General features: G+C 67.6%; 202 protein-coding genes and 2 tRNA genes (2 of these 204 only partly in view). 82 read left to right on the top strand and 122 right to left on the bottom strand.

The window, feature by feature from the left end; all coding sequences use genetic code 11:
* From dnaE to ABL312_RS06170, 5 genes are all read right to left on the bottom strand, one after another.
* Positions 1-1,655, bottom strand: the beginning of a protein-coding gene (gene dnaE, locus ABL312_RS06190) for a DNA polymerase III subunit alpha (RefSeq protein ID WP_349360505.1). It extends 1,786 nt beyond the left edge of the window; only the first 1,655 of its 3,441 coding nucleotides appear in the window; it begins with the start codon at positions 1,653-1,655; its stop codon lies off the left edge, out of view.
* 539 nt (positions 1,656-2,194) lie between these two features.
* The gene (locus ABL312_RS06185; protein WP_374730180.1) at positions 2,195-2,911 is read right to left on the bottom strand and encodes an ABC transporter ATP-binding protein; all 717 of its coding nucleotides are present in this window, start codon (positions 2,909-2,911) and stop codon (positions 2,195-2,197) included.
* Positions 2,908-4,197 (bottom strand): lipoprotein-releasing ABC transporter permease subunit, encoded by a 1,290-nt coding sequence (locus tag ABL312_RS06180; RefSeq protein WP_349360503.1) that lies wholly within the window; start codon positions 4,195-4,197, stop codon positions 2,908-2,910. Before ABL312_RS06180 ends, ABL312_RS06185 begins: the two co-directional genes overlap by 4 nt.
* Positions 4,198-4,312: 115 nt before the next feature.
* Positions 4,313-5,644, bottom strand: a complete 1,332-nt coding sequence (gene proS / locus ABL312_RS06175; protein ID WP_349360502.1) for a proline--tRNA ligase — start codon at positions 5,642-5,644, stop codon at positions 4,313-4,315.
* A 641-nt stretch (positions 5,645-6,285) separates the two neighbouring features.
* Entirely contained in the window at positions 6,286-6,906 is a 621-nt protein-coding gene (locus tag ABL312_RS06170; protein ID WP_349360501.1) for a hypothetical protein, read from the bottom strand.
* Between the two features lie 133 nt (positions 6,907-7,039).
* Here ABL312_RS06170 and trmFO point away from each other — a divergent pair, with 133 nt between their 5' ends.
* A complete protein-coding gene (gene trmFO / locus ABL312_RS06165; RefSeq protein ID WP_349360500.1) occupies positions 7,040-8,452 on the top strand; it encodes a methylenetetrahydrofolate--tRNA-(uracil(54)-C(5))-methyltransferase (FADH(2)-oxidizing) TrmFO in 1,413 nt (470 codons plus the stop codon).
* A 37-nt stretch (positions 8,453-8,489) separates the two neighbouring features.
* Here trmFO and ABL312_RS06160 read toward each other — a convergent pair whose 3' ends face one another.
* The 6 genes from ABL312_RS06160 to yajC all read right to left on the bottom strand — a co-directional run bounded on the left by ABL312_RS06160 (position 8,490) and on the right by yajC (position 15,022).
* The gene (locus ABL312_RS06160) at positions 8,490-10,421 is read right to left on the bottom strand and encodes a mechanosensitive ion channel family protein (protein WP_349360499.1); all 1,932 of its coding nucleotides are present in this window, start codon (positions 10,419-10,421) and stop codon (positions 8,490-8,492) included.
* A gap of 227 nt (positions 10,422-10,648) precedes the next feature.
* Positions 10,649-11,512, bottom strand: coding sequence for a phytoene/squalene synthase family protein (locus ABL312_RS06155; protein WP_349360498.1), 864 nt, complete (start codon positions 11,510-11,512; stop codon positions 10,649-10,651).
* 27 nt (positions 11,513-11,539) lie between these two features.
* The gene (locus tag ABL312_RS06150) at positions 11,540-11,953 is read right to left on the bottom strand and encodes an Mth938-like domain-containing protein (protein ID WP_349360497.1); all 414 of its coding nucleotides are present in this window, start codon (positions 11,951-11,953) and stop codon (positions 11,540-11,542) included.
* A gap of 74 nt (positions 11,954-12,027) precedes the next feature.
* Positions 12,028-12,984 (bottom strand): protein translocase subunit SecF, encoded by a 957-nt coding sequence (gene secF / locus ABL312_RS06145; RefSeq protein ID WP_349360495.1) that lies wholly within the window; start codon positions 12,982-12,984, stop codon positions 12,028-12,030.
* 18 nt (positions 12,985-13,002) lie between these two features.
* The gene (gene secD, locus ABL312_RS06140) at positions 13,003-14,613 is read right to left on the bottom strand and encodes a protein translocase subunit SecD (RefSeq protein WP_349360494.1); all 1,611 of its coding nucleotides are present in this window, start codon (positions 14,611-14,613) and stop codon (positions 13,003-13,005) included.
* A 73-nt stretch (positions 14,614-14,686) separates the two neighbouring features.
* Positions 14,687-15,022 carry a preprotein translocase subunit YajC gene (gene yajC / locus ABL312_RS06135; RefSeq protein WP_349360493.1) on the bottom strand — a complete coding sequence of 112 codons (336 nt, stop codon included), beginning with the start codon at positions 15,020-15,022 and terminating at the stop codon, positions 14,687-14,689.
* 290 nt (positions 15,023-15,312) lie between these two features.
* Here yajC and ABL312_RS06130 point away from each other — a divergent pair, with 290 nt between their 5' ends.
* The 3 genes from ABL312_RS06130 to ABL312_RS06120 all read left to right on the top strand — a co-directional run bounded on the left by ABL312_RS06130 (position 15,313) and on the right by ABL312_RS06120 (position 17,880).
* Positions 15,313-16,206, top strand: coding sequence for an ATP-binding protein (locus tag ABL312_RS06130; protein ID WP_349361353.1), 894 nt, complete (start codon positions 15,313-15,315; stop codon positions 16,204-16,206).
* A 67-nt stretch (positions 16,207-16,273) separates the two neighbouring features.
* A complete protein-coding gene (locus ABL312_RS06125; protein WP_349360492.1) occupies positions 16,274-16,474 on the top strand; it encodes a hypothetical protein in 201 nt (66 codons plus the stop codon).
* Between the two features lie 116 nt (positions 16,475-16,590).
* Complete coding sequence (locus tag ABL312_RS06120; RefSeq protein WP_349360491.1) at positions 16,591-17,880, top strand: O-acetylhomoserine aminocarboxypropyltransferase; 1,290 nt, start codon at positions 16,591-16,593, stop codon at positions 17,878-17,880.
* Between the two features lie 286 nt (positions 17,881-18,166).
* Here the strand turns inward: ABL312_RS06120 and ABL312_RS06115 are convergent, their stop codons facing one another.
* Positions 18,167-19,276 (bottom strand): COX15/CtaA family protein, encoded by a 1,110-nt coding sequence (locus ABL312_RS06115; RefSeq protein WP_349360490.1) that lies wholly within the window; start codon positions 19,274-19,276, stop codon positions 18,167-18,169.
* Positions 19,277-19,481: 205 nt separating this feature from the next.
* Between ABL312_RS06115 and ABL312_RS06110 the strand changes: the two genes are divergently transcribed.
* A complete protein-coding gene (locus ABL312_RS06110) occupies positions 19,482-19,724 on the top strand; it encodes a DUF2842 domain-containing protein (protein ID WP_349360489.1) in 243 nt (80 codons plus the stop codon).
* On the opposite strand, the gene ABL312_RS06105 is transcribed toward ABL312_RS06110, so the two are convergent.
* The gene (locus ABL312_RS06105; RefSeq protein ID WP_349360488.1) at positions 19,699-20,778 is read right to left on the bottom strand and encodes a polysaccharide deacetylase family protein; all 1,080 of its coding nucleotides are present in this window, start codon (positions 20,776-20,778) and stop codon (positions 19,699-19,701) included. The genes ABL312_RS06110 and ABL312_RS06105 overlap by 26 nt on opposite strands.
* A gap of 200 nt (positions 20,779-20,978) precedes the next feature.
* Between ABL312_RS06105 and ABL312_RS06100 the strand changes: the two genes are divergently transcribed.
* Positions 20,979-22,142 carry a GNAT family N-acetyltransferase gene (locus ABL312_RS06100; RefSeq protein WP_349360487.1) on the top strand — a complete coding sequence of 388 codons (1,164 nt, stop codon included), beginning with the start codon at positions 20,979-20,981 and terminating at the stop codon, positions 22,140-22,142.
* A 105-nt stretch (positions 22,143-22,247) separates the two neighbouring features.
* Here the strand turns inward: ABL312_RS06100 and ABL312_RS06095 are convergent, their stop codons facing one another.
* Positions 22,248-24,440: an exopolysaccharide transport family protein gene (locus tag ABL312_RS06095; protein WP_349360486.1), complete on the bottom strand. Its 2,193-nt coding sequence runs from the start codon at positions 24,438-24,440 to the stop codon at positions 22,248-22,250.
* 162 nt (positions 24,441-24,602) lie between these two features.
* On the opposite strand from ABL312_RS06095, the gene ABL312_RS06090 reads away from it, so the two are divergent.
* The 5 genes from ABL312_RS06090 (at position 24,603) to ABL312_RS06070 (ending at position 29,547) form a co-directional block, all read left to right on the top strand.
* On the top strand, positions 24,603-25,160 hold the full coding sequence (locus ABL312_RS06090; protein ID WP_349360485.1) for a polysaccharide biosynthesis/export family protein: 558 nt from the start codon (positions 24,603-24,605) through the stop codon (positions 25,158-25,160).
* Between the two features lie 139 nt (positions 25,161-25,299).
* The gene (locus ABL312_RS06085; RefSeq protein WP_349360484.1) at positions 25,300-26,538 is read left to right on the top strand and encodes a glycosyltransferase family 4 protein; all 1,239 of its coding nucleotides are present in this window, start codon (positions 25,300-25,302) and stop codon (positions 26,536-26,538) included.
* A gap of 18 nt (positions 26,539-26,556) precedes the next feature.
* The gene (locus ABL312_RS06080) at positions 26,557-28,116 is read left to right on the top strand and encodes an undecaprenyl-phosphate glucose phosphotransferase (RefSeq protein ID WP_349360483.1); all 1,560 of its coding nucleotides are present in this window, start codon (positions 26,557-26,559) and stop codon (positions 28,114-28,116) included.
* Complete coding sequence (locus ABL312_RS06075; RefSeq protein WP_349360482.1) at positions 28,113-29,429, top strand: O-antigen ligase family protein; 1,317 nt, start codon at positions 28,113-28,115, stop codon at positions 29,427-29,429. Before ABL312_RS06080 ends, ABL312_RS06075 begins: the two co-directional genes overlap by 4 nt.
* Positions 29,430-29,470: 41 nt before the next feature.
* Positions 29,471-29,547: transfer RNA gene (locus tag ABL312_RS06070), tRNA-Pro, on the top strand.
* Positions 29,548-29,995: 448 nt separating this feature from the next.
* Here the strand turns inward: ABL312_RS06070 and ABL312_RS06065 are convergent.
* From ABL312_RS06065 to ABL312_RS06040, 6 genes are all read right to left on the bottom strand, one after another.
* The gene (locus ABL312_RS06065; protein ID WP_349360481.1) at positions 29,996-30,727 is read right to left on the bottom strand and encodes a MerR family transcriptional regulator; all 732 of its coding nucleotides are present in this window, start codon (positions 30,725-30,727) and stop codon (positions 29,996-29,998) included.
* A 30-nt stretch (positions 30,728-30,757) separates the two neighbouring features.
* On the bottom strand, positions 30,758-31,078 hold the full coding sequence (locus ABL312_RS06060; RefSeq protein ID WP_349360480.1) for an integration host factor subunit alpha: 321 nt from the start codon (positions 31,076-31,078) through the stop codon (positions 30,758-30,760).
* A gap of 144 nt (positions 31,079-31,222) precedes the next feature.
* Positions 31,223-32,200: a beta-ketoacyl-ACP synthase III gene (locus ABL312_RS06055; protein WP_349360479.1), complete on the bottom strand. Its 978-nt coding sequence runs from the start codon at positions 32,198-32,200 to the stop codon at positions 31,223-31,225.
* Positions 32,197-33,258 (bottom strand): phosphate acyltransferase PlsX, encoded by a 1,062-nt coding sequence (gene plsX, locus ABL312_RS06050; protein WP_349360478.1) that lies wholly within the window; start codon positions 33,256-33,258, stop codon positions 32,197-32,199. Before plsX ends, ABL312_RS06055 begins: the two co-directional genes overlap by 4 nt.
* A gap of 220 nt (positions 33,259-33,478) precedes the next feature.
* Positions 33,479-34,051, bottom strand: coding sequence for a DUF177 domain-containing protein (locus ABL312_RS06045; RefSeq protein WP_349360477.1), 573 nt, complete (start codon positions 34,049-34,051; stop codon positions 33,479-33,481).
* Positions 34,052-34,065: 14 nt separating this feature from the next.
* A complete protein-coding gene (locus ABL312_RS06040) occupies positions 34,066-34,605 on the bottom strand; it encodes a ubiquinol-cytochrome C chaperone family protein (protein ID WP_349360476.1) in 540 nt (179 codons plus the stop codon).
* A 230-nt stretch (positions 34,606-34,835) separates the two neighbouring features.
* Here ABL312_RS06040 and ABL312_RS06035 point away from each other — a divergent pair, with 230 nt between their 5' ends.
* The gene (locus ABL312_RS06035; protein ID WP_349360475.1) at positions 34,836-35,273 is read left to right on the top strand and encodes an outer membrane protein assembly factor BamE; all 438 of its coding nucleotides are present in this window, start codon (positions 34,836-34,838) and stop codon (positions 35,271-35,273) included.
* A 221-nt stretch (positions 35,274-35,494) separates the two neighbouring features.
* On the opposite strand, the gene ABL312_RS06030 is transcribed toward ABL312_RS06035, so the two are convergent.
* The 15 genes from ABL312_RS06030 to ABL312_RS05960 form a co-directional block, all read right to left on the bottom strand.
* On the bottom strand, positions 35,495-37,630 hold the full coding sequence (locus ABL312_RS06030; RefSeq protein ID WP_349360473.1) for a sodium-translocating pyrophosphatase: 2,136 nt from the start codon (positions 37,628-37,630) through the stop codon (positions 35,495-35,497).
* Between the two features lie 165 nt (positions 37,631-37,795).
* On the bottom strand, positions 37,796-39,022 hold the full coding sequence (locus ABL312_RS06025; RefSeq protein WP_349360472.1) for an MFS transporter: 1,227 nt from the start codon (positions 39,020-39,022) through the stop codon (positions 37,796-37,798).
* 230 nt (positions 39,023-39,252) lie between these two features.
* On the bottom strand, positions 39,253-39,744 hold the full coding sequence (nusB, locus tag ABL312_RS06020) for a transcription antitermination factor NusB (RefSeq protein WP_349360471.1): 492 nt from the start codon (positions 39,742-39,744) through the stop codon (positions 39,253-39,255).
* A gap of 5 nt (positions 39,745-39,749) precedes the next feature.
* The gene (ribH, locus tag ABL312_RS06015; RefSeq protein WP_349360470.1) at positions 39,750-40,196 is read right to left on the bottom strand and encodes a 6,7-dimethyl-8-ribityllumazine synthase; all 447 of its coding nucleotides are present in this window, start codon (positions 40,194-40,196) and stop codon (positions 39,750-39,752) included.
* A gap of 193 nt (positions 40,197-40,389) precedes the next feature.
* Positions 40,390-40,992 carry a riboflavin synthase gene (locus ABL312_RS06010; RefSeq protein ID WP_349360469.1) on the bottom strand — a complete coding sequence of 201 codons (603 nt, stop codon included), beginning with the start codon at positions 40,990-40,992 and terminating at the stop codon, positions 40,390-40,392.
* 1 nt (position 40,993) lies between these two features.
* Complete coding sequence (gene ribD, locus ABL312_RS06005; RefSeq protein ID WP_374730200.1) at positions 40,994-42,103, bottom strand: bifunctional diaminohydroxyphosphoribosylaminopyrimidine deaminase/5-amino-6-(5-phosphoribosylamino)uracil reductase RibD; 1,110 nt, start codon at positions 42,101-42,103, stop codon at positions 40,994-40,996.
* Positions 42,104-42,131: 28 nt separating this feature from the next.
* Complete coding sequence (nrdR, locus tag ABL312_RS06000) at positions 42,132-42,632, bottom strand: transcriptional regulator NrdR (RefSeq protein ID WP_349360467.1); 501 nt, start codon at positions 42,630-42,632, stop codon at positions 42,132-42,134.
* 88 nt (positions 42,633-42,720) lie between these two features.
* On the bottom strand, positions 42,721-44,037 hold the full coding sequence (glyA, locus tag ABL312_RS05995; RefSeq protein WP_349360466.1) for a serine hydroxymethyltransferase: 1,317 nt from the start codon (positions 44,035-44,037) through the stop codon (positions 42,721-42,723).
* 172 nt (positions 44,038-44,209) lie between these two features.
* Positions 44,210-44,392 carry a DUF6898 family protein gene (locus tag ABL312_RS05990; protein ID WP_349360465.1) on the bottom strand — a complete coding sequence of 61 codons (183 nt, stop codon included), beginning with the start codon at positions 44,390-44,392 and terminating at the stop codon, positions 44,210-44,212.
* 166 nt (positions 44,393-44,558) lie between these two features.
* Positions 44,559-45,872 (bottom strand): murein L,D-transpeptidase, encoded by a 1,314-nt coding sequence (locus ABL312_RS05985; RefSeq protein ID WP_374730179.1) that lies wholly within the window; start codon positions 45,870-45,872, stop codon positions 44,559-44,561.
* 394 nt (positions 45,873-46,266) lie between these two features.
* Positions 46,267-46,779, bottom strand: coding sequence for a transcriptional regulator LdtR (gene ldtR / locus ABL312_RS05980; protein WP_349360463.1), 513 nt, complete (start codon positions 46,777-46,779; stop codon positions 46,267-46,269).
* Positions 46,780-47,034: 255 nt separating this feature from the next.
* Positions 47,035-47,931, bottom strand: coding sequence for a 3-hydroxyisobutyrate dehydrogenase (gene mmsB, locus ABL312_RS05975; RefSeq protein WP_349360462.1), 897 nt, complete (start codon positions 47,929-47,931; stop codon positions 47,035-47,037).
* A gap of 99 nt (positions 47,932-48,030) precedes the next feature.
* The gene (locus ABL312_RS05970; RefSeq protein ID WP_349360461.1) at positions 48,031-48,441 is read right to left on the bottom strand and encodes a DUF6163 family protein; all 411 of its coding nucleotides are present in this window, start codon (positions 48,439-48,441) and stop codon (positions 48,031-48,033) included.
* Positions 48,442-48,468: 27 nt separating this feature from the next.
* Positions 48,469-49,578: an enoyl-CoA hydratase/isomerase family protein gene (locus ABL312_RS05965; RefSeq protein ID WP_349360460.1), complete on the bottom strand. Its 1,110-nt coding sequence runs from the start codon at positions 49,576-49,578 to the stop codon at positions 48,469-48,471.
* A gap of 59 nt (positions 49,579-49,637) precedes the next feature.
* Entirely contained in the window at positions 49,638-50,777 is a 1,140-nt protein-coding gene (locus ABL312_RS05960) for an isobutyryl-CoA dehydrogenase (RefSeq protein ID WP_349360459.1), read from the bottom strand.
* A 193-nt stretch (positions 50,778-50,970) separates the two neighbouring features.
* On the opposite strand from ABL312_RS05960, the gene hemB reads away from it, so the two are divergent.
* The 5 genes from hemB to ABL312_RS05935 all read left to right on the top strand — a co-directional run bounded on the left by hemB (position 50,971) and on the right by ABL312_RS05935 (position 56,762).
* The gene (gene hemB, locus ABL312_RS05955) at positions 50,971-52,008 is read left to right on the top strand and encodes a porphobilinogen synthase (RefSeq protein ID WP_374730178.1); all 1,038 of its coding nucleotides are present in this window, start codon (positions 50,971-50,973) and stop codon (positions 52,006-52,008) included.
* Between the two features lie 38 nt (positions 52,009-52,046).
* Positions 52,047-53,270, top strand: a complete 1,224-nt coding sequence (locus ABL312_RS05950; protein ID WP_349360458.1) for a threonine ammonia-lyase — start codon at positions 52,047-52,049, stop codon at positions 53,268-53,270.
* A gap of 84 nt (positions 53,271-53,354) precedes the next feature.
* Positions 53,355-53,858: an RDD family protein gene (locus ABL312_RS05945; RefSeq protein WP_349360457.1), complete on the top strand. Its 504-nt coding sequence runs from the start codon at positions 53,355-53,357 to the stop codon at positions 53,856-53,858.
* 131 nt (positions 53,859-53,989) lie between these two features.
* Positions 53,990-55,822: an SLC13 family permease gene (locus ABL312_RS05940; protein WP_349360456.1), complete on the top strand. Its 1,833-nt coding sequence runs from the start codon at positions 53,990-53,992 to the stop codon at positions 55,820-55,822.
* A 166-nt stretch (positions 55,823-55,988) separates the two neighbouring features.
* A complete protein-coding gene (locus tag ABL312_RS05935; RefSeq protein ID WP_349360455.1) occupies positions 55,989-56,762 on the top strand; it encodes an arginyltransferase in 774 nt (257 codons plus the stop codon).
* Between the two features lie 43 nt (positions 56,763-56,805).
* Here ABL312_RS05935 and ABL312_RS05930 read toward each other — a convergent pair whose 3' ends face one another.
* Entirely contained in the window at positions 56,806-57,453 is a 648-nt protein-coding gene (locus ABL312_RS05930; protein ID WP_349360453.1) for a uracil-DNA glycosylase, read from the bottom strand.
* Between the two features lie 11 nt (positions 57,454-57,464).
* Positions 57,465-58,058 carry an NYN domain-containing protein gene (locus ABL312_RS05925; RefSeq protein ID WP_349360452.1) on the bottom strand — a complete coding sequence of 198 codons (594 nt, stop codon included), beginning with the start codon at positions 58,056-58,058 and terminating at the stop codon, positions 57,465-57,467.
* A 462-nt stretch (positions 58,059-58,520) separates the two neighbouring features.
* On the opposite strand from ABL312_RS05925, the gene rpoZ reads away from it, so the two are divergent.
* From rpoZ to ABL312_RS05865, 12 genes are all read left to right on the top strand, one after another.
* Complete coding sequence (gene rpoZ, locus ABL312_RS05920) at positions 58,521-58,922, top strand: DNA-directed RNA polymerase subunit omega (protein WP_349360451.1); 402 nt, start codon at positions 58,521-58,523, stop codon at positions 58,920-58,922.
* A gap of 210 nt (positions 58,923-59,132) precedes the next feature.
* The gene (locus ABL312_RS05915) at positions 59,133-61,346 is read left to right on the top strand and encodes a bifunctional (p)ppGpp synthetase/guanosine-3',5'-bis(diphosphate) 3'-pyrophosphohydrolase (protein ID WP_349360450.1); all 2,214 of its coding nucleotides are present in this window, start codon (positions 59,133-59,135) and stop codon (positions 61,344-61,346) included.
* 59 nt (positions 61,347-61,405) lie between these two features.
* Complete coding sequence (locus ABL312_RS05910) at positions 61,406-62,005, top strand: DUF2062 domain-containing protein (protein ID WP_349360449.1); 600 nt, start codon at positions 61,406-61,408, stop codon at positions 62,003-62,005.
* Positions 62,006-62,071: 66 nt separating this feature from the next.
* Positions 62,072-62,827: a pyridoxine 5'-phosphate synthase gene (locus ABL312_RS05905; protein WP_349360448.1), complete on the top strand. Its 756-nt coding sequence runs from the start codon at positions 62,072-62,074 to the stop codon at positions 62,825-62,827.
* Positions 62,828-62,829: 2 nt separating this feature from the next.
* On the top strand, positions 62,830-63,306 hold the full coding sequence (gene acpS, locus ABL312_RS05900; protein ID WP_349360447.1) for a holo-ACP synthase: 477 nt from the start codon (positions 62,830-62,832) through the stop codon (positions 63,304-63,306).
* A gap of 223 nt (positions 63,307-63,529) precedes the next feature.
* Positions 63,530-64,282, top strand: a complete 753-nt coding sequence (lepB, locus tag ABL312_RS05895) for a signal peptidase I (RefSeq protein WP_349360446.1) — start codon at positions 63,530-63,532, stop codon at positions 64,280-64,282.
* 50 nt (positions 64,283-64,332) lie between these two features.
* Complete coding sequence (rnc, locus tag ABL312_RS05890) at positions 64,333-65,079, top strand: ribonuclease III (protein WP_349360445.1); 747 nt, start codon at positions 64,333-64,335, stop codon at positions 65,077-65,079.
* Between the two features lie 122 nt (positions 65,080-65,201).
* On the top strand, positions 65,202-66,074 hold the full coding sequence (era, locus tag ABL312_RS05885; protein ID WP_349361351.1) for a GTPase Era: 873 nt from the start codon (positions 65,202-65,204) through the stop codon (positions 66,072-66,074).
* 130 nt (positions 66,075-66,204) lie between these two features.
* Positions 66,205-66,975, top strand: coding sequence for a DNA repair protein RecO (recO, locus tag ABL312_RS05880; protein WP_349360444.1), 771 nt, complete (start codon positions 66,205-66,207; stop codon positions 66,973-66,975).
* Between the two features lie 96 nt (positions 66,976-67,071).
* The gene (gene parC, locus ABL312_RS05875) at positions 67,072-69,321 is read left to right on the top strand and encodes a DNA topoisomerase IV subunit A (RefSeq protein WP_349360443.1); all 2,250 of its coding nucleotides are present in this window, start codon (positions 67,072-67,074) and stop codon (positions 69,319-69,321) included.
* A gap of 44 nt (positions 69,322-69,365) precedes the next feature.
* Entirely contained in the window at positions 69,366-70,526 is a 1,161-nt protein-coding gene (locus ABL312_RS05870) for an iron-containing alcohol dehydrogenase (protein WP_349360442.1), read from the top strand.
* Between the two features lie 29 nt (positions 70,527-70,555).
* Complete coding sequence (locus tag ABL312_RS05865) at positions 70,556-70,999, top strand: thioesterase family protein (RefSeq protein WP_349360441.1); 444 nt, start codon at positions 70,556-70,558, stop codon at positions 70,997-70,999.
* 108 nt (positions 71,000-71,107) lie between these two features.
* On the opposite strand, the gene smpB is transcribed toward ABL312_RS05865, so the two are convergent.
* Positions 71,108-71,587: an SsrA-binding protein SmpB gene (smpB, locus tag ABL312_RS05860; protein ID WP_349360440.1), complete on the bottom strand. Its 480-nt coding sequence runs from the start codon at positions 71,585-71,587 to the stop codon at positions 71,108-71,110.
* Positions 71,588-71,645: 58 nt separating this feature from the next.
* The gene (gene dapA / locus ABL312_RS05855; protein WP_349360439.1) at positions 71,646-72,524 is read right to left on the bottom strand and encodes a 4-hydroxy-tetrahydrodipicolinate synthase; all 879 of its coding nucleotides are present in this window, start codon (positions 72,522-72,524) and stop codon (positions 71,646-71,648) included.
* A gap of 255 nt (positions 72,525-72,779) precedes the next feature.
* On the opposite strand from dapA, the gene ABL312_RS05850 reads away from it, so the two are divergent.
* Positions 72,780-73,688: an alpha/beta hydrolase gene (locus ABL312_RS05850; protein WP_349360438.1), complete on the top strand. Its 909-nt coding sequence runs from the start codon at positions 72,780-72,782 to the stop codon at positions 73,686-73,688.
* A gap of 64 nt (positions 73,689-73,752) precedes the next feature.
* Here ABL312_RS05850 and pbpC read toward each other — a convergent pair whose 3' ends face one another.
* The 3 genes from pbpC to ABL312_RS05835 all read right to left on the bottom strand — a co-directional run bounded on the left by pbpC (position 73,753) and on the right by ABL312_RS05835 (position 85,105).
* Complete coding sequence (pbpC, locus tag ABL312_RS05845; protein WP_349360437.1) at positions 73,753-75,876, bottom strand: penicillin-binding protein 1C; 2,124 nt, start codon at positions 75,874-75,876, stop codon at positions 73,753-73,755.
* Between the two features lie 33 nt (positions 75,877-75,909).
* Positions 75,910-81,417 (bottom strand): alpha-2-macroglobulin family protein, encoded by a 5,508-nt coding sequence (locus ABL312_RS05840; RefSeq protein WP_349360436.1) that lies wholly within the window; start codon positions 81,415-81,417, stop codon positions 75,910-75,912.
* 220 nt (positions 81,418-81,637) lie between these two features.
* A complete protein-coding gene (locus tag ABL312_RS05835; protein WP_349360435.1) occupies positions 81,638-85,105 on the bottom strand; it encodes a PAS domain S-box protein in 3,468 nt (1,155 codons plus the stop codon).
* 202 nt (positions 85,106-85,307) lie between these two features.
* Between ABL312_RS05835 and ABL312_RS05830 the strand changes: the two genes are divergently transcribed.
* Complete coding sequence (locus ABL312_RS05830; protein ID WP_349360434.1) at positions 85,308-86,006, top strand: glutathione S-transferase N-terminal domain-containing protein; 699 nt, start codon at positions 85,308-85,310, stop codon at positions 86,004-86,006.
* A gap of 40 nt (positions 86,007-86,046) precedes the next feature.
* Here the strand turns inward: ABL312_RS05830 and ABL312_RS05825 are convergent, their stop codons facing one another.
* A complete protein-coding gene (locus ABL312_RS05825; RefSeq protein ID WP_349360433.1) occupies positions 86,047-86,679 on the bottom strand; it encodes a glutathione S-transferase N-terminal domain-containing protein in 633 nt (210 codons plus the stop codon).
* 241 nt (positions 86,680-86,920) lie between these two features.
* On the opposite strand from ABL312_RS05825, the gene ABL312_RS05820 reads away from it, so the two are divergent.
* The 6 genes from ABL312_RS05820 to ABL312_RS05795 all read left to right on the top strand — a co-directional run bounded on the left by ABL312_RS05820 (position 86,921) and on the right by ABL312_RS05795 (position 92,125).
* Entirely contained in the window at positions 86,921-87,496 is a 576-nt protein-coding gene (locus ABL312_RS05820; protein ID WP_349360432.1) for a YceI family protein, read from the top strand.
* Positions 87,497-87,590: 94 nt separating this feature from the next.
* On the top strand, positions 87,591-88,226 hold the full coding sequence (locus ABL312_RS05815; RefSeq protein ID WP_349360431.1) for a cytochrome b: 636 nt from the start codon (positions 87,591-87,593) through the stop codon (positions 88,224-88,226).
* A gap of 64 nt (positions 88,227-88,290) precedes the next feature.
* Positions 88,291-88,890 (top strand): YceI family protein, encoded by a 600-nt coding sequence (locus ABL312_RS05810; protein WP_349360430.1) that lies wholly within the window; start codon positions 88,291-88,293, stop codon positions 88,888-88,890.
* Positions 88,891-89,031: 141 nt separating this feature from the next.
* Positions 89,032-90,666: a fumarate hydratase gene (locus tag ABL312_RS05805; RefSeq protein WP_349360429.1), complete on the top strand. Its 1,635-nt coding sequence runs from the start codon at positions 89,032-89,034 to the stop codon at positions 90,664-90,666.
* Between the two features lie 230 nt (positions 90,667-90,896).
* Positions 90,897-91,487 (top strand): L,D-transpeptidase, encoded by a 591-nt coding sequence (locus tag ABL312_RS05800; protein WP_349360428.1) that lies wholly within the window; start codon positions 90,897-90,899, stop codon positions 91,485-91,487.
* A gap of 230 nt (positions 91,488-91,717) precedes the next feature.
* Positions 91,718-92,125 carry a hypothetical protein gene (locus ABL312_RS05795; RefSeq protein ID WP_349360427.1) on the top strand — a complete coding sequence of 136 codons (408 nt, stop codon included), beginning with the start codon at positions 91,718-91,720 and terminating at the stop codon, positions 92,123-92,125.
* Between the two features lie 21 nt (positions 92,126-92,146).
* On the opposite strand, the gene ABL312_RS05790 is transcribed toward ABL312_RS05795, so the two are convergent.
* Complete coding sequence (locus ABL312_RS05790) at positions 92,147-92,860, bottom strand: L,D-transpeptidase (RefSeq protein ID WP_349360426.1); 714 nt, start codon at positions 92,858-92,860, stop codon at positions 92,147-92,149.
* 137 nt (positions 92,861-92,997) lie between these two features.
* Positions 92,998-93,369, bottom strand: a complete 372-nt coding sequence (locus ABL312_RS05785) for a DUF971 domain-containing protein (protein WP_349360425.1) — start codon at positions 93,367-93,369, stop codon at positions 92,998-93,000.
* 340 nt (positions 93,370-93,709) lie between these two features.
* On the opposite strand from ABL312_RS05785, the gene moaA reads away from it, so the two are divergent.
* Both moaA and ABL312_RS05775 read left to right on the top strand, forming a co-directional pair.
* On the top strand, positions 93,710-94,711 hold the full coding sequence (gene moaA / locus ABL312_RS05780) for a GTP 3',8-cyclase MoaA (protein WP_349360424.1): 1,002 nt from the start codon (positions 93,710-93,712) through the stop codon (positions 94,709-94,711).
* Positions 94,712-94,713: 2 nt separating this feature from the next.
* Positions 94,714-95,037 (top strand): hypothetical protein, encoded by a 324-nt coding sequence (locus tag ABL312_RS05775; RefSeq protein WP_349360423.1) that lies wholly within the window; start codon positions 94,714-94,716, stop codon positions 95,035-95,037.
* A gap of 151 nt (positions 95,038-95,188) precedes the next feature.
* Here the strand turns inward: ABL312_RS05775 and ABL312_RS05770 are convergent, their stop codons facing one another.
* A complete protein-coding gene (locus tag ABL312_RS05770) occupies positions 95,189-95,956 on the bottom strand; it encodes a DUF3306 domain-containing protein (RefSeq protein WP_349360422.1) in 768 nt (255 codons plus the stop codon).
* Positions 95,953-96,504, bottom strand: a complete 552-nt coding sequence (locus tag ABL312_RS05765; RefSeq protein WP_349360421.1) for a DUF3305 domain-containing protein — start codon at positions 96,502-96,504, stop codon at positions 95,953-95,955. The genes ABL312_RS05770 and ABL312_RS05765 overlap by 4 nt, the downstream gene beginning before the upstream one ends.
* Before the next feature lie 290 nt (positions 96,505-96,794).
* Here ABL312_RS05765 and ABL312_RS05760 point away from each other — a divergent pair, with 290 nt between their 5' ends.
* Complete coding sequence (locus ABL312_RS05760) at positions 96,795-98,834, top strand: 4Fe-4S dicluster domain-containing protein (RefSeq protein WP_349360420.1); 2,040 nt, start codon at positions 96,795-96,797, stop codon at positions 98,832-98,834.
* A 213-nt stretch (positions 98,835-99,047) separates the two neighbouring features.
* Here ABL312_RS05760 and ABL312_RS05755 read toward each other — a convergent pair whose 3' ends face one another.
* The 4 genes from ABL312_RS05755 to ABL312_RS05740 all read right to left on the bottom strand — a co-directional run bounded on the left by ABL312_RS05755 (position 99,048) and on the right by ABL312_RS05740 (position 102,462).
* Positions 99,048-99,350 carry a DUF3144 domain-containing protein gene (locus ABL312_RS05755; protein ID WP_349360419.1) on the bottom strand — a complete coding sequence of 101 codons (303 nt, stop codon included), beginning with the start codon at positions 99,348-99,350 and terminating at the stop codon, positions 99,048-99,050.
* Positions 99,351-99,407: 57 nt separating this feature from the next.
* Positions 99,408-100,826 (bottom strand): multicopper oxidase family protein, encoded by a 1,419-nt coding sequence (locus ABL312_RS05750; protein WP_349360418.1) that lies wholly within the window; start codon positions 100,824-100,826, stop codon positions 99,408-99,410.
* A gap of 102 nt (positions 100,827-100,928) precedes the next feature.
* On the bottom strand, positions 100,929-102,158 hold the full coding sequence (locus tag ABL312_RS05745) for a multidrug effflux MFS transporter (RefSeq protein WP_349360417.1): 1,230 nt from the start codon (positions 102,156-102,158) through the stop codon (positions 100,929-100,931).
* Between the two features lie 151 nt (positions 102,159-102,309).
* Entirely contained in the window at positions 102,310-102,462 is a 153-nt protein-coding gene (locus tag ABL312_RS05740; protein ID WP_349360416.1) for a hypothetical protein, read from the bottom strand.
* 176 nt (positions 102,463-102,638) lie between these two features.
* Between ABL312_RS05740 and gcvA the strand changes: the two genes are divergently transcribed.
* Positions 102,639-103,550 carry a transcriptional regulator GcvA gene (gcvA, locus tag ABL312_RS05735; RefSeq protein WP_349360415.1) on the top strand — a complete coding sequence of 304 codons (912 nt, stop codon included), beginning with the start codon at positions 102,639-102,641 and terminating at the stop codon, positions 103,548-103,550.
* Here the strand turns inward: gcvA and ABL312_RS05730 are convergent.
* From ABL312_RS05730 to ABL312_RS05660, 15 genes are all read right to left on the bottom strand, one after another.
* Positions 103,539-104,429: a DMT family transporter gene (locus tag ABL312_RS05730; RefSeq protein WP_349360414.1), complete on the bottom strand. Its 891-nt coding sequence runs from the start codon at positions 104,427-104,429 to the stop codon at positions 103,539-103,541. The genes gcvA and ABL312_RS05730 overlap by 12 nt on opposite strands.
* 153 nt (positions 104,430-104,582) lie before the next feature.
* Positions 104,583-105,599, bottom strand: coding sequence for a DUF6352 family protein (locus tag ABL312_RS05725; protein ID WP_349360413.1), 1,017 nt, complete (start codon positions 105,597-105,599; stop codon positions 104,583-104,585).
* Positions 105,599-106,087 (bottom strand): DUF6505 family protein, encoded by a 489-nt coding sequence (locus ABL312_RS05720; RefSeq protein ID WP_349360412.1) that lies wholly within the window; start codon positions 106,085-106,087, stop codon positions 105,599-105,601. Before ABL312_RS05720 ends, ABL312_RS05725 begins: the two co-directional genes overlap by 1 nt.
* A 2-nt stretch (positions 106,088-106,089) precedes the next feature.
* Positions 106,090-106,857 (bottom strand): biotin/lipoate--protein ligase family protein, encoded by a 768-nt coding sequence (locus ABL312_RS05715; protein WP_349360411.1) that lies wholly within the window; start codon positions 106,855-106,857, stop codon positions 106,090-106,092.
* 190 nt (positions 106,858-107,047) lie between these two features.
* Positions 107,048-107,239 (bottom strand): DUF6494 family protein, encoded by a 192-nt coding sequence (locus ABL312_RS05710; protein ID WP_349360410.1) that lies wholly within the window; start codon positions 107,237-107,239, stop codon positions 107,048-107,050.
* A 125-nt stretch (positions 107,240-107,364) separates the two neighbouring features.
* Positions 107,365-108,321 (bottom strand): trypsin-like peptidase domain-containing protein, encoded by a 957-nt coding sequence (locus tag ABL312_RS05705; RefSeq protein WP_349360409.1) that lies wholly within the window; start codon positions 108,319-108,321, stop codon positions 107,365-107,367.
* On the bottom strand, positions 108,318-108,464 hold the full coding sequence (locus ABL312_RS05700) for a hypothetical protein (RefSeq protein ID WP_349360408.1): 147 nt from the start codon (positions 108,462-108,464) through the stop codon (positions 108,318-108,320). The genes ABL312_RS05705 and ABL312_RS05700 overlap by 4 nt, the downstream gene beginning before the upstream one ends.
* A complete protein-coding gene (locus ABL312_RS05695; RefSeq protein WP_349360407.1) occupies positions 108,461-109,882 on the bottom strand; it encodes a c-type cytochrome in 1,422 nt (473 codons plus the stop codon). The genes ABL312_RS05700 and ABL312_RS05695 overlap by 4 nt, the downstream gene beginning before the upstream one ends.
* Positions 109,883-109,889: 7 nt before the next feature.
* The gene (locus ABL312_RS05690) at positions 109,890-111,062 is read right to left on the bottom strand and encodes a formate dehydrogenase subunit gamma (RefSeq protein ID WP_349360406.1); all 1,173 of its coding nucleotides are present in this window, start codon (positions 111,060-111,062) and stop codon (positions 109,890-109,892) included.
* Positions 111,063-111,161: 99 nt separating this feature from the next.
* Positions 111,162-111,359: a hypothetical protein gene (locus ABL312_RS05685; protein WP_349360405.1), complete on the bottom strand. Its 198-nt coding sequence runs from the start codon at positions 111,357-111,359 to the stop codon at positions 111,162-111,164.
* A 786-nt stretch (positions 111,360-112,145) separates the two neighbouring features.
* Positions 112,146-112,745, bottom strand: coding sequence for a formate dehydrogenase FDH3 subunit beta (gene fdh3B / locus ABL312_RS05680; RefSeq protein ID WP_349360404.1), 600 nt, complete (start codon positions 112,743-112,745; stop codon positions 112,146-112,148).
* A 12-nt stretch (positions 112,746-112,757) separates the two neighbouring features.
* Complete coding sequence (locus tag ABL312_RS05675; RefSeq protein WP_349360403.1) at positions 112,758-115,655, bottom strand: formate dehydrogenase subunit alpha; 2,898 nt, start codon at positions 115,653-115,655, stop codon at positions 112,758-112,760.
* Between the two features lie 335 nt (positions 115,656-115,990).
* A complete protein-coding gene (locus ABL312_RS05670) occupies positions 115,991-116,185 on the bottom strand; it encodes a twin-arginine translocation signal domain-containing protein (protein ID WP_349360402.1) in 195 nt (64 codons plus the stop codon).
* A gap of 84 nt (positions 116,186-116,269) precedes the next feature.
* Complete coding sequence (locus ABL312_RS05665; RefSeq protein ID WP_349360401.1) at positions 116,270-116,950, bottom strand: molecular chaperone TorD family protein; 681 nt, start codon at positions 116,948-116,950, stop codon at positions 116,270-116,272.
* 474 nt (positions 116,951-117,424) lie between these two features.
* On the bottom strand, positions 117,425-118,606 hold the full coding sequence (locus tag ABL312_RS05660; protein WP_349360400.1) for an Mrp/NBP35 family ATP-binding protein: 1,182 nt from the start codon (positions 118,604-118,606) through the stop codon (positions 117,425-117,427).
* A gap of 322 nt (positions 118,607-118,928) precedes the next feature.
* Between ABL312_RS05660 and ABL312_RS05655 the strand changes: the two genes are divergently transcribed.
* From ABL312_RS05655 to ABL312_RS05610, 10 genes are all read left to right on the top strand, one after another.
* Complete coding sequence (locus ABL312_RS05655) at positions 118,929-119,384, top strand: BLUF domain-containing protein (RefSeq protein ID WP_349360399.1); 456 nt, start codon at positions 118,929-118,931, stop codon at positions 119,382-119,384.
* A gap of 137 nt (positions 119,385-119,521) precedes the next feature.
* Positions 119,522-119,980, top strand: a complete 459-nt coding sequence (locus ABL312_RS05650; protein ID WP_349360398.1) for a BLUF domain-containing protein — start codon at positions 119,522-119,524, stop codon at positions 119,978-119,980.
* Positions 119,981-120,133: 153 nt separating this feature from the next.
* Entirely contained in the window at positions 120,134-121,048 is a 915-nt protein-coding gene (gene fdhD, locus ABL312_RS05645) for a formate dehydrogenase accessory sulfurtransferase FdhD (protein WP_349360397.1), read from the top strand.
* Positions 121,045-121,683: a molybdenum cofactor guanylyltransferase MobA gene (gene mobA / locus ABL312_RS05640; protein ID WP_349360396.1), complete on the top strand. Its 639-nt coding sequence runs from the start codon at positions 121,045-121,047 to the stop codon at positions 121,681-121,683. Before fdhD ends, mobA begins: the two co-directional genes overlap by 4 nt.
* The gene (mobB, locus tag ABL312_RS05635; RefSeq protein WP_349360395.1) at positions 121,680-122,228 is read left to right on the top strand and encodes a molybdopterin-guanine dinucleotide biosynthesis protein B; all 549 of its coding nucleotides are present in this window, start codon (positions 121,680-121,682) and stop codon (positions 122,226-122,228) included. The genes mobA and mobB overlap by 4 nt, the downstream gene beginning before the upstream one ends.
* On the top strand, positions 122,215-123,504 hold the full coding sequence (gene glp, locus ABL312_RS05630; RefSeq protein WP_349360394.1) for a gephyrin-like molybdotransferase Glp: 1,290 nt from the start codon (positions 122,215-122,217) through the stop codon (positions 123,502-123,504). The genes mobB and glp overlap by 14 nt, the downstream gene beginning before the upstream one ends.
* A gap of 428 nt (positions 123,505-123,932) precedes the next feature.
* A complete protein-coding gene (locus tag ABL312_RS05625; protein ID WP_349360393.1) occupies positions 123,933-124,709 on the top strand; it encodes an ABC transporter substrate-binding protein in 777 nt (258 codons plus the stop codon).
* Positions 124,710-124,784: 75 nt separating this feature from the next.
* Positions 124,785-125,498, top strand: a complete 714-nt coding sequence (locus tag ABL312_RS05620; RefSeq protein ID WP_349360392.1) for an ABC transporter permease — start codon at positions 124,785-124,787, stop codon at positions 125,496-125,498.
* A complete protein-coding gene (locus ABL312_RS05615; protein ID WP_349360391.1) occupies positions 125,495-126,334 on the top strand; it encodes an ABC transporter permease in 840 nt (279 codons plus the stop codon). The genes ABL312_RS05620 and ABL312_RS05615 overlap by 4 nt, the downstream gene beginning before the upstream one ends.
* A gap of 71 nt (positions 126,335-126,405) precedes the next feature.
* The gene (locus ABL312_RS05610) at positions 126,406-127,572 is read left to right on the top strand and encodes a PLP-dependent aspartate aminotransferase family protein (RefSeq protein ID WP_349360390.1); all 1,167 of its coding nucleotides are present in this window, start codon (positions 126,406-126,408) and stop codon (positions 127,570-127,572) included.
* Between the two features lie 12 nt (positions 127,573-127,584).
* Here ABL312_RS05610 and ABL312_RS05605 read toward each other — a convergent pair whose 3' ends face one another.
* The gene (locus tag ABL312_RS05605; protein WP_349360389.1) at positions 127,585-128,478 is read right to left on the bottom strand and encodes a LysR family transcriptional regulator; all 894 of its coding nucleotides are present in this window, start codon (positions 128,476-128,478) and stop codon (positions 127,585-127,587) included.
* A gap of 100 nt (positions 128,479-128,578) precedes the next feature.
* On the opposite strand from ABL312_RS05605, the gene ABL312_RS05600 reads away from it, so the two are divergent.
* Both ABL312_RS05600 and ABL312_RS05595 read left to right on the top strand, forming a co-directional pair.
* Positions 128,579-128,728 carry a hypothetical protein gene (locus ABL312_RS05600; RefSeq protein ID WP_349360388.1) on the top strand — a complete coding sequence of 50 codons (150 nt, stop codon included), beginning with the start codon at positions 128,579-128,581 and terminating at the stop codon, positions 128,726-128,728.
* Positions 128,729-128,890: 162 nt separating this feature from the next.
* The gene (locus tag ABL312_RS05595; RefSeq protein WP_349360387.1) at positions 128,891-129,775 is read left to right on the top strand and encodes an NAD(P)-dependent oxidoreductase; all 885 of its coding nucleotides are present in this window, start codon (positions 128,891-128,893) and stop codon (positions 129,773-129,775) included.
* Positions 129,776-129,872: 97 nt separating this feature from the next.
* Here ABL312_RS05595 and ABL312_RS05590 read toward each other — a convergent pair whose 3' ends face one another.
* The gene (locus ABL312_RS05590) at positions 129,873-130,373 is read right to left on the bottom strand and encodes a DUF302 domain-containing protein (RefSeq protein ID WP_349360386.1); all 501 of its coding nucleotides are present in this window, start codon (positions 130,371-130,373) and stop codon (positions 129,873-129,875) included.
* A 149-nt stretch (positions 130,374-130,522) separates the two neighbouring features.
* The gene (locus tag ABL312_RS05585) at positions 130,523-131,014 is read right to left on the bottom strand and encodes an Lrp/AsnC family transcriptional regulator (RefSeq protein WP_349361350.1); all 492 of its coding nucleotides are present in this window, start codon (positions 131,012-131,014) and stop codon (positions 130,523-130,525) included.
* Between the two features lie 244 nt (positions 131,015-131,258).
* Between ABL312_RS05585 and ABL312_RS05580 the strand changes: the two genes are divergently transcribed.
* Positions 131,259-132,233, top strand: a complete 975-nt coding sequence (locus ABL312_RS05580; protein ID WP_349360385.1) for a sulfurtransferase — start codon at positions 131,259-131,261, stop codon at positions 132,231-132,233.
* Positions 132,234-132,316: 83 nt separating this feature from the next.
* Here ABL312_RS05580 and ABL312_RS05575 read toward each other — a convergent pair whose 3' ends face one another.
* The gene (locus ABL312_RS05575) at positions 132,317-132,961 is read right to left on the bottom strand and encodes a uracil-DNA glycosylase family protein (protein WP_349360384.1); all 645 of its coding nucleotides are present in this window, start codon (positions 132,959-132,961) and stop codon (positions 132,317-132,319) included.
* A gap of 151 nt (positions 132,962-133,112) precedes the next feature.
* Here ABL312_RS05575 and ABL312_RS05570 point away from each other — a divergent pair, with 151 nt between their 5' ends.
* Positions 133,113-134,693, top strand: a complete 1,581-nt coding sequence (locus ABL312_RS05570) for a HAMP domain-containing sensor histidine kinase (protein WP_349360383.1) — start codon at positions 133,113-133,115, stop codon at positions 134,691-134,693.
* Positions 134,694-134,718: 25 nt separating this feature from the next.
* Here the strand turns inward: ABL312_RS05570 and cobT are convergent, their stop codons facing one another.
* Positions 134,719-135,744 (bottom strand): nicotinate-nucleotide--dimethylbenzimidazole phosphoribosyltransferase, encoded by a 1,026-nt coding sequence (gene cobT / locus ABL312_RS05565; RefSeq protein ID WP_349360382.1) that lies wholly within the window; start codon positions 135,742-135,744, stop codon positions 134,719-134,721.
* Between the two features lie 103 nt (positions 135,745-135,847).
* On the opposite strand from cobT, the gene cobS reads away from it, so the two are divergent.
* The 3 genes from cobS (at position 135,848) to ABL312_RS05550 (ending at position 138,942) form a co-directional block, all read left to right on the top strand.
* Positions 135,848-136,672 carry an adenosylcobinamide-GDP ribazoletransferase gene (cobS, locus tag ABL312_RS05560; protein ID WP_349360381.1) on the top strand — a complete coding sequence of 275 codons (825 nt, stop codon included), beginning with the start codon at positions 135,848-135,850 and terminating at the stop codon, positions 136,670-136,672.
* A 111-nt stretch (positions 136,673-136,783) separates the two neighbouring features.
* Complete coding sequence (locus tag ABL312_RS05555) at positions 136,784-137,932, top strand: alpha/beta hydrolase (protein ID WP_349360380.1); 1,149 nt, start codon at positions 136,784-136,786, stop codon at positions 137,930-137,932.
* A gap of 293 nt (positions 137,933-138,225) precedes the next feature.
* A complete protein-coding gene (locus ABL312_RS05550) occupies positions 138,226-138,942 on the top strand; it encodes a TIGR02281 family clan AA aspartic protease (RefSeq protein ID WP_349360379.1) in 717 nt (238 codons plus the stop codon).
* Positions 138,943-139,019: 77 nt separating this feature from the next.
* On the opposite strand, the gene ABL312_RS05545 is transcribed toward ABL312_RS05550, so the two are convergent.
* From ABL312_RS05545 to ABL312_RS05505, 8 genes are all read right to left on the bottom strand, one after another.
* The gene (locus tag ABL312_RS05545) at positions 139,020-139,850 is read right to left on the bottom strand and encodes a sulfite exporter TauE/SafE family protein (protein WP_349360378.1); all 831 of its coding nucleotides are present in this window, start codon (positions 139,848-139,850) and stop codon (positions 139,020-139,022) included.
* Positions 139,851-139,902: 52 nt separating this feature from the next.
* Entirely contained in the window at positions 139,903-140,901 is a 999-nt protein-coding gene (gene dusA, locus ABL312_RS05540; RefSeq protein ID WP_349360377.1) for a tRNA dihydrouridine(20/20a) synthase DusA, read from the bottom strand.
* 395 nt (positions 140,902-141,296) lie between these two features.
* Positions 141,297-142,685, bottom strand: coding sequence for an aldehyde dehydrogenase family protein (locus tag ABL312_RS05530; RefSeq protein ID WP_349361349.1), 1,389 nt, complete (start codon positions 142,683-142,685; stop codon positions 141,297-141,299).
* A 128-nt stretch (positions 142,686-142,813) separates the two neighbouring features.
* Positions 142,814-143,602 carry an ABC transporter permease gene (locus tag ABL312_RS05525; RefSeq protein ID WP_349360376.1) on the bottom strand — a complete coding sequence of 263 codons (789 nt, stop codon included), beginning with the start codon at positions 143,600-143,602 and terminating at the stop codon, positions 142,814-142,816.
* A complete protein-coding gene (locus ABL312_RS05520; RefSeq protein WP_349360375.1) occupies positions 143,599-144,858 on the bottom strand; it encodes an ABC transporter permease in 1,260 nt (419 codons plus the stop codon). The genes ABL312_RS05525 and ABL312_RS05520 overlap by 4 nt, the downstream gene beginning before the upstream one ends.
* On the bottom strand, positions 144,855-145,916 hold the full coding sequence (locus ABL312_RS05515) for an ABC transporter substrate-binding protein (RefSeq protein ID WP_349360374.1): 1,062 nt from the start codon (positions 145,914-145,916) through the stop codon (positions 144,855-144,857). The genes ABL312_RS05520 and ABL312_RS05515 overlap by 4 nt, the downstream gene beginning before the upstream one ends.
* A gap of 35 nt (positions 145,917-145,951) precedes the next feature.
* On the bottom strand, positions 145,952-147,094 hold the full coding sequence (locus tag ABL312_RS05510; protein WP_374730199.1) for an ABC transporter ATP-binding protein: 1,143 nt from the start codon (positions 147,092-147,094) through the stop codon (positions 145,952-145,954).
* A gap of 118 nt (positions 147,095-147,212) precedes the next feature.
* Entirely contained in the window at positions 147,213-148,574 is a 1,362-nt protein-coding gene (locus ABL312_RS05505) for an aminotransferase class III-fold pyridoxal phosphate-dependent enzyme (protein ID WP_349360371.1), read from the bottom strand.
* Between the two features lie 203 nt (positions 148,575-148,777).
* Here ABL312_RS05505 and ABL312_RS05500 point away from each other — a divergent pair, with 203 nt between their 5' ends.
* Positions 148,778-150,274, top strand: coding sequence for a PLP-dependent aminotransferase family protein (locus tag ABL312_RS05500; protein ID WP_349360370.1), 1,497 nt, complete (start codon positions 148,778-148,780; stop codon positions 150,272-150,274).
* Between the two features lie 309 nt (positions 150,275-150,583).
* On the opposite strand, the gene ABL312_RS05495 is transcribed toward ABL312_RS05500, so the two are convergent.
* The 7 genes from ABL312_RS05495 to ABL312_RS05465 all read right to left on the bottom strand — a co-directional run bounded on the left by ABL312_RS05495 (position 150,584) and on the right by ABL312_RS05465 (position 157,520).
* On the bottom strand, positions 150,584-151,648 hold the full coding sequence (locus ABL312_RS05495) for an ornithine cyclodeaminase (RefSeq protein ID WP_349360369.1): 1,065 nt from the start codon (positions 151,646-151,648) through the stop codon (positions 150,584-150,586).
* A 17-nt stretch (positions 151,649-151,665) separates the two neighbouring features.
* Positions 151,666-152,472 (bottom strand): sulfite exporter TauE/SafE family protein, encoded by an 807-nt coding sequence (locus ABL312_RS05490; protein ID WP_349360368.1) that lies wholly within the window; start codon positions 152,470-152,472, stop codon positions 151,666-151,668.
* Positions 152,473-152,554: 82 nt separating this feature from the next.
* A complete protein-coding gene (locus ABL312_RS05485; RefSeq protein ID WP_349360367.1) occupies positions 152,555-153,298 on the bottom strand; it encodes an arylmalonate decarboxylase in 744 nt (247 codons plus the stop codon).
* A 108-nt stretch (positions 153,299-153,406) separates the two neighbouring features.
* Positions 153,407-154,714: a TRAP transporter large permease subunit gene (locus ABL312_RS05480; RefSeq protein WP_349360366.1), complete on the bottom strand. Its 1,308-nt coding sequence runs from the start codon at positions 154,712-154,714 to the stop codon at positions 153,407-153,409.
* An 11-nt stretch (positions 154,715-154,725) separates the two neighbouring features.
* On the bottom strand, positions 154,726-155,256 hold the full coding sequence (locus ABL312_RS05475; protein WP_349360365.1) for a TRAP transporter small permease: 531 nt from the start codon (positions 155,254-155,256) through the stop codon (positions 154,726-154,728).
* A 59-nt stretch (positions 155,257-155,315) separates the two neighbouring features.
* On the bottom strand, positions 155,316-156,284 hold the full coding sequence (locus tag ABL312_RS05470; RefSeq protein WP_349360364.1) for a TRAP transporter substrate-binding protein: 969 nt from the start codon (positions 156,282-156,284) through the stop codon (positions 155,316-155,318).
* Between the two features lie 21 nt (positions 156,285-156,305).
* Entirely contained in the window at positions 156,306-157,520 is a 1,215-nt protein-coding gene (locus ABL312_RS05465; protein ID WP_349360363.1) for a Xaa-Pro peptidase family protein, read from the bottom strand.
* A 102-nt stretch (positions 157,521-157,622) separates the two neighbouring features.
* Here ABL312_RS05465 and ABL312_RS05460 point away from each other — a divergent pair, with 102 nt between their 5' ends.
* Positions 157,623-158,540, top strand: coding sequence for a LysR substrate-binding domain-containing protein (locus ABL312_RS05460; RefSeq protein WP_349360362.1), 918 nt, complete (start codon positions 157,623-157,625; stop codon positions 158,538-158,540).
* A 56-nt stretch (positions 158,541-158,596) separates the two neighbouring features.
* Here the strand turns inward: ABL312_RS05460 and ABL312_RS05455 are convergent, their stop codons facing one another.
* From ABL312_RS05455 to ABL312_RS05440, 4 genes are all read right to left on the bottom strand, one after another.
* Positions 158,597-158,836, bottom strand: coding sequence for a hypothetical protein (locus ABL312_RS05455; RefSeq protein ID WP_349360361.1), 240 nt, complete (start codon positions 158,834-158,836; stop codon positions 158,597-158,599).
* A 161-nt stretch (positions 158,837-158,997) separates the two neighbouring features.
* Positions 158,998-159,408 carry a Fur family transcriptional regulator gene (locus ABL312_RS05450; RefSeq protein WP_349360360.1) on the bottom strand — a complete coding sequence of 137 codons (411 nt, stop codon included), beginning with the start codon at positions 159,406-159,408 and terminating at the stop codon, positions 158,998-159,000.
* Complete coding sequence (locus ABL312_RS05445; protein WP_349360359.1) at positions 159,405-160,250, bottom strand: metal ABC transporter permease; 846 nt, start codon at positions 160,248-160,250, stop codon at positions 159,405-159,407. The genes ABL312_RS05450 and ABL312_RS05445 overlap by 4 nt, the downstream gene beginning before the upstream one ends.
* Positions 160,240-161,109: a metal ABC transporter ATP-binding protein gene (locus ABL312_RS05440; RefSeq protein ID WP_349360358.1), complete on the bottom strand. Its 870-nt coding sequence runs from the start codon at positions 161,107-161,109 to the stop codon at positions 160,240-160,242. Before ABL312_RS05440 ends, ABL312_RS05445 begins: the two co-directional genes overlap by 11 nt.
* A gap of 328 nt (positions 161,110-161,437) precedes the next feature.
* Here ABL312_RS05440 and ABL312_RS05435 point away from each other — a divergent pair, with 328 nt between their 5' ends.
* Positions 161,438-162,526: a metal ABC transporter solute-binding protein, Zn/Mn family gene (locus ABL312_RS05435; RefSeq protein ID WP_349360357.1), complete on the top strand. Its 1,089-nt coding sequence runs from the start codon at positions 161,438-161,440 to the stop codon at positions 162,524-162,526.
* A 189-nt stretch (positions 162,527-162,715) separates the two neighbouring features.
* On the opposite strand, the gene ABL312_RS05430 is transcribed toward ABL312_RS05435, so the two are convergent.
* A complete protein-coding gene (locus tag ABL312_RS05430; protein WP_349360356.1) occupies positions 162,716-163,180 on the bottom strand; it encodes an Lrp/AsnC family transcriptional regulator in 465 nt (154 codons plus the stop codon).
* Between the two features lie 215 nt (positions 163,181-163,395).
* Here ABL312_RS05430 and ABL312_RS05425 point away from each other — a divergent pair, with 215 nt between their 5' ends.
* The 6 genes from ABL312_RS05425 (at position 163,396) to ABL312_RS05400 (ending at position 169,927) form a co-directional block, all read left to right on the top strand.
* Entirely contained in the window at positions 163,396-164,595 is a 1,200-nt protein-coding gene (locus ABL312_RS05425) for an acyl-CoA dehydrogenase family protein (protein WP_374730198.1), read from the top strand.
* A 131-nt stretch (positions 164,596-164,726) separates the two neighbouring features.
* Entirely contained in the window at positions 164,727-165,959 is a 1,233-nt protein-coding gene (locus ABL312_RS05420; protein WP_349360354.1) for a 3-methyl-2-oxobutanoate dehydrogenase (2-methylpropanoyl-transferring) subunit alpha, read from the top strand.
* 2 nt (positions 165,960-165,961) lie between these two features.
* Positions 165,962-166,975 carry an alpha-ketoacid dehydrogenase subunit beta gene (locus tag ABL312_RS05415; protein ID WP_349360353.1) on the top strand — a complete coding sequence of 338 codons (1,014 nt, stop codon included), beginning with the start codon at positions 165,962-165,964 and terminating at the stop codon, positions 166,973-166,975.
* A gap of 4 nt (positions 166,976-166,979) precedes the next feature.
* On the top strand, positions 166,980-168,314 hold the full coding sequence (locus ABL312_RS05410; RefSeq protein ID WP_349360352.1) for a dihydrolipoamide acetyltransferase family protein: 1,335 nt from the start codon (positions 166,980-166,982) through the stop codon (positions 168,312-168,314).
* 4 nt (positions 168,315-168,318) lie between these two features.
* On the top strand, positions 168,319-169,719 hold the full coding sequence (gene lpdA / locus ABL312_RS05405) for a dihydrolipoyl dehydrogenase (protein ID WP_349360351.1): 1,401 nt from the start codon (positions 168,319-168,321) through the stop codon (positions 169,717-169,719).
* Between the two features lie 134 nt (positions 169,720-169,853).
* A tRNA-Cys gene (locus ABL312_RS05400) sits at positions 169,854-169,927 on the top strand.
* A 119-nt stretch (positions 169,928-170,046) separates the two neighbouring features.
* Here ABL312_RS05400 and ABL312_RS05395 read toward each other — a convergent pair.
* The 8 genes from ABL312_RS05395 to ABL312_RS05360 all read right to left on the bottom strand — a co-directional run bounded on the left by ABL312_RS05395 (position 170,047) and on the right by ABL312_RS05360 (position 180,480).
* A complete protein-coding gene (locus tag ABL312_RS05395) occupies positions 170,047-171,639 on the bottom strand; it encodes an amino acid adenylation domain-containing protein (protein WP_349360350.1) in 1,593 nt (530 codons plus the stop codon).
* A gap of 47 nt (positions 171,640-171,686) precedes the next feature.
* Positions 171,687-173,033 (bottom strand): hypothetical protein, encoded by a 1,347-nt coding sequence (locus ABL312_RS05390; protein ID WP_349360349.1) that lies wholly within the window; start codon positions 173,031-173,033, stop codon positions 171,687-171,689.
* A 31-nt stretch (positions 173,034-173,064) separates the two neighbouring features.
* Complete coding sequence (locus tag ABL312_RS05385; RefSeq protein ID WP_349360348.1) at positions 173,065-173,763, bottom strand: YggS family pyridoxal phosphate-dependent enzyme; 699 nt, start codon at positions 173,761-173,763, stop codon at positions 173,065-173,067.
* 66 nt (positions 173,764-173,829) lie between these two features.
* Positions 173,830-175,113, bottom strand: a complete 1,284-nt coding sequence (locus tag ABL312_RS05380) for a TRAP transporter large permease (protein ID WP_349360347.1) — start codon at positions 175,111-175,113, stop codon at positions 173,830-173,832.
* Entirely contained in the window at positions 175,110-175,859 is a 750-nt protein-coding gene (locus tag ABL312_RS05375) for a TRAP transporter small permease (protein WP_349360346.1), read from the bottom strand. The genes ABL312_RS05380 and ABL312_RS05375 overlap by 4 nt, the downstream gene beginning before the upstream one ends.
* A 215-nt stretch (positions 175,860-176,074) precedes the next feature.
* The gene (gene dctP, locus ABL312_RS05370; protein ID WP_349360345.1) at positions 176,075-177,058 is read right to left on the bottom strand and encodes a TRAP transporter substrate-binding protein DctP; all 984 of its coding nucleotides are present in this window, start codon (positions 177,056-177,058) and stop codon (positions 176,075-176,077) included.
* A 421-nt stretch (positions 177,059-177,479) separates the two neighbouring features.
* A complete protein-coding gene (ilvD, locus tag ABL312_RS05365; protein WP_349360344.1) occupies positions 177,480-179,153 on the bottom strand; it encodes a dihydroxy-acid dehydratase in 1,674 nt (557 codons plus the stop codon).
* A 280-nt stretch (positions 179,154-179,433) separates the two neighbouring features.
* Positions 179,434-180,480, bottom strand: coding sequence for a LysR family transcriptional regulator (locus ABL312_RS05360; RefSeq protein WP_349360343.1), 1,047 nt, complete (start codon positions 180,478-180,480; stop codon positions 179,434-179,436).
* Positions 180,481-181,041: 561 nt separating this feature from the next.
* On the opposite strand from ABL312_RS05360, the gene ABL312_RS05355 reads away from it, so the two are divergent.
* The 6 genes from ABL312_RS05355 to ABL312_RS05330 all read left to right on the top strand — a co-directional run bounded on the left by ABL312_RS05355 (position 181,042) and on the right by ABL312_RS05330 (position 188,026).
* A complete protein-coding gene (locus tag ABL312_RS05355) occupies positions 181,042-182,190 on the top strand; it encodes an acyl-CoA dehydrogenase family protein (protein ID WP_349360342.1) in 1,149 nt (382 codons plus the stop codon).
* Between the two features lie 521 nt (positions 182,191-182,711).
* Complete coding sequence (locus ABL312_RS05350; protein WP_349360341.1) at positions 182,712-182,990, top strand: acyl carrier protein; 279 nt, start codon at positions 182,712-182,714, stop codon at positions 182,988-182,990.
* A 46-nt stretch (positions 182,991-183,036) separates the two neighbouring features.
* Positions 183,037-184,761, top strand: a complete 1,725-nt coding sequence (locus ABL312_RS05345; RefSeq protein ID WP_349360340.1) for a cobalamin-dependent protein — start codon at positions 183,037-183,039, stop codon at positions 184,759-184,761.
* Positions 184,762-184,856: 95 nt separating this feature from the next.
* Entirely contained in the window at positions 184,857-185,846 is a 990-nt protein-coding gene (locus ABL312_RS05340; protein ID WP_349360339.1) for a 3-oxoacyl-[acyl-carrier-protein] synthase III C-terminal domain-containing protein, read from the top strand.
* Positions 185,847-185,859: 13 nt separating this feature from the next.
* On the top strand, positions 185,860-186,870 hold the full coding sequence (locus ABL312_RS05335; RefSeq protein WP_349360338.1) for a 3-oxoacyl-[acyl-carrier-protein] synthase III C-terminal domain-containing protein: 1,011 nt from the start codon (positions 185,860-185,862) through the stop codon (positions 186,868-186,870).
* Positions 186,871-186,880: 10 nt separating this feature from the next.
* The gene (locus ABL312_RS05330) at positions 186,881-188,026 is read left to right on the top strand and encodes an enoyl-CoA hydratase/isomerase family protein (RefSeq protein ID WP_349360337.1); all 1,146 of its coding nucleotides are present in this window, start codon (positions 186,881-186,883) and stop codon (positions 188,024-188,026) included.
* 42 nt (positions 188,027-188,068) lie between these two features.
* Here ABL312_RS05330 and ABL312_RS05325 read toward each other — a convergent pair whose 3' ends face one another.
* The 4 genes from ABL312_RS05325 to gph form a co-directional block, all read right to left on the bottom strand.
* Positions 188,069-188,842, bottom strand: coding sequence for a 2OG-Fe(II) oxygenase (locus ABL312_RS05325; protein ID WP_349360336.1), 774 nt, complete (start codon positions 188,840-188,842; stop codon positions 188,069-188,071).
* A gap of 136 nt (positions 188,843-188,978) precedes the next feature.
* Positions 188,979-189,719 carry an ectoine synthase gene (locus ABL312_RS05320; protein ID WP_349360335.1) on the bottom strand — a complete coding sequence of 247 codons (741 nt, stop codon included), beginning with the start codon at positions 189,717-189,719 and terminating at the stop codon, positions 188,979-188,981.
* Positions 189,720-189,992: 273 nt separating this feature from the next.
* Positions 189,993-191,312 carry a ferredoxin reductase family protein gene (locus ABL312_RS05315; protein WP_349360334.1) on the bottom strand — a complete coding sequence of 440 codons (1,320 nt, stop codon included), beginning with the start codon at positions 191,310-191,312 and terminating at the stop codon, positions 189,993-189,995.
* Between the two features lie 108 nt (positions 191,313-191,420).
* A complete protein-coding gene (gph, locus tag ABL312_RS05310; protein WP_349360333.1) occupies positions 191,421-192,131 on the bottom strand; it encodes a phosphoglycolate phosphatase in 711 nt (236 codons plus the stop codon).
* A 997-nt stretch (positions 192,132-193,128) separates the two neighbouring features.
* Here gph and ABL312_RS05305 point away from each other — a divergent pair.
* The 3 genes from ABL312_RS05305 (at position 193,129) to ABL312_RS05295 (ending at position 195,843) form a co-directional block, all read left to right on the top strand.
* Entirely contained in the window at positions 193,129-193,548 is a 420-nt protein-coding gene (locus tag ABL312_RS05305; protein WP_349360332.1) for a universal stress protein, read from the top strand.
* A 64-nt stretch (positions 193,549-193,612) separates the two neighbouring features.
* The gene (locus ABL312_RS05300; RefSeq protein ID WP_349360331.1) at positions 193,613-195,262 is read left to right on the top strand and encodes a BCCT family transporter; all 1,650 of its coding nucleotides are present in this window, start codon (positions 193,613-193,615) and stop codon (positions 195,260-195,262) included.
* A gap of 134 nt (positions 195,263-195,396) precedes the next feature.
* On the top strand, positions 195,397-195,843 hold the full coding sequence (locus ABL312_RS05295; protein ID WP_349360330.1) for a methyltransferase: 447 nt from the start codon (positions 195,397-195,399) through the stop codon (positions 195,841-195,843).
* 13 nt (positions 195,844-195,856) lie between these two features.
* Here the strand turns inward: ABL312_RS05295 and ABL312_RS05290 are convergent, their stop codons facing one another.
* From ABL312_RS05290 to ABL312_RS05260, 7 genes are read right to left on the bottom strand one after another with little or no spacing between them, the layout of a single operon-like run.
* Positions 195,857-197,746, bottom strand: coding sequence for a V-type ATP synthase subunit A (locus ABL312_RS05290; RefSeq protein WP_349360329.1), 1,890 nt, complete (start codon positions 197,744-197,746; stop codon positions 195,857-195,859).
* A complete protein-coding gene (locus tag ABL312_RS05285) occupies positions 197,743-198,459 on the bottom strand; it encodes a DUF2764 family protein (protein WP_349360327.1) in 717 nt (238 codons plus the stop codon). Before ABL312_RS05285 ends, ABL312_RS05290 begins: the two co-directional genes overlap by 4 nt.
* Positions 198,460-198,462: 3 nt before the next feature.
* The gene (locus tag ABL312_RS05280; RefSeq protein WP_349360326.1) at positions 198,463-199,176 is read right to left on the bottom strand and encodes a hypothetical protein; all 714 of its coding nucleotides are present in this window, start codon (positions 199,174-199,176) and stop codon (positions 198,463-198,465) included.
* A gap of 15 nt (positions 199,177-199,191) precedes the next feature.
* Positions 199,192-199,641, bottom strand: a complete 450-nt coding sequence (locus tag ABL312_RS05275; RefSeq protein WP_349360325.1) for an ATP synthase subunit C — start codon at positions 199,639-199,641, stop codon at positions 199,192-199,194.
* Positions 199,638-201,434, bottom strand: coding sequence for a V-type ATP synthase subunit I (locus ABL312_RS05270; RefSeq protein WP_349360324.1), 1,797 nt, complete (start codon positions 201,432-201,434; stop codon positions 199,638-199,640). The genes ABL312_RS05275 and ABL312_RS05270 overlap by 4 nt, the downstream gene beginning before the upstream one ends.
* Positions 201,431-202,054, bottom strand: coding sequence for a V-type ATP synthase subunit D (locus tag ABL312_RS05265; protein ID WP_349360323.1), 624 nt, complete (start codon positions 202,052-202,054; stop codon positions 201,431-201,433). The genes ABL312_RS05270 and ABL312_RS05265 overlap by 4 nt, the downstream gene beginning before the upstream one ends.
* On the bottom strand, positions 202,054-203,433 hold the full coding sequence (locus tag ABL312_RS05260; RefSeq protein WP_349360322.1) for a V-type ATP synthase subunit B: 1,380 nt from the start codon (positions 203,431-203,433) through the stop codon (positions 202,054-202,056). Before ABL312_RS05260 ends, ABL312_RS05265 begins: the two co-directional genes overlap by 1 nt.
* Before the next feature lie 359 nt (positions 203,434-203,792).
* On the opposite strand from ABL312_RS05260, the gene ABL312_RS05255 reads away from it, so the two are divergent.
* Together ABL312_RS05255 and adhP are read left to right on the top strand one after the other, a co-directional pair.
* A complete protein-coding gene (locus ABL312_RS05255) occupies positions 203,793-204,392 on the top strand; it encodes a HupE/UreJ family protein (RefSeq protein WP_349360321.1) in 600 nt (199 codons plus the stop codon).
* 246 nt (positions 204,393-204,638) lie between these two features.
* On the top strand, positions 204,639-205,658 hold the full coding sequence (gene adhP, locus ABL312_RS05250; protein WP_349360320.1) for an alcohol dehydrogenase AdhP: 1,020 nt from the start codon (positions 204,639-204,641) through the stop codon (positions 205,656-205,658).
* Positions 205,659-205,719: 61 nt separating this feature from the next.
* Here the strand turns inward: adhP and ABL312_RS05245 are convergent, their stop codons facing one another.
* From ABL312_RS05245 to iolC, 5 genes are all read right to left on the bottom strand, one after another.
* A complete protein-coding gene (locus tag ABL312_RS05245) occupies positions 205,720-207,594 on the bottom strand; it encodes an adenylate/guanylate cyclase domain-containing protein (RefSeq protein ID WP_349360319.1) in 1,875 nt (624 codons plus the stop codon).
* 61 nt (positions 207,595-207,655) lie between these two features.
* Complete coding sequence (gene iolB, locus ABL312_RS05240) at positions 207,656-208,459, bottom strand: 5-deoxy-glucuronate isomerase (RefSeq protein ID WP_349360318.1); 804 nt, start codon at positions 208,457-208,459, stop codon at positions 207,656-207,658.
* A complete protein-coding gene (iolE, locus tag ABL312_RS05235; protein ID WP_349360317.1) occupies positions 208,459-209,382 on the bottom strand; it encodes a myo-inosose-2 dehydratase in 924 nt (307 codons plus the stop codon). Before iolE ends, iolB begins: the two co-directional genes overlap by 1 nt.
* Positions 209,383-209,402: 20 nt before the next feature.
* Positions 209,403-211,232 (bottom strand): 3D-(3,5/4)-trihydroxycyclohexane-1,2-dione acylhydrolase (decyclizing), encoded by a 1,830-nt coding sequence (gene iolD, locus ABL312_RS05230; RefSeq protein WP_349360316.1) that lies wholly within the window; start codon positions 211,230-211,232, stop codon positions 209,403-209,405.
* Positions 211,229-213,172 (bottom strand): 5-dehydro-2-deoxygluconokinase, encoded by a 1,944-nt coding sequence (gene iolC, locus ABL312_RS05225; RefSeq protein ID WP_349360315.1) that lies wholly within the window; start codon positions 213,170-213,172, stop codon positions 211,229-211,231. The genes iolD and iolC overlap by 4 nt, the downstream gene beginning before the upstream one ends.
* Before the next feature lie 585 nt (positions 213,173-213,757).
* Between iolC and ABL312_RS05220 the strand changes: the two genes are divergently transcribed.
* Entirely contained in the window at positions 213,758-215,188 is a 1,431-nt protein-coding gene (locus ABL312_RS05220) for a DEAD/DEAH box helicase (RefSeq protein ID WP_349360314.1), read from the top strand.
* A gap of 443 nt (positions 215,189-215,631) precedes the next feature.
* Here the strand turns inward: ABL312_RS05220 and ABL312_RS05215 are convergent, their stop codons facing one another.
* The 7 genes from ABL312_RS05215 to ABL312_RS05185 form a co-directional block, all read right to left on the bottom strand.
* A complete protein-coding gene (locus ABL312_RS05215; RefSeq protein WP_349360313.1) occupies positions 215,632-216,480 on the bottom strand; it encodes a fumarylacetoacetate hydrolase family protein in 849 nt (282 codons plus the stop codon).
* Positions 216,481-216,568: 88 nt separating this feature from the next.
* Positions 216,569-216,967: a Cu(I)-responsive transcriptional regulator gene (gene cueR / locus ABL312_RS05210; RefSeq protein WP_349360312.1), complete on the bottom strand. Its 399-nt coding sequence runs from the start codon at positions 216,965-216,967 to the stop codon at positions 216,569-216,571.
* A gap of 138 nt (positions 216,968-217,105) precedes the next feature.
* Entirely contained in the window at positions 217,106-220,240 is a 3,135-nt protein-coding gene (gene ileS / locus ABL312_RS05205) for an isoleucine--tRNA ligase (RefSeq protein ID WP_349360311.1), read from the bottom strand.
* Between the two features lie 160 nt (positions 220,241-220,400).
* Positions 220,401-221,762: a nucleotide sugar dehydrogenase gene (locus tag ABL312_RS05200; protein ID WP_349360310.1), complete on the bottom strand. Its 1,362-nt coding sequence runs from the start codon at positions 221,760-221,762 to the stop codon at positions 220,401-220,403.
* Between the two features lie 94 nt (positions 221,763-221,856).
* Positions 221,857-223,053 carry an AGE family epimerase/isomerase gene (locus ABL312_RS05195; RefSeq protein ID WP_349360309.1) on the bottom strand — a complete coding sequence of 399 codons (1,197 nt, stop codon included), beginning with the start codon at positions 223,051-223,053 and terminating at the stop codon, positions 221,857-221,859.
* A 16-nt stretch (positions 223,054-223,069) separates the two neighbouring features.
* On the bottom strand, positions 223,070-224,569 hold the full coding sequence (locus ABL312_RS05190; RefSeq protein WP_349360308.1) for a phosphomannomutase/phosphoglucomutase: 1,500 nt from the start codon (positions 224,567-224,569) through the stop codon (positions 223,070-223,072).
* Positions 224,570-224,610: 41 nt separating this feature from the next.
* Positions 224,611-225,978 carry a mannose-1-phosphate guanylyltransferase/mannose-6-phosphate isomerase gene (locus ABL312_RS05185; RefSeq protein ID WP_349360307.1) on the bottom strand — a complete coding sequence of 456 codons (1,368 nt, stop codon included), beginning with the start codon at positions 225,976-225,978 and terminating at the stop codon, positions 224,611-224,613.
* A 365-nt stretch (positions 225,979-226,343) separates the two neighbouring features.
* Between ABL312_RS05185 and ABL312_RS05180 the strand changes: the two genes are divergently transcribed.
* The 3 genes from ABL312_RS05180 to ABL312_RS05170 all read left to right on the top strand — a co-directional run.
* Positions 226,344-227,318 carry a capsular biosynthesis protein gene (locus tag ABL312_RS05180; RefSeq protein WP_349360306.1) on the top strand — a complete coding sequence of 325 codons (975 nt, stop codon included), beginning with the start codon at positions 226,344-226,346 and terminating at the stop codon, positions 227,316-227,318.
* 508 nt (positions 227,319-227,826) lie between these two features.
* Positions 227,827-228,057, top strand: a complete 231-nt coding sequence (locus tag ABL312_RS05175; RefSeq protein ID WP_349360305.1) for a hypothetical protein — start codon at positions 227,827-227,829, stop codon at positions 228,055-228,057.
* 75 nt (positions 228,058-228,132) lie between these two features.
* Positions 228,133-230,100: the start of a S8 family serine peptidase gene (locus ABL312_RS05170; RefSeq protein WP_349360304.1), read on the top strand. The gene runs 2,511 nt beyond the window's last position; only the first 1,968 of its 4,479 coding nucleotides appear in the window; its start codon is at positions 228,133-228,135; its stop codon lies beyond the right edge, outside the window.

The raw sequence follows: 230,100 nt of genomic DNA, 5'->3' as shown, positions 1-230,100 counted from the left end.
TGGGCAACCGGCATGTCGGAGCGCGGGTCGCGGTAGAGCGGCACCAGCTTTTCCAGCGGCCGGTCGCCGATCACCACGCCGGCGGCATGGGTCGAGGCGTGGCGATAGAGCCCCTCCAGCTTCTGCGACATGGCGAGCAGCCGCGCGACGATCTCCTCCTCGCGCTGCGCCTCCTGCAGGCGCGGCTCGTCGCGGATCGCCTGTTCCAGCGTCACCTGCTGGCCCGGCGCGGCCGGCACCATCTTCGACAGCCGATCCACCTGCCCGTAGGGCATCTGCAGCACGCGGCCGACATCGCGCAGCACCGCGCGCGCCTGCAGCGTTCCGAAGGTGATGATCTGCGCCACCTGCTCGCGGCCGTATTTCTCCTGGACGTAGCGGATCACCTCCTCGCGGCGGTTCTGGCAGAAGTCGATGTCGAAGTCCGGCATCGACACGCGTTCCGGGTTCAGAAACCGCTCGAAGAGAAGCGCATAGCGCATTGGATCGAGGTCGGTAATGGTCAGCGACCACGCCACCAGAGAGCCCGCGCCCGAGCCACGGCCCGGCCCCACCGGAATGTCCTGCGCCTTGGCCCACTTGATGAAGTCGGCAACGATCAGGAAGTAGCCGGGAAAGCGCATGCTCTCGATGATGCCGAGCTCATAGTCGAGCCGCGTCCAGTAGTCCTCCTCGCTCATCCCGGGCGCCAGCCCGTGCGCGGCGAGCCGCGCGGCAAGCCCCTCCTTCGCCTGGCGCTTGAGCTCGGCGACCTCGGCCTGGAACACGGCTTCGGGATCGTCGGAGGCGCCGGCGAACTGCGGCAGGATCGGCTTGCGCTTCAGCGGGCGGTAGTGACAGCGCCGGGCAATCTCCACCGTGTTGGCCGTCGCCTCGGGCAGATCGGCGAAGAGCTCCAGCATCTCCGCCCGGGTCTTGAAGCAATGTTCGGGCGTGAGCCGGCGGCGGTCGTCCTCCACCAGCACCCGCCCTTCCGCGATGCAGATCAGCGCGTCATGCGCCTCATAATCGTCGCGCTCGGCGAAAAAGGGCTCGTTGGTCGCCACCAGCGGCAGCTCGAGCGCATAGGCCAGGTCCAGCATCTGCGGCTCGCTGGCCACCTCCTCGGGCATCTCGTGGCGCTGGATCTCGACATAGAGGCGATCTCCGAAGATCGCCTTCAGCCGCTCGAGCCGCGCGCGCGCCTGCTCTGTATCGCCGGCGACAAGCGCCTGCCCGATGGGGCCGAAGGCTCCGCCGGTGAGCAGGATCACGCCTTCGGACTTCTCGGCGAGCAGGGAGACCGAGACATGCGCATCGAGTGCCGGATCGGTGTCGAGATAGGCCCGGCTGACGATGTCCATCAGGTTGTCGTAGCCCGCCTCGTCGGCGGCGATCAGAACGATGGGCGCGAGATGCTCGGTCTTGCGCCCGCGCGTCACGCCGCCGTCCTGACAATCGAGCGGGATCTGCAGCCCGACGATGGGCTGGATGCCCGCCCCCCAGGCCTTTTCGGAAAACTCCAGCGCGCCGAAGAGATTGGCCGTGTCGGCAATGCCGAGCGCGGGCTGGGCGTCGTCCTTGGCAAGACCGATGAGCTTGCCGAGCGGCAGCGCGCCCTCCAGCAGCGAGAAGGCCGAATGAACCCGCAAATGCACGAAACCGACGTCGCTCATCCCGTTCCCTTCCGGCTTCACGTCCGGCGCGGCACCCTCCGCCGCGCCGGGCGCGCGCACCTCATGCGCCTTGACTGGCCGTCAGTGTCGCCGCGCCGGGCGGCGGAGTCGAGGCATCGCCCCCCGCCCCTCCCCGGCGAATCGGGCGCCATCCACAGAAGGGGCACAGGAGGTGGCGCACACGGGGCGGAGCATGCGCGCGCTCAGGCGCGCAGCACCTCCACCAGGACATCGCTCCAGATCAGCAGTGTCGCGCCGAGAAGCAGCAAGGCGCCAAGGGCGGCAACGTCCTGAAAGGTCTCTCGCACATCGTCGAACATGGGGTCCCTCCCGCTGGTCACTGTGTCGATATCCACAATATGTTCTTGTTTTGTTCTTATTGCAATCCCCCGGATACGGACCCGAAACGCCATGGTTAGCGTCCGGTAAACGGTGACGCCACGCGGTGCACAGGCGACGCCTCACCGAGCGCCGAGGCCGCATCGGCTCTCACGCGTCAAGGAACTGGAATGTCGGGGGAAACGACCGGCGGACGCGCGCTACACGTCCACGATCCGGCGGTCGTGCAGCGTGATCCGCCGGTCCATGCGCGCGGCGAGATCGAGATTGTGCGTCGCGATCAGCGCGGCAAGCCCGGAGGCGCGCACCAGCGCGACCAGCGCCTCGAACACATAGGACGCGGTGTCCGGATCGAGATTGCCGGTCGGCTCGTCGGCGAGCAGCACGCGCGGCGCATTGGCGACCGCCCGGGCGATCGCCACCCGCTGCTGTTCGCCGCCGGAGAGTTCCGAGGGGCGGTGCTCGGCGCGCGGGCCAAGACGCATGTAATCGAGGAGCTGGCTTGCCCGCTCGCGCGCCTCGCGCTTGTCGAGGCCGCGAATGAGCTGCGGCATCATCAGGTTCTCCAGCGCGGTGAACTCCGGCAGCAGGTGGTGAAACTGGTAGACGAAGCCCAGTTCCAGCCGGCGGATGCGCGTGCGATCGGCATCGGGCAACTGCCCGCAGGCGACCCCGCCGATGTAGATCTCGCCGGCATCGGGCCGCTCCAGCAGGCCGGCGATGTGCAGCAGCGTCGACTTGCCCGCGCCCGACGGAGCGATCAGCGCGCAGAGCTCTCCCGGGCGCAGCGCGAGATTGGCGCCGCTCAGGATCTCCAACCGGCCCTCGCCCTCGCGAAAGCCCCGGTCGATGCCGGAGAGAACCAGCGGCAGATCCGCCAGATCGCCGGCGGCGGCTGTGTCGGCTGTCATCGTCATTCGTACCGCAGGGCCTCGACCGGATCGAGCCGCGCCGCCCGCCACGCCGGGTAGAGCGTGGCGAGAAGCGACAGCACCATGGCCATCACGACCACGGAGATGGTCTCGCCGGTGTCCATCTCCGCCGGCAGACGGCTCAGATAATAGAGTTCCGGCGAGAAGAGCTCGGTGCGTGTCATCCAGGAAATCGCCTGACGAATGCTCTCGATGTTCAGGCACACCACGAAGCCGAGCACGAAGCCGGCCAGCGTGCCGACGACCCCGATGCTCGATCCGGTGATGACGAAGACCCGCATGATCGCGCCACGCGTCGCACCCATGGTGCGCAGGATCGCGATGTCGCGCCCCTTGTCCTTCACCAGCATGGTCATGCCGGAGATGATGTTGAGGGCGGCGACCAGCACGATCAGCGTCAGGATCAGGAACATCACGTTGCGCTCCACCTCGAGGGCGGAGAAGAAGGTGACGTTGCGCAGCCGCCAGTCGCTGACATAGGCGGGACGTCCGGCCCCCTCCTCGATCAGCGGCCGCATGGCGCCGACGCTGTCGGGATCGTCGGTGAACACCTCGATGCCGGTGACGATGCCTTCCTGGTTGAAGTAGAGCTGGGCCTCGCTCAGCGGCATGAAGGCGATGGTGCCGTCGTATTCCGACATGCCGATCTCGAAGATCGCGGCGACCGGATAGCCCTTCACCCGCGGCGTGACACCCATCGCGGTGACGTTGCCGCGCGGACTGACCAGGGTCACCCGGTCGCCGATGGTGACGCCGAGCTGACGCGCCATGCGCGTGCCGATGGCAATCCCCTGCCCCTCGTCGAACCCGTCGAGAGACCCGGCGGTGACCGTGTCGGCGACCAGCGGCAGCTTGCGCAGATCGACGCCGCGCACGCCGCGCACCAGCGCGCCGAAGGAGCCCGACGGCCCCGACGCCAGCACCTGCCCCTCCACGAAGGGCAGCGTGAAGACGACACCTTCCAGGTTCTCCACCCGCGCGGCGACCGCGTCGTAATCGTCAAGCTCGCTGCCCACGGGCTGGATCAGGAGATGACCGTTGATGCCGAGGATCTTGGACAGAAGCTCGCCGCGAAAGCCGTTCATCACCGCCATCACGATGATCAGCGTGGCGACGCCGAGCATGATGCCGAGAAAGGAGAAGCCGGCGATCACCGAGATGAAGGTCTCGCGCCGGCGCGAACGCAGGTACCGGCCGGCGAGCATCCACTCGAACGCCGCGAACGGCCGCGTCTCGCCGCCCCGTCCGGTTGCCGTCGCATCCTCGCTCATGCTCGCCTTTCTTGCCCCCGCGCCTCTTGTTGCTCTGCGCGGTCGCGCCCCCGCGCCTGTCTTCTTCCCGCGCGGTCGCGCCCCCGCGCCTGTCATTGCTCCGCGCGCGCTCCGCTCAACGCACGGTCAATGCGTCCACAAGCCGATTGACCGCCTCCTGCGGCGAAACCGTGACGCGCTCTCCGCTTGCCCGATTCTTGAGCTCCACGACACCCTCCTTGAGCCCGCGCGGGCCGACGACGAGCTGCCACGGCAGGCCGATCAGGTCCATCGTCGCGAATTTCGCGCCGGCGCGCGTGTCGACGTCGTCGAGGAGAACCTCGATGCCGGCCGCCTCGAGCTGGGTCTCCAGATCCGTGCAGGCCGCGTCCGCCGCCGCGTCGCCGGGCTTCAGGTTGATCAGCCCGACGTGGAAGGGCGCGACCGAGGCCGGCCACACGATGCCGTCGTCGTCATGATGGGCCTCGATGATCGCGCCGAGCAGACGCGACACGCCGACACCGTAGGAGCCCATGTGCACCGGCACCTCGACGCCGTCGGGACCGGCGACACGGGCGTTCATCGGCTCGGAGTATTTGGTGCCGAAATAGAAGATGTGGCCGACCTCGATGCCGCGCGCCGACATGCGCCGCGCCTCCGGCACGTCGGCGAAGGCGGCCGCGTCGTGCATCTCGTCGGTCGCGGCATAGGGCGTCGTCCAGGCTTCGATGACCGGCGACAGGTCGGCGTCGAAATCGGTGTCGGCGCCGGGAATCGGCAGGCCCATCAGCGCCTCGTCGCAGAACACCTCGCTCTCGCCGGTGTCGGCGAGAATGATGAACTCGTGGCTCATGTCGCCGCCGATCGGGCCGGTGTCGGCGCGCATCGGGATCGCCTTCAGGCCCATGCGGTCGAAGGTGCGCAGATAGGCAACGAACATCCGGTTGTAGGCGTGGCGCGCGCTGTCCTTGTCGAGATCGAAGGAATAGGCGTCCTTCATCAGGAACTCGCGGCCGCGCATGATGCCGAAGCGCGGGCGCACCTCGTCCCGGAACTTCCACTGGATGTGATAGAGGTTGAGCGGCAGATCCTTGTAGGAGCGCACCGCCGAGCGGAAGATCTCCGTGATCATCTCCTCGTTGGTCGGCCCGAACAGCAGCGCCCGGTCGTGCCGGTCGGTGATGCGCAGCATCTCCTTGCCGTAGGCGTTGTAGCGCCCGCTCTCTATCCAGAGATCCGACGGCTGGATGGTCGGCATCAGCAGTTCCTGCGCCCCGGCGCGGTTCTGCTCCTCGCGCACGATCTGCTCGATCTTCTTCAACACCCGGAACCCGAGCGGCAGCCAGGCATAGATGCCGGCGGCCTCCTGACGGATCATGCCCGCCCGCAGCATCAGGCGATGCGAGACGATCTCCGCCTCCTTGGGCGTTTCCTTGAGAATGGGGAGGAAATAGCGGGACAGGCGCATGCAGGCTCACTCTACGGCGGTTTGGCTCGGGCGGAATGGAAACATGCCGGCGCCGACGCGGCGCGGACACGAAAACTCGATTTGGGCAGTCAAAGCGCATGCGCCGGGAAAACACAAGACCCGCGACCGCAATGGTCACGCCTTCGGCGCGGCGCGACCGAATGTGTCGCGAACGCCCTTCGATCTTGCCGATCATTCGCCGCAAGGGGGCGGACGCAAAAAAAATGAGCGGCCCCTGCACAAAATGGTGACAACGCCATGTCGATACGGTAATGTCCGTGACCATAACAAGGCAAAGACACCGCAAGGCTGTCATTTGCCAAAAAGCAGACATCGCGGTCTGAGTCTTGGGAGGAACAGCCTTCTGGCGCGCTGAGAAGCTGCTGCCCGCGGATCATGTTCTTTACATGGTCTGTGTCGGAAGGTGCGATACGCGAAGACTTTAAAGCAAGGCCTTTGGGCCTTGCTTTTTTTCTTTGTGCTTGCCAGTCATCGCAAGAATTCATCTTCCCCAGCCTGCCGCATGACTGCAACCGGGACGCATCGCAGGGTTGCATACCGACGTGCGCCACCGGAAACGATCACCGCGCGCGCGACGTGTTTTCTCTCAAGGTCAGCGGCCCGGCTCCCGGGCGCTGCGATCAGGCGCGCTCCGCGAACCACTTTTCCAGCGGCTGGATGACCGGCGGTTCGCCATTGGCCCTTGGCCAGGAATCGATCGCGAAAGCCGCGCCGCCGGTTTCGCGCACCACGGCGGTGGCATGCGGATAGCGCCCGTCGAGGAAGAAGCCGCGCGCGACGGGCCGGACCACCTTGTGGTGACGCAGGTAGCCGTGGCGTTCGGCCAGCAGCAGCACGCTGGTGGTGTTGGTCGCCTCGTCGATGCAGTCCATCTGCCCCGGCACGCCGGAATTGTGCAGGTCGAAGCCGCCGACATCGCCCTGCGATCCGACGACCGGCCCCGCCTTCGTCTCGGCCCAGGCGATAGCGCGGGCAATTGCCGCGCGTTCCGCCTCGGGCGACGCCCGCCCGCGCGCCAGGATCCGCTGCAGCCGCGCCCGGTCGCGGGCCGAATAGGTCACGGCGGTCTTTCGCGCGCAGCCGAAGGCGTGACACACATAGATGCGGCTGGCGCGCGGCGCCACGCCGTCATGGGCGGCATACCAGGAGGCCGCGCCGCCTGCTGCCTGGCCCGCGCAGCCGGCAAGCGCGGATGCGCACAGGAGCGACAGCACGGCGACGACGGGACTGAAGCGAATCACGGTTGCGGTTCTCCCTTGGAGGCCCTGTTATCGCCGCTTCGATTGTCACGGCAAAGGGGACGCGCTAAGTGAGCGCCAATATTTGCCACACCCCGGCGCACAGGCTTTGCGCCGAAACGAGGAAGAGGACGCCATGCAGCCCATTCATGTCATCGGCGGCGGTCTGGCCGGCTCCGAGGCCGCCTGGCAGATCGCCCGGCGCGGCGTGCCCGTCGTCCTGCACGAAATGCGCCCCGAGCAGGGCACGGACGCGCACAAGACGCAGGATCTGGCGGAACTCGTCTGCTCCAATTCCTTCCGCTCCGACGATGCCGAGACCAACGCCGTCGGCCTTCTTCACGCGGAGCTGCGCGCGGCCGGCTCGCTGATCATGTCGGCGGCCGACAGCCATCAGGTGCCGGCCGGCGGCGCGCTCGCCGTGGACCGCGAGGGCTTCGCGGCCGCCGTCACCGCGGAGCTGGAGGCCCATCCGCTCATCACCATCGTGCGCGAGGAAATCGCCGGACTGCCGCCGCAGGACTGGGACAGCGTGATCGTGGCAACCGGCCCCCTCACCTCGCCGGCCTTGTCCGAGGCCATTCTCGAGGCGACGGGCGAGGACGCGCTCGCCTTCTTCGACGCCATCGCCCCGATTCTGCATTTCGACTCCGTCGACATGGACGTCGCCTGGTTCCAGTCGCGCTACGACAAGGTCGGCCCCGGCGGCACCGGCAAGGATTACATCAACTGCCCGATGGACAAGGCGCAATACGACGCCTTCATCGACGCGCTGATCGCCGCGCCCAAGACCGAGTTCAAGGAGTGGGAGGCCAACACCCCCTATTTCGACGGCTGCCTGCCCATCGAGGTGATGGCCGAGCGCGGTCGCGAGACCCTGCGCCACGGCCCGATGAAGCCGATGGGCCTGACCAACGCGCACAAGCCCCACGAAAAGGCCTATGCGGTCGTGCAGCTGCGCCAGGACAACGCGCTCGGCACGCTCTACAACATGGTCGGGTTCCAGACCAAGCTGCGCCACGGCGCCCAGCTCGAGGTGTTCCGCACGATCCCGGGGCTGGAGAATGCGGTCTTCGCCCGCCTCGGCGGATTGCACCGCAACACCTTCCTGAACTCGCCGAAACTGCTCGACGGCACCTTGCGGCTCAAGGCGCGCCCGGCGCTGCGCTTCGCCGGGCAGATCACCGGCTGCGAGGGCTACGTGGAATCGGCGAGCGTGGGCTGCATGGCCGGGCTCTTCGCCGCCAGCGAACGCCTCGGCGTCGCCTGCCCGCCGCCGCCCGAGACGACCGCCATGGGCGCGCTGCTCGGCCATATCACCGGCGGGCACATCCTGCGCGACGAGCCGGGCCCGCGCTCCTTCCAGCCGATGAACGTGAATTTCGGCCTGTTCCCGCCGGTCGAGACGCCGAAGACCGATGCCGAGGGCAAGCGGCTGAAGGGCAAGGACAAGACACGCGCCAAGAAGCGCGCCATGACCGACCGGGCGAAGGCGGCCTTCGCCGAGTGGATCGCCCGCACCGTGCCGGCGCGCGAGGCGGCCGAGTAGTCGACCGCCCGCGCGCCCCGGCGGGTGGCGATCCCGATCAGCCCTCGCTGCCGGTGCCCAGCACCTCGTCGAGAGGCATCGCACCGGATCCGGCCGCCGCCGCGTGGCGACCATCGGCCGGCGGCGTGTCGGCCTGAGCCGGCAGGCCCGCATCCTTGCCGAAGTAGGTCACATTGGACGGGAAGGCGAAGTCCGAGCCGTTCTGCTTGACGATCCGCCCGATCTCCAGCAGCAGCTCCTGCTGGATGGCAAGGAACTCGACCCGGTCCGCCGTCGAGATATAGGTGAAGATCTCGATGTCGATCGAGTAATTGCCGAAGCCGACGAGCGACACGCGCAGCGCCATCTGATCGAGCACCTTGGCGTGCTGCTCCAGATAGTCGTGAATGTCCTTCGCGATTGCCGTGACCTGATCGTTGCGCGTCTCGTAGCGCACGCCGATGACATGCTTGAAGAGGAAGCGGTCGCGCCGGCTGAAATTGACGATCTTGCGTTTCGCCAGATCCGAGTTGGCGACCGTGATCAGCGTCCGGTCGAGCGAGCGGATGCGCGTGGAGCGGATGCCGATATCCTCCACCGTGCCGGCGAAGCCCTCGAACTCGCAGTATTCTCCCACCCGCACCATGCGGTCGGCGTAGAGGATGACGCCGCCGATCAGGTTTTCCAGCGTCGGCTGGGCGGCAAGCGCGACGGCCAGACCGCCGACACCCAGACCGGCGACGACGCCGTAGATCGGAATGCCGATCCGCGTCGCCCCGTAGCCGAGGGTGATCACCGCGAAGGCGAGCCCGAACAGGCGGAAGGCGGAGAGCAGCAGACTGGAATCGAGGCTCGCCGTCGGCATCGCCGGGTTCTTGGTGACGTAACTCGCAATCAGGTCCACCGTCTGATAGGCAAGCCAGGCCAGCGTCACCCACAGCACGACCGAAGAGAAGGTGCCGACCGCCACCATCGGCGCGCCGGTGATGTTGATCTGGTGCTCGACCAGATAGCGGAAGGTTATCACCACGAGCAGCTGCAGCAACGGCTGCTGGAAGCCGCGCAGGCGCCGATGCACATCCGACAGGGGCACGGCGCGCCAGCGGTTCCAGCGCTGCAGCGCGACCGGAATGGAAATGCTCACGATCACCAGCGCCACCAGCAGCAGCCACTGCCAATAGGCCTGCGACATGAACTGGTTCTGCAGCCACTCGGGCCCGGCGAGGATCACATCGTACCAGCGCGGCGCGACGAGGCCGCCCGGCGTGTAGATGTAATATTCGTACATGTCCTCGCCGCGATCCGAGCGCGAGGGGAAGCGCTTCACCGCCTCGTAGTCGTCGGGAATGCGATCGACCGTCTCCTTCGACACCAGGTACCGCTGGTCGCCGCCCTGGCTCGCGTCGAGACGCTGAAAGACGATGCTGGTGCCCGGCAGCGTCCACCGTTCGGGCAGTTCGGCGGCCTCGCGGGCATCCAGGAAGGAGCCGGCCGCCTCGCCCGGGATTTCGTCGAAGCGCGGCATCAGGATCCGGTCCAGCGTCTCCTGGAACTGCAGGACGATCTCGATGGCCGCCGAATCGCGCGCGGTCTCGGGAATGTCGCGCAGGTCGAAGATCTCCTGCGCCTTGGAGATCAGAAGCCGGACGACCTCGACCCGGCGGATCTGATCCTCGTTCATGAAGAACTGGCCGCTGTCGCGGAATTCGTCGCGCACCTCGCGCCACGTGCGCACCGCTTCGGCCATCAGAAGCATGAAGCTCTCGAGCGCGGCGCGCGGGCTGGTCATGTCCGGCGGCGAGATCGGATATTCGCGCAGCAACGCGGCCAGATCGGCGACGCGTTCGTTGACCTGTTCGACGTTTTCTTCCGCGGCCTCGAGGCTTGCGCCGTCGCCGGCTTGCCCGTCCGCGCCGAACAGAGCCGCCGTCCGGTCGGACAATTGCCCCACATCGACCGCATCGAGCGCGGCAAACGTCGTCTCGGCCATTACGGGCGCGACGGCACCGCCTCCCAGGACACATGAAACCACCGCCACCCGCAGCATTCTGGCCGAAAACGCCCCCGCCGCGGACAGGCCCCGGCGCACAATCGCCTGAAAGACCATATCCTTACCCCTTGCTCGCACACTCGTCGTTGCGGCGCAGCCTAAGGGCGCGATGATAAATTCCAGGTTACGGAAAGACGAAACAGTCCCGCAAAAGGCGATAATCGCGCTCAGCCGCGCCGCGACCGCATCCAGGAACGCCAGAAGATCCAGTGCTTGCGCAGGGCGCTGAGATCGACCGGGGTGTTCAGCGGATCGACATCGCGGCGCTCCAGACGGTCCAGCATGGGCCCGACGAGGCACACGGGCAGGAAGGCCGGCACGGTCTCGCGCGGCGCGTGGCCGATCAGTTTGCGGGTCGCCTCCAGATGCCGGCGGGCGACGGCGACGAGATCGCGCAGCGCCGCCTTGAGCTCCGGGCGCGTCTCGCCCCGAAACAGCGTTTCCCGGTCGACGCCATGCGCCTCCAGAAGATCGGCCGGCAGATAGAGCTGGCGCCGGCGCGCGTGCCAGGGCAGCGCGCGCATCAGACCGGTCAGCGCATAGGCGACGCCCGCGTGACCCGCGATCTCCGCCGTGCCCGGGTCCCGGCCCTGGCTGAGGACGATGGACGCCATCTGAATGAGCGCGGACGAGGTCTCCCCCGCGTAGCCTTCGAGATCGCCGAGACAGGGCATCGGGTCGTCGTAGAGATCGAAGACCCGCGCGTCGATAAGGTTGTGCAGCGCGGCCGCCGGCAGCGCGTAGGCGCCGATCGCCCGGCGGATGGCGCCGGCGACCGGGTGTTGGTCCACGTCCGATCCGTCCGGCGCGTCCAGCGCGTCGCGCCACCACTGAAACCGGATTTCGCCGGGCATGGGATCGGACACGATCTCGCGTGCCCGCGCGATCTCCATGTTGAAGGCATAGAGCGCGGCCAGCGCAGGGCGATCACGCTCCGGCGCGTACAGAAGCGAGAGATAGCGGTCGAAATCGTAGGTGCGAACCTGGTCCAGACAGACGTCCGAGGCGGCACCGGCAGCGGTGGCGGTCATGCAAGCACACTTAGGGTTGGCGGCCGCTCAGTCCACGGCCAGAAACACCCCGGCAACCGCCCGGTCTTCGGAAAGCAGCACATTGAAGGTGCGCACGGCCGCGCCGGTGGACATCGGATCGGCCATGATGCCGGCTTCGCGCGCCGCCGCCTTCACGTCTGCCGGCAGCGGGCGAAGATCGGTGCCCGTGCCGACCAGCAGCACCTCGATGCCGGCCTGCTCCGCGAAGACCTTGGCAAGCGCCTCGACGTCAAGGTCGGCCGGGTCGCTGACGGAAAAGCCGTAGATGCCGCTCGGCACGCAGAGGATCGAGCCGCGATGCGACATGCCGGCAAAGCGAAAGCCGCCGTTGCCATAGGCCTCGATCGGCGCCCGGTCCGGATAATGGGCATCGCGCACGACGATGCCCGCACCGCGTCCCCGCTTCGCCTCGTCCGTCATGCGTGCCCTTTCACGTCAGATCACGGCGCGCCGCCGGCGGCGCGCCGATGGGTCGGCCATCCCGTTCGGGCCCATCAGCCCTGGGTCGCGGCCTCGCTCTTGCCGGCGTCGCCGTCGTCGGAGCCGCCCGCGACCACCGCCGAGGAGCGCAGCCCCAGCACGATCAACAAAGGAGCGGCCAGGAAGATCGACGAATAGGTGCCGATCACGACGCCGAAGATCATCGCCAGCGTGAAGGAGCGGATCACCTCGCCGCCGAAGATCCACAGCGCGATCAGGGCGAGCAGCGTCGTCACCGAGGTCATGACCGTGCGCGACAGCATTTCGTTGATCGAGCGGTCGAGCAGGTCCGGCATCGGCATCTTCTTGTATCGTCGCAGATTCTCGCGAATCCGGTCGTAGACCACGACCGTGTCGTTGAGCGAATAGCCGATGATCGTGAGGATCGCGGCGATCGACGACAGCGAGAACTCGAGCTGCAGCACCACGAAGAGGCCGACCGTGACGACGATATCGTTCAAGGTCGTCAGGATCGCGCCGATCGCGAAGTGCCATTCGAAGCGGAACCAGATGTAGAACAGGATCACGATCAGCGAGGCGGTCACGGCGATCAGGCCGGCCTGCGCCAGTTCGCCCGACACGCGCGGACCGACGACCTCGACGCGGCGGAACTCGACGCTCTCGCCGAAGGTCTCGCGCACCAGCGAGACCTGCGACTGCTGCGCCAGTTCCCCGCCTTCCGGCGCCTGAATGCGCACCAGCACCTCGTCCGGCGCACCGAACTGCTGCACCTGGACGTCGCCGAGGTTCATCGTGCCGAGCTGGGCGCGAATGCCGGCGATGTCGGCGGGCGATTCATTCGTCTTCAGCTCGAAGACCGTGCCGCCCTTGAAGTCGATGCCGTAATTCAGCCCGACCGAGAAGAACAGCGCGATGGAGGCGAGGAACATGATCGCCGTCAGCGGAAAGGACACCGTCCTCAGCCACATGAAACGGAACCGGGTGTTCTCAGGGATAAGCTTCAACAACATGGATCTCGTCCCCGTCGGTCAGATCGGCAGGTGGCTGGGGCGCTTCCAGCGCACCCACAGCGACACCAGAAGCCGCGAGACGGTGAAGGCGGAAAACACCGTGGTGAAAATCCCGATCGCCAGCGTCACCGCGAAGCCCCGGATCGGGCCGGAGCCGAGCTGGAACAGGATGAGAGCCGCGATCAGCGTCGTGATGTTGGCATCCAGGATGGTGCCGAGCGCGCGCGAGTAACCCGCGTCGATGGCGCTGATCGCCGAGCGTCCGGCGCGCGCCTCCTCGCGGATACGCTCGAAGATCAGCACGTTGGCGTCGACCGCCATGCCGATGGTGAGCACGATGCCGGCGATGCCGGGCAGCGTCAGCGTCGCCTGCAGGAAGGTCAGCGCCCCGAACACCAGCAGGATGTTGGTGAACAGCGCAATGTCCGCGATCACACCGAAGCGGCCGTAGGCGAGCACCATGAAGCCGATGACGAGGGCGGCGGCGATCAGCGAGGCGATGCGCCCGGCATCGACCGAATCCTGCCCCAGCCCCGGGCCGATGGAGCGTTCCTCGACCACCGTGAGCTTGGCCGGCAGCGCGCCGGCACGCAGCAGCACGGCGAGATCGTTGGCCGTCTCGACCGAGAAGTCGCCCGAGATCTGGCCCGACCCGCCGGTGATCGGCTCGCGGATCACCGGTGCCGAGATCACCTCGTTGTCGAGCACGATGGCGAAGGGCCGGCCGACGTTCTGCTGGGTCACGACCGAGAAGGTCCGCGCGCCCGAGGTGTTGAAGCGGAAGGTGACGACCGGCTCGTTGTTCTGCTGGTCGAAGGACACCTGCGCGTCGATCAGGTCCTCGCCCGACAGGAGCGGCGCTTCCTCGAGCAGGTAGGGGAACGGCGGGTCGTCCTGCGAATACATCACCACGCTGCCGACCGGCGGGCGCGACTGCATCGCCTGTTCGGCCGACATGGACTGGTCGACCATGTGGAAGGTGAGCTGCGCGGTCTGGCCGATCAGGTCCTTCAGACGCTCCGGATCGCCCTCGCCCGGCGCCTCGACCAGGATGCGGTCCTCGCCCTGCCGCTGGATCGACGGCTCGGTCGTGCCGAACTCGTCGAGACGCAGGCGGATCACCTCGATGGACTGCTGCACGATGGAGGTCATGCGCTGCGCAAGTCCGCCTTCGGTGTAGGTGAAGCGGATCAGCCCGTCGTCGCTCACCGTCATCTCGAATTCGTCGACCGCCTGTCCGCCGAACAGGTTGTTGACCAGCGGGTTGGTCAGGTCGGACAACCGCTCGCGGGCGTCCTCCAGCCGGTCAAGATCGCGAATGCGCACCTGCGCGCCGGTGCCCTGCACCCCGAGGCCCGTGTAGCCGATGCGCGGGTCGTCGCGCAGCCGCGAGCGGATGTCGCCGACGAGCGTGCGCAGCCGCTTCTGCACGTAGTCCGCCCGGTCCACCTCATAGAGCAGATAGGCTCCGCCCTGCAGGTCGAGCCCGAGGACGAGCTGGTTCTTCGGCATCCAGTCGGGCAAGGCCCGCAGCGTATCGGACGACAGGAAGTTGGGGAGCGTCGACAGCGCCCCCGACAGGATGACGAGGACGATCAGCGTGATCTTCCAGCGTGCGAAGTGAAGCATGGCGTGGCCGTTTCCTGGTGCCCGGCCGGCGTTGGATCACGCCGACCGGAAGGCGGGACGTTCGGGCGTTGAATCAGCCGTTTTCCTTGACCGGCTCGGTCTTGGAGCGCACCTCGGTGATCATGCTGCGCACGACGCGCACCTTCAGACCATCGGCGAGCTCGACCTGCACCTCGCCGTCGTCCACCACCTTGGAGATCTTGCCGATCAGACCGCCGCCGGTCACGACCGTATCGCCGCGGCGCAGGTTGTTGACCATCTCCTGATGCTGTTTCATCCGCTGCCGCTGCGGGCGGATGATCAGGAAGTACATGATCACGAAGATCAGCACGAAGGGCAGGATCGACATCAGCAGGTCGGGTCCGCCGGCGGCCCCGGCACCCTGCGCGTAAGCAGGCGTAATCAGCATGGAACTCTCCTTGGCCGAGAGGGACGGGCGAACGACTTCGCCGCCACCGCCTTGCCCCGTCCGGCGAACTGAACCTCAGGTGGCGCGGACTATACAAGCCAAGTGCGGCTTTGCAAGGCGAACCGAACGGCCGCCAATACCCGGACCGGGGCCTGCCGGACCGCAGCCGAAACGCATCCGCCCCCCTGCCCCGTTTGCCGAACCCCGAAGACATGCTAGGGGACGGGATCGCTTGCGGCACGCGCATCCGCGCCCGGCCCGCCCCCGCCTTCAACCGGACCTTCGATGCCATGACGTCTTCCGCCGATCCGACACGCGACCTCGCCGCGCTGACCGACCGCCTCGACCGCCTCATTTCGCTGATCGAGCGCGCCGTGCCGCCGGCGCCGGCGGCCCCCGATTTCGAGGCGGCGGACGCCTTCGTCTGGCATCCCGAGGGCAAGCGGCTGGAGCCCGTGCCCCGCGTCAACCGGGTCGACCTCGACCTGCTGCAGGGCATCGAGCGGGTCCGCGACCAGCTGGTGGAAAACACGCTGCGCTTCGCGTCGGGACACGCGGCCAACAACGTCCTGCTGTGGGGCGCGCGCGGCATGGGCAAGTCGTCGCTGGTCAAGGCGGCCCACGCCCGCGTCAACGCGACGCTCGAATCGCGCGGCGACGCCGGGCGGCTCAAGCTCGTCGAGATCCACCGCGAGGACATCGACAGCCTGCCGGACCTCATGGCCCTGCTGAAGGCCTCGGCGCACCGCACGCTGATCTTCTGCGACGATCTCAGCTTCGATCACGACGACACCTCCTACAAGTCGCTGAAAGCGGCGCTCGAGGGCGGCATCGAGGGGCGTCCGGAGACGGTGCTCTTCTATGCCACCTCGAACCGCCGCCACCTGCTGCCGCGCGACATGATCGAGAACGAGCGCTCCACGGCGATCAACCCCGGCGAGGCGGTGGAGGAAAAGGTCTCGCTCTCCGACCGCTTCGGTCTGTGGCTCGGCTTCCACAAGTGCAGCCAGGACGACTATCTCGCCATGGTCTTCGCCTATGCGGCGCATTTCGATCTCGCGGTGGATGAGGCGAAGCTGCGCGCCGACGCGCTTGAGTGGGCGACCACTCGGGGCAGCCGGTCGGGACGCGTCGCGTTCCAGTTCATCCAGGATCTCGCCGGCCGCCTCGGCCGCCGCCTCTGACACCGCATGCAGCGGGTGGAGGACGGGCTTTAAGACCTCGTGAATGCCCTTGCGGCAGGATGGGGACATGGAGACCCTTGTCGCGCTCTTGCCCTCGCCGCTTGCGCTCGCCCTTCTCGGCGCGGGCGTCGGCTTCGTTTTGCTGCTGCGTCACGTCGCGCGCGGCGCACCGTCCGCCAGCGGGTCGGCCGGGATCGGCACCGACGCCGACGGCGGCTGCTCGCCCTTCGGCGGGAGCGATACGGGTTCGGACGCGGACGGCGATTGAGGGAAACGCTTTCCACGAGCGCGTCGTTTCAAGGCATGGCTTTGCTTTGACCTGCCTCCCCCCTTCGGCCAGTATGCCGCCGATCATCTCGGCTCGGCCGACACGAGGAGGACTTAATGACCGACCGCATTCCCGGCTTTTCGACGCTTGCCATTCATGCCGGAGCCCAGCCCGACCCGTCGACGGGCGCCCGCGTCACGCCGATCTACCAGACGACCTCCTTCGTGTTCGACGATGTCGATCATGCCGCCTCGCTGTTCGGCCTGCAGGCCTTCGGCAACATCTACACCCGTATCACCAACCCCACGACGGCGGTGCTGGAAGAGCGGGTCGCAGCGCTCGAGGGCGGCACGGCGGCGCTGGCGGTCGCATCGGGCCACTCCGCGCAGCTTCTCACGCTGCACACGCTGATGACGCCGGGCGACAATATCGTCGCGGCGAACAAGCTCTACGGCGGCTCGATCAACCAGTTCAACCACTCGTTCAAAAGCTTCGGCTGGAACGTGAAGTGGGCGGAAGCCACCGATCCGCAGAGCTTCGCCGGCCTCATCGACGACAGAACGCGGGCGATCTTCATCGAAAGCCTCGCCAACCCGGGCGGCGTCGTCACCGACATCGCCGCGATCGCGGAGATCGCCCGGGCGCACAAGATCCCGCTTATCGTCGACAACACCATGGCGACGCCGTATCTGTGCCGGCCGATCGAGCATGGCGCCGACATCGTGCTGCATTCGCTGACCAAATTCATGGGCGGTCACGGCAACTCGATGGGTGGCGTGATCGTCGACGGCGGCACCTACGACTGGTCGGCGACGGAGAACTACCCGCTGCTGTCAAAGCCGCGCCCGGAATATTCCGACATGGTGCTGCACGAGACCTTCGGCAATTTCGCCTTCGCCATCGCCTGCCGGGTGCTCGGCCTGCGCGACCTCGGCCCGGCGATCTCGCCGATGAACGCCTTCCTGCTGCTCACCGGCATCGAGACGCTGCCGCTTCGCATGCAGCGCCACTGCGACAACGCGCAGAAGGTCGCCGAGCATCTGGCCGGGCACGACAAGGTCGCCTGGGTCTCCTACGCCGGCCTGCCGGACGACCCGAACCACGCGCGCCAGCAGAAATACATGCCCAAGGGCGGCGGCGCGGTCTTCACCTTCGGCCTGAAGGGCGGTTTCGACGCGGGCGTCACGCTGGTCTCGTCCTGCGAGATCCTGTCCCACCTCGCCAACATCGGCGACACGCGCTCGCTGATCATCCATCCGGCCTCGACCACCCACAAGCAGCTCACCTCGGAGCAGCGCGCGGCGGCCGGCGCCGGCGACGACGTGGTGCGCCTGTCCATCGGCCTGGAGGACGCGGAAGACATCATCGCGGATCTCGATCAGGCGCTCGCGGCCATCGGCGGCTGACGCCAAAACCGCGACACGAAAATGCAAGAAGGCCGGGCCTGGCGGGGATGAACAGATCTCCGCCGGGCGCGTCCTCCCGGACGTCGCGCCAGCGACGATCCGGGACCGGAGAGGCACGGCCTGTCGAATACGCGGTGCGTGGAAGGCGCCTCTTTTGGCGCCCCGATCCCGGCTTTCCGCTCTGCTCCAGCCGGGAGGACGCCGTAGGGCGAGGCACTTCCTGTCGATGGTATGAGGCCGGCGTGCGTGCGCCGGCCTTTTTCGTTTCAAACGGCGGGCGGGCCGGTCAGGCGGTCACGCGGGCGGGCGCCTCGCCAAAGGGAAAGCGCGCACGCACCCAAAGTTCAGCCGCCACCAGCAGCACCACGACGATGAAGCCCTGGTGCGCCAGCGCCAGCCAGAAGGGCACCTGCCCGAGAAGCGTCGCGATGCCGATCACCATCTGGATCGCCAGCACGCCGACGAAGGCAACACTCGCTCCGACGAGATGACGGGCCCCGGGCGCGCGCATCACCGCGAAGGCGAGCCACAGCGCCACGCCGACCAGAAGATAGGCCATCATGCGGTGCTGGAACTGCACCGTCAGCACGCTTTCGAAGTGGTTGATCCACACCGGCGACATGGTCCACAGGCCGGAGGGGATGAAGGCCCCGTCCATCAAGGGCCACGTGTTGAACGACAGCCCCGCCTTCAGCCCGGCGACGAGGCCGCCGAGGAAGACCTGCAGCAAAAGCAGCCCGAGAACGATTGCCGTGGCCCGCGCGTAGGGGCACGCCGCCGGCGCCGGCGCGCGGTCGGCCGGGAGCACCGCGAGGTAGCGGGCGAGCGCATAGAGATAGGTGAAGATGATGCAGGCGAGCGTGAGATGGGTGGCCAGACGGTACTGGCTGACGTCGATGCGCTCGACCAGTCCCGACGCCACCATCCACCAGCCGATCACGCCCTGCAGCCCGCCGAGCGCGAAGCCGCCGATCAGCCAGGGCAGCAGCCAGGGCTCGACGCGCCCGCGTGCCCAGAACCAGACGAGCGGCACGAAGAAGGCCACCCCGATGATCCGCCCGAGCAGGCGGTGTCCCCATTCCCACCAGTAGATGAACTTGAACTCGTCGAGCGACATGCCCTTGTTGACGATCTGGTACTCCGGGATCTGCCGGTACTTCTCCAGCTCCTCTTCCCACTCGGCGACGGACATCGGCGGGATCACGCCGTGGATCGGCTCCCATTCGGTGATCGAGAGGCCGGAATCGGTCAGCCGGGTGGCGCCGCCGACCACCACCATGGCAAAGACGAGAACGCACACGGCATAGAGCCAGAGACGGATGGCGCGGCGATCGCGGCACACCCGTGCTTCATCGGCGACATCGGGAGAGAGATGGGAAACCGTCGTATCGGTCATGGTCGGAGTGCTGGCCTGCGCAACTGAGTCGGAACCCGGCCCGCCGCCGTTTTGCGAAAGGCCGTCACGTCGGTTATAGGTCCCGCTCCACGATGACAAGCCTTGACGGCCTGCGCCGTCGTGCCACATCTGCGACAAACGGCGCCGGGACGCGCGCCCTCCCCGGTCCCCGCGCCGGGCCCGTCAAACCGGAGACAAGGCCGCCATGCCGCTTCGCCTGAGAAAATTCGTCGGAATGGTCGTCATGGTCGTGTTCGTGATCGTCTACGCCTTCGTGGCCATGGTGATCGGCGACCTGACCATGCAGGATGCGGGAACCGGCCTGCAGATGCTCTATTTCGCGATTGCAGGGCTCGCGTGGACGATCCCCGTCGGGGCGCTGATGTGGTGGATGGACAAGCCCGTGCGCGAGGCCAACCGGCTCAAACGGAAGACCACTGCGGAGTGAGGCGCTGGCGAAGCCAGTGCGCTGCATTGTACAAGGGAAACGGCGCGCCGGTCAGATATTGGGCGACGATATCCCGGTTCTGGAAGTAGCCGTTGAGTGACACCCGCGGGAGCGCCAGCCGCGCGTCGTCCGCGTGCAGCATCCCCGGGCTCGTGGTTACCGCCGCGCGGAACCCGAATTCGCCGACGACTTCGGCGGAATGGCTGTTGACGGCCGCCTCGTAGCCGTACGGATAGGCGAAGACCTCCGGCCGCACGCCCAGCTCCGCCTCCAGCCGCTCCAGCCCTCTGGCGATGTCCTCGCGCATCCCCGTGTCGGTCATCCGCGCAAGCGCGAAATGGTCATGCGTGTGCGCCCCCACGGTGAAGAGAGGATCGCGGCGAAGCTCGCGCAATTCGTCCCAGGTCAGCATCAGCTCGTCCGCCAGAGCGGCAAGGTCGAGCCCGTGGCGCTCCGCCAGCCGTCGCATTTCCAGCCGCTGCGAGGCCTCTCCGAGTTCCCGGGTGAACCAATGCAGCAGATGGATGAAGGCCTGCCGTTTTTCCCGATACGTGCATGCGGGAAGCGTGGTCATCGTGGAGCCGACGGGAACCTCGATCTCCGTTCCCTCGCAGACGATGCGCTCGATTGCTTCCCACCAGATTTCCGACGTGCGGTCGATGAACCCCGATGCCACGAAGATCGTGAAGGGCACCCCGTGCCGCTTCAGCACCGGATAGGCATGGACGAGATTGTCCCGATACCCGTCGTCGAAGGTGAAGGCGGCAAAGCGCCGGTCGCCGGGGTCCTTCCGGTCCAGCCTGTCGAGCGCTTCCGAGAGCGACACGATTTCAAGTCCGGCGGCGCGCACCTGCTGGATGGTGGCCTCCAGGAAGTCCGGCGTGACATGAAGATGATCGTTGGGGCGAAAGCTCGGCCCGGTCGCCCGCGGACCGACGCGATGCAGGGTGAAGATCAGGCCCGCGCCTTGCGTCCACTGCGCCAGGAGCGTTCCGACGCCACTCCAGTGAAGGAGCTTGCATCCGCCCGCGAGCACCTGTCGCCTGATATCCATTCCGTCCTACCCCGAACGCTCGACCCGGCAATCACTGTTAGCGACGATTTCTTTAGAACTCCTTGCTATTCAAGATTGTAACGACGTGCCGAAGGATCGGCCACCGTTTGCAACAAGGGGCCGATCTCATGACGGAAGGACTTGCCAAATCGATGAAGGTGGTTCAGTCCCGCGAGCCCGAAGACCTGGATATATCCGCCATGAGACTGGATGCGATGCTGGAGACAGGCGAATTCACCCTGAAGGCCGCATCCTGTCCGGAGGAGGTTCGCGAGGCCTGGCTGGCACTTCAGGGCGGCGGTCACTGCACGCTTTTCACGAGCTACGAATGGCTGTCGTCCTGGTACCGCTTCGTCGCCCGCGCGCGCGGGATCGAGGCCCTGATCGTGGTCGGCCGGATCGACGAGGAGCCGATCTTCCTGTTGCCGCTGATGATCACCCGGCGCGCCGGAGGGCTGCTCACCGTCGGTCGCTTTCTCGGCGATTGCCACGGCAACCAGAACAGCGGGCTTTGGCGCTGCGACGTGCTGGCCGGCATCAACGGACGGTCGGTGCGCGAGGCGCTCGTTGCACTCGGCCGCAAGCACGGCATCGACCTTTTCGACCTGAAGTACATTCCGGCCACACTCGTGGAGCGTGCGCATCCGCTGGTCGGCGCTTGCGCCATCGAAAGCCTCAATTGCGTGCACACCTTCCCGATCACGGGCGACTTCGACACGGTGTACCGCACCCGCCGCAGCGCCAGCGCGCGCAAGAAGCTGCGGGCCAAGGAGCGCAAGCTCGCCGAGGTGGGACGGGTCGACTTCGTTCAGGCCCGCGACGCGGAGACGGCGCACAGGTTTCTCGATGCGCTGATCGCGCAGCGCAGCGCCCGCGAGGCGACCCAGGGCATCCCCAATGTGTTTCGCTCCGACGATCTTCAGGCCTTCCTGCGCGATCAGCTCGACACGGCGCTCGCCGCCGGCTCCGAGCGCATGATGATCTACGCCCTCACGGTCGACGACCGGATCTGCGCGACCTACCTGTGCGGCCTTCGCTTCGGCCGCTTCCATGCCTACACCAACAGCATCGACGAGGCCTTCGCGACCTTCAGCCCGGGCGACCTCCTGTTGTCGCGCGTGATCGAGGACGCCTGCGTGCGTGGCGCGGAGGTGTTCGACTTCGGGCTGGGCGCGGAACGCTACAAGACCGCCTGGGCGGACAAGGAAACGCTGATGGACGTCGAGATTCCGGTCTCGCTCCTCGGGCTTGGCGCCCGCACCGGCGTGCAGCGAATCCGCCGCACCAAGCGCACGATCCGCAACTCGCCGCTGCTGTGGTCGCTGGTGCGCCGCCTGCGGCGTCTGACGGCGCCGGCCGCCTGATCGCCCAGAGTGTCCGGAGCATCGGCCTCCGGTGTCCATCCATTCGATGAGAAGCCTTGAGGCCGGCCCGCCGGCAACGTCACGTTCCCGCCCTACCCCGTCGACCTATGCCGCCATGTCCGGCGACCGAACCGCCCGCGCATCGTCGGACTTGACGGTCTGCACGAGAACGGGCGCCCCGGTCTGATCCTCCAGCATGCTCAGGGCATCCTCCAGCTCCGGCCCGGCCGGCGATCCGCCGGACGCGACGATCACCTGATCCGCCATGGCCAGGATCTGCGCGCTGATCAGAGAATCGTCGATCAGCCCGAGGTCGAAGAACACCTGATCGTAGGTGTGATCGATGGCGTCCATCAGCATCTCGAAGCGGTCGCTTTGCGCCAGTTCGTCGTCGATGGCGCGCCGGCCCGATTCGATCACATGCGCCCGTGACGCGGCATCGCGATAGATGACCCCGGCGAAGGAGGCCGATCCGTCCAGCAGTTCCGCGAACCCCGCCACGGCCTCGGGATCGCCCAGATCCGGACGAACCTCCAGAAAGAGCGGCATCACGCCCTCTTCGGCCGCATCGCGCACGAGGCGGAAAGTCACTTCCTGGGCGACATCGTCGCTGTCGACGCTGAGCACGGCGACCCGGCGCGGCAAGGGCCCCGGCACGGGAGCCGGTGCTGCCGGGCGTGCGGCCTCGTCGCCCACGCCCGGCGCGGCGGCGTTGGCAGCCCCGGCCGGCACGGCGGCGGCTGGTCCCGCTCCGGTCGCGGCCGCGCCTGCAACGGCGCCGCCGGCCATCGGACCCCAGTCGTAACCGAAACCTGCGGCCGGCACATTGCGCGCGGTGAAGGACGGCCCGGCCGGCACGGCGGACGGCGCCTCGAAACTCGCATGCGAAGCCTCCGCCGGGCGGAACGCCTGTCCGGAAAGAAACGCGCCGAGCACCGCCCACATGCAGCCGAGCAGGAAGATCACGAAGGTGACGATCGCGGTGATCTGGAAGACCTTCGGCGAGAAGGGCTCCAGCGGCACGCTCGCCTTGGAGATCACGCGGGCATCGGCGCCGAGCTGCGGGGCGTTGCGCCGCGTGTCGGCCTCGCGGTAGCGCGTCATCAGTTGATCGAGCTGGGTTGCCTTGACCTGCGCCTCGCGCTCCAGCTCGCGCAGACGGATCTGCTGTTCGTTGGACCGCGCGGCCTGGGTCTTGAGATCCTCCAGCGTCGCGGTGAGCGAGGCGACCCGGTCGCGCTCGATGCTGGCTTCCGTCTCCAGCCCGGCCGCGATCTTCTCCGCCTCGGCGCGAATCTGCCGTTCCAGGTCCGCAAGCTGCGAGCGCTGCGCGCGAATCTGCGGGTGGTTCGGCAACAGCGTGGTCGAAAGCTCCGCGATCCGCGCCTGAAGCTCGACCTGACGCTCGCGCAGGCGCTGGATAAGCTGCGAATTCAGAACATCGTTGGCGCTGTCGAGCGAGGCGCCCGCGCGCAGCTGCTCACGAATGAGATTGGCGCGCGCCTCGGCCTGCGATTGCGCGGCACGCGCATCGGAAAGCTCGGAACTGATCTCCCCGAGCTGCTGCTGGTCGAGGGTCTGATTGTCCGCGCCGAGCAGCAGCCCGGCCTGTGCGCGGAACGCCTCGACCCGCTCCTGCGCCGCCTGAACCTCGGCGCGCAGGGCCTCGATCTGCGGCTCCAGCGCGGTTGCCGCGAAATCCGTCGTCTCGCGCTTCACCGACGACTGCAGGTCGATGTATTCCTCCACCAGCGCGTTGGCGACATCCGCCGACAGTTCCGCGTCCTCGGACACGAATCGCACGGAGATCACCCGCGATCCGTCGACGCGAAAGACGTCAAGCCTCTCGTAGAAGGCCTTGAGGACCCGCTCCTCGCGGGAGTTGCGCCCCGGGTCGCGGCTGAGGCCGAGCGCCACGAGCATGTCGCCGACGAGGCTCGTCGAGCCGGCCTCGAATTCCGGCACGGAGGCGAGGTCGAGGCGTTGCGCCACCCGCCGCAGCAGATCGCGCGACATGAGCAACTCGACCTGCGAGGCGACGCCTTCGGTGTCGAGCAGCGCCCGCTCCTCCTCGACGCCGCGCGCCTCGCCGGGATAGATCGATTCCGAGGTCTGGATCAGAACCTTGGATTCGGCCCGGTACTTGGGGGCGACGAATTGCAGGGCAATCGCCAGCACAATCCCCACGGCGACGCACAGAGGCAGCAGCCAGCGCAACGCCCGATTGAGGGCGCCGAACACGGCAGCAAGGTCGATGTCGACCCGATCATCCGCGGCAGAAGCGTGCGGTTCGCTCATGGGGGCAACTCCCAATTCCAGATGCCGCGATCATGCGGCCAACATGGTAAGCGGACCGTTAACCGTGTTGCCGATTGACTGCGCTGTGCGACATCCCCCGGGATTCACCGCAAGTTAACCACGTTGCGGGAAATACTGGCGCAGTCTCTTCGGGAGTTTCAGATGATTACGCGCCTCGCCGTTGCCTTGTGCCTCGCCCTGACCGTTGCCGCCTGCAGTGGCTACCGCCAGCCGCCGACGGCGTTCCACGACATTCTGACGAAACCCTATCGTCTCGATTCGAGCGATCAGCTGCGCATCATCGTGTTCGGTCAGAACGACCTCAACACCACCTATACGGTCGATCAGGCCGGCTATATCTCCATGCCCCTGATCGGCAGCGTCGCGGCGCGCGGCCTGACCCTGCGCCAGCTCGAGGACGTCATCACAAAGCGCTTGAAAAACGGGTTCTTACGCGATCCCGACGTGTCGGTGGAGGTGGCGACCTACCGCCCGATCTTCGTCATGGGCGAAGTCGCTAACGCCGGCCAGTATCCCTATGTCGCGGGCATGACGGCGCAGAACGCCATCGCCACGGCCGGCGGGTTCTCGCCGCGTGCCAGACAGACCGACGTGGACATCACCCGTCAACTCAACGGCGAGGTGCTGAGCGGCCGCGTGCCGATCACCGACCCGGTGCGTCCCGGCGACACGATTTACGTGCGCGAGCGATTCTTCTGACGCCGTTCCGGATGTGCGGCAAGTCAAGCCGGACACTTGGCAATTAACCGGAGACTCATTCCTCCCTGCTAGCGTTTTCATCGCCTGACCCGACGCCAACAAGTCGGGCGGGCGAATGCGTCGATACAGGGAGTTACCGATGACCGCCGCCCCGCTGCGCATCATCCATATCGTCCGTGCGCCGATTGGCGGGATCTTCCGTCACATCGCCGATCTCGCGCTCGCCCAGACCCGTGCCGGACACAGGGTCGGGGTGATCTGCGACTCGACCACGGGCGGGTCCTTCGAGGAAGAGGCGATCGCCCGGCTGGCGCCGCAGCTGGCCCTCGGCGTGACGCGCTTTCCGATGCGCCGCCAGGTCACCGTCGGCGACGCCAGGGCGGCGCTTTCGCTCTATCGCCATATCCGGGATCTCGATCCGGACGTGCTGCACGGGCATGGCGCCAAGGGCGGCGTGTTCGCGCGTACCATCGGAACGCTTCTGCGGCTGCGCGGGCGCAAGGTCACCCGCATCTATTGCCCGCATGGCGGCAGCCTGCACTACGACCCCGCCCGCCTCGAAGGCAAGATCTACTTCGCGCTGGAGCGCCTGCAACAGCGCTTCACCGACGGGCTGGTCTTCGTCTCCGACTATGAGTATCGGGCCTATGAATCCAAGGTCGCGCGGCCGAAGATCCCGGCCCGCGTCGTCTACAACGGCCTCGCTCCGGAAGAGTTCGCGGCCGTCCCGCAGGACGACGACGCGGCCGACTTCCTGTTCATCGGCATGCTGCGCGATCTCAAGGGGCCGGATCTCTTCATCCGCGCGCTGCGCGATCTCGACGCCGTCTACGGCCTGGCCCCGCGCGCCCATATCGTCGGCGAAGGCGAGGATCGCCCCCGCTACGAGAAAATGGTCCGCGACTACGGCCTTCAGGATCGCGTCACCTTCCTCGGCGCCCTCCCCGCGCGCGAGGCGTTTCGCAAGACGCACTGCGTCGTCGTGCCGTCGCGCGCCGAGGCGATGCCCTACATCGTGCTGGAAACGGTTGCCGCGCAGGTGCCGCTGATCGCGACGCGGGTCGGCGGTATCCCGGAGATCTTCGGGCGCTACGCCCATCACCTGGTCACCCCGAACGACGTCGGCGATCTCGCCTCGGCCATGGCCGCCGCCTTCACCGACCCGGACGCCATGCGCAGGCGGGCGGAGGGGCAGCGCCACTGCCTGTCGGAAACGTTCAACGTCGAGCTGATGAGCGACCGGATCACCTCGCTCTACCAGGACACCCGCGGCGGCAAGCGCAAGTCGCAGGACAGCCGCAAGACGGAGGCCGCCGAGATGACCGCCGGCGCCGTCCTCGTTCACAGCAAAGCGCCGACGCGCACCGGCACAGAATAAGCAGGGAGGACCGGTTTCATGAACACCAACCATTCCGCCCAGCTTCTGAAGGACGCGCTGCCGGCCGACATCACGGACGATGCCGCCGCGACCGCGCCGCCCGACAGCACCCAGGGCGGCGAGACCAAGGGCCTGTCGCCACAGGCATTGCGCGTCGCGCAAAGCCTGAGCAGATCGGTGATCTCCCCGGCGATCCTGTCCGGTGTCGTGCGGATGGTCGATATCGGTCTCGTGCTGGGCATCGGCATCGTGAGCCTTCTGGCCGGTCTCTCCGGCTCCGTCCCCGCCCTGTCGGCCTTGGCGGCGCTGGCGGTCGCCCTGATTCTCTCGCAGGCCTTCCTGCAGGCGGCGGATTGCTACCAGATCCCGGTCATGCGCAGCCCGCTGTCGCAGGCGACGCGTGTCTCCATCGCGTGGACGCTCGTCTTCACGGCGATGATGATGATTTCCTCCTTCGGCGCGCTCATGCCGGGGGTCGACGGTTCCACGCTGCTCGTCTGGTACGCGCTCGGTCTTGCGTTCCTGCTCAGCGCGCGCCTGGTCGCCTCGGTGCTGGTGCGCCGCTGGACCCGCGACGGCCGTCTGGAACGGCGCGCGGTGATCGTCGGCGGCGGACAGGCGGCGGCCGACTTCATTCACGAGATCGAAAGCCAGCCGGACAACGACATCCGCATCTGCGGCCTGTTCGACGACCGCAAGGGCGACCGCTCTCCGGCCGTGGTGGCCGGCTACCCGAAGCTCGGCACCGTCGCCGATCTCGTGGAGTTCGCCCGAATCGCCCGCATCGACATGCTGATCGTCACCATTCCGCTGCGCGCGGAGAAGCGGCTCGCCGACTTCCTGAAGACGCTCTGGGTGCTGCCGGTCGACATCCGCCTGTCGGCCCACACCGACAAGATGCGCTTTCGCGACCGCGCCTCGTCCTTCATCGGCACCGTGCCCTTCGTCGACGTGGTTCAGAAGCCGCTGGCCGACTGGGACGGCATCGCCAAGCGCGGCTTCGACCTGATCTTCGCGACGCTGGCGCTGATCGCGCTGTCGCCGGTGATGCTGGCCACCGCGCTCGCCATCCGGCTGGAGAGCAAGGGCCCCGTGCTGTTTCGCCAGAAACGCTACGGCTTCAACAACGAGGTGATCGAGGTCCTCAAGTTCCGCTCCATGTATCACGAGATGGCGGATCCCGAGGCCAGGCGCGTCGTCACCCGCGACGACCCGCGCGTGACCCGCGTCGGCAAGTTCATCCGGCGCAGTTCGATCGACGAATTGCCCCAGCTCCTCAACGTGTTGCGCGGCGATCTGTCGCTCGTCGGCCCGCGCCCGCATGCGGTGAACGCACATACCAACGAAGAACTCTGGGACAAGGTCGTCGACGGCTATTTCGCCCGCCACAAGGTCAAGCCCGGCGTCACCGGCTGGGCCCAGATCAACGGTTGGCGCGGCGAAGTGGACAAGCCGGAGAAGATCCAGAAGCGGGTCGAATACGATGTCTATTACATCGAGAACTGGTCGATCCTGTTCGATCTGAAGATCCTGGTCCTGACCCCCTTCGCCCTGTTCAAGACGGAGAACGCCTATTGAGCGCGCTCCACCCCGGGCTGTCTCCCGTCGGCGCTCCGGCGCCGGCGTCCGCACGCCCGGGGGTCAGTCTGACGCGGCGCACGCTGATCGCCGGCGCGCTTTGGATCGTCGTCTTTCTCGGCGGCTTCGTGCTGCAGGAACCCGCGCCCTACGAACTCGCCATGGTCGTGGTGCTCGCCACCTGGCTGCTGTCGGGGCCGCGCTTTCCGATCGCGATCGCTCCGCTGATCGCCCTCATCGCGCTCTTCATCGCCGGCGGCCTGCTGGCGACGCTCATGTCGGACGATTTCAGCGAGGCGGTCTTCTACATCGCGATCACCGCGTTCCTCGCGGTCACCGCGATCTTCTACGCCGCGGTGATCGCCTCCGACCCCTCGCTGCTCACCACCGTCTCTCACGCCTATACGATCAGTGCCCTGATCGTCGGCGTCATCGGTATCGCCGGATACTTCGGCCTGCTGCCGGGTGAACTCTTCACGCTCTACGGTCGCGCCAAGGGCACCTTCGAGGACCCCAACGTCTTCGGTCCCTTCCTGGTGCTGCCCTGGGCGCTGGCCCTGCAGGCCGTCCTCACCCGCCCCTTGCGGAACTGCGTCTGGGCGATGGCCGTGCTCGGCGTCCTGAGCTTCGCCATCCTGCTGAGCTTCTCGCGCGCCGCCTGGGGGCTGACCGCCTTCGCAGGTCTCGGCATCTATACGGTGACCTTCGTGTGCACCCGATGCGGCCGCGCGCGCGCCCGCCTTCTCGGATTCGGCGCGCTCGGCCTTCTCGCGCTCATGGGCCTGATCGTGGTTGCCCTGTCGGTGGACGCGATTTCCGGCATGCTGCTGGAGCGGGCGAAGCTGGTGCAGGACTACGACACCGCCCGCCTCGGCCGCTTCGCGCGCTACAGCCTCGGCTTCCAGATGGTGCTCGAGCGTCCGCTCGGGCTCGGCCCGCTGCAGTTCCGCAATTTCTTTCCAGAAGACGAGCACAACACCTATCTAAAGGCGTTCACCACCTATGGCTGGCTCGGAGGCGTCGCCTATCTGACGCTGGTCGGCATGACGCTCGTGAGCCTGTTCCCGCTCATGTTCCAGTCGCGGCCCTGGCAGGGCGTGGCGCAATGCGTCTTCGCGGTGCTGGTCGGCCACATGATCCTGTCGGTGATCATCGACACCGACCGCTGGCGGCATGTGTATCTGCTCTACGGCCTCGCCTGGGGCCTGATCGCGGCGGAGCAGGCCTGGCGACGGCGCACACGCCAGAAGAGACGGGAAAACCCGAGGGAGACCGCGTTTCGCCCGCTTGCGCCGGGCTCGCGAAGCGGCTAGGAAGAGCGGGTTCGCTTCGCGGCCCGGCCGCGCGGACACGTCGGGCAGTAGCGCAGCCTGGTAGCGCACTTCACTGGGGGTGAAGGGGTCGTCGGTTCAAATCCGGCCTGCCCGACCATTTTTCTCTCCGACAGGGTTCGCGTCGTCACAGACCACGCTGTCGGCGGAACCACACTGTCGGCCGAACCACGCTGTCGGCCGAAAACGTCCCCCGCATCTTCCCCAATCCTTTTTGCCGCATCGCGAAGATTGCCCTCTCCCCTGCCGGAGCCGTCGCCGGGTCGCATCTTGTCGGATGGACGGTTGGCGACGACCGGCCCCTCGCCGGTCGCGCGTCGCTCGGCTACAGGAATCGCCGCCGAAATGCCGGGCGCACCCCGAGCCACGCGACCGCATGCGTCCCCCGACTTTGGCGACCAGCATCCGGCAGCCAGCACATGTGCCGAGCTGACCCGACGCGCGTAGAGTGCGGGATGCGTGTATCGATATACGCCGTAAAACGGTTGCGCATGCGCGCGGGGCCTGCAGCGCATAAGCGCCGGACCACGGACAGTGATCGGCTGCCGCTAGCGCGCCTGATCGAGAATGCGCTTGCACTCCAGAAGCTCGAAGAGCGTGGCCTGCAGGCGGCGGATGTCGTCCTTCGACAGGTTGCCCTGCGGCGGCGGATCCGCCCGCTCCCCGAGCAGGCGTTCCATCAGCCGCAACCCCACCCGGGCCTGGGCCGCGTCGCCGGCATCCTCATGATCCGGCAGGATGCCGCGCGGAAGAGGCTCGTCCGGCGGCGCCGAGATCGTCGGCGTGTGGCGCTCCGGAACGCGGGCGGGCACGGTCCCGGCATGCCCGGAGGCTGCGCGCGCCGCCGGCTGCGCCTCTGCTGCCGACACAGACGCCGACGCCGCGTCGGCGCGCGACCGGCCATCCTGTGCGGGCGCCTCGGCCCGCTGCGGGGCGGCAGCGCCCACGGGGGCCGCGTCGCCGGTCGCCGCCTGGGCCGCGAGTGCGGCAAGCGGCAGACCGTCTTCACGCCAGACCTGCATGACGAAGCGCGCGCCCTGCTCCTTCAGGATGCGTTGCGCGCCCTTGATCGTGTAGCCCTCGTCATAGAGAAGATGGCGAATGCCGCGCAGGAGGTCGATGTCCTCGGGACGGTAATACCGCCGTCCGCCGCCGCGCTTCAGCGGCTTGATCTGGGAAAACCGGGTTTCCCAGAAGCGCAGGACATGCTGCGGCAGATCCAGCAGCTCCGCGACCTCGCTGATCGTGCGAAAGGCGTCTGGACTCTTGTCGTTCGACACAGGATTACCGGCTGTCGCTCACGGCGGGCATCAATCGTCGCCGCCGCCGTTTCCAATGAGATTGTCGTTGATCTTCTTTTTCAGCACGTTGGACGGTTTGAACACCATCACGCGGCGCGGCAGGATCGGCACTTCCTCGCCGGTCTTCGGGTTTCGGCCGATGCGCTGCCCCTTCGATCGGACCACGAAGGACCCGAAGGAGGACAGCTTCACCGACTCGCCTTCGACGAGGCAATCGGAGATTTCGGAGAGCACCTTCTCGACCAGCTCAGACGATTCAGACCGTGAAAGCCCGACCTTCTGGTATACAGCTTCGCACAAGTCAGCCCGTGTTATCGTCTTGCCGCCCATGGCCCCTCCTTGGTCGAGGCGCTGCCCCAACGGAATGCCGGAAGATCCTTTGTGTGGCGCAAGCGTATTTCCTTGTGTCGCACCGGTCAACCGCGCGGCGGGGTTCATACGCAAAAACCCCCGCCATTCAATCTCTTGTCCGCTTCACCAGCGAAGCAGCGATGCGCCCCAGGTGAAGCCGCCGCCCATGGCCTCCAGCATGATCAGATCGCCCCGCTGGACCCGGCCGTCGCGCACCGCCGCATCCAGCGCCAGCGGGATGGAGGCCGCCGAGGTGTTGCCCTGGTCCTCGAGCGTCACGACAACCTTCGCGGGATCGATGCCGAGCTTCTTCGCGCTGGCGTCGATGATCCGCCGGTTGGCCTGATGCGGGATGAACCAGTCGAGGCTGTCGGCGTCCGTGCCGGTCGCCGCGAAGGCATCCTCCACCACATCGGTGATCATCGACACGGCATGGCGGAACACCTCGCGCCCCTGCATGCGCAGATGGCCGACGGTCTGTGTCGAGGACGGCCCGCCGTCCACGTAGAGCTTGTCCTTGTGGGCGCCGTCGGAGCGCAGATGCGAGGTGAGGATACCGCGGTCCGCCGGCGTGCCGTCTCCCTCCGCCGCTTCCAGCACCAGCGCGCCGGCGCCATCGCCGAACAGCACGCAGGTCGTGCGGTCGTTCCAGTCGAGAATGCGGGAGAAGGTTTCCGCGCCGATCACCAGCGCGCGCCGGGCCATGCCGGTGCGCAGATAGGCATCGGCGGTGGTCAGCGCATAGACGAAGCCCGAACACACCGCGTGAACGTCGAAGGCGAAGCCGGAGGTGAGGCCCAGCTTGTTCTGCACGGTCACGGCGGAGGCGGGAAACGTGTGGTCCGGGGTCGCGGTCGCCAGCACGATCAGGTCGATGTCGGCGGGCTCCAGCTTCGCGGCCTCAAGCGCGCGACGGGCCGCATGCACCGCGAGGTCCGAGGTCACCTCGCCTTCGGCGGCAATGTGCCGGGCCCGGATGCCGGTCCGCTGAACGATCCATTCGTCGGAGGTGTCGACCAGGTCTGCCAGGTCGGAGTTGGTCAGTCTGCGCTCGGGAAGATAGCTTCCCGTGCCCAGGACGATGGAACGCTTCACGGTCACTGATCACCTTCCAGTCCGTCCCGCGTCCCGAAGCGGCCGCGGTGGTAATGCATGAAATCCTGCCCGATCTTGTGCATCAGATCGTTGCGGGCCATGTCGTAAGCGAGTTCCACGGCCGATGCAAAACCTTCCGCGTCGGTGCCGCCATGGCTCTTGATGACGATGCCGTTCAGGCCGAGGAAGACGCCGCCGTTCACCTTGCGCGGGTCCATCTTCTCGCGCAGCCGGTCGAAGGCGTCGCGGGCCAGCAGGTAGCCGAGGCGCGCGCGCCAGGTTCGGTTCATCGCCGCGCGCAGATAGCCGCCGATCTGCTTGGCCGTGCCTTCCGCCGTCTTGAGCGCGATGTTGCCGGCGAAGCCTTCGGTGACGACCACGTCAACCGTCCCCTTGCCCAGGTCGTCGCCCTCCACGAAGCCGGCGTAGTCGAGCGACTTGAGGTTCGCCTCGCGCAGCAGACGGCCGGCGGTGCGCACCTCCTCCAGGCCCTTCACCTCCTCCACGCCGATGTTGAGCAGGCCGACGGTGGGGCGTTCGATGGAAAACAGCACGCGCGCCATCGCCCCGCCGAGCAGCGCGAAGTCGATGAGTTGCTGGGCATCCGCGCCGATGGTCGCGCCGACGTCCAGCACGATGGATTCGCCGCGCGCCGTCGGCCAGATCGCGGCGATCGCCGGGCGTTCGATGTTGGCCATGGTGCGCAGGCAGAACTTCGACATGGCCATCAGCGCGCCGGTGTTTCCGGCCGAGACCGCCACATCGGCCGTGTCGCTCTTCACCGCCTCGATGGCCCGCCACATGCTGGACTTCCACCGGCCCTGGCGCAGCGCCTGGCTCGGCTTGGTGTCCATGGCCACCGCCACCTCGCAGTGGAACACCTCGGATGCATCGCGCAGACGCGGATGGGCGTCCAGGAGCGGGCGAAGACGCTGCTCGTTGCCATAGAGGGAAAACGCGATGTCGGGCCGCCGCTCGAGAGCCAGCGCAGCCCCGGGAACGACCACTTCCGGCCCGGAATCCCCGCCCATCGCATCGAGAGAAATTCTGATCTTGTCTGCCATTGTCCGCGTCTTTGAGGCCGTCAAAATCGTGTCGGCGCCGGAAAAACCTCCGGTGAAGCGGACGGTCCGCGCCGCGCCCCGGCCGCAGGGCCGCTCCGTCGCCCAGGTGCCTGGCGGGCGCCCGTGAAACGCGACAGGACCATACTCGTTTGTCGCGCCGAAACAACCCTTTCTCCGGCCCGCCCCGGCTGTTGCCCGGCGAACGCGACGTGCGGGCGGCTCACGCACCGTCCTCGCGCTTGCGCAGTTCGGCCAGCACGGCGAAGGGCGAGCGGTCCCCCGTCCGCGCGCCGGCCTCGGCGTCGGCGTCCGCCTCCGGATCGGCCCGGTGCTCGGGCGGCACCTCGGCTCCGGGCGCGCGCGGGAACGGATCCAGCGCCAGCGCGAACTGTTCGCACAGGATCGCGCCGAGATCGATGTCGCGTCCCTCCAGCGGGTCCGCCGGGTCGTCGCCGAGGGCGTCCACCTCGATCTCCGCGTCCTCGGCCGTGGACTCTGCCCCGGGATCGAAGCGGCGCTCGAAGCGTTCGTCGATGGTCTGGGCGACCGGCTCCAGCGTCACCACGCAGGGCTGGATCGCCGTGGCGGTCAGATGCCCCTGCACCGCCACCCCGTCCTTGCGATAGGGCCGGATCTCGAAGGTGCAGGCGAGATCGCGCAGATCGGCGAGATCATAGGCGGCGATCATCCGCGCGATCGCATCGGCGTCGGGGCGCAGCGTCACGCGTTCGGTCCGGTTGCCGAGACGCGAAACGTCGAACGGGTGCGCCACGGGAAAGGAAGCAGGCGTCATGGAGGGCTCATCCGTCATTCGGTCGAGGACACGGGATCGGGCCAGTCGATCGCGCCGGTCATGAGGTCTTCGGGGGTTTGGGCGCGCAGCCGCGCGTCGGCCAGGCGGATATAGGCGGCGATTCGTCCCGCCAGCACGGGCTCGGACGTTTCGGCGAAGACGTTGCGGTCGACGGCCGCGCCGAGCTCGGCCTCGTCTTCGGCGCGCAGGCCCTCGGAATAGGAAGCGGCGCGACCGTAGAAGGCCTCGGCCATCTTCTTGACCTTCTTCGGCACCGACAGATCGCCCACACCCATCTCGCGCAGCGAGGAATCCATGTCCTGGAAGAACAGGTCGAACAGCTCCTGCGAGAAGTCCGAAGCCGGATCGGGCGCGCCGCGCAGCCGGTCGATCACGAGGATCATGTGCAGCATGATCATCTCGAACCGGCCGTCGACCGTGTCGGGCACTTTCAGCTCGGCATAGAAGCCCGGCTGCCGCGCCTGCGCCACGATCTGCGTGTACGCAGCAATCACTTCGGGGCGCGTGCGCCGCTTGAACAGATCGAATACCATAAGTCGCCTCGCTGGGGCCGCGATGGGCCCTCGATGGGGCCAAGGTTGCCAAGTGCCCTAACGCAGGTTAGGGACTTTGCCAAGGTCGCGCGAAAATACGCTCGCGCGAGAAAACGGTCGCGCGGGGGACGGGATCGCGCGGGCTGCCCGCGCGGAAGGGTCCCGGGTCACCCGCGCGGTTGGGTCCTATGTCGGTCGCCCAATGTGAGAAAGCAACAGGACAGGCTTCGATGACGAACTGGTTTCGCGGTGCACTCTTGGTCGGCGTCCTGGCGCTGCCGCTCGGCGGTTGCTTCACGACCACGCTCAATCACGGGCATGTCATTCCCACCGAACGGGTGCGCGACATCCAGGTCGGGTCGTCGCGCGAGCAGGTGGAGCTGCTGCTCGGCTCGCCCTCGACCACCTCGCGGCTGAGCGGCGACGCCTATTATTACATCTCCCAGACCAAGGAGACGACGGCCTTCTTCGCGCCCGAGATCGTCGAGCAGCGGGTCGTTGCGATCTATTTCGACGAGGACGGCTTCGTCCGCGACACCGGCTACTACAGCCTGGAAGACGGCAAGGTCATCGATATCCTGACCCGCAAGACGCGCACCGGCGGCTCGGACTACGGCTTCCTGACGCAGATTCTGCGCGGCGCGCAGAACCCGAGCCTCGGTCTCTAGGCACCCCGCGCAGAGGGGACGGGGCTCCCACCCCTTCCCCTTGCGCCCTCCCCCACGACCGGCGTCTCGCGGTCGTCATATTGCCGTCGCCTCGTGCGGATCGCGCGCCGGCCCGCACCGCGGTCCCGCGAAACGAAAAACGCCCGCCGCATGCGCGACGGGCGTTTTTTTTCGCATTCGTCAACCCGGTCAGCATCGCAAGGGCCTGACCGGGTGGCCGGTCACCCGTGGGCAAGCACCGCGAGCAGCAGCAGCGCCATGATGTTGGTGATCTTGATCATCGGGTTCACCGCCGGGCCGGCCGTGTCCTTGTAAGGATCGCCGACCGTGTCGCCGGTGACGGAGGCCTTGTGCGCTTCCGAGCCCTTTTCGTGGCGCACGCCGTCCTTGTCGAGGAACCCGTCCTCGAAAGACTTCTTGGCGTTGTCCCAGGCGCCGCCGCCGGCCGTCATCGACACGGCGACGAACAGCCCCGTGACGATCACCCCGAGCAGCATCGCGCCGAGTGCCGCGAAGCCCTCCGACTTGCCGGCGATTGCCGTGATCACGAAGAAGATCACGATCGGCGACAAGACCGGCATCAGCGACGGCACGATCATCTCGCGGATCGCCGCCTTCGTCAGCATGTCGACGGCACGGCCATAGTCCGGTTTCTCCGTGCCCTGCATGATGCCGGGCTTCTCGCGGAACTGCCGGCGCACCTCCTCCACGACAGACCCGGCCGCGCGTCCGACCGCCGTCATCGAGATGCCGCCGAAGAGATAGGGCAGCAACCCGCCGAACAGCAGCCCGACGACGACATACGGATTGGACAGCGAGAAGTCGACGCTCACGCCCTCGAAATAGGATCCCGGCGCCGCATTGGCCGCGAAATACTTGAGATCCTCCGTGTAGGCGGCGAAGAGCACCAGCGCGCCCAGCCCGGCGGAGCCGATGGCATAGCCCTTGGTGACCGCCTTGGTGGTGTTGCCGACGGCATCGAGCGCGTCGGTCGTCACCCGCACCTCGGCCGGAAGACCCGCCATTTCGGCGATGCCGCCGGCGTTGTCGGTCACCGGGCCGAAGGCGTCGAGCGCGACGACCATGCCCGCGAGCGCCAGCATCGTCGTCACCGCGATGGCGATGCCGAACAGGCCGGCCAGATTGAAGGTCGCCAGGATGCCGGCGATGATGATGATCGCGGGAAGCGCGGTGGCCTCCAGCGAGATCGCCAGCCCCTGGATGACATTGGTGCCATGGCCGGTCACCGAGGCCTGGGCGATGGAGCGCACCGGGCGGTATTCGGTGCCGGTGTAATATTCCGTGACCCAGATGATGAGACCGGTGACGATGAGCCCGATCACGCCGCAATAGAAGAGATGCCGGCCGGTGAAGGTGGTGCCGCCGCTGGTTGTGTACTCGGTAGAGAAGCCGAGCCAGAAGAAGGCGATGGCGAACAGCGCCACGGCCGAGAGTACGGCGGTCGCGATGAAGCCCTTGTAGAGGGCGCCCATGATCGAGTTGTTGGAGCCGAGCTTCACGAAGAAGGTGCCGATGATCGAGGTGACCACGCAGGCCCCGCCGATCACCAGCGGCAGCAGCATCAGTTCGAGCGCCGCGGCGCCCGTGAAGAAGATCGAGGCGAGCACCATGGTCGCCACGACCGTCACCGCATAGGTCTCGAACAGGTCCGCCGCCATGCCGGCGCAGTCGCCGACGTTGTCGCCCACGTTGTCGGCGATGGTCGCGGGGTTGCGGGGGTCGTCCTCGGGAATGCCCGCCTCGACCTTGCCGACGAGATCGCCGCCGACGTCCGCGCCCTTGGTGAAAATGCCGCCGCCCAGACGGGCGAAGATCGAGATCAGCGAGGCACCGAAGCCGAGCGCCACCAGCGCGTCGATCACCGTGCGGCTTTGCGGCGCGAAGCCGAGGCTCTGCGTCAGGATCGCGTAGTAGACGGCCACGCCGAGCAGAGCGAGACCCGCCACCAGAAGGCCTGTCACGGCACCCGACTTGAAAGCGATTTCCAGTCCCGAGGCGAGCGAGTTGGCCGCCGCCTGCGCCGTGCGCACGTTGGCACGCACCGAGACCAGCATGCCGATGTAGCCGGCCGCCGCGGACAGCACCGCGCCGATGGCGAAGCCAATGGCAACCAGAAGCCCGAGAAGCCAGGCGACGATGGCGAAGATGACGACGCCGACCAGCGCGATCGTCGTGTACTGTCGGTTGAGGTAGGCCTGTGCGCCTTCCTGGATGGCGCCCGCGATTTCCTGCATGCGTTCATTGCCGGCGTCCGACGCCATGACCGACTGGATCGCCCAGATGCCATAAGCGACGGACAGGAGCCCGCATACGATGACGATGGTGAGTTCGAGCATTCTTCCCCCCGTTGAAGGACGCGAGATGGGCCTGTGATTGTTCTTCTTTTAGCCCGACGGGTTTGACGGTAGCCGTCCTGTGCCCGCCGTCAAGGCGGAGTTTCGGCCACACGCGTCATTTCGGGGAGGTCACCGCCGCCGCCGCGCGGCGCAAGAGCCTGCGCGTCAGACGGGCGCGCGCTCGCGCTCGAACCAGACAAGCCAGACGAGCAGGCCGATCGACAGCGCGGTGAAGGGGAACACCAGCAGGTTGACGGTCGCCCAGCCGAAGGCGTGCAGCAGCGCGCCGGAGGAAAAGGAGGCCGCCGCCACGAAGCCGAACACCAGGAAGTCGTTCACCGATTGGACGGTCGCGCGCTCGGCCGGACGATAGACGTCGGTGAGCATCGCGGTCGCGCCGATGAAGCCGAAGTTCCAGCCCACGCCGAGCAGGATCAGGGCGATCCAGAAGTTCGCCACGTCGACGCCCATCAGCGCGACGACCGCGCAGCCGGCCAGCAGCGCGAGACCGACGGCGACGATGCGCTCGCGCCCGAAACGGGCGATCAGATGGCCGGTGAAGAAGCTCGGGCCGAACATGGCGATCACGTGCCACTGGATCGCATGCGCCGCATCGGTCTGGGTCAGGCCGCAGGCGATCATTGCGAGCGGCGTGGCGGTCATCACCAGGCTCATCAGGGCATAGGAGGTGATTGCGCAGGCGGCCGAAACGATGAAGCGCGGCTGCGCCATGATCCGCCCCAGCGGCCGGCGCGCGCCCTCAGCGACCGGACCGCGCGGCGGCCTCGGGATCGAGAGGAAGGCCAGGATCGCCATGCTGACCAGCGCCAGACCGGCCTGCGCCACATAGGTGCCGGCGAAGAGGATCGGATCGAACCAGTCGGCGGTGAGGATCACCGTCTGCGGCCCGATGACACCGGCGGCGACGCCGCCGGCCAGCACGAAGGAAATCGCCTTCGGCCGAAACGTGTCGCTCGCCGTGTCGGCCGCGGCGAAGCGATACTGCTGCACGAAGGCGCTGACCGCCCCGCTCGCCATCACGGCGAAGCAAAACAGCGCGAAACTGGCGACGAAGATCGCATAGGCCGAGGCGAGCCCGGCCACGACGCCGAGCGCCGCAGATCCGACGAAGCCGACCCGGCGCCCGAACCTGTGCATGATGGCGCCGGCCGGCAGCGTGCCGAGCGCGGTGCCGAGCACGAAACTGGACACGGGCAACGTCGCCAGAGACTTGTCCGCGCCCAGCAACCCGGCCCCGACCAGCGACGCCGAGGCGATGACGATGGAGGCGGAGGCCCCGCCAAGCGCCTGCGCGCAGGCCAGAAGCACCGCGTTGCGCCGGGCGAGGCGGTCGTCGATCAGCGTTTCTTCGGCGGAGACGGTCGCGGTCATGAGCGGATCCAGGCGGGCGAAGCCGGCAACGGGCATAGCCAAAACGGAGAAACCGGGCGGCGGGCGCGCGTCGCCACACCGGCAAGCGCAACCGACCCTGCCCCGGCGAAGGCGGGACTTGCACCTTCCGGTTTAGGCTCATTTTCGCAAAAGTGCAAATAGCCCCGGCCTCGACCGGGACGACCCGCGAGAGCCCCGCGCGCGTCTTTCATGACGCGCCGGACATCTCCTCAGGAGAAATCCTCGGGCCGGTGCTCGCGCGCCAGACGATCCAGAACGCCGTTGACCATGCGCGTCTCGTCGCCATCGTAGAAGGCGCGGGCGACGTCGATATATTCGTTGATGACGACGCGCGCCGGCACATCCTTGCGATGCAGCAGCTCGAAGGTGGCGACGCGCAGGATTGCGCGCAGGGTCGTGTCGATGCGCTTGAGCGGCCAGTCGGCCACCAGCGCCTGATTGACGACCGGATCGAGGCGGCGCTGTTCGGCGACGACGCCTTTCACCAGGTCGCGGAACCACGCCGGGTCCGCGTCGCGATACTGTTCGCCGTCGAGTTCCGCGCCGAGGCGAAACGCCTCGAACTCGGCCAGCACGTCGGACAGCGCCGCGCCGCCCACATCCATCTGATAGAGCGCCTGAACGGCGGCCAGTCGCGCGGCTCCGCGCTTGTTGGCGGGGCGCGGACCGCTGTCGGGCGCGGCCGGGCTTGGGTCGCTCATTGTCGTCAGATCCCGAATTTGTCGCGCACGGCAATCATGTCGAGCGCGGCCTGCGCGGCCGCGCCGCCCTTGTTCTTCTGCGCGGTGTCGGCCCGCGCCCAGGCCTGGTCGCGATTCTCCACCGTGAGGATACCGTTGCCGAGCGGCAGGGCGGCATCGATCACCAGTTCCATGATCGCACGCGCCGACTCGTTGGCGACGATGTCGTAATGCGAGGTCTCGCCGCGAATGACGCAGCCGAGCACGACCACGCCGTCGTAGTCGTCCGTACCGCTTTCCATGGCCGCGAGCGCCATCGCCAGCGCACCCGGAATCTCCAGCACGCCGGGAACCGACACGCGCGTGACGTCGGCGCGATTGTCGTCGAGCACCTTCATCGCGCCGGACAGGAGGGCATCGGCAATGTCGTCGTAGAAACGCGCGTCGATGATCAGGATCTTCGGAGCTGCCATATCGGATATCCAATTCATGTCGGGCGCCGTGTGGTTCGCGCGGGACGGTTCGACCGTCCGTGAGAGCGCGGGACACGCGCTCACGTGGCCCCGCCGCAAGGTGCCGGTAGGAACCATGTCACACGGCATTTGTCCAGTGCGCATGCGGCGCGCCTGCCATGCGCGCCGCGACGTGGTTAGCGGGTGGGCTTGCTCAACGATACTCCGCCAGACGGGCCGCGTAGCGCGCCATCATGTCGACTTCGAGATTGACGCGGTCGCCGACCCGGCGGTCGGCCCATGTCGTCGCCGTCAGCGTGTGCGGAATGAGGAAGACGGAAAACGTGTCGCCCGCCACCTCGTTCACCGTGAGCGACGTGCCGTCCAGCGCGACACCGCCCTTCCTGGCGATGAAGGGCGCGCAATCGGCCGGCACCTTGAAGCGGAAATAGACCGAGTCCGGGTGGTCGGCGCGCTCCACGATCTCCGCTGTGCCGTCGACGTGACCCTGCACGATGTGCCCGCCCAGTTCGTCGCCGATCTTCAGGGAGCGCTCAAGGTTGACCCTCGCCCCGGCCTTCCAGCCGCCGACGGTGGTGAGCTTCAGCGTTTCGGCCGCCGACTCGATCTCGAACCACGCGCCGGACGCGTCGCGGCCCCGGGCGGTCACCGTGTGGCACACGCCGTCGCAGGCGATCGACGCGCCGATTTCGATGCCGTCGGGATCGTAGGCGGTTGCGATGCGCGTACGCAATCCGGCCGGGATCTCCGCGACCTCAAGGATCCGCCCCACATCGGTGATGATGCCGGTGAACATGTCACGCCTCCTTGCGCCGGTAACTCGTCATGGCGTCGCGGCCGACCTGCCACGAGCCGGTGCGGACAAACCGCGCGGGATCTTCAAACACCTCGACGCCGCGATCGACCAGCGGCCGGATACCTCCGGCGCCGACCTCCATGTCGCCGCGCGACACGATGACTGTATCCGCGAGATCCGCGTCGACCATGGCGCGCGCGATCCCCGCACCGCCTTCCACCATCAGCCGCGTCAGGCCGCGCTGGCCGAGCGCCCGCAAGGCGGCGCGCGGATCGAGGCGCCCGTCCTTCGGGGTGGCAAGCCGGATCACCGTGCAGCCCGCCGCGGTGAGATCGGCGATCCTGTCCGCATCCGCGGCGGAGGACACGACCACCCACACGGGCACCTCGCGCGCCGTCGTGACGAGCCGCGAGGCGAGTGGCAACCGCGCGTTGGTGTCCATCACGACCCGCACGGGCGAGCGGTTCGCCATGCCCGGCAGGCGGCAGTTGAGGATCGGATCGTCGGCGATCGCCGTGCCGACGCCGACGAGAATGCCGTCGCACTCGGCGCGCAGCAGGTGCACGCGGCGGAACACATCCTCTCCGGTGATGGGGATCTGGCCGGCCCCTTCCCGGCCGATGTAACCGTCGCGCGACACGGCAAGCTTGAGCACCACATGGGGACGCCCCTCGCGCAGGCGATAGACATGGCCGGCATGATGGCGCGCGCAGTCGGCTCCGGCCACGCCGGTCACCACCTCCACGCCACGGGCGCGCAGGATCTCGACGCCGCGTCCCGCCACGCGGGGATTGGGATCGAGCAGACCAATCACGACGCGGGCGATGCCGGCTTCGGCCAGCGCGACCGCGCAGGGGCCCGTGCGCCCCTGGTGCGAGCAAGGCTCCAGCGTGACGTAGCAGGTGGCGCCTTGCGCCCGCGCACCGGCCTGGCGCAGGGCGACGACCTCGGCATGCGGACCGCCCGGCGGCTGGGTGACGCCGCGCCCGACCACCACCGGCCCGTGCGCCCCGGGCTGCACGATCAGCGCACCAACCGCCGGATTGGGCCACACGCGACCGAGCGCCCGGCGCGCCAGCGCGAGCGTCGCCGCCATGTAGCGCGCGTCCATGGAAGCTTCGTCGCCGCTCAAGACCCCCTCACCGCTCAAGATCGGGGTCTTCCTCGCGGACCTGCACGACCGGCCCCTCCGGCCCGCTCATCTCGTCGAGCAGTGCCTCGAAGTCCTTGGCCTCGCGGAAATTCTTGTAGACGGAGGCGAAGCGCACATAGGCCACGTCGTCGACCACCTTCAGCCCCTCCATCACGAGGTTGCCGATATCGCTCGCCTGAACCTCGTTTTCGCCAGCACTTTCCAGCTGCCGCACAATGCCGCTGATCATCCGCTCGAGCTGTTCCGGCTCGACCGGACGCTTGCGCGTGGCAATGCGCACCGAGCGGGCGAGCTTTTCCCGGTCGAAAGGCACGCGCCGGCCGTTGCGCTTGAGCACCGTGAGCTCGCGCAGCTGGATGCGTTCGAAGGTCGTGAAGCGCCCGCCGCAGGCGGTGCAGATCCGACGGCGCCGGATGGCCGTGTTGTCCTCGGTGGGCCGAGAATCCTTCACCTGCGTTTCATCGCAGCCGCAATAGGGACATTTCATGCGTCAGTCGGTCTCCGCAAGCCGCGACCGCGCCGGTCGGGCGCGCCGGCGAACCACAGGGTCCGCCGGCGCATCAGGGTCCGGATGTTCAAAGGCCCGGATAGATCGGGAAACGGTCGGTCAGCGCGACGACCTTGTCCTTCACGGCCCGCTCGGTCGCGGCGTTGCCCTCGTCGCTGTTGGCCGCCTTCAGCCCGTCCAGCACCTCGATGATCAGCGTGCCGATCTCGCGGAACTCCTGCGGACCGAAGCCGCGGGTCGTGCCGGCCGGCGTGCCGAGGCGAATGCCGGAGGTGATCGTCGGCTTCTGCGGATCGTTGGGAACGCCGTTCTTGTTGCAAGTGATGTTGGCGCGGCCGAGCGAGGCTTCCGCCGCCTTGCCCGTCAGATCCTTCGGACGCAGGTCGACCAGCATCAGATGCGTGTCGGTGCCGTCGGAGACGATGTCGAGACCGCCCTCGCGCAGGGTTTCGGCCAGCACCTTGGCGTTTTCCACAACGTTGCGGGCGTAGATCTTGAACTCCGGACGCAGCGCCTCGCCGAAGGCCACCGCCTTGCCGGCGATCACATGCATCAGCGGACCGCCCTGCAGCCCCGGAAACACCGCGGAATTGATCTTCTTGGCGATGTCCTCGCGGTCCGTGAGCACGATGCCGCCGCGCGGCCCGCGCAGCGTCTTGTGCGTCGTCGACGTCGCCACATCGGCATGCGGGAAGGGGCTCGGCAGCACGCCGCCGGCGACGAGGCCGGAGAAATGCGCCATGTCCACCATCAGGTAGGCGCCGACCTCATCCGCGACCTTGCGGAAGCGGGCGAAATCGATCTCGCGCGAATAGGCCGACCCGCCGGCGATGATCAGCGCCGGCTTGTGCTCGCGGGCGAGCGCCTCCAGCGCGTCGTAGTCGATCAGGCCGGTCGCCGTGTCGAGACCGTACTGGACGGCGTTGAACCACTTGCCCGACAGGTTCGGCCGCGCACCATGGGTCAGGTGGCCGCCGGCATCGAGGCTCATGCCGAGAATCGTGTCGCCCGGCTTGATCAGCGCGAGGAAGACCGCCTGGTTCGCCTGGCTGCCGGAGTTCGGCTGGACGTTGGCGAAGCCGCAGTTGAAGAGCTGCTTGGCCCGGTCGATCGCCAGATCCTCGGCGATGTCGACGAACTCGCAGCCGCCATAGTAGCGGCGGCCCGGATAGCCTTCCGCGTACTTGTTGGTCATGATCGAGCCCTGCGCCTCGAGCACGGCGCGGGAGACGATGTTTTCCGAGGCGATCAGCTCGATCTCGTGACGCTGGCGCGCGAGCTCGCGCGTCATCGCCGTGTTGATTTCCGGATCGGCATCGGCAAGCGAACGGGTGAAGAAATCCGGATAAATCGGCGCGTCGAGCGTCGGGTCGGTCATCGACATCGCAGGTCCCCTCTTCTGACCAGAACTCAAGAGCAGTGCCCCGCCAGGGGGCGCGCGCCGCGCGGTGCCGGACGGGACCGGCTGCCGGAGACCGGCATGCGTCGCTGTCAAGGGCCCCGCAAATAGCACAGCCCATGACACGAACCAAGGCCCATGGCGGGCCGGGAGGCAATCAGCCGCGATCCGTCTCCAGACGCCGCTGCAGCTTGCGCATGGCAAGGGCCTGAAGGTCCGACTGGCTTGCCTGGACCGGCCCCATGACCACGACCTCGACCCCGGTGGCGGCGTCGATCGCCGTCACCTTGATCTGTCGCCCCAGGGGCCTGAACTCGAAGTAGATCTCGCCGTCAGCCATGTCCCGTCGCGCCGCGCCCGCGCGTCGCCTCCAAACAATGCGCGCCGCGCAGGCGCCTCACGCTCCCGCAGGCGACGGCCCCTGGCCTGCCTGCGACACAGGGCGCACTGACCGTCGCCCGGTTCGTCGCCCGGTCGCCTGCTGCCGGCCGCTTGGGGCCAGCCGCCTATTGATAGGCGAGGCTTTCCCCGGCCACGCCCGTCGCCAGCCCGTCGCGATTGTAGATGTCGTCGCGGAAATGCACCACGCCATCGGCGTTCGACCAGGCGGTGACATAGGTCATGTAGAGGGGGATCTTGGTCTTGAGGCGCACGTCCTCGCGCGCGCCGGAGCGGATCGTCTGGTCCACCCGCGCCCGGCTCCAGTCCGGCGTGGTGCTCTGCAGCAGCCAGGTGATCAGCTCGCGCACGTTCTGCACGCGCACGCAGCCCGAGGAATGGAACCGGTAGTCGGAGCCGAACAGCGTCTTCGACGGCGTGTCGTGCAGATAGACCTGATGCTGATTGTGGAAGTTGATGCGCACCGACCCGAGCGAATTGATGTCGCCCGGCTCCTGGCGGAACTTGAACTGGGTCGCCTCGTCGGTGCTCCAGTCGATCTGCTGCCAGGTCAGCTCGTTGCCGTGCCAGTCGAAGATGCGGATCCGGTTCTTCTCCAGATACCGGGGGTCCTCGTTCATCTTGGGGATCAGATCCTTGCGGATGATCGACTTCGGCACCGTCCAGTAGGGATTGAAGTTGAGTTCGTAGATCGCGGAATTGAGGATCGGCGTCTGGCGGTCGATCTTGCCGACCACGGCCGTATGGCGCGAACGCACGCGCCCGTCCTCCACCGCCTCGATCTCGGCGGCGGGAATGTTCACCATCACATAGCGGTCGCCCAGAAAGCCCGACATGGAGCGCAGGCGCACCAGATTGGTCTCGAGCTGCGACAGCCGCACCGCCGCCGGCACGTTCATCGCAACGAGCGTGCTCTGCCCCACGACCCCGTCCGGCGTCAGGCCGTGACGGATCTGGAAGCGCCGCACGGCGGCGTCGACGTAGGAATCGAAGGTGTCGGACAGGCCCGCCGTCTGCTCCAGGTCGTCGGAGGCCATCAGGCGGCGGCGCAGCGTGACGACATTCTCGTCGCGCGTGCCAAGCCGCATGGCCCGGCGCGGGCTCGACACGCGCGGCCAGCCGCCGCGCCGGACGATGTCCGAATAGCGCTGGATCGCATATTCCACATGGGAGGCTGTGTCGGGCGACAGGGTCGGCGCGGTCGATTCGATCAGCGACAGGGCCGGCATCGTGGTGTCGAACTGGTCTTCCCACTGGACGCGCTGCTGCTGCTCGATCAGCGCCTTCAGCGCCGCGTTCTGCGCCAGCGCCGGCGTCGTGAATGCGAACCCGAGCGCCAGCAACGACGCCCACGCCATGGCGCGTGTGAACCCGCCGCGACGCCTGCGTCCGGCGCCTGCCCTGCCCGCTTGAACCGTCACCGTGCCACTCCCGACTGCCATCGTCTCCGCCACTCTCCTGCCCGCGTTCGCGTGCACACCCAACAGCCTACAACGCATCGTTAACCAAGATCTAGCGCGCATCGATTAACAAAACCTGTCGCGCGCGCGCGGCCCCGCGCCACCGCGACCGGCGCCCGCCTCGCCTTGCGGATGCGCGGTCTTCTAAGACACGGCAATATGGCGCCTTCATGTCGCAGCGGAAGCCCCATCAGCCGAAAGACCCGGGGGACAAACGCCATCGGGCCGCCCGTGCGGGGCGGCCCGATGCCGGATTTCGAGTGTGTCCACGTTCCTGTCGCGCGTGTCCCTGTCACGCGTGTCCCCGGCGCGCGTGTCCCCGGCGCGCCTTTCCGAAAGGTGCGCCGCGACGACCTCACAGACGATAGAGGATCTGGTCGGTCCAGAACCGCTCCAGCCGACGCAGCGACCGGTTGAGGTTCTTGAAGTCCTCCGCGCCGATCTCGCCGACCTGTTCGACGGACAGCATGTGGCGTTCGTAGAGCGCGTTGACCGTATCGGCCACGGCCTTGCCCTTCTCCGTCAGGCTGACACGCACCGAACGACGGTCCGTGCGCGAGCGCTGATGGTGAATGAAGCCGAGATCGACCAGCTTCTTCAGGTTGTAGGAGACGTTGGAGCCGAGATAGTAGCCGCGCGTGCGCAGCTCGCCCGCGGTCAGCTCCGCATCGCCGATATTGAACAGAAGAAGAGCCTGAACGCTGTTCACGTCCGAGCGACCCTCGCGATCGAATTCATCCTTGATCACGTCGAGAAGCCGCCGATGCAAGCGCTCCACCAGGGTCAGTGCCTCAAGGTAAAGCGGCTTGATTTCATCGTCGCTTTCGGCCTGCAAAGCCGTGTCGACCGCCTTGGTTGCCGTCATCATCTGTCTGCGCCTCATGTATTGTGTGTGGTGGGTTTTCCTCACCTTGACCATCACACTAGCGCCCGGCCTCTAAAATCCGCTTAAAAAGGACGATAAATCAAAAGTGAATCGCAAAAATCTGATTTCCCTGCCACGAATAGGCATTCGTTAACCACGAATACAGCGTTTACCCGTCGATTACATGAAACAACCGGGGTCGCGCAGCCCCTGCCGCATGGCGCGCGGCAGGGGAAATCGTGGGTCGGGACGGGCGGATCAGGCCTCCCGGGCACCGCGCAGGAAGCGGATGATGCCGGAGAAGTCCGTGCCGTCCTCGCCGGCGTTGCAGAACAGGTTGTAGAGCGCCGTGGCTTCCGCGCCGAGCGGGGTCGACGCGCCGCTCGCGTGCGCCGCTTCCTGGGCGAGCTTCAGGTCCTTCAGCATCATCCCGGCGGCGAAGCCCGGCTGATAGTCCCGATTGGCCGGCGAGGCCGGCACCGGACCCGGCACCGGACAATAGCTCGTCAGCGACCAGCACTGGCCGGATGCGGTCGAGGAGATGTCGTAGAGCTTCTGGTGATCGAGACCGAGACGCTCGGCCAGCACGAAGGCCTCGCTGACGGCGATCATCGAAATGCCGAGGATCATGTTGTTGCAGATCTTCGCCGCCTGGCCGTTGCCGGCGCCGCCGGCATGGACGATCGTCTTGCCCATGATGTCCAGATAGGGCTTCGCCGCCTCGAAGGCCGCCTCGGGTCCGCCGACCATGAAGGTCAGCGTGCCGCCGGCCGCACCCGCGACGCCGCCCGACACCGGCGCATCGACCATCTTCATGCCGGCCGCGTCCGCGGCGGCCGCGACCGCGCGCGCGCTGTCGACGTCGATGGTGGAACTGTCGATCATCAAGGTGCCCGGCCGGGCGTGGGCGAGCACCCCGTCCTCGCCGCAATAGACCTTGCGCACATGCGTGCCGGCGGGAAGCATGGTGACCACGACATCGGCCTGCGACACCGCTTCGGCGAGGCTTTCGACCGCCTTTCCGCCGGCCTCCTCGAGCCGCGCGCGCGCCTCCGCCGACAGGTCGAGCCCATGCACCGTGTGCCCGGCCTTCACCAGGTTCGCGGCCATCGGCCCGCCCATGTTGCCAAGTCCGATAAAACCGATCGTCGCCATAGGAGCGTCTCCCCGTCTGCCCTTTGTGAGCCCGCAACGCCACCCCGGCGCCCGGGTCTTCGGTATGAGCGCCCGTGACAGGCGCGTGCCGGACCCGCGTCAGCTGCGCTGTTCGCGATCCGTGAGATACAGGAGCACCAGATAGATCGCGATGGTCAGCAGATAGAACGCGATCTCATAGGGCCGGCGCCCGAAAACATCCGAAAACATCGTATGCATGACGACCTGGCTGAGCGCCCGGGTCAGCCACATCACCGTGCCCCAGGACACGGTGAGCCACAGCCCGATCGCCGCCACCAGATCCAGCACGGCGAAGAACACCGTCGCCGCCTGCCATTCGATCGGCATGTCCCAGAACCACACGCCACGCCACGGCACCATGCCGACGATGCGGGCCCAGTGGATGAGCCCGCCGCCGATCAGCAGAACGGCCATGGCGCGCAGATACCACACCAGCATCACCGACCACGCGGGACGGTTGTTCCAGTAATCCTGCAAGAGCGCGTTCATGGGTGTCTCCGGGTGCCGTGCGGGCGATCACACATCGAGATCGCCGTCCTCCAGCGCGTCGAAATGCGCCTCGACCGCCGCCGCCGTCACGTCCTCGAAGCGGGAGGGCGACCACGTCGGCGCGTTGTCCTTGTCGACGATCACCGCGCGCACGCCCTCGTAGAAGTCATGCCCCTTCAGGATGTGGCTGACGATGCGATACTCCAGCCGCATGCAGGCGCCGAAGTCGAGATCCACGCCGCGCCGCATCTGCGCGAAGGCGACGAGCACGCTGGTCGGCGACTTGCCGCGCATGGTCTCGGCCGTCTTCGCCGCCCAGGCGGCGGCCTCCGCGTCGTCCCCCGCAGCCATTGCATCCAGCGCGGCGAGAATATCGGACACGGAGTCCCTGCCGAAGACATCCGCGACCTGCCCGGCCCGGGCGGCGAGCGGTGCCTCGCCCGGCTCCAGGTCGTCCGCGGTGCGGGCGAAGCGGGCAAGGGCGGCGTCGGGATCGCCGGTCTCGATCAGCGCGTCGGTCAGCGCGTCGAGGTCCTCGGCGCGCACCGCATGGGTCAGCACGCCGGCCCACAGGGCGTCGGCCTGCTTGAGCCGCCCGGCCGTCAGCGCCGCCATCGTGCCGACGTGATGCGGCATGCGGGGCAGAAAGTAGGTCGCGCCGACATCGGGAAAGAAGCCGATCCCGACTTCCGGCATCGCGAATGTGGTCCGCTCCGTGCCCACCCGGTGACTGCCGTGCACCGACACGCCGACACCGCCGCCCATGACGATGCCGTCGATCAGCGCCACGTAGGGCTTGGGAAAGCGCTTGATCGCCGCATTCAGCCGGTATTCGTCGGCGAAGAAGACGCGCTGGCGGGGGTCGCCCGCCTTGCCCTGCTCGTAGATCTTGCGAATGTCGCCGCCGGCGCAGAACGCCCGGTCGCCGGCCGCGCGCACCACGACGAGACGCACAGCGTCGTCGTCCTTCCAGGCGTCCAGCTGCCGGATGAACTCCGTGACCATGTCATGCGACAGCGCGTTCAGCGCCTTCGGCCGGTTCAGGGTCACCAGGCCCACAGGCCCCTTGCGCTCAAACAGGATTTCCGCGTCGTTCATCGGCACCTCACCAGACCCCTCATTCTCGTGTTCGCTCATGCGCGTGACCGATCGGCTGGTGCGCGCGCCCTGCCCCCGGTCCGAACGCCCGGCGGCCCTCAGTCCTTCAGCAAATCGCGCGCGATGATCACCCGCATGATCTCGTTCGTGCCTTCCAGAATCTGGTGCACGCGCACATCGCGCAGGTACCGCTCGATCGGATAGTCCCGCAGATAGCCGTAGCCGCCATGCAATTGCAACGCCTCGTTGACGACCGCGAAGCCCACATCCGTCGCCTTGCGCTTCGCCATGGCCGCCAGACGGGTCGCCTCGGCGGTCTTCGCGTCGACATGGGTCGCCGCCTTGTGCAGCAGCAGGCGCGCCGCCTCCAGTTCCGTCGCCATGTCCGCGAGGCGGAACTGCAGCGCCTGGAACTCGGCCAGCGCCTTGCCGAACTGCTTGCGCTCCTTGAGGTAGGCAATCGAGCGCTCGAGGCAGCTTTGCGCCGCGCCCAGCGAACAGGCGCCGATGTTGAGCCGCCCGCCGTCGAGCCCGGCCATGGCGATCCTGAAGCCGTCCCCTTCCGCGCCGAGGCGGTTCGCCACCGGCACGCGGCAGTCGCTGAAGTTCACCTGCGCGGTCGGCTGGCTCTTCCAGCCGAGCTTTTCCTCCTGCGCGCCGAAGCTCAGGCCCGGCGTGTCCTTGTCCACCACCACGCAGGAGATGCCCTTCGGCCCCGCCTCGCCGGTGCGCACCATCACCACATAGACATCCGACACGCCGCCGCCGGAAATGAACGCCTTGGAGCCATTCAGCACATAGTCGTCGCCGTCGCGCACCGCCCGGGTGCGCAGGCTCGCCGCGTCGGAGCCAGCCCCCGGCTCCGTCAGGCAGTAGCTGGCGAAGGTCGCCATCGAACACAGGTCCGGCAGATAGCGCGCGCGCTGCGCGTCATCCCCGAAGCGGTCGATCATCCAGGCCGCCATGTTGTGGATCGAGATGTAGGCGGCGGTCGAGGTGCATCCGGCGGCGAGTTCCTCGAAGATCACCGCCGCGTCGAGCCGGGTCAGCCCCGAGCCGCCGACATCGTCGCGCACATAGATGCCGCCGAACCCCAGCTCGGCCGCCTTGCGCAGCGTCTCGACGGGAAAATGCGACCGGGCGTCCCAATCCCGCGCATGGGGTTCCATCTCGTCTCGCGCGAACTGCCGGGCGACGTCCTGGAATGCGCGTTGGTCCTCACCGAGCGTGAAATCCATTCGACCCTCTCCTCCCGCTCCGGCCGTCCGGCGTTGCGCCGACCCGCCGTCAAAAGATCGCGTCCGCTGGAGTATCGGCCCGCCGCGCCGGCGTCAATCTGGCACGCGCGGCCCGGGGTTGCCCGCCCCGGGGTCGCGGCGTACTGATACCGGGAGCATCCATTCATAGCTTTGTCCTATCGGGAGCCCTTCCATGACCGCGCCGCAGCGTCCCTCGCACCCCGGCCCCATCGCCGATCTCGACGCCGTTCTCGGCGGCCGCCGCATGCGGCGCAACCGCCGCACGGACTGGACGCGGCGCCTGGTGCGCGAGACGCATCTGAGCGTCGACGACCTGATCTGGCCGGTCTTCGTCACCGGCGGCACGAATGTCGCGGAGCCGGTGCCCTCCATGCCGGGCGTCGTGCGCCACAGCGTCGACCGGATCGCCGCGCAGGCGGAGATGGCGGCGGAGCTCGGCATTCCCGCGCTGGCGCTGTTTCCCAACACCGATCCGGAGCGGCGCGACGACGCGGGGTCCGATGCCCTCAATCCCGACAACCTCGTGTGCCGGGCCTGTCGCGAGATCGCCGCGCGCAAGCTGCCGCTCGGCATCGTCACCGACGTGGCGCTCGATCCCTACACCAGCCACGGCCACGACGGGCTGATGGAAGGCGAGGACATTCTCAACGACGAAACCGTCGCCCAGCTCGCCCGCCAGGCGGTGACCCAGGCCGACGCCGGGGCCGATGTGATCGCGCCCTCCGACATGATGGACGGGCGGATCGGCGCGATCCGCGCGGCCCTCGATGCGGCCGGACACACGCAGGTGCAGATCATGTCCTACGCGGCGAAATACGCTTCCGCCTTCTACGGCCCGTTCCGCGACGCGGTCGGCACCAGCGGCACGCTGATCGGCGACAAGCGCACCTATCAGATGGACCCGGCGAACACCGACGAGGCGCTGCACGAGGTCGAGCTCGACATCCAGGAAGGCGCGGACATGCTGATGATCAAGCCGGGCATGCCCTATCTCGACATCATCCGCCGGGTGAAGGAAACCTTCGCGCGGCCGACCTTCGCCTATCAGGTGTCCGGCGAATACGCGATGATCATGGCCGCCGCGCAAAACGGCTGGCTCGACCGGGAGCGCGCGATGGTGGAAAGCCTCATCGCCTTCAAGCGGGCCGGCGCGGACGGGGTGCTCACCTATTTCGCGCCCGAGGTGGCGCGCCTGCTCGGCAAGGGCTGACGGGCGCGGAACGCGGACACGGCGGGAAGGAAGCTCAGGTGACGGTGACGCTCGAAACGATCCGCGCGGCGGCGCGCACCATCGCCGGCGAGGTGATGCGCACGCCCTGCCTGCCGGCGCCGAAACTCTCGGCGCTGACCGGGGCCGAGGTTTTCGTGAAATACGAGAACCTCCAGGTCACCAATGCCTTCAAGGAGCGCGGCGCGCTGGTCAAGCTGACGGCGCTCGCGCCCGAGGACCGGCGGCGCGGCGTGATCGCCATGTCTGCCGGCAACCACGCCCAGGCGGTCGCCTATCATGCCGGGCGGCTCGACATTCCCGCCACCATCGTCATGCCCGAGCCCACCCCCTTCGTGAAGGTCGCGGCGACGCGCGGCTATGGCGCGCGGGTCGTGCTGGCCGGCGAAACGCTCGCCGACGCCCACGGCGAGGCGGAACGGATCGCGGCGGCCGAAGGGCTCGTCTGGGTGCACCCTTACGACGATCCGGCGATCGTCTCGGGCCAGGGCACCATCGCGCTCGAGCTGCTGGAGGATCAGCCGGATCTCGATGTTCTCGTCATTCCGGTCGGCGGCGGCGGGCTCATCGCGGGGATCGCGACGGCGGCCAAGGCGCTCAGGCCCGATATCGAGATCGTCGGCGTCGAGGCCGCGCTCTACCCGTCGATGCGCGCCGCCCTCGACGGCACGCCGGCGCATTGCGGCGGGGCGACGCTGGCCGAAGGCATCGCGGTGAAGAACGTCGGGACGCTGACGCTGGAGATCGCGCGGGCGCTCGTCGACGACATCCTGCTCGTCGACGAGGACCAGATCGAACGCGCGGTCGACGCCTATCTGAGCCTGCAAAAGACCATGGCGGAAGGGGCCGGCGCGGCCGGGCTCGCCGCCTTGATGGCGCACCCCGGGCGCTTCGCCGGGCGCCGCGTGGGCCTTGTGCTGTGCGGGGGCAACATCGACCCGCGCCTGCTTTCCTCCATCATGGTGCGCGGACTGGCCCGGGCCGGGCGGATGCTGTCGATCCGCATCACGACGCCGGACCGCCCCGGCGTGCTCGGCGACATTTCCACGCTGGTCGGGCGCCTCGGCGGCAACATCCTGGAGGTCTCGCACCACCGGCTTTTCCTGCATGTGCCGGCGAAGGGCACAACGCTCGACGTCACCATGGAGACCCACGACCGCGCCCATGCGGACGCGATCATGGCGGCGCTGGAGGCACGCGACTATTCGGTTCAGGAACTGGATCTCGGCGAATCGAACCTGTGACCGCCGGCCCCGGGCGCGCCCGCGCCACGTTGACAGCCGGCCCGCCGATCCCCACCTGACGAAGGCAAGGAGCAAAAGGATCTCATGCCCAACGCCTTCGATACGCAAACCGACGCCCGTTCAACCGACCCCGCCCCGTCGCGATCCGCGTGGGACGACCCGCGCCTGCTCGTCTCGGTGCGCACGAACCGGATCCTCGCCTTCGTGGTCGACGCGATCCTGATCGCCGCGTTCACGCTCGGCGCCGTGGTGCTGGTCTTCGTGCTCGGCATCTTCACCTTCGGGCTCGGCTGGCTGCTCTTCCCCGTGCTGTGGCCGGCCGTGGCGCTGGCCTATGTGGCGCTGACACTCGGCGGCGCGGCGAGCGCGACCCCCGGCATGCGGGCGATGGGCCTGACCATGCGCATGGTGTCGGGTCGCCGCCCCGACGTGCTGATCGCCGCCATGCACGCGCTTCTCTTCTGGTTCTCGGTGAGCCTGCTGACGCCGCTGGTGCTGGCGGTCGCGTTGTTCAACGTCGAAAAGCGCCTGCTGCACGACCTCGTGCTCGGCACCGTAGTGGTCAACCGCGACGCGGTTTCGGGCTGACCCATCCTTTCCGGCCCGGCGCCGGATCTTTCTTTGACCTTTGCGGCGCGTCCGCGAACGGCTAAAAATGGGCGTGGCGTTCGCCGCGCCGTGCGACTCGGCGCGGCCTGTTGAGGATATGGTCCGACCGCATGCTGCCAGCCGATCCCGCCATGATCCTCACGCTTGTCGTGATTGTCGCGACGATCGTGCTCTACGCGCTCGAGCGCCAGCCGATGGAGTATGTCGCGCTCGGCTCGCTGGTCGCGCTGCTGGCGATCTTCACCGCCTTTCCCGGCGACAGCGGGATCGGCCCGGCGGAGCTTCTCGCCGGCTTCGCCAATCCCGCGCTCGTCACCGTCATCTGTCTGCTGATCGTCGGACAGGGCCTGTTCCAGACCGATGCGCTGGAAAAGCCCGCGCAGTTGATCATCACCGCGACGCGCCGGCATCCGAGCCTCGCCACCGCGCCGATCCTGATCGCCGTGGCGGTGATCAGCGGCTTTCTCAACAACACGCCCGTGGTGGTGATGTTCCTGCCGATCCTCTCGGCCATCGCCGCCGCGCAAGGCAAGTCCTCGGCGCGGCTTTTGATGCCGCTCTCCTTCATCGCCATTCTTGGCGGCATGACCACGCTGATCGGGTCCTCCACCAACCTGCTGGTCGCCGATGTGGCGGCGCGCGTCAGCGACGTCCGGCTCGGCTTCTTCAGCTTCACCGGGCTGGGGCTGATCCTCGCCTGCGTCGGTTCGCTCTACGTCTTCTTCGTGATGCCCTTCCTGCTCAGGCCGCGCAAGACAATGGCGGAGGAGCTGCGCCCGTCCTCGGGCAAGCAATTCATCGCGCAGATCCCGATCACCGACGGGCACCCCCTGGAGGGGACGCAGGCGGTGAAGGGGCTGTTTCCGGCGCTGAAGAACATGACCGTGCGCCTCGTGCAGCGCGGCGAGCGACCGCTGCTGCCGCCCTTCGAGAATGTCGAGCTGAAAGCCGGCGACACGGTGATCGTCGCCGCGACGCGCTCCGCCCTCACCCAGGCGCTTGCCCAGGCGCGCCCGCTGATGGATGCCGACGGCGATGAAAACAGCGAGGCAAGCGATACGCCCACCCCGCCGCAACGCTCGCTGACGCTTGCCGAGGCGGTCGTCGCGCCGGCGTCGCGGCTGAGCGGCCGCACCATCGCGCAAAGCGGCTTCCACACCGAGACGGGCTGCGTGGTCATGGGCGTCCAGCGCCGGTCGCGCATGCCGCGCATGGCGATGACGGAGATTCGCCTGGAGCCGGGCGACGTGCTGCTGATCGCGGGCGGCGCGCAGGAAATCAAGCGGCTTAGAACCAATCGCGACGTGCTCCTGCTCGACTGGTCGGCCGCCGAGGTGCCGCCCCGGCGTCTCGCGCCGCGCGCGCTGGCGATATTCGCGGTGATGGTGACGCTGGCCGCCACCGGTCTGGTGCCCATCGTCACCGCCTCTCTCGCGGCGACCTTCGCGATGATCGCGGCCGGCTGCCTGAACGTGCGCCAGGCCATGCGCGCCGTCGACAGCCGCATCTTCATGCTGATCGGCGCCTCCATCGCCTCGGCCACCGCGCTGGAGGTGACCGGCGGGGCGAGCGCCATCGCCGATCTTCTCGTCGCGCAGCTTCAGGACATGCCGCCGATGGTCATTCTCTCGGCGCTCTACTTCCTGGTGATGCTGCTCACCAACACCCTGTCCAACAACGCGACCGCCGTTCTGCTGACGCCGATCGCGGTGAACATGGCGGTGCAGACGGATCTGCCGGTGGAAGCCTTCGTCACCTGCGTGATCTTCGCCGCCAACAGTTCCTTCGCCTCGCCCATCGGCTATCAGACCAATCTGATCGTCATGGGCCCCGGGCACTATCGCTTTTCCGACTTCCTGATCGCCGGCGCGCCGCTGGCTTTGTTACTGTGGCTGACTTTCACCTTCGTCGCGCCCATATATTATGGTTTCGCGATGCTGTAGAGCATATCTCGTGAACGCTGACTCACTCGAAATGCTCTATGTTCCTGTTTTCATGCAATTTCGCGAGCGCAAAAGCCTCCAACTTTTGCTGAAATTGCTCTAGGGTCGTAGACTGGGATCACGACCTCAGGGCCATACACCCTGGCACGGGAGCGGAGACCGGGACTTGACGCGCCACCCCACCGATACCCCGCAGTTCTACCTGACAGCGCCGGCGCCCTGCCCCTATCTGGACGGGCGGCAGGAGCGCAAGGTGTTCACCCATCTGGTCGGCGCGCGGGCGCAGATGCTCAACGACGTCTTGACGCAGGGCGGCTTCCGGCGCAGCCAGAACATCGCCTATCGCCCGGCCTGCGAGGACTGCCGCGCCTGCGTGTCGGTCCGTGTGCGGGTCGACGGCTTTCAGTGGCGCAAGGGCCTGCGGCGGATCTGGAAACGCAACGAGGACCTGATCGGCGCGCAGCAGGCCGCCGCGCCGTCCTCCGCGCAATACGACCTCTTCCGCCGCTATCTCGATGCCCGCCACGCCAACGGCGGCATGGCGGACATGACCGTGCTCGATTACGCCATGATGATCGAGGATACGCATGTCGACACGATGGTCGTCGAGTATCGGCGCCGCGGGCCGGACAGCTTCCTCAATGGAGAAGGCAGCGGACCGCTGCTCGCGGTCGCGCTGACCGACGTCCTCAGCGACGGGCTGTCGATGGTCTATTCGTTCTTCGATCCGGACGCGCAGGCCCGCAGCCTCGGCACCTTCCTGATCCTCGACCATATCGAGCGCGCCCGCATGATGGGACTGCCCTACGTCTATCTGGGATACTGGGTCGAAGGCTCGCCCAAGATGGACTACAAGGCCCGCTTCCGGCCGCAGGATCATCTGACAGCCGACGGCTGGCGCGATGCCGACGCCGCGCGGGCGGGCGATCCGGAGACGTAACGCGCGCGCTTGGAACGCGCGCCCTTGCCGTCGCTCTTGGGGGTCAACCGGCCTTGTCGATTTCCGCGCGCACGGCCGCGAAGACATCGCGGAACATGGCGCGGGTGAGCCGGCCCGTGTTGGTGTTGTACCGCGAGCAGTGATAGCTGTCGAACAGGACCGGCAGCCCCTCCGGTGCATGACGCGCACCGTGGCCGAAGGGAAACCGCGACTTGCGCTGCTCCAGGGCGGTCAGCGTCGCCTCATGGGCGATCCGGCCGAGTGCGAGGATCGCGGTGAGATCCGCGTAACCCGCGATGGTGGCCTTCAGGAACGGCAGGCAGGTGCGGATTTCCGCCCCCGTCGGCTTGTTCTGCGGCGGCACGCAGCGCACCGCGTTGGTGATCGCCGTGTCGACCAGACGCAGTCCGTCGTCCGGCCGCGCCGCATAGGTTCCACGCGCGAAGCCGAAGTCGACCAGCGTTTCGTAAAGAAGATCGCCGGCGAAGTCCCCGGTGAAGGGCCGACCCGTCTTGTTGGCGCCGCGCAGGCCCGGTGCCAGCCCCACAACAAGCAGGCGCACCGGCCCCGACGCGAAGGTCGGAACCGGCGCATTGTGCCAGTCGGGCTCGGCCGCCCGGTGCTGCTCGCGAAACGCGACCAGCCGCGGGCAGAGCGGGCAATCCCGCTCCGGCTCGCTCGATACGGACATGACGCGTGCGATCAATAATCGTCGTCGTCGTCATCCGCTTCCGGCCGGCGCGGCCGCTCGGCGCGCGGTGCCCGCTCGGACGGGTCACGGCCGACGGTTTTCGCCAGCGTCGCCAGATCGATGAAGTGATCGGCCTGACGGCGCAGATCGTCGGCGATCATCGGCGGCTGTGTCTGCAGGGTCGAGACCACGCTCACCTTGCGCCCCTTGCGCTGAAGGGCCTCGACCAGGGAGCGGAAATCGCCATCGCCGGAGAACAGCACGATGTGATCGACGTGCTCGACGATCTCCATGGCATCGACGGCGAGTTCGATGTCCATGTTGCCCTTGATCTTGCGACGGCCGCTGGAGTCGACGAACTCCTTCACCGGCTTGGTGACGACCTTGTAGCCGTTGTAATCCAGCCAATCGATCAGCGGCCGGATCGACGAATACTCCTGATCCTCGATCAACGCCGTGTAATAATAGGCCCTGAGAAGATAGCCGGTTTTCTGAAATTCCTGCAGGAGCATTTTATAATCGATATCGAAACCGATCGTCCTGGCGGTCGAATACAAATTCGCACCATCGATAAAAAGCGCCAACTTTTCGCGCGGATCGAACATTTCCCGTAATACCTTTCGCGATACGCAAATCAATCAGTGATTGTATCGAAACGACTTTTCTAGATTTGCGGGTGTAGGCCCGACGCTCCGGGCGGTTCCCGAAGCGTATCTGCAAGTCCTTTGCGCCAATCTTGTGCGGACCGATTTGCGAAACCCGGACCCAGTCCGGTGACACGTGCCCAAGGATCGCGCCACAACAGTTTCAGGTCTTGGTCGCGATCCGCTTTCTTTTTTGAGCGCCCTGTCGGACACTCGTTTCTGTAGGATCAATTACACCATATCATGGGGCAGCGGCAACCAATCATCACAGCCGCGCCCGCGTTTTCGGCGCCGCACCGCATCACCGATCTGTTATTTATCTTACCAAAGAAATAACGCGACCGCGAACGCCCGGGGCTTGCCTTCCACGCAAGGAAACAGTACATCTCGCGGCTTGCCGACCACGATTCACGGAGATTTTTCATGGCGCGCGTCACCGTCGAGGATTGCATCGACAAGGTCGAGAATCGCTTCGAACTGGTGCTGCTTGCAAGTCACCGGGCGCGGATGATCTCCAGCGGCTCGCCGCTGACCATCGATCGCGACAACGACAAGAATCCCGTCGTTGCGCTGCGCGAGGTCGCCGAGCAGACCGTGAGCCCGGAAGACCTGAAAGAAGACCTGATCCACTCCCTTCAGAAGTACGTCGAAGTGGACGAGCCCGAGGCCGATGCCGTGCCGATGGTTCCGAACACCGCGCCGCAGGGCGGTACCGAGGTCAATCAGGTCGACGACAGCGCCGTCGAGTTCGACCGCATGTCGGAAGAAGATCTTCTGCGCGGCCTCGAGGGCCTGGTTCCGCCGGAGCGCAAGGACGACGTCTGAGCGCGCGCATCCCTCCCGACCTGCGGTGAACGGGCGCACACCACGCCCGGCGGGCGACGGGACGGGCACCACGGACGGTCGGAGTTCGGCCGGCGCCCTCCGTCGGATGCCCTGGCGCCACGCGGTTTCGGTCTTTTCTGGACGCGACACTGCGCGAGGTCCGGCGCGGGCGTCGCGTCGTGCAAGCGTTTGGTCTGAGGCGTCCCCGCGATGATGCGGCAATACGAGCTGGTCGAACGGGTCCAGCGGTTCAATCCGAATGTCGACGAGGCCCTTCTCAACAAGGCCTACGTCTATGCCATGCAGAAGCACGGCAGCCAAACCCGGGCGTCCGGCGACCCGTTCTTTTCCCATCCGCTCGAGGTTGCCGCGATCCTGACCGATCTGCGTCTGGACGACGCGACCATCGCCGTCGCCCTTCTGCACGATACCATCGAGGACACCACCGCCACGCGCGACGAGATCGACCGGATGTTCGGCCCGGAGATCGGCAAGCTCGTGGACGGGCTCACCAAGATCAAGCGGCTCGATCTGGTCTCCAAGAAGGCGAAACAGGCGGAGAACTTCCGCAAGCTGCTTCTGGCCATCGCCGACGACGTGCGCGTGCTGCTCGTCAAGCTCGCCGACCGGCTGCACAACATGCGCACGCTCCACCACATGCCGGAGCACAAGCGCGGGCGCATCGCGGAAGAGACGATGGAGATCTATGCGCCGCTCGCCGGGCGCATGGGCATGCAGGACATGCGCGAGGAGCTGGAAGACCTCGCCTTCCATACGCTCAACCACGAAGCCTATGCCGCCATCATGGAGCGGCTGACCGCGCTGGAAGACAGGAACGGCAGCCTGATCGGCGACATCGAGGCGAGCCTCACCCAGCGGCTCGAGGAGCGCGGCATCGCGGCCATCGTGCGCGGACGCCAGAAGCGGCCCTACTCGATCTTCCGCAAGATGCAGTCGAAGTCGATCGCCTTCGAGCAATTGTCCGACATCTACGGCTTCCGCGTCGTGGTGGGCACCGTGGAAGCCTGCTACCGGGTGCTCGGCGTGATCCATACGACCTGGCCGGCGGTGCCGGACCGTTTCAAGGACTATCTCTCCACGCCCAAGCAGAACGACTACCGCTCGATCCATACCACCGTGGTGGGGCCGAGCCGGCAGCGCGTGGAACTGCAGATCCGCACCACCGCCATGGACCGCGTGGCGGAATACGGCATCGCCGCGCATGCGCTCTACAAGGACGGCGAATTCGGCGGGCGCAACATCGCCAAGCTCGATCAGGAAAGCCGCGCCTACGAGTGGCTGCGCCGCACCATCGAGATGCTGTCGCAGGGCGACACGCCGGAAGAGTTTTTGGAGAACACCAAGCTGGAGCTGTTCCACGACCAGGTGTTCTGCTTCACGCCGAAGGGCCGGCTCATCGCCCTGCCGCGCGGGGCCACGCCCATCGACTTCGCCTATGCGGTTCACACCGACATTGGCAACACCTGCGTCGGCGCCAAGATCAACGGCCAGATCATGCCGCTCGTCACCGAATTGCGGAACGGCGACGAAGTGGAGATCGTGCGCAGCCAGGCGCAGACGCCGCCGCCGGCCTGGGAGTCGATCGCCGTCACCGGCAAGGCGCGCGCGGCCATCCGCCGCGCGACCCGCGAATCGGCGCGCGCGCAATACGGCTCGCTCGGCCGCCACATCCTGGAGCGGGCTTTCCTGCGCGCCGGCCACACGCTGAGCGACGATCTGCTGGCCGGTGCGCTGGCGACCACCGGGCACGCCAGCATCGAGGACCTGCTGGCCGCCGTCGGACGTGGCGAGACCCGCGCGCATGAGGTCGTCTCCGCGATCTACCCCGACTACATGGACGACCGGCTGTCCACCGTCCCGCCGGACGGAAAGGACGGCTGGTTCGGGCTGGACGCAGGCAGCGGCATGAAATTCCGCGTGCCCGACGGGGACGACCGAAAGCCGGGCGATGCCGCGCTGCCGATCCGCGGCCTGACGGGCGATCTTCCTGTCTCCTTCGCGCCCGACGGCGGAGCCGTGCCGGGCGACCGGATCGTCGGCATTCTCACCCCCGGCGTCGGCGTGACGATCTATCCGATCCAGTCGACCGCGCTGCAGGCCTTCGAGGACGAGCCGGACCGCTGGCTGGACGTGCGCTGGGACATGACGCGCGAGGATCGCGACCGCTTTCCGGCCCGCATCTCGGTGTCGGCGCTGAACGAACCCGGATCGCTCGCCACCATCGCCGCGACCATCGCCGACCTTGACGGCAACATCGACAATCTGAAAATGCTGGGACGCGCCGCCGATTTTCATGAAATGCTCATCGATCTCGAAGTATGGGATCTGAAGCATCTCACCCGCATCATGAACCAGCTGCGGGCAAAACCGAATATCTCCGAGGTCACGCGCGAGATAGGCTGAGCGGGGGCCCGTCCCCGAAACCCGACGGGCAGCGCCCCAAGAACCACGAAGACACGTGCATGCTGTTCAAACGCCGGAAACGCCCGAATCACCTCGAGAGATTGCGCGTTGCGGTCTGGCCCCGGCACAGTTTCGCCCGCTCCGCCCGCTATTTCACCAAACGCGTGCTGCGGCTGACCGCGAGCCCGAATGCCATCGCACTCGGTTTCGCGGCCGGCGCCTTCGCCTCGATCACGCCCTTCATCGGGCTGCATTTCCTGCTGAGCTTCCTGATCGCCTTCCTGATCGGCGGCAACATGATCGCCGCCGCCTTCGGCACCGCGGTCGGCAATCCCCTCACCTTTCCGCTGATCTGGGCGTCGACCTACAAGCTCGGCACCACGATCCTTTACGGGGAGGCGAAGACGCTGTCGCACGACGCCTTCCACGAGCATCTCGACACCGGATTCTTCGAGCGCTCGCTCGACACGGTCCTGCCGCTCATCAAGCCGATGCTGGTGGGCTGCGTGCCGCTCGGCCTTGCAAGCGCGACCATTTCCTATTTTCTCGTCTTCTACTCCGTGCGCGCCTATCAGCGCTCGCGGCGCGTGCGCATCGCCGCCAAGCGCGGCCTGACGACGCCGAAAACCGGCGCGCAAGATCTCGACGCTCACCCCTGAGCGGTCCATATTGCGGGCGTGCCGCCCGGCACACCTGCGTTTCGCGATGTCCAGGAGACCTTTGACATGACGAGCCAGCGCCTGCGTCTCGGCGTCAACATCGACCACGTTGCGACCATCCGAAACGCGCGCGGCGGACGCATGCCCGACCCCGTGCGCGCCGCCCATCTGGCGGAAAAGGCCGGGGCCGACGGCATCACCGCGCATCTGCGCGAGGATCGCCGGCACATTTCCGACGAGGACATCGAACGCCTGTCGCGCGAAATCGCCCTGCCGCTCAACTTCGAGATGGCAGCGACGCAGGAGATGCTGGACATCGCCCTGAAGGCACGCCCGCATGCCGCCTGCATCGTTCCGGAAAAGCGCGAGGAACGCACCACCGAGGGCGGTCTGGACGCGCGCGGCGGTCACAATCACCTCAAGCCCATCGTGCAGCGTCTCGCCGAGAACGGCAGCCGCGTCTCCCTCTTCGTCGAGGCGGACCGGGCACAGCTCGACGCGGCCCTGTCGCTCGGCGCGCCGGTGGTGGAACTGCACGTCGGCCGCTATTGCGACCTCGTCGGCGACGGCGACCGCGCGGGCGCGGCGGCCGAGCTGAAGCGCCTGCGCGAGGCCGCCCGCCACGGCGCCGAGATCGGTCTCGAGGTACATGCCGGCCACGGCATCGCCTTCGACACGGTCGGCGACATCGCCGCGATCCCCGAACTCGTCGAGCTCAACATCGGCCATTTCCTGGTCGGCGAGGCGATCTTCATCGGCCTCGAGGCAGCAATCGCCGAAATGCGCCGGCTGATGGACGCCGCCCGCGCGAAAGCCGCCTGATCATGATCATCGGCATCGGATCCGATCTCATCGACATACGTCGCGTCGAAAAGACGCTGGAGCGGTTCGGCGAGCGGTTCGTGCGGCGGGTCTTCACCGAGCAGGAGCGCGCGCGCTCCGACCGGCGGCGGCTGCGCGCCGCCTCCTATGCCAAGCGGTTCGCGGCCAAGGAGGCCTGCTCCAAGGCGCTTGGCACCGGCATCCGCATGGGCGTCGCCTGGCGCGAGATGGGCGTGGTGAACCTGCCCTCGGGAAAACCCACCATGCAGCTCACCGGCTCCGCCGAGCGCCGGCTGATGAGCCTCGTGCCGGCGGGCTTCTCCCCGCGCATCGACCTGACGATCACCGACGACGACCCGCTCGCACAGGCCTTCGTGGTCATCACGGCCTGGCCGGCCGACTGGCCGGAAGGCCCGTCCCCGGCCCCCGATCCCGGCTCCGCCCTCGAGCCCGCCCACGACCCGCGAGAGCGCGGATGACCTCGGGGCGCGTCCACAAGTCGTTGCGTCCCCTCAAGCGACCCGGTACAAGCCTTGAGAGTGGAACGGCCTCCTCCCCCGTTGCGACGTCCAGGAACGGTTTGCAGTTTCCGCCCGGGATACGACGCCGGCCGGCGGGTGCCGGAGGCCCAGGGCGGTATTCGCACGGCGGGCGGCGCTCGCACGGCGGGCAGAAGAGCCCCACGATGTGGTTAAGGATCGAATGAGCGTGTCTGAAGAGAAGTCGAAAAAGGACGGCGGTCTCGGCGAAACCGTCAAGGTTCTCGTCCAGGCGCTGGCACTCGCCCTCATCGTGCGCACGCTGCTGTTCCAGCCGTTCAACATCCCCTCGGGGTCGATGATGGACACGCTGCTGATCGGCGACTACCTGTTCGTCTCGAAATACAGCTACGGCTATTCGCAGTATTCGTTTCCCTATGGGCTGATCCCCTTCGAGGGGCGCATCTGGGCAGGCGAGCCGGAGCGTGGCGATATCGCCGTGTTCAAGTTGCCGCGCGACAATTCCACCGACTACATCAAACGCGTGGTCGGCCTGCCCGGCGACGAGATCCAGATGATCGACGGCGTGTTGCACATCAACGGCACGGCGGTGGCGCGGGAGCGCATCGACGACTTCATCACCACCGACACCTTCGGCAACGTGCGCCGCGTGCCGCGCTACCGCGAGACGCTGCCCAACGGCGTGAGCTACGAAACGCTCGACCTGACCATGCGCGGAACCTGGGACAACACCCGTGTCTACAAGGTGCCGCCGGGCCATTACTTCATGATGGGCGACAACCGCGACAATTCCACCGACAGCCGCGTGATGAACGCCGTCGGCACGGTGCCGCTGGAAAACTTCGTCGGCCGCGCGGAAATCATCTTCTTCTCGGTCGAGGAGGATGCCTCGGCCTGGATGTTCTGGAAGTGGCCGTGGACCGTGCGCGGCAGCCGCCTGTTCCGGACCCTGTGACGCGGCCCTTTGGCCGCCTCGCCACACCGTTTCAACGAAGCGATCTGCCCATGCCTTCCGGCGCGAAGTCTTCCGGTGCAAAGTCTTCCGGCGCGAGCCGGTCGCCGCATGCCCCCCTCGAACAGCGGCTCGGCCACAGCTTCGCCGACGCCACGCTGCTGACGCGGGCCCTCACCCACGGCAGCGCGACCTCGCGCTCGCACGGCATCGACAGCTACCAGCGGCTCGAGTTTCTCGGCGACCGCGTGCTCGGCCTGTGCGTCGCCACCATGCTGCATCACGCCTTCCCCAAGGCCGACGAGGGCGAACTGGCACGCCGGCTCAACCAGCTCGTCAAGCGCGAGACCTGCGCCGAGGTCGCCCGCGAGCTGGCGCTTGGGCAGGCGATCGTCTTCGGCGAGAGCGAGGCGCAGACCGGCGGGCGGAAGAAGACGGCGATCCTCGCGGATGTCTGCGAGGCGGTGATCGCCGCGATCTATCTGGACGCCGGCCTCGAAGCGGCGCAAGCTTTCGTCAGGCGCCACTGGGAACGGCGCATGACGCAATCGAGCGGCCCCTTGCGCGATCCCAAGACGACGCTCCAGGAGTGGGCGCAGGGACACGGCAAGGCCGCGCCGACCTACACGATGACCGACCGCAGCGGGCCGGACCACGCGCCGCGCTTCACCGTGCGGGTGGACATCGACGACATCGACCCGGCCTTCGGCACGGGCGGCTCCAAGCGCATCGCCGAACAGCGCGCCGCCGAAGCCGCCCTCGTGCGCGAGGGCCTCTGGACAGAGAGCACAGACACGTGAGCGACGACCCCACGCCCGGCCCCGACGCCGGTTCCCCCGACACGCCAACCGGCGACGCGCCGGGGGCCGACGCGTCTTCGGCCCAGGCGACCGCGACCGACGCCGCGACCCGCGCCGGCTTCGTGGCGCTGATCGGCGCGCCGAACGCGGGCAAGTCGACGCTGCTCAACGCGCTTGTCGGCATCAAGGTCTCCATCGTCACCCACAAGGTGCAGACGACGCGCGCGCTGGTGCGCGGCATCGCCATGCACGGACCGTCGCAGATCGTCTTCGTCGACACGCCGGGCATCTTCCGTCCCAAGCGGCGGCTGGAGCGCGCCATGGTGGACACCGCCTGGGGCGGTGCGCGCGAAGCGGACATCGTGGTGTTGCTGATCGATTCCAAGAAGGGCATCGACGATCAGGTCGAGAGCATTCTGGAGCGCCTCGCCGAGGTGAAGCTGCCCAAGATCCTGGTGCTCAACAAGATCGACATCACCAAGCGGGAAAAGCTTCTGGCGCTCGCCCAGGCGGCCAACGACAAGGTCGCCTTCGACGAGACCTTCATGGTTTCCGCCCAGACCGGCGACGGGCTCGACCGGCTGATGGACCATCTGGGCCGTCAAGTGCCGGAAGGGCCCTGGCTCTATCCGGAGGATCAGGCCTCGGACCTGCCCATGCGCATGCTCGCGGCCGAGATCACGCGCGAGAAGATGTTCCTGCGGCTGCACCAGGAACTGCCCTATATGTCGACGGTGGAAACCGAGAGCTGGCAGGAGCGCAAGGACGGCTCGGTGCGCATCGAGCAGACGATCTACGTCGAGCGCGACAGCCAGAAGAAGATCGTGCTCGGCAAGGCCGGACAGACGATCAAGGCGATCTCGCAGGCCGCGCGCAAGGAGATCGCCGAGGCGCTGGACCAGCCGGTGCATCTGTTTCTCTTCGTGAAGGTGCGCGAGAACTGGTCCGACGATCCCGAGCGCTACCGCGAGATGGGACTGGAGTTCCCGCGCTAGAGCAATTTCAGCAAAAGTTGGAGACTTTTGCGCTCGCGAAATTGCGTAAAAACAAAGACATGGAGCATGTCGCGTGAGTCAGCGTTCACGAGAAATGCTCTAGCGAAACCGCGCGCGAGGCGCCACCGCCATGGAATGGAGCGACGAGGGCATCATTCTCGCCACGCGGCGCCACGGGGAATCGAGCCTGATCCTCGAGGTGATGACGCGGGCGCGCGGGCGCCATCTCGGTCTCGTGCGCGGCGGCCGCAGCCGCCGCCAACAGGCCACGCTGCAGCCGGGCAACACGGTGAGTCTCGTCTGGCGCGCGCGGCTCGATCATCACCTCGGCACCTTCACGGCGGAAGCCGTGACCCTTCGCGCCGCCGATCTGATGCGCGCCGCGAGCGGCGTTTACGGCCTGCAGGCGGTGGCCGCCCTTCTCCATCTGTTGCCCGAGCGCGATCCCCATCCCCAGCTCCACGCGGGGCTGGAGACGATCCTCGCCCATCTGCACGCCCCCGATGTCGCCGGCCCGCTGATGGTGCATTTCGAGTTGCAGGTGCTGGCCGATCTCGGCTTCGGCCTCGATCTGTCCGAATGCGCGGCGACCGGCACGACCGACGATCTCGTCTATGTCTCGCCGAAGTCGGGACGCGCCGTGAGCCGTTCCGCCGGCCTGCCCTATCACGACCGGATGCTGCCGCTGCCCGCCTTCCTCAACGAGGCAAGCCGGGCGTCGGGCCGGTCAAGCGCCGGCGACGTCGATCCGGCGACGCTGGCCGACGCCTTCCGCCTGACCGGCTTCTTTCTCAACCGCCACGTCTACGAGCCGCGCGGGCTCGCGCCCTCGCCGGCCCGCGACGGCTTCATCGAGGCGGTGCGCCGCGCGCTGACAACCCCGACCGAGCCGCCCGACTGAATTGCCCGACTGACCCGCCCGCCCGAACCGCCCGGGAAAACCGCGAGACCGCGCGGATCCGTTGCGTGATTCGGCGATTGGCTGTAGCCAAGTCTCATGGGAAACGACCTGATTCCGCCCGACGGCGTGGAGCCGATCAATCTGCGCGAGGCGCTCGAGGAGCGCTATCTCTCCTACGCGCTGTCGACCATCATGCACCGGGCGCTGCCGGACGTGCGCGACGGGCTGAAGCCCGTCCATCGCCGCCTGCTCTACGCCATGCGGCTCCTGAAGCTCGACCCCAACGCCGGCTTCAAGAAATGCGCCCGCGTCGTCGGCGACGTGATGGGTAAATACCACCCGCATGGCGACCAGGCGATCTATGACGCGCTGGTGCGCCTCGCGCAGGATTTCGCCGTCCGCTATCCCATGGTCGACGGCCAGGGCAACTTCGGCAATATCGACGGCGACAGCGCGGCGGCCATGCGCTACACGGAGGCCCGCCTCACCGACATCGCCGTGCGCACCCTCGACGGGCTCGACGAGGATGCCGTCGACTTCCGCGAGACCTACGACGGGCTCGACAGGGAACCGGTGGTCCTGCCCGGCGGGTTCCCGAACCTGCTGGCCAATGGCGCGGCCGGCATCGCGGTCGGCATGGCGACCTCGATCCCGCCGCACAACATCGGCGAGTTGTGCGCCGCCGCGCAGCACCTCATCAAGACGCCGGAGGCGACCACCGCCGATCTGCTGACGCACATCCAGGGCCCGGACTTTCCCACCGGCGGCGTTCTGGTGAAGAACGACGCGGCCTTTCTGGAAGCCTATGAAACGGGGCGCGGCGGGTTTCGCGTGCGCGCCCGCTGGGAGAGGGAGGAACTGGCGCGCGGCACCTGGCAGGTCGTCGTCACCGAGATCCCCTATCAGGTGCAGAAGTCGCGGCTGATCGAGAAGATCGCGGAGCTGCTGCAGGCGCGCAAGCTACCGCTGCTTGACGACATCCGCGACGAGTCGGCCGAGGACGTGCGCGTCGTTCTGGTGCCCCGGTCGAAGAACGTCGACCCGGATCTCCTGATGGAATCGCTGTTCAAGCTCACCGATCTGGAGAGCCGGTTCTCGCTCAACATGAACGTCCTGTCGCACGGCAAGGTGCCGATGGTGATGGGGCTGAAGCAGGTCCTGCGCGAGTGGCTCGACCACCGCAAGGATGTGCTGGTGCGCCGCTCGCAGCACCGGCTGGCGCAAATCGAGCACCGGCTGGAGGTGCTCGGCGGCTATCTGATCGCCTATCTGAACCTCGACGAGGTGATCCGCATCATCCGCGAGGAGGACGACGCCAAGGCCTCGCTGATCGCGGCCTTCGAGCTTTCCGACGTGCAGGCCGAAGCGATCCTCAACATGCGCCTGCGCGCCCTGCGCAAGCTTGAGGAACTGGAGATCCGCAAGGAGCACGACAAGCTCACCAAGGAGCGCGAGGACATCCTCACGCTGCTCGGCTCCGAGACGCGCCAGTGGACCCGGATCGGCAAGCAGATCGGCGAACTCGCCAAGGTCTACGGCCCCGAAACGCCGCTCGGCAAGCGCCGCACCGGCTTCGGCGACGCGGTCGATCTCGATGTCAGCGACATCCATCAGGCGATGATCGAAAAGGAGCCGATCACCGTCATCGTGTCCGAAAAGGGCTGGGTGCGCGCGCTGAAAGGCCACCAGAGCGACCTCGCCTCGCTGTCCTTCAAGCAGGGCGACAAGCTCAAGCTCTCGCTCTTCGCCGAGACCACCGACAAGCTGCTGGTCTACACCACCGGCGGCAAGTTCTTCACCCTGCAGGCGGATCGCCTGCCCGGCGGACGCGGCCACGGCGAGCCGTTCCGCCTGATGGTGGATATCGACGAGGGCCACGACGTGGTCGACGTCTTCGTCGCCAAGGGAGAGCGCAAGCTGCTGCTGGTCTCGACCGAGGCGCGCGGCTTCGTCGTCAAGGAAGAGGACGTGATCGCCAACACCCGCAAGGGCAAGCAGGTGCTCAATGTCTCCACCCCCGCCGAGGCGAAGCTCTGCGTACCGGTCGCGGGCGATCACGTCGCCATCATCGGCGAAAACCGCAAGCTGCTGGTCTTCCCCGTCGCTCAGATCCCGGAAATGGCGCGCGGGCGCGGTGTGCGGCTTCAGCGCTACCGCGACGGCGGCGTGTCCGACGCGACCACCTTCGACGGTGCTCAGGGGCTCACCTGGGTGGACAGTTCGGGCCGCAGCTTCACCCGCTCGCTGGAGGAGCTGACCGACTGGCGCGGCGACCGCGCCCAGGCCGGACGCCTGCCGCCAAGCGGCTTCCCGCGCTCCAACAAGTTCGGGCGCCGGCCCGGCTGATCGCCTCCCCACCCTCCGCAGCTTCTTTCGCAAAAGGGGTTCCCATGATCGCGCCGTTTCACTTCGCCACCACGCCGCGCATCGTCTTCGCCCCCGGGGCCGCGTCCGAGATCGCGGCGCATGTCGGATCGCTGGGCGCGCGCATTCTCGTCGTCACCGACGCCGGGCTGGTGGCCGCCGGGCTGCTCGACGGTCCGCGTCAGGCCCTCACGGCCGCGGGCGTGGAGGTCGCGCTCTTCACCGATGTGGTCGCCGATCCGCCGCGCGCGGTGGTGATGGCGGCGGCAGACGCCGCGCGCGCCCATCGCGCGACCGGGGTGCTCGGCTTCGGCGGCGGCTCGTCGCTCGATGTCGCCAAGCTCGCAGCACTGCTTTCGGGCAGCGACGAGGATCTCGATGCGGCCTGGGGCATCGGCAACGCGCAAGGGCCGCGCCTGCCGCTGGCGCTCGTGCCCACCACCGCCGGCACGGGCTCGGAGGTCACGCCGATTTCCATCGTGACGGTGGAGGACGACGAGAAACGCGGCGTCGTCTCGCCGGTGCTGCTGCCCGATCTGGCGCTGCTCGACCCGGATCTCACCCTCGGGCTGCCGGCCCCGGTGACGGCGGCGACCGGGGTCGACGCCATGGTCCACGCCATCGAGGCCTATGCCTCGAAATCGGCGAACAACAATCCGGTCTCGAAAGCCCTCGCCTGCGAGGCGCTGCGGCTGCTCGGCGCCAACATCGAGGCGGCGGTCGCCGATGGGGCGAACCGCGATGCACGCGCCGCCATGCTGCTCGGCTCGCTGCTCGCCGGTCAGGCCTTCGCCAACTCCCCCGTCGCCGCCGTGCATGCTCTGGCCTATCCGATCGGCGGGCGGTTTCATGTGCCGCACGGGCTCTCCAACGCGCTGGTGCTGCCGCATGTGCTGCGCTTCAACGCGCCGCAGGCGGCCGATCTCTATGCCGAGATCGCCCCGCTCGTCTTTCCCGATCTCACCCGCTTCGAAAGCACGCAGGACCGCGCCGCGCGCTTCGCGGAAGAGATCGCCGCCCTCAATGCGCGGCTCGGACTGCCCCAAGGCCTGCGCGCCGTCGGCATCGGCGAGGCGGACCTGCCGGGCCTTGCCCGCGACGCGATGAAGCAGACCCGGCTTCTCGTGAACAATCCGCGCGAGGTGGGCGAGGCCGACGCGCTCGCCATCTACCGTGCCGCCTTCTGACCCATCCCCGTTCCACCCGGTCCATCCCCATGAGCACCCGCCCCCTTCCGCTGTCCCGCGATCTCTTTCCGGTCGTGCGGGCGATCCCCACACGCTGGATGGACGTCGACGTCTACGGCCACGTCAACAACGTGGAGTATCTGAGCTACTTCGACACGGCCGTGAACGGGTGGCTGATGGAACAGGGCGTGCTCGACCCGCGCCGCTCGGAAACGGTGTTTCTGGTGGTCGAGACGCAATGCGCCTATTTCTCGGAAATCGTCTTTCCCGACACCGTGCATGCGGGGGTGCGGGCGGTCCGTCTCGGCGGGTCGTCGGTGACCTACGAGATCGCGCTGTTTCGCGGCGACGCGACGAGCGCGAGCGCGCAGGGACGCTTCGTCCACGTGCAGGTCGATGCCGCCACGCGCAAGCCCACCCCCATCGAGGGCGCGCGGCGGACGCTGCTGGAGAGCATTCTCTTAAAGTCTTGAATCACTTTCCGCGTCAGACTCTTGGAAGAACTTCTTAACCTGGGGCACGAACCGATTGCAGGGGCTGTTCACAATTCATGAACAGCCGATCCACAGCCTGCGCACAGCCTATCCTGCGGTTTTCAACAGGCGGGCCTTCTCGCGATTCCAGTCGCGCTTCTTCTCGGTCTCGCGCTTGTCATGCAGCTTCTTGCCGCGCGCCAGCGCCACTTCCAGTTTCGCCCGGCCCTTCTCGTTGAAATAGAGTTTGAGCGGCACGATGGTCTTGCCCTCCTTCTGCACGGAGGCCGCGAGACGGGCGATCTCGCGCTTGTGCAGGAGGAGTTTGCGCCGCCGGCGCGGCTCATGATTGAAGCGGTTGGCCTGCAGGTATTCCGGGATATAGGAGTTGATCAGCCACAGTTCGCCGCCTTCGTGGCTGGCGTAGGATTCGGCGATGTTCGACTTGCCCAGCCGAAGCGCCTTCACCTCCGTGCCGGTGAGCGCGATGCCGGCCTCGAAGGTGTCCTCGATCTCGTAATTGAACCGCGCCTTGCGGTTTTCGGCGACGACCTTGCGGCCGCCGTCATTCGACTTTGTCTTGGCCATGGTCGTGTCTTCACCGCGACGCGCCCGCGCACATGCGGGTGCCTCGTCGGTACCTCGTTCAGTTGAGCAGGCCGGCGTGCGTCATCGCATCGCGGATCGCGACCTGCGTCGTCTCGCTCACGGGCACGAGCGGCAGGCGCAGCTCATTGTCGATCTTGCCGAGCAGCGACAGGGCATATTTCACGCCGGTCGGGTTGGGCTCGATGAAGAGCGCGTCGTGCAGCGGCGCGAGGCGGTCCTGGATCTGCAGGGCGGTGACGAAATCGCCGGCGAGCATCGCCTCCTGGAACTGCGCGCAAAGGCGCGGGGCGACATTCGCCGTCACCGAGATGCACCCCGTGCCGCCATGGGCGTTGAAGCCGAGCGCGGTGATGTCCTCGCCCGAGAGCTGGATGAACTCCGGCCCGCAGGCCTCGCGCTGACGGCTGGCGCGCGCCATGTTGGCGGTCGCGTCCTTCACGCCCTTGATGTTCTTGCAGGTCGCGAACAGCTCGGCCATCGTCTCCGGCGTCATGTCGATCACGGAGCGGCCGGGGATGTTGTAGATGATGATCGGGATCCCGACCTTCTCGTCGATGGCGCGGAAATGCGCCTTCAAGCCGGCCTGGTTGGGCTTGTTGTAATAGGGCGTGACGATCAGCAGCGCGTCGGCGCCCGCGCCTTCGGCGTGGGTCGCGAAGTCGATCGCCTCGTCGGTGTTGTTCGAGCCGGCCCCCGCGATCACCGGCACACGGCCGGCGGCCGCCGTCACGCAGAGTTCCACCACGCGCTTGTGCTCATCGTGGCTCAGAGTCGGGCTTTCGCCGGTGGTGCCGACCGGGACGAGCCCGTGGCTGCCTTCCGCGATCTGCCATTCCACGAAGTCGAGGAACGCTTTCTCATCGACCGCTCCGTCGCGAAACGGCGTGACGAGCGCGGGGATGGATCCCTTGATCATGGCGGTCCTCATGGAAACTTGCACTTCTGGCGTGGATGGTTGCGCATGGATGAATGACGGGCGCGGCGATCCGCTCCCGCACCGGGTGGCGCACCATAGTCGCCGCCCGCGCGCGACGCAACACGCACGCGCGCGCCGTCCCGCCGCAGGCATCAACCAATCGGCGAGGCCGCGCGACAATCGCGCCCCTTCCCCCTTCAAACCGGGTCGAGCCGGGCCTATCATGACAAAAACAATGGAGGGAACGTCCGCACCATGGCCAACCTGGACTTGTGCGCGCCGGCGGCCGACCCCGGTCCCCGGCACCTGACATGGCAGGCGGCGGACGGGCTGATCCTGTCGGCCACCGCCTGGGAACCGCTCGATCCGGCGCCGGACGCGCAGCCGGTGCTGTGCCTGCCCGGCCTGTCGCGCAACGCCCGCGATTTCGCGGCCCTTGCCGGAACGCTGCGCGATCACGGCCACCTTGTCGTGTGCATGGACTATCGCGGGCGCGGCCGCTCGCAGCGCGATCCCGACTGGCGCAACTACTCCATCGAGCGCGAGGCGGACGATATCGACCGGGGCCTCGCCGCGCTCGGGCTCGGGCGGGTGGTGATCGTCGGCACCTCGCGCGGCGGACTGCATGCCATGCTGCTCGCCTGGCGGCATCCGCACTCCGTGGCCGGCCTGGTGCTCAACGACATCGGCCCCTCCATCGAACGCGACGGCCTGCGGCGCCTGTGCAAGACCATCGGGCGCGACATGGAGGCGGCCGACTGGCAGACGGCCGCCGACAAGCTGCGCAGCACGCTCGATCATCAGTATCCGGGCATGTCGGCGGAGGGCTGGCTGCGTCTGGCCCGCCAGCTCTATGTCGACACCGCCCCCGGCCCGGGGGTGCGCCTCGACTACGACGAGACGCTGTGTCATGCGCTCGCGGATTTCAATCCGGACGCGGAGGTGCCGGACTTCTGGCCGGTGTTCGACGCGGTGACGCAGGTGCCCATGCTGCTGCTGCGCGGCGCGCATTCCGACATCCTGAGCGCGGAGACCATGACGGAGATGCAAAGGCGCCACCCGGGCGCGCAAGCGCTCACCGTGCCGGACGAGGGCCACGCCCCGCTCCTTTGGGATCCGCTCACGCAACGCACCATCGCGGAATTCGCAAGACGCTGCACATAGGGCTGTCGGCGCGGGGGGCTGTCGGCGCGGGGGCTGTCGGCGCGGGCAATGGCCGGCGGCGGCGTCAGCGCAGATGCACCCGGACGCGCGCCGCGCGGCCGTCCGCGTCGATCACCGTGATGACGGAGGTGCCCGGACCGTCCGGCTCGAGCGCGAGGCTGCGCGCGAAGGGGCCCGTCTCCACCGGTTTGCCGTTGGCAAGCCACACATAAGGCCCGCGCCCGCGCCGCGCCTTCACCATCAGCGACTGCCCCGCGCCCGCCCGCGACAGACCGAGATCGATCACCGCGCCATCGGGTGGATAGAAGATCTCCGGCCCCGTCCGCTCTTCCCCGCCGACCTGACGCTGACGCGTGCGCGCATGGCGCAGGGGCTCCGGCACCCGGTCGCGGCCCGCGTCCGGCACGCCCGGCGGCGGTGCGGGCAGCCGCACCCGCTCCGGGGACACCCGCTGAAACGCCTCGAAGAGGATCGGCGCGGCGGAGAGATACCCGGTCAGCCCGCTCACCGGCGAGCCGTCGGCCCGCCCGGCCCACACGCCGACCACATGCCGCCCGTCGTAGCCGACGGCCCAGGCGTCGCGATAGCCGTAGGAGGTGCCGGTCTTGTAGGCGATGCCGTCGCCGCGCGCGGTCGCCGGCGGCGGCACCTCGGAGAGGATGTCGCCGATCCGCCAGGCCGCCGCCGCCGACAGGACGGGGCCAGACGCCCTCGCCGCGCCGCCGCCTGCCGACGGTGCCGCCATCTCCATGCGCAGCGCGACCGGATCGCCGCCGCGCGCCAGGCCCGCGTAGAGCGTCACCAGATCCTCCAGCGTCAGACCGAAGCCGCCGAGCGCCAGCGCCAGTCCGGGCCGCGCGCCCTCCGGCAGACGCGGTTCTATCCCGGCGCGCGTCAGCCGCGCCAAAAGCCGCGACACGCCGACCGCGTCGAGCAGCGCGACGGCCGGGACGTTGAGCGAGGCTTCCAGCGCCTCGCGCACCCGCACCGTGCCCTGAAACGCCAGATCGAAATTGGTGGGCGAATAGCCGGCGAGCGTCGTCGGCGTGTCGTCGATCAGACTGTCGGGATGGGCCACCCCCTCCTCGAAGGCGAGCCCGTAGATCAGCGGCTTGAGCGTCGAGCCGGGCGAACGCACCGCGCGGGTCATGTCGACATGGCCGCGCCGTTCGGTCTCGAGCAGGCCCGGCGAGCCGACCCGCGCCAGGATCTCGCCGGTGGCGTGATCCGCGACCATCACCGCCACCGAAACATGCCGGCCGAGCCGCCGGGCGTGATCGGCGACCAGACGCTCCAGCCGCGCCTGCAGCCCGGCGTCGAGCGTGAGCCGCACTTCCGTACGCGCGTCGAGCCCAAGTGCCGCGCGGGTCGCATGCGGCGCGAGACGGGGCACGGCGCGGCGACTGTCCGGCACGGGCGTGCGCCGCGCCGCCGCCACCGCATCGGCGGAGAGCACGCCGCGCGCAAGCATGGTGTCCAGCACCCGGTCGCGGGCCCGGCGCGCGGCGTCCGGATCCCGGTCCGGGCGGCGCGCCTCGGGGGATTGGGGAAGCGCGACCAGAAGAGCCGCCTCCGCCGGGGTCAGCCGGGTCGGCTCCTTGCCGAACCAGGCAAGGGTCGCGGCCCGCACGCCCTCCACGTTGCCGCCGAAGGGCGCGCGCAGCAGATAGAGCGCGAGGATCTCGTCCTTCGTGAACTCCCGTTCGAGCGCCAGCGCCAGCGCCATCTGCCGCCCTTTCAGCGCGAGGCTGCGGGTGGGCTCCTCCATCAGCAGCCGGGCCACCTGCATGGTCAGCGTCGAGGCGCCCGACACCACACGGCCCTGCGTCACACCCTGAACGAGCGCCCGCGCGATGGCGCGCGGATCGACGCCGCCGTGCTCGCGAAAGCGGCGGTCCTCATAGGCGATCAGCATGTCGAGATAGAGCGGATCGACCGCCTCCGGCGCGAGCGGAAGCCGCCAACGGTCGTCCGGCGCCTGAAAGGCGCGCAGCAGTACGCCCTCACGGTCGAGCACGGCGCGCGAGACCTCGATCCCGCGCGTGAGTTCCGCCACCGGCGCCCGCCGCACCTCCAGCGTCAGCCAGAGACCGCCGGCGAGCGCGGCAACACATGCCACCGCCGCGCCGCACCCGGCCAGCAGCGCGGCGGCCCGCAGCATGCGCCGGCGCGCAGGTTGCGGGCTCATCGCCGCCGCCTCCCGCAGACGCGTCGCATCGGCCTAGCGACGCGGGCCGAGGATCTCGACCCGCCCCGCCCCGGTGCGCGCGGCGAGATCCGGTCGATACATGTCCTCGACCGTGGCCGCCGGATGGGCATAGCTGCCCGGCACGGCCGCCCGCGCCAGATAGGCGAAGCTGTAGCTGTCGCCAGTGTAGCGGGTCTCGTCGAGGGCCACGACGAAACGGTCGTCGCGGAATTCGACATGCTCGGCCGTGTCGACCGTCGCCAGCCAGTCGAGCGCGCCGATGTCGCCGGAGCGCACCAGACGCGGATTGTCGATGACAAGCCCCGCCGGCAGGCGGTCCACGACGAGCGTGCGTCCCTTGCCGGGCCGCTCCCGGGTCACGGTCAGCACCACGGCCACGCGGGTGTTGACCGGCAGGGCGGCGAGATCCACCGGGTTGCCGTCGAGATCGTAGACCGCGCGCGTGATCGCGTATCCGCGTCCGCCGCCGGGCTCCGGCGCGAGCGGCCGGCCGTTGGCCGTCACGACGATCTCGGCGGGCGTCTCGCTCCGGTTCTCCAGCCGCACGGCCGTCTCGGCGAGCGTCTCACCGGCGAACACACGGGCGAGCCCGCCCGCAACCGGCGTGTCGTCGATGGCGAAGTCCCGCGTGTCGGCCTGGCGCTGCAATTCATGGCCGGCCAGGACAAGCCAGGCCATGTCCTGCGTCGACAGAGCCTCGGCCACGTCCTGACGGTCGGCGACCATGCGGGCGAGCTCCACATGCGGATCGCCGTCGAGATCGGCCCTTGTGACATAGGTCAGCACGCCGGCGGCATCGCGCAGCCCGGTGCCATAGTCGCTGCGATAGCCGGTGCCCTCCGGACCGCCGGCCGCAGCGATGGCCGCGTCGAAGGCCTGCCCGGCCCGCTCCCGCTCACCGTAGAGCGCCAGCCCCGCGCCGATCTGCGCCTTGGCGAGCGCCGAGCCGAAGGCGTCGAGCTTCACGTCGGCGTAGTAGCGCAGATCGCCGATGGACGCGCGCCCGGCCCGGGCCAGCACATAGAGCGCATAGGCGACATCCTCGCCGCCGTCCTGGAAGTCCGAGGCATAGGCGACGCGGTTCTGCAGGTTGTCGAGCGCGGCCTCGAGCGCGCGGGGCGGCACGTCGTAGTCGCGCTCGCGCGCCCTGAGAAGGAAGTCGGTGACATAGGCATCGAGCCAGGTCTCGCCGCCGCCGTAGCTGTTCCACAGCCCGAAGGCACCGTTTGCAGACTGATTGCCGAGCACCCGCGTGATCGCGGTCGCGACCCGCTCGCGCACCGATGTATCGCCGTCGAGACCGGCGGCGAGCGCCACCTCGTTGAGGTAGAGCAGCGGCAGCGCCCGCGACGTCACCTGCTCGGTGCAGCCATAGGGGTAGCGGTCGAGCCCGGCCACGAGGCCGGGGATGTCGATGCGCGCGGTCCCGCCGGCGGCGAGTGTCACGCGGCTTGCCGCCGGATCGAGACCGGCGAGCGTATCCGCGTCGAGCGTCAGCGATCCGCCGCCGGCGAGCGTCACGAAGGAGCGCCGCGTCAGCGGCGGCGTCGTGTCGCGCACGCCGAGTGCCAGGGTGCGGACGATCTCCATGCCCTCCGGTCCGGTGAGCCGCAGGGAGAGGCTGGCGTCGCCGGCCGCGTCGCCTGCGCGGATCGGCAGGCGGAGCGTGCGCCGCTCCTTTGCCGCCAGCGTCAGCGACGGGCTGTCGCCGGTGTCCTCGATCGACACGGGGCCGTCGACGGTCACCGCCAGATCGTAATCGCCGGCCGGGCCTTCCACATTGTCGACCTCGACGAGTAGCCGCGAGGCGTCGCCGGGACTGAGGAAGCGCGGCAGCGTCGCCGTCATGACGAGGGGATCGCGCACGGTCACCTCGCGCTCGGCGTGGCCGACGCCACCGGCGCTCCAGGCCACCGCCATCAGCCGGAGGGTGCCGTTGAAGTCGGGCACGTCGAAGGAGACGCGCGCGCGGCCCTCCGCGTCCGTCTCGACCACGCCGGAGAACAGCGCGACCGGCTGTTCCTGCGGCGGCGGCGCGCCGAGCGCCATTCCCATGCCGTCGCCCCCGGAGCGCACGCGCCCCCGGGTCCCGGCGGTGCGGTCGATCAGTTCGCCGTAATAGTCGCGGATGTCGACGCCGAGCCGGCGCTGGCCGAAGTACCAGCCGTCGGGATCGGGCGTCTCGAAGCGCGTCAGGTTGAGAATGCCGACATCGACGGCGGCGATCGTCAGATAGGCCGTCTCGCCCGCCTCCTGACCGGCGATGGTCACGTCGACGTCGAGCGTCGAGCGCGGACGGATCGTTTCGGGCGCCTCGAGAGTCACGGCGTGCTTGCGCGCGCCCGGATCGACGGCGAGCCATTGCAGCCCGAGCGCGCGCGAGGGCATGCGCCCGGCCTCCAGATCCATCGGCCTGAGCAGCGTCGCGGTGACATAGGCCCCGCTTCCCCATTCCTCGGTGACGGTGAAGGTGACACTCTCCTCGCCCTCGGAAACCGGCACGAAGCGGCTTTCGATCACGCGATCGGACAGAACGGAGACGAGCGCCGTGCCGGCGAAGCGCGGCGTCAGCCGCAGCGTCGCGGTCTCGCCGACGCGATAGGCCGGCTTGTCGAGCCCGACCTCCAGCACGTCGGGCGTCTGCGAGGTCGCCGCCCCCACGTACCAGCCGGCGTTGAACTCCACGCTGCTGGCGACCGGCCTGTCGCCTTCGGCACTCACCTCAAGACGGTAGCGCCCCCAGTCGACCGGAACGGAAAGCCGCGCCGGATCGTCCGTGCCGATGCCGATCTCGCCGTCGGCGACGCGCCGCGCCGAGGTGACCGGTTCGAACGACCAGCGCCCGTCGGCGAGATACCACTGATACTGCGTGTCGAGCCGCGACAACGTCCAGCGCGCGCCGTCGAGCGCGCGCCGCTCGCCGGAGGCATCGAGCGCGATCACGTCGAACTCGGCCGGGCCGCCCTCCCCGACCCCGTCGTCGAAGGCGGGCCGAATGCCGATGCGCAGGCCATCGGCGAGAACCGGCATCTCCAGATCGCGTTCCACGAAACGACCGCCGGCCTCCACCAGCCGGGTCACGATGCGCGCACGGTAGAGCCCGGTGGTCGGGGTCAGCTCCGGCAAGGGCGGGGTGAAGCGCGCCGCGCCTTCCGCATCCGTTTTCAGATCGTCGGGAAGCTGCGCGCGGGCGGGGAAAAGACCCTCGTCCGTCAGACCGAAGACATAGCCGGGATGCGCCGGCGTCTCGCGCGTCGGCGTGACGATCACCTCGCCCTCCACGCGCTGGCCCGAGGCTGGCGCGCCGTAGAGGAAGCGCCCCGTGAGCGAGACCGTCGGCGGGTTCAGCGGATCGAAGGTTTCCGCATCCGCTTCCGGCGTGAAGTCGACGCGCTCGGGCTGGAAGTCCTCCACCAGAAAGGCGGCCTCGGCGACCGCCTCGCCCTCGGGGTCGACGTAGATGCGAAGCTGCCAGCTGCCCTGCTGGGCGCCGGCCGGCAGATCGAGCGCGTGGCTGCGCCCGCCCGCGCCGGCGTCCGCGACCGACACGCGCGCGTGTTCCACGCCGTCGGGGCGTTCATAGACGAAGGTGAGTGGCAGACCCTCTTCCGCCCGCGCGGTGCGGTCGCGCGCCATCGCGCTCGCATTCACCGTGGCGCCGGGCCGGTAGACGCCCCGGTCGAGCCAGGCGAAGACATCCACCGCGCCGGGCGCCGGGCGCCCCGCGACCCCACGGTCGCTCAGGTCGAAGGCCGGCTTGCCGAGATCGAGAAAGGCGTAATCCCCGGCCTCGGTCTCGACGGAGACGAGCGCCGGCGCGCGGCCGCCGGTGCCGCGCGTCAGACCCGGCGCGAAACGCGCCACGCCCTGGTCGTCCGTCGTCGTCTCGCCGAGCACATCGTTGTTCACCGCGACAAGGCGCACCTGCGCCTGCGCGACCGCGCCGACATCGGAGAGCGCCCGCACCGCGACCAGCGTTCCATCGGCGCCGGACTGCGCCGTGATGCCTAGATCGGACACCAGGAACCATTGCGTGGCCTTGGGGCCCCAGCGGTTCTGCGTGTCCTCGCGGGCGCGCGCCACCATGGCGTAGATGCCGGGCCGCATCTCCAGCCCCAGATCGGCGACGGGAATGGCGGTCGTCACATCGTCGTTGAGCGGCGCTTCGGTCTCGACCACGCCGCTCCACACTTCCTCGCCGTATTCCTCGCGGATTTCGTCGGCGCGGTTCGGATTGAGCTGCGACAGGACGCGGCGGTCGCGCAGGGCGGAGGCGAGACCGCGCTCGCCGATGCGATAGACGGTCGCCTCGACCTCCTGCGTGTTGACCGAGACGATGGGGATCGTGGCGCCGTCGCCGGCGGGCAGCACATAGGCGCGCCCGAGAAAGCGCACCGAGGGGCTGCGGTCGCGCACGTAGACGGAGATGGAGGCGGATTTCTCCAGCGTTTCGCCGTCGGCGGCGGGAACGCCCTCGCGCACCAGAATGTCGTAGCGCTCGCCGTGACGCACGCCGTCGACGCAGATCTGCGCGTTCTCGCTCTCGACCGCGAAGGGCCCCTCGCCGGTCACCCGCACGAAGGGCGCCATGTGGGTCGCCCGGCGCAGGGTGTCGGAGAAGACGACGCACACGCGCGGCGTCACCGCGTCGGCATCGACCTGATGGTCGAGGATGCGAAAGCCGTGTTCGGCGACGAGTGCGGCATAGCGGCTGCGCAGCGCCGGGGTTTCCTCCAGTGCGAGCGCGGCCCTGAGCGCGCGGATCGCCGGCTTGTAGAGCTGGCGCCGCTCTAGCGCGCTCGCCATCAGTTCGAGCGCGGTCACCCGGGCGCTTTCGTCGCCGGCGGCGAGATAGGCGTTGATCGCCGCGCCCGACCCGTTCTCGATCACGGCCGTGCGGCGCCGCCAGTCGTCGGGTTCCTGGGCGAGCAGCGCCCGCGTGAGGCCCGTCCAGCTGTCGAAGCGGGTCTCGTCGCGCACCAGCGCGCGGGCGAAGCCGGTCTCCGCGTCGGCGGGACGCCCGTCGGCCAGGTCCCGGCGCGCCGTCGATGCGAGGGCGTCGGCCGATTGGCCGTCCGGACGGTAGCTGCGCGGCAGCGAACGGGCGTAGCGCGCCGCCTCGTCGAGAATCGGCCGGGGCACGAAGGCGAGATCGCGCGCGCGATCCGCGCGTTCGTCCGCGTCCATCGCCTGCACAGTGACAACGCGGCCGGCGACCGCCCCGTCGAAGGCCTGGAGCCGGCCGACGTCCGATTTCAGGAAACACCAACCGGCCGCGCGGTTGAAGGTGAAGGCCCGGCATTGGGGGGCGTCGAGACAGGCCGCCTTGCAGGCCTCCAGATCGACGTCCTTCAGGGTGCGGAAATCCGCGCCGAAATAATCCGCATCCTCCACCGTCACGATGCGCCGCTCCTCGGCCTGCACGGCCTGCGGCGCGAGCGCGACGAGCCCGGTCATTGCGGCAACCGCGAGGGCGCGCGCGCGCCTCGTCCAGCGGTGGTTCGGTGTGCAGTCGCGCATTCTTGCGTCCCCCCGTGCGGCGTTGAAACGCCAGTCTAACGCCAGCCTCTCGTCGACGACGGTCGGCGACAGGTCCCGATATCGCCGCATCGCGCGATGCCGGGCAGGCGTACCCACCGGCATCGTCCGCGATCCTTCGGCCTGGATCGATGGAATCACCCAATCGTGACAAGTCCAAGACCAAAACGCACGCACGCTTTCAGCCGATCCGGCGACCGTTCTATTCCGCTGCGTCCGACGCGCGATGCCAGGCCGCGATCCGGCGCCCCGCCGCGCGCACCCGCCCGGCGAGCGCACGCGCCTCCGCCGCGAGCGCGGCGAATCCGTGCGTCTCCGTTCGGGCACGACGCTCCAGCGCCTCGGCCGCCTCGCTGACCGCGGTCGCCCCGAAGGTGGCGGCGAGCGAGACGAGCACATGCGCGGCCGCCTCGAGCGTTTCCGCCGTCTCCGCGCCCTCCAGCCGCGTCGCCTGTTCCTCGAGATCGGCGAGACAGCGGGAAAAGATGGCGTCGCGCAGATCCGCGGGCAGATCGTCGCTCACCTGGGCGAGGCGCGTGGCATCGATTCCATCCGCGTCCTCACCATCGCGCATGTCCGCGATAGAGACAGTGCGCGCGCGCAGAGCGTCGCCCAGCGCCGCCTTCAGCGCAGCCGCGTCGATCGGCTTGGTCACGAAGGCATTCATGCCGACCGAAAAGGCCTTGTCCCGCTCCGCCACCTGGGCGTGCGCGGTCAGGGCGACGATCGGCACGTCGGCTTGCGGCCCTCCACCTTCGCGGATCCTGCGGCTCGCTTCGAACCCGTCGAGGTCCGGCATCGACACATCCATCAGGATCGCGTCGAAGCGGGCCCGTTCCAGCAGGTCGAGCACCTGCGCACCGGTTTGCGCGATCTCGTAGTCGCAGCCCCACCGCTCGAGCAGCACGCCGGTCATCATCTGATTGGTCGCATTGTCCTCCGCCAGCAGGATGCGCGCGCCCCGCAGGAGCCCGGGCTCGGTCTCCTCCTCGCCCGGGGGCGCCTCGGCAAGCCGGGCCGGGTCGACGGCGGGCAGGTCGAGATCGACGCGGAAACGGCTGCCACCGCCGGCGCGCGGCGCATAGGCGATCTCGCCGCCCATCCCCTCGACGAGTTCGCGGCTGATCGCCAGTCCGAGACCGACCCCCTCGGTGCGGCCGTAGGTGCCCCGTCCCGAGGTCGTGAAGCGCGAGAAGATCCCTTCCGCGTGGCTCGGCGCGATCCCGACCCCGCTGTCCTCGACGGCGAAGCGCAGGCGCGCACGCTCCCCCGCCGCCGGAGCCGTCGCCCCCCGGCCCGACAGCGTGACGACGACGCCGCCCGCCTCCGTGAACTTGACAGCATTCGCGACCAGGTTGATCAGCACCTGGCGGATACGTCCCGCGTCTCCCACGAGCGCCCCGGGAACGTCCGGCGCCACCGACACCGTGAGCGCGATGCCTTTTTCCTCGGCCCGAACCGAGAACAGGGCCCGCACCGCCTCCAGCAGCGCGCGCGGGTCGAAGGGCGCATCCACGAATTCCAGCCGCCGCGCCTCCAGCCGCGAGAAATCGAGAATGTCGTTGAGGATCTGCAGCAGGGCGAGCGCGGATTGGCGCGCGGTGTCGACGTGACTGCGCTGGGTGTCGTCGAGCGGCGTGTGCATCATCAGATCCAGAAGCCCGATCACGGCGTTCAGCGGCGTGCGGATCTCGTGGCTCATCATCGCCAGGAAATCGGACTTGGCGCGGTCGGCCTCTTCGGCGCGCACCCGCGCGTCCTCCAGCGCAAGCGTCTTGGCCCGCTCCTCGGTGATGTCGCGCAGGAAGGCGAGCACGACCGGACCGTCCTCGCCCTGGACCCGGTTGAAGGCGATCTCCATCAGGATTTCCGTGCCGTCCTTGCGCAAGGCCCGGGCCTCCACGCGCTGCGCCACTTCCGTCTCGCGGGTCGCCTCGAGGATCGAGCGCATGCGCGCGTCGTAAAGGTCGCGATGCCGGCGGGGCACGAGCAGGTCGCGCGCGGGCCTGTCCATCGCTTCCGCCCGGGTGAAGCCGAACACCTGCTCGGCGGCCGGATTGAATTCGCGAATGCACCCGTCGCGGTCGGCCACGACGATGGCGTCCAGCGCCCCGCGCACCACCGCGCGCAACTGGCTTTCGCGGCGCCGAAGATCCTCCTCGCGCCGCTTCAGCTCGGTGATGTCGATGCGAAATCCTACCGTCTGCCCGTCCGGCATGCGCCGCTCGAAGACGCGCAACCAGCGCCCGTCGCCGAGACGCTGCTCGATGGGCCGGCCCGGCGGATCCCGGTGCAGGCGCAGCCGCTCCGCGAGCCAGCCCTCCGGATCCTCGCTCGCCGCCGCATATTGCCCCTGCTCGACACCGAAGCGGATGATGTCCTCGAAGCGCTTGCCGGGCCGGATGACCTCGGAGCTCAGCGCATAGAGATCGCGGTAGCGCTGGTTGCAGATCACCAGGCGGTCGGTGGCATCGTAAAGCACGAAGGCGTCGGGCAACGCCTCGATGGCGTCGCGCAGCCGTTCCTGCGCCTCGCCCAGTTGCGCCTCCGCCTCCTTGCGCTTGGAGATGTCGCGCACGATCGCCACATGAAGCCGTCGCGCGTCGAGCCGCATGGTGGTCACCGCCAGATCGACGGGAAGGTGCGTGCCATCCGCGCGAACGGCGAAGAACTCCATGGTCTCGCTCGCGCCGCTGTCCGGGGCGAGGGTGGGGAACAGCTGAAAGGACAAGGGGACGCCGGTCTTGGGATCGGAGAACAACCCCTCGATGGCGCTTCCGAGCAGGACCTCCGGAGGACGCATGAAGATCCGGCAGGCGGCCGGATTGACGCTCTCGATCCGCCCCAGACCGTCATAGGTGATCAGTGCCTCGCCGATGTTCTGCACGATCGCGCGCAGGCGCGCCTCGCGGTCCTGCATTTCGCGCTGGGCCTCCGCCAGCTGGCGAAGATGCTCCACCTCGCGCTCCGACGCGCGGGTTCTGGCAAGCGCTTCGGCATTCAGGCGCCGCTGGCGGCGCAACAAGGCACCGAGAAGGAACAGCGAGGCCACCGCCAGGGTCACGCTGGCCAGTTCGACCAGATCCGAGGGACGCAGGAACGGCCCCTCGAGCGCGGAGCGCGCGACGAGAAGACCGACGGCCTTGCCGTCTTGCCCCGACGCCCAGTCGACGCCTTCCGGGATGCCGGCGGCCGCCGCTCCCGGCGCGTGACAGGCGAGGCAACTCCCGGTCCTGGTGAATGGCAGGGCGACGGTGAGACGGGTCCGCCCGTCGCCGCTCTGCGCCTCGGCCACGAATTGTCCCGTGTCTCCGTCCGCCGGCCCCTCGAGAAGCGGCGCCAGGCTCCGGCGCGACAGGCCCAGCGCCTCCCCGGCCGCCGGGTCGAGCGCGACTAGATCGAGCTCAAGCGGGGCGAAGCGCAAGTCGCTGGAGACCAGGGCCATTCCCTCCACCGGCGCGGCCGGCGTGTCCACGAAGGTGTGATAGAGCCCGGAGCTTTCCGCGACCACCGTCTTGGTCGCCACGATGCGCAGCGCCTCGCGCACCAGATCGTCGCGCAGATGGTCGAACAGCACATAGGCCAGCCCCACGCAGGACAGGACCGCGGCGATGGCCAGCGCCGTCATGTTGCCCGCCAGGCGGCCCGCGATGCGTTTCGTGCTGGACATGTCCGGTGCGATCCGCCCCCTGCCGCCCGATGCGGGCCTGCGTCCTGGCGCCCAGACTATCGCAGCACACGCGGATCGTCATCGACATCGCGCCGGCATCGCCTCCCTTCAGCGGGCAAGGGCGGAAATTGTCGAAAGACAGCGCGGACCACATGGCGTAAGACGCGGGAAAAGGCCCACCCTTCGACCAAAGAGGTTCGCGATGACGTCGCTCTCCGCCTTTCCGATCACCCGCCGCTGGCCGGCCAGCCACCCCGACCGCATCCAGCTTTATTCGCTGGCCACGCCCAACGGCATCAAGGTGTCCGTCGCGCTGGAGGAGCTTGGACTGCCCTATGAGGCGCACAAGGTGTCGTTCGCGACCGACGACCAGATGACGCCGGAGTTCCTGTCGCTCAATCCGAACAACAAGATCCCGGCGATCATCGACCCCGACGGGCCGGACGGCGCCCCGATGCCGCTTTGGGAAAGCGGTGCGATCCTGATCTATCTCGCCGAAAAGACCGGCAAGCTGCTGCCGGCCGAGCCGCGGGCACGCTACGAATGCCTGCAGTGGCTGATGTTCCAGATGGGCGGCGTCGGCCCGATGTTCGGGCAGTTCGGCCACTTCTACAAGATCGCCCCCGACAATTGCGCCGACCCCTATCCGCGCGAGCGCTATCTGGGCGAGACAAAGCGGTTGCTCGCCGTGCTCGAACAGCGCCTGACGGAGCGGCGCTTCATCATGGGCGACGACTATACGATCGCCGATATCGCCCTGTTTCCCTGGGTGCGCACGCTCGGCGGCTTCTACGAGGCCGGCGAGATCAGCGGGCTCGACGCGCTCACCCATGTGCCCCGCTGGCTCGAGACCTGCCTGGCGCGCCCGGCCGTGCAGCGCGGGCTGGTTCAGCCCGCCTGACGCGCGCCTTTTCGATCCCCAAAATCTCAGGTGCCGGCGCTCACGCCGGCATCGGCATTTCGTGACCGGCCGGCGGCACCTGATAGCCGCGCTGCACCGCAGGGCGCGCGGCAACGTCGAGATACCAGCGCCGGACGTTGGGAAACTCCGCGAGATCGATCCCCTGCCATTCGAAGCGGCTCGCCCAGGGCCAGACGGACATATCCGCGATCGAATAGTCGCCGGCGACAAAGGAATGATCCGCCAGTTGCCGGTCGAGCACGGAATAGAGACGCCGCGCCTCGGCGGCATAGCGCTCCTCCGCATAGGGCGCCTTGCCGGGGTTGAAATGCAGGAAATGGTGCGCCTGGCCGAGCATCGGGCCGAAGCCGCCCATCTGCCACATCAGCCATTCGATCACCCGCAGCCGCCCCGGCCCGTCGGCGGGCAGGAAACGCCCGGTCTTTTCCGCGAGATAGAGAAGGATCGCCCCCGACTCCATGAGGCTCACGCCGGCCTCGCGGTCGATGATCGCGGGGATCTTTCCGTTCGGCGAGATATGGAGAAAATTCGGCCGGTACTGCTCGCGGTTGAGGATGTCGACCGGATAGACCTCGTACGGCAACCCGCACTCCTCCAGCATGATGGAGACCTTGCGCCCGTTGGGCGTCGTCCAGGTGTAAAGATCGATCATGCCAGCCCTCATCCGCCGATGACGCCGGAAGCGTGCCCCAAGGCCCCGGATCGCGCAAGCGTCATGCAAGCGTCATGAAATTCTTTCGGAATACGGCCGGATAAAGGCTCATCGTTCACGCTTCATGGACAGTCAATTCAGGCAGGGGTGCTTGATGAACGCGGCCGAACCGCCGATGTCTCCTCCCGAAAGCGCCACCCGGCGCCTGACCCCGAGAACAGCATCTTGCAGGAGTTTCATCATGATCCGTGCCGCCGCCCTCGCCCTCACCGGCGTTCTCGTCGCCGCCCCCGCACTTGCCGAACCGGTCGCCTATGAGTTCGACAAGTCGCATGCCAATCTCGTCTTCAGCTACGACCACCTGGGCTATTCGACCACCGACGGCCGCTTCGGCGAGTGGACGGGCGAGCTGGTGATCGACCAGGAAACGCCGGAGAACTCCTCCATCACCATGACCGTCGAGATCGACAGCATGGACACCTTCTGGGCGGAGCGCGACAAGCACCTGAAGAGCGCCGACTTCTTCGACGTCGACACCCACCCGCGCGCCACCTTCGTCACCACCGACGTGGAGAAGACCGGCGAGACCACACTGTCGGTGACCGGCGACCTGACCATCAAGGGCGTGACCAAGCCGGCGACCTTCGAGGTGACCGTCAACGCGCTGGGCGAGCACCCCATGGCCAAGAAGCAGGCGATCGGCTTCGACGCCACGACCGTGGTCAAGCGCTCCGACTATGGCATGGACATGTTCGTGCCCTATGTCGGCGACGAGGTCACGATCTCCTTCAGCGCCGAGGCTCTTCAGGCGCAGTAAGCGGCCGTGCCGCAGCCGGGGCCGGCGGTTCGTCCGGCCCCGTCCGGGGCGTCTTGCCCGCGCGCAGTGCCCGCAAGACGTGAAAGGGTTCGTCATGCAGCTTCGCAATACGCCGACCGGCTACGGCCTTGTGGCCATCGCCTTTCACTGGGTCATGGCCGTGCTGATGATCGGCCTCTTCGCGGTCGGCAAATACATGACCGGCCTCGATCCGATGGCGCCGGAGACTTTCGCTATCTACCAGTGGCACAAGTCCTTCGGCTTCCTTGTGCTCGCGCTCGCCGTGGCCCGCCTCGCCTGGCGGGTCGCCAATCCCGCGCCGCGCCTGCCCGCCGCCCTGCCGGCCTGGCAGCGATGGGCGGCACATCTCGGCCATGCGGGGCTCTATGCCGTGCTGATCGCGCTGCCGGTGACCGGCTGGCTGATGGTGTCGGCCTCGCCCTGGGGCATTCCGACGGTCGTCTTCGACGTGCTGCCCATTCCCCATCTGCCGGTCGGCGAGGCCTTCGGCACCAAGGCGGAGACGGAAAAGGTCTTCATGGCGTTGCATGAATACGCCGGCTTCCTGCTGCTCGCCCTTTTCGTCGCGCATGTCGCCGCCGCGCTGAAGCACCATTTCCTCGACCGCGACGACGTGCTCGCCCGCATGCTGTCGCCGCGCCCGGCACGCGCCCCCGACGCCGACGCCGACACGGACGCTGCGTCATCCTTACGCGCATCCGGCGACTGACCGAGCGCGTTTGTCCAACTGACCACGTTTCTCCATCAGTGCAGCCACCCCATCGGAGACCGACATGATCGCATCGATCCGCACCGCGCCCCGCGCCGCCGTTCTGCCTGCCGTTCTGCCCGCCGTTCTGGCAGCCGCGCTTCTTGCCATCCCGCTTGCGACCGCTCCGGCCCTTGCCAGCGACTGGACCGTCGATCAAGGCGCAAGCACCCTCGCCTTCACCGCCCGGCAGAACGGATCGCCGCTCGAAGGCCGCTTCACCGACTGGAGCGCGGAGATCACGCTCGATCCGCAGGCGCTGGGTGAGGCCCGCATCGCGGCCAACGTCGGCACCGCGTCGGCGACGACCGGCCAGCCGCAGGTCGACGGCACGCTGCCCGGCGCCAGCTGGTTCGACGCAGCCGCCCATCCGCAGGCACGCTTCGTCTCCAGCGAGATCGTCGCGGTCGGCGACGGCCGCTTTGAGGCCTCCGGCACCTTGACCCTCAAGGGCATCGAGATGCCGCTGACCCTGCCCTTTTCGCTCGAGATCGACGGCGATACCGCCCGCGCCGCGGCCGAAGTGACGCTGGCGCGCACCGCCTATGAGGTCGGCACGGATGTGGGCACCGACACGGTGGCCGACGGCGTCACGGTGACGCTCGAGATCGTCGCGACCCGCTGAGCGCCTCAAGCGCACGCGCAGGAGGGCCGGCGCCACCGCATCGGCGACGCCGGCGCCCGTGACACTCGGCCTTGGCGCGCGCCGGGAGAATGGCGTAAAAGGCCGCCACATCCCGTTCACGCGTCAACGCCAAGGTCGATCATGTCCGAGCAAACGCCCCCCGCCTACCAGCACACCTCGCTCTTCCCGCTGTCGGAGGATCCCACGCCCTACCGCAAGCTGACCTCCGACTTCGTCAGCACGGCGACCTTCAACGGCGAAGAGGTGATCGTGGTCGAGCCGGAGGGGCTGCGGCTCCTGGCGGAAGAGGCCTTCGCCGACATCAACCACTTTCTGCGTCCGGGCCATCTGGAGCAGTTGCGCAAGATCCTCGACGATCCGGAGGCGACCGACAACGACAAGTTCGTCGCCTTCGACCTGCTGAAGAACGCCAATATCTCCGCCCACGGCGTGCTGCCGATGTGCCAGGACACCGGCACGGCGATCGTCATGGGCAAGAAGGGCCGCCGCATCTGGACCGACGGCAGCGACGAGGCGAAGCTCGGCGAGGGCGCGCGCGACGCCTACTTCAAGAAAAACCTGCGCTATTCGCAGCTCGCGCCGATCTCCATGTATGAGGAGAAGAACACCGCGAACAACATGCCGGCGCAGATCGAGCTCTATTCGGAGGGCGAGGACGCCTACAAGTTCCTGTTCATGGCCAAGGGCGGAGGTTCGGCCAACAAGACGTTCCTCTTCCAGGGCACGCCGTCGCTGCTGACGCCCGAGCGGCTGATGGAGTTCATCCGCGAAAAGATCCTGACGCTCGGCACGGCCGCCTGCCCGCCCTATCACCTCGCCGTGGTGATCGGCGGCACGTCGGCCGAGATGAACCTCAAGACGGTGAAGCTCGCCTCGGCGCGCTATCTCGATGCACTGCCGACGCAAGGCTCGGAGGCCGGCCACGCCTTCCGCGATCTGGAGATGGAAGCGGCGATCCACAAGCTCACCCAGGCGAGCGGCGTGGGCGCGCAGTTCGGCGGCAAGTATTTCTGCCACGACGTGCGCGTCATCCGGCTGCCGCGCCACGGTGCCTCGCTTCCCATCGGCCTCGGCGTCTCCTGCTCCGCCGACCGTCAGGCGGTGGGCAAGATCACCAGGGACGGCATCTTCCTGGAGGCGCTGGAGCGCGAGCCGCACAAGTACATGCCGGAAGTGACCGACGACGCGCTGTCCGATCACGTGGTGAAGATCGACCTCACGCGGCCGATGCCGGAGATCCTCGCCGAACTGACGAAACACCCGATCAAGACGCGCCTGTCGCTGTCGGGTCCGGTGATCGTCGCCCGCGATCTGGCGCATGCCAAGCTGCGCGCGCGGCTGGAGGCCGGTGAGCCCCTGCCCGACTATTTCAAGAACCACCCGATCTATTACGCCGGCCCGGCCAAGACGCCGGAAGGCTATGCGTCCGGCTCCTTCGGCCCGACGACGGCCGGACGCATGGATGCCTATGTGGATCAGTTCCAGGCGGCCGGCGGGTCGATGGTGATGCTCGCCAAGGGCAACCGCTCGGCACAGGTGCGCCGCGCCTGCCAGGCGCATGGCGGCTTCTATCTGGGCTCCATCGGCGGCCCGGCCGCGCGGCTTGCGCAGGACTGCATCAAGAAGGTCGAGGTCGTGGAGTTCGAGGAACTCGGCATGGAAGCGATCTGGCGGATCGAGGTCGAGGACTTCCCCGCCTTCATCGTCATCGACGACAAGGGCAACGACTTCTTCAAGGAACTGAACCTCGGCTGAGCCGACACACATCCCGCGTGCGCCCCCTTGCGGGCGCACGCGGTGCTTGAGCGCCGCCCCACCTCACGCGACTGTGATCGCCATCACGGAAATCATGGCCGAAATCCGGCAATCTCGTGGTCATCGGCCCTTTGCATTAACGGCTTTGCAAGGGACAATGCCGAAACTCAGCCACCGACCGCCCGACCATCTGGTGAGGCGGATCTCTTGCCACCGGATGGGGATGACCGATGCGCGTTTTCGCTTTTCTCGCACTGACCACGGCCGCCGCGATCGTCGCGACGCCGGCCATGTCGGCCCGATACTTCGACCCGGCCACCAAACAATGGATCGAGTACCGCGCGCACGGCATGCCGAGCGGCAAGTCGCCGATCCGCCGCCAGATGGTCAGCTATGACGGCCCCTACAGCCCGGGTACCATCATCGTCGACACCAGCGAGCGTCGCCTCTACCACGTCCAGGAGAACGGCAAGGCGATGAAATACGGCGTCGGCGTGGGCCGCGAGGGCTTTCAGTGGGCCGGCACGCACCGGGTGACCCGCAAGGCCGAGTGGCCGGGCTGGACGCCGCCGCCGCAGATGCGCGCCCGCGCCCGCGCCAAGGGGCAGACCCTGCCGGCCTACATGGAAGGCGGTCCGAACAACCCGCTCGGCGCCCGTGCGCTCTACATCGGCTCGACGCTCTATCGCATTCACGGCTCCAACGAGCCCTGGACCATCGGCACCGCCGTCTCCTCGGGCTGCATCCGCATGGCCAACGACGACGTCAAGCACCTCTATGAGAACGTCAAGGTCGGCACCCGGGTGGTGGTTCGCCGCTGATCCCCGTACCTGACGGAGGGTCCCTGACCGAGGCGCTTCCACGCGCGCAGATCCAAGGAAAAGGCCGGCCTCGACGCCGGCCTTTTTCGTTCGAGGCGGTCTTGTGGCGGTTTCGGAACAACCGCGCGCCTCGCCGCGCGTCCCGGCTTGCGGGCCGCGTCGCGCCGGCTATCCTTGCGGGACCGTCGCCAATCAGCGGCGGGAAAAGTCCGATCCATGGGAGGATCCCGGTGACGCGCTCCAATCCCCGCCTGACTCTCGCGCTGTCTCTCGCGCTGCCGCTGGCCACGGCCCTCCTTGCCGCAAGCGCGCCGGGCGCACGCGCCGACGACGATCTCGCCGAACGCGGCAAGGCGCTCTCCCGGCAGCATTGCGCCCGCTGTCACGTCGTCGCACCCGACGACCGGATGACGGGGATCTCCTCGACGCCGTCCTTTATGATCCTGGTCGAGGCCTTGGACGACTGGCGCGAGCGTTTCGCGACCTTCCACGCCCGCCTGCCGCATCCCGCGCATCTGCGCTTCGAAGGCGACGCGGAACGCCCGGACACACAGCCCGCGACCATCGCGGAAGTCATTCTCCGCTACGAGGATGTCGAGGCCATCGTCGCCTATGCCGAGCGGCTGCACGGCGAGTGAGCCGCGCCGGCGCACCTGTCACTAGCTCAGCACGACGACCTGCGCCCCGAGCGCGACGCGCTCGTAGAGATCGATGATGTCCTGCTGCCACATGCGGATGCAGCCCGAGGACGCGTTCGTCCCGATGCTGCGCGGCTGGTTGGTGCCGTGGATGCGGTAGAGCGTGTCGACGTTGCCCTGCCACAGATAAAGCCCGCGCGCGCCGATCGGGTTGCTGGGACCGCCCTCCTGACCGTCGCGATATTTCTCGAGACTGGGGTCTCGGTCGATCATCTCGTCGGGCGGAAACCATTTGGGCCACTTGCGCTTGAAGCGGATGGTCGCATCCCCCGACCAGGCGAAGCCGGCGCGGCCGACGCCGATGCCATAGCGGATGGCCCGGCCGTTCGGCTTCAGGAAGTAGAGAAACTTCGCCTTGGGGTCGACCACGATGGTGCCCGGCGGATAGCGCGAGGGATAGCGCACCGTCTGGCGCAGGTATTTCGGATCGAACTCGGTGTAGGGGATCGCGGGAAGACGAAAGCCGCCGTCGCGCCGCGCCGCATAGGCGAGCGCGTAGTTCGGCGTGCCGTCGTCGGCCGGCGTCAGGCCCGCGCTTTCAATGGCCTGCCGGTTGGACTGGCAGGCGGCGAGCAGCAGCGGCGCGCCAAGGACCAGCGCCCGGCGGGTGAGACCGGCGCGGGCGGGAAGCTGGGCGGCTGCGCGCCGAAAAGCGGAGGGATCGGAATGGGCCACGGGCGTCGGTCTCCGGTGCAACGGACGGATATGAGTCGCGTCCCTGCAACTATGCCGGTGATTCCGCCCGCTTGTCTTGCGCGATGAGCGTCTCCCGGCATCTCGGCCAGTGCCCGTGCCAGCGTCTGTGCCCGGGATCAGCCCCTGGGATCGCGCGACAGGCCCTTTTCCTCCAGATCGCGGAGATAGCCGCCCCACATCTCGTCGCGCTCGCGGGCCAGCTTGATGAAGTAGTCCCAGGAGTAGAGCCCGGTGTTGTGCAGATCGTCGAAATGCAGCTTCACGGCATAATTGCCGATCGGTTCGATCTGCATGATGCCGACGTCGCGCTTTCCAGGCACCGTCTTCTTCTGCGACGGCGAATGCCCCTGCACCTCGGCGGAGGGCGAACAGACCCGGAGATATTCCGCCTCGTAGACATGGCTTTCGCCGGTGTCGAAGGTGACGGTCAGCCGTTTCTTGTCCTTGCTGAGCCGGATTTCCGTTGGCCAGGGTTTTGGTTCGCTCACGAGAGATCGTCCTCGGTCTTGGAGTGGTGGCGGAGTGAACGGCGGCGGGATCGCCCGCCTTGCGTGGGACCATAGATCGCCCTGCGCGTGCGGCAAGACCCGCAAGCGCCTTTTCCATTTCGGCAAAACAGGTCCGGTGCCGGACCGGGCGTGCGGGCGATTGACGCAGCGGCCCAATCCGCTACTTTCACAATCTACGGAGGAACCCGGATGCCAGGCGTCCGGAGCGCACGCAGGGTCCGCCTTGCCGGACCCGCTTGCAGAGCGCGACAGAAGCGAAGAACGAGAGGGCGTCGGACACGGGTTCGGACGTCCGTCCAGGAATTCAAGGGTGTCAGGCATGTCCCAGCCGATGATCGATCCGTTCGGCCGCGAGGTGAGCTACCTGCGCGTATCCGTGACCGACCGCTGCGATTTCCGCTGCGTCTACTGCATGGCGGAGGACATGACCTTCCTGCCCAAGCGGGAGGTGCTGACGCTCGAGGAACTGGATCGCCTGTGTTCCGCCTTCGTCGACAAGGGCGTGCGCAAGCTGCGGTTGACCGGCGGCGAGCCGCTGGTGCGCAAGAACATCATGAGCCTGATCCGCAACCTGTCGCGGCATCTCGACAGCGGCAAGCTCGAGGAGCTGACGATCACCACCAACGGCTCGCAGCTCGCCCGCTTCGCCGACGAGCTCGCCGAGTGCGGCGTGCGCCGGCTCAACGTGTCGATGGACACGATGGACGCGGCCAAATTCAAGACGATCACCCGCTGGGGCGATCTCGGCAAGGTGATGGACGGCCTCAGGGCCGCGACCGAGGCCGGGCTGTCGATCAAGATCAACATGGTCGCGCTGAAGGGCGTCAACGAGCACGAGATCGTGCCGATGATGCGCTGGTGTCACGACAACGGCTACGACCTCACGCTGATCGAGACCATGCCGCTTGGCGAGATCGACGAGGACCGCACCGACCAGTATCTGCCGCTGTCGCTGGTGCGCGCCCGCATCGCCGAGGACTTCACCCTCACCGACATTCCCTACAAGACCGGCGGTCCGGCCCGCTATGTCGAGGTCAAGGAGACCGGCGGGCGGCTCGGCTTCATCACGCCGATGACGCACAACTTCTGCGAAAGCTGCAACCGCGTGCGGGTCACCTGCACCGGCATGCTGTACATGTGCCTCGGCCAGGACGACAGTGCCGACCTGCGCGCGGCGCTGCGGGCCTCGGAGAGCAACGATCTGCTATATGACGCCATCGACGAGGCGATCGGCCGCAAGCCCAAGGGTCACGATTTCATCATCGACCGGCGCACGCGCCAGCCGGCCGTCTCGCGCCACATGAGCGTCACCGGCGGCTGACCATGGCGACGCCGCGCCATTCGGCGCTCGACGGCCCCGTTCCGCGTCTTCTGGCGGTCGGGGCGGCCCTGCTCGTGATCGGGGCCGGCGTCTGGATCGGGCGCTATGGCTTCGCGGGCGTGCCGATGACGCCCTTCGCCGCGGTCGTGGATGAAAACGCGGCAAGCGCGGTGGCGGCCAATCCCGAACTGGCCGCCTGCCTGACGGAGCGCGTCGGCGCGGTCGACCGGATGCGTTCCGACGGCGTGATCGGCGACGGGCAATATGCGACCTTCCGCGCCCGTGCCGTGGCCTATTGCGAGACGCAGTTTCCCCCCCAGCAGTGAGAGCAAGCCCCCGGCGGCGCCACCGCACGCGTGGGGGCCCGGTCGACGGTCAGTCGGCTCTTAGCCCCCTTGAGGCAGACACTCTATCCCCTGGGGCTCCCTTCAGGGCCGTCAGGCGTCCCCCAGGACCAGATCAGGTCTCGGGGCCTGCTCAGGTAAACCTGACGCGCCGCCTGGCGGGGCGCACGGGGACCGGCGCCGGGTCTGATGCGCGCGGCAGGGGTAACCCGCCCGCTGCCTCGGGCCCGGTCCCATCGGCCTCGGCGCCGGCCTGTCCGTCATGGATCGTATCGCTCGCGCTGCCCGGATCGTCCGCCTGCGCGGTCGCTCGCACCGTATCGCTGTCAGCAACCGGCTCCGATCCGTCCGACACGTCGGCGTGTGCAACGTCCTTCTCTCGGCCTTCCTCGGGCTCTACCGCGCTCGCGTCGCCCGACGCATCGGCAGCGCGCAGCGCTTCTTCGGCCTCGGCCTCCTCCCGCATCCAGCCGTAGCCCTTGCCCACCTGCCAGGAGCTTCGAAACTCCTCGGCAACCGACGCCATGGTCCTGAAGTCGTCGTCGTAGTCGTTGAGGCCGTCGACACAGGCCAGCACGGGATTGGAACTCCACAGCTTGCGCAGGGCCGCGTTTTTCAGTTGCGTTGAAACACCTTCCTTCAGGAACACCGAATAATCGGAGCCGAAGTCGAGCGTTTCGAGATCGACCGCCTCGGCGGCCGCGCGATTCTCGGCCAGCTGCCGCTCATGCTCCTCCGCGCGCCGGGCCGCGGCCTCGTCGACGGCGGGCGTTTGCGCCTCCACTGGCGTATCCGCGCTCCCGGACGGCAGGTTTCGCGCCGCCTGCTTGCGTTGCGACCAGCGGCTGAGGAAGCCGCCGTCGCCGTCCCGCGTGTCGTGCGGATCCCTGGACCGGCTCATCCCTCGCCTCCCGCCTCGCCTCCCGGCCGGCGTCCCTCCGGCGCGAAGATCGGCGTCTTGCCGAAGATGGGCTCTTCCTTCACCGCCCGGTCGCGCCGGCGCTTGCGGAAGCTCGGCGCCTCCGGCACGGCGGCAAGAAACCGCGCCATCCAGGCGACCGTCTCCGCGGGCATCGCCACGCGTTCCACGAGCCCCTCCCCGCTGTCGAGAAACCCTTGCGCTTCATAAGGGTCGGCGGTGACGCAGACGACGCGCCAGCCCGGCTCCGCGTCGTCGTCGGTCACCTCGTCCAGCATCACCCAGATATGCGGCGTGCCCGTCTCGATATTGCGGTCATAGGCCTCGACCATCTTGTGATGCAGCGTCAGCACATGCGGCGAGGACAGAAACCGCGTGCGCTCGCCCTCCACGGACAAGAGCCGCCAGCCGTCGGTCGGCGGCGCGTCGGGCACCACTTCGGGCACCGACCACGTCCAGTCCGCCCAGCGTGACGCGGCCGGCGCGCGTTCCAGCACCACGCCGAGCGTTGTTGAGATTTCCCGTTCCACGCGAAGCTCCGAATATCCGTCCAGTGGACTCAGGCGGCCGTGCGTCGACCGTGCCCGCGTCTTCCCCAACGTTCGATTTTGGCTCTCACGGTCGATTTTGGAGCGGAACGGCCGTCTTGACAATCTTCGCAAGCGACGACGCCGGCGAGCCGAGGGAAAATCGGGGTGACGCGGGGGAGGAAAAGCTTGCGCGACTGCGCTATGTTGGCGACCAAATCGAGATGGGCGGAGGCGCGGCGGTTCGGGAGACCGGCACCGACCGTGTGACACCGCCGCCAAGGAGGGAATCGATGAACGCACCCCACCGGCGGGTTCTCCTTTGCAACTGCGAAAAGACCATGGCGCTCGATCCGGCGCGGATCGACGGCGTCGGCGACGACACACCCATCCACACGCAGCTGTGCCGGGCGCAATTGTCCGCCTTCGAAACCGCGCTCGCGACCGGCGAGCCGATGACGGTCGCCTGCACGCAGGAAGCCCCGCTCTTCGGCGAGGTCGCCGAGGACGCGGGCGCCGGGCAGCAGATCACCTTCGTGAACATCCGCGAGACCGCCGGCTGGAGCGCGCGCGGGAACGATCCGCACCCCAAGATCTCCGCCCTTCTGGCCGAAGCGCAGGTCGAGGCGGCGCCGGCGCCGCTGCATTCCATCGAATCGGACGGCGTCTGTCTGGTCTATGGCGCGGGTCAGGCCGCGCTGGACGCGGCCCGGGCGCTCGAGGGGCGGCTCTCCGTCTCGCTGCTTCTGAGCGATGCACGCGATCTCATGCTGCCCGCCGTGCTCGAGGTGCCGGTCCATTCGGGCCGCATCCGCACCGTCGGCGGATCGCTCGGCGGGTTTTCCGTCACCGTCGACGGCTATGCGCAGATCCTGCCCTCCTCGCGCGGGGCGGCGCAATTCGCCATGCCGCGCGATGGCGCCAAGGCGACCTGCAGCCTGATCCTGGATCTCTCCGGCGAGACGCCGCTCGTCACCGCGCCGGCCAAGCGCGACGGCTACATCCGCGTCGACCCGAAGGACCCGGCGGCGGTGGCGCGGGCGCTGTTCGACATTTCCGACATGGTCGGCACCTTCGAGAAGCCGGTCTACGTGCAGTATGACGCGTCGATCTGCGCCCACGGACGGTCCGGCAAGACCGGCTGCACCAACTGCCTCGATGCCTGCCCGGCCGGCGCGATCACCAGCGCGGGCGACACGATCGCCGTCGACGCAGGGATCTGCGGCGGCTGCGGCTCCTGCGCGGCGCATTGCCCGACCGGCGCCGTCAGCTATCAATATCCGACCCGCGCCGATCTCATCACCCGCCTGCAGACCCTGCTCGGCGCCTATCACAAGGCCGGCGGCAGGGAGCCCGTCCTGCTCGTGCATGACGGCAGCCACGGCGTCGACCTCATCAACGCCAAGGCGCGGTTCGGCGACGGGCTTCCCGGCAATGTCCTGCCCTTCGTCACCCATGCGGTGACTGTCTTCGGACATGACGCCATGCTTGCCGCCGTGCTCGGCGGCGCGCGCCGTCTGGTGTTCCTCTGTCCGCCGTCGCAAGCGGAGGAAACGGCGGCGCTGCAGGCCGAGATCGATCTGGCCCACGCCCTGCTCGCCGGCATGGGCTACGCGGGCGCCGGCGTCTTCGAGATCACCGTCGAGGCCGATCCCGACGCACTCGACCGCCATTTCGCGAAACCGGACAGGTCTCTGCCGGCCGCGCCGGCGAGCTTCCGGCCCGTCGGCGGCAAACGCGACGTGGCGCGCAGCGCGATCTCCCGCCTCATCGCCGACGCCCCGCAGCCGGTCGAGACGATCGCCCTGCCGGCCTCCGCGCCCTACGGCCGCATTTCCATCGACACGGACGGCTGCACGCTGTGTCTCGCCTGCGTGTCGGCCTGTCCGGCCAATGCGCTCGCCGACAATCCCGACCGGCCGCAGGTGAGCTTCACGGAAGCGGCTTGCGTGCAATGCGGGCTGTGCGAGACGACATGCCCGGAGAGCGTCATCACGCTGGAGGCGCGCTACAACGCGACGGCCGAGGCCATGCGCCCGACGGTGCTCCACGAGGAAGAGCCGGCGACCTGCGTCAGCTGCGGCAAGCCCTTCGGCACGAAGTCCTCCATCGCCCGCATCCGGGAAAAGCTCTCGGGCAAACACTGGATGTTCCAGCGCGAGGACCAGATCGCGCTGATCGAGATGTGCGACGACTGCCGCATCGCGGCCCAGTGGGAGATGTCGGACACACCGCTCAGGAGCGGTCAGCGGCCGAGGATCGTCACCACCGACGATTACCTCGAGGCCGACAAGGGCGGCTGGTCGGTCGACGATTTCCTGAAGGACGACTGAGCGCACGGCGCGCACGGCGCCCGCCCCATCGCAACAAGGGCGGGACCGCCACCGGTCCCGCCCTTTTCTGTTCTGGAAGAGATGCTCCGGTCGGGCCGACTGGCTCCTGGCGGCCCAAAGGCCGGGCGAGCCGCCTGCCTGCGCGCCTCACCGCCCCGGGCCGGGCTCTCCGTCCGCAAGGACGCTCTGGCAAGCGGCCCCGCGACGGCGGCATCAGCCGTGGCCGGCGGGCGGGTCGAGTTCGGGATCGGCGAGGTTCTGCCGCAGCATCTCGCGATATTGCTCCACCATGTGATTGACGAAGTCCTCGTGGCTCTCGACCTCGATCACCGCCTTGGCCACATGGGCGTTGTAGCGCGCGGCCGCCCACAGAAAGGCGAGATGCAGGTCGGTCGCCGGGATCTTGCGGTTTTCCCGGTTGGCGACCTCGATGAATTTCGCGGCGGTCTGCAGAAAGCCGGCGGTGTCGAGCTCGCCTTGCGCGCGTGCGGCGCGCCGGTCCTGTCGGTTGGCCATGAAGCGGGATCCTCGGTTTGAAAAAGACTGTAGCGGCTGTGGACCGGACGCGGCGCGTCAGGTGACCTCGAACCAGGCCATCATGCCGGCGGCCTGGTGTTCGAGCATGTGACAGTGGATCATCCACTTGCCCGGATTGTCGGCGACGAAGGCGATTTCCACACGCTCGCCCGGGTCGGTGAGCACGGTGTCGCGCCATTCCTCCCGCGCGACCGGCGTGCCGTTGCGGCTGACGATCTTGAAGTGATGGCCATGCACGTGAATGCCGTGCGGCCAGCGCGTGTCGTTGACGATCGGCATGCGCACGGTGCGCCCGCGCGCCACGGTGAACATCGCCGGGTCCATGTGGCTGCCGGCAATGCCGTTGAAGGCCCAGACCTTGCCCTCCTGCACCAGCGCTCGGATGTCGCGCGTCTCACCCTTCAGCACCGCCTCGCGCATCCGCCCCATGGCGCCGCCTTCCATGAGGAGGTCCTGCGCAAGCGCATCCTGCATGTCGAGCGCCTTCGGAAGCGGATTGGCGGGCAGCGCGATATCCTCCGGCAGCGGGCTTGCGCGCGTGACGGGCGCGCCGGAGACGACGAATTCGCAGGCCGCGAAGGGCTGGCCGGACGCCTCCTCAACCGTGTAGGTCGCGGGCGTTTCGGGCAGGTCGACGATCAGATCGGCGCGCTGCGCGGGCGCCAGGCGCACCGCCTCCTCGGCCAGCGGCTCGGGCGCGACCGGCTGGCCGTCGAGCGCGACGAGGCGCGGCGCAAGCCCCGCGAAGCGGAACGTCATCACCCGCGAATTGGCGGTGTTGAGCACGCGCAGGCGCAGCCGTTCGCCGGGGCGGGCGGGAAACTTCGCGTAAGCCTCGCCATTGGTGGTGAGCACATTGCCGAGCCGGCCGGCATGGGCCCAGTCGTGCATCGCGCCGAGGCTCGCGGTGTCGATCTGGCGCTCCTCGTCGAGCCGCCAGTCGTCGAAGGTCAGGATCACGTCGCGGTCGTAGGCCCTGACGCCCGGCTCCTCGACGATCAGAACGCCGTAGAGCCCGCGCGCCATCTGGTCCCAGGAGCGATTGTGCGGGTGATACCAGTAGGTGCCGGCATCGGGCGCGTTGACGAGATAGTCGAAGCTCTCGCCGGGCGCGACGGGCGGCTGGGTCAGGCCGGCGACCCCGTCATAGGCATTGTCGATGCGGATGCCGTGCCAGTGAATGGTGCTCGGCTGATCGAGCCCGTTGCGGAAGCGGATGCCGAGCGTCTCGCCCTGTCGCATGCGCAGGACGGGGCCGGGCACGCGACCCTCATAACCCCAGATGTCGGCCTGCGGACCGCCCTCTTCCCACAGCGCGGCGGTGCCGGGGCGCGCCTCGAGGTCGCGCAGCTCAGCCCCGGCGGCAAATGCGCCGCGCGGCAGGCCGAGCGCAAGGCCCGCCGCCGCGCCCGACAGCAGGACGGTGCGACGGCTCACGTGAAAAGAATTGGTCATCTGTCAGGGTCCCGGCCGGAAATCACTCGCAAGAGTGTAGGCCAGACGCGCGGCGAGGCAAGCGGTGCGAGGCCGGAAGGGCGCAGGGCGCGGCCGTTCCCTTCAGATGCCGTCGCCGGCGTGCTCGAGGCGTCTCGTCATGGTGCCCGCAACGACGGTCACCGCACAGGCCACCGCCATCACGAGAACGAGCGGCCAGATCGTGCCCGGCCACAGCACGCCCGACACCAGCCAGCCGACCAGCGCCGAGGCAAGCCCGCCCGCGCCCATCTGAAGGCTTCCGGACAGGCCGGAGGCGGCGCCTGCGAGGTCGGGACGCACGCTGACCGCCCCGGCGATGGCATTCGGCAGGGTCATGCCGTTGCCGATGCCGACGACGAACATCGGCGCGAACAGCGACAGCGGATGCACCAGCCCCAGGGCGAAGGGAAGCGCGATCGCCGAGACCGCCACGACCAGCACCGCGGTCCCGCCGATGATCATCCGCCCGATGCCGACGCGCGCGGAGAAGCGGCCCGAAATTCCGTTGCCGAGGATGTAGCCCGCCGCCACCATCATGAAATAGAGGCCATAGGTGGCGGGCGTCATGTCGAGCATGTTCGCGGCGATGAAGGGCGCGCCGCCCAGGAATGAGAAGAACACGCAGGAGGTCGCCGCAGAGGTGATCGTATAGGCCCAGAACAGGCTGGAGCGCGACAACGTGGCGTAGCTCGCGATCAGTCCGCGCAGCCCGCCGCCGCGCGTGCGCGTATGGTTGGTCTCGTGCAGCTCCGCCGCCGCCCAGACGAGCACCAGCACCCCAAGCACCACCATCAGGTAGGAACTCGTGCGCCAGCCGAAGGTCTGGTCGAGCGTGCCGCCGATCGCCGGGCCGATCATCGGCGCGACCGCAAGCCCCATCGTCACATAGCCGATCATGCTGGCCGCGCGGCTGCGGTCGAAGAGATCGCGCACGATGGCGCGGCCAAGCACGATGCCCGCGCAGCCGCCCGCCGCCTGCAGCACGCGGCCGACGAGCAACACCTCGATGCTGTCCGCGAGCGCGCAGACCACGCTGCCGAGAATGAAGACGACCAGTCCCCACAGGAGCACCGGCCGGCGACCGTAGCGGTCGGACAGCGGACCGATGCCGATCTGCGCCAGCGCGATGGACGCGAGAAAAAGCGACAGCGAGAGCTGCACCATCGCGGCGGTCGTGTCGAAGACGTCGACCAGAACCGGCATGGAGGGAAGGTAGATATTGAGCGCGAGCGGGCTGACTGCGGAGACCGCGACGAGCAAGGCAATCGTCGGGCGCCGCGTCGGCAGGGCCGACGATAGGCTATTTGTCATACGTCTTCCTAGGAGCGCCTCGCCCCGCTTGGCAAGTCAAAAGCGCGTGCCCGGACCGGCGCAGGAAAGCGCGGCAGGGTTGCGCTCAACGCAACCCTGCCGCGCCTTGTTCAGAGTGCCGTTACGGCCTCCGCCATCAAAGGTCCAAGCGTCAGTCTCCGGACGCGCGGCGGGGATTGAAAACGCGTCCGAGCATCGCGCGCACCGCGAGGGCGCGGGCGCGCCGACCGCGGGCGGTCAGCGCCCGCACATCGGCGTGGGTCAGGGAAAAGGGATCGAGGGTCCGGGGATCGATATCGCGCATGACAGGCTCCTTCAGAGCTCGGGGAGAGAGCGAGGGCTTAAGGGTGGAGGGCCGGAGAGGTCCGGGAGCGGTTCGCTCCGCGCTTCCCGCCTCCGCATGCGACTTAAAATGACCTATTGCGAGCAGGGCGACAAACGGGTTATTTTCGGCTTTCGGATCAAATTTTCTGTGTCGAAATGCGCTATACCCTCCCCCCGCTCAATGCCTTTCGCGTGTTCGAGGCCGTCGCGCGCCACATGAGTTTCGCCAGGGCGGCGGAGGAGTTGCACCTCACGCCGTCGGCGCTGAGCTATCAGATCAAGTCGCTGGAGGCGCATCTCGGCCAGCCGCTGTTCAAGCGCATGAACCGCGCCATCGCGCTCACCAGCGCCGGGCGGCGGCTGCTGCCGGGCGTCGAAGACGGCTTGGCCCGCTTCGCCGACGCGGTTGCCGCGCTGACGCCCGAGCAGGACGACCGCAAGCTCGTGGTTTCCACCGGCCCGGCCTTCGCGGCCAAGGTGCTGGTGCCGCGCCTGCACCGCTTCGTCGACGCCTGGCCCGACATCGAGTTGCTGGTCTCCGCCAACATGAAAAATGTCGACTTCGAGACGGACGACGCGGACCTCGGCATCCGCTTTGGCCTCGGGGCCTACGAGGGGCTGACGGTCGAGCCGCTGCTCGACGAGGCCGCACTTGCCCTGTGCACCCCGGAGATGGCGCGCGGGCTGTCCGCGCCGGAGGATCTTGCGAAGGTCACGCTGCTGCATGACGACAGCATCCGCCACCTTCCCGACGCGCCGACCTGGGCGCGCTGGCTGGAGGCGGTCGGCGTTACCGGGATCGATCCGACGAAGGGCTTGCGTTTCAGCCACGCGGACCACGCCCTCAACGCGGCCGCCGAAGGCCTCGGCGTCGTGCTCGGACGCCGCAGCCTGTCGGAGGGAGATCGCCGCTTCGGCCGCCTCGTCTCGCCCTTCGAGACGGTGCTGCCGATCCGGCCGAGGTTCTTCCTCGTCGGCCCGCCGCGTGCTTTCGAGCGGCGCCCGGTTCTCGTCTTCCGCGACTGGATCCGCGCCGAAATGGCGGAAATGGAAACGTCAGCGCGGTAGATCGGCGGTGGCGGCGGCGACTTGCGCGCGCTTGCGCTCGCGCATCAGGCTGTAGAGCCCCGTGCCGACCAGGATCGCGATGCCTGCGAGCGTCGGCCCGTCGGGCACGTCCCCCCACACCACATAGCCGATCAGGATCGCCCACAGGATGATCGAGTAGCGGAACGGCGCGACCACCGAGAGATCGCCCATGCGCATGGCGGCGATGATCGAGACGAAGCCGACCAGAATGAAGCCGGCGGCGGTCGCCAGATAGGCAAGCTCCCGCCAGGTGGGGACCAGCCAGTCCTCGCCGAGCGACAGAACCAGCCCCATCAGGCACACGCCCAGCAGAGTGGCGAAGGAGACGCCGAGCGTCGGCACGTCCTTCGGCAGGACGTTGGTCGACAGGTCGCGCAGCATCATGAACATCACGCCCGCGAGCGCCACCAGCGCCCAGGCATCGAAACCCGCGAGACCCGGACGCACGATCAAGAGCACGCCGCAAAAGCCGACGATGACGGCCGTCCAGCGCCGCCAGCCGACCGGCGCGCCGAGGAAGATCGCGGCCCCCGCCGTGACCAGCAGCGGCAGCGCCTGCAGGATCGCGGTCGCATTGGCGATCGGCATGTTGAACAGGGCCGTGAGATAGAGGCAGGTGGCCGACACTTCCGCGAAGACGCGCACGCCGACCCATTTGTTCGCCAGCCGCGAGAAGCGGCGAATCGAGCCGTTGGCGATGCAGATCGCCAGCAGAAGCGTCAGCGCGAACAGCCCCCGGATGAACATGATCTGGCCGAGCGGCAACCGGTCGGAGACGAGCTTCACGAAGCTGTCGTTGAAGATGAAGCCCATCATCGCGATCATCATGATCGCAATGGCACGACCGTTTTCCTGCATGACACTATCCGGTTGTGACGATCGTCCCGGTCGGGACGATGTGGCGGGCAAGACACGCGGGCGGGCGGGCCGGGCCGGGCCGAATGCGGAGACCGGCGCGCGACGCTTGAATCCCGCGGCTGGGACAGCCGTCGCCGGCCGGCGCGGGACGGGTCAGTTTCGCCGGCGCAGGGGCAGGTTTGTCAAGAGGTTCTGCGGCTTCATGCGCAGGATGCCGTCGGCGCCCATGGCCAACCCCAGCCACACGGGCTTGCCGCGCATCGTCTCCACCACATCGCCGCGCGTGTCGAAATCGAGGCGGAACAGCGCGACGATGCGCGCCAGATCCGCCTCGCCGACCGGAGTGCCCTGGTAGAGCGCATTGAGGATGCGGGTCGCTTCCGCGTCGAGCCCGATGTGCCACGACCAGCGCTCGTCCTTGATGGATTGCTGCGGCTGGATCCGCACCTCCACCCCGTGGAAATGCCGGACCCAGGTTTCCAGCACGCGGGCGAAGGCATCGAGCGCCGGTTCGGTGAAGCGGAAGTCGATGGCCGTGTCGAAGCGGTCCGACCGCTCCCAGTACAGGACCGCATTGTCCTCCGACAGAACGTCGAGCGACACGCCCGGCGTCGGCGTGCCGGCCTCGGCGAGCAAGGCGCCGAGCCCGCCCAGGCCGCCGGTCCTGGAATAGGTCTCGACGATCTCCGCGTCCGCCAGCATCAGCTGACCCTCGGTCGTGGTCACCGCCTGCTCGCGAAACAGCAGTTCGCCGGCGCGCACCCGAAACGGGTCGGCCGCCTTGCGCAGCATGTTGTGGACGATCAGATGCACCAGCTGGTCGATGAACATCGGCGGCACGGTGATCGTCGCGCCTTCGCCAAAGAGCGCCGCATAGGCGGCCTCCACCGTCTTGTGGCGGGCGAGATGGTCGCGGAAGGCGAGCACCACACGATAGTTGTCCGCCGCGTCCGCATCGGCGATCGCGGCAAGCTCTTCATCGGCCACGGCCGCGAAGGGATCGGCCATGAGCTTTTCGAAGAGCGCATGCTCGGCCGCGCAGCTCTCCTCGACCGGATGGACCTCGGGCCGGGTGAAATAGGCGCGCAGGAAGTCCGGCGTGACGGCGAGCCAGCCGTTGGCGTCGCGCGTCATCAGATGCATGCCGGAGGATTTCCAGAAGCTCGGCATCACGCGTCGTCCTCGCTCACATCCCAGATCCGGGTGTGGGGGTCGTCGGTCGGCGGGGTGACCAGATGAAAGCGCTCGTGGATCGCCCCGTCCCCGTCGATCTCCCGCTGGATGGCGAGCAGCGCGTTGATCTGCAGTTCCTCGGCCAGGCCGCATGCATCGGCGATCTCCGCCTCGGCCACCGGCATCGCCGCCTCGACGCTCGGCGCGCCATGTTCGTCGACGAAATGCTGCGCCAGCCGCGCCACCAGACGCGCCTGGTCGGCGTCGGAGATCTCGTCCGGCGTGGCGAGCGTTGTCCAGCCGAAGTTCTCCAGCGACAGAAAGCCGGAGACGAAGGCCTGGCGCACCTTCCCCGTCAGGCCTTCCTCGGTGAAGGCGCGAAAGGCGAAGGTGCCGGGAATGACCCAGTCGCCCGGCTCGGCGGCGGCCGGGAAGACATGGGTGTCGGAGACGTCGAAGCGGATGGCCTTGAGACATTTCGCCATGATCAGCGCGCGGCGACCTCCATGGGTTCGGGGGGAAGATGATCGCGCAGCCGCAGGGCGACGGTCTGCCCGCCGGCCTGCGCATCGCGCTTGAGCAGGAGGTTGCCCTCCTCGTCCAGTCCGAGGAAGGTGCCTTCCTCCACGCCGTCCGGCGTGTCGACGCTGTGGCGCTTGCCGTATCCGTCGGCGCGGAACAGCCAGTTCTGGAGCACGGGCGCGAAGCCGTCGACATCCCAGGTGTGGATCCAGGTGAGCAGATGGCGGGCGAGCGATTCCAGCACCTGCGTGCGGTCGAGGTCGACCGCCCCCTCGTCCACGAGGCTGGTGCGATCGGGCATGTCGCCGGGCTCGACCGGCCCGGCGATGGGCGCGAGCCGCATCTCGATCCCCACGACCAGCCAGAGCGGGCTGTCGTGCTCGTCGCGCTCCACGCTCTGCGCGAAGCGCACCCCGCCGACGGCCGCGCCGTTCACCCGCAAGGTGACGGGCCATTCATAGGTCAGCGCCGTCTCCGGCGGCGTGATCGCGCCGAGCGCATCGGCGGTCGCGACCATCGCAAGGAAGAGCATCTCCTGCGTGCGGGTTGCCGGGACCTCCGGCTCGAGCACCAGCGCCATGGCCACGTCCTTGGTGCCGCGCGACCACAGAAGGTCGCCGGCTCCATAGGAGCCCGTGCGCGCGCCCGCACAGGCGGCGCGAAACACATCCTTGCCCGCCTCGATGCGGTGCCCGCTCAGCAGCGGAGGAAACGTGGGGTCTGGCAGCGCCATGGCATCGGTCCTTGAAGGAAACGCTTGCACCCGTCTCGCGGCGACTTCACGCGATGAATCAGGTCCTGAATGCAGCACTTTCATACCATTCGAACAAGTCCGGGCGCGACAGGCCACGCCCGCGACAAACCGAGTCGGATCAGGCGGTTCGACGGCCGCATTCACAGACCGATTCACGTCAAGGCGTCGCTCAGCCGAGATCGATCTCGCCGGTCACGACATGTTCGAAGTCCTGGCCGTCGATGGTCAGGACCACGCGCGCCGGCAATTTGCCGCGGGTCAGGCCAGCCTCGCGGACATGGGCTTCCAGCGCCTGCTGGGAGGTCACGCCGACCTGCTTGAGGAATTTGCGCATCGACATGTTGAAGGTGTCGTTGTCCATCGGTCGTCCTTTCAAGGTGGTTTTCAAGGTGGGTACAGATCCCGCGGCACCCATGGGAAAACAGGGTTCAGATCCTGATTCAAGCGCTTGCGAAACTGAGTCCGATTGTTGCACCAAGCCTTTGATCAGTCTTCAAGTTCCAGATCCAGAGCGCGGGTCTCGTCGCCAGAGCGCAGCAGCACCCGCCCTTGCGCGTCCGCCCGCTCCAGCCGGCCGCGCAGACCGGCCAGCGTGCGCACCGGCCAGCCGTCGAGCGCCAGCACCACATCGCCCGGCGCGATCCCGGCGGCGGCCGCCGCGCCATCCGGCGCAACCGAGAGCACCTCAAGTCCCGGTCGCTCCGGCCCCGGCGGCGTCGGCCTCGCACGAAGGCCGAGCGACCGGCGCGGCGAGCGGTCGGCTCTCACCGCTTCCAGCACCCGCTGCGACAGCGCGGCGGATACGGCGAAATTGACGCCGAGATCGCCGTCGCCGGCCTTGGTGAAGATCGCCGAAAGGACGCCGACGAGGCGTCCCGAGGCATCGATCAGCGCGCCCCCGCTCGCGCCCGGATTGACGGCCGCATCGGTCTGCACGAAATCCTCCACCGCGTTGAAGCCGATGCCCCCGCGCCCCGTCGCCGACACGATGCCGCAGCTCACGGAGATGCCGAGCCCGAAGGTGTTGCCGAGCGCGCAGACCGGCTCCCCGAGATCGGGATCGCCGCCGAAGGACAGTCCGGGCAGATCGGCCTTGACGGAAAGCACCGCCAGATCCGTCGCCCGATCCCTCGCCACGATCCTCGCCGGCAGCACCCGGCCGTCGCCGAGGCGCACGCGGGCCTCGGTGGCACGCCCGAGCACATGATCGGCCGTCAGCAGAAGCCCGGTCTCCGCAATCGCGACGGCTGAGCCCTCGGGCTCTTCCGTGTTGACCTCCCCGTCCGGCCAGTCCGGCAGCACCGCCACGACGCTTGCGCGCGCCGCCTCCAGCACCGCCGTCGCTGGCGGGCGGGCGGCCGGCTCGGCGCGGGCCGCAAGCCCGGCGGCGCCAAAGACGAGCGCCAGGCCAATCGCCAGACCGCGGGCGGTGTCGAGGATCATTCGCTCGGGCTGAGGCGCACGGCCCCCGGCGTGTCGGTCTGATAGCGCGTCTGGGCGGAGAAATCGAAGGCGTTGTTCAGGATCGCCCAGGCCCCGCCTCCGATCACCACGAGGGCGACCATTGCACTCACGAACGCTTTCATCGGTTCGCTTCCTTTCCCGTGTTCTCTTGCGTGTTTTCTTGCGTGTGCGTGTCGGCGGCCTCCGGCGCGCCATCGGGCGCCGTCGCGCGCTTCAGAAAGGCCACCAGCGCATCGCGCTCTTCCGCGTTCGTCAGGCGCTGGATCGGCATCTTGGTGCCCGGCGTCACGACGTCGGGCCCATGGTCGAAGAGGTCCGAAATGGTCTGCTCATTCCACACGAAATCCGCCTCGAGCAGCGCCTGCGAATAGGGATAGCCCGGCAGCCCGCCGACCTTGCGGCCGAAGATGCCGTAAAGCGTCGGTCCGGCGCGGTTGGCATCGTCGGGCGTCAGCGTGTGGCAGACGGAGCATTTGCGCGCGAACTGCCGGGCGCCGGGATCCTCCTCCTCCGCCACCTGGAAGCGGCGCGGAAACTCGCTGCCCACCGGCTCGAACGGCCGGCGCGGCGCGATCTGCCAGGCGTTCACGTGATCGTCGAGCCCGGCGTAGAAGGCGACCGCATTGTCAGGCGAAAACGCCAGAGCCCAGACGGGGCCATAGGGGTTTTCGTAGGTTTCGAGCAGCCCCCAGGACGCCGCGTCATAGACATGGATGCGCCCGTCGCCGCCGCCGCTTGCAAGCCGCGTTCCGTCTTCCGAGACCGCAAGCGCCAGCACCGGGCGCTCGTGGCTGGCCAGTTGCTTGGCAATCGTGCCGGCGTCCAGATCGACGACGGCGACCGTGCCATCCGTCCCGCCGAACGCGAGCCGGGTCCCATCCCCGAGCAGCCGCAGGACGTTGACGCCCCAGCCGTGCGGATGGACCTCGCGCAGCAGCGCGCCATCCGCGCGGGCGAAGGCGCGGATCGCCCCGTCCGACGATCCGGTGTAGACGGTTTCGCCGTCGGGCGAGAAGGCCACCGCGTTGACATTGTTGCCGTGGCCGGTCAGCCGCACCAGCGGCGTCAGGCGGTCCGGCCCGATCTCGTAGAGATGCGCGCTGCGATCCCAGGAGGCGGCGGCGGCATGGCGCCCGTCGGCGGACAGCGCCAGCGACAGCATCTTGCTTTCGCCGGTGTCGTGCCGGTCCAGCATCGTGCCGTCGGTCAGGTCCCACAGCGCGATGGCCCCGTCGTCGCCGACCGAGACAGCGCGATCTTCGCCCAGAAACCGGGCATCGTTCACCGCGGCCTCGTGGCCGATGAGACGTTGCGCGACCGTGGCCTCTCCCGCCTCGATCCGCCACAGGATGGCGGCGTAGTCGAAGGAGGCGGTCAGCGCCCGCGTGCCGTCGGCCGCGAGCGTCACCGACTTCACCGGGCCGCCGTGCCCCTCGAGGCGTTCGGGCCATTCGGCCGCGTGCAGCGGGCCGCAAACGGCGAGCGTGACCGCGAGGGCCGCCACCGCCGTGCCGGCACCGCGCAAACGCCAGCGCTTCATGGCCGCATCACTCGGCCGGCTGCGGCGCGGCGGTCGTTTTCACCGCACCCTCGCCCTGGCGCGCGAGCACCTCTTCCACCCAGAGCGAATGGTGCTCCCTGGCCCAGTTGAGATCGACCTCGCCGGAGCCCATCGCGTCGAAGGCGCCTTCCATGCCGATCGAGCCGATGTAGATATGCGCGATGATCACGCAGATCAGGAACACGCTCATGATGGCGTGCCACAGCGACGCGAGCTGCTGCTCCTGCAACACCGACAGTCCCGTCGGCAACGACGTGCCGAAGATGCCGTTGACCATCACGAAGGTGTCGTTGAAGAAGTGGGTCGTATAGGGGAACAGCAGAGACCAGCCCGACAGCGACACCGACAGACCGCCCAGGATCGTCAGCCAGAAGATCATCTTCTGACCGGCATTGAACTTCTTTGCCGGCGGATGCAGGTTCTTGGAAAACAGTCCGCCGCCCTGCAGGATCCACTTGATGTCGGTCTTGTCCGGCAGGTTGTGGCGCACCCACATCAGGAAGATGATGGCGAGCCCCGCCATGAAGGCGAAGGCAAGGTAGTTGTGCAGATACTTGCCGAACATGGTCACCGCGCCGAAGGCTTCCGCCCCGATCACCGGCATCAGCACATAGCGGCCATACATCACATTCAGCCCCGTCAGCGCGAGGATGATGAAGGACGACGCCAGCAACCAGTGGCCGAAACGCTCGAAGGCGGCGAAGCGCGTGATCGTCTTGTCGCTGCGGCCATGCTCGATCCTGACCCGTCCGCGGATCGCGAAGAACAGGCACAGCACCACGATCATGCCGAGCAATGCCCAGCTCGCATAGAGCGCCAGCGGGCCATTGCGCACCGAGCGCCACAACTCGCCCTCGGACTGCACCAGCGTTGCCGCCTTCTGGTCGGGGATCGACACGCTGCCGGCCGTGCCCTGGCGCACCGCGCGCCACATCTCGCTGTCGGAGCTTGCGCCGAGCGTGTTGCCCGGCACCGTGCCGCCGAGCGGCGATTGCGTTTCCACCTCCGGCGCCGTGCCCTGCTGGGCCGCCGCGCCAGACGCAAGCGCAAGCGCAAGGACCAGTGCCGCACACAGGGCCAGCGCCAGCTGCACCCAAGACGTCTCACGCCGCGCACCCGCAAGCGCCGCCGCGCCGCCCGTCACCCGTTCCATCGCCATTCTCCGCATCCTCTTCCCTCCATCGATCCACCGCGGGCCGGCCCGTCCGCCCTGCCCGCCGTCCATCGACGCCTTGGCGCCCTGCGCCCCAGAAGCGCTTCAGAAGCGCTGGTGATCCCCGCGCCGTTGCAGGTCCCTGCGCTCGTCTTCCGTCAGTTCCTCATCGGCCGGACCCTGGTAGGTGCCCTTCTCGATGATCAAGGTCCGATTCTGTTCTTCTTCCCGGCACCCCGGCAGAACGCTCAGCGCCACCGCCGACGTCGCCAGAACGAGCCATGTGGCCACACCCGATCTCACCTTCACAACTCCTTCGCGGTTCGCGATCCGTCTTTCCCGCAAGCGCCCTTTTCCGCAAGCGCCCGCGCGCCCGACATCCAGAAGCGACCGGCCCTGCCGGTCATCGAAACTCTCACCCCCGCGCAAGCCTCGCAGCCGGCGTGCCGCGCTCCGTCTGCGCCAATGCGGCAGCGGTCCCGCGCGTTCCGCCCCCGGGCAACCGCCCAAGGCGCCGCCCCCCTGCGAACACGCAACCTCCGACCCGAATCCCGCACTCAACTCTCGCCCGAAGTCCCGCATTGGAGCCCTCGTACGCCACCCGCGCACCGCGAGGCCCGCCCGACGCACCGCCCCGGGACACTGTTACCGGCACTGGGCACCCGGCACAGGATCGGAGGCTCAACCCACGGCAACCCGACCCAGACGGACCCGCCGTCAGACGCGCCCGCAGCTTATCCGTATTTCACCGTATTTCATAGCGGATCGCCACCCGATTTCCAATCGAAATCAGAGGTTTGCGCAGAATCGAACAAGAAAGGACGCAGTCATGCGCAAACGCACCGCCCGTCTTTTTCAAGACGTCGCAGCGCCACATCCTGCCTGCAGCGAGGCCGGACCCGAGACGCGCCCTGACCCTGCTTTCGAACATCGTGCAAGACCCGCATATGGCGGCTCCGGCTGATGCCCACCCGGGCCACGAGATCGACGCGCCGCCCGCGTCGCAGTACGGGCCATCGATCTCACGTGCCGAGACGACAAAGGCGGCTTTCGCCGCCTTTGCCCTCAGTTTCGCGTCGGGCGCGGCGCTCAGAGGCTGCCGGCCTTCTGCTCGTAGGCCGTGCCCCAGCCCCAGGCGCCGGAGCCGAAGCCGCGCGCCACGACACGCTCGCGGTAGATCGACGACACCACGTCGCCGTCGCCCGCCAGCAGTGCCTTGGTCGAGCACATTTCCGCGCACAGCGGCAGCTTGCCCTCCGCCAGGCGGTTGCGACCGTATTTGGCGTATTCGGCCGAGGAATTGTCGGCCTCCGGACCGCCGGCGCAGAAGGTGCACTTGTCCATCTTGCCGCGCGAGCCGAAGTTGCCCGCCTGCGGATACTGCGGCGCGCCAAAGGGACACGCGTAGAAACAGTAGCCGCAGCCGATGCACAGATCCTTGGAGTGCAGGATCACGCCTTCGTCGGTCTCGTAGAAGCAATCGACCGGGCACACCGCCATGCAGGGCGCGTCCGAGCAATGCATGCAGGCGACCGAGATCGAGCGCTCGCCCGGCTGGCCGTCCTGGATCGTCACCACGCGGCGACGATTGATGCCCCAGGGCACCTCGTGCTCGTTCTTGCAAGCGGTGACGCAGGCGTTGCACTCGATGCACCGCTCGGCGTCACAGAGGAATTTCATCCGTGCCATGATTTCTCCCCCTTACGCCACGCGCTCGATGCGGCACAGCGTGGCCTTGGTTTCCTGCATCTGGGTGACCGAGTCGTAGCCGTAGGTCTGTGCGGTGTTGCACGCCTCGCCAAGGACATAGGGGTCGGCGCCCGTCGGATACTTCGACCGCAGGTCCTCGCCCTGGAAATGGCCGCCGAAGTGGAACGGCATGAAGGCCACGCCTTCACCGACCCGTTCGGTCACCATCGCCATTACCTTGACCTTGCCGCCCTCCGGACCGTGCACCCAGACCATGTCGCCGTCGCGGATGCCAAGGTCATTGGCGTCGCGCGGGTTCACCTCGACAAACATGTCCTGCTGCAGCTCCGCCAGCCACGGGTTCGACCGCGTCTCGTCGCCGCCGCCCTCGTATTCGACCAGACGGCCGGATGTGAGGATGATCGGGAAGTCCTTGGAGAAGTCGTTCTCCTGGATCGACTTGTAGCGGGTCGGCACGCGCCAGAACGACTTGTCGTCATAGGTCGCGTATTTGTCGAGCAGGTCCCGACGGTTGGTGTAGAGCGGCTCGCGGTGCAGCGGCACCGGATCCGGGAAGGTCCACACCACCGCGCGCGCCTTGGCGTTGCCGTAGGGGGCGCACCCGTGCTTGATCGCGACGCGCTGGATGCCGCCCGACAGGTCGGTCTTCCAGTTCGTCTTCTCGCCCGCGATGGCGTCGATCGTGGCCCGCTCCTCGGCGGTCAGATCGCTATCCCAGCCAAGCTTCTGCAGCATGGCCATGGTGAACTCGGGATAGCCGTCCTCGATCTCCGACCCGGTCGGCCACGACCCCTCGGCGAGGAGGTTGTCGCCGTCCTTTTCCACGCCGAAGCGGGCGCGGAAGCCCATGCCGCCCTCGGCGACCGGCAGCGAGGTGTCGTAAAGCACCGCCGATCCGGGATGCTTCATCTCCGCGGTCCCCCAGCACGGCCACGGCATTCCGTAGAAGTCGCCGTCGCACGGCCCGCCATTGGCGCGCAGCGTGGTCCGGTCGAACGTGTGCTGGTTCGCCATGTGGAGCTTCATCCGCTCCGGCGACTGGCCGGTGTAGCCGATCGTCCACATGCCGCGGTTGAATTCGCGGGTCACGTCCTCGATCAGCGGCTCCTCGCCGTTCACCTCGATGTTCTTGAACATCTCGTCGGCGAAGCCGAACTTCTTGGCGAGCAGGTAGGCGATCACGTGGTCGGGCTTGGACTCAAAGAGCGGGTCGATCACCTTCTCGCGCCACTGCAGGGAGCGGTTCGACGCGGTCGCCGAGCCGTAGGTCTCGAACTGCGTGGTCGCGGGGATGAGATAGACCCCGTCCTTGCGCTCGTGCATGACCGCCGACATGGTCGGGAACGGGTCGATGATCACAAGCAGGTCGAGCTTGTTCATCGCCGTGCGCATGTCCGGAAGACGGGTCTGCGAGTTCGGCGCATGTCCCCAGAACACCATCGCCCTTGTGTTGTCGGGCTGGGTCAGGTTGCCCTTGTCCTCCAGAACGCCATCGATCCAGCGCGACACGGGGATGCCCCGCTCGTTCATCATCGCGACGTCCTTGCCGTCCTTGCCCTTCATCGTGGCAAAGCGGCTCTTGAGGTAGTCGATGTCCACGTCCCACACGCGCGCCCAATGGGCCCAGGACCCCGGCGCGAGGCCGTAGTAGCCCGGGAGCGTGTCGGCCAGCACGCCAAGATCCGTCGCGCCCTGCACATTGTCGTGGCCGCGGAAGATGTTGGTGCCGCCGCCGGCCTTGCCCATGTTGCCGAGCGCGAGCTGAAGGATGCAGTAGGCGCGGGTGTTGTTGTTGCCGTTGGTGTGCTGGGTGCCGCCCATGCACCAGATCACGGTGCCCGGACGATTGTTCGCCAGCGTCCGCGCGACGCGCTTGAGCTGCGAGCCCGGCACGCCGGTGACACGCTCGGTCTCCTCCGGCGTCCACTTCGCGACCTCGGCCTTGATCTGGTCGATGCCCCACACGCGCTGACGCAGGAACTCCTTGTCCTCCCAGCCGTTCTCGAAGATATGCCAGAGAATGCCCCACACGAGCGCCACGTCCGCGCCGGGACGGAAGCGCACGTATTCGGTCGCATGCGCGGCCGTGCGCGTGAAGCGCGGGTCGCAGACGATCAGCGGAGCGTTGTTCTCTTCCTTGGCCTTCAAAACGTGCAGCAGCGAGACGGGATGCGCCTCGGCCGGATTGCCGCCGATGATGAAGATCGCCTTCGAATTGTGGATGTCGTTGTAGGAGTTCGTCATCGCGCCGTAGCCCCAGGTGTTGGCAACACCCGCGACCGTGGTCGAGTGACAGATACGCGCCTGGTGATCGACGTTGTTCGTGCCCCAGAAGGCCGCGAACTTGCGCACCAGATACGCCTGCTCGTTGTTGTGCTTGGCCGAGCCGAGCCAGTAGACGCTGTCCGGCCCGCTTTCCTCACGGATCTTCAGCATACGGTCGCCGATTTCCTCGATCGCCTGATCCCAGGAAATCCGCTCCCACTTTCCGTCCACCAGCTTGGTGGGATACTTCAGACGCCGTTCGCCATGCGCATGCTCGCGCACGGACGCACCCTTGGCGCAATGCGAACCCAGGTTGAACGGGCTGTCGAAGCCCGGCTCCTGCCCGGTCCACACGCCATCCTGGACTTCCGCCAGCACCGTGCAGCCCACGGAGCAGTGCGTGCAAACCGACTTCTTGATATCGACCTTGGCCTGCGTCGGCCCGGCGGCCTCCGCCTTGCGGACCATGCCGCCGCTCAAGGCCCCGGCCGCGGCAAGACCGCCGGCGGCCAGCCCCGACCGACGCAAGAACGTACGGCGGTCCATGGCGCTGGCGGCCATCGCCTCGACGGCCGAAGCGAGACGCGTGCGCCGAGCCACGGAGCTCGTCTTTTTCCTCAACATTGCGTTTCTCCTTCAATCGCGCGACGAGAGCGTTCCCACCGCACAAAGCCTCACACCCGTTGTCTGCTCTGCGACGCATTCCCCGGCGCGGTATTCCCCGGTACGGCGTCCCCCGCGACGTCTTTCCCGAGACGTCGTCACCGGGAGCCTTTCGCCGGGAGCCTTCCGCCGGGTCCCTTCAAGGGGCCGGCCCGGGCCCGGATCATCCAGATCCGTCGGCCACCGGCCGAGCGGTGCGAGGTGGCGAAGCGTTTTCGGGCCCGACCGACGCCGCGCACGAAACAGTCGCGACCGCGGATCCCGGACGGGGACCGCGACCGAAAGCGACGCGCTATTCAGAAGCGCGCGGACGCGTAGAACGTCTTGACGTGGTCCGTCTCGCGGTAGCCGGCGGCCGTCTCCGAGACGACCTCGGCAGCCTCCGCGCGGCCGCCCGTCACCAGCGTCGCCGATCCGGCGACCGCTCCGAGACCGGCCAGCTTCAGGAAGCTGCGCCGATCCGCCTCGGCGGCGGTGTCCTTGCGTTTCATGCATTACCTCCTCAGGTCATGCGCCGGGCGCCCATGCCCGGCATCCCACGAACAGCGCGCGGCCCATGAAGACCGCGCGATCCCTCACCCGGCATCGTGCCGGGACTCGAACAGGGCATCCGCCTGTTCCTCGAGTTCCATGAAGACCCGGCCAAGCCGCCCGAGCGCCGGGTACAGCCGCCCCGTTTCGGACGCTTCCAGGTCCTTGAAGAAATACGGCGCCCAGGTCGCCAGATGGGCGCGGAAGAATCGCGCCGCCGCATCCGGCGCGCCATCGCCGAAGGTTCCCTCGATCAGACCCGCCATCATCTGGCATTCCGCCGCGATGTGGTCTTCCGGCTCCTTCACCTGCGGATCCCGCTCGATGCCGAAGCGCCGCATGTCCTGACGCAGCAGCGCCAGCGGTTTCTCGTTCAGGAAGCCGGTCAGATAATAGGAGCCGTAGGGAACGAATTCGCCCCGCCCGACGCCGATGAAGAGATCGTGGTACTCGCGGCGCAGCGATGCCTCGTCCGCTTGCGCGGCCGCGCGCGCGAGACCGCCAATCGCCGCCCCGAGCGCGCTGTCGTCACCGGACAGACCCGCCACCACGTCGAGCCACTCCCGCGTCGGCGCGGCTTCGAGCGCGCTCGACAGGATCCCGTAGATCGCGATCCGATCCCGGTCCTCGTCGTATACAGTTCGGGCGATGTCGCCTGCATGCCCGATGTTCTGCCCATCGCCCTCCGACACGACCGCGCGCGTCGTCGGTTCCGTTTCCATCATACAAATGGTCTCCCTCTGCGTCACAATAGCTTCGGGCGCGAGACGGTTGCAAACGAATTCAATTTTGCGATGCCACAGCGAAGTCCTTGTTTTTTCGGAGGATTGGACTCCAGTATCCGCATATTTCACAGCAGAACATCACAAAACGACACGCCGTTGCGTCTTTCGTGATGCCGCAACGCAGCAATCGCTGCCGTTACGGCGCCGACGGCGCCCAAAACCGGAGTTCGCGAAAATCTCTTTCGCCGAAATCCTAAAGTTGAGTTCCATATTCCTGTTTCCGGCGGGGCATCGCACCACACCGGGACGCGCGAAGCCGCACCGCCCGAAACGAAAAAGCCCCGGCGCGAAAAACGCCGGGGCTTTATCGAGAATCGCCGGGACATAAAAAAGACGCGAGAAACATGAGGATTGCCGCGGCGATCGCGCCGGACTCCCGTGCTCCCCGCGGCGCGGCCCGTCCTGGCCGCTGCGTCAGCTCTCGATCACGATCTTCGGCGCGGCGCGTTCGCCCGTCTCGCGGTGACGCTCCACCTCCGCCCAGACCTTCGCCGCGATGTCCTTGTAGATCGTCGCATGCGCGCCGTCGGGATCGGTGACGGTCACCGGCGTGCCGGCATCGGAGTTTTCGCGAATCGCCATGTCGAGCGGCACCTCGCCGAGGAAGGGCACGCCGAGCTTCTCCGCCTCGATTCGCGCGCCGCCATGACCGAAGATGTCATGGCGACCGCCGCAATCCGGGCACAGGAAGTAGCTCATGTTCTCCACGATGCCGAGCAGCGGCACGTCGACACGGCGGAACATGTTCAGCCCCTTGCGGGCGTCGATCAGCGCCAGATCCTGCGGCGTCGACACGATCACCGCTCCGGCGAGCGGCACATTCTGCGCCATGGTGAGCTGCGCGTCGCCCGTGCCGGGCGGCATGTCGACGACGAGCACATCGAGCTCGCCCCAGGCCACCTCGCGCAGCATCTGCGTGATCGCCGAGATCACCATCGGCCCGCGCCAGATCATCGGGGTTTCCTCTTCAACGAGGAAGCCCATCGACATGACCTTCACGCCGTAGCCCTCCAGCGGCTTGAGGATACGCCCCGACACGGGCTCCGGGCGCCCGGTGACGCGAAACAGACGCGGGATCGAGGGGCCGTAGATGTCGGCGTCGAGCACGCCGACCTTCAGCCCGTTGGCCTGCAGGGCGAGCGCCAGGTTGCAGGTCGTGGTGGACTTGCCGACGCCGCCCTTGCCGGAAGCGACCGCGATGATCGCCTTCACGCCGGGCACGCCCGGCTTTTCGGTCTTCGCCTCGCCGCCGGCGGGGCCGCGCCCCTGCATCGGCGGCGGCACGCTGCCCGCCTCACCCGGCTTCGGGGCCGGGCGCACCGGCGCTGCCGGCGCCGGCCCCGAGCCCTTCGCCCGTTCGGAGGTGAGCGCGGCCAGCACCTTTTCGACCCCGGGAAGCTTTCCGACGACCTTCTCGGCGGCCTGACGCAGGGGCTCGAGTTCCTCCGCGCGCTCGGCCGGAACGGTGATCGAGAAGATCACCCGGCCGTCGGTGATGAACACATCCGACACCAGTCCGAGCGAGACGATGTCCCCCTTGAGATCCGGTCCCTTGACCTTCGCAAGTTCCTTGAGCACGTCCTCGCGCGTCGGCATGCCACCCCCGTTCTCTTTCTTCTTCCAAAACATGAAACCGATCCTGTCCCCGATGGTCCTGCCCGATAGTCCTGCCTCGGCGGTCTTTCCCTAATGCTCTGGGCGGGAACGTAAGGGCATCGCCGCAAAGGTCAATTGCGGAGCGGGCCGGGTACGATTGCAGCGCGCGGGATTGGCGCGCAGTCAACAAAGTTTTCACGACGTCCATAAAAAGTGAAGCAAATCGGCGCTTTTCCACCCGCGACGCGCGGCCTTTTAACGGCTTTCGAAACCGCTTGCGACACAGTGTTTCAAGAAACCGGAAAAGACGAGGATTGCTGTCATGCCCCTTCACGCGCTGAGCTTCACCGCCGGCATCGACTGGTCGGCGATGCGCCAACCGGCCGACGTCGAGATCGATCAGGCGCTGTCGCGCGCCCGCCGGATCAACCGGCTCAACGGCGTCACCGGCGCCATCCTGCTGTACCCCACCCGCCTCGTGCAGTGGCTGGAGGGACCGCAGGCCGGCCTCGCCGAAAGCCTCGCCTGCGCGCGCGCCGACGCCCGGCTGACCGACCTTCAGGTGATCAGCGAGGGCGCGGTCGACACGCGGATGTTCGCCGAAAGCTGGCTCCTGTTCGCCGACCTGCGCGCGGCGAACGCCTGCCCCACCGCCTTTCTCGCGACGCTGGCCAACGGCACCGCGCCGATCGGCTGCGAGGAGATGCGCGAGGGCCTGCGCTCGATCTCGGCCCGTCTCGCCCCGGCGCGTCACACCCACGCGGCGATGCTGGTGTGAGGGGCGCGCACGCCTGATTGCCAACGGGTTAATCGGACAATTCGAGATTGCGGAAGCCGGATTACCGAAACCGAACGACTGCCCGATACCTTGCCCCCCATGAGATCGAACGACAGATCGAGCGACGGGGGCCTCGGATGACCGTGACACGGCTTTGCTATCGCAGCACGCCGAATTTCGCCGACATGACCGGCACGCTGGACGAGGAAATCGACCGGCTGCTGCTGACCGCGCGGCGCAACAACGCGCGCGACGGCGTCACGGGCGCGCTGCTGCTGGCCGGCACCACCTATTTTCAGATCCTGGAGGGGCCCCAGGAGGCGGTGACGTACACCTTCCGGCGAATCGCCCGCGATCGCCGGCACATGGACCTCACGCTGATCGACGAGCGCGACGACACGGCCCGCCTGGTGCCCGGCCGCTCGCTCTATTTCGCCGACACGATGGACGCCTACGACGGGGTTCTCGCAAGCCTCATCCTTCCGATCGCCAATGCGCCCGAACTCGTGAGCTACGAAGATCTCGCCTCTCTGGTGATGTTCAGCGCCAATCGCGCCGCGCGCGACACGCCGATGCTCGATGTCATGAGCGCCTAGGCGCCTCCCGCCCGATCCGCGAGGCGGACGGGCCTTGCCGCATCCGCAGGCCCCCTTGTCAGGAAACGCTCGCCTTCCATAGTCTGAAACCAAGGGCGCCGCGCGCCGCCGCGCCGGCGCGACCCGTATCGTTTCACTCGAAGGACCCGTTTCGTGACCCTGCCCGACCCCGGCACAGCGACCCTGCCCGATTTCCACATCCGTCCCGATCCCGACGACGCGCGCCTGTCGCAGCCCGTGTCCGGGCTCGATCAGGACGGCAATCCGGTGGAGGTGCGGGTGGTCAGCGAACGCGCGCTGACGCTCTTCCTGAACGCGCAGGAGATCGTCACCATGATGACGATCGGCGACCGGCCGGACCTGCTCGCCGTCGGCTATCTGCTCAACCAGAACATGCTCAGGCCCGACGACGAGATCACCGGCATCGACTACGACGAGGATCTCGAGGTGGTTGTCGTGCGCACGGCGCGCGCCACCGACTATGAGGAGAAGATGAAGAAGAAGGTGCGCACCTCCGGCTGCGCGCAAGGCACGGTCTTCGGCGACGTGATGGAGCGCTTCGACGACATCTCGCTCGCCCCCGACGCGCGGCTCAGGACCTCCTGGCTATACGCGCTGACGAAGAAGATCAACACCCAGCCCTCGCTCTATCTCGCCGCCGGCGCCATCCACGGCTGCGTGCTGTGTCAGGAGGACCGCGCGGTCGCCTACATGGAAGACGTCGGCCGGCACAACGCGGTCGACAAGATCGCCGGCTGGATGTGGCTGAACGGCATTCCGGCCGAGGACAAGATCTTCTACACCACCGGCCGGCTGACGTCGGAAATGGTGATCAAGACGGCGATGATGGGCATTCCGATTCTCGTGTCGCGCTCCGGCTTCACCGCCTGGGGCGTGGAGCTCGCCCGCCGCGTCGGGCTGACGCTGGTGGGCCGCGCGCGAGGACAGCGCTTCGTGGTGCTGTCGGGCGCGGAACGGATCGACTACGACATGCCGGCAAGTGCGGCGGAGCGCGAGGACGCCCGCCACCGGCGCAAGGGCGCGCGCCGCGAGGGGGACGCGGCATGACCGGCCCCTCCCTCGTCGGCTGCATTCTCGCCGGCGGTCTCGCGCGTCGCATGGGCGGCGGCGACAAGCCGCTTCTGGAAATCGACGGACGCACGATGCTGGAGCGCGTGATCGACCGGCTCGCGCCGCAGGTCGGCCCGATGGTGCTCAACGCCAACGGCGATCCGCAGCGCTTCGCCCGCTTCGCCCTGCCGGTCGTCCCGGATCCGATCGACGGCTTCGCCGGACCGCTCGCCGGCGTTCTCGCCGGGCTCGACTGGGCCCGGACCAACGCGCCCGAGGCGGAAGGCATCGTCTCGGTCGCCGGCGACACGCCCTTCTTTCCGGCCGATCTCGTGGCCCGCCTCATGACGGCGCGCGGGGCGGACCCGGAGCGGATCGTGCTTGCCCGCTCCGGCGGCAAGCTGCATCCGGTCTTCGGCTACTGGCCGCTCGCCCGTACCGACGACCTGCGCGCCTTTCTGGAAGCCGGCGAGACGCGCAAGGTGCTCGCCTTCGTCGACGCGCATCCCAACACGGCCGCCGATTTCGACCCCGACCCGCAGGGCCGCGATCCCTTCTTCAACGTCAACACGCCGGACGATCTCGCGCGTGCTCTCCCACATGCCGAGGCACAGAAGGACAACGCCTCATGAGCGCGCCCTCGACACCCGTCTTCGGCGTCACGGGCTGGAAGAACTCCGGCAAGACGACGCTGGTCATCCGGCTGGTCGAGACGCTGACCGCGCGCGGCCTCAGGGTCTCCACGGTCAAACACGCGCATCATGCCTTCGACATCGACCACGAGGGCACCGACAGTTACCGTCACCGGCAGGCGGGCGCCAGCGAGGTCGCGCTGGTCTCCGGACGCCGCTGGGCGCTGATGCACGAATTGCGCGAGGAGGCCGAGCCGCCGCTCACCGAGATCCTGGCGCGGCTGGCGCCCTGCGATCTGGTGCTGATCGAGGGTTACAAGCGCGAGGGACACCCCAAGATCGAGGCCCGGCGGCGGGACGCCCGCAAGCACACGCCGCTGTGCGCCGAGGACCGGCAAGTCCGGGCCATCGCCAGCGATGCGCCGGAGACGGTCGCCGAAGACCTTCCCGTCTTCGCGCTGGACGACGTCGAGGCCATCGCGGATTTCATCCTTGCCGCCTGCGGGCTGGAGACCACGGGGAGCGGATGCCATGCCGCCGTCTGAGCGCCGGTTGATCGACGACTGTTTTCTGCATGACAAGGACCGGCTGCGCCACGCGGACGCGCTTGCGATCCTGAAAGCGCGCGTGGCCCCCGTCGTGGGGACCGAGACCGTGCCCCTGGCGCGCGCCGCCGGCCGCCGCATCGCGCAGACCGTCACCGCGCCGCGCGCCGTGCCGGCGGCCGACAACGCGGCCGTGGACGGCTATGCCTTCGCCCACGCCGATCACGCCGAAACCGGCGGCTTCTTCCCGCTGTCGCAGCGCATCGCGGCCGGGCACCCGAGCGACACAGCCCTACCGCCCGGCACGGCGGCGCGCATCTTCACCGGCGCGCTGATGCCGCAGGGCGCCGACACGGTCGCCATGCAGGAGGATTGCGAGACGCACGTCCAGGACGGGCTGGACTTCGTGATCGTGCCGCAGGGGCTGAAGCCCGGCGCCAACCGCCGCCGGGCGGGCGAGGATCTGGCCGCCGGCGCCGGTCTCGTGACGCCGGGACAGCGCCTGCGGCCGCAGGATCTCGCCGCCATCGCCTCCACCGGCACGGGCGAGGTCGCAGTCTATGCGCCGGTGCGCGTCGCGCTGGTGTCGACCGGCGACGAGTTGCGCCGCCCCGGCGCGCCGCTGCCCGAGGGCGGGGTCTACGACAGCAACCATTTCCTGTTGCGCGCGCTCCTGGAGGAGGCAGGCGCCGCGATCACGGACCTCGGCATTCTCGCCGACGATTCGTCGCTCGTGCATGACACGCTGCGCGAAGCCTCGGCGACGCATGACATGATCCTGACCACCGGCGGCGCCTCTCGCGGCGAGGAGGACCATCTCGTCACCGCGCTCGATGCGCTCGGCACGCGGCACATGTGGCAACTGGCGATCAAGCCGGGCCGACCGATGAATTTCGGCCAGATCGGCGACTGCGTGACGCTGGGGCTGCCCGGCAATCCGGTCGCGGCCATGGTGTGCTTTCTCCTTTACGTGCGCCCGGTGCTCGCGGTGCTGGGCGGCGGCCCCTTCCCCGAACCGCGGCGGTTTCAGGTGCCGGCGGCCTTTTCGGTGCCGAAGAAGAAGCCGGACCGGCGCGAGTTCTATCGCGGCACGCTCGACACCGACGGAAAGGGCCGCACGGTGGTGCGCAAGTTCAACCGCGACGGATCGGGCCTGATCACCGGCCTGCGCGAGGCCGACGGGCTGATCGAGATCCCGGAAGAGGCAACGCAGGTGCGCGACGGCGACCTTGTGGATTTTCTGCCCTTTTCGGAACTCGGCCTGACGGCGGGCTGAGCCGGCGACGGCGCGCGATCGGCCGGACAAGCGACCTCGCCGGTGTACCCGGGGCGGAACAATCGCCAGACGTGCAAGTCGCGCGCGCACCCTTTTCAAGACCTCGCCGCGACGACCTTGCCGGCGCCTGGAGCAACCGCGCCGCCGCCATGGGGAAACCCTGCGCAAAGCTGTTGAAATCCGTTCGGTTTTGGTGGGAATATGAAGGCTGATCGCAGGCGGCGCGCAGTCGTCTCCCGACGATATCCGGAGTGACAGGCCGCGCGAGGACGCAAGACGGCGCGGCAAGACAGGCAGCGACAAGACTCCAAGACACGCAGCGACAAGACTCAAAGCAACAAGACACGAAGCGACAATCACCAGATCGACAAACACCAGAGCAACAAGATCCAAAGCGACGAGATCCAGAGCGACAGGGGACATCCAACATGCGTTTCATGAAACTGGCGGCGGCGGCCGCGCTCGTGGTTGCGGCCGTCGGCGGCGCCCAGGCGAATGACTGGTCCAAGGTGCGCATCGGCACCGAGGGCGCCTATCCGCCGTTCAACACGCTGACGGCCGACGGCCAGCTCGTCGGCTTCGACATCGACATCGCCAACGCGCTTTGCGCCGAGATGAAGGTCGAGTGCGAATTCATCACGCAGGACTGGGACGGCATGATCCCGGCGCTGCAGGCGGGCAAGTTCGACGCGGTGATCGCGTCCATGTCGATCACCGAGGAGCGGCTGCAGAAAGTCGACTTCACCAACAAGTACTACAACACCCCGCCGGCCATCGCCGTGCCGAAGGACAGCGCGCTGACCGGTACCACCGACGCCGAGCTCGACGGCGTGCTGCTCGGTGCGCAGTCCTCCACAACGCACTCCAACTACGCCGAGGAAAAGCTCTCCTCCGCCGACCTGAAGCTCTATCCCACGCCCGACGAATACAAGCTCGATCTGGTGTCCGGCCGTCTCGACGCGGTGATCGACGACGTCGTCGTGCTTTCGGAATGGCTCGCCACCGAAGACGGCGCCTGCTGCAAGATCCTCGGCACGCTGACCCCGGATCCGGTGATCAACGGCGCGGGCGCCGGCATCGCCATCCGCAAGGGCGAGGACGAGCTCAAGGAGATGTTCAACGCGGCGATCAAGGCGATCCGCGAGAACGGTACCTATCAGGAAATCCAGGCGAAGTACTTCGACTTCGACGTCTACGGCGGCTGATCCAGCCCGAGACCGACCGGGTGTGACGCGGCGGCCTGACCACGGCCGCGTCACATCCGCCTTCGGTGGAGCCCGATGACGGATCTCCTGACCCTCATTTCCTTCGGCCCCGACGGCTGGGGCGACGAGATCGCCCGTGGCACGCTGATCACGGTGAGCCTTGCGCTCGCCTCGCTGCCCATCGGCCTCGTCGTCGGCTTCCTGCTCGCGCTCGCCAAGAACTCCGGCGAGCCGTCGCTGCGCGCGGCGGCCGATGTCTATACGACGCTGTTTCGCGGCTTGCCGGAACTGCTCACGCTGTTTCTCGTCTATTACGGCGTGCAGATCCTGCTCAACGAGGTCTACCGGCTCTTCGTGCCCGACGGCTTCGTCAACGTGAACGCCTTTATCGCCGGCATCGTCGCGCTGTCGCTCGTCTTTTCCTCCTATGCGTCGGAGGCCTTTCTCTCCGCCTTTCGCGGCATCGGGCGGGGCCAGTACGAGGGCGGACATGCGCTGGGTCTGAGCCGCGTCCAGACCATGCGGCTGATCATCTGGCCGCAGCTTCTGCGTCTCGCCCTGCCCGCGCTCGGCAACCTCTGGCTCATCCTCTTGAAGGAAACGGCGCTGATCTCGGTGATCGGCCTCGACGACCTGCTGCGCTGGTCGGGGGTCGCGGCGCGCATCACCAAGGAACCGTTCCTGTTCTTCGGCCTCGCCTGTCTGATCTATCTGGTGCTGGCCATGATCTCCTCGCTCGGGCTGACCCGGATCGAGCGCTGGACCAAGCGCGGCGAGGTGCGGCGATGAGTGCCGGGACCACCCCGCGCCTCAAGGCCGCCGCCCCGCCGCCGCCGCTCCCACGCCCCTGGACCGGCGCGCGGATCGCCGGCCACGTGCTGATGGCGCTGTGGGCGCTCGCGGGCGCCTATCTCGTCTATTATCTCGCCAACAACGTGATGTCGGACTTCGTCCGCGATTACTGGGACGATTACGTCGACGGGATCATCATCACGATCCAGCTCGTCGCCCTGTCGATGGCGCTCGGCGCGGCCCTGTCGCTGCCCATCGCGCTGGCGCGATCCTCGCGCAACCGGCTGATCTCCGCACCGGCCTACGCCTATGTCTATTTCTTCCGGGGCACGCCGCTGCTGGCGCAGACCTTCCTGATCTACTACGGCGCGGGCAGCTTCCGCCCGTTCCTCTCCGATGTCGGTCTGTGGTGGATGTTCCGCGACGCCTGGTATTGCGCGGTGCTGGCCTTCACGCTCAACACCTCCGCCTATCAGGCGGAGATCCTGCGCGGCGCGGTGCAGAACATCGATAGGGGCCAGTGGGAGGCGGCGGCGGCGCTGGGGCTGAAGAAGGGCGTCACCTTCTGGAAGGTGATCCTGCCGCAGGCGCTGATCGTCGCCCTGCGCCCCTATGGCAACGAGCTGATCCTGATGATAAAGGGCTCGGCAATCGCCTCGATCATCACCATCTACGATCTCATGGGCGAGACGCGCCGGGCCTATTCGCGCAGCTTCGACTTCCAGGCCTACATCTGGGCCGCCGTGCTCTATCTGATGGTCGTGGAAACGCTGCGGCGCATCTGGGACCGGCTCGAAGCCCGCCTCACCCGCCACCTGAGCCGCAACGGCTGACCCGCACCGGCCGGGATGCGCGACGCTCCCGTTGCGCGCCGTCCCGGCCCGACCCCTTGGGAGAAAGCCCCATGTCCGATCACAGCAGGCCGCCGCTTCGCCCGGAGTCGCTTCTCGCCCATGGCGGCGGGGGCATCGATCCGGCGACCGGCGCCGTCGTGCCGGCGATCCAGCCGGCCACCACCTTCGTGCGCGACACCGACTACCGCCTCGTCAGCGACAGCCACCTCTACGGGCGCGACGACAACGATCTGGTGCGCCAGATCGAAAGCCTCGTGTCGCGTCTGGAAGGCGCGGCGGACGCGCGCGTGTTCGCCTCCGGCATGGCCGCCATCGCGGCGGTCGCGCGCACGGTCAAACCCGGCGGCACGATCCTCGTGCAGTCGGGGATCTATTACGGCACCACCGCCTGGCTCAGAAAACGCTGCGCCCATGACGGCATCGCGCTGATCGAGGCGGACGCCAGCGACACCGAACGTTTCTGCGAGACCCTGCGCGAGAGCGGCCCCGACCTCGTGCTGCTCGAAATCCCGGCAAACCCCTGGCTGACGGTCGCCGATCTGCCGGTCATCGCCGAGGCCGCCCATGCCGCCGGCGCGCTGCTTGCCGTCGACGCCACCGCCGCGACGCCGCTGCTGCTGCGTCCGCTCGATCACGGGGCGGACATGGTCATCCACGCCGCCACCAAGGCGCTCAACGGACATTCCGACGTGCTCGCCGGGATCGTCGCCACGCGCGACGCGGACACCGCGGCCTGGACCTTCGTGCGCGAGGAGCGCCACGACGCGGGCGCGGTGCTCTCGTCCTTCGACGCCTATCTGCTCTTGCGCGGCCTGCGCACGCTGGCCCTCCGGATGGAGCGCATGTGCGCCAACGCGCAAGGGCTTGCCGACCTGCTCGACGCGCATCCGGCGGTCGAGCGCGTGCTCTATCCCGGCCTGCCGTCGCACCCCGGCTACGAGGTGGCCACCCGGCTGATGACCGGCGGCTACGGGTATCTGATGTCCTTTCTGGTCAAGGGCGACGCGGCAACGGCGCTCGCCGTCGCCGGTCGACTCACCCTCGTCCAGCGCGCCACGTCGCTCGGCGGCGTGGAGAGCCTGATCGAGCATCGCCACACCATCGAGGGCGAGGTGACCGGCGTCCCGGAAAACCTGCTGCGCCTGTCGGTGGGGATCGAGAACCTCGACGATCTGGTCGCCGATCTCACCGGCGCGCTGACGCTGACGGCGCGTTGACGCCGGGCATCGTCACGCCCGACAGGGATCGACGAGCTGGCGGTGTTCGCGCAGCCAGCTCGCGAAGGCCTTGAGCGCCGGACGCTGAACCCCGGGCGGCGTGACGATGTGGTAGCCGGAGCCGTCGCGCGCATCCTCGAACAGCACGCGCAACAGGCCGCTTTGGATGTCCCCCTCGATGAAGGCGCGGGCGGTCGCCGTGACCCCCTCGCCGCGCTTGAGTGCGTCCAGCATCAGATGACCGGGCAGGTGCAGCACGTTGAGATGGCGCGTCGCCACGACGCCCTGCCGCTCCAGCCAGATCGCCAGCTCGTTGGTGCCGTATTCCTGCAGCCAGGGATAGTCGGTGATGCGCGCCGGATCGGGGAACGGATCGGTGCCGACGAGCGACGTGGCCGCGACGATCACGAAGTTCGTCAGCAGCAGCGGTTCCGAGACCAGCCCCGGCCAATGGCCGTCGCCGAAGCGAATCGCAAGATCGACTCCGCCGGGTGCAAACTCCACCAGATCGGCGGTGGGGTTGAGCATCAGTTCGATGTCGGGATGTCGGTGGCGGAACTCGGCGATGCGCGGCATCAGCCAGCTGACCGCGAAGGCCGGCGTCATGGTCACATGCAGCGGCCGCGCGCGGCTCGCCGCGCTCAGGCCCTCCACCGTGCGGGCGATGGTCGAAAACCCGTCGTCCAGACCCGCCGCCAGCGCCTGCCCTTCCGCGGTGAGCGCCACACCGCGGCCCTGCCGCACGGCGAGCTGCACGCCGAGCACCTCCTCCAGCCCCCGCACCTGCTGGCTGACGGCGGCGTGGGAGACGTTCAGCTTGCGCCCCGCGGCGGAGAAACTCAGCGTCTCCGACAAGGCCGCAAAGGCGCGCAGAGCGCTGAGCGAGGGCATCGAACGCCAGTCCATCTGTCACTTCACCTTACATTTTCATTTTTTTCCTGAGTCGCCTCACCGGGCGTTTTGCCGCACCTTCAGTGCAGCACAGACGCGACGAGAGGGCAAACACATGTTCAACATTCTTGCAGACACCATGCTCACCGCCACCCGCAACCGGAGCGACCTGCGCCACCCCGACCGGCTGGCCGAGCCCTTCGGCGTCCAGACCCCGACCGGTGCGGAGCGGAACCGGTGGCGCCGGCGCGGCGGCACCCGCTGATCCGACAGACCGCACGCCCCGGCACGCCCGAGGTCATGACCTGACCATCCCCAAGGTCATGACCTGACCGTGCAAGTGCGCTAAAACCCTTTCGAGTTCGACGACACGCGCCCGCGCCACCTGCGCGGGCGCGCGACAGAGCAGAAAAGGGAGGCGCGCCGCATGGCGAAAGTTGCATTCATTGGACTGGGCGTCATGGGCTACCCCATGGCCGGGCACCTGAAGACCCGGGGCGGGCACGAGGTGACCGTCTACAACCGCACCGCCGCCAAGGCGGAAAAATGGGCGGCGGAGTTCGGCGGCGCCCATGCCGCGACCCCGGAAGAGGCGGCGCGCGACTGCGATTTCGTCTTTGCCTGCGTTGGCAACGACGATGATCTGCGCGCCGTCACCACGGGCGACGGCGGCGCCTTCCACGGCATGAAGCCGGGCGCGATCTTCATCGACAACACCACCGCCTCGGCCGAAGTCGCGCGCGAGCTTGCCGCGATTGCGACGGACAAGGGCTTCGGTTTCCTCGACGCGCCGGTCTCCGGCGGACAGGCGGGCGCGGAAAACGGCGCGCTCACCGTCATGGTCGGCGGCGCGCAGGAGCACTACGACCGCGCCAGGCCGGCAATCGACTGTTTCGCCAAGATGGTCGGCCTGATGGGTCCCTCCGGCGCGGGTCAGCTCACCAAGATGGTCAACCAGATCTGCATCGCCGGCCTCGTTCAGGGTCTGTCCGAGGCGATCCATTTCGCCAAGAGCGCCGATCTCGACGTCGCCAAGGTGATCGACGTGATCTCCAAGGGCGCGGCGCAGTCCTGGCAGATGGAAAACCGCTGGGAGACCATGCGCGACGGGACCTTCGACTTCGGCTTCGCCGTCGACTGGATGCGCAAGGATCTCGGCATCTGCCTGAAGACGGCGAACGAGACCGGCGCGCGGCTGCCGGTCACCGCGCTGGTGGACCAGTTCTATGCCGAGGTGCAGGCCATGGGCGGCAAGCGCTGGGACACCTCCAGCCTGATCGCCCGGCTGGAAAACGCCGACCGCAAGGGCTGAACGACAGCGCGTCCGGTCACAGCCACGGACAGGAACGCCCGGGCCGGTTTCCCGCCCGGGCGTTTCGCGTCTCGTTCGGGACGGGCGCTCGCGTCGGCTACTCGCCCGCCGCCTCGGCGACGATCTCCGCCAGCAGCGCGTTGACCTCGGCAAGCGCCGCCTTCGACGCCTCCGAGCCTGTTTCCTGAAGCTTGCGATAGCCGACCGTCACCATGCCCGGTGCGTCCGGCGTCTCGAAGAGAAAGACGCCATAGGGGCAATAGGCGATGTTGGCGGCATCCGCCTGCATGGCCGCGCGCGACAGGCGCGCGGAGCAGAAGAGCATCGTCTCCGCCCTGGTGTAGACCGTCACATCGGAGCCGACATCCGCGCCGGTGCGCGCCAGCATGTCGCCGATGTGCGAGACGTAGTCGATCACCAGACCCCGGTCGATGATGGCGTTCTCCACATCGAAGCGCACATCGTCATAGGCGCGCTCGACAGTCATCGTCTCCGTAACCGCCGCCATGGGCCCGTCGGCGCGCGCCGCGCCCGAAAGCCCCCCTATCAGCACCAGGGTCGCCAGGCCGCCGCGTGCCATCGCTGCAATCCGTTTCATGCGTTGTTCCCTCCCCGCGCCCGGCCGGCCCCGCGCCCCGCGCGCAAGGTCCCGCGACCGGACGGGACGAGCCTAGGACGCGAGCGGACGCGCGGATATGACATATCTCAAAATGTGAATATTTCCGACATGCCGGAGCGCAAGCGCGCTTACGCGCCCTTTTCCGCCTTCGGCTTCTCGGTCGGCACATAGCCGAGCGGCAGTTCGCTGGTGAGCTTGATCTGCTCCATGGCGAAGGTGGTCGAGACGTCGGAAATGTCGATCTTCGAGATCAGCCGCTTGTAGAAGGCATCATAGGCCTCGATGTCCGGCACGGCGACGCGCAGCAGGTAATCGACCTGCCCCGCCATGCGATAAAACTCCACCACCTCGGGAAACTCGGAAATCACGTCGGCGAATTTGCGCAGCCAGTCGTCGGTGTGCCGGGAGGTCGTGATCGCGACGAAGGCGGTGACCTTCACGTTCACCTTGCGCGGATCGAGGATGGCGACGCGCCGCTGGATGACGCCGTCCTCCTCCAGCTTCTGGATGCGCCGCCAGCAGGGCGTCGTCGAGAGCCCCACCCGCCGGCCGATCTCGGCCACCGGGATCGTGCAGTCTTCCTGAAGAATGGACAGGATGCGCCTGTCGATGCGGTCGATCATGAGGGTCCGATCCGTTTGGCTGGCGCCTGAGCCGGATTCATTTTTCAATGACAGGCGGCGAGGCGAATATGGTTTTCCATGAAGGCTCCATGCTTGGAGTAAATTAGATTTTTCTTCCAATTTCGAGCCGGTTTCCGCTTGCCGCGTTTCTTCGAAGATGTCAACTCAAACCTCGAAAGACGCAAGGTTCGGCCCACCCGCGAAGGCGTCGGGCCGACCTCAGGAAACCAGGAGCGATCCCATGCCCCTTCTCACCAAGCTTGCCGCGGCACTTGCCTTCGCCGGCTCGCTCGCGCTCGCGCAGGTCGCCGTCGCGGCCCCGGCCGTCACGCCGCTGGTCACCGGCGAGTGGCTCGAACGACATCTGGAGCGCGACGACGTCATCGTCATCGACATCCGCTCGCCCTTCGCCAAGTCGAGCCGCGAGGATTACCTCAAGAGCCACATCCCCGGCGCGGTGTGGAGCGAGTATCCCGGCTACTGGCGCACCGAGCGCGACGGCGTGGTCGGCGTGCTGCCCTCCGTCGACAAGCTCGAGGCGGCCCTCTCCGAGCTCGGCGTGTCGGAGGACAAGGCCGTCGTCATCGTGCCGCACGGCACGACGTCGAGCGAATTCGGCGCGGCCGCGCGCATCTACTGGACGTTCAAGTATCTCGGCCACGACGCGGTCGCGATCCTCGACGGCGGCTTCAACGGCTGGGTCGCCGAGGGTCGTCCGCTGGCGAGCGGCGGCGTGACGCCGGTCGGCGACATGTTCATCGCCAATCCGCGCGACTCCTATCTGGTGAGCACGCAGCAGGTCGCGGCCAAGCTCGACAGCGACACGGTGCTGCTCGACGGTCGTCCGGAAGCTCAGTTCTCCGGCCTGGAGAAGCACGGCAAGGCGACGCGCTTCGGCCGCATTCCCGGCGCGGTGGGCCTCGATCAGGCGAATTTCTACGATTTGGAGGCCGGCCGGCTGAAGGACCGCGAGGAGATCGCCGCGCTGGTCGAGCTCACCATCTCCGACAAGTCGGCCGAGATCGTCTCCTACTGCAACACCGGCCATTGGGCGGCGACCAACTGGTTCGTGCTGCACGAGCTGGCGGGATACGAGAACGTCTCGCTCTACGACGAGAGCATGGTCGGCTGGTCGCGCGACGAGGCGCTGCCCATCGCCTCCGAGCGGACCGCCTTCGACGACATCAAGGACTTCTTCCGCGACCTGCTCGGCTGAGACGCGACGCGGAAGCGCAGATTTCTCCCTGACCTGACGCACTCAACGGCGCGAGGCCTTTGCCTTGCGCCGTTTTTTTCGCCTCACCCGACCTTCAGCAACCGCGCGACTTCGCTGCGCAGCACCGGCAGGCACTCCTCCTCGAACCATGGATTGGCCTTCAGCCAGGCATTGTTGCGCCAGGAGGGATGCGGCACGCAGATCGCCGCCCGCCCTTCCGCCCGCGTGGCCGTCAGGATCTCGCGCCAGGCGGCCACCGTGTCGCGCACCGAGGCCCGACGGTGGGTGCCCAGGTGATAGGCCTGCGCATAGCCGCCGATCACGAGCCGGAGGCGGAGTTGCGGCATCGCGGCGAAGATCCGGTCATGCCACAGCGCCCGGCACTCGGGGCGCGGCGGCAGATCCCCGCCCTTGGCGTCGAGACCGGGAAAGCAGAAGCCCATGGGCACGATGGCGATGCGGCGTGCATCGTAAAAGACGCTCTCGTCGACCCCCATCCACGCGCGCAGCCGGTCGCCGCTCGGATCGGTGAAGGGCCGGCCGCTTTCATGCACGCGCGTGCCGGGCGCCTGGCCGCAAATTGCAATGCGCGCGGTGTCCGACAGAACGCAGACGGGGCGCGGCGCGTGCGGCAGCGGCCGGCGGCGTGGCGCCTCCACGCAGCGCCGGCAGGCCGCGATCTCGCGCCCCAAGTTCTCGAGCCCCCCCGTGTCGGGCTTTTCCGCCATGTCCCGCCCCTTGTGCCGCCCGCGCGTCTGGACCCTTGCGCCCTTCAGCAATCGTTAACCACGTCCCTGAGCCCTCTATTAACGCCTGGTGACCATGATGGGGAGACCTTCACCACCTCGGGCAAAAACCCGATAACCGTGTTCGGCATCGATGGCGCCCCTCGACACACAGCGCAGCGACAACACACGTAGCGACAGCGCACGCAGCGACAGCAGGACCGCGCTCAACAGCGTGCGGGCGAAGCGTCGCCGCGAGGTGGCGAAGACCGTGCGCTCGGCGCGCGAGCGCCTCGCCTCCAGCGACGGCACGCCGCCGAACTTCGACTACGAACTGCTGCTGACCTTCGCCAAGAACCGCCTGAGCGCGGCGCTCGCGCTGCCCCTCTTCGCGCTGATCGTGGCCGGCATCTCGCTTCTGTGGATGCCGCCGGGGCCGATCGCCGGCTGGTTCGCGTTCACGGTGATTGCGCATGTGCTGATCCTGATGGTCTGCCGCCGCTTCGAGCGCGAGGAAACGGCCGAGGCCAATCTCGGCGTCTGGCGCCGACAGATGGTGATCGGCGATCTCCTCTACGGATTGTCGTGGGCCGGGTTCTTCCTGCTGCAGTCGACGGCCCCCGGCCACGACGGATCGGAGATCTTCCAGTTCGCGACGATGCTGATCGTCATCGCGATGCTGACCATGCTGTCGGCAAGCCTGCCGCGCGCGCTGCTGGCCGGCACCTTGCCGATCACCCTCGCGATCGTCGTCTCCTTCCTGAGCGAGAAGAGCGCCATCCATTACGCGATGATGGCGATGGCCGTTGGCGCGCAGGGCTTCTTCCTGATGCTCGGCAACCAGCTGCATGTGTCGACCGTGACGATGCTGGCCTATCGGCTGGAGAAGGACCATCTGATCGCCGAACTCGAGCAGGCCAAGGCGATTTCCGACGAGGCGCGGCGGCGCGCCGAGGAAGCCAATCTCGCCAAGTCCCGCTTCCTGGCCACGATGAGCCACGAGCTGCGCACGCCGCTCAACGCGATCCTCGGCTTCTCCGAGGTCATGAAGACCGAGATGCTGGGACCGATCGAGAACAAGACCTATTGCGACTATGCCGCCGACATCCACGGGTCCGGCCAGCATCTGCTCAATCTGATCAACGAGATCCTCGACCTGTCGCGCATCGAGGCCGGGCGCTACGAGCTGACCGAGGAGGCGGTGGCGCTCGCGCATCTGATCGATGAGTGCAAGCACATGATGCACATCCGCGCGAGCAAGAAGGCCATCACCATAAGCGAGAACCTGGAAAGCGACCTGCCCAAGATCTGGGTGGACGAACGCGCCATCCGGCAGGTGGTGCTGAACCTGATGTCCAACGCCGTGAAATTCACCCCCTCGGGCGGCGAGGTCACGATCAAGGCCGGCTGGACCGCCGGCGGCGGCCAATACGTCTCGATCCGCGACAACGGCCCCGGCATCCCGGAAGAGGAACTGCCGGTGGTCATGCAGGCCTTCGGCCAGGGCTCCATCGCCCTCAAGGGCGCGGAGGACGGCACCGGGCTCGGCCTGCCGATCGTGCAGGCGCTGGTCCAGATGCACGGCGGCAAGTTCGAACTGAAGTCCAGGCTGCGCGAGGGCACGGAGGCCATCGTGACCTTCCCCTCCTCGCGCGTGCTGGAAATCATGCCGCCGGTCGCGGATGTGGCGCCGGTGGCGCGCCGCGCGCGCGGGCTCGCCCGCACGGCCTCCTGACGCGGTCGCCGAGGCGCGCGGGCCGTCAGTCGGATTTTTCGGACACGCCGGCCGTGGCGAAGGTAGCCATGCCGTCATGCACCTTGACCGCCGCCTTGACGATGCCGGCGGCAAGGGCCGCGCCCGTTCCCTCCCCGAGCCGCATGCCGAAATCGAACAGCGCCTCCTGACCCATCGCCGCGAGGGCGCCGCGATGGCCAGGCTCGGCGGAGACATGCGAGAACAGGCAGTGGTCGAGCGCGGCCGGGTCCATCTTGTGCAACACGGCGACGGCCGCCGTTGCAACGAAACCGTCGACGATCACCGGAATGCGCTGCAGCCGCGCGGCGAGCACGGCGCCGGCCATGGCCGCGATTTCCCGCCCGCCGACTCGGCGCAGCACCTCCAGCGGGTCCTGCGTGCCGGCGATGCGCGCGACCGCCGCCCGCACGGCCTCGGTCTTGCGGGCCAGCCCCTCGTCGTCGACGCCGGTGCCCGGGCCGACCCAGTCGGCCGCGTCGCCGCCGTAAAGCGCGGCAAGCACGGCGGCCGCGACCGTCGTGTTGCCGATCCCCATCTCGCCGATGCACAGGAGATCCGCGCCGCCGGCCAGCGCCTCCATGCCAAAGGCCATGGTCGCGGCGCAATTGGGCTCGTCGAAGGCGTCTTCCTCTGTGATGTCGGGCGTCGGCATGTCGAGCGCGAGATCGAACACCTTGAGCCCCAGATCGTGGGCGATGCAGATCTGGTTGATCGCAGCCCCCCCGGCGGCGAAATTCTCCACCATCTGCCGGGTGACTTCACTCGGATAGGCCGAGACGCCCTTGGCGGTCACGCCGTGGTTGGCGGCGAAGATCGCGACCATCGGCCGGGTAATCTGCGGACGGCCGCGTCCGCTCCAGCCGGCGACCCATTCGGCCAGCGTCTCAAGTCGGCCCAGCGACCCGGCCGGCTTGGTGAGCTGCGCATCGCGGGCGCGCACCTCGGCCAGGGCTTCCTCGTCCGGCCCCGGCATCTGACGGACCAGATTGCGGATGTCGTCGAAGGGCAGGCCGGAAGCGGAGGCGGTCATGCGAAAAACTCCAGAAGGTACGGGGCCGGGAGAGGTTGGCGGCATGCGGGGGCCGATCTATAAACCCTCACTGTTCGCGTCGCAAAGCCGGATGCAGGATAAAATGACACGCCCGCAGGACGGCTCTCCCCTTCCCCCCGTCTGGTCCCCCGCCCTGCTGCTGGCGGATCTCGCCGCGACACTGCGCTTCTTCTCCCGTCTGCCGGTCCCACGCCTGTCGCGCGCCGACGATCCCGCAGCACTCCCCGATTTTCGCCGCGCCGCCGCGCTCACGCCATTGACCGGCCTGCTGCTCGCCCTGCCCGGCGCCGGGCTTCTCGTGGCGCTGTCGCTCACGGCGCTGCCCCCGGCGGCCGCCGCCCTGCTGGCCCTGGCGCTCGGCCTCGCGATCACCGGGGCGCTGCATGCCGACGGTCTCGCCGATGTCGCGGACGGCTTCTTCGGCGCCGGGCGCCGGGAGAAGCGGCTCGACATCATGAAGGACAGCCGCATCGGCGCCTTCGGCACGCTGGCGCTGATTGTCGCGCTCGGCCTTGCGACCGTGCTGCTCGCCGCGCTGGTCGCCCGCCACGGCGCGATGGCCGCCGCGCTCGCCTGGCTTGGCGCGGAAGGCCTGTCGCGCGCCGTGATGACGGCGGTCTGGCATGCCCTGCCGCCGGCCCGCCCCGAGGGGCTCGCCGCCGCCTGCGGCGCGCCGGGCCGCCCGGCGCTGTTCGTCGCCTGCGCGCTTGCGTTGCTGGGGCTGGTCCCGGCCGCATTCGCGCTCTCGCCCGCGGCCCTCGTCGCCGGTACCGCAATGGCCGGTCTGGCGGGGCTGGCCATGGCGCGGCTCGCGATGGCCAAGATCGGCGGGCAGACCGGCGATGTGCTCGGCGCGACACAGCAGGTCGCCATTCTGGCCGCGCTGCTCGGCCTCGCCATGGTGTAACCGCGCAGGCCGTGATACGACGAGCCTCTGCCGCCGGACGTTACGTCAGAACTTCACACCGCCGGGAGCGGATCCGGGATGCGCTTGTCAGTTTCATCGCACGGCGGCGGGATGCGCGTCCGTCTGGCCCTGGTCGTCCTCCTCGCGCTTGTGACCGCGGCCTGCGGCAGCCGACCCGGGCCCGGCACGCTTCAGGTGTCAGCCGCGCCCGCGACGTCGGCCACCTCGCATACCGTCCTGGTCGCGACGACGCGCGAACGCGACGACCGCCCGGGATCCATGTTCAACGGCGAACGCGCGGCGGCGCTGTCCTTCGCTGAGGCCAGCGTCTCGGTTCCGCCCGATCATGCCCCCGGCAAGATCGAATGGCCCGACACCCCGCCGGGCGATCCGGAGACCGACTTCACCCTGCGCGCCTCCGCCCATCTCGACGACGCCCAGTTTCGCGCCGCGCTCGACCGCGAACTCGCCGCGCGCCCAAAGGGACAGCGCGAGGTGCTCGTCTTCATCCACGGCTACAACACGCGGTTTCCCGAAGCGCTCTATCGCATGGTGCAGCTGAAGCACGATTCCGGGTTGCCGCATGTCGCCGTGCTGTTCACCTGGGCCTCGGGCGGCGAGGTCACGGACTATCTCTACGACACCAATAGCGCAACCATCGCCCGCGACGGGCTGGAGCGGACCCTGCGCACCATCGCCGCGAGCCGGGCGGAGAAGATCAACATCCTCGCGCACTCCATGGGCAATTGGGTGCTGACCGAGACGCTGCGCCAGATCCGGATTTCCGGAACGCCGCTTCCGCGCGCGAAGGTCGGCGTCGTGTCCATGGCCGCGCCCGATCTGGACGTCGACGTCTTCAAGGCCCAGCTTCGCCGCACCGGCCGTCCGGAGAAACCCTTCGTCATCCTCGTGTCCAGGGACGACCGCGCGCTCAAGGCGTCGAGCCTGCTCGCCGGCGGCAAGCAGCGGGTCGGGGCCTACGATCACGAGGAAGAACTGGCGGAGCTCGGCGCCGTCGTCGTCGATCTGACCGAGGTGGAATCGCAGGACATGGCCAACCACGGCAAGTTCGCGCAGCTCGCCCAGGCCGCGCCGGAGCTTCAGAAACTGCTCGGCTCGCGCAGCCTCACGCAGGACGAGGCGCGCGGCACGGACGCGGTCACCGTGGTGGGCGATACGGTCGGCAACACGGCGAAGGCCGCCATCACCCTGCCGCTGCGCATCATCACGGCACCGATCACGGTCTTGTCCGGCGGCTGATCGCTCCCACATGGGGGACGACGAGACGGACCGGCCCCGGCCGCGCATCGTCCGCCCTCACCTGCGCACCAGCCCTAGCCCCGCCGAAACAAAGACCCGCCGAAACAGAGCCCCGCGATGATCGAAAGCCCCCGCATCAAGACATGGCGTATCGATCCCGCCAGCGGACTTTGCACGGGATGCCTGCGCAGCCTTGGTGACATCCTCAGCCGGGGCCGGCTGACCGGGCCCGCACGACGCGCGGCAATGGCCGGATCGCCGCGGCGAGTGGCCCCGATCACGGAGGAAACGTGATGTTTCGCGGCTCGACGCTTGGAACGGCCGTGATCGCCATTCTGGTCGCGGTCATGATCGCGGCAGTCGCCGCGTGGCTCTTCGGCTTCGACATGCCGGGCGACGACGGGTCCATGTCCGAGAGCGCCCCGCGGTTCGTCGCCCTGATTGCCCTTCTCATCGTCATCGGCCTACCGATGCTGCTCGGGCGGCGACACCCCGTCACCGGCCTGCTGAAAGGGTTCGGCATCTGGCTCCTGCTCGGGGTGCTGCTGGTCACGGCCTACGCCTACCGCGCGGAACTGGAACAGATCGGCGCGCGCGTGCTCGGCACGCTGCTGCCAGGCACGACCATCGCCGCGGCGGACGGAACGATCACCGTCGTCCGCGATCCGCGGGACCAATACCGCGTGTCGGCCCTCGTGAACGGCGCGCCGGTCGATTTCCTGTTCGACACCGGCGCCTCGGCGGTGACGCTTACCGAGGCGGATGCGCGCGCCGCGGGCCTCGCCACCGAGCGGCTGAGCTACTCCGTGCCGGTATCCACCGCCAACGGGCGCGGCCGGATGGCCGCCGTGCGGCTCGATGTGCTGGAAATCGGCACCATCCGGCTGAGCAATGTCCGCGCCTTCGTCGCGCCGGAACGCGCGCTCGACACGAGCCTGCTCGGCCTCACCGCACTCGACCGCCTGTCGAGCTGGCGGGTCGAGGCGAACCGGCTCATCCTGGAGCCCTGACCGGACACTTCAGCCGGCCTGTCGCGCGGGAAAGGCCCGCTCAGGCTTCGTTCAGCCCCGGTCGTCAGCTCCCGCCTTCACCCCCAAAGGCTCCAGGCGAAGCGCGCGGCGACGAGCAGCAGGAACACGCCGAAGAACACCTCGAGCTGGCGCTTGGGCAGCGCGTGGGCGATCTTCACGCCATAGGGCGCGGCGAATGTGGTGATCGGGATGATCAGCGCGACGCCCAGCAGATTGACGTAGCCGAGCGAGAAGGCCGGCAGCGCCGCGTTGCCCCAGCCGGCCCAGACCATGCCGATCACGCCGGGAATGGAGATCAGCACGCCGGTGCCCGCCGACGTCGCCACCGCCTGATGGATCGGCCGGCCGAAGAGCGTCATGAAGGTGTTGTTCATGACGCCGCCGCCAATGCCCATCAGCGTCGAGAAAAAGCCGATCAGCGCGCCGCAGATGGCGCGCACGGGATTGCCGGGAATGTCGGTGCCGAGCCGCCAGCTTTCGCGGTTGAACAGCATGCGCAGGCCGACGATGACCGCGATGCCGGCGAAGATCGCCTTCAGCCCGTCGCCCGAGACATAGGCCGCGACGAGGCTCGCCGCGACCACGCCGGCGGGCACCGGAATGAGCCAGCTCTTCAGCAGTTCGAGATCGGCCGCGCCGCGCTTCTTGTGCGACAGGAACGAGCGGATCGAGGTCGGAACGATGATGCCGAGCGAGGTCGCGACGGAGACGTGCATGCGCACCGACTCGTCCACGCCAAGCCAGGTCAGGAACTCGAAGAGCACCGGCACCAGAACGGCGCCGCCGCCGATGCCGAACACGCCGGCCAGCAGCCCGGCCACGGCGCCGGAGGCGATCAGCGCCAGAACGAGTCCGATGATTTCGCCGTTGATCGACGCAAAATCCATTGAAAGCCCCCGGGACTGTGCAGGAAAGCGACTGGGAAGGAGCGCGGGCCGCTCACGCGCCCGCGTTTTGTAGGATCGTTTCCTGACCCAGCCGCTCGCGTTTGTCCAGTCCGGCGCTTCCGCAAATTTCCGCGAGCGCGGCGTCGAGCACCTCGATGCCCGCGCCCGGCTTCACCGCATCGACGGTCAACCGCCGGCGCCAGGCGCGCGCGCCGGGCACGCCGTGGAAGAGCCCGAGGATATGGCGGACGATCTGATTGAGCCGCGCGCCGGCCGCGAGTTCCTCTTCCAGAAAGGGCCGGAAGCGCTCCAGCGCCGCGAGCCGGTCCGCGACCGGATCCATCGCGCCATGAAAGCGGCTGTCGACGCGCGCGAGAATCCAGGGATCGTGATAGGCGGCCCGGCCGATCATCACGCCGTCGACCCGCGTCAGATGGTCTTGCGCTTCGTCCAGCGTCGCGATGCCGCCGTTGATGCCGACGAAAAGCTCCGGCAGGCGGGCCTTGAGCCGATAGACGCGGTCGTAGTCGAGCGGCGGCACGTCCCGGTTTTCCTTGGGCGACAGGCCCTTGAGCCAGGCCTTGCGGGCGTGCACCCACAGCGCGTCTACACCTTTGGCGACCACGGCATCCGCCAGCGCATCGAGCGCCGGGCCCGGATCCTGATCGTCCACCCCGATGCGGCATTTCACCGTGACGGGAATGGCGACCGCCCGTTTCATCGCCGCGACGCAGGCGCCCACGAGCTCCGGCTCGCGCATCAGGCAGGCGCCGAAACGGCCCGACTGCACCCGGTCGCTCGGGCAGCCGACGTTGAGATTGACCTCGTCGTAGCCATAGGCCTCGACGATGCGCGCGGCCTCGGCGAGTTCCACCGGGTCCGAGCCGCCGAGCTGACAGGCGAGCGGATGCTCCAGATCGCGAAAGCCGAGCAGCCGATCACGGTCGCCATGCACCACGGCCGCCGAAGCCACCATCTCGGTGTAGAGCAGCGCATGCCGGCTGAGCCCGCGATGGAAGGCGCGACAATAGCGATCCGTCCACTCCATCATCGGGGCGACGGCGAGGACTTTTTCACCTTTAAGGTACTGATTTTTCACTATTTTTCCAACTGCACCACGCAGGAGAACGCTGCACAACGGCCGTTTCGAGCCACGTTCTACCACGAGCAACCATTTGAATCCATTGGGGGCGATCCAGTGCGGGCGACCCGGTGCGGGCGCCCCGGAACACGCCGTCCGGCACGCGGCGACGGCCCCCCGGCTTTCGCCCGTTCGGTCGGCGGATCGCCACGGTGAACGGCCCGAAAAGCGCCCGGTTCGTGTCCGACCTCGGCTCTCGCGCCAGGAGAACCGCCTCTCCGGAAGCTATCCTGAGTCACACCAAAGTCACACCGACGCCCCGTCGCGACTCGCTTCTGGCGACACGGCCTTCAGCTCTGCCACCGTCAACCGACCATGGCCGGCCAGCCCGATACCGACTTCAGCTCGAGAAACTCCTCGATACCCCAGATACCGCCCTCGCGCCCCACGCCGGACAGCTTGTAGCCGCCGAATGGCGTGCCCGGGGCTCTCAGATGCCCGTTGACATGCACCATGCCCGACTGCAGCCGGGTGGTGACGTGGCGCATACGCTCGGCGGAACCGCCATGCACATAGGCGGCCAGCCCGTATTCGGTATCGTTGGCGAGCGCGATGGCCTCGTCCTCGTCACGGAAGGCGCGCAGGCACATTACGGGACCGAAAACCTCTTCGGCATAGGCGGGCAGCCTGTCATCCGCATCGGCGAAGATCGTCGGCCGGACGAAGTATCCGGTATCCAGCCCCTCGGGTCGGCCCGGTCCACCCGCGACAACGCGCCCTCCGGCGGCGACCGATCGGGTGATGAAGTCCTGCACGCGGCTGTACTGCAGCGCCGAAGCGACGGGGCCGATATGGCCTCCCGGCTGCCGGGGCGAACCGACGACGGTTTCCTTGGCGAGACGTGCCGCGATCTCGACGGCGCGCCCGTAGAGGCCTTCATCGACCAATATCCGCGAGGGCGCGTTGCACGACTGGCCCGAATTGCGCATGCCCTGCCCGACGAGGAAACGGATGGCAGGTTCCAGGTCCGCATCCTTCAATACGATTGCCGGATTGTTGCCGCCCAGTTCCAACGTCATTCGCTTCAGCGCGCGCGACGCCGCGGCCGCAACGCCGAGGCCGGCGCGCGTCGACCCCGTAAACGACACCAGGTCGACCTCCTCATGGGCCACGAGAGGCGCGCCGACCCCCTCGCCCGTTCCATTCACCATGTTGAAGACCCCGGCCGGCACGCCGGCCTCGTGGAGGATTTCGGCGAAGATGCGATGGGTCACCGGCAGGTGCTCGGAGGGTTTGAGAACCATCGTCGCCCCGGCGGCGAGTGCCGCTCCGACCTTCAGCGTGACCTGGTTCATCGGCCAGTTCCACGGCGTGATGAGCGCACAAACGCCGACCGGCTCCTTGAAAAGGATGTCCGTATTGCTGCCTGCAACAGAGGGTGTGCAGAATTCCATACCTGAAAGAGCCGCCGCATAGGCGCGCATGTTTGCCAGCCCGCCGGCGACCTGAGCGCGCCGTGCAAGATCGATCGGCGCGCCGAGTTCCAGCGAGATGGCGGCGGCCAGTTCGGTTTCTCGTGCGGCGTATCCCTCGATCACCCTGTTGAGGAGATCGAGACGCTGTTTGCGCCCGGTGGCCGCCCAGTCCGGAAACGCCCGACGGGCGGTCGCAACCGCACGGTCGACGTCGGCAGCGGAACCGCAAGCGACGTGATTGATGACCTTTTCCGTTGCCGGATCGATATTGGCGCGCATCTCGCCTGACTGCGGCGTCTGCCATGCCCCACCGATATAGAACGCCCCGTCGTCTGCATGGGTGTCGCGATCGCTGTGCGGTTCGATGTTCAAGGGATTTCTCCAGTCGGTTGGAACACTTCCGGCTACTAGGTGGCGCGCGCGAAGGCGTGCCGAATGAAGGCGAGCAGGCCGAGCAGGCCGCACGAGAGCCCGATCGTGACGGTCGCCGCGGCGACCACGGCGGGACTGATCGATTCACGGATGCCGCTGAAGATCTCGCGCGGGAGCGTGGTGTGTTCCGGCGAGGCCAGGAACAGTGTCACCACCACCTCGTCGAGCGATACGGCGAAGGCGAAGACGGCGCCGGACAGAACGCCCGGCGCGATCAGCGGCAGGGTGACCGTGAAAAAGGTGCGCAGACGACCGGCACCGAGGCTGAGCGCGGCACGGTCGAGGGTGAAATTGTAGTTTCGCAGGGTCGCGAGAACGGTGACGACGACAAAGGGAAGCCCCAGCGTGGCATGCCCGAGGATCAGCCCGGTCCGCGTGCCGACAAGCCCAAGCCTGCTGTAGAAGAAGAACAGCGAGACCGAGACAATGACCACCGGCACCAGCATCGGCAGCAGCAGAAGCCCGAAGGCGATGCGGGAGAAGAGCGAGCGCATATGCACCAGGCTCAGCGCGGCCAGCGTCCCCAGCACCGTGGCGATGGCGGCACTGCCGACGCCGATCGCGAGCGAGTTGGCGAAGGCGCGCTGCCAGCGGGCGTCGCTCAGGATCTCGCCATACCATCCCAGAGAAAAACCGGGCAGCGGGTAAATGAAGAACTCGCCGGAGGAAAACGACATCGGAATGATCGCGATCACCGGCGCCACCAGGAAGAAAAGCGTGGCCGCCACGAAGGCGCGGTACAGGATCTTCGACAGGTGGCTCATTGGGAAACCGCCCATTTCTTGCGGGACAGGGTGCCGCCCACGACAGCGATGAAAGCCAGCGCGAACACGATCAACCAAAGCCCGAGCGCCGCGGCGAGACCCCAGTTGAGGCTGCGATTGACGAAGGTGGCGATCAGATTGCTGATCATCTGGTCGCCGCCGCCGCCCAGCAGCATCGGCGTCACATAGAAGCCGAGAGACAGCGTCATCACCAGAACGACCCCGGCACTGAGACCCGGCAGGGTCAGCGGCAGGTAGACGCTGGCCAATGCCCGTATTCGGCCGGCGCCGAGGGACTCGGCGGCGTTCATGTAGTTGGGCGGAATCTTCTTCATCACGCTGATGAGCGGCAGCACGACGAAGGGAAGCATGATGTGGGTCATCGACACGATCACCGCGAAGCGCGTGCGCAGGAATTGCAGCCCGTCCGATATCAGGCCCGCATCGATCAGAACGCCGTTGAGAATGCCCTGCCGCTGAAAGATCACCATCCACGCGAGCGTGCGCACCAGAAGCGACGTCCAGAAGGGCAGAAGCACCAACAGCATCAGGATGGCCGCCGTCCGGGCCGGCGCGTTGGCCACGGCATAGGCCAGGGGATAGCCGAGCAGAACGCAGATCACGGTGACCGTCAGCGAGATCGTGAAGGTCCGGGCATAGACGCCCAGGAACAGCCGGTCGTCGACGGGTTTGACGGAGACGCCGCCGTCCGGCCCCGCTTCGAGGTCGAGGGATTCGAGGATGTTATAGGTCGTGACCGTTTGCGCGCTCTGCCGGATCACCCGCCAGATTTCCGGATTTGCCCATGCGCCGTTGATCGCTTCAAGCCGCGCGCGCGCGTCGCCCCCCGGATCGGCCTCCAGGTCTCTCGCGGCTTGCAGGATGAGGCGCCTGTTGCCCGCTTGCCTGAAATTGAGTTCCCGGGCGAGCGAAGCGACGTCCGCCGCCTCGGCCTCTGTCAAATCCCGGACCAGCGCCTCGAAGACATCGTCTTGCGGAAGGCCCACCCCGTCCCAGCCGGCGATCGCCTCGGCCGTTGCGGGAATGACGGAGACGACCGGACGGCCGTTGGCGGCCTGGGAGAGAAACCACAGGATGGGCAGAAGGAACGCGCAGACGACGAACAACAGCGCGGGCATCAGGGGAAGCGCGATATGCGCGTTTTTGGGAAACATCCGGACCGTTCCGATTGCGGTTAAGGTCTGAGGACCACTGTCTCCCGGGCGCAGGATACGCCCGGGAGACAGAAAGCTCATTTCGACGCCCAGGCCAGGAACCGCTCGTTGAGCGTGTCGAAGTTGTTGAGCCAGAAGTTGGCGTTCGGCGGCACCGCATCGTCTTCAAAGGCGGGGTTTCCCGGCATGACCGCCAGCCGTTCCGGCGAGATCAGCTCATGCGCCTTGCGGCTGATGACGCCGTAGTCGATGCCCTTCATGAACTCGGCCTGGTGCTCGGGGCGCAGCGCGAAGGCGAGGAACTCCATCGCCGCCGCCGTGTGCCTGCTCCCCTTGAGGACCACCCACTGGTTTCCGGTCAGGATGTGGCCGGCTTCCCAGGCCATGCCGAGATCCGCGCCCTCGGACTTGGTCGCGCTTGCCACACGACCGTTCCAGGCCGAGGCCATCGCGTATTCGCCCGACAGCAGACCCTGGATCTGCTCTGTGCCCGAGCGCCACCAGACGATGTGATCGCGCAGCTCGTCGAGTTTCGCGAAGGCGCGGTCCTGCCCCTCCTTCGTCCCCAGAACCTCGTAGACCTCGCCCACCGCGACGCCATCGGCGAGGAGCGCGACGATGAGCGTGTCGGTCACCGAGAAATTGAGCCCGCGACGTCCGGGAAACCGCTCGACGTCCCAGAAATCCGCCCAGCTTCGGGGTGCCTCGCCCTCGAATTCGGCCGCATTGTAGGCAAGCACGGTCGAGGCGAGAAGGGACGTCACCGAACAGCGCGTGACATGTGCCGCCGGGATGTCGTCAAGGTCGATGACGGTCGTGTCGAGCGGCTCGAAAAGCCCCTCCTCGCAGCCCAGCGCCGCTTCCGCGAACTCCGGCTCGGCGATATCCCAGAGGATGGTGCCGCTTTCGACCTGCGCGCGGATGTTGCTCAGTTCGCCGTTGAAGGAGTCGTCCAGGATCTTGATGCCGCTCTCTTGCGTGAACGGATCCCAGAAGGCGTTCCTGTGCGCCTCGGAAACGACCCCGCCCCAGGAGACGATCGTCAGGCTCTCCTGCGCGGACGCGGCGCCGATGCCACCACCGCATGCTGCGAACAGGGCCGCGGCCCCGCCAATCGTCTGTTTCAGAATATTCTTCATTCTTCCCTCCAGTCGGTTTGATTTTTTCCGAGTTTTCAGTTTGCGGCCTCGTCATGCGGGTAGGCCCGCAGGTAATCGGGCAGAAACCGGACCGCGACCTCGGCGCCGATCTCGTATTTCCGGTCGGGTGCGTGCTGCTCGATCTTCGCCACCAGCGAGCCGCCGCCGCTCGTGGCAATGGTCAGGCGAAGGTGATCGCCGTAGAAAATCCGCTCCTCGACGCGCCCGGGCAGCATGTCGGAACGAGCTGTTTCGGCGCCCCCCTGCCGGGTCTCGACGCGGACATGCTCGGGACGGACAAGAAGCTTGACCGCCTGCCACGGAACCATCCCGTCGCTCACCTGACATGTCAGCCGGACACCATCGGGCAGGCGAACCTCGCCCCTGCCTTCCGCAACCGCATCGAGCGTTCCCTCGATGACGTTCGTCTCTCCGATAAACGTCGCGACGAAGAAGCTGCCGGAGCGGTGATAAACGTCCTCGGGCGTGCCGACCTGCTCGATCGCACCGCCGTTGAGAACGACGATGCGGTCCGACATGGTCAGCGCTTCGGCCTGATCGTGGGTGACGAACAGCACCGTGAGGCCCAACTTCTCGTGCAGCCGCTTGAGCTCGATCTGCATGTGGTCGCGCAGCTGCCTGTCGAGCGCGCTCAGCGGTTCATCCATCAGAACGAGGTCGGGATCGAAGACCAGAGCCCGCGCCAGGGCGACCCGCTGGCGCTGACCTCCGGAAAGCTCGGAGGGCCGGCGATGTCCAAACCCCTCCAGCCTGACCAGAGACAGCGCCGCCTTCACCTTCTCGACCTGCCGGTCGCGCGGAACCCGGCGGGCGCGGAGCGCGTATCCCACGTTTTCGGCAACCGTCATGTGCGGAAACAGGGCATAATCCTGGAAGACCACGCCGATGTTGCGCTTGTTCGGGGGGATATGGGTGAAATCCCGGCCGCCCACCGCGATCGTGCCGGCCGTCGGCTTTTCGAAACCCGCCAGCATCATCAAAAGGGTCGATTTTCCCGAGCCAGACGGCCCCAGAAGCGTCATGAACTCCCCCTTCCTGACGGAAAGGTCGAGATTGGCAATGACATCGACCCCGCCGGGGTAGCTCTTCTTCACAGCCTGAAAACGAATGAAATCGTCGTCCTCCCGCACGATCTCGCTATCGGTTCCGTCGTTCATGGATTTTCCTTGTTTCGATGTCCCGGCGGTCGCGCGGGCCTCCCGGTTGCCGAGCAAAGCCTCCGATCCCGATTTGCCCCTGGAGCAGGGCCATTTTTCTGATTTTGGGTGGGCCACTTCATGCGAAGGAGGCTGAGCCCTCCCCCGCCTTGCGCGCGACTTCGGCGGCGACCTGGTCAAGCGATGCGCGCAGAGCGCCGAACAGCACCTCCAGTTCATCCTCGGAGATAACGAGCGGCGGGCACAGGTTGACGGTCTCGCGCGTCCAGCGGGTGATGACTCCGTTTTTCTGGAGCGCGCGGCCGATCTTCAGCGTGACGTTTTCCACCGCATCGAAGCGCTGGCGCGTCGTCTTGTCGGCCACGATCTCGAGCGCGCCGAGCAGGCCGGCATTCCGCGTCTCGCCAACGATCGGGGAATCGGCGATCGCGGCCAGATGTCGTTCGAATGCCGCGATCGTTGCGTGCAGGTTTCTCCGGAATTCCGCTCGCGCATAGATCTCCAGCGCCGCGCCGGCGACCGCGCAGCCGACCGGATGACCGCCATAGGTCAATCCATGTCCCAGCAACCCGGATTTTGCGCTTTCAAGCGTCACCGCATCGTAGATCTCGTCCGTCATCAGCACCGCGGACAGCGGGAAGTAGCCCCCGGTCAGCGGCTTGGCGAGCGTCATCAGGTCCGGACGAAGACCGTATCTGGTCGAGCCGAAAGGCGAATCCAGGCGACCGAGCCCGCACACCACCTCGTCGGCGATCAGAGCGACATCATGGCGCCGAAGCACCTCGTCGACGAACTGAAAATACCCCTTCGGAGGAAGGAGGCAGCCCGCCGACGCCATCACCGGCTCGGCGATGAATGCCGCCACGGTATCGGGCCCGGCCGCAAGGATCGCCGCCTCCAGCTCCGCCGCGGATCGGGCCGCATAGGCCTCTTCGCTCTCGCCGTCGTGGCCGTGGCGGTAGTAGCAGACCTCCGGAACGAAGCAGACATCGGGGGACACGCCGCGCGACCCGAAACGCATGTGGGCCTGCCCGGTCACAGACGCGCTGAGCGTCGTCGAGCCGTGATAGCCGGCGTGCCGCGCAATCACCCGCCGCTTTTCGGGCCGTCCGCGGCTGATATTGACGGCGCGGACGATCCTGATCGCGGCGTCATTCGCCTCGGAACCGGAATTTGCGAAGAGCACGTGGTTCAGATGCTCGGGCGCCATCGCGCTGAGCTGCCGCGCGAGGCGCTCCGCGGGCTCATGGGATTTCTGCGCGAACAGGTGGTAATACGGCAGTTTTCCGGCCTGTTCCGTCATCGCCTGGACAAGACGGTCGTCGCTGAATCCCAGACTGGCGCAGGACGACCCCGACATCGCATCGATGTAGCGGTTGCCCTCGGCATCGAAGACATGAACGCCCTCCCCCCGGACGATCGTGGTCGTTTCGCCGCGTCGATGCGCCAGAAGGTCCGAGAACTGGTGAACGAGATCCAATCCGTGTCGCGCCGATGTCGCCAATTTTCTCGCCTTTCGGTTTCTCACAAGGAAACCGAGAGCTACCGGCCAAATGGTTCTGGAAACAGAGCCAATTATCTTTTAGTAAAAGGGCCACTTGGCGTCCGTTCGCTCGCAAGCGGGATCCTCTGCCCACGCGCCGTGCGGCAAGGCGATACGACAAGAGGACAAGGGGGAGTGCCGTGGCGCGGTTTGTCGGGCTGTTCGAATTCCTTGACCTGGATCGCAACAGCAAGCGTACGCTCGCGACCCAGCTCTTCGACGGCATCCGCGAGGCCATTCTCGACGGCACCTTGTTGCCGGGCACCGATCTTCCCTCGACGCGCAAGCTCGCCGAACAACTGAACCTGTCGCGCAACACGGTCACCGCGGCCTACGAGCATCTCTGCGTGGAGCAGTATCTGGTTTCGGTGCAGGGCGCGGGCACGAAGGTCGCCGACTTGCCGGCGCTGCGGGAGATCCGCGCCAGCACCGAAGTCATCGACGAACCGTCCCTTTCACGCATCCGGCTCTCGCGCCGCGGAGAGAGCCTGAGCGACAGTCCGCGCTATCTTCCGCAGTACAAGGACAGGTCGTTCGCCGCCGGACTGCCGGCGCTGGACCTCTTCCCTCACGAGCTTTGGGCCCGCTACATCAACCGCGCCGCCCGACGCTCCGCCATCAGGCGGTTCGACTACGGCGAAATCGCCGGGACCGAGGAACTCAAGCGCTCCATTGCCGACCATCTGGCGACAACCCGCGGGTTCCGCCCGGAGACGGATCAGATCGTGGTCCTGAACGGAGCGCAGGCCGCTCTCGATCTGCTCGCGCGGGTCACCACCGACATCGGCGACACGGCCTGGATCGAAGAGCCGGGCTATCTCGGCGCGCGCGGTGCCTTTCGCGGCGCGGGTCTGGCCCTTCGGCCGATAGAGGTCGACAGTCAGGGCCTTCACCCTCCTGACGACCTCGCCCCCGCGCCGAAGCTGATTTATACAAGCCCCTCGCACCAGTGTCCGAAAGGCGTGCTGCTCTCGCTCGTCCGGCGTCTGAAGCTCCTCGATGTGGCGCGGCGCTCCGGCGCCCTGATAATTGAAGACGATTACGACAGTGAATTCCGCTATGCGGGTCCGTCGATCTCCACGCTCTGGAGCCTCGATCGGGGACGTTCGGTGGTCTATATGGGCACCTTTTCCAAGACCATGTTGCCCGGGATCAGGGTTGGATACCTCGTCGCTCCGCCGCAACTGTGCGCCGCCATCACCAACGCCCTGCACCACACGGGTCAGGCGGCCAGCAAGGTGGTCCAGTTTGCCCTGGCCGAGTTCATCGACGACGGCCGGTTCTCCGAGCATGTCCGGCAGATGAAGAAGGCCTATCTCGCGCGTCGCAACGCCTTCCTCAGGGAGATCGAGCGCCAGATCGGAGGCGCCGTCACCTACACGCCGACGAGTACGGGAATGCAGCAGACGGTCTATCTGAACGAAGATCTGTCGGATGTCGCCCTTTCGGCCGCGGCACGCGACAAAGGCGTCGTGGCCCCGACGCTTTCGCGCTTCTATATCGGCCAGAAAAAGACAAATGGCCTGTTCCTTGGATTTGCCTCGTCCGAAGAGCCGGAAATCAGGAAAGGCATGGAGAAACTGGCCGCGGCTTTTGACCAGATGACCGGATCGGCGCACACCACGCGACGTAGCTAGCTGCACCATTCGTCGTGAAGTGCCCGAGGCCGACCAGTTTCATCGGCGTCTCCAAAGCCACGCACCCGATCTCGATCCCGACGCGGGTTGAGGGACTTGCAAGACCCCGCAGGAGGCAGTCATGACGCCTCGCACGGGTCGGCATCTTGTCGGATGTTCCCGCCGATAAGGGCATGATGCGCTTCCGGAGGGTCCCGCCGGCAAACGACGTCAACCCGCCGGTCTGAACGCCCCCGACATCCGCGCACGCTACCGAATGGGCTGTTCGGCGCGCCTGGTTCAACTGTTGAAGCGCCGGCGCCGGCCGCGTCAGGGACGCGCGCGCTGCAGCATGCCGAAGAGGTCGCGCGGATCGTCCGGATCCGCGATCATGTCGAGCCGGTCGCACAGTCCCCTTTCCTCGACCTTCGCCCGCACGTAGCGCAGGGCGGAGAAATCCTCGATGGCAAAGCCCACGCCGTCGAACAGCGTGATCTGGCGTTCGTCCGTGCGGCCGGGCCGCGCGCCGGTGATCACCTCCCAGATTTCCGTGACCGGAAAGTCCTCCGGCATCTGCTGGATCTCGCCCTCGATGCGCGTCTGCGGCGGATACTCCACGAAGACGTCCGAGCGCGTCAGGATATCCTTGTGCAATTCCGTCTTGCCGGGGCAGTCGCCGCCGATGGCGTTGATGTGCACCCCGGCGCCGACCATGTTGTCGGTCAGGATGGTGGCATATTGCTTGTCGGCGGTGCAGGTGGTGATGATCTCGGCGCCCTCGATGGCCTCTTCCGGCGCGGCGCAGGCGGTCAGGTGAAAGCCCTGACCCGCCAGATTGCGCATCAGCTTTTCCGTGGCGCGGCTGTCCTTGTCGAAGAGGCGAAGACGGTCGATGCCGCAGACCGCGCGCATTGCCATCGCCTGAAACTCCGACTGCGCGCCATTGCCGATCATCGCCATGGTGCGCGCCCGCCCGGGCGCGAGATGCCGCGCCACCATGGCCGAGGTCGCGGCCGTGCGCAACGCGGTCAGGACGGTCATTTCGCTCAGGAGCACCGGGTAGCCGGTCGAGACCTCCGCGAGAAGGCCGAAGGCCGTCACCGTCTGCAGGCCCTCGCTGGTGTTCTTGGGATGACCGTTGACATACTTGAAGCCGTACATCTCGCCGTCCGACGTCGGCATCAGCTCGATCACGCCGACCCCGGAATGCGACGCGACGCGCGGTGTCTTGTCGAACTGCGGCCACTTGCGGAAGTCTTCCTCGATCCAGTCCGTCAGATCCCGCAGCATCTCTTCGATGCCGATGCGATGCACCAGCTTCATCATGTTCTCGACACTGACGAAGGGAACATAGGCAAGATGCGAGGGCGCCGGCGATTTCGCGGAGGTGTTCATTGGCGTTTCTCCAGATCTCAGAAGCCGAAGGCCTTTCGCAGCATGTTCAGGGCCACCAGGGTCAGGAACACGGCAAAGACGCGCTTCAGCGGCTTGGGGTCCATCGCATGCGCCAGCCGCGCGCCGTAGGGCGTGGTGATCAGGGTCATGGCGATGACAAGGGCAAAGGCGGGAAGATTGATCGCCCCGAGCGTCAGCGGCGGACGCACGTCGGCGGGAATGTCGACGCTCAGGAAGCCGGGCAGCGCGGGAATGGAGATCGCCAGACCGAAACCGGCGGCCGTGGCAACCGCCCGGTGGATGGCCACATTGTGCAGGCTCATCAGGGGAACCCCGAGGCTGCCGCCGCCGATCCCCATCAACACCGAAAGAAAGCCCAGAACCGACGACAGCACCGCGCGCAAGCCCCCCTTGGGAAGCGCCTCGGCGATCCGCCACCCCGACTTGCCGAAGGCGAGATACCAGCCGACGAGAATGCCGAGAAATCCGAAGACGGCCTGCAGAACCTCCGAGCGCAGGGCGGAGGCGGCAAAACCGCCGATGACGGCGCCGAGCGCGATCCCCCAGCCCCAGCCCCTGAGGATCTCCCAGTCGACGGCCCCCTTGCGATTGTGCGCCTGCAGGGAGCGGAGCGAGGTGACGACGATGGTCGCCAGCGACGTGCCCAGGCACAATTGCATCACCTGATCGCCGCCATAGCCGAGGCTGGTGAACAGATAGAAGAAGGCCGGCACCAGCACGATGCCGCCGCCAACGCCCAGCAGCCCGGCCATGACACCGGCGAAGGCGCCGATCGCCAACATGAAGACAAACAGCGCAAGCATGGTCACCCCGTGTCCAGTTTTCGTCTCGGTCCGGTTCTCGTCTCGTGACGCCGACCGGCCGGCGCGTCCGCTCGGCCCGCGCTCAGAGGTCGCGCAGCAATGTCCCGAAGCCCGCGATCCTGTCCCCGACGCCCGCAAGCCGCAGACACTCCCAAAGGCTCGCCTGATTGGAGCAGATGACGGGCTTGCCGAGCCGCGCCTCGGCCTCCTGAAGGATTTCCACGCTGCGCAGGGCGCCGCAACTGAGAAACACCGCCTCGGCCTCGGGCCGGTCCACGTGCGCGGCGAACGCCAGCAGACTGGCGGGCGAGACCCGGTTCATCTGCCGGTCGGTCAGCAGGTCCAGCCCTTCCATCGACACGCAGTCGATGCCGCGCGCCTCCAGGAACGCACGCTCCATGAGGTTGATATCAGGGGTGTAGGCCGTGCCCATCGCGATCCGACGCACGCCGAGCGCGCGCAGCGCCGACACGACGCTGGTGACCATCGTGGTGGCCGCGACCGCGGGGCGCTGTGCCTGGATGATATCGCGCACCTTGGTGTCCCCGATCACGAAGCTCGCCGACGTGCAGTTGAAGGTGATCACGTCCGTGTCGTCGCGCGCGGGCATCAAGGTGGCGAGCGCCGCCTGCAAGTCCCCCTCCATCGCCGCCAGATTGGCGAGCGTGCAGGCCGTTCCCATCGGCACGCGGGTGAAATGCAGCCCCACTCCCATCGGACACATGGCGAACATGTCGCGTTCGATGAGATCGGCATTGGCGACCGCCAGGAACCCGATCTGGGCACGCGGATGGGGGCCGGCGTCGAATTCGGGCGCGAACCTCATGAGCGCACCACCAGGACCGAGCATTCCGCGTGGCGCACGATGCGCAGGCAACCGTCGCTGTCGTGAATGTCGAGGGGAACGAGGACGGATCTGTACATGAGTGTCTCCTCAGTTGCGCTGCGTCATGACGTCGGGAAGCCAGAGCGCGATCTGCGGAAAGGCGGTCAGCAGGACGACGGCCACCACCATCAGCAGAAACATGGGAACGGCCGCGCGGGCGATGAACCCGATGTCGCGACCCGTCATGCTCTGCACCAGGAAGAGGTTGAAGCCGACGGGCGGGGTGATCATCGCCATTTCCCCGACGAGCACCACGAAGATCCCGAACCAGATCATGTCGATCCCGGCGGCGCGCACCAGCGGCTCGATGACGGCCATGGTCAGGACGATCGAGGAAATCCCGTCCAGGAACATGCCGAGAATGATGTAGAACACGGTCAGCACCGCGATCAGCATCCAGGGGCGCAGGTCCATGCCCCCGATCCAGTCCGCCAGGGCACGCGGCAGGCCGGTGAAGCCCATGGCGAGCGTCAGAAAGGCGGAGCCGGCGAGAAGGAGCATGATCATCGACGTGGTGCGCGTGGCGCCCAGCAGACTGTCGCGGAAGCTCTCCCAGGTGAGCGCGCCCTGCAGCGCGGAGATCGCGAGCGCCCCGACCACGCCCAGCACCGCGGCCTCGGTGGGCGAGGCGATCCCGGTGTAGATCGAGCCGATCACCGCCACCACGAGCCCGGCGACGGGCGCGAGTTCGCGCAGGCCCTGAAGCTTCTCGCGCCAGGAGGCGGGCTCCTCGCGATGCCGGCGCCCCTCCTCCGTCACCATGCCCCAGATCATGATGTAGCCGATGAAAAGCCCCGCCAGCATCAGACCGGGCAGAATGCCGGCGATGAAGAGACGGCCGATGCTTTCCTGCACGGTGACGCCATAGACGATCATGGTGATCGACGGCGGGATCAGGAGCCCCAGCGTGCCCGCGCCCGCCAGCGTGCCATAGGCCATCCTGTCGGGGTACTTGCGCTTGCGCAGTTCCGGCACCGTCACCTTGCCGATGGTGGCAAGCGTTGCCGCGGAGGAGCCGGAAATCGAGGCGAAGGTGGCGCAGCCCATGATGTTGACGTGCAGCAGACCGCCGGGCATCCGGCGCATCAGCGGCGACAGGCCGTTGAACAGGCTCGCCGACAAGCGCGTGCGAAACAGGATCTCGCCCATCCAGATGAAGACCGGCAGAGAGGCCAGCCCCCACAGCGAGGTATGGGCCCAGACCGTCGTCGCCATCGCGTCGCCGACGGGACGGGAGGTGAAACCCGCCATGGCCAGCAGGCCGACGCCCAGCAGCGACAGGCCGATCCACAGCCCGGACCCGAGAAAGATCAGAAGCGACAGGATCAGCAAGGCGGAGAGTGCAATCTCGAACATCGTCCTGCTCCTCAGTGCGCGTCGTCGGACTTTCGCTCCAGCCCGCCCAGGCGCCCGGTCAGCAGAACGCGGACCAGCGTGTGGATCAGGCAGACGGCGAAGAGGACGAAGCCAAGGGCGAAGGGGGCTTGCGGAATGGCGAGCGGCATCGCGTCGGACTTCGAGGAGTGATCCTCGTAGAGCCAGGACACATAGGCGAGCCGGGCGGTGTACCACGCCGCATAGGAAGCGATGCCGCAGGCCATCGTCAGCACGAAGACTTCCAGACGGAAGCGGGCCTTCCGCTCCAGCGTCTCGATCAGCAGTTCGACCCGGATGTGGCCGCGCTCGCCGAAGGTGTAGGCAAGCCCGAGCGAGCCGGCGATGGCGAGACTGTACCCGGCGTATTCCGCCAGCCCCGGAACGTAGAATCCCATGAGGCGGGACAGGATCCGCAGGATGACGACCCCGACGATGACGACGATGAAACACGCGCCAAGCATTCCGCAAAGCCGGTAAAACCGCGTCAGTGTCCGATCCAGGAAGAGAAGTACCGGTTGCATGTCGCTGTCCTGCCTTCAAGGGGAGCGTCTCCGGCCGGCCGCGACCGGAGACGCGGGTCTCACTTCGCCCGATAGACGCGGAGCACTTCGGCGCCCCGCTCTCCGGCGTTCTCGACCCATTCCTCGGACATGGTCCGGCCGATGGCGGCGAAGCCGTCGGCCAGGGCCTGGGAGGGCGCAAGCACCTTCATGCCGTTCTCGGCGAGCGTCTCGTTGTACCCCCGCGCGACCTCTTCCACATTTGCCCAGACGTCGGCCTCGGCCTTTTCCGCCGCGCGCAGGACAACGGCGCGGGTTTCCTCGTCAAGGGCGTCGAAGGCGTCCCTGTTCACCACGACCGCGCTTTTCGGGATCCAGGCGTTCACGGTGTAGAAGTGATCGACGTAGTCCCACAGCTTCTGAAACACGCCGATGGCGCCCGAGCCGATCATCGCCTCCGCGACGCCGGTGGAGAACGCCTGGCTGATCTCGGATGCCTCGGTGGTGGTCGGCACGGCCCCCATCAGGCCGGCGAGACGCGAGGTGGGCGCGTCATAGGCGCGGAATTTCACCCCCGCCATGTCCTCCAGGGAGTTGACCTCGGGTTTGGAGAACAGCCCCTGCGCCGGCCAGGGCGCCATGTAGAGCAGCTTCATGCCGCGCTCTTCCAGCGCCGCCTCGATCGCCGGGCGCGAGGCTTCGTAGAGCTTCCAGGCCTGCTCCATGTCGGTGGCCAGGAAGGGCACCGTATCGAGGCCGAAGATCGGATCCTCATTGGCATGCGCGCCCATGTAGCGCCCGCCGATGGGCACCTGCCCGGAGCGCACCGCGCGCAGGATCTCGGCCCCGGCATACAGCGACCCCGCGGTGTGCACGACGATCTCAAGCGCGCCGTCGGAGTTTTCGGTCACCTCCTGCGCGAAGGCGAGATAGGACTGCGAGATGTGGTTGCCGGCCGAATAGGCGACCGGCATGTCCCAGGTCTCCGCGCGCGCGGCGCCGGCGGCCAGCATCGCGGCCGCGGCCACGCCAAGGGCAAAGCGTTTCATGATGTTCCTCCCAGGTTGAAGTCAGTCGACGATCAGCAAGTCGCGCGGATGGTGCGTCAGCACCTCGCATCCGGTTTCCGTCACCCGCACGCTGTCGCTGATGGCCATGCCGAAGCCTTCGCGGAACATCGTCGGGATGATGTGAAACGTCATGTCGGGCAGAAGCTCCAGCGGATCGTCCGGCCGGATCGAATAGATGTGTCCCTCGGCCCAGTTGGGCGGAAAGCCGATGCCGATGCCATAGGCGGTGCGGCTCTTGAAGTAGCGCCCGAGCCCGCGCTTCTCGACCCTGGCACGGACCGCCAGGTCGACCTCGCCCGCCGTGACGCCGGGGCGAATGGCCTGCGTGGCGGTTTCCAGGATCTCGATCAGAGCCTCCGCCGTCGCCTTGTGCTCGTCGCTCGGTCGCCCGACCACGGCCGAGCGCGCCATCATCGCGTGATAGCGGTCGACGCAGCCCGCGCCCTCGAGCAGCACGACGTCGCCCTTGCGGATGGTGTTGCGCTTCCAGAGCGCGAAACACAGTTCGCTGCGCGGGCCGGACACCACCATCGGCGGGTGGCCGATGTATTCGCTGCCCGCGGCGATGGAGCCGCGATAGAGCGCGGCGGCGAGATCGTTGTCGGTCCGGCCCGGCGCGACGGTGGCAAGCGCCTCGGCCATCCCCGCCTCGACCGCGCGCGCCGCATGGCGCATCCGCTCGAGCTCCGCCGCGCTCTTCACCATGCGCCGGCCCTCGATCACCCCGGTCCAGGGGACGAGACGCGCGCCCATGTGCTCGCCCAGCCGGACGTGGTCGTGGACATTGAGATAGCGGCTGGTGGTCTCCAGCCCGATGCGGCCCGTCGACTGGCGGGACCGCAGGGTCGCGGCCAGCACGTCGATGTGATCCTGCGTGTCGAAGATCGCCACCGCATCGGCGATCGTGGGCAGCGCCAGCGCCATGTCGCGGTTGACGACGCGGGTGATCATCACCGGCTTGCCGGAGATCGGCACGAACATCGCCTGAAACGTGAAGTAGCCGATCGTCTGGTAGCCGGTGAGCCAGAACATGTTCTCGGGGTCGAAGAGAACGGCGCCGGACAGGCCGCGCGCCAGCAGATCCTGCTGCACGACGTCGAGCCGTTCGGCATAGACGTGCTCGGGAAAGCTCAACTCGGCCGGCCAGACCTTCCGCTCGGCAGCCAGTATCTCCAACTGGCTCTGCGACAGTTCATGCGCCCGACCCACCGTCATCCGTCATCCTCCCAAGCCTCGATGCAGGTCGGACCATGACGGATGCGTGACATAGCGAAAAATACAATTTATTCGCTACAGTCGCAAAAAAAGGAATGTCGCATGAACATCCGACAGATCGAGATCTTCAAGGCGATCATGGAATCCGGCTCGGTCACACGGGCGGCGGAAAACCTCAACATCGCCCAGCCCTCGGTCTCCAAGCACCTGAAACTGCTGGAATACGACCTCGACATGAAGCTGTTCGAGCGCACCGGCAACAAGCTCGTGCCGACGGCCGAAGGGCTCGCGCTGTTCAACCAGGTCGAGCGGGTCTACACCGGCCTCGGATTCCTGAGAAAATTCGCCGCCGACCTGCGCGACAGCCAGCATGGCGAGGTGTCTCTCGCCGCCATGCCGCTCATCGCGCAGAAGTGGCTCCCCGACACGATCGCGGATTTCGTGCAGTCCCATCGAAAGGTTTCGCTGTCGCTGCCCGTGCGCAGTTCTTCCTGGATCTGGAGCGCGGTTGCGGCGCGGCGGGTGCATGTCGGGATCGGCCTGACGCCGCGCGACGCGGTGGCGGGACTGAAGCTCATCCCCCTGCTGAAACTGCCGGTGGTGTGCCTGATGCAGGCGGGCCATCCCCTCGCCCGCCATGCGAGCGTCAACGCCAACCAATTGCGCGGCACGCAGATGGTGTCTCTGCGCAACTACGATCAGGAGCGGCTCAACATCGAGATGGTCATGGACGAGGTGACACCGGACGGCAACCGCCGCATCGAGACCTTTTCGAGCAATGTCGCCTGCGAACTGGTCCGCCATGGCGTCGGTGCCGGGCTCGTCGATGCGCTGTCGGCCTTCAACGCGCTGGATGAGGGACTGAGGTTCCGCCCCTTCGATCCGACGCTCTTCATGAATGTCTGTCTGATCCTGCCCGAACACTGGGCCTTGCCGCTGATCGCGCAGGATCTCGTGGCCTTCCTGCTGGACAAGGCGCGCGCGACACAGGAGATGATCGACGAGGCGACCGCGGCATGATCACGCGCGGGAGCGGCGCAGAGATGTCCGCCGCTCCCGGTTCGTGACGCGAACGGTCAGTCGAGCGTGGCCTTGGACCACAGGCCCTGGGACGTCAGCAGGACGAGGCCGAGCAGATAGAGCCCGGTGAGCGTCAGCGCGGTGACGATCACCAGCGGATAGCCGACATAGGCGACGGCGATGCCGTAGAGCACGAGCACGTTGAGGATGAGCGCGATGCGCTCGGCGTAACTGCCGTTGACCGCGCTGCGGATGAACCACCCGAGAATCGGCACGCGCATGAGAAGAGAAGTCATTCGGATCCGTCCTGTTTGCGATTGATGTTCGGCCCCGTGACGTCGCGACGCCCGCAGGGCCAGCCCCCTCGCCTACGTAAATGGACGGAACACGCCAGACGCGCCATGCGACCGAGCGCCGCCCCTGGCGCGCAGTCCCGGCGCGCGCGGCGCGGACGCGCTCAGCCGGCCCGGCAGGCCGCGCAGAGCCCGCGCAGTTCCACGGTGGTCTTGCTGATCTCGAAGCCCTCGCCGCGCGCGATCGCGCGCAGGCTCTTCACCAGCGCGTCGTTGCCGATCTCGGCGACCTTGCCGCAATTCTCGCAAATGGCAAAGGCGACGGTGGTGTGCCCGTCGCAGCCCGGATGCCGACAGGCGACGAAGGCATTGAGGCTTTCCAGCCGGTGTACCCGTCCGCTTTCCACCAGCTTGTCGAGCGCCCGATAGACCTGCGGCGGGGCGCGAAAGCCCTCCTCGCGCAGTTGGTCGAGGATCGTATAGGCGGTGAGCGGCGCGTCGGCGCGGGCGAGCGCCTCCAGCACCAGGGCCTGATTGCGGGTGAGCCCCGCCGGGGTGTGCGCGGTCTCGCTCATCGCTGCGCCTCCGTCTTGTGCGCCGGTGCCCGCGCCCGGCGGCCGCCGAAGGGCGCAAGCCGCCCGAGCGGGCCGAGGCTGAGAAGAAACAGCAGAAGCGCCGCGACGACAATGGAGGGGCCCGACGGCGTGTCCCATTGCAGCGACGCGGACAGCCCCAGCACGACGGAGGCGACGCCGAGTGCGGCCGCGAGCACGGCCATGTGCTCGGGACCGGCGGCCAGACGCCGGGCGGCGGCGGCGGGAATGATCAGCATCGCGGTGATCAGCAGCACGCCGACGATCTTCATGGCGATGGCGATGACGGTGGCCATCAGCAGCATGAAGACGAAATTGGCGCGCCCGGGGGCGAGACCCTCGGCCTCCGCGATCTCCCGGTTGACGGTGGCGGCGAAGAGCGGGCGCCAGATCCACACGAGCACGGCGAGAACAGCCGCTCCGCCCGCATAGACGACGAGGATGTCGGCCACGGAGACCGCGAGAATGTCGCCGAAGAGAAAGCCCATCAGATCCATGCGCACCCAGGTCATGAAGGCGAGCGCGACGAGGCCCAGCGCCAGCGCGGAATGGGCGAGCAGGCCGAGCAGCGCGTCGGAGGAGAGCGAGGCCCGCCGCTGCAGCGCCATCAGCGCCAGCGCGACGAGCGTGCAGACCGCGAAGACGGCGAGCGTGATGTTCACCTCCAGCAGGAAGGCGAGCGCGACGCCGAGCAGCGCGGCATGCGAGAGCGTGTCGCCGAAATAGGCAAGCCGCCGCCAGACCACGAAGCAGCCGAGAGGCCCGGCGACGAGCGCGACGCCGACGCCCGCCACCATCGCGCGGACGAAGAAATCATCGAACATCGGATCTCTCCCCGGCCGCGTCGCGAACGTCACTCCCCGAATGCGTATGGTCATGCGCATGGTGGTGCCCGTCGCCGGGGTGACAATGCGCCGTGACGCTTCCATCGGCATGCAGCACGCGGCCGTCCGGCAGATGCGTGTGATCGTGGTGATGCTCGTAGACGGCCAGCGTTCCCGCGGCGCGCGCGCCGAACAACCGTTTATATTCCGGGCTGGAGGCAACGGTCGTCGGCGTGCCCTGGCAGCACACATGGCCGTTCAGGCACACCACATGGTCCGTCGCCGCCATCACCACATGAAGATCGTGCGAAATCAGCAGGATCGCGCAGCCGAGGTCGTCGCGGATCTTGCCGATCAGCTCGTAGAGCGCGATCTCGCCGGTGAAGTCGACGCCCTGGACCGGCTCGTCGAGCACCATCAGGTCGGGCTTGCGGCACATGGCGCGCGCCAGCAGCGCGCGCTGGAACTCGCCGCCCGACAGGTTGCGCAGATCCGCCTTTGAAAGATGCGGAATGCCGGTTGCGGCCAGCGCCGCCTCGCCTTCCGTGCGCGTGACCGGCCCGGTCAGCGACAGGAAGCGCTCGACGGTGAGCGGCAGCGTCCAGTCGACCGCCACCTTCTGCGGCACATACCCGACGCGCAGGCCGCGCTTGCGCTCCGCCCGTCCCTCGTCGGGAGCGATGAGCCCGAGCGCCATCTTCGCGGTGGTCGACTTGCCGGACCCGTTCGGTCCGATCAGCGTGACGATTTCGCCCGGACGCACCTCGAGATCCACCGAGCGGACGAGCCAGCGCCCCTCACGGGCAACGCCGGCCCCGGTCAGCGCCAGAAGCGGCGGTCGCGCCTCGTGCCGGGTCACGGCGGACCCGTTTCCTGCAGTCCCCAACAGAACCTTCCTCGTTTTCGGTCCGCGCTTTTTGCCCCGTCGGATCTGCCCCGGCAGGCGCAGCGATGCAAGCCACATTGACGGGACGCGGACGGAGCGCGTCGCGCAGACGCGGCCCCTGTCCGGCAAGCATGTCAGCCGTCTCTTGCACGCGCCACGCATTTTCGCGGACACCCTCTTGCGGAGCGGTATGGCACACGTTATAGCATAACGCAATCACGTGATTTTATAACATGTCGCACCGCGCCGTCGGTGCATCGCCCGATCCTCCCGGTCCCCTCGCGTCCAAACGGAGCACAGAATGTTTCGACTGCGTACTCTCCTCCTGTCGTCCTCCCTGCTCGCGGCCTCGCTGACGCCGGCGCTGGCCGAGGCACCGCGCATCGTTGCCTCGATCAAGCCGATCCATTCGCTCGTCGCGGCGGTCACCCAGGGCGTCACCGACCCGGCGCTGATCATCGAGGGCGCGGGCTCTCCGCACACCTATTCGCTGAAGCCCTCGCAGGCGGCGCAGCTTCAGGAGGCCGACATGGTCTTTTGGGTCGGGCACGAACTCGAGACCTTCCTGGAGCAGCCCATCGAGACCATCGCCGCGAGTGCCACCTCCGTGGAGCTGATCGACGCTCCGGGCCTTGAGACGCTGGCCCCGCGCGAAGGCGGCCGCTTCGAGAAGCACAGCCACGGCGACGACGGGCACGACCACGACCACGACCACGACCAAGACGAGCATGCGCACGCCGATGACGGGCATGACCATGACCACGACGATCACGCCCATGACGATCATGCGCATGATCACGACGACAAGCCTGGCGAGGATCATGCGCACGAGGCGCAGGGGCACGACGAGCACGCCCACGATCACGGATCGGTCGATGCGCACATCTGGCTCGACCCGGAAAACGCGAAAGCCATGGTGCGCGCCATCGAGGCCGCGCTCGTCGCCAGGGATCCCGACAACGCCGCCCGCTACACGGAGAACGCCGAGGCGCAGATCGCCAAGCTCGATGCACTGATCGCCGAGGTCCGCGACGTGGTCGCGCCGGTGCGCGACAAGGGCTACATCGTCTTCCACGACGCCTATCGCTACTTCGAACGCCGCTTCGGCACGGCCGCAGTCGGCGGCATCACGATCTCGCCGGAGGTCAGGCCCGGCGCCGCCCGCCTCGCCGAGATCCGCGACACGATCCGCGAGCTCGACGCGACCTGCGTCTTCTCCGAGCCGCAGTTCGAACCGGCGGTGGTGTCCGTCGTGATCGAGGGCACGCAGGCCCGCACAGGCGTGCTCGACCCGCTCGGCGCCGGCATCGACGCCGGCCCGGATCACTACGCCCAGACCGTGCGCGCGATGGCCGGGTCGCTCCGCGACTGCCTCGCCGGCGAAAGCTGAGCCGCCGGGCGAACCCGACACATGCCTGACCTGACGCGCCGCCCCGAAAGGAGCGGCGCTTTTTTTTGCGCATCGGAGCCGCGCACGCGGGACCCCGCTGCCTTTAGATCTTTTGTCTTTTACGGCACGTGGAACCCCGCTGCCTTCAGTCTCTTCACGGCACGTGGAACCCCGCTGCCTTCAGTCTCTTCACGGCACGTAGGACCCCGCCGCCTTGAGGCACCGCAGCGAAAAGCTCGACTTGGAGTGGCGCAGGCCCTCGATGCGAAACAGCCGCTCGCGCAGGAATTCCTCTACCCCCTTGGTCCCGTCGGCCGCGATCTTGACGAAATAGTCGTAGTCGCCCGCCATCAGATGCACCTCCAGCACCTCCGGCGTTTCGGCCATCGCCCGGCCGAAGGCCGCCAGCACGTCCGCGTCGTGACGGTCCAGCGAGACTTCCACCATGACCGTCTCGCCGACGCCGAGCGCCTGCTGATCGAGCACCGCCGTATAGCCGGCGATGATCCCCTCCTCCTCCAGCCGCCGCACGCGCTGCCAGCAGGGGCTCGGCGACAGGCCCACTTCACGGGCCAGGTCCGCGTTGGAAATGCGTCCGTTGGCGACCAGCGCCCGCAGGATGCGCCGGTCGATTTCGTCGATCTGTCGCGCCATCGAAAGCTTCCTCCTCATATCAGGGCTTCAGCAGAACGTTCTTCCGCCACATGCCGGATTTTCGAGGATCTTCGATATGACATTTCGACCCCCGCGCGCAATACTCTCCCGAGCAACACATGCGGGCATCGCGGCTTGCCGGCCATGATCGCCCGGCGATCGTCGTGACGCGCCGCCGCCGGGCAGGTCGGTCGCGCGGCGATCTGGTCTTGAGGATGCCGCTTGCGCGCATTCGGTTCGCGCGTTCGGGTGATGGAGGATCGGCGGCTTTGGATTTCGCACTCACCGAGGAACAGGGCCTAATTTTCGACACGGCCCTCGATTTCGGCCGGCAGGCCATCGCCCCCCACGCCTATGCCTGGGAGCGGGACGGCACCATTCCGCGCGACGTTCTGGAGGAGGCCGGCGGCCTCGGCTTCGGCGCGATCTACGTGCCCGAGGAGCTTGGCGGCACCGGGCTGACGCGGCTCGACGCGACGCTGGTGTTCGAGGCGCTGTCGCGGGCCTGTCCCTCGGTCGCCGCCTTCATCTCGATCCACAACATGTGCACCAACATGGTGGCGAAATACGCCACGCCGGCGGTGCGCGAGCGCTGGCTGGAGCAACTCGTGTCGATGGAGGCGATCGCCTCCTACTGCCTGACGGAACCGGGCTCCGGCTCCGATGCGGCGGCGCTGCGGACCCGGGCCGCGCGCACCGCGGACGGCTACCGGCTCGACGGCGCCAAGGCCTTCATCTCCGGCGGCGGCTATTCCGATCTCTACGTCGTCATGTGCCGCACCGGCGCCGACGGGCCGAAGGGGATCTCGACGCTCGTCGTGCCCGAAAACACCGACGGGCTGAGCTTCGGCGCGGCCGAACGCAAGATGGGCTGGAAGGCCCAGCCCACCGCCCAGGTGCAGTTCGACGGCTGCGAGGTGCCGGCCGACCATCTGCTCGGCGACGAGGGCAGCGGCTTTTCCTACGCCATGGAGGGGCTCGACGGCGGGCGGCTCAACATCGCCGCCTGCGCGCTCGGCGGGGCCCAGGCCGCGCTGAGCGCCGCGCTCGAGTACATGGGCGAGCGCAGCGCCTTCGGCCGCACGATCGACCAGTTTCAGGGCCTGCAGTTCAAGATCGCCGACATGGAGACCGAGTTGCAGGCGGCCCGCGTGTTCCTGCGTCAGGCGGCCTGGAAGCTCGACACGCAGGCGAGCGACGCGACCAAGCATTGCGCGATGGCCAAGCGGTTCGTCACCGACACCGCCTTCCGCGTCGCCAACGACGCCCTGCAACTTCTCGGCGGATACGGGTATCTTGAGGACTACGGACTTGAGAAGATCGTCCGCGACCTGCGCGTCCACCAGATCCTGGAGGGCACCAACGAGATCATGCGGGTGATCACCGCGCGCGCCCTGATCGCGGAACGCGGATGACGCGACGAAGCGCCTGGCGCACCCTGCCGCTGCCCGCCCGCCAGGCGGCCAAGAGCAACAACCCGGCCAACGGGACCGCTGCAGACCGAAAGCCGGACCACCCCGGAGCCGGACCACCAGGGGGAGATCTCATGACCGCGCCACGACCGCTTGCCCTGCATGTGCCCGAGCCGGGCTGCCGGCCGGGCGACACGCCCGACTTTTCCGATTTCGAGATCCCGCGCGCCGGCGAGGTGCGCCGGCCCGACGTAACGGAAGCGCCCGAAGACATGCGCGACATGGCCTTTTCGGTGGTCCGCGTCCTCAACAAGGCCGGCGAGGCGGTCGGCCCCTGGGCCGGCACGCTGGATGCCGACGCCCTGCGCGAGGGCCTGCGTCACATGATGCTGCTGAGGCAATTCGACGAGCGCATGCTCAAGGCGCAGCGCCAGGGCAAGACCAGCTTCTACGTCCAGAACCTCGGCGAGGAGGCGGTCGCCTGCGCCTTCCGCATGGCGCTGGACGACGGCGACATGAACTTCCCGACCTACCGGCAGGCGGGGCTGCTGATCGCCGGCGGCTACCCGATGACCGACATGATGAACCAGATCTATTCCAATGCCGCCGATCCGCTCAAGGGCCGGCAGCTGCCGGTCATGTATTCCTCCCGCGCGCACGGCTTCTTCTCGGTGTCGGGCAATCTCGGCACCCAGTTCATTCAGGCCGTGGGCTGGGCGATGGCCTCGGCGATTTCCCACGACACGCGCATCGCGGCGGCCTGGATCGGCGACGGCTCGACGTCCGAGAACGACTTTCACGCCGCCATGGTCTTCGCCTCGACCTATCAGGCGCCGGTGATCCTCAACATCGTCAACAACCAGTGGGCGATCTCCACCTTTCAGGGCATGGCCAAGGGCAAGGCGGTGACCTTCGCCGCGCGCGGCCACGGCTTCGGCATCCCGGCGATCCGCGTCGACGGCAACGACTATCTCGCGGTTCACGCGGTGGCGAGCTGGGCGGTGGAGCGCGCCCGCTCCGGCCTCGGGCCGACGCTGATCGAGCACGTCACCTATCGCGCCGGGGGGCATTCCACCTCCGACGACCCGTCCGCCTATCGCTCCAAGGAGGAAGGCTCCGCCTGGCCGCTGGGCGATCCGATCGAGCGGCTGAAGCTGCATCTGATCACCATCGGCGAATGGTCGGAGGACCGCCACGTCCAGGCGCAGGCGCAGATCGTCGACGAGGTGCGCGCCGCGCAGCGGGAGGCGGAAAGCCACGGCACGCTGATCTCCGGCCCGCATCCCTCGCCGCGCGACATGTTCGACGAGGTCTATGCCGAGATGCCGCCGCATCTCGCCCGGCAACGCCAGGAAGCGGGGTACTGACCATGGCCCGCATGACCATGATCGAGGCGATCCGCAACGCCCACGACATCGCCATGGACCGCGATTCCCGCGTCGTCGTCTTCGGCGAGGATGTCGGCTACTTCGGCGGCGTGTTCCGCTGCACCGCCGGGCTCCAGAAGAAATACGGACCCCATCGCTGCTTCGACGCGCCGATCAACGAAAGCGGCATTGTCGGCGCCGGCATCGGCATGGCGGCCTATGGGCTCAAGCCGGTCGTGGAGATCCAGTTCGCCGACTACATGTATCCCGCCTACGACCAGATCGTGTCGGAGGCCGCGCGCCTGCGCAACCGCTCGGCCGGCGACTTCACCTGCTCCATGGTGATCCGCATGCCGACGGGCGGCGGCATCTTTGGCGGCCAGACCCACAGCCAGAGCCCGGAGGCGCTGTTCACCCATGTGTCGGGGCTGAAGGTCGTCGTGCCGTCCAACCCGCGCGACGCCAAGGGGCTCTTGCTGGCCGCGATCGAGGATCCGGATCCGGTCGTCTTTTTGGAGCCCAAGCGGCTCTACAACGGGCCCTTCGACGGTCATCACGACCGCCCCGTGGTGCCCTGGAAGAACCATGAGCTCGGCGATGTCTCCGAGGATTACTACACGGTCGACCTCGGCAAGGCGAAGATCCGCCGCGCCGGCGAGGCGGTCACCGTGCTCGCCTACGGCACGATGGTCTATGTCGCCGAAGCGGCCGCCGAGGAAGCCGGCGTCGATGCCGAAATCCTCGATCTGCGCACGCTGCTGCCGGTCGATCTCGACGCCATCGAGGCCTCGGTGAAGAAGACCGGGCGCTGCGTCATCGTCCATGAGGCCACCAAGACCTCGGGCTTCGGCGCGGAGCTGAGCGCGCTGGTGCAGGAGAGCTGCTTCTACCATCTCGAGGCGCCGATCGTCCGGGTGACCGGCTGGGACACGCCCTATCCGCATGCGCAGGAGTGGACCTATTTCCCCGGTCCCGACCGCATCAAGCGCGCCTTCACTCAGGTCCTGGAGGGTTAGGCTCATGGGTCTCTACACCATCACCCTTCCCGATATCGGCGAGGGCATCGCCGAAGCCGAACTCACCGAATGGAACGTCGCCGTCGGCGATGCGGTGGAAGAAGACGACGTGCTCGGCACCGTGATGACCGACAAGGCGGCCGTCGAGGTTCCCTCCACGGTTTCGGGCAAGGTCGTCTGGCTGTGCGGCGAGCCGGGCGACACCGTCGCGGTCGGCGGCAAGTTCATCCAGCTCGAGGTCGAGGGCGCGGGCAACGACAGCGCGACGCCGGCGGCAAAGACTGCGAGCGATGGCGCGGGCCAACGGAAGAGCGGAGCGGACGCTGCCCCGACCGCGAATACGGAACCGGACAAGGCATCGACGTCCGACACGCCGCCGGAGCCCGCCACCAGCGAAACGCCTGCGCCCGCGCCCGTCTCCGCCCCGCCGGCACGCGGCGGCGCGCCGCGTCAGCCGCTGGCGAAGGGCGAGAAGCCGCTCGCCTCCCCGGCCGTGCGCCGGCGCGCCCAGGACGCCGGCATCGACCTGCGCCTCGTCGGCGGATCGGGTCCGGCCGGGCGCATCCTGCACGAGGATCTCGACGCCTATATCGAGCACGGGCCGGCGGTCGCGCGCGGCGGGGGACGGATGCCGCTGACCGGCACGCGCGAGGTCAAGGTGCTCGGCATGCGGCGCAAGATCGCCGAGAAGATGGCGCAGTCCTGGTCGCATATTCCGCATATCACCATCGTCGAGGAAATCGACATGGAGGCGGTGGAGGCACTGCGCGGCCAGTTGAACGCCGCCCATGGCGAGGCGCGCGGCAAGCTGACGGTGCTGCCCTTCCTGATGCGCGCCATCGTCACGGCGGTGCGCGACCACCCGGAGATGAACGCGCATTTCGACGACGACGCCGGCCGCATCACCCAGTCGGACGCGGTGCATGTCGGCATCGCGACGCAGACGCCGGCCGGTCTCACCGTTCCGGTGGTGCGCCACGCCGAGGCGCAGTCTCTGTGGGAGAGTGCGGCGGAGCTCAAGCGCCTGGCCGAGGCGGCGCGCAGCGGCAAGGCCGCGCGCGAGGAGCTATCCGGCTCGACCATCACGATCACCTCGCTGGGCCCGCTCGGCGCCATCGCCACCACCCCGATCATCAACCATCCGGAGGTGGCCATCGTCGGCGTCAACAAGATGAGCGTGCGCCCCGTGTGGGACGGCCAGGCGTTCCAGCCGCGCAAGACGATGAACCTGTCGTGCTCCTTCGACCACCGGGTGATCGACGGATGGGACGCGGCGGTCTTCGTGCAGACGCTGAAACGGCTCATCGAAGCCCCTGCCCTGATGTTCGTCGAGGAGTGATGCCATGAGCGACCTGACCTGCAAGCTCCTGATCCTCGGCGCCGGCCCGGGCGGCTACATCTGCGGCATCCGTGCCGGGCAACTCGGGATCGACGCCATCGTCGTCGACGAGCAGAAGCCCGGCGGCACCTGCCTGAATGTCGGCTGCATTCCCTCAAAGGCGCTGATCCATGCCGCCGAGGAATTCCATAAGGCGACCCAGTTCGCCGGCGCCTCGACGCTGGGCATTTCGGTGGCGAACCCGACGATCGACCTCGCCCAGACGGTCTCCTGGAAGGACGGCATCGTCTCGCGGTTGAACGCCGGTGTCGCAGGCCTTTTGAAGAAGGCCGGGACGCGGCTGATCACGGGCCGGGCGACCTTTCTCGACGGCAAGACGGTGAAGGTAACGACCGACGACAGCGCGGTGGAAATCCGCGCCGAGACGGTGGTGATCGCCACCGGGTCGTCGCCCGTGGAGTTGCCCTTCCTGCCCTTCGATCACCGGTCGGGGGGCAAGGTGATCTCCTCCAGCGAGGCGCTGGCGCTGACTGAGGTGCCGGAGCGTCTGGCCATCGTCGGCGCCGGCTACATCGGGCTGGAAATCGGCATCGCCTTCGCCAAGCTCGGCGCCAAGGTCGCCATCGTGGAGGCGGAAGGCCACATCCTGCCGCAATATGACACGGCGCTGACCCGTCCGGTGCTGAAGACCCTGCATGCGCTCGGCGTCGAGGTGCATGTGAACACCAAGGCGAAGGGCCTCGGCGCGCAGGGGCTTGAGATCGAGACCGGCGACGGCACGGTGCAGGATCTTCCCGCCGACAAGATCCTCGTCACGGTCGGCCGGCGGCCGAACTCCGACAGCGCCAATATCGCCGGCCTCGGGCTTGCGACCGACGGTCCCTTCCTGCGCGTGAACGACCGCTGCCAGACCTCCATGACCGGGGTCCATGCCATCGGCGACGTCACCGGCGAGCCGATGCTCGCCCACCGCGCGATGGCCCAGGGCGAGATGGTCGCCGAGATCGTCGCGGGCCAGCCGCGCCGCTGGGACAAGCGCTGCATTCCGGCGGTGTGTTTCACCGATCCGGAGATCGTCACCTGCGGTCTGTCGCCGGAGGAGGCGCGGGCGACCGGGGCGGAGATCACGACAGGCCAGTTCCCCTTCACCGCCAACGGGCGGGCCATGTCGATGGAGGCCGAGGAAGGTTTCGTGCGGGTGGTGGCGCGCAAGGCGGACGGGCTGGTGCTCGGCCTCCAGGCGGTCGGTACCGGGGTGTCGGAACTCTCCGCCGCCTTTGCGGTGGCCATCGAGATGGGCGCTCGCATCGAGGATATCGGCGGGGTGATCCACGCCCACCCGACGCAGAGCGAGGGATTGCAGGAAGCGGCCCTCGCCGCGATGGGCCACGCGCTGCATATCTGATTGCCTCGCCCGCCTGCGCCGGTCAAGACGCGAAGCCTTTGACGTCAAACGCAAACGGACTTTCACAAGGGCGCGCCGATCCGCTCCAATAGGGATGTCGGATCGCTCGCCCACCTGGGGCGGGCGGACCGGCTGGCCTCGTGGCGGAATGGTGACGCAAGGGATTGCAACTCCCTCTATCCTGGTTCGAGTCCAGGCGAGGCCTCCACCCCCTTCCCTCTCGACGTGTTCTCGATCCGCGGCCCAACTTTCGCGGTCGGCGCCGTGACATTGGCGTGCGGGGGCAATCCGGCGTCCCGGATCGCGCGGCGAAATCACGCCGTCAAATCAAGCCGTCTGCGTCGTGCGCTCCGCCAGCCCCTCGCCCTTCAGCCGCACACGGTCGATCTTGCCGGTGGCGGTTTTGGGCAGATCGGAGGCGAGCACGATTTCCTCCGGCACCATGTAGTTGGGCAGCGCCGCCGCCACATGGCGCTTGACCTGGCGCGCGGTCAGTTCCACCTCGGCCTTCGTTGCGACGAAGGCGGCCAGCATCTTGCCGCCGCCGTCCGTCTCGCGGTCGACCACTGCGACCTCGGAAATCCCGGCATGGGTCAGCAGCGCGTCCTCCACCTCGCGGATGTTGATGCGATAGCCGCGGATCTTCACCTGCGCGTCGCGCCGGCCGACGTAGTGGATCAGCCCGTCGGCCTCGACGCGGACAAGATCGCCGGTGCGATACAGCGGATCGAAAAACGCATCGTGCAGCGGGTTCTGAGCAAACTTCTGGGCGCTCATCTCAGGATCGCCCCAGTAGCCGCGCGCGACCGTCGGCCCGCGTGCGCATAACTCGCCTACACCCTCCGACACCGGCCGGTCGTCCTCGTCCAGCACCAGCACCTGCATGTGATCGCAGGCGCGCCCGATCGGCAAGGCCGCGCCGGACGGCGGCGTTTCGATCTCATGCGCCGTGACGTCGTTGATCTCCGTCGCGCCGTAGATGTTCACGTAGCGGGCCTGCGGGATCTTGCGCATCAGGTCGGCGAGCGCGGTCGGCGGATAGGGTTCGCCGGCGAAGAAGATCAGCCGCAGCGCGTCGAAATCGGCGCGCGGTCCGTCGAGGATCCGGTTGATCAGCATCAGCACCGAGGGCACCGACTGCCACACGGTGATGCGCTGATCGGCGATGAAACTGGCGAGATCCACCGCGAGAAAGCCGATCCCCTGCGGCACGAGACAGACGGTCGCGCCGGCGCTCAGGGTGACATAAAGATCGAAGAGCGAGAGATCGAACTGCAACGGCGCATGCGAGGACACGCGATCCCCGGCGCGAATGTCGAAATAGCCCGTCGCCCACTCGACAAAGGCGACGATGTTGCGATGGGTGATCATCACCCCCTTCGGCCGCCCGGTGGAGCCCGAGGTATAGAGGATATAGGCGAGATCGTCCTCGATGCGCGGCACGGCCATCTCCAGCGGCACGGTTGCGGCGACCGTCTCGGCCGAGACGATCCGCACATCTTCGCGCGAAAGCGCCAGCGGCTTGGCGCCCAGACACAGGATCGTCTGGACATCGACGCCCTCCTCCAGAAGGGCGTCGAGACGCGCGGCCTTGCTGCCGCTGGAGATCAGCACGGCCAGGCCGCAATCGGCCACGATCCGCGCCAGACGCGGCACCGGGCCGGTCGGGTCGAGCGGCACGCAGATCCCGCCGGCGGTCATCACCGCGATCAGCGCCGCGACCGCCTCGGGCGTCTTGTCGAGATAGACGCCGACGCGGTCGCCCGGCGCCACGCCCGCCTCGATCAGCGCCCGCGCGATGCGCCGGCTTTCGATGTCGAGATCCGCGTAGCTGCGCGTCGCGCTCTCGTGACAAACGGCCTCGTGCTCCGGCGCGCGGGCGGCCGCGCGCGCGATCAGGTCGACGACGGTGCGCGCCATCCTTGCCTCCTTTCGGCCAGCGGGTTTCCCCTGAGCTTCGTCTCGCCTCACGCGACCGGCGTGCGCATGAGATACTTGAAGTATTCGTAGCGCGGCCCGAGAAACCGTTCGGCCTTGCCCCACATGTCGTCCTCGGTGATCGCGGACGGGTACATCCGCCCCACGGCGGAGCGCTCGAACAGCGGCCGCAGCGTCGTCAGCGCCAGAATGTAGAAGAGGTCGTGATCCATCTTGTAGCTCTTGCGCCGGTCGCCGTCCCACTCGGTGCGGATCGCCTCGCGGTGCTTCTTCAAGAGGAAGAAGTGGGGAATGAAGTAGTTCCACAGCCGGCGGGCGAGCGGACGGATTTCGTCCTCGGGGACATCGGGGAAATAGCCGCTGATCTTCGCCGTGATCGGGTCGAACTCCAGCAGATTGTCCAGCGTGTACTTGTCGAGCGACGTCGGATAGCCGAGCTTGCCGGTCATGCGGTAGATCGCGCTGACGAGATCGCGCCAGGCCTGCATCGCCTTCACGTCCGCCGGCAGGTTGCCCATGTCCTGCACGCTGTCGAGATCGATCAGGAAGAGCTTCCCGCTCTCCGCCGAATAGACGAAGTTCCCCCAGTCGCCGGAGTAGCGATAAAGGCCCGTCAGCGAGAAGTCGTGCAGCAGCTTGCCGGCCTCGCGCGCCAGCGCCTGAATGACCTGAAGCCGCACCCGCTCGTCGTCCGGGTCGCCCTCGATGCCGAGGGATGCGCGGATCTCGTCGTAATGCGCGTCGAAGGCCGGATCGGTGCCGCGCGTCAGTCCCGCGCCGAACAGGATCTCGGAAATGCGATAGGAGGCGGAGCCCGGCGACAGCGTCAGGACCGCGCCCATCGGCTGGCCCTGGAAGCGCAAGCTCTCGTCGTATTCGATGACGGCGAGCGGGGCGATGGAGGGCACGCCATGTTCGATGAGGCGTTGCGCGGACCAGAACTCGCGATGCGCGCGCTCGTGCACGATGCCGCCGATGGGGCTCGGCGAGGAATAGGCGTATTTGTACTCGGCTTCGTTGGAGATGCCGAAATGCGGATAGGTCACGAGGTATTCCAGCAGGTCGGTGAGCGGCGGCACCGGATCCTGGCTCATGTCGTCATGGAGCTTGTTGGAATACTCCGCGTCGCCCGGCAGGATCGGGTTCCACAGGCCCACGCCCTTGAGCTTGGCCGCCTTGAAGGTGACGCCCGGATCGGCCTTCAGGGCGACCGGCTCGTGGAGCGCTTCCCAGGCGCCGCGCCCGCGCCGTGTGAAGGTCGGCACCACGCCGTTCCAGCTGGCGATGTCGAGCAGCCGGCGCGTCTCGCGCTCGGAGATGTCGAGACCGTCGAAGTGGTGGGTGACGGTGTAGTTCAGCTTGTGATGCATGTTCATGGCGGACAATCCCTGACTGCTCCGGTCGAGCTCAGCGCGTGGTTTCAGGCGCGGGGTTCTGGGCGTAGGTGCGGCTGCCGAAGATCGCCGAGCCGACCCGCACGCTGGTGGCTCCACGGCGGATCGCGGTCTCGAAGTCCCCGGACATGCCCATCGAGCGCCCCGGCAGGCCGGCGGCCTCGGCCAGGCGCACGAGAAGGTCGAAATGCGGAACCGGGTCTTCCCCGGCCGGCGGGATGCACATCAGCCCTTCGATGGCGAGACCATGCACGTCCTGACAGCGGGCGACGAATTCCACCGCCGCATCCGGGTCGATCCCCGCCTTTTGCGGCTCGCGGCCGGTGTTCACCTGAACGTAGAGGCGCGGCGCGCGGCCCTGGCGGCGGATCTCCCGGGCGATCTCGGCGGCGATCTTCTCGCGGTCGACGGTCTCGATCACATCGAACAGCGCCACCGCGTCGCGCGCCTTGTTGGACTGCAAGGGCCCGAGCAGGCGCAGCTCGACGTCCGGGTACTCCTCCTTGAGCGCCGGCCATTTGCCCTGGGCTTCCTGCACCTTGTTCTCGCCGAACACACGCGCGCCGGCGGCGATCACCGGGCGGATCGCGTCGGCCTCGAAGGTCTTGGAGACGGCAACCAGCGTCACCGGCGGGCGGACCCCGCCGCGCGCCTGTTCGGCGGCCGAAATCCGGTCCAGAACGGCGGTCAGTCGATCGAGCGTTTCATCCATCGCGGATTTCCCCTCCTCGTGTCGCGGCCGCACACCGGCCGCCCTGTCGGGACGCGCGGTCCCGGGTCATCCCCCCACCCCGAGCCAGGTCGGGATCAGCAAGGTCAGCGACGGCACGAAGGCCGCCAGCAGGACGATCCCCACATGCGCCAGTGTGAAAGGCAGCGCCTCGCGTACCGCGCCCTCATAGGGCGCGTCGGCTATTCGCGCCGCCGTCATCAGCGTCAGCCCGACCGGCGGCGTGATGTTTCCCAGATTGAGCGACAGCAGCATCACCAGCCCCGCGTGAAGCGGGTGGAAGCCGAGGTCGACGAGCGCCGGCGCCAGCACCGGAACGGCGATGATGATCGCCGGCAGAACGTCGATGAACATGCCGATGACGATCAGCAGCGCGGCGACGGCGAGGATCTGCACATGCGGACTGGCGCTCAGGCTGGCGATCAGTTCCGCCGCGTCGCGCGCAACACCCGAGCGCGTCACGAACCAGCCGAGCACGTTGGAGGCGCCCAGCAGCAGGAACACCACGCCGGAGAAACTGACGGTCGAGACCACCGCCTCCCACAGATCGCGGGCCGACAGCGTCCGGTAGGCGAAGGACCCCAGCAGAAAGGCGTAGAGACAGGCGATCACGGCCGCCTCGGTGACGGTGGTGAGGCCGCTCAGAACGCCGATGATGATGACCAGCGGAATGCCCAGCGCGGCCGCGGCGCGGCCTCCGCTCGCGGCGATCTTCGCCGCGCTGATGCGGCCGTGATCGGGATAGCCGCGCCGCCAGGCCACCAGCACGCTGACGGCGAGCATCGCCGCCCCCATCAAGAGGCCCGGCAGGATGCCGGCGGCGAAGAGCCCCAGGATCGAGACGTCGCGGAGCGTCGCGGCATAGGCGATCATGATGATGCTCGGCGGAATGATCGGCCCGACCATCGCCGCGCAGGCCGTCACCGCCGCGCAATAGGAGGCGCTGTAGCCCTCGCGCTTCATGGCGGGAATGAGCGTGCGTCCGATGGCCGCCGTTTCCGTCACCGCCGCGCCGGTCAGCCCGGCGAACATCAGGCAGGTGGTCACATTGACATGCGACAGCGCGCCGGGAATGCGGCCGAACAGGCTGCCGGCGAAGGCGATCAGCCGCTCCGTCAGGCCGGAGCGGTTCATGATCTCCGCCGTGACGATGAAATAGGGAATGGCGATCAGCACATAGCCGGAGACGCCCGAATAGAAGCGATCCGCGAGAATGAACAGGAAGTCCGGCCCGCCGATGGAGACGGCGCCGACCAGCCCGGCCGCGGTGAGCACCAGCCCCAACGGCAGCCCGACGAGCATCAGCAACACGAAGGCGAATGTCGCGCTCATCGGCCGACCTCCAGGGTTTCGGCCCGAACCTTGGCCGGCGCCTCTTGTTCATGCGGATCGGGTCCATGCGGATCGGGCTTATCGGACCGGTCGGACGAAAACGCCGCCTCGCGGGTGCCGACCGCGCGATCTTCGGCGGCACCGGCCTTGCCCGACGCCGCCGGCCGGGCCGCGTCTTCACGCGGCCCCTCGTCCCCCGTCTCGTCGGAGGATTGCTGCAGAAGCCCCACGCCATCCGCCAGATGCAGGCACAGGATCGCGCCGGCAACGGGAACGGCGGCCGCCGTCCAGCGGTGCGAGACCTGCACCGTGTCGGACAGGATGTAGAGATGCTGCGCGGTCGCGGCGAACTCGAAGCCGTACCAGACGAGCGCCACGCCGAAGATCGCGATGGCCGCGAGATTGAGCCCCTGCGCGGCGCGCGCCGCCCAGCGCGGCAGGGACCTGGCCAGCGCGATGATGGCGATGTGCTCGCCGTATTTGAACGCCACGGTGATGCTGAGCATTCCGAACCACGGCAGGAACAGCCGCAACATGGACGAGCGCGTGTTGTCATGGAGAAACGCGAGCGGACCCTCGTCGAACCAGTGTCCGACGCCCGCCTGGGTGGCGAGCGACGACAGGCCGGAGAGCGCGATCCCCAGCCCGGAAATCGTCAGCATCACCAGCAACAGCACGGCACAGACGACCACCGTGGCGTGGTTGACGGCATCGCTGAGCTGACGCAGGCGGATCCAGAGGCTCATTCAGCGTCCCCGACACGGGTTGCGGGCAGGATTGCGAACAGGGTTGCGGGCACCGAACACCCCCGACGAAGGGTCGCCGCCGGCACGTCACGGGCGACACGCCACAGCCGACACGCCACAGGCAACACGGGGCCGGACGGATCGCGCCCGCGCGCAGCGGTCCCGCGCGTTCCGCAAGGTGCCGGCGCGCGGGCGCGGACCGTCGACGGTCGCGATCAGTCGAGATAGCGCTCCACCAGCGTCTCGCGGCCTTCGGTGCGAATGCGCGCGATCTCCGCGCGCAGGTCGTCGAACAGCGCCGCCTGCGGGCCGAATTCCTCCACCAGCCAGTCGCGGTAGATCGGCTCCGCGAGGCTGCGCATGCGCTCGCGCTCGGAGGCCGGCAGGACGTAGCATTCCTTGAAGGCGCGGCAGGAGTTTTCCCAGCCGACGATGGTGATCTTGGCGGCAACGCCATGCGCCAGCGTCACGGCCTCGCGGGCCGCCGTGACGATGATCTCCTGATAGTCGCGCGGCAGCTGCGAGAACCAGGCCTCGCTGACGCTCCAGGTGATCGTGTTGTACACATGCCCCGACCAGGTCGTGTAATCGGCGACATCGTGGATCTTGAAGATGTCGTTGACGCCCGGCGCATGGAAATGTCCGTCGATCAGTCCCGTCGCGAGGCCGGTCTGCAACTCGCTCCAGGGCAAGGGCACCGGCGCGGCGCCGAGCGCGCGCATGATCGTCATGTGCGCCTCGTTTTCCTCCACCCGGATCTTCAGCCCGTCGAGGTCCTCCACGGTGCGGATCGGCCGTCCGTTGTTGGCGAAGGCGACGAAGCCGCCACCGTCGTCCAGCGTGCCGAGATACCGAAGTCCGGTCTCCGCGACCATCGGCTTCATGAACTCGGCGAACCACTGGGAATCGAAGAAGGTCCAGGCGGTCCGATAGTCGGGGAAGAGAAACGGCGCCGTCACCATCTCGTAGCGGCGGTAGAGCGAGGCCTGCGTGCCGGAGCCCAGCATCACCGACTGGATGGTGCGCCCGGCCCGGGCCTGACGGGCGATCTCGACCTCGCCGCCGAGTGCGCCGTTGCCGAAGACCTCGACCTCGAGATCGCCGCCGGTCGCGCTCTCCACCAGCCGTTCGAAGTGCTTCAGTGCCGGCGCCGTCTCGTTGCTCGTCAGATCCTCGGGGTAGAGATGCGCGATGGTCATCGTATAGCTGGCGGCATGAGCCGGAGTGCCGGCGCCGACCGCAAGGACAAGCCCGAGCGCCAGCACCGCCGATACACGGCACGCGCGCGGGCGCGATCTCGCAAGGTCAAAGACCTCGAACAGCATGACGTCCTCCGCACCAACAGATTGGCAGGACGGAAAATCTCCTACGCCCTGCAATTGGTGGAAGGTTATGTCTCCACCTGTGGGTGGTCCAATTCAATATACCTATTTCTTCCAAGGCGCCGCGGCTTTCCTTCAACGCCACAAGGCGGCGGATCCGTCCTTGTTCGCCGCAAGGCCGGACGCGCGACGGCGCGCGGAAAAAGCGTCGCCGCCTCTTCCGCACGCCGCCTCTTCCGCACGCCGTCGATCCTTGCGCGCTGTCGGTCTCACGGGCCCCGTGTCGCGGGGCCGGCGATCAGCCCGAAATGGCGCCCTTGCTCGCCGGCGAGGCCAGTTGCGCGAACTTGCCCAGAACACCGGTCTTGTAGCGCGGTTCCGGCTGCACCCAGGCCTTGGCCCGCCGCTCGATCTCGGCGTCGTCCACCTCCAGCTGCAGCAGCTGGCGCGAGGCGTCGATGGTGATCATGTCGCCCTCCTCCACGAGCGCGATCGTGCCGCCCTCGAAGGCCTCCGGCGTCACGTGACCGACGAGCATGCCCCAGGAGCCGCCGGAAAAGCGGCCGTCGGTGATCAGCCCGACCTTGTCGCCGAGCCCGCGCCCGATGATGGCCGAGGTCGGCGCGAGCATCTCCGGCATGCCGGGCCCGCCGCGCGGGCCGAGATAGCGCAGCACCAGCACGTCGCCCGGCTTGATCCGGTCGGACAGGATGGCGTCCATCGCCGACTGTTCGTCGTCGAAGACGCGCGCCGGGCCGGTGATCGACGTCGACTTCAACCCCGTGATCTTGGCCACCGAGCCGTCGCGCGCCAGATTGCCGCGCAGGACGGCGAGGTGCCCCTGTTCGTAGATCGGATTGTCGATCGGGCGAATGATGTCCTGATCCGCCGGCGGGGCATCGGGCACATGCTCCAGTTCCTCGGCCAGCGTGCGGCCGGTGACCGTCATGCAGTCGCCGTGCAGCAGGCCGGCATTGAGCAGGATCTTGAGGACCTGCGGGATTCCGCCGACCTTGTGCACGTCGACGGCCATGTATTTGCCCGACGGCTTGAGGTCGCAGATCACCGGCACGCGCTGGCGAATGCGCTCGAAGTCGTCCAACGTCCATTCGACGCCGCCGGCGTGGCAGATCGCCAGATAGTGCAGCACCGCGTTGGTCGATCCGCCCGTCGCCATCACCAGCGACACCGCGTTCTCCACGCTCTTGCGGGTGACGATGTCGCGCGGCTTCAGCCCCTTCTTGACCGCCTCGACGAGAACCTTCGCGGACTGCACGGCGGAGTCCAGCTTCTCCTGATCGACATTGGCCATGGTCGAGGAATAGAGCAGCGACATGCCGAGCGCCTCGAAGGAGGAACTCATCGTGTTGGCGGTGTACATGCCGCCGCAGGCACCGGTCGTCGGGCAGGCGTTGCGCTCGATCCCCTCGAAGTCCTCCTCGCTCATCATGCCGGCCTTGAAGGCCCCCACCGCCTCGAAGGCGGAGATCACCGAAAGATCCTGCCCCTTCCAGCGGCCGGGCTTGATCGTTCCGCCGTAGACATAGACCGCCGGCACATTGGCGCGCACGATGCCGATCATGCCGCCGGGCTTGTTCTTGTCGCAGCCGCCGAGCACCAGCACACCGTCCATCCATTGACCCTGGACGGTCGTCTCGATGCAGTCGGCGATCACCTCGCGCGAGACGAGGGAGTATTTCATGCCCTCCGTCCCCATGGCCATGCCGTCGGAAATCGTCGGCACGCCGAAGATCTGCGGATTGGCGCCCGCCTCCTTGATCGCCGCGACGGCCGCATCGGCCAGCGGCTGCAATCCCGCATTGCAGGGCGTGATGGTGGCATGGCCGTTGGCGATGCCGATCATCGGATTGTCGAAATCTTCCTTCGTATAGCCGAGACCATAGAACATGGCCCTGTTCGGCGAACGCTCGACCCCTTGCGAAATCGTCTTCGAACGCTCGTTGTATGGCACCCGCGTTTCCTCCTTGACGGTTTTGAATTGGGCCCGCCCCGAAGGACATCGAACCGCGGGCCATCTCGTTCAGGCCTCCGCCGCGTGCCCCCGCCGCCGGCCGACCCTCCCCGCAAGCCCGTCCTCCACCACAGACGGAAACCGGCCTCGCAAGGCGCGCGGATGCTATCGGACCGGGAAAATTGTCTGAAATATACTTATAGGGGCGGTTTCATATGTTTTTCGACTAAGTGACACGCGTGTGCACCCACCTCCCGTCCCGGCGCCCCCTCGCCCCAGCTCACTCCCGCCCCGGCCGGCCGTCACCGTTCAGATGCACGCGCGGATCTCCGTTCAGGCGCACCCGCGGGGCCTCGCCGGCCGAGGCCGGCAGCCGTCCCTGCGCCGGCATGGACGGGCCCGCGGGCCGGGCCGGATCGGACGCCCCTTGCGGAGCGGACGGCTCTTCCCGTCCGCCGCGGATGCTCTCCGCGATCTCGATCAGCCGCTTGACGGTGGGCGAGGCATCGTCGCGCCGCCACACCAGACCCGTCTCGATGGTCGGCGCCTTGCCGTCCAGTTCGAGATAGGCAACGCCCGGGCGGGCAAGGCGGCGCAGGGAATCCGGCACCATGGCGATGCCCATGCCGGCCGACACCAGGCTGATGATCGTCTGCATCTGGATCGCCTCCTGCCCGATCACCGGCTCCAGGCCGTTGGTGGCGAAATAGGTGGTGATGATGTCATGAAAGGCGGGCGCGCTGCGGCGGGGAAACAGCAGGATCGGCGCCTCCGCGACGTCGCGCAGACGCAGCTTGCCCTCCGCCGGGGCGATCCGTCCGCTGTCGATCCAGGCCTGTGGAACGGCCGCCACCAGCGGCTCGCGGTGCAGGCCCATGTAGGCGAGCGAGGCATGCAGCGTGGCATGCAGCGGGATCATCAGGCCGGCGTTGATCTCCCCCTGCAGCAGCGCCTCGACCTGCAGATCGCTGGTCATCTCGCGCAGGGTGACCCTGACCTCCGGGTAGGCTTCCCCGTACCCCCGGATGAGATCCGGCAGAAGGCTGTAGTCCGCCGTCGTGACGAACCCGAGCTTGAGGCTACCGATCTCGCCGCGCGCCAGCTGACGGGCCAGCCCCGGCAGGGCCTCCACCTCCTCCAGCAGCTTGGTGACATGCGACAGGAGATGCTCGCCCACCGGAGTCAGGGCGACGTGCCGCTTGGTGCGCTTGAACAGTGTGACCGACAGTTCTTCCTCGAGCGCGAGGATCGCCTGACTGAGCGGCGGCTGGGTCATGCACAGCCGCTCGGCCGCGCGACCGAAATGCAACTCCTCAGCCACTGTCACGAAGAATTTGAGTCTCCGGAGATTCATGGTTCGCCTTCTCGCTTGCCTCGGGATCGCCCCATCTGTTCGCCCATCTGTCGGCCCTCCTGCGCGAAAGCCTCGCACGGCAGGCCATGGCGCCGCCGCCCGGCGCCTTCCCCCTCGTCTCGCCACCTCCACACGGCGAGGTTGTTTTTGGTTGCATAACTCTCATATACACTCATAGATCGTATTGATACCACGTGACGCCCGAATTTGTCACCGGTGTGGCAATCCGCACCCACATCGCCCCGAGGCGTCATTTTTGACGGGAAAAGCTTGCGCTTTCCGCGCATTTGGCTTTCAATAAAGTACTATTATCAATATTATTTTAGAATAAATCGATTTAAAATTCCTATTACACTTTCCCTTTCTTCCTGCACCATACTTTTTTCGTCAGTTCATTTCGTGACGACATTTGGGCGATATTGAGAGCCGGCGGAACGTCGCTGCATGACAACGCTGACCGAGCGGATTTCTTCTTGCAGCACTCCGGGCCACCGCATCCAGCGCCTGCCATTTCGACGTCAGACAGGAGCGATCATGGATTTCAGCTTCACACCGGAACAGGACGCCTTCAAGGAAAAGGTCCTGGAGTTCGCCCGCACCGAGCTCGACGCCGGGGACCTGCGCGAGCGCGACGAGACCTGCACCCTGTCCCGCGATCTGTGGAAGAAGATCGCCGGTTTCGGCATCCTCGGCCTTCCCTTCGACCGCGCCTACGGCGGCCAGGAGCAGGACATCATCACGACCGTGCTGGCGATGGAGGCACTGGGCTACGGCTGCCGCGACAACGGCCTGCTGTTTTCCATGAACGGACAGATGTGGACCGTGCAGATGCCGATCGCGCAATTCGGCACGCCGGAACAGAAGGAAAAATACCTCACCGGCCTGATCGCCGGCGACCTGATCGGCGCCCATGGCATCACCGAGGCGGAGGCCGGCTCCGATGTCATGAGCCTGGGCACCAGCGCGGTGCGCGACGGCGACCACTATGTGCTCAACGGCGCCAAGGTGTTTTGCACCAACGGGCCGGTCGCCGACGTCTTCGTCATTTTCGCCACCGTCGACAAGAGCGCCGGCTCGCTCGGCCTGACCGGCTTCGTGGTGGACCGCGACACGCCGGGGCTCATCATCAGTGAGAACCGCAAGAAGATGGGCCTGCGCACCTCGCCGATGGCCTGGCTGACGCTGGAGGACTGCCGCGTGCCTGTGAGCGCGCGCATCGGCAAGGAGGGCCAGGGCGGGCGCATCTTCAACAACTCCATGGAGTGGGAGCGCAGTTCGATCCTCGCCAATCTCGTCGGCGCGATGGAGCGTCAGCTCGAGGACTGCATCGAACACGCGAACAAGCGGACCCAGTTCCGCAAGCCGATCGGCAAGTTCCAGTCGGTCTCCAACCGCATCGTCGACATGAAGCTCAGGCACGAGACCTCCAAGCTGCTGCTCTACAAGGTCGCCTGGCTGAAGAAGACCAAGGGCAGCTGCCCGATGGAGGCAGCGCTCGCCAAGCTCTATCTGAGTGAGGCCTGGGTGTCCTCCTGCCAGAACTCCGTCGTCCTGCACGGCGGCTACGGCTACATGCAGGATCGCGAGGTGGAGCGCGATTTCCGCGATGCGGTCGGCGGGCTTCTCTACTCCGGCACGTCCGATATCCAGCGCACCATCGCCGCCCGCGCCCTCGGGCTCTGACGGTTCCGGATCGGGCGGGACCATGCAGGAACGCTCCCATGCGGGAGCGTTCCCATGCAGGACGGCCACGGGCACTCGACGGGTTCATATCCGAACGGCCGCCTATCGCCCCCGCAAACCTCGGAAAAACATATTACTTGAAATACACTTCTATTTTTATGTTTCAAATCCGATTAGACGATATTTATTTAGATTTACTGCGCGTATTGACTGACTTATTTTGGTTATTATCTTCAATCATAACATTTATACACAGACGCCGAGTTATACACAGACGCCGAGCAAGAATACCGGCGACACCATAACAAGATCCCTTTCGGACAGACGCTTGCACGAAGAGACAGGCGACGAACGCCTGCTCGCCTCCCCCGCACCACAGCAACCGGCACCGTGCCTCGCGGCCGGTCGCGCGCCGCCCGTCAGGGCATTGCGGCGACCTTCGCCCGCCGGCACAGACCCGGGGCCTTTGCCCATCGGGATCACACAGGGCCCATCGGGATCACACAGGGAAGGAAATCGTCGTGGACGCGCAGACACTCGACACCACCGGCATCAAGCAGACCCTCAACGCCTATCTGCTGGAGAACTCGGGCGTGACCGTCTCGGGCGGCATCGATCCGGACGAGAACCTGCTGGACAGCGGCATTCTGGACTCGCTCGGCATCGCCGAGATCACCGAGTTCATCGAGAAGGAGTTCGGCTTCGACATCGACGAGGACGAGATCACCGCCCAGAACTACCGCTCGCTGAACACGCTCGTCGCGTTCTGCGCGGACAAGCTCGCCGCGAAAGCCGGCTGACACGGGCGGCTCGCCCCTCTCCCCACGTCGACAAGGGACACGCGACATGTCAAGCAAGGTGAAGGCCGACCTCATCCTCGTCCACGCGCCGGCGATCTACGATTTCCGGAACCGCGACGACTTCGTGCTCGGCTGGTACTCCAGCCAGGAAAGCAGCAACGTCACGCCCATCTTCGAGATGCATCCGCTGGGCTTCCTGTCGATCAAGAGCTTCATGGCCGAGCGCGGGCTCGACGTGAAGATCGTCAACCTCGCCTCCCTGATGCTCAAGAACCCGACGCTCGACGTGGAGAAGCTGCTGGATCATCTCGAGGCCCCGATCTTCGGCATCGACCTGCACTGGCTGCCCCACTGCCAGGGCTCGATCGAAGTCGCGGGGCTGCTGAAGAAGGCGCATCCCGACAGTTTCGTCGTCTTCGGCGGCATCGTCTCGACCTATTACGCGCGCGAGATGATGCAATATCCGCAGATCGACGGCGTCATTCGCGGCTATGACACGCTGGAGCCCTTCGCCGATCTGGTCGGCCAGATCAAGCGCGGCCAGCGCGGGCGCTACGACGTGGAGAACCTCGTCTACAAGGACAAGGGCGAGATGGTCGACAACGGCCATTCCTACACGCCGGAGGTGCTGAACGACGTCGCCATCGACTGGTCGAAGATGTTCCCCAAGACCTCCAGCCTGCTCAACATGCCCAATCTGATGGTGCTGCCCAACACCGGCTGCCAGCAGAGCTGCGGCTGGTGCTCGGGCTCGCGCTGGGCCTACCAGCGGATGATGAACGTCGACAAGAAGACCGTCTTCCACCGTCGCTCCGAGCAGCTGAACAAGGAAATCCTGACCTTCCCCAAGACCGAGTCGCCCTTGAGCGTCTACACGCTGCAGGCCTATTCGGAATCCTCGCCGCGCCTTCTGTCCTATCTCGAGGCCGTCAACGACAGCGGCGTGGTCAGCTCCGTCTCCTTCGAGCAGTTCCGCCTGACCAAGCCCTCGGTGCTCAAGCAGATGGTCGACGTGGCGCCCAACCTCGACATCTACATCAACCTCTCGCCGCAGTCGCATGACGTCGAGATCAGCCGGCTGACCGGACGCGGCACCTACACCAACGAGGAGATGGAGACCTGGATCGCCCAGGCGCTCGATATCGGCATCAAGGGCGTCTACCTCTGGTACACGATCGGCATGCCGAAGCAGACGCATGAATCCGTGATGGAGACGGTCGCCTACTCCCGCAAGCTGATGCAGCGCTTCCCCAACGACAAGATCGTCCCGACGATCTTCGGCATGGTGCCCTTCCTCGATCCCGGCTGCCAGTGGTTCGAGGAGCCCGACGCGCACGGCTACACCGTCTTCCACCGCGATCTCGAGACCCATCGCAAGGCGCTCACCTCGCCGCGCTGGCACGACGCGATGAACTACGAGACGAAGTGGATGAAGCGGAAGGAATTCCTGCCGAGCATGTATGAGGCGATGCAGGTCATGGCCAACGACAAGGCCGAATTCGGCCGCATCACCAAGCGCAGCATCGACATCGTCAACGGCCGGATCGACCATCTGCGCTACCTCACGGGCGCGGTCGACGAGGCGATGACGCTGGACGGCAAGCTTCCCGACGGCTTGCGCCGCGAGGTGGGGCGTCACAACGACGAGATCCTCTCATATGCCGCCGACGTGGCGCTGGTGAAGAAGCCGCTGTCCGGGCGCTGGTACGACGACCACACCGTGCCGCAGGAGATCATCGACGCCTGCACGCGCGACCGCGCCGCCGCCTGACGCGACCCGCCGCGCACGCTCGCCGGTTCCCCGTCGTCGCCCGTGTCCCGGGCGGCGCGGACCGGCCCCCGTTCCCTTCAGTCATGAGGTCTGCGATGACCATGTCCTCCGTCGGCATCCTGTCGGCCGCGCGCTACCTTCCCGACCGCACCGCTCCCATCGCGGACGTGCTGGCGAGCGACGGCCTCGCCGTCCCGCCAGACACCGGCGACCGGCTCGGCATTGCGCAGGTGCATGTCTTCGAGGGCGAAAGCCCCACCGAAATGGCCGTTGCCGTATCGCGTCAGGCGCTCGATGCGGCGGGTCTTGCGCCGACCGACCTCGACGCCATCATCGACTTCTCGGTCATGCCGCAGCGCTACGTCGAGCCGGCCTGGTCGATGAGCAACGAGTTGCAGGCGGAACTCGGCGCCAAGGGCGCCTTCACGCTCGGTTTCAGCGGCGGCGGCTCGGCCAATCTGCATGCGGCGCTGAAATTCGCGCGCGCCCTCATCCGCGCCAATGACGACGTCGACACGATCCTGCTCGCCGCCGCCGACCAGGCGATCCCGGGTAACCGCGTGCTCGCCGCCGGCGCGCCGGTCACGGTGATCGGCGATGCGGCGAGCGCCGTCATCGTGCGCCGCGACGCGCCCTCGGCGACACTCGTCGATGTGGCCGCGCGCTCGACCGGCGCGCGCCACGACGTGCTCAACATTCCCGGCGGCGGCATGGCCCATCCCACCCGGCTCGACCTCTACCGGCTGATGCTCGACGAGGCGCACTACACGGCCGCCGACCGCATGACGGAGTTGCGCCAGGTGGTCGACGCGCTGCTGGCCCGCAACGGCCTCACCCGCGACGACATCGCGCATTTCATCACCGCCAACATCTCGCGCGACGACAGCGAGGCCTTCGCCTCCGCCATGGCGACCAACGGCCGTCTGGTGCCGGGCGATCTCGCCGCCTGCGGCCACGTGCACTCCTGCGATCTCGTCTTCACCTATCTCGATCTCGCGCGGGCCGGCGGCAAGCCGGGCGATCTGGTGCTGATCGCCTCGCACGGCATGGGCTTCTTCCGTGGCGCCACGCTTGTGAAACTGTAAGGGAGACACGCAGATGGACCACGTCGGCATCCTTTCCGAAGCCTTCTACCTGCCGCCCGACAAGAAGCTGGTCGAGGACGTTTTCCGCGACGAGGACGTGCCCTTCGGCACCTTGTCGAAGAACATCGACTTCCAGCGCGACATCGGCATCCACGACATTCACGTCACCGACGCGCTGCCCTCGGCCCTTGCGCTGGAAGCGGCCGAGCGCGCGCTCGCCCAGGCCGGTGTCGCGCCGCAGGAGGTCGATCTCGTCGTCGACTTCACCAGCATCCCGGAGGACTATGTCGGGCCGACCTGGTCGGCGGCCGGGCTGGTGCAGGAGAAGCTCGGCCTGCACAACGCCTTCGCCACGGCGGTGAACACCGGCGGCTGCGCGAGCTACCATCTGGCGCTGAAATCCGTCATGGCGCTGATGCAGTCCGACGACGACGTGCAGACCGCCCTGCTCTTCGCCGGGGACCGCACGCCCGATCTCAACAAGACCTATTATCCGATCACCGTCGCCTCCGACGGCGGCAGCGCGCTGGTGCTGAAGAAGAACGCGGAGCGCGCGCGCATCCTCGGCGTGGAGACCATTTCCATCGGCCGGCTGCACGACGTGTGGTATGTGCCGGGCCTGCAGAACCGCCAGCCGAACGAGGACGTGAGCGAAAAACTCCTTCACATGTACGCCAAGATGGACAAGTTCAACGAGGGCGTCATACCGATCAACTTCCGCATGTTCGGCAAGGTGATGGACCGGCTTCTGAAAAAGCTCGACATGACCTATGACGATGTCGACTATTACATCTATCCGACGTTCTCGACCTGGGATCAGGCCTATTTCCTGAAGAAGTTCAATCTTCCGCGCGAGAAGGTCTACACGCAGGCGCTCAAGCACCGCGGCCATGTGCAGGAAAGCGACATGGTCATCAACTACGCCGAGGCGGTCGAGCAGGGGCTGATCTCCTCCGGCGACAAGGTGATGGTGGTGTCGAACGGCGCCGGCTTCGCCTGGTCGGCGGCCATGATCCGGCACTGATCGTGTCCGCATGGTGTCTCGGAACGCACCGGCGCGGTCCATTGAGGTTCCCGACGTCCTGATCCGCATCGAGGGGCGTGCCGGGCGCATCACGCTGAACCGGCCACGCGCTCTCAACACGCTGACGGGCGCGATGGTCGCGGCCATGCACACCGCGCTCGACGCCTGGGCGGAGGATACACGGGTCGCGCTCGTGCTGATCGACGCGGCTGGCACGCGGGCGTTTTGCGCCGGCGGCGATATCGCCGAGGTTCACGCGCTGGTCGCCGCCGGTGATCTGGAGGCGGCGCGCGTGCATGTCGCGCGGGAGTACCGGCTCGACCTGAAGATCGCCGGCTATGCGAAACCCGTCGTGGCGCTGATGGACGGCCGGGTGATGGGCGGCGGGCTCGGGATCTCCGCCCATGCCCGCCATCCGGTCGCCACCGACCGCACGCAAGCAGCCCTTCCGGAATGCGCGCTCGGCTGGGTCCCCGATTCCGGCGCCTCCGCCCTGCTCGCGGCGATGCCGGAGACCGTGGCCACCTATCTGGCGCTTTCCGGCGCGCAACTCTCCGCCGGCGACGCGGTGGGCTTGGGGGTTGCCCGCCACATCGTGCCCGCAGCGGCGCGCGACACGCTCACGCAAGCGCTGTGCGACAGCGGGCGGGCCGATGAGATCGCGGACTTCGAATGCCCCCCGCCACCGGGTCCGCTCGCCGGGCGTCGCGCGGAAATCGACGCGGTGTTTTCGGCGTCCACGGTGGCGGAGTGTCTCGACCGGCTCGACGCGATGGCACGTGAGGCCGGCGACGACGCAGGAAATGGCGCCGCACGGGAGCGGGCCGCCTGGGCGTCCGGAACCGCGCGTGCCATCCGCCGTCACGCCCCGCTCGCCCTCACCCTGGCGCTGGCGCTTCTCCGGCAAGGCCGATGCGGCCCGGCGCCCGGTGATCTGCGCGCGGCAATCGCGCGCGAATACGGGATCGTCTGTCAGTTGCTCGAAACGCCGGATTTCAAGGAAGGGATCCGCGCCCTGCTGATCGACCGGGACCGGGCGCCGCGCTGGCGGCAGACCCACGATCACCGCTTCGAGGAAGCGGAGATCGACGCCTGGTTCACCCGAGGCGCCGGCTTTTCCCTTTCGGCCGCCTTTTCCCTTGCGGATGAGACGTGACGCACCGTTCCGTTCCGGCTCCGGCGCGTCGGGTCCGGGTCCTCAGCTCCAGTAGGTGAGAGGTGCCGCATCGCCGCGATAGCCGACGAAACAGGAGGCCGTCACCCGGCGCCCGCCGACCGCCGGCGTCACGCAATGGATGAGCTGGGAGTTGAACAGCACCAGATCCCCGTTGCCCGGGCGGATGACGACACGCGGCTCGTCGAGCCCCTCGCGGGCGATGCCGTCGTCGGTGACCTGCACCGCGTCTTCCTCCGGCGTCGGTTCGCGCAGCCACAGTTCGAGTTCGCCGCCCGCCGGCGGCATGTCGAGATAGATGTTCATGGCCATCTGCCCGGTCAGCCCGGCGGAGTCGTCGCCGAGCATGCGCGCCAGCCGGTCGTTGTGCGGCAGCATCACCCCGCCCGGCTCGATCACCCGGCAGGTCCCGACGAAACTCTTGTTGCCCTTGATGGTCTGCAGCGTCGCGCCGGCCGGCCAGATCTCTTCCAGCAGCAGACGGAAATGGTCGATCGGCGTCAGGGTCGGATAGATCATGTCGCGGATGCCCCAGATCGAGCGCATCGCCTCGCTGTGGTACTGCTCGGCCTTCTCCGCGCGCCCGGCGACATCCACATAGCCCATGCCGAGACGCTTCAGCGAACTCTGGATCTCATAGGCCTCGAGCTCGGAATGCGCCGCGATGGCATCGGCGAAACGCGCGCTCAGCTCCGCCGGATAGAACCCCGGCACATGGATGGCGTCGACCGCGCGGGCGATCAGCTTGCGAATGGATTCCGCCGTCAGATCCCGCGCGATTTCACCGGTCTTCAGCATGTCAACCTCCCGCATGTCGTGCTTTGGCTTCCCAATCAACCCATGCGCGTATTTTCCCTTGGACCGCGGCCGGCGACAAATATGCGTTTCGACAATTTGCGCGCGTCCGTTGCGGGCCCCCGAGGCGGCGGCGCCCCTAATAGGAGGACGGCCGTTTTCTGGTGAAATCGTGGGACTCATGCCCCTCGATGGGCGGGGTGAAGACGCTGAGGCACATGGACGGGTCGTCCACCACCATGCGGTGGGCGTCGTTCTCGTTCATGATGAAGACGGTACCGCCGGCGCCATTGGTGTCGATCGGGTGGCGGCCGTCGCCCCAGACGTATTCGCCGCTGCCCGTCACGTAGTAGCAGGACTCGAAGTGGTGCCGGTATTGCAGCGGCGAGTCCGTATGGGCATTGCCAAGGGTCTGGCACAGGGCGAAGCCGAAGCCGTCGCTGCGCACCAGGAGGCGTCGGCTCTGGCCGTTGCCCCAGAAGACGTCGCGCGGCGTTCCCTCGATTTCCGCCACCGAGCGCACCAGCGCGGGCGTCTCGGCCGGCAGGGGCGTGTCGCCGGCGAAGATCGAACAGATCCGCAGGTCGCTATCCGCCGTGAAGGCAATGCGCGCGTCGGCCCGGGCGGCGACAATCGTGTCGGGCGCGATCGGCCAGCACCGGCCGTCGATCGAGACGGTTCCCTCGCCGGCGACGCAGTAATGGGCCTGCGCCTCGAAGGGCGCGGCCGCCCCCGCCGTCAGCCGGTCGGCTTCGCCGGCGGCGATCCGCGTGTCGTAGATCGCATGCCCCACCGCGTCGGACGGGGCCACCATTTCCCGCGATGCGGCGCGCTCGAAGACGCCGGCCGCCGGGGCGGCATTCCAGGTTCGCACGATCATCTCCACCTCCCACATCCCTGACCCAGGGACGCGGCGGCTTCAAGACGACCCACCCCGCCGCGCCAGTCCTCGAAGGGTGCCAGCGCCGGAGCAATTACTCTAATATTTTCATCGACTTATATCGAAAACCAATGAACAAGGCGGGCGTTCCATATGATCGCATGCCCTTGCGCTCAGCGCGCGGCGAAGAGCAGGAGCCCCGCGCACACCGCGAGGTTCAGCGCCCAGAAGACGAGCGCGAGACGCAGCCGGGAGGCATGCGGACGGCCGATGTCAATCATAGCGGAACCTTTCGGCCAGGATCTGGCGCGGCGCGACGCCGATCTGGATCAGCGTGTCCTCGGCGATCTCCATCATCGCCGGCGGTCCGCAGAGCACGAAGAGCCAGTCCCGGTACTTCGGGTCGGAAAACAGCGCCCGGATACGCGCCGCATCGAGCAGGCCGACCTCGCCGTCCCAATCCGGCGGCGGCTCCGACAGCACCTGAACGATCTCGGTCCTGTGCAGCCGGCGAATGCGCGCCAGTTCCTCGCCGCAGGCGATCTGCGCTGCCGTGCGATTGCCGTAGACGAGCACCGTGGGGCGCGGGTCTTCCTCGCGGATCAATTGACCCAGAAGCGCGAACATCGGCGCAATGCCCACCCCGCCGGCGAGAAAGGCGATGCCGGGCTCGCGTCGCCCCTCCAGCGTCAGATGTCCATGCGGCGCGTCGAGATAGGCCCGCGTGCCGACCTCGACGGCCCCGAGCGTAGAGGTGAAATCGCCAAGCTCCTTCACCAGAAAGCGCACTTCGGGCCCGTCCGCCGGCGCGGAGGCGATGGAGAACGGATTTTCGGCCAGCGAAAACGGTGTGCGGCCGATGTTGAGCCAGGCGAACTGGCCGGCCCGATAGGTCAGCCCGTCGTGGCCGTCGGGAGCGAGCGTCACCTCCCAGGTTCGTGTCGCGGCCGAACGCACCGCCGCGACCCGCCACGGGTGGCGCATCTGCGCCAGCGGCTTGATCGCATAGACGAAGACAAGCGACAGCACGGCCAGCGCGACGAGCCCCGTCCAGAGCCCCTGCATCAGCGGATCCTGGCTGTAGCGGCCGGCCTCCAGCGCGTGGACATAGACGAGACCGGCGATCGCCAGCGCGCCCAGCCCATGCGCCAGCCGCCAGGTTTCGTAGCGATAGGGCAGCTTGTCGCGGGCGATCGACAGCACCACCAGCGAGGGCAGGAGCGCAAAGGCGAGCACGCCCGTCACCAGGCCCTCCCCCTCGAAAGTCAGGGTGAGTTGCCGCGTCGGATCGTAGGGCAGCGGCCGGTTGAAGGGCAGCGTGTAAAGAAAGGGATGGATCAGCGCCAGCGCGAGCGCCGAACGCGCCAGCAACTGGTGAAAGCGCATCGTCACGTCCATCCCGACACGGCCGGAGATGGCACGGAAGCGGCCGGACAGCAGGAATTCCACCAGCAGGATCGCGAAGGCGACGAGCCCCGCGCCGGCGGCCAGTTCGTCCATCAGCGGACGCGGCGGTCGCCCGCTCAGCCCGGCGAGCACCAGAGGCGCGAAGACGAGGCAAAGATACAGGACAATCAACGCGAAGGCAGGCATTGCGGCTCCATTCGCGGCAGCCCGGTCACTGCGGCGGATTGAGCCACACGGCCCCTTGCGTTTCAACCCGGCGTTTCCCGTATGCCGCGCGAGGACTGCCGGGTTGCCTCAGGCCGGTTCCTTGAGCCGCTCGATGGCCTGCGGGAGCCCGGCAAGCCCGTCGATCACCATATCGGCGCCGAGTTCGTCGACGGGCCGGCGCGTGTAGCCGCCGCGCAGGGCCACGCAGGCCATGCCGGCCGCGCGCGCCGCATCGATATCGGCCGCGCTGTCGCCCACCATGAGGGCGCGCGACGCGGGCACGCCGAGCGCCGCGCAGGCCGCATGCAGCATCTCCGGGTCCGGCTTGCGGGTCGCGCAAGTATCGCCGCCGATGACGACCGGAACGGCCGTGTCGAGCCCGAAGTGCGCCAGGATGCGGCGCGACAGGGCTTCCGGCTTGTTGGTGACGACGGCGAGGCCCACGCCGGCGCTTGCATAGGCGGCGACGGTCTCGCCCGCCCCCGCCATGAGGACAGTCTCCTCCGTCAGTCGCTCACCGTAGACCTGCGTCATGCGCGCGCTCATGGCGTCGAGCCCGGCCGCGTCGAGCCTCTGCCCCCGCGCCGCGAAGGCCCGTTCCACGAGCTTGCGCAACCCGTTGCCGACCATCCCGCGCACCGCGTCGCGGGTGAGCGGATCGAGCCCCTCGGCGGCCAGCAGCCGGTTCACGGCCGATGCGAGGTCCGGAACGCTGTCGACCAGCGTTCCGTCGAGATCGAACAGCAACGCCTGCGGCCAGCCACAGCGCGTCCCGCCAAACTCCATCCCTCGCGCCATGCAATCCTCTTATCTGTCGTCGGGGCAATGGTCGTCGCCGCAGTGATACCCGGGCCGTTTATGGTCGGGCCAGTCATAGTCAGGCCAGTCATAGTCAGGCCAGTCACAGTCAGGCCAGTCGCACTAAGGCCAGTGATCGGGTCCTTCGACCGAGCGGGTCGGAAGACCGCCGACCCATGAAGGCCGCGCCTACCCTCCCGCGCTTCGCGCGCGCTGGCAAGGGGATACGGAAGGAGAAAACGCGATCGCCGTCTCGGGACCCGGCATCAAGGCAAGACATCGCGGCACGGCATCTCGGCATGGAAATGGGAGCGAATGCAGGGGCGCCGGACACGCGGGTTCTCCCCAGGCGGCAGCGGTCCGCCGGCCCCGGATTTGCGCCGCGCGCGCGAGTGTGCGAGGTTCCGCAGCGGCCAGGGGGCAAGCGCGCGACGCGCAGGCCCGCGGTCGTGTTCGGCGCGCTCCCGCGTCGGCCCGGTCTCGCGTCGGCACTCGCGCCGCCCGGATCCCGGCCGTTTCGAGACGGTCTGTCGGCCCGTCAGCCAGCCAGACACAGGCTGACAGCCGAAAACGGCTCGTCCGCCGAACGCAGGCGTGCACGTCCGATGGGCGCGCCTGAGCACGCAGGATGTGCGCAGCCGAGCCGCGCGCATCCGTCCGTGCCGGCTTTCCGGCGTTTCGCGCGCGCGGTCGCAGAGTTCGCGCGTCTGCGCAAGCGCGCCACGTTCGCCCGCTTGCGCAAGCGGGCCATGGCGCCGGAGCCCTGATCGCCCCCGTCGCCCCGCCTGGGGGTGACGCATAAACCTGCTGCCCCGCCTCGGGGCGCGCGGGTGCGGTTCGGGGACGACACGACAATCCGACGCACGCTCATGCCGCTCCACGGCAACATCGCGTCGGATTCCAGCCAGAATATGGCGCATGTGTCGTCCCGGTCTCGATCCGCCCTGCGTCAGACTTGAAAGAAAAATCACGGGAAACGGAGGTTTAAGATATCGATATGTACCGAAAAATTTTGATACCGGTCGACCTGGCCCATGTCGGTCGCCTGCAAAAGGCGCTGACGACGGCCGCGGATCTCGCCCGACACTACAAGATCCCGGTGTGCTACTGTGGGGTCACCACGCAAACACCCAGTTCGCTGGCGCACACGCCCGCGGAGTTCGGCGAAAAGCTGGCGGCCTTCGCCGAGGGCCAGGCCGCGGAGCACGGCATCGAGACGACCAGCCATCCGGTCGCCTCGCACGATCCGACCATCGACCTGGACGCGACGCTGATGAAGGTGATCGAGGAGACGGGCGCCGATCTCGTGGTGATGGCGTCGCATGTGCCCAACATCACGGATTACATCTGGCCGTCCAATGGCGGAACCATCGCCACGCATTCGTCGGCCTCGGTATTCGTCGTCCGCGAGACCTGAAGGGGCTCATGATCCCGCAAGCGCCCCGCTGCGCTTGCCAAAACCATCAAGACAGGGACACGCCATGACAGACCAAGCCACCGGCACCGGGATTCCCGAGCCCGAAGGCGCGGCCGATATCATCGAGACGGAATTCGAGATCGGTCAGGACAACATCGAAGGCAACGTCGGCCCCTTCGGCTTCGACATCCACAACCCGGTGTTTCTCATCTCCGGCCTTTCCGTGGTCGCCTTCGTGATCTACGCCCTCGTCGTGCCGCAGCAGGCGGCCGACTTCTTCGGCTGGCTCCGCCCGGCCCTCACCAGCACCTTCGACTGGTTCTTCCTGAGTTCCGCCAACATCTTCGTGCTGTTCTGCCTGATGCTGATCGTCAGCCCCTGGGGCAGCGTGCGCCTCGGCGGCCAGGAGGCGACGCCCGACTACAGCTATCTCGGCTGGTTCGCGATGCTGTTCGCCGCCGGCATGGGCATCGGGCTGATGTTCTTCGGCGTTCTGGAGCCGGCCTATTACTTCGCCACGCCCTGGGGCGACGCGCCGCTCGGCACCGTGCGTCCCTTCGACGAGAACGGCGCGCTCATCGCCGCCAACGTCGAGGAAGCCCGGCGCATGGCGCTGGCCGCGACCTCCTACCACTGGGCGCTGCACCCCTGGGCGATCTATGCCGTGGTGGCGCTGGCACTGGCGCTGTTCAGCTTCAACAAGGGCCTGCCGCTGTCGATCCGCTCCGCCTTCTACCCGATCTTCGGCGAGCGCGTGTGGGGCTGGACCGGCCATGTGATCGACACCATCGCGGTCTTCGCGACGCTGTTCGGCCTCGCCACCTCGCTCGGCCTCGGCGCGCAGCAGGCGAACGCCGGCCTTGAGTATGTCTACGGCGTGCCCAATTCGGTGACCGTCCAGGTGATCCTGATCATCGGCATCACGGCCGTGGCGCTCGTTTCGGTGCTGCGCGGCCTCGACGGCGGCGTGAAGGTGCTGTCCGAGGTCAACATGGTGATCGCCTTCCTGCTGCTGTTCTTCGTGCTGTTCACCGCCGGCGCGGCGAGCATTCTGACGGAGTTCGCGCAAGGGATCGTCGCCTACGGGCAGGAGGTGATCGCGCTGTCCAATCCGTTCGGGCGCGAGGACACCGGCTACCTGCAGGGCTGGACGGCCTTCTACTGGGCCTGGTGGATCAGCTGGTCGCCCTTCGTCGGCATGTTCATCGCCCGCGTCAGCCGCGGCCGCACGGTTCGGGAATTCCTGACCTGCGTGCTGATCATCCCCTCGCTCGTCTGCATCCTGTGGATGGCCGTCTTCGGCGGGGCCGCGATCAACGACATGGTCGCCGATCCGGCGACGAGCGCGGTCAAGGCCAATGTGATCGACGCCTATCGCCCGGAGCTCTCGCTCTTCGCGATGCTCGAGGGGCTGCCGCTCGCGGCCATCACCTCGACGATCGGCATCGTGCTGGTGATCGTGTTCTTCGTCACCTCCTCCGACTCCGGCTCGCTGGTGATCGACACGATCACCGCCGGCGGCAAGGTCGACGCGCCGGTGCCGCAGCGCGTGTTCTGGTGCACCTTCGAGGGGCTTGTCGCGATCGTGCTGCTGATCGGCGGGGGACTGAGTTCGCTTCAGGCGATGGTGATCTCCACCGGCCTGCCCTTCACGCTGGTGCTGCTGGTGATGTGTTTCGCCATCTTCCGCGGCCTGCAGACGGAACAGCGCTGACACGCGCTTCGACCACCCGGTCACGGCGCAGGACACCGGAGGCGGCGGGCCATCCCGCCGCCTCTTTTCGTTCGACGCCCCGCCCTCTATCCTCGCGGCCGACACCCAAGTCATCTCACGACCCCGACGGCGCCATGCATCACCTGTTCATCCCGCCCGTGCTGTGGGCGGTTCTTCTCGGCCTGATGGTCTATGCCCGCGAGACCCTGCCGCTCGGCAGCCTGTTAGACACACCCGCCCGGCTCGGCGGCGTCGCGGTGATCGCCGCCGGGCTCGGCATTCAGGCGGTGGCGGCGGGGCAGTTCCTGCGCGCGCGCACCAATCTGCACGCCTTCGGCGATCCCGACCGGCTGGTGACCGACGGGCTTTTCGCGCTGTCGCGCAATCCGATGTATCTCGGCTTCGTGCTGACGCTGGCGGGCGCGGCCCTTCTTCTCAACACGCTGTCGGCGCTGGCCGGGCCGGTCGTGTTCTTCCTCGTCGCCAATGCCTGGTACATCCCGCGCGAGGAACGCCTCGCGGAGGCGATCTTCGGCGACGCCTACCGCGCCTATCGCGCCCGCGTGCGCCGCTGGCTGTGACGCCGGCGCGCGCCTATGTCCCGAGCCGGGCCGCGACCTGCGCCCCCGCCTGCGCCCCGACCGAAGACGCGTCCGGCGCGGCAGCGAGGGCGGCGCGGATCTCGGCGATCAGTTCGCCCCGGCGCGGGCCGGTTTCGGCGGCATAGTTGAGGTTCTTGAACAGGCCCGTCAGCCGCGTGAAGAAATCGCGCGCCGCGTCCTTGTCGGCGAAGGCGAACTCATGCGTCGCGATCCGGTAGACGAGGTCGAAGGTCTCCTTCTGCCGCTGAAGCGGCGCGGAGATGTCGACATCGTCGAAGGCGTCCTGCTGCAGATAGACCATATCCAGAAACAGTGCCTTCTGATGGGCGACGAAATCCTCCGTGGTGACACCGTCCTCGCCGGTCACCTGCATCATGCGGCCGATCTCGTCGCCCCTGGCGAGCAGGTCCGTCATCGCCTCGACGCGGGCCTGCCAGTCGGCGCCGAGTTCGCGGGCGAACCAGTCGGCCAGCTGCGGCCCGTAGCGCGACCACGACAGCAGCGGGTCGACGGCCGGATAGAAGCGCTTGTAGGCGCGGTCGTAGGACAGGCCGAGGAAGGTCTTGACCGTGCCGAGCGTCGACTGGGTGACCGGCTCCTCGAAGTTGCCGCCGGCGGGCGACACGGTGCCGATCACCGTCAGGCTGCCGACCGAGCCGTCGGCGCTGCGCATCACGCCGGCGCGCTCGTAGACGCCGCGAATGGAGCTGTCGAGATAGGCGGGAAAGGCCTCCTCGCCCGGAATCTCCTCAAGCCGCCCGGAGGTCTCGCGCATCGCCTGCGCCCAGCGCGAGGTGGAATCCGCGATCAAAAGCACGTCGAAGCCCATCTGGCGATAGTATTCGCCGAGCGTGATGCCGGTGTAGATGGAGGCCTCGCGCGCCGCGACCGGCATCGACGAGGTGTTCACCACCAGCACCGTGCGGTCCATCAGCGTGCCGTCGCCGGAGGGGTCCGGCTGATTGGGAAACTCGGTGATCGTCTCCACCACCTCGCCGGCGCGCTCGCCGCAGGCGACCACGATCACGATGTTGACGGCGGAAAAGCGCGAGATCAGCGACTGCAGCACCGTCTTGCCGGCGCCGAAGGGACCGGGAATGCAGGCCGTGCCGCCGCGCGCCACGGGAAAGAAGGTGTCGATCAGGCGGATCGTGGTGATCAGCGGCTCGCGCGGATAGAGCCGCTCGGCCTGACCCGTGCGGGCCAGTCCCTCGGGGATCGGCCGGCGCACCGGCCAGCGCTGGGTCATGGTCAGTTCGTGCAGCCGACCCTTGCCGTCGCGCAGCGTGGCGATCACCTCGTCGATGGTGTGCGCGCCCTCGCGCACCCGCTCCACCGTCAGCGTGTCCGCAAATCCGAAGGGCACCATGATCTTGTGATCGAAACGCCCTTCCGGCACCGAGCCGATCACGTCGCCGGCGCGGACCGTGTCGCCGGAGCGCACCTTGGGCGTGAAGGCCCATTTGCGCGTGCGGTCGAGCGGCGGCATCAGCACGCCGCGCGGCAGGAAGAAGCCGAAGTCCGACGCGACCTCGGCGAGCGGTGTCTGCATGCCGTCGAACACCCCGCCGAGCAGGCCGGGCGCGAGCGCCACCGACAGCATCTCGCCGGTCTGGATCACCTTGTCGCCGATGCGCACGCCCTGCGTGCTCTCGAAGACCTGGGCCTCGGCCGTCGCGCCGCGCACGCGCAGCACCTCGGCCTTGAGATACTCGGTGCGCCCACCGACCCGTTCGGGGCCGTGCGGGATGATGTAGACCACCTCGTTCTTGACCAGCGGCGCCTCGCCGAGCGGCGTGATCGTCACCAGATCGTCCTGGACGGCGACGACTTCGGCGCTCGGCGCCGGCAGATCCGAAGCGGGGGCGGAGACAGGGCTCATGACAGGCTCTCCCGGGAGCGGGGCGTCAGGCCGGCAAGCGATCCGGACGCCGTTTCCAACGTGGATTCGAGAAGGCGGGACAGGCGCGTGCGGGCCCTGTCCGTGTCGTAGCGGCGCCAGCGTTCCATCACCTGAAAGCGCAGGGCGTAGAGGACAACCGCCTCGAAATCGAAATGATGACCGGCGCCGACGCGCTCGATCTGGCGAAACACCTCGGTGAGCACGATCCGCTCCAGCGCGATGTGATCGTTGCGCGCGACCGGCCCCTGCGCCTCGCGCAGCCAGGCATGCTCAGCCGCCAGCCCGAAGCCCGGGTCGCTCCAGTTCGCCCGGATCGCGCGGGCCACGCGGCCCGTTCCGAACCCCGCCGCCACGCTTTCGTCCGCGCCCTCGCGGCGGAACCGCAGCGCCGCCACCAGTTGACGCGTCTCCAGACGCCGGCGCAACAGGGCGACCAGCGTCGGATAGGCCTCCAGATCCGCCATGGCGGCCTCGAAGCGGGCGATGACGTCGGCATCCGCGTCGTTTGCCGCAACGCTCGACCAGCCGACCACCGACACGACCCGGTCCAGGATCGCGCGGTGCTCTTCCTCCAGCATCTTCAGCCGCTCGCCGAGCCGATAGGGCGACAGCGGCAGATGCGCCTGGGTGAAGATCGGGCGCAGATGCGGCAGGCTCGCGACCAGCGTGACGTATTGGAACGGGTCGGACATGGCCTAGCGCACCACGCCTTCCATCACCGCGCGGAAGCGCGGCTGCAGGTGTTTCATCAAAAGCGGCGCGATGGCGGCCTCGGTGACGTCGACCTCCAGATCCTGCGCGCGCAGCTTGATGCGCACGCCCTCGAACCCGGGGCCGGCCGAGAAGGTGACGCCTTCGCGCAGGACATTGGCGGCGAGCGAGACGACCAGATGGGTCAGCGTGCCGCCGCTGGCCTTTTCGGGGCTTGCGCGCAATTCCTCGAAGGTGACGACCTGATCGGGGAAGACGATCTCCATCTCTCCGGCCGCGTCCAGCGCGGCGTCCTCCCGCACCTTGCCGGCGAGCGCCAGCACGATGCGCTTGAGGAACTCCTCGTCGGCGAAGGCCTCGCGCAGCAGGCGCGAGGTCTCGGTGCCGATGCGCGCCGCGATCTCGTTGCGCAGCGCCAGCACGACGTCGCGCGCGGCGATCTTCAGCGCATCCTCGGTCGCCGCCTTTTCCGCCGCCGCGTCGCGGCGGGCGGCGGCGCGGATCTCGTCGGCCCTGGCCTCGGCTTCCGCGAGCATGGCATCGGCCTTCTCGCGCGCCGCGGCGACCAGCGCATCCGCTTCCTTGCGCCCGGCCTCCACCCCCTCGCCGCGCAGGCGGTCGATCAGGGCCTGAACCCCGGCGCCGGCGGGCGCCAGCGCGTCCGTCTCCGTCGGCGCGTCGTCGTGCGTGTCGCTCATGTCGGACCTCCTCGATCAGGCCGGGATCGTGCCGCTCAGCACCAGCGCGAAGACCAGCGCGAAGACGGCGAAGCCTTCCAGCACGGCCGCCGGCGCCAGCGAAATGCCGAAGATCTCCGGCTTTGCCTTGGAGGCGACAATCGCCGAGGCGAGCACCTCGCCCTGCCGGATACCGACGTAGAAGAGCGCCAGACCCGCCAGCAGCCCCACGCCGAAGACGGCGGCGGCGGCTTCGGCGGTCATCGGATCGCGCTGCAGCGAGAACATGATGACGATGCCGTAGATGACCTGCGACGAGGGCATCAGCGAGGCGCCGACATAGCGGCCATAGCCGGTTTCGGTGTCGAGCATCGCGCCGATGGCGGCGCTGCCGGCGCGCGCGCAACCGATGCTGCTGCCCATGGCGCCCAATGCGACCGGTGCGAAGAGGCCCAGCCACCCTAGAACAAGAACCAGTTCAGTCACAAGCGTGTCTCCTCTTTGCGGAACGGCCGGAAGGGACGTCCTTCCTCACGCATGCCCCAGTTGAAGAATTCGATGACGTTGAGCCGGAGCCCGTGGACGGTGCCGGCGATGACGCCGAGACCGAGATTGACGGCGTGGCCGAGGACGAGCACGAGGATCGCGACAAGCACGCCGATGCCCGGCACCGCGTGCATGACCTGATCGGCCAGCGTGTTGATGGTGGCGCCGAGCGAGGCTGCGGCGAGACCCAGCGCGAAGAGGCGCATGTAGCTCAGCACGTCGGAAAACAGGTTGACCACGCGCGCGCCCGCCAGCAGCCCGCCCATCAGCCGCCGCGCGAGCGAGGCGGCCGAGGTCACCGGCACGTTGGAGCCGAAGACGATGACCAGCGCCAGACCGGCGGCGATCCCTGCGATCCCGAGCGCGGCCACCGGGCCGGCGCCGCCGGCCAGATAGGCGGCAAGCCCGCCGCCGGCGACCAGACACCAGCCGAGCGGCGCAAACCGTTCGCCCGACCCGCGCATGTTCCAGGCGTTGACCAGATTGGCGACGATCACATGCACCACGCCGATGGTCACCGTCAGGCGCATCATCGCCTCGACGTCGGCCAGATCGATAAAGGCCAGACGCGAGATCAGGCCGCCGCCCGTCGGCTCCCAGCCGAAATAGCTGCCGGTGATCACCCCGAAGGCCGTCGTCGACACGCACAGCCAGATCGCAAGGCGAAGCATCCGCCGAGCCGTCTCGCCGGTGCCGAAGCGCTTGCGCAGCAGCAGGATCAGCGCCAGCAGCAACAGCCCGTAGCCCGCATCGGTCATGATCATGCCGAAGAAGACGATGAAGGAGACATAGACGATGGGCGACGGGTCCCAGCCCCGATAGCCCGGCGTCTGGTAAAAGGTCACCAGATCCTCGCCGGCGGCAAGCGCGGGCGGGTTTTCCAGAAGCGTCGGCGGCACGTCGTCGGGCGCGGGATCCTCGATCACGCTCGCCACGCCCCAGCGCTCGGCAAGCGTCTCCACCTCGCCCACCTTGTCGGCGCGCACCCAGCCGCCGAGCACGAAGACATGTTCGGTGTCCAGCGTTTCCAGCGCGGCGCGGCGGCGCGCCGCCGCATCGCGCGCGCCGGCGAGATTGCGCGCCAGCAACAAGCGCCATTTGGTCAGGTCGCGGCGTTCCAGCCACAGGTCGTCGAGCCGCACCTCGACCGCTTCCAGCTGCCGCTCCAGCGTCGACAGCGCGTGCGAACCGATGTGCACGCGCGGCACCGGCATGGCCGAGGCCAGCGGCTCCTGCCGCGCCAGAACCACCATGTAGGCGGTGGTGCTGCTGCGGTGGACGATCTCGACGATGCCGACGTCGGGCCGCACATGGCGGACCTTCGAATTCGGCACCTCGTAGAACCAGAAGCGGTAGCCGTCGGTGTCCTCAAGAGCCGGGAAGGTGAACTCGCCCCAGCGCGCCACATCGCGGATGCGGCGGGCGAGCGCGGCCTTTTCGTCCTCCGCCGCACTCAGCGCGCGACGGTTCTCGTTCGCCGCCTCGATCACCGCATTCATGTCGAACTCCGGTGCCCGCGACAGCGGACGGCGCGGCACGGGGCAGTCGACCAGCCAGCGCAGGGCGGCGGTCGCCTCGCGTCCGGTGCCGCTCGGAACGGCCTCCAGTTCCTTCTGCGCCGACTTGAGCGGCACGAGATGGAACCCGCCGAAGGCCTGCACCGCCTCCAGCACGCCGGCCTTGTCGTCGGCGACGCCGATCAGCGCGACCTTCTTCAGCGCAACGATGCTCATAGCGCCTCCACCCGGATCTCCGCCGCGCGCGCGGCCGTCTTGCGCTTCGACAATTTGGCGCGGATCACCGCCTCGCGCTCGGCATCGGCGAGCGCCATGCGCACCAGCCGGATGGTCTCTTCCGACTGCGGGATCAGCACCTTCTCGAAAAGGTTCACGCGCCGGGTGATCACCGCTTCCGCTTCCAGAAGCCGGGCAAGGCGGGCCTCGGCCACCTTGCGGGCGATGTCGAGGCGGGCGAGATCGCGCAAAGCGCTCAGCGCCGCGTCGACCCAATGCGGCTTGCCGAGCCGCGAGTAGGCGGCTTCGGCGAAGCGCACCTCGCCGAGCACCGGCAGGCGCGTGCCCGACAGGTTCTGCGTCGCGATCTCCACCGTCTCGACGGCGAGCAGATCGTCGAGCGCCACCTCGTCGTTGGAGAGCATCGGCAGGTCGGCGGCGGCGCGGGCGTGGCGCTCCCGCGTCTCGGCCTGCAGCCGGGCGACTTCCTGTTTCGCCTTCGCCCGCTCCATCACGATCTGCTGGCGCTTCAGTTCCAGCGACGGCAGAAAGCGGCGGTATTCGGCGAGCTTGCGCGTCTCCCGCGCCAGCACGGACTTGTTGAGCGCGGGGCGGGCCATCAGGCGGCCTCGGGACCGGAGGCGACGGCCGCGGGCGCTTGCCCCCCGGCCGCCTCATGCGGGAAATAGCGGTCGATCAGATCCTGCTTCATCAGAAGCTGATCGGGCCGGAAACACTCGGCGAGCGTGCGCCAGCACAGGTCGAGGGCCGCTTCCAGCGGCATCGACACGTCGATGTCCATGAAGCGTTCGCGGAACAGCTTGCCGAACTTGAGAAGCTGGTGATCGTAGTCCGACAGGTCGAAGGCCATCGACTGCTTCTGCTCGGCGTCGCGCGCGCCGGAATAGAAGCGGATCATGGTGTTCATGATCTGCCCGTGATCGTCGCGGGTTTCCTTGCCGATCACGTGCTGCTTGAGCCGCGACAGCGAGCCGAAGGGATCGATCACGCCGCTGTGCAGGTAGAACTGGCCCTCGGTGATGTAGCCGGTGTTGTCGGGCACCGGATGGGTCACGTCGTTGCCGGGCATGGTGGTGACGGCGAGGATGGTCACGGAGCCGGAGCCGCGGAAATCGCAGGCCTTTTCATAGCGCCGGGCGAGCTGGGAGTAGAGGTCGCCCGGATAGCCGCGATTGGCCGGCACCCGCTCCATGGCAATGGAGATTTCCTTCAGGGCGTCGGCATAGGCCGTCATGTCGGTCAGGAGCACGAGGACGCGCTTGCCCTCCTCCACCGCGAATTTCTCGGCAACCGCCAGCGCCATGTCGGGCACCAGCAGACGCTCGACCGCCGGGTCCGACGCCTGGTTGACGAACATCACCGTGCGCGGGAACACGCCCGCATCCTCGAACTGCTGGCGGAAGAAGGCGTAGTCGTCGAAGATCAGGCCGAGTCCGCCGAAGACCACGATGTCCGCATCCGCCTGAATGCCGATGCGCGCCAGGAAGGGATTGAACGGCTCGCCGGAGACCGAAAAGATCGGGATCTTCTGGCTTTCCACCAGACAGTTGAAGACATCGATCATCGGCACGTCGGTGCGGATCATGCGCGAGGCGAGAATGCGCTTCATCGGGTTGGCCGAGGGGCCGCCGATCGCCACCTTCGGATCGGCCGACAGATCCGGCCCGCCGTCGATCGGCTGGCCGCCGCCGTCGAACACCCGGCCCATGATGCTGTCGGAGAAGACGACCTGCATCGCCTCGCCGAGGAAGCGGACCGAGGCGTCGTTGGGCAGGCCCTTGGTGCCGTCGTTGACCTGAAGCGTCACCAGATCGCGGTCGACCATGATGACCTGGGCCAGGGAATCGAAGCCGTTGTCGCTGGTCACACGGGCCAGATCGCCGAGACACGGGCCGCCCGCCCCGCCGGCCGTCTGCGTGACACGGATGCGAATGATGTCTCCGACGATGTCGACGACACGCGTGTGCGAAACAAGCATCGGCGATCCTTTCCGGTCAGCCCGCGATATCTCGAGCGCGACGCTATCGCAGTTTTGCGACAATTTGTGCACCGCACAAGGACGGTGACAAGCTGTCCGATGATTCACGCGTCTGCGACTTGATCCAGATCAAATCCAGCGCGACCTTGTCAGGCTGGTTAAAGAACCGTAACCCTATCCGGGTCGGTTCCCCAAGCGGTTCGCAACCGGACGTCGGCGCTTTCGCCGGCGTCACGGAGCGGGCTGCAACGGGCGCTGCCGCAGAGTGATCTGCGGCCACCGTCACGGTGGGCGCGACCCAAGTCGGGGCGCCCGGTTCTTTCCACCCGATCGACTTCCAACGCAGGATCGACCTCATCATGTTCCTTTCCCGTTTCTCCCGCTTTCGCACGCCCGCGGCCGCCCTCTTCGCCGCTCCGCTTCTGGCGTCTCCGGCGCTCGCCCATGTCGGCGTGCACGATGGCGCGCAAGGCTCCTTCCTGAGCGGCTTCCTGCATCCCATCTTCGGCCTCGACCATGTGCTCGCGATGCTCGCGGTCGGCCTGCTCGCCGCGCAACTCGGCGGGCGCGGCCGCATCGCGCTGCCGGCGGCCTTCGTCGCGGCCATGCTCGGCGGCTTCGCGCTGGCGCTCGCCGGCGTCGCGCTTCCCGCGGTCGAGCCGATGATCCTCGCCTCGGTCATCGTCCTCGGCGTGCTGATCGGCGCCGCGCTGCGCCTGCCGCTGCCCGCCGCCGCCGGCCTCGTCGCCGTTTTCGCGGTGTTTCACGGCGCGGCGCATGGCTCGGAGATGGGCGCGGCGACCGCCCTGCCCTATGCGCTCGGCTTCGCGCTTGCGACGGCCGGTCTCACCGTGCTTGGCCTCCTGCTCGGCCTCGGCGCGCGCGCGGCCGCCCCGAAGCTCGGACGCGGTCTCGGCGTTCTGACCGCGCTTGCCGGCGTCTATCTCGTCCTCACCTGACGGATCGGGGGCTGAAGCTCCGCTGCGGGCCCTTTCACGGGTCCGCACCCCGGGGCATTCCTCCCTCTCCTTCCTTTCGGCAATTGACGGGCTCCCGTCCCCTCTTCCACTTGAATATATCTGCAATTCATGCGTGCATCGAGGTGTTGCGCATTGCGGATCGACGGGCGGACTGGACGGACCGCCCCGGGGGGCGCGAGCCCGCGATGACGGTGATCGACCCGTCCCGAGAGGAGGACTACGATCATGCCGCAGAGCATGAAAGCCGCTGTCGTTCGCGCCTTCGGGCAGCCGCTCGACATTTCGGAGGTCGACAAGCCCGAGGTCGCGCCCGGCAAGATCCTGGTCAAGATCGCGGCCAGCGGCGTCTGTCACACGGATCTGCACGCAGCCGACGGCGACTGGCCGGTGAAGCCGGAGCCGCCCTTCATCCCCGGCCACGAGGGCGTCGGCCACGTCGCGGCGGTGGGCGCCGGCGTGACGGGCGTGAAGGAAGGCGACCGGGTCGGCGTGCCCTGGCTGCACACGGCCTGCGGCCATTGCCGGCACTGCATGGGCGGCTGGGAGACCCTGTGCGGCGAGCAGAAAAACACCGGCTACAGCGTCAACGGCGGCTTCGCCGAATATGTTCTCGCCGATCCGAACTACGTCGGACATCTGCCGGACGGGCTCAACTTCGCCCCGGCGGCGCCCGTCCTGTGCGCCGGGGTCACCGTCTACAAGGCGCTGAAGCAGACGGAGGCGCGGCCCGGCCAGACGGTGGCGATCGCCGGGATCGGCGGGCTCGGCCATATGGCGGTGCAATACGCCAAGGCCATGGGCCTGCATGTGATCGCCGTCGACATCGCCGAGGACAAGCTCAAGCTCGCGCGCGACCTGGGCGCGGACCAGACGATCAACGCCGCCGAGACCGATCCGGTCGCCGTCGTCGCCGCCGGCGGCGGGGCGGAGGGCGTCGTCGTCACGGCCGTCTCGCCCAAGTCCTTCTCGCAAGGCTTCGGCATGCTGGCGCGCGGCGGGACCATGACGCTGGTCGGCCTGCCGCCGGGCGACTTCCCGCTGCCGATCTTCGACACCGTGCTGACCGGCAAGACGGTGCGCGGCTCCATCGTCGGCACGCGCAACGATCTCGCCGAGTCGCTGGCCTTCGCCGCCGAGGGCAAGGTCCGCGCGCATTACTCCACAGAGTCGCTCGATGACGTGAACGCGATCTTCGACCGCATGCGCGCCGGCAAGATCGACGGCCGCATCGTGATGGAGATCTGATGCGGATGTGAGACAGGCAGGGCGGCGGGCCCATGCGGCCCGCCGCCGATGTTCCGCGCCGTCAGCGACCGAAGCCGGTCAGCTCGAACACGGCGACGGGATCGTCATAGCCCTTCACCGACACACGTCCGGCGGGCTTCACCGCGAAGCGGCCGTCGACGCGCGCCACGACCTCCTCGCTCACCAGAATGCCGGTGCCGAGATCCCGGTTCAGGTTTTCCAGCCGCGCGGCGAGGTTCACCGTGCTGCCGAGCGCGGTGTAGTTCAGCCGGTCGCTGCTGCCGACGTTGCCGATGATCGCCGGCCCGCTGCTCAGCCCGATGCGGGTGCGCACCGGGGCGCCCTCCGGCGTGCTCCAGCCTTGCGTCTGCGCCTGGGCGACCTCCAGGATCTCCAGCGCGGCGCGGCAGGCGCGCGCGGCATGGTCCGGCGTGTCGTTGGGCGCGTTCCAGAAGGCCATCACCGCGTCGCCGATGTATTTGTCGATGGTCGCGCCATGGGCGAGCAGCACCGAGGTGACGCGCTCGAAATAGGCGGACATGCGCCGCATCACCTCCTCCGGTTCCAGATGCGACGACATGGCGGTGAAGTTTTCCAGATCCATGAAGAGCACGGTCACGTCGCGCCGGGTGCCGCCGAGCGCCGGCCGCGTCTCGCTGGCGACCAGCTGGCGGACCAGCGCCTTGGGCGCATAGAGCGAGAAGATCGAAAGGCTGTGGCGCATGCGCTCCATCGCCCGTTCGAGCTGGAGGATTTCGGTGATCATCGAGCGCGCCGGGATTTCGTCCTCGAGGTCGAAGCGGCCGATGCGTTCCGACGCGAGGCTGAGCGCGCGCACGGGTCGTGAGATACGCCGGGACACGAGCCAGATCAGCGGCACGCTCGCCAGCATGAACGCCAGCGACACGAACAGGGTCGTTCGGGCAAGCGCCTCGATGGGTCCCACCACCACGTCGCGCGGCATGGCAATCAGGACGTTCTCGCGCGCCCCGCCCCCCAGTTCGACCACGTCGCGCCGGGCGAGCCAGGCGCGGCCGTCGATCACCGGCGCGGCAGAGGCAAGGGTCGGGTGCTGAGCGAAGTGGCGCACGAGCATCGACAGTTGCGCCCGGCGTCGGGCCAGCGTTTGCTCGTCAACCTGCGGATCGCCCTCGCCGAGCGAGGAGCGCGCCAGGATCGTCGCGTCATCGCGGAACACCGCCAAAACGCCGGCGCGCGCCTGCGGCACCCGGTTCAGAAAGTCGCTCAGGCCGGTGAGCGTCAGGTCGACACCGACCACGCCCCCCGCAAAGCCGCGGGCCAGCGTGAGGCCGAGCTTGCCGGTGGACTCGAACCGATAGGCATCGGTGCGGATCGTGACATCGCGCTGCCACGCGTCGCCGAACCACGGCCGGCCGCGCGGATCGAGCAGATCCCGGCGTTTCAGCCGCGCGGTGAGCGTCATGCCCCGGGCGTCGAGAAACCGCGTCAGCCCCAGCGGCGCGTCCCGCCCCGCGCGCAGCACGACATCTTCCTGAAAGGCCGCGCCGGCGGGCGCATCGAGCCCGTCGAGATAGTCCGTCGGCCGATGCCCCAGGGCCGACAGCTGATAATAATCGCCGGTCTCGAAGCCGATCAGAACCGCCGCCGATTGCGGCAGGTCGGTCAGAAGCGCCAGGGCGGGCGCCCGCGCCGGGTGTCCGGCCAGCGTCGGCGTCTCGGCGAGGCCGGACCAGAAGCGCGCCTGATCGACGGCGCGCGCGATCGGGTCCACATGGCCGGCGATCCTGAGATCGATCGTTTCCAGCGCCCGGTCCATCAGCGCGCCGGCCGCGATTTCCGCGTTCTCGCTGCTGCGCTCCTGCGTGTACAGGATGATCGCCGCCGCAAGACCGAGGGCGATCAGCAGCGTGATGGAGAAGATGCTGGGCGCAATGGCAATCCGGGGCGGGCGCATGGATTTGACATGCCAGACCCGCGCAGGGCCGGCAAGCGGGAACCGCGCCCGGCGCCCCGGCCTATCCGGCGTCGCGCCGGACGATCCACTCGTGATCGGGATGGGTCTTGAACCGCCATTTGCGCAAGGGGCCGGCCATCACGTTGAGATAATACATCTCGTAGCCATGCGGCGCGCCGCAGGGGTGGTGTCCCTTCGGCACGAGAACCACGTCGCCGTCGGCGACCGCCATCGTCTCGTCCAGCGTGCCGTCCTCGGTGAACACGCGCTGGAAGCCGAAGCCCTGCGCCGGATCGAGCCGGTGGTAGTAGGTCTCTTCCAGATAGGTGATCTCGGGAAAGGCGTCCTCGTCGTGGCGGTGCGGGGGATAGGACGACCAGTTGCCGGCCGGTGTGAAGACCTCAGTCACCAGCAGGCTGTCGGCGACGTCGCTGTCCTCCATCGCGATGGGGTGGATGTAGCGGGTGTTGGCGCCCGTGCCGCGTTCCTCGAAGCCGATGTCCTCGATGCGGCGAACCGGATGCCCGCCCTTGCCCGGCGCCGAGCAGACCGCCAGCGTGCAGGGCGTCGTTGCCTCGGCGCGCCAGTCGCTGGCGTTCGGCACATAGACGCAATGCGGCTTCGTGCGCTCGAACACACTCATGCGCGACCCCATCTCGCCGAAGTCCTCGCCGCCGGCCGCGATTCTCGCCTTGCCCTCGACGATGACCAGGATCGCCTCGCGCTCGCCCGTCGCCTCGGCCACGCTTTCGCCGGGCGCGAGCCTGTAGAGGGAAAAGCCGACGTAGCCCCAGCCGGCGTTTTCCGGCGTGATGTCATGCACCTTGCCGTGCGTGCCGTTCGGTTTCACAAGAAGATCGGCCATCACACCCTGCCCCCGTCCCGTGTTGCGCCCCGGTCGAGCCCGGTCTCCCGTGCCAGGGCCTTCAGCGCTGTGAGCCCCATGGACTGATAGGTCACCGGATCGCGCACGTCCGGGTCCTGTTCCGCCTCGATCACCAGCCAGCCCGAATAGCCGTGCCGGGCGGCCGCGCGCAGCACGGGCGCGAAGTCGACCGCCCCTTCCGCGTCGCCGGGAACGGTGAACACGCCCCGGCGCACGCCCTCCAGAAAACTCAGCCCCTCGCGGCGGACCGCTTCCATCACATCCTTTCGCACGTTCTTGGCGTGCAGATGACCGACCCGGCCCATGTGCCTTTCGGCGAGCGCCGCCGGATCGCCGCCGCCGAAGAAGGCGTGGCCGGTATCGAGCAGGAGCTTCGTCGCCGGTCCCGTCAGCGCCATGAAGCGGTCGATTTCCTCCTCGCTCTCCACCACCGTGCCCATGTGGTGATGGTAGACCAGCGGCACGCCCTCGCGCGCGCAATGCGCGGCCACCGCCTCCACGTCGGCGCAAAAGCGCGCGAAGGCGTCGGCGTCCAGCACCGGGCGGTCGTTGAGCGGCACGGCATCGTCGCCATGCACCGCGTTGGAGGTCTCGCAGGCGATCAGCACGGGCGATCCCATCGCCTTCAGCCGGGCGAGATGCGGCCCGATGGCCTTGATTTCGTCCGCGACCGAGCGCGTCAGCAGGTTGAGCGAGTACCAGGCGGAGACGAAGCGCAGCCCGTGCGGGGCGAGCGTTTCGGCAAGCGCGGCCGGGTCGGTCGGAAACTTGTGCCCGTTCTCGATCCCGTCGAAGCCGATGCCGGCGGCCTGGCTCAGGCAGGTTTCCAGCGGGATATGCGCGCCCAGCGTCTGATCGTCGTCGTTCGACCAGGCGATCGGATTGGTGCCGTAGAGGATCATGAGAGGTCTCGCTTGTCTCGTCAGTCGGCCGCGCGCTGCGCGCGCCGGGCCGCTTCGTATCCACTGCGCGCCGCACCGACCTCGGCACGCTCCGACACCTCCGGAACCGCCACGTCCCACCAGTGGCCGCCGGCCTCGGTCGCGATCATCGGGTCCGTGTCGATGACGATGACGGTGGTGGTGTCATTCGCCCGCGCCCGCGCCATGGCGGCTTCCAGCTCGGCGATGCCGGCGACCTTTTCCGAGATCGCGCCCATGGAGGCGGCATGGGCGGCGAAGTCGATGGCGCTCGGCACCGCGTGGCGGGCCGTGTCCAGCAGATTGTTGAAGCTCGCCCCGCCGGTCGCCACCTGCAGTCGGTTGATGCAGCCGAAGCCGCGATTGTCGAGTAGCACGACGATGAGCTTCTGCCCCAGCATCACGGAGGTCGCCAGTTCGGAATTCATCATCATGTAGGAGCCGTCGCCGACCATCACGACCACCTCGCGGTCGGGCAGCGCCATCCTGGCGCCGAGCCCGCCGGCGATCTCGTAGCCCATGCAGGAGTAGCCGTACTCCAGATGGTAGCCGCCGGGCCGCGCGGCCTTCCACAGCTTGTGCAGCTCGCCCGGCAGGCCGCCGGCGGCGCAGAGAACCACGGCGTTGTCATCAAGGCTGCGCTGCACGGCGCCGATCACCTGCGCGTCGCTCGGCAGCGCATTGCCGGAGGGCGGCGCGGTGACGGTGTCGACGGCGGCGAGCCAGTCGGCCTTCAACGACGCATCCGGCGGCGTCGCCGCGTGGTCGCCGAGGCGTTCGCTCAGCGCCTCCAGCGCCGAGCGTGCATCGGCGACGAGCGACAGCGCGCCGTGCTTGGCCGCGTCGTGCGGCGCGACATTGACGCTCAGGATCTTGCGGTCCGGATTCTTGAAGAGCGCCCAGGAGCCGGTGGTGAAATCCTGGAAGCGGGTGCCGACGCCGATCACCAGATCCGCGCGCTCCGCGACGGCATTGGCGGCGGCCGAGCCGGTGACGCCGATGGAGCCGAGGTTGCGCGGATGGTCGAAGGGCAGAGCCGACTTGCCGGCCTGGGTCTCGGCGACCGGGATGCCGTGCCGGTCCGCGAAGGCGGCCAACGCATCGCAGGCCTGCGCATAATGCACCCCGCCGCCGGCGACGATCAGCGGCGATTTCGCCGCGCGGATCGCCGCCACCGCCGCCGCCAACTCGCGCGGATCGGGCTGCGGCCGGCGCCGGTGCCAGATACGGGTCTCGAAGAAGCTCTCCGGCCAGTCGAAGGCCTCCGCCTGCACGTCCTGACACAGCGCAAGCGTGACCGGCCCGCAGTCGGCCGGATCGGTGAGCACGCGCATGGCGCGCGGCAGCGCGTTCAGGAGCTGTTCGGGCCGGGTGATGCGGTCGAAGTAGCGGCTCACGGGCCGGAAGCAGTCGTTGGCCGAGACCGTGCCGTCGCCGACATCCTCGATCTGCTGCAGGACCGGGTCGGGGGCGCGGTTGGCGAAGACGTCGCCGGGCAGCAACAGCACCGGCAGGCGGTTCACATGCGCAAGGGCGGCCGCCGTGACCATGTTGGTCGCGCCGGGTCCGATCGAGGTCGTCACCGCCATCGCCTGGCGGCGATTGGTGGCCTTGGCATAGGCGATGGCCGCATGGGCCATGCCCTGTTCGTTGTGCCCGCGCCAGGTGGGCAGGGCATCGCCAGCGGCCTGCAGCGCCTCGCCGAGGCCGGCGACATTGCCATGTCCGAAGATCGCCCAGCAGCCGGCGATCAGCGGTTCGCCCTCTTCGTTGCGCTGGGCGGCGAGATAACGCACGAGCGCCTGCGCGGCGGTCAAACGTATCGTGCTCATGCAGCGGTCCCCCGTTTTCCGACGCGCGCCCGCGCCCCGTCCCATAGATCGCACAGCGCTCTGAAGCGTTCCGTCATGTCGGCGACGGCGCGCGCGTCGTCGATCTCGCCGGCGAGCCAAGCCCGCGCGGCCTCCGCGAAGATCGTGCGCCCCACGGCGAAGCCCTTGACCAGATCGAAGCGCGCGGCGGTGGAAAAGCTCTTTTCCAGCACCTCGACCGGCGCGTCGAGACCCAGCACGACGATGCCACGCACATGCGGATCGTTGCGCTCGATCGTCTTGCAGGTCGCCGCCCAGGCCGCCTCGCCGGCCAGCGGCTCGAGCTTCCACCAGTCGGGATGGATGCCGAGATCGTAGATGCGCTGGATGACGGCTGCCGTCGTTTCGTCGCCGACCGGACCGGCAGAGGAAGGAATGATCTCCAGCAGGAACTCCAGTCCGCTGGCGCGCGCCGCATGGGCGAGACGCAGCAGCACCTCTTCCTGGTGCGCCTTCAGCTCCGAGGGATCGTCCGGGTGATAGACGCAGAGCACCTTGACCACGTGGCCGGCCGGCCATTCGGCAAGCTCGGACCCGAAATCCGGCCCGATCTCCAGTTCCAGCGGCCGCGACCCGGGCCGTTCCACCGGGCGCCCGATCCACAACCCCGTGCCGGCCGCCGCATGCAGCGCATCGCGCCCGAGGCGCGCGTCGCACAGCACGCCATAGCCGGGCGCCCCGTCCTGCACGGCCCGCGCCGCCTGCAGGCAGAGGCGCTTGAAGTCCCCGATGCGCGCGGGATCGGCATTGAGATCGGCCGCCATCTCTTCCAGTTGCCGGCGATGGTCGAAGGCGAAGACGCGCATCGTCGACCAGTCGACCTTGCGGTTCGTCGACCAGTGGATCTGTTCGAGCGCGGCGTCCTTGCGCAGTTCCGGCACGCGCACGCCGCGCTCCAGAAAGAAGGTCAGCTCCTCCCAGCTCGGATAGGACGGCGCGCAGCCGTGCCGGGAGACGGCGAGCGCGCCGCAGGCGTTGGCGAACGCAAGCGTCCGCTCCCAACTCTCACCGGCGAGCCAGCCGCGCAGGAGCCCGGACATGAAGCCGTCGCCCGCGCCCAGCACGTTGAACACCTCGATGGGAAATCCGGGGCCGGACATCCCGTCCTCCAGACTGTCGGGGATCCCCCCCTCGAAGGCCACCGCCCCCATGGGCCCGCGCTTGCACACGAGCGTCGCGGGCGTCGCCGCGCGCACGACCCTGAGCGCGGCCAGCGTGTCGGTCGTGCCGCCGGCGATGTGGAATTCCTCTTCCGTGCCGACGATCAGATCGAACAGCGGCAGGCTCGCCTGCAGGCGTTCGGTCACCTCGGCGGAGGCGATGAAACGGCTTTCGCCGGCGTCGTGCCCCGCCAGCCCCCAGAGATTCGGCCGGTAGTCGATATCAAGCGCCGTGCGCGCGCCGCCCGCGCGGGCAAGCCGCACGGCCTTGAGCACGGCCGCTTCCGTGCGCGGATGCGACAGATGCGTGCCCGTCGCCGTGACGCAGGCCGCCTCGGCGATGAAGGCGGGATCGATGTCGTCCTCGCACAGCGCCATGTCGGCGCAGTTCTCCCGGTAGAAGATCAGCGGAAAGGTGTCGCTGTCGCGAATCCCCAGGAGCACCAGCGCCGTCAGACGCTCGGGATCGGTGACGATGCCGCGCGTGTCCACGCCCTCGCGCGCCAGTTCCTCGACGATGAAGCGACCCATGTGCTCGTCGCCGACGCGGGTGATCAGCGCCGACTTGAGGCCGAGCCGCGCCGTGCCGGCGGCCATGTTTGTCGGCGAGCCGCCGATGTATTTGGCGAAGCCGCGCATGTCCTCCAGCCGCCCGCCGACCTGCTGGCCGTAGAGATCGACCGACGCGCGGCCGATGGTGATCACGTCGATCGGCCTGCCGGTCACGCCGCGCTGTCGCATCGTTCCTGCCTTATCCCTTTCGCATCAATCCGACGACAACCGGCCGCCCTTGGCCAGTCACCGCCTCTCAAAAACGGAACATAAATTCCATTTTCCGGCATCGCAAGCCCATTCTCCGCGACGCGTGGGCGCGCGCCGCAGGTCTCCCCGACCGTCCATGCGGCCCGCTCGTTCAGCCATAAGAACCGGCACTTGCGCTCCCCTCACGCGCAGGGTCCGGCGCCCGAGACACCTCGTACGGCAGCGTCAGCGCGATGAGTTTTGGAATTTTCATTCCATATTCCCGGCAATTCGCTCCGGGTCGCGGATCGGTCCACACGCGTGACCGGTGGAAATGTGTTGCGCTGCAGCAGCGAATATGGTCTATGGCGGTCACGGCAGCGCCCGCGTAGAGAACCGCCCTTGCGGTCACGGCGCCTGATCCGCCGCAACTTTCCTTTCGATCGTTGCCCTTACTCGCGTGACGCGTCGCGTCCGCCTCCCCGAGGCAGCTGATCTGCGCAAGCTCCCTTAAAACGACACGCATGACCGCGTCGCAAGCCGGCCAGACCATCGCCGTGCGCCGACGCAGCGCTAGGATTCCACTTGACCACATTTACCGATCTCGGCCTCGCCGCATCCGTCCTCAAGGGCGTCGCCGACGAAGGCTACACCACCCCGACGCCGATCCAGGCGCAGGGCATTCCCGCGATTCTCTCCGGCTCCGACGTGCTGGGCCTTGCCCAGACCGGCACCGGCAAGACCGCGTCCTTCGTGCTTCCGCTGCTGCACCGGATCGCGGAAAACCGCGCCGGCCGTCCGGCGCCGAAGACCTGCGGCGCGCTGATTCTCGCCCCGACGCGCGAACTCGCCGCGCAGATCGCCGACAGCATCCGCGTCTACGGCCGTCACATGCGCCATTCGGCGACCGTCGTCGTCGGCGGCGCGCGGCCGATGCCGCAGATCCGCAACCTCGCCCGCGGCCAGGACATTGTCGTCGCCACCCCGGGCCGCCTGCTCGACCACATGTCGACCGGCGCCGTGACCCTCTCGACCACGACGACCATCGTGCTCGACGAGGCCGACCACATGCTCGACCTCGGCTTCCTGCCGGCGATCCGCAAGATCCTCGCGGCGCTGCCGCGCCAGCGCCAGACGATCCTGCTGTCGGCCACCATGCCGAAGCCGATCCGGGCGCTCGCCGAGGACTTCCTGCACGAACCGCAGGAAATCGCGGTCGCGCCGGCCTCCAAGCCGATCGACCGGATCGAGCAGAAGGTTCTGCTCATGGAAAAGGACGCCAAGCGCCAGGCGCTGATCGACGTGCTCAGGGACGCCGATCTCGACCGGGCCATCGTCTTCACCCGCACCAAGCATGGCGCCGACAAGGTCGCGCGTCAGCTTGAGCAGGCCGGCCTCGGTGCCGGCGCGATCCATGGCAACAAGAGCCAGGGCCAGCGCCAGCGCACGCTCGACGCCTTCCGCGCGGGCCGTACGCCGATCCTGGTCGCGACCGACATCGCCGCCCGCGGCATCGACGTCGACGGCGTCTCGCATGTCGTCAACTTCGAGCTGCCGAACGTGCCGGAGTCCTACGTGCACCGCATCGGGCGTACGGCGCGCGCGGGCAAGAGCGGCATCGCCGTTTCCTTCTGCGACATGAGCGAGCGCCCCTACCTGCGCGACATCGAGAAGCTGATCGGCAAGACGCTGGTCGAGCGCGACGACGATCCGCGTCCGGCACGCGGGGGCAAGCGTCCCGCGCGCGGCGGCGGTGGCGGGCAGACCGCCGGCAACCGGCCGAAGCGCAACCGCCCGCAGCGTGGCTTCGCCTCCGACGAGCGCGACGGCGCGCCGCGCGCCGCCTCCGGCGAGCGCCCCGCACGCGCGGGCAAGGGCCCCGGTTCGGGCCGCCCGCCGCGCGATCGCGCCGCCGCGCCCAAGCGGGGCGACGGTCGGTCCGATGGCGGCCATCAGGGCCGAAAGCGCTCGCGTCCCGCCGGCGGCGGTGCCGTGTCCTACGGCGCGGACTTCTGATCGCGGCCAAGCCGCCTTGAAACAGAAAAGGCCGGTGCACATGCACCGGCCTTTTTTCTTGGCACCGGCGGTCACGGCGACGCGCCCCCCTGCCCGCCGCTCCCCTCTCGCCGTCATCCCGCACGCAGCGAAGCGGAGATGCGGGATCGGAGAGCCGACTAAGGGCGGTTGCCAGTACAGAAACCCACCCTGGCTCCCCGGCCCCGGGTCGCGCTGGCGCTTGCCCGGGGTGACGCCGTGCGAGGGGAGAGACGCTTGCGCAAACAGCCGGCTTCGATATCTCGTCAGCGTCTCACGAACAATCGCCCCCTTCGGCGTCATCCCGCACGCGAGCGCCGGAGATGCGGGATCGGAGAGCCCGGACGCCTACGCTGCGCATCAGGCCGAGAGCCGTCCCGCTCGAGCGGGGAACTCAATGCCGGCCGCTGGTGGCGCCGCTCCCCTCACGCAGACGCGCGGACCGTCTGGCGCTGGGTGCCGAGCCCCGCGATGCCGAGGTCCAGCCGGTCGCCGGGCTTGAGGTAGACCGGATCCGGCTTCTGCCCCATGCCGACGCCCGGAGGCGTGCCCGTGGCAATCACGTCGCCCGGGTGCAGGCTCATGAAGCGCGACAGATAGGCGACGAGAAACGCCACGGAATAGACCATCGTCGCCGTGGTGCCTTCCTGCATGCGCGTGCCGTTGAGGTCGAGATGCAACGGCAGGATCTGCGGATCGGGAACCTCGTCGCGGGTGACGAGCCAGGGACCGAGCGGGCCGAAGGTGTCGTGCGACTTGCCCTTCACCCATTGCCCGGAATGGCGGATCTGGAAATCGCGCTCCGACACATCGTTCAGGATCGAATAGCCGGCGATATGGTCGAAGGCCTCCGCCTCGGCGATGTTCTTCGCGTGCCGGCCGATAACGACGGCGAGTTCCACCTCCCAGTCGGTCGCCGTCGAGCCGCGCGGCAGTTCGATGCCGTCGTCGGGACCGCAGAGCGCCGAGGTCGCCTTCATGAAGACGATGGGTTCGGGCGGCACGTCCATTCCGGCCTCGGCCGCGTGATCGGAATAGTTCAGGCCGATGCAGACGACCTTGCCCACCGATCCGACGCAAGGGCCGAGACGCGGCGTGCCCTCGACCGGCGGCAGCGTCTCGACGTCGAGCCCCCGCAGGCGGTCAAGTGCCGCATCCGACAGCGCATCGCCAGCGACGTCCCCGATCTCGCCCGACAGGTCGCGAATGCCGCCCGACGGATCGATCAGCCCGGGCCGCTCTTCACCGATGGGTCCGAAGCGTACGAGTTTCATGAAAGCCCTCCCGAGTGTGTCTTTCGGGCGAGCATAACCGGCTGGTCGCGCGATGCAATCGGGCGCGCCGCCCGCGCCCGGTCGCCGCTCAGACCGCCGTGCCGCGTCCCGCGAGATCGTCGAGGATCGGGCAATCGGGGCGGTCGTCGCCATGGCAGCAGTCGGCAAGGCGCGTGAGCGTGGCCTTCATCGCCTCCAGTTCGGCGATCTTGCGCTCCACCTCGCCGATCTTCTCCAGCGCCACCGTCTTGACGTCGGCGCTCGCCCGGCCCTCGTCGTCGTAAAGCGACAGAAGCGAGCGGCATTCCTCGATGGTGAAGCCGAGGCTGCGCGCGCGCTGCAGGAACCGCAGCCGATGCACATCGGCCTGCGAATAGTCGCGATAGCCGTTCGCCGCCCGCAGCGGACGCACGAGATCGATCTCTTCGTAGTAGCGGATTGTCTTGGCCGGCAGGCCGGAGCTTGCCGCAGCGGCACCGATATTCATCGCAGATCCTCACGGATGGTCACCGTGAGGAGCATGTGTCTTCCAGTTGCTGGAAGGTCAAGGGCGGAAGGTCACGGGGGCGGAAGGCGAAGGGCGGGGCGTGCCTCGCCCCGCCCGTAGCAACAAAGGGCGCGCGGCTCAGCCCGCGACCTTCTCCAGTTCGATCACGATCTCCGCGCCGCCGACCTCATGGGTCGCCCGCACGCCGCCCTCGATTCGCTCGCCGATGGTCAACGCCCTGGCGAGCGTGTCCTGGGCGATGCGCTCGCGGTGTTCTTCCACCGCCTGCACGAGGCTGTCGGGCAGCACGAGGTTGAGGCGGATGCGGTCGCTCACGTCGAGCCCCCCATCCTTGCGGGTCTGCTGGATCAGGCGGACGATGTCGCGGGCATACCCCTCGCGTTCCAGGTCCGGATAGACCTGCGTGTCCATCAGCACCACGCCGCGCATGGCGTCGAAGAGCCCGGTGTCGGAGCCCTCCGGCGCGACGACGCGCATGGTGTAATCCTCCGGCGGCAGCTCGACCCCGGCCAGTTCGACGATGCCGTCGGCGCGCAGCGTCCAGTCGCCCGACTTGGAGGCGGCCATCACCTCCTTCATCTTCTTGCCAAGCCGCTTGCCGATCTGCGGCCGCACGACCAGCGTGTGATCGCCCACCGACAGCGGATCGTCCTTGAGGATCAGTTCCTTGACGTTGACCTCGTCGGCGATGAGCTGCGCATAGGGGCGCAGATCCTCGATCTCCTTGTGCGCGACCGTCAGCGTCTTGAGCGGCAGGCGGGCGCGCAGGCGCTTCTGCTCGCGCAGCGACATGACGGAGGCGCAGACGTCGCGGATCAGGTCCATCCGGCGCACCAGATCGGGATCGCTCGGCATCGCGCCGGCATCCGGCCAGTCGGCCAGATGCACGGAGGTCTCCCCCGTCAGTCCCTTGTAGATGCGTTCCGCCACGAAGGGCATCATCGGCGCCAGCGTGCGCATCAGATGCGTCAGGACCGTGTAGAGCGTGTCGAGCGCGTCGCGCTTGTCCTGGGTCATCTCCTCGCCCCAGAAGCGGGCGCGCGAGCGGCGGATGTACCAGTTGTTGAGCGCGTCGATATAGCCCGGCACATGCGAATAAGCCGAGGGGATGTCGTAGGCGTCGAGCGAGCCCTGCACCTTCTCGATCAGCTCGCGCGTCTTGGCCAGGATGTAGCGGTCGAGCAGGTTGTCCTGATCGAAGCGCACTTGCGCCTTGTACCGGTCGGCATTGGCGTAGAGCGTGAAGAAGTAATAGGCACTCCAGATCGGGATGATGCCCTGGCGGAGCGCCTGGGCGATGCCGCGCCCGTCCTTGGCGACCGCGAGATCGCCGCCGACCAGCAGCGGCGAGGACAGCATGTACCAGCGCAGCGCGTCCGCCCCGTAGGTGTCGAACACCTCGACCGGATCGGGATAGTTCTGCAGCCGCTTGGAAAGCTTCTGCTTGTTCTCGTCCAGCACGACGCCGTGGCAGACCGCGTTGCGGAAGGGCGCGCGGTCGAAGATCGCGGTGGAGAGCACCATCAGCGTGTAGAACCAGCCGCGCGTCTGCGCGACATATTCCACGATGAAGTCGGCCGGGAAGTTCCGCTCGAAATGCGCCTTGTTCTCGAACGGGTAATGCTCCTGGGCAAACGGCATGGAGCCGGAATCGAACCACACGTCGAGCACCTCCGGCACGCGGCGCATCATCGACTTGCCGGTCGGATCGTCCGGGTTCGGGCGCACCAGCTCGTCGATCATCGGCCGGTGCAGATCGTCCGGGCGCACGCCGAAATCGCGCTCGATGTCATCGAGCGAGCCGTAGACGTCCATGCGCGGATAAGCGGGATCGTCGCTCACCCAGACCGGGATCGGACAGCCCCAGAAGCGGTTGCGCGAGATGTTCCAGTCGCGGGCGTTTTCCAGCCACTTGCCGAACTGTCCGTCGCGCACATGCGCCGGCACCCAATCGATCTCCCGGTTCAGCTCGACCATGCGATCCTTGAACTGCGAAACGGCGACGTACCAGGCGTCGATCGCCTTGTAGATCAACGGCGTGTCGGTGCGCCAGCAATGGGGATAGTCGTGCAGGTAGGTCTCGTGGCGGAAGACGACGTTTTGCGCCTTCAGATCCCTGATGATCGCCTTATTGGCCTCCAGCACGTTCTCGCCGGCGTAATCGCGCACCTCGCTGGTGAACTTGCCGGCCTCGTCGACCGGCACCACAAGCGGGATGCCGCGCGCCTTGGCGAGTTCGAAGTCGTCCTCGCCGAAGCCCGGCGCGATGTGCACGCAGCCCGTGCCGTCGCCCGCCTCGACGAAATCGGCGGCGAGCACCTGGAAGGCGTTCTCCGTTTCCTTGAAATAGGGAAACAGCGGCTCGTAGCGCGCATCGGCCAGCGCCGCGCCGGTGTGCGTCGCGACGCGGGTCCAGTCGCCGAACTCGCGCTCGTAGCGCTCAAGTGCTGCCTCGGCCAGGATCACGCGCTGGCCGTCCTTCTCAAGGACGGCGTAGTCGAGATCGGGGGCGACGGCGAGCGCCAGGTTCGACGGCAGCGTCCAGGGCGTGGTCGTCCAGGCGAGCAGCCGTGTGGGAACGTCCGCGAAGCGGTCGTCCTTCAGCAGAAAGCCGACGGTCAGCGCGGGGTCCTGGCGTTCGCGGTAGGAATTGTCGAGCCGGGTCTCGAAGTTCGACAGCGGCGTCTGCACCGCCCAGGAATAGGGCACCACGCGATAGCCGCGATAGACGAGCCCCTTGTCCCACAGCTGCTTGAAGCCCCAGATGACGCTTTCCATGAAGGAAAGGTTCATCGTCTTGTAATCGTTCTCGAAATCGACCCAGCGCCCCTGCCGCTCGACGTAATAGCGCCACTCGTTGGTGAAGCGCATGACCGAGACCGAGCAATGGGCGTTGAAGTTGCCGATGCCGTAGTCGAGGATCTCGTTGCGGCCGGAGATGCCGAGTTCCTTCTCCGCCGTCAGTTCGGCCGGAAGCCCGTGGCAGTCCCAGCCGAAGCGGCGCACGACGCAATCGCCGCGCATGGTGCGATAGCGCGGGATCAGGTCCTTGACGAAGCCGGTGGCCAGATGGCCGTAGTGCGGCAGGCCGTTGGCGAACGGAGGCCCGTCGTAGAAGACATATTCGCCGGCACTGTCCTGATTGCGGCGCTGCTCGACGGAGGCCTCGAAAATCCGGTTTTCCTCCCAGAACTTGAGGATCTCTTCCTCGAGTTTCGGAAAACTGGGGTTTGGATCGATGGCCTCATACATACCGAACGTCCCGCTGTGTTGTTGACCCTGTTGGGCGTCTCTCCCATGCGCGGCAGGGACGCCATCGTAAGCCGATCCGTGGGGTATCCGACCGGCGCGCAAAATACAATGCTCGCCGCCGCGAATACCCGCCGTCCCGCATGAGAGCGCGTATCCGCCGTCAGGCGCGCGTCACCCGCGCCTGGCTGGCCGGATAACGCCCGCGCGTGTCGACGATGAGCTTCGCCTCGCGCGCGATCATCTCGTAATCGAAGGCATCGTGATCGGTGGCGATCACCACCGCGTCGTAGCCGGCAATCGCCGCCGCGTCGAAAGGCTGCGCTGTCAGGCTGGCGCCCTTGCCCTCTTCGAGCGTCAGCGTCGGCACATGCGGATCGGCATAGGCGACGTCGCCCCCCTTCTCCGCGATCAGCTCCACCACGCGCACGCTGGGGGATTCGCGCATGTCGTCGATGTTCTTCTTGAAGGCGACGCCGAGCACCAGCACCCTCGCGCCGTTGAGCGCCTTGCGCGCGCCGTTGAGCGCGTCCATCAGCTTCTCGACGATATACTCCGGCATGTAACGGTTGATCTCGCCGGCCAGCTCGATGAAGCGCGTGTGCAGCCCGTATTCGCGCGCCTTCCAGGTGAGATAGAAGGGATCGACCGGGATGCAGTGCCCGCCGACCCCCGGCCCCGGATAGAAGGGCGTGAAGCCGAAGGGCTTGGTGGCGGCCGCCCGGACCACCTCGAAGATGTCGAGCCCCATGCGGTCGGCCACCGTCTTCATCTCGTTCACGAGCCCGATGTTGACCGCCCGGTGGATGTTTTCCAGGAGCTTGGTCATTTCCGCCGCGCGGGTCGAGGACACCGGCACCAGCGTGTCGACCGCGCCGCCGTAAAGCGCCTCGGCCGCCTGCAGGCAGGCCGGCGTCACCCCGCTGATCACCTTCGGGATCTGGCGGATGCCGTATTTGGCGTTGCCCGGGTCCTCGCGCTCGGGCGAATAGACGACGAAGACGTCCTCGCCCACCGTCAGATCCTCGCGGGCGAGCGCGGGCAGCATGTCCTCTTCGGTGGTGCCGGGATAGGTGGTCGATTCCAGCGCGATCACCTGGCCGGGGCGCAGATGCGGACGGATGCTCGCCGCCGCGTCGAGGATGTAGCCGATGTCGGGATCGTGGGATTTTCCAAGCGGGGTCGGCACGCAGAGGATCAGCGCGTCGCACTCGCCCGCCCGGGCGAAATCGGTCGTCGCCTCGAAGCGGCTGTGAAAGCGCACGCTCTCGCGCGTCTGGCCCTGATAGCGGACATAGCCGCCCTTGGCGTTGAGATCGGCGACCTTGGTCGCGTCCACGTCGAAGCCGACGATGGCATGCCCCAGCTCGCTGAAGCGCAACGCCAGCGGCAGACCGACATAGCCGAGCCCGATGATGCCGATGACCGCCGAGCGGTCCTGCATCCGCGCGCGCAATGTCTCGAGCGGGCTCTGCAAACGGGAGGCCGGGGTTTCGGGCTCTGAAGAAACGACGTCGGCGGACATATGCGGTGATCCTCGAGCCCCGCAGGCGGACGGGCTGCGGGTTACTGCCCGCGCGGTGTCGCATACCCGACCAACGGCGGCAAGTGCGACATCGTCAGACCCCGCCCCGCGCCAGCACCGCGTCCAACTCGGAGATCGCGCAGACAATGTGGTAGAAGGAACTCGCCGGCGCCGGTTCGTCCACGAAGGTGCCATCGGGCCCGAGCCTGTCGTGCCAGGCCCCCGCAAATGTGCCGGGTGTTTCCGTGTCCAGAAAGCGCTCGAGCGCCGCAACGGCGTCCAGCGCCTGACGCCGGCAGGCGGCCCGCTCCGCCGCGGTCTCCGCGATCTCGCCCATCGCGAGCGACGCCTTGAGCCATTCCGTCTGCGACCAGAGCCGGGCCACCGGATCCAGAACGGCGAAATCGTCGGTCAGCGACAGGACCGCCATCTTGCGCTGCGGGCAGATGCCGTGCGCGCAGCCGATGGCGAAGAGCCGGCGCGCGGCGGCAAGCGCGTCTTGCCGGTCCCGTTTGAGACCCCAGCGCCTCAGCAGCCACGCCCACTCGAACTGATGGCCCGGCTCCACGATCCGTCCCGTCTCATCCGGCATCGGCGTCCAGTCGGCGGCGAAGAACTCGCGCAAGGCGCCCGTTTCGGCATCGATGAAGCGCGCCAGGGCGAGCCCGGCGATTTCGTCCGCCAGCGCGGGCCACGCGGCATCTTCCGTCACCGCTTCCCAGGCCAGCGCGGCCTCGAAGAGATGCATGTGCGGATTGGCCCGAAGCGGCAGGCGCGGCGGCGCATCCTCCTGAAACCCGCCGGCGGGATGTCGCAGGCGCTCGCGCAAGGTGGCGAGCAGATGCGCGGCCTCCGCCTCCATCGCAGGCCGCTTTGCGGGAACCGCCTCGGCGAGCGCCGCATAGGCGAAGAGCGCGAAGGCCTGATCGTAGAGATCGCAGGGGCGCACGCCGCCCGCCACCACCGGCTCGGGGCGCAGCGTCCCGTCGGCGACGCGAAAGCGGCGGTGGTAGTCTGCGAGCGCCCGCAGGGCCAGCGCCTCCGCCGGCCCCTGCCAACCGAGTGCCGCGCCGGTCAGCACCGCATAGATCTGGCGCGGCGGCACGCGCGGACGGGTCGGCGCCGCCGTCGGCGCGCCGGTGCGCCGGTCGAGACTTTCGCGAAACCCGCCGGTTGCCGGATCGACGCCGGCGGAGGTCCACAGGGGAAGCGACTCGCGCAGAAGCCAGTGGCGCAAGCGGTCGCGCGCGGCCGTCAACGCCGTGTGAAGATCGCCCCCCGTATCGCGCACGCCGGCCCCTTTCCGCTCAGATGGTCTGGTTGTAGGCGCCGACTTCCGGGTTCTCTCGCAGGATCGCATCGACGCCGGCGAACATCGCCCGCATGCGCTCCTCCGAGACCGGGCTTTCGACCACGACCACGAGCTCCGGCTTGTTGGAGGAGGCGCGCACCAGGCCCCAGGTGCCGTCGTCGGTGACGATCCGCACGCCGTTGACCGTCACCAGATCGGTGATGGCGTGGCCCCCGACGGGGTCTCCGCTCTCCGCCATGGCCTTGACGCGGGCGACGACGCGCTCGACGACGTCGTATTTGGTCTCGTCGTCGCAATGGGGCGACATGGTCGGCGAGCCCCAGGTCATCGGCAGCGCGCGGCGCAGGTCCGCCATGGTCCTGTCCGGGTTGCGGTCGAGCATGTCGAGGATCGCGATCGCCGAGACGAGCCCGTCGTCATAGCCGCGCCCGATCGGCTGGTTGAAGAAATAGTGGCCGGACTTCTCGAAACCGACGAGCGCGTCGAGCTCGTTGACCCGCCGCTTGATGTAGGAATGCCCGGTCTTCCAGTAGTCGGTCCGCGCCCCGTTCTGCTGCAGCACCGGATCGGTGTCGAAGAGCCCCGTCGACTTCACGTCGACCACGAAGCGGCAGCCCGGATGCAGGGCCGACAGGTCGCGGGCGAGCATCACGCCGACCTTGTCCGCGAAGATCTCCGCGCCCTCGTTGTCGACCACGCCGCAGCGGTCGCCGTCGCCGTCGAAGCCGAGCCCCACTTCCGCGCCCGTTTCCAGCACGGTGTCGCGCAGGGCGTGCAGCATCTTCATGTCTTCCGGGTTCGGATTGTAGCGCGGGAAGGTATGGTCCAGCTCGCAATCGAGCGGCACGACCTCGGCGCCGAGCGCCTCCAGAACGCGCGGGGCGAAGGCGCCCGCCGTGCCGTTGCCGCAGGCGGCCACCACCTTGATCGGCCGCGCGAGCTTCGGCCGGTCGGTCAGGTCGGCGATGTAGCGCTCGGGAAAGCCCTCCACGAAGCGGTAGCCGCCGCCGGGCCTTTCCGTGAATTCGGCGCCGAGCACGATCTCCTTGAGCCGGCCCATTTCGTCGGGCCCGAAGGTGAGCGGGCGGTCGATGCCCATCTTCACGCCGGTCCAGCCGTTGTCATTGTGCGAGGCGGTGACCATCGCGACCGCCGGAACATCGAGCGCGAATTGCGCGAAATAGGCCATCGGCGACAGCGCCAACCCGATGTCGTGCACCCGCACGCCCCCGGCCATCAACCCGGCGATCAGCGCCATCTTGATCGAGGCCGAATAGCCGCGAAAATCGTGCCCGACGACGATGTCCGGCCGGGTGCCGCGCTCGTGCATGAGGGTCGCGATCCCCAGGCCGAGCGCCTGGATGCCCATCAGGTTGATTTCCTTCTCGAACAGCCAGCGCGCATCGTATTCGCGAAAACCGGTCGGCTTGACCAGCGGCGACGATTCGAAGGCGTAGGTGTTCGGTGTCAGATCGGAAACCGGCTTGGGCAGCATGAAGATCCTCGGAAGCGTTGGCCGCGGGCATGGGATGACCTTCAGGCCTCCCCGCCCGCCTCGGGAAAACGGATGATGTCATCATCGCCGATATAGGCGCCAGATTGAATCTCGATGACGCGGGTGGGCACGCGGCCCGGGTTGGCGAGACGATGGCGCGCGCCGACCGGCGCATAGGCCGACTGGTTCTCGGTCAGCATGTGCGTTTCGCCGTCGATGGTGATGGCGAGCGTGCCCGACACCACCACCCAGTGCTCGGAGCGGTTCATGTGGCTTTGCTCGGTGAGCCGTGCGCCGGGCTTGATCTCGATCTCCTGAACCTGAAAGCGATCGCCGGCCGCGATTTCCTCGCGCCAGCCCCACAGGCGATAGGCCCGCCGGTGCTCGCGCACCTCCCGCCGGCCGTCGGCCTTCAGCCGGTCGACGACGGCCTTGACGTCCTGCGCGTGATCCTGCGCCGCGACGAGCACCGCGTCCTTGGTGGCGATCACCATCACCTTGTCCAGCCCGATGACGGACACCAGGGCGGAATCGGAGACGACGAGATTGTCGCGGCTTTTGAGGAACATCGCCTCGCCGAGCGCGCTGTTGCCGGCCTCGCCCTTGTCGAGCGTTTCCCAGACCGCCGACCAGGAGCCGAGATCGTTCCATCCCGGATCCATGGGCACGCAGGAGACGACCTCGGATTTTTCCATGATCGCATAATCGATCGAGATGTCGGGCACGGCCGCAAAGGCCTCGGCATCCAATCGCAGGAAGTCGAGATCCTGGCGCGCGTCGGCCACCGCCGTTCGCACCCCGGCCAGCACCTGCGGCGCGTGGCGCTCGAACTCCGCCAGCATCGCGCCGGCGGAAAACAGGAAGATCCCGGCGTTCCAGACATGATCCCCGGATGCGAGAAAGGCTTGCGCGCGCGCCCGGTCCGGCTTTTCCACGAAGGCTTCGACCGCGCGCACGGCTTCCGCTCCGTCTTCCGCCGCGAGGCGAATGTAGCCATACCCGGTGTTGGGCTCATGCGGCGTGATGCCGAAGGTCACGATCCGCCCGGCACGCGCCGCCGGAACCGCCGCCTGCACGGCCGCGCGGAAGGCCTCGGGCGCCGTCATCAGATGGTCGGAGGGCGCGAGCAGCACCAGGGCCTGCGGATCGTGCTCCGCCGCGAGCAGCGCGGCGATGGCGGCCGGCGCGGCCGTATTGCGCCCCATGGGTTCCAGAACGATAGTGCCCGCCCCGCGTCCCGCCTCGTCCATCTGCTCGCCGACGAGAAACCGGTGATCGGCATTGGCCACCACGATGGGCGCCGCGAAATCGCCCTCGGGAAACCGCCGAAGCGTCTTCTGGAACAGGCTCTCGCCGTCGAAGATGGGCAGGAACTGCTTCGGCCTCAGCGACCGGGACAGGGGCCACAACCGCGATCCCGAACCGCCGGACAAGATGCAAGGAACGATCACGCCAAACCCCTTGAAAAAAATGCATTTTGCGCACACGTACCGTGCGGCCCGAGATCCGCGCCGGCTCCCGGCGGCCCAAAGGCCCGGGCGCCGCGCTCCGTCAATCCATACCATGGAACGCGCGGAGCGGCCTCAGCCGCGCCGGCGCGCATTCCCCTCTCCTACCCCTCAAGTGGTTGACGCGATGCAAACAGGACGCGATTACCTGTCCTGCGCGCCGGCCATATGGCCACGCGGGACCCATGTGATCGGGATGCCCTGTGCGGAACGGCGGCCCGGCAACCCGGGCGCCTGCGCACCTTTGAACGGCGGAGGCCATCGACGTGATTGGCGTGTTCTCCACGCGAATGTCCCGAATTCCCCACCTCGATCGCGTGCTTGGCGCGCCGGTTCGGCGTGTCTGGCCGTTCACGACGGCGAAGCTCACAGCCGTCGCGGGCTGGGGACAGAAGAAAACCGCGCTGCGCGCGCGGCGCTACGCGGAGCGACACGGCCTGCCCTACCTGACCGTCGAAGACGGCTTCCTGCGTTCGATCGGACTGGGGCGCGACACGCCCCCCGTTTCCCTGGTGGTGGACGATCTCGGCATCTTCTTCGATGCCCGCGCGCCCTCCCGCCTCGAGACCCTGATTGCCGCGCCGGCGGATGCCGGGACCCTCGCCTCCGGCGCGCAACTCGCGGCCGCCTGGCGGGAAAACCGCGTGTCCAAATACAATCACCAGCCGGACGGCCCGCGCCCGGTGGCCGGACCGTTCGTCCTGGTCGCGGATCAAACCTACGGCGACGCATCGATCGAGGGCGGTCTTGCATCGCCGGCACAGTTTCAGCGCATGCTGGACGCAGCACTCGACGAGCACGCGGACAAGACCGTCGTCCTCAAGATCCATCCCGAGGTGATGGCCGGACACAAGCGCGGATACTTCTCGCTGGACACGCTGCCCGACACCGAGCGGCTCGTCGTCATGGCGACGGAATGCCACCCGGCCGGCCTGCTGGCCGCGGCCGATGCCGTCTACACCGTCACGTCGCAGATCGGTTTCGAAGCGCTCATCTGGGGCAAGCCGGTCCGCACCTTCGGCATGCCGTTCTATGCAGGCTGGGGCCTCACCGGAGACGACATCCACCGCCCCGCCCGCAGGCAGAATGTCGGGCTGGACCACCTGATCCACGCCGCCCTTGCGCAATACCCGACCTATATCCATCCGGACACCGGGGCCGACTGGACCGCGACGGACGCGATCGCCTGGATCGGCACCCAACGCACCGCACGCACGCCACCAAGCCCCCAGCCCGCATGACGACCCCGGAACGCGGCACAACCGGGTTAAGCAGACAAGGATCCACCGATAGATTTAAGGTCTCCAGTCGGGCCTTCTCAGGCGACCTCCAAGAATTTACTTACTCACACAATCAATAAAAAGAGATATATTAAAAATCGAAAGAATACTCATCTAATTTTTCAGAAAATAAACAGACATCAAAACCGAATTCAATCCTCGCATCAACTCGCCACCCAAAGTGGCTTTGCGTGTTTTCTAGCCGCGGTTATTCTCTCCACTTCTGAAAAACCCTCCTACCCTAATCATTTTTCTACTTCCCGTGACCGACCTTCGTCATTGACGCGTTGCCACCAATGGCTGTAACTTTGGCTTAACCATTGGGGAGAGCCTTCTCCCGCTCACAAAACATTTCGGTTTCACATTCTGGAAAACTTCTAAGTCTGACACACGGCTTGTAAGTCGGCTTACAGATTGCAGAGTCGGCAATCTGCCAGAAGGCCAAGGTCGGTCGCGAACGGAGCGCTTCATGGACAGCATTCAAGATTCACTAGACATGGTCGTTACGGCCATTTCAGGCGGAATAATTTGTCCTTTGGTGCAGACTGTCGATGGCGAAACCTACAGCCTGATGCGTGTCCCGAAAAACAAATACCCCCCGGGCACCCGCCTGCGCGTGCGCGGGCATTGGGCCGAAGCCTCGACTTGTCAGCAAGGCCAAAGTATCATGGTCATGCAGATCGAGGAAACGCGCGATTGACTTCATTCATTCACAGGCACCTTATAAGACCTTGAAGATATTAGAGGCGCCAACGGATATACAGGCGAGAAGATTATGAAGAAAATTATTGGATCAAGCCGCACGATCAACGACGCTGCAATCACGCTGGGCGAAGTAGGCTCTTACTCGACGAGCGACATCCTGGGAGCCTACGGCACCGATGTTCTCCCGCCGCCTGCCGCACTGAAGCCGCCAGCCGCGGTTCAGTCGCCTGGGGTGGTTCAGTGGCCCGGCATGACTGAGCGTGACCCGGCGCCGTGGTGGTCCGATTACAGCGATGATGCGTTTCTCTTTGACGCCGCCGCAGTCGCACCTGAGGGAGAAGCGACCTCCCCAAGCCTGACACCTACCGACAATTTCTACAGCTCCCAGTGGCACTTCCCCCTTCTCGGGGACGTGGAAACAATCTGGGACGAGTTCGACGGCTCCGGCGTGACTGTCGGCATCTACGATGACGGGGTCGAGTTCACCCATCCCGACCTTGCCGGAAACTACGACAGCTCCCTGCATGTGACGATCGGCGGCAGCCCCCAATCCGGCAGCTCGAACAGTCCGACCGACGGGCATGGAACGGCCGTCGCGGGCCTGATCGCGGCCGCCAACAACGGAACGGGCACGGTTGGCGTCGCGCATGGCGCGACGATCGCGGGTGTCAACATCTTCGACCCGAACCTGCCGACCTATGTCAACGCCGCGGACAAGACCGAGTTCTACAACGCGATGTCGCAGCAGGACAATTTCGACATCGTCAATCACAGCTGGGGCTCGACGCCGCGCTTCTTTGCCTCGCGCTCGCTGAGCGAACCGGCAGGCATGTCGGGCATACTCGAGACAATCTACGAAGACATTCATGCCAACGGCCGCGGCGGCCTGGGCACGATCGCGCTAAAGGCCGCGGGCAACGACACGATGGATGCCAATGGCGAGGGCCATAATGTGTCGCGCCACACGATCACCGTGGCCGCCACCGACTCGACTGGCGCCGCGACCTGGTACACCAACTTCGGCAGCAACATTCTGGTTGCCGCGCCCGCCGGAGCCGTGACCACGGACCTGCAAGGCAATGGCGGCTACGAAAGCGTGGGCGGCGGCTTTGACAGCACGGGCGACTATACAAACAGTTTCGGCGGAACGTCCGCCGCAACGCCTGTCACCTCTGGCGTCGTCGCTCTCATTCTCGATGCCAACTCCGATCTCGGATGGCGTGATGTCCACACGATTTTGAGCGTCTCGGCAAGCCATACCGGCGCGCTGATCGGAGGGGCACCGAACACATATGAGGTCGGGGACTGGGAAACGAACGGAGCCGTGACCTGGAACGGCGGCGGTCTCACCTTTCACCAGAGCTACGGCTACGGCATGGCCAATGCCTACAATGCCGTGCGGATGGCCGAAGTCTGGAGCCTCTTCAATGTGGCGCAGGTCTCGAACAACGAGCAGACCGTATCGGCGTCCTTCTCGCCCAACCTGAGCATCAACCAGGGCGGCCCCGGAACGACCACCTACTCGTTCAACATCACCGAGGATGTGCTGATCGAGAATGTCCAGCTGCGCCTGATGATCGAAGACGGCTGGATCGTTGACTACCGGATGACCCTCATTTCCCCGGACGGGACCGAAATGGAAGTCGATTTCAGCGACGCCAGCAGCGGTTTGGTTGGCAGCGGAGCAAACGGGTTCGACTGGGTCCTCGGGTTCGAGGGCTTTCGCGGCGAAAGCCCGGTGGGACAGTGGCAGCTCGTCATTGAGGATGTCTATGCAGACGCCCCCTCTCAGGCGGGCACCCTCGTCGGCCTCGAGATCGATATCCATGGCAGCGCGCCATCGACCAACAAGGTTTTCACCTACACCGACGATTTCGATTACATGGTCTCGGTCGATGCGTCCCGCACCACACTGACGGGCGCGACCGGGGCGCAGGACTGGATCAACGCCGCGGCGGTGTCGACCGACATGGTGATCGACCTCAGCGGCGGTTCTTCGGTCATTGACGGCGTTTCCACGGATCTTGGCACGGCGGTC

This window comes from Stappia sp. (genome assembly GCF_040110915.1).
GTDB lineage: Bacteria > Pseudomonadota > Alphaproteobacteria > Rhizobiales > Stappiaceae > Stappia.
This window is presented reverse-complemented; position numbering and strand designations above follow the sequence as displayed.

Excerpts from the sequence above, each read along its gene's own strand:
- ABL312_RS06030 (WP_349360473.1), bottom strand. The coding sequence starts at position 37,630 with ATGCTCGAACTCACCATCGTCATCGTATGCGGGCTCCTGTCCGTCGCT.
- ABL312_RS05655 (WP_349360399.1), top strand. The coding sequence starts at position 118,929 with ATGCCCCTTCACGCGCTGAGCTTCACCGCCGGCATCGACTGGTCGGCG.
- ABL312_RS05255 (WP_349360321.1), top strand. The coding sequence starts at position 203,793 with ATGTTCCTTTCCCGTTTCTCCCGCTTTCGCACGCCCGCGGCCGCCCTC.
- ABL312_RS05870 (WP_349360442.1), top strand. The coding sequence starts at position 69,366 with ATGATCGCGCCGTTTCACTTCGCCACCACGCCGCGCATCGTCTTCGCC.
- ABL312_RS05580 (WP_349360385.1), top strand. The coding sequence starts at position 131,259 with ATGCCCCTTCTCACCAAGCTTGCCGCGGCACTTGCCTTCGCCGGCTCG.
- ABL312_RS05690 (WP_349360406.1), bottom strand. The coding sequence starts at position 111,062 with ATGGCGATGGAACGGGTGACGGGCGGCGCGGCGGCGCTTGCGGGTGCG.
- ABL312_RS05190 (WP_349360308.1), bottom strand. The coding sequence starts at position 224,569 with ATGCTGCCCAAGCCGGTTTCCGATCTGACACCGAACACCTACGCCTTC.
- ABL312_RS06185 (WP_374730180.1), bottom strand. The coding sequence starts at position 2,911 with ATGACGATGACAGCCGACACAGCCGCCGCCGGCGATCTGGCGGATCTG.
- ABL312_RS05545 (WP_349360378.1), bottom strand. The coding sequence starts at position 139,850 with ATGGATTTTGCGTCGATCAACGGCGAAATCATCGGACTCGTTCTGGCG.
- ABL312_RS05455 (WP_349360361.1), bottom strand. The coding sequence starts at position 158,836 with ATGACTTCTCTTCTCATGCGCGTGCCGATTCTCGGGTGGTTCATCCGC.
- ABL312_RS05840 (WP_349360436.1), bottom strand. The coding sequence starts at position 81,417 with ATGCGCGACTGCACACCGAACCACCGCTGGACGAGGCGCGCGCGCGCC.
- ABL312_RS05320 (WP_349360335.1), bottom strand. The coding sequence starts at position 189,719 with ATGATCGTGCGAACCTGGAATGCCGCCCCGGCGGCCGGCGTCTTCGAG.
- ABL312_RS05815 (WP_349360431.1), top strand. The coding sequence starts at position 87,591 with ATGCAGCTTCGCAATACGCCGACCGGCTACGGCCTTGTGGCCATCGCC.
- ABL312_RS05865 (WP_349360441.1), top strand. The coding sequence starts at position 70,556 with ATGAGCACCCGCCCCCTTCCGCTGTCCCGCGATCTCTTTCCGGTCGTG.
- ABL312_RS05820 (WP_349360432.1), top strand. The coding sequence starts at position 86,921 with ATGATCCGTGCCGCCGCCCTCGCCCTCACCGGCGTTCTCGTCGCCGCC.
- ABL312_RS05800 (WP_349360428.1), top strand. The coding sequence starts at position 90,897 with ATGCGCGTTTTCGCTTTTCTCGCACTGACCACGGCCGCCGCGATCGTC.
- lepB (WP_349360446.1), top strand. The coding sequence starts at position 63,530 with ATGAGCGTGTCTGAAGAGAAGTCGAAAAAGGACGGCGGTCTCGGCGAA.
- ABL312_RS05590 (WP_349360386.1), bottom strand. The coding sequence starts at position 130,373 with ATGAAACGGATTGCAGCGATGGCACGCGGCGGCCTGGCGACCCTGGTG.
- mmsB (WP_349360462.1), bottom strand. The coding sequence starts at position 47,931 with ATGGCGACGATCGGTTTTATCGGACTTGGCAACATGGGCGGGCCGATG.
- ABL312_RS06130 (WP_349361353.1), top strand. The coding sequence starts at position 15,313 with ATGACGTCTTCCGCCGATCCGACACGCGACCTCGCCGCGCTGACCGAC.
- ABL312_RS05355 (WP_349360342.1), top strand. The coding sequence starts at position 181,042 with ATGGATTTCAGCTTCACACCGGAACAGGACGCCTTCAAGGAAAAGGTC.
- glp (WP_349360394.1), top strand. The coding sequence starts at position 122,215 with ATGCCGCCGTCTGAGCGCCGGTTGATCGACGACTGTTTTCTGCATGAC.
- ABL312_RS06115 (WP_349360490.1), bottom strand. The coding sequence starts at position 19,276 with ATGACCGATACGACGGTTTCCCATCTCTCTCCCGATGTCGCCGATGAA.
- ABL312_RS06095 (WP_349360486.1), bottom strand. The coding sequence starts at position 24,440 with ATGAGCGAACCGCACGCTTCTGCCGCGGATGATCGGGTCGACATCGAC.
- iolE (WP_349360317.1), bottom strand. The coding sequence starts at position 209,382 with ATGATCCTCTACGGCACCAATCCGATCGCCTGGTCGAACGACGACGAT.
- ABL312_RS05835 (WP_349360435.1), bottom strand. The coding sequence starts at position 85,105 with ATGTCCAGCACGAAACGCATCGCGGGCCGCCTGGCGGGCAACATGACG.
- mobB (WP_349360395.1), top strand. The coding sequence starts at position 121,680 with ATGAGCGCGCCCTCGACACCCGTCTTCGGCGTCACGGGCTGGAAGAAC.
- ABL312_RS05810 (WP_349360430.1), top strand. The coding sequence starts at position 88,291 with ATGATCGCATCGATCCGCACCGCGCCCCGCGCCGCCGTTCTGCCTGCC.
- ABL312_RS05830 (WP_349360434.1), top strand. The coding sequence starts at position 85,308 with ATGACGTCGCTCTCCGCCTTTCCGATCACCCGCCGCTGGCCGGCCAGC.
- ABL312_RS05570 (WP_349360383.1), top strand. The coding sequence starts at position 133,113 with ATGGCGCCCCTCGACACACAGCGCAGCGACAACACACGTAGCGACAGC.
- ABL312_RS05825 (WP_349360433.1), bottom strand. The coding sequence starts at position 86,679 with ATGATCGATCTTTACACCTGGACGACGCCCAACGGGCGCAAGGTCTCC.
- ABL312_RS06060 (WP_349360480.1), bottom strand. The coding sequence starts at position 31,078 with ATGGGCGGCAAGACGATAACACGGGCTGACTTGTGCGAAGCTGTATAC.
- ABL312_RS06150 (WP_349360497.1), bottom strand. The coding sequence starts at position 11,953 with ATGACGGACGAGGCGAAGCGGGGACGCGGTGCGGGCATCGTCGTGCGC.
- ABL312_RS05695 (WP_349360407.1), bottom strand. The coding sequence starts at position 109,882 with ATGAAGCGCTGGCGTTTGCGCGGTGCCGGCACGGCGGTGGCGGCCCTC.
- mobA (WP_349360396.1), top strand. The coding sequence starts at position 121,045 with ATGACCGGCCCCTCCCTCGTCGGCTGCATTCTCGCCGGCGGTCTCGCG.
- ABL312_RS05485 (WP_349360367.1), bottom strand. The coding sequence starts at position 153,298 with ATGAGGTTCGCGCCCGAATTCGACGCCGGCCCCCATCCGCGTGCCCAG.
- ABL312_RS05905 (WP_349360448.1), top strand. The coding sequence starts at position 62,072 with ATGACGAGCCAGCGCCTGCGTCTCGGCGTCAACATCGACCACGTTGCG.
- ABL312_RS05650 (WP_349360398.1), top strand. The coding sequence starts at position 119,522 with ATGACCGTGACACGGCTTTGCTATCGCAGCACGCCGAATTTCGCCGAC.
- ABL312_RS05775 (WP_349360423.1), top strand. The coding sequence starts at position 94,714 with ATGGCGACGCCGCGCCATTCGGCGCTCGACGGCCCCGTTCCGCGTCTT.
- ABL312_RS05295 (WP_349360330.1), top strand. The coding sequence starts at position 195,397 with ATGCATCACCTGTTCATCCCGCCCGTGCTGTGGGCGGTTCTTCTCGGC.
- gcvA (WP_349360415.1), top strand. The coding sequence starts at position 102,639 with ATGCGCTATACCCTCCCCCCGCTCAATGCCTTTCGCGTGTTCGAGGCC.
- glyA (WP_349360466.1), bottom strand. The coding sequence starts at position 44,037 with ATGTCGATGACCGACCCGACGCTCGACGCGCCGATTTATCCGGATTTC.
- ABL312_RS05470 (WP_349360364.1), bottom strand. The coding sequence starts at position 156,284 with ATGAAACGCTTTGCCCTTGGCGTGGCCGCGGCCGCGATGCTGGCCGCC.
- ABL312_RS05520 (WP_349360375.1), bottom strand. The coding sequence starts at position 144,858 with ATGAGCTTTCTGTCTCCCGGGCGTATCCTGCGCCCGGGAGACAGTGGT.
- ABL312_RS05465 (WP_349360363.1), bottom strand. The coding sequence starts at position 157,520 with ATGACGGTGGGTCGGGCGCATGAACTGTCGCAGAGCCAGTTGGAGATA.
- ABL312_RS05270 (WP_349360324.1), bottom strand. The coding sequence starts at position 201,434 with ATGAGCATCGTTGCGCTGAAGAAGGTCGCGCTGATCGGCGTCGCCGAC.
- ABL312_RS05200 (WP_349360310.1), bottom strand. The coding sequence starts at position 221,762 with ATGTCCGCCGACGTCGTTTCTTCAGAGCCCGAAACCCCGGCCTCCCGT.
- iolB (WP_349360318.1), bottom strand. The coding sequence starts at position 208,459 with ATGGCCGATCTTCTTGTGAAACCGAACGGCACGCACGGCAAGGTGCAT.
- ABL312_RS05530 (WP_349361349.1), bottom strand. The coding sequence starts at position 142,685 with ATGCGCGCCAATATCGATCCGGCAACGGAAAAGGTCATCAATCACGTC.
- cobS (WP_349360381.1), top strand. The coding sequence starts at position 135,848 with ATGACACGCCCGCAGGACGGCTCTCCCCTTCCCCCCGTCTGGTCCCCC.
- cueR (WP_349360312.1), bottom strand. The coding sequence starts at position 216,967 with ATGAATATCGGTGCCGCTGCGGCAAGCTCCGGCCTGCCGGCCAAGACA.
- ABL312_RS05970 (WP_349360461.1), bottom strand. The coding sequence starts at position 48,441 with ATGAACGCGCTCTTGCAGGATTACTGGAACAACCGTCCCGCGTGGTCG.
- ABL312_RS05425 (WP_374730198.1), top strand. The coding sequence starts at position 163,396 with ATGCCGCTTGCGCGCATTCGGTTCGCGCGTTCGGGTGATGGAGGATCG.
- trmFO (WP_349360500.1), top strand. The coding sequence starts at position 7,040 with ATGCAGCCCATTCATGTCATCGGCGGCGGTCTGGCCGGCTCCGAGGCC.
- plsX (WP_349360478.1), bottom strand. The coding sequence starts at position 33,258 with ATGGCAGACAAGATCAGAATTTCTCTCGATGCGATGGGCGGGGATTCC.
- ABL312_RS05480 (WP_349360366.1), bottom strand. The coding sequence starts at position 154,714 with ATGTTCGAGATTGCACTCTCCGCCTTGCTGATCCTGTCGCTTCTGATC.
- smpB (WP_349360440.1), bottom strand. The coding sequence starts at position 71,587 with ATGGCCAAGACAAAGTCGAATGACGGCGGCCGCAAGGTCGTCGCCGAA.
- ABL312_RS05665 (WP_349360401.1), bottom strand. The coding sequence starts at position 116,950 with ATGATGGAAACGGAACCGACGACGCGCGCGGTCGTGTCGGAGGGCGAT.
- ABL312_RS06035 (WP_349360475.1), top strand. The coding sequence starts at position 34,836 with ATGACGAACTGGTTTCGCGGTGCACTCTTGGTCGGCGTCCTGGCGCTG.
- ribH (WP_349360470.1), bottom strand. The coding sequence starts at position 40,196 with ATGGCAGCTCCGAAGATCCTGATCATCGACGCGCGTTTCTACGACGAC.
- ileS (WP_349360311.1), bottom strand. The coding sequence starts at position 220,240 with ATGTATGAGGCCATCGATCCAAACCCCAGTTTTCCGAAACTCGAGGAA.
- ABL312_RS05595 (WP_349360387.1), top strand. The coding sequence starts at position 128,891 with ATGGCGAAAGTTGCATTCATTGGACTGGGCGTCATGGGCTACCCCATG.
- ABL312_RS05940 (WP_349360456.1), top strand. The coding sequence starts at position 53,990 with ATGCTGCCAGCCGATCCCGCCATGATCCTCACGCTTGTCGTGATTGTC.
- ABL312_RS05710 (WP_349360410.1), bottom strand. The coding sequence starts at position 107,239 with ATGGACAACGACACCTTCAACATGTCGATGCGCAAATTCCTCAAGCAG.
- ABL312_RS05555 (WP_349360380.1), top strand. The coding sequence starts at position 136,784 with ATGCGCGTCCGTCTGGCCCTGGTCGTCCTCCTCGCGCTTGTGACCGCG.
- dctP (WP_349360345.1), bottom strand. The coding sequence starts at position 177,058 with ATGACCATCGCGCATCTCTACCCCGAGGATCTGACGAGCAACGAGACG.
- ABL312_RS06160 (WP_349360499.1), bottom strand. The coding sequence starts at position 10,421 with ATGGCCGAGACGACGTTTGCCGCGCTCGATGCGGTCGATGTGGGGCAA.
- ABL312_RS06125 (WP_349360492.1), top strand. The coding sequence starts at position 16,274 with ATGGAGACCCTTGTCGCGCTCTTGCCCTCGCCGCTTGCGCTCGCCCTT.
- ABL312_RS05215 (WP_349360313.1), bottom strand. The coding sequence starts at position 216,480 with ATGAAACTCGTACGCTTCGGACCCATCGGTGAAGAGCGGCCCGGGCTG.
- lpdA (WP_349360351.1), top strand. The coding sequence starts at position 168,319 with ATGAGCGACCTGACCTGCAAGCTCCTGATCCTCGGCGCCGGCCCGGGC.
- nrdR (WP_349360467.1), bottom strand. The coding sequence starts at position 42,632 with ATGAAATGTCCCTATTGCGGCTGCGATGAAACGCAGGTGAAGGATTCT.
- ABL312_RS06090 (WP_349360485.1), top strand. The coding sequence starts at position 24,603 with ATGATTACGCGCCTCGCCGTTGCCTTGTGCCTCGCCCTGACCGTTGCC.
- ABL312_RS05960 (WP_349360459.1), bottom strand. The coding sequence starts at position 50,777 with ATGGATTTCACGCTCGGTGAGGACCAACGCGCATTCCAGGACGTCGCC.
- ABL312_RS05515 (WP_349360374.1), bottom strand. The coding sequence starts at position 145,916 with ATGAAGAATATTCTGAAACAGACGATTGGCGGGGCCGCGGCCCTGTTC.
- ABL312_RS06010 (WP_349360469.1), bottom strand. The coding sequence starts at position 40,992 with ATGTTCACCGGCATCATCACCGATGTGGGGCGGATCCTTGAGGTCGCG.
- ABL312_RS05375 (WP_349360346.1), bottom strand. The coding sequence starts at position 175,859 with ATGAGCCTCTGGATCCGCCTGCGTCAGCTCAGCGATGCCGTCAACCAC.
- ABL312_RS05385 (WP_349360348.1), bottom strand. The coding sequence starts at position 173,763 with ATGGATGAAACGCTCGATCGACTGACCGCCGTTCTGGACCGGATTTCG.
- ABL312_RS05420 (WP_349360354.1), top strand. The coding sequence starts at position 164,727 with ATGACCGCGCCACGACCGCTTGCCCTGCATGTGCCCGAGCCGGGCTGC.
- ABL312_RS05705 (WP_349360409.1), bottom strand. The coding sequence starts at position 108,321 with ATGATCCTCGACACCGCCCGCGGTCTGGCGATTGGCCTGGCGCTCGTC.
- ABL312_RS05450 (WP_349360360.1), bottom strand. The coding sequence starts at position 159,408 with ATGAGCGAGACCGCGCACACCCCGGCGGGGCTCACCCGCAATCAGGCC.
- ABL312_RS06080 (WP_349360483.1), top strand. The coding sequence starts at position 26,557 with ATGAACACCAACCATTCCGCCCAGCTTCTGAAGGACGCGCTGCCGGCC.
- ABL312_RS05770 (WP_349360422.1), bottom strand. The coding sequence starts at position 95,956 with ATGAGCCGGTCCAGGGATCCGCACGACACGCGGGACGGCGACGGCGGC.
- ABL312_RS05445 (WP_349360359.1), bottom strand. The coding sequence starts at position 160,250 with ATGTTCGATGATTTCTTCGTCCGCGCGATGGTGGCGGGCGTCGGCGTC.
- acpS (WP_349360447.1), top strand. The coding sequence starts at position 62,830 with ATGATCATCGGCATCGGATCCGATCTCATCGACATACGTCGCGTCGAA.
- ABL312_RS05340 (WP_349360339.1), top strand. The coding sequence starts at position 184,857 with ATGACCATGTCCTCCGTCGGCATCCTGTCGGCCGCGCGCTACCTTCCC.
- dapA (WP_349360439.1), bottom strand. The coding sequence starts at position 72,524 with ATGATCAAGGGATCCATCCCCGCGCTCGTCACGCCGTTTCGCGACGGA.
- ABL312_RS05965 (WP_349360460.1), bottom strand. The coding sequence starts at position 49,578 with ATGAGCGAACACGAGAATGAGGGGTCTGGTGAGGTGCCGATGAACGAC.
- ABL312_RS05335 (WP_349360338.1), top strand. The coding sequence starts at position 185,860 with ATGGACCACGTCGGCATCCTTTCCGAAGCCTTCTACCTGCCGCCCGAC.
- ABL312_RS05280 (WP_349360326.1), bottom strand. The coding sequence starts at position 199,176 with ATGAGCGACACGCACGACGACGCGCCGACGGAGACGGACGCGCTGGCG.
- adhP (WP_349360320.1), top strand. The coding sequence starts at position 204,639 with ATGCCGCAGAGCATGAAAGCCGCTGTCGTTCGCGCCTTCGGGCAGCCG.
- ABL312_RS05745 (WP_349360417.1), bottom strand. The coding sequence starts at position 102,158 with ATGACAAATAGCCTATCGTCGGCCCTGCCGACGCGGCGCCCGACGATT.
- ABL312_RS05460 (WP_349360362.1), top strand. The coding sequence starts at position 157,623 with ATGAACATCCGACAGATCGAGATCTTCAAGGCGATCATGGAATCCGGC.
- ABL312_RS05290 (WP_349360329.1), bottom strand. The coding sequence starts at position 197,746 with ATGAGCCCTGTCTCCGCCCCCGCTTCGGATCTGCCGGCGCCGAGCGCC.
- ABL312_RS05550 (WP_349360379.1), top strand. The coding sequence starts at position 138,226 with ATGTTTCGCGGCTCGACGCTTGGAACGGCCGTGATCGCCATTCTGGTC.
- secF (WP_349360495.1), bottom strand. The coding sequence starts at position 12,984 with ATGTTGTTGAAGCTTATCCCTGAGAACACCCGGTTCCGTTTCATGTGG.
- ABL312_RS05850 (WP_349360438.1), top strand. The coding sequence starts at position 72,780 with ATGGCCAACCTGGACTTGTGCGCGCCGGCGGCCGACCCCGGTCCCCGG.
- ABL312_RS05915 (WP_349360450.1), top strand. The coding sequence starts at position 59,133 with ATGATGCGGCAATACGAGCTGGTCGAACGGGTCCAGCGGTTCAATCCG.
- ABL312_RS05620 (WP_349360392.1), top strand. The coding sequence starts at position 124,785 with ATGACGGATCTCCTGACCCTCATTTCCTTCGGCCCCGACGGCTGGGGC.
- ABL312_RS05575 (WP_349360384.1), bottom strand. The coding sequence starts at position 132,961 with ATGGCGGAAAAGCCCGACACGGGGGGGCTCGAGAACTTGGGGCGCGAG.
- ABL312_RS05805 (WP_349360429.1), top strand. The coding sequence starts at position 89,032 with ATGTCCGAGCAAACGCCCCCCGCCTACCAGCACACCTCGCTCTTCCCG.
- ABL312_RS05615 (WP_349360391.1), top strand. The coding sequence starts at position 125,495 with ATGAGTGCCGGGACCACCCCGCGCCTCAAGGCCGCCGCCCCGCCGCCG.
- fdh3B (WP_349360404.1), bottom strand. The coding sequence starts at position 112,745 with ATGGCACGGATGAAATTCCTCTGTGACGCCGAGCGGTGCATCGAGTGC.
- ABL312_RS05395 (WP_349360350.1), bottom strand. The coding sequence starts at position 171,639 with ATGGCGCGCACCGTCGTCGACCTGATCGCGCGCGCGGCCGCCCGCGCG.
- ABL312_RS05380 (WP_349360347.1), bottom strand. The coding sequence starts at position 175,113 with ATGAGCGCGACATTCGCCTTCGTGTTGCTGATGCTCGTCGGGCTGCCG.
- ABL312_RS05410 (WP_349360352.1), top strand. The coding sequence starts at position 166,980 with ATGGGTCTCTACACCATCACCCTTCCCGATATCGGCGAGGGCATCGCC.
- ABL312_RS05740 (WP_349360416.1), bottom strand. The coding sequence starts at position 102,462 with ATGCGCGATATCGATCCCCGGACCCTCGATCCCTTTTCCCTGACCCAC.
- ABL312_RS06045 (WP_349360477.1), bottom strand. The coding sequence starts at position 34,051 with ATGACGCCTGCTTCCTTTCCCGTGGCGCACCCGTTCGACGTTTCGCGT.
- moaA (WP_349360424.1), top strand. The coding sequence starts at position 93,710 with ATGTCCCAGCCGATGATCGATCCGTTCGGCCGCGAGGTGAGCTACCTG.
- ABL312_RS05495 (WP_349360369.1), bottom strand. The coding sequence starts at position 151,648 with ATGAACACCTCCGCGAAATCGCCGGCGCCCTCGCATCTTGCCTATGTT.
- ABL312_RS05930 (WP_349360453.1), bottom strand. The coding sequence starts at position 57,453 with ATGTCCGTATCGAGCGAGCCGGAGCGGGATTGCCCGCTCTGCCCGCGG.
- ABL312_RS05260 (WP_349360322.1), bottom strand. The coding sequence starts at position 203,433 with ATGCTTGTTTCGCACACGCGTGTCGTCGACATCGTCGGAGACATCATT.
- ABL312_RS05610 (WP_349360390.1), top strand. The coding sequence starts at position 126,406 with ATGTCCGATCACAGCAGGCCGCCGCTTCGCCCGGAGTCGCTTCTCGCC.
- ABL312_RS05730 (WP_349360414.1), bottom strand. The coding sequence starts at position 104,429 with ATGCAGGAAAACGGTCGTGCCATTGCGATCATGATGATCGCGATGATG.
- pbpC (WP_349360437.1), bottom strand. The coding sequence starts at position 75,876 with ATGAGCCCGCAACCTGCGCGCCGGCGCATGCTGCGGGCCGCCGCGCTG.
- ABL312_RS05415 (WP_349360353.1), top strand. The coding sequence starts at position 165,962 with ATGGCCCGCATGACCATGATCGAGGCGATCCGCAACGCCCACGACATC.
- ABL312_RS05670 (WP_349360402.1), bottom strand. The coding sequence starts at position 116,185 with ATGAAACGCAAGGACACCGCCGCCGAGGCGGATCGGCGCAGCTTCCTG.
- ABL312_RS06025 (WP_349360472.1), bottom strand. The coding sequence starts at position 39,022 with ATGACCGCGACCGTCTCCGCCGAAGAAACGCTGATCGACGACCGCCTC.
- ABL312_RS05700 (WP_349360408.1), bottom strand. The coding sequence starts at position 108,464 with ATGAAAGCGTTCGTGAGTGCAATGGTCGCCCTCGTGGTGATCGGAGGC.
- proS (WP_349360502.1), bottom strand. The coding sequence starts at position 5,644 with ATGCGCCTGTCCCGCTATTTCCTCCCCATTCTCAAGGAAACGCCCAAG.
- ABL312_RS05510 (WP_374730199.1), bottom strand. The coding sequence starts at position 147,094 with ATGAACGACGGAACCGATAGCGAGATCGTGCGGGAGGACGACGATTTC.
- yajC (WP_349360493.1), bottom strand. The coding sequence starts at position 15,022 with ATGCTGATTACGCCTGCTTACGCGCAGGGTGCCGGGGCCGCCGGCGGA.
- recO (WP_349360444.1), top strand. The coding sequence starts at position 66,205 with ATGGAATGGAGCGACGAGGGCATCATTCTCGCCACGCGGCGCCACGGG.
- ABL312_RS06155 (WP_349360498.1), bottom strand. The coding sequence starts at position 11,512 with ATGACCGCCACCGCTGCCGGTGCCGCCTCGGACGTCTGTCTGGACCAG.
- gph (WP_349360333.1), bottom strand. The coding sequence starts at position 192,131 with ATGGCGCGAGGGATGGAGTTTGGCGGGACGCGCTGTGGCTGGCCGCAG.
- parC (WP_349360443.1), top strand. The coding sequence starts at position 67,072 with ATGGGAAACGACCTGATTCCGCCCGACGGCGTGGAGCCGATCAATCTG.
- ABL312_RS06100 (WP_349360487.1), top strand. The coding sequence starts at position 20,979 with ATGAGACTGGATGCGATGCTGGAGACAGGCGAATTCACCCTGAAGGCC.
- ABL312_RS05175 (WP_349360305.1), top strand. The coding sequence starts at position 227,827 with ATGGACAGCATTCAAGATTCACTAGACATGGTCGTTACGGCCATTTCA.
- ABL312_RS06120 (WP_349360491.1), top strand. The coding sequence starts at position 16,591 with ATGACCGACCGCATTCCCGGCTTTTCGACGCTTGCCATTCATGCCGGA.
- ABL312_RS05525 (WP_349360376.1), bottom strand. The coding sequence starts at position 143,602 with ATGAGCCACCTGTCGAAGATCCTGTACCGCGCCTTCGTGGCGGCCACG.
- ABL312_RS05330 (WP_349360337.1), top strand. The coding sequence starts at position 186,881 with ATGGTGTCTCGGAACGCACCGGCGCGGTCCATTGAGGTTCCCGACGTC.
- ABL312_RS05305 (WP_349360332.1), top strand. The coding sequence starts at position 193,129 with ATGTACCGAAAAATTTTGATACCGGTCGACCTGGCCCATGTCGGTCGC.
- ABL312_RS05675 (WP_349360403.1), bottom strand. The coding sequence starts at position 115,655 with ATGTTGAGGAAAAAGACGAGCTCCGTGGCTCGGCGCACGCGTCTCGCT.
- cobT (WP_349360382.1), bottom strand. The coding sequence starts at position 135,744 with ATGACCGCCTCCGCTTCCGGCCTGCCCTTCGACGACATCCGCAATCTG.
- ABL312_RS05625 (WP_349360393.1), top strand. The coding sequence starts at position 123,933 with ATGCGTTTCATGAAACTGGCGGCGGCGGCCGCGCTCGTGGTTGCGGCC.
- ABL312_RS05490 (WP_349360368.1), bottom strand. The coding sequence starts at position 152,472 with ATGCTTGCGCTGTTTGTCTTCATGTTGGCGATCGGCGCCTTCGCCGGT.
- ABL312_RS05755 (WP_349360419.1), bottom strand. The coding sequence starts at position 99,350 with ATGGCCAACCGACAGGACCGGCGCGCCGCACGCGCGCAAGGCGAGCTC.
- ABL312_RS05720 (WP_349360412.1), bottom strand. The coding sequence starts at position 106,087 with ATGGCGAAATGTCTCAAGGCCATCCGCTTCGACGTCTCCGACACCCAT.
- ldtR (WP_349360463.1), bottom strand. The coding sequence starts at position 46,779 with ATGATGACGGCAACCAAGGCGGTCGACACGGCTTTGCAGGCCGAAAGC.
- ribD (WP_374730200.1), bottom strand. The coding sequence starts at position 42,103 with ATGGACGCGCGCTACATGGCGGCGACGCTCGCGCTGGCGCGCCGGGCG.
- ABL312_RS06040 (WP_349360476.1), bottom strand. The coding sequence starts at position 34,605 with ATGGTATTCGATCTGTTCAAGCGGCGCACGCGCCCCGAAGTGATTGCT.
- ABL312_RS05910 (WP_349360449.1), top strand. The coding sequence starts at position 61,406 with ATGCTGTTCAAACGCCGGAAACGCCCGAATCACCTCGAGAGATTGCGC.
- ABL312_RS05435 (WP_349360357.1), top strand. The coding sequence starts at position 161,438 with ATGTTTCGACTGCGTACTCTCCTCCTGTCGTCCTCCCTGCTCGCGGCC.
- ABL312_RS05945 (WP_349360457.1), top strand. The coding sequence starts at position 53,355 with ATGCCCAACGCCTTCGATACGCAAACCGACGCCCGTTCAACCGACCCC.
- ABL312_RS05245 (WP_349360319.1), bottom strand. The coding sequence starts at position 207,594 with ATGCGCCCGCCCCGGATTGCCATTGCGCCCAGCATCTTCTCCATCACG.
- ABL312_RS06105 (WP_349360488.1), bottom strand. The coding sequence starts at position 20,778 with ATGGATATCAGGCGACAGGTGCTCGCGGGCGGATGCAAGCTCCTTCAC.
- ABL312_RS05990 (WP_349360465.1), bottom strand. The coding sequence starts at position 44,392 with ATGGCTGACGGCGAGATCTACTTCGAGTTCAGGCCCCTGGGGCGACAG.
- ABL312_RS05715 (WP_349360411.1), bottom strand. The coding sequence starts at position 106,857 with ATGGCGCTGCCAGACCCCACGTTTCCTCCGCTGCTGAGCGGGCACCGC.
- ABL312_RS05265 (WP_349360323.1), bottom strand. The coding sequence starts at position 202,054 with ATGGCCCGCCCCGCGCTCAACAAGTCCGTGCTGGCGCGGGAGACGCGC.
- ABL312_RS05725 (WP_349360413.1), bottom strand. The coding sequence starts at position 105,599 with ATGCCGAGCTTCTGGAAATCCTCCGGCATGCATCTGATGACGCGCGAC.
- ABL312_RS05750 (WP_349360418.1), bottom strand. The coding sequence starts at position 100,826 with ATGACCAATTCTTTTCACGTGAGCCGTCGCACCGTCCTGCTGTCGGGC.
- ABL312_RS05390 (WP_349360349.1), bottom strand. The coding sequence starts at position 173,033 with ATGAACATGCATCACAAGCTGAACTACACCGTCACCCACCACTTCGAC.
- ABL312_RS05430 (WP_349360356.1), bottom strand. The coding sequence starts at position 163,180 with ATGGCGCGACAGATCGACGAAATCGACCGGCGCATCCTGCGGGCGCTG.
- ABL312_RS05475 (WP_349360365.1), bottom strand. The coding sequence starts at position 155,256 with ATGCAACCGGTACTTCTCTTCCTGGATCGGACACTGACGCGGTTTTAC.
- ABL312_RS05315 (WP_349360334.1), bottom strand. The coding sequence starts at position 191,312 with ATGCCTGCCTTCGCGTTGATTGTCCTGTATCTTTGCCTCGTCTTCGCG.
- rnc (WP_349360445.1), top strand. The coding sequence starts at position 64,333 with ATGCCTTCCGGCGCGAAGTCTTCCGGTGCAAAGTCTTCCGGCGCGAGC.
- ABL312_RS05925 (WP_349360452.1), bottom strand. The coding sequence starts at position 58,058 with ATGTTCGATCCGCGCGAAAAGTTGGCGCTTTTTATCGATGGTGCGAAT.
- ABL312_RS05300 (WP_349360331.1), top strand. The coding sequence starts at position 193,613 with ATGACAGACCAAGCCACCGGCACCGGGATTCCCGAGCCCGAAGGCGCG.
- iolD (WP_349360316.1), bottom strand. The coding sequence starts at position 211,232 with ATGAGCACGATACGTTTGACCGCCGCGCAGGCGCTCGTGCGTTATCTC.
- ABL312_RS06180 (WP_349360503.1), bottom strand. The coding sequence starts at position 4,197 with ATGAGCGAGGATGCGACGGCAACCGGACGGGGCGGCGAGACGCGGCCG.
- secD (WP_349360494.1), bottom strand. The coding sequence starts at position 14,613 with ATGCTTCACTTCGCACGCTGGAAGATCACGCTGATCGTCCTCGTCATC.
- ABL312_RS05660 (WP_349360400.1), bottom strand. The coding sequence starts at position 118,606 with ATGCCGACGCGCGAGGACGTGCTCAAGGAACTTGCGAAGGTCAAGGGA.
- ABL312_RS06085 (WP_349360484.1), top strand. The coding sequence starts at position 25,300 with ATGACCGCCGCCCCGCTGCGCATCATCCATATCGTCCGTGCGCCGATT.
- ABL312_RS05760 (WP_349360420.1), top strand. The coding sequence starts at position 96,795 with ATGAACGCACCCCACCGGCGGGTTCTCCTTTGCAACTGCGAAAAGACC.
- ABL312_RS05600 (WP_349360388.1), top strand. The coding sequence starts at position 128,579 with ATGTTCAACATTCTTGCAGACACCATGCTCACCGCCACCCGCAACCGG.
- ABL312_RS05605 (WP_349360389.1), bottom strand. The coding sequence starts at position 128,478 with ATGGACTGGCGTTCGATGCCCTCGCTCAGCGCTCTGCGCGCCTTTGCG.
- nusB (WP_349360471.1), bottom strand. The coding sequence starts at position 39,744 with ATGAGCGACCCAAGCCCGGCCGCGCCCGACAGCGGTCCGCGCCCCGCC.
- ABL312_RS05325 (WP_349360336.1), bottom strand. The coding sequence starts at position 188,842 with ATGCTGAAGACCGGTGAAATCGCGCGGGATCTGACGGCGGAATCCATT.
- ABL312_RS05345 (WP_349360340.1), top strand. The coding sequence starts at position 183,037 with ATGTCAAGCAAGGTGAAGGCCGACCTCATCCTCGTCCACGCGCCGGCG.
- iolC (WP_349360315.1), bottom strand. The coding sequence starts at position 213,172 with ATGCGACAGCGCGGCGTGACCGGCAGGCCGATCGACGTGATCACCATC.
- rpoZ (WP_349360451.1), top strand. The coding sequence starts at position 58,521 with ATGGCGCGCGTCACCGTCGAGGATTGCATCGACAAGGTCGAGAATCGC.
- ABL312_RS05285 (WP_349360327.1), bottom strand. The coding sequence starts at position 198,459 with ATGTCCGACCCGTTCCAATACGTCACGCTGGTCGCGAGCCTGCCGCAT.
- ABL312_RS06110 (WP_349360489.1), top strand. The coding sequence starts at position 19,482 with ATGCCGCTTCGCCTGAGAAAATTCGTCGGAATGGTCGTCATGGTCGTG.
- hemB (WP_374730178.1), top strand. The coding sequence starts at position 50,971 with ATGACCGCGCCGCAGCGTCCCTCGCACCCCGGCCCCATCGCCGATCTC.
- dusA (WP_349360377.1), bottom strand. The coding sequence starts at position 140,901 with ATGATGGAGTGGACGGATCGCTATTGTCGCGCCTTCCATCGCGGGCTC.